At 41.2% G+C, this 230,686-nt stretch carries 225 protein-coding genes, 1 tRNA gene, 1 riboswitch and 1 other annotated feature (1 of these 228 only partly in view); of the genes, 165 read left to right on the top strand and 61 right to left on the bottom strand.

Annotated elements, in window-relative coordinates; genetic code table 11:
- The 3 genes from ACTWP7_RS01085 to mreBH all read right to left on the bottom strand — a co-directional run.
- Window positions 1-295 carry the 5' portion of a DUF1428 family protein gene (locus ACTWP7_RS01085; RefSeq protein ID WP_443121671.1) on the bottom strand. 65 nt of this gene lie to the left of the window's left edge, so 295 of the gene's 360 nt are visible here — the first part of the coding sequence; the start codon lies at window positions 293-295; its stop codon lies beyond the left edge, outside the window.
- A gap of 66 nt (window positions 296-361) precedes the next feature.
- The gene (locus ACTWP7_RS01090; protein ID WP_014642098.1) at window positions 362-679 is read right to left on the bottom strand and encodes a hypothetical protein; all 318 of its coding nucleotides are present in this window, start codon (window positions 677-679) and stop codon (window positions 362-364) included.
- Between the two features lie 269 nt (window positions 680-948).
- Window positions 949-1,959 carry a rod-share determining protein MreBH gene (gene mreBH / locus ACTWP7_RS01095; RefSeq protein ID WP_422164567.1) on the bottom strand — a complete coding sequence of 337 codons (1,011 nt, stop codon included), beginning with the start codon at window positions 1,957-1,959 and terminating at the stop codon, window positions 949-951.
- Between the two features lie 162 nt (window positions 1,960-2,121).
- Between mreBH and ACTWP7_RS01100 the strand changes: the two genes are divergently transcribed.
- From ACTWP7_RS01100 to ACTWP7_RS01140, 9 genes are all read left to right on the top strand, one after another.
- Window positions 2,122-2,868, top strand: coding sequence for a YkgJ family cysteine cluster protein (locus ACTWP7_RS01100; protein ID WP_443121672.1), 747 nt, complete (start codon window positions 2,122-2,124; stop codon window positions 2,866-2,868).
- Window positions 2,858-3,514, top strand: coding sequence for an MOSC domain-containing protein (locus ACTWP7_RS01105; RefSeq protein WP_443121673.1), 657 nt, complete (start codon window positions 2,858-2,860; stop codon window positions 3,512-3,514). Before ACTWP7_RS01100 ends, ACTWP7_RS01105 begins: the two co-directional genes overlap by 11 nt.
- A 2-nt stretch (window positions 3,515-3,516) precedes the next feature.
- On the top strand, window positions 3,517-3,981 hold the full coding sequence (locus ACTWP7_RS01110; protein ID WP_443121674.1) for a nucleoside deaminase: 465 nt from the start codon (window positions 3,517-3,519) through the stop codon (window positions 3,979-3,981).
- Window positions 3,982-3,995: 14 nt separating this feature from the next.
- Complete coding sequence (locus ACTWP7_RS01115; RefSeq protein ID WP_443121675.1) at window positions 3,996-4,367, top strand: J-domain-containing protein; 372 nt, start codon at window positions 3,996-3,998, stop codon at window positions 4,365-4,367.
- Window positions 4,368-4,503: 136 nt separating this feature from the next.
- Complete coding sequence (locus ACTWP7_RS01120) at window positions 4,504-5,226, top strand: ABC transporter ATP-binding protein (RefSeq protein ID WP_443121676.1); 723 nt, start codon at window positions 4,504-4,506, stop codon at window positions 5,224-5,226.
- Window positions 5,223-6,236: an ABC transporter permease gene (locus ACTWP7_RS01125; RefSeq protein ID WP_443121677.1), complete on the top strand. Its 1,014-nt coding sequence runs from the start codon at window positions 5,223-5,225 to the stop codon at window positions 6,234-6,236. Before ACTWP7_RS01120 ends, ACTWP7_RS01125 begins: the two co-directional genes overlap by 4 nt.
- A gap of 54 nt (window positions 6,237-6,290) precedes the next feature.
- Window positions 6,291-6,929: a TetR/AcrR family transcriptional regulator gene (locus ACTWP7_RS01130; protein ID WP_051005625.1), complete on the top strand. Its 639-nt coding sequence runs from the start codon at window positions 6,291-6,293 to the stop codon at window positions 6,927-6,929.
- A 119-nt stretch (window positions 6,930-7,048) separates the two neighbouring features.
- Window positions 7,049-7,714, top strand: a complete 666-nt coding sequence (locus ACTWP7_RS01135) for an SOS response-associated peptidase (RefSeq protein ID WP_443121678.1) — start codon at window positions 7,049-7,051, stop codon at window positions 7,712-7,714.
- Between the two features lie 85 nt (window positions 7,715-7,799).
- Window positions 7,800-9,620: a sensor domain-containing protein gene (locus ACTWP7_RS01140; RefSeq protein ID WP_443121679.1), complete on the top strand. Its 1,821-nt coding sequence runs from the start codon at window positions 7,800-7,802 to the stop codon at window positions 9,618-9,620.
- An 847-nt stretch (window positions 9,621-10,467) separates the two neighbouring features.
- Here the strand turns inward: ACTWP7_RS01140 and ACTWP7_RS01145 are convergent.
- On the bottom strand, window positions 10,468-11,856 hold the full coding sequence (locus ACTWP7_RS01145; RefSeq protein ID WP_443121680.1) for an alanine/glycine:cation symporter family protein: 1,389 nt from the start codon (window positions 11,854-11,856) through the stop codon (window positions 10,468-10,470).
- Window positions 11,857-12,077: 221 nt separating this feature from the next.
- Here ACTWP7_RS01145 and ACTWP7_RS01150 point away from each other — a divergent pair, with 221 nt between their 5' ends.
- Genes ACTWP7_RS01150 through ACTWP7_RS01160 form a run of 3 tightly spaced genes read left to right on the top strand, consistent with a single transcriptional unit; the run spans window position 12,078 to window position 13,734 of the window.
- Complete coding sequence (locus ACTWP7_RS01150) at window positions 12,078-12,542, top strand: low molecular weight protein-tyrosine-phosphatase (protein WP_443121681.1); 465 nt, start codon at window positions 12,078-12,080, stop codon at window positions 12,540-12,542.
- A gap of 12 nt (window positions 12,543-12,554) precedes the next feature.
- Window positions 12,555-12,884: a YtxH domain-containing protein gene (locus ACTWP7_RS01155; RefSeq protein WP_443121682.1), complete on the top strand. Its 330-nt coding sequence runs from the start codon at window positions 12,555-12,557 to the stop codon at window positions 12,882-12,884.
- Between the two features lie 19 nt (window positions 12,885-12,903).
- Window positions 12,904-13,734 (top strand): YihY/virulence factor BrkB family protein, encoded by an 831-nt coding sequence (locus tag ACTWP7_RS01160; RefSeq protein WP_443121683.1) that lies wholly within the window; start codon window positions 12,904-12,906, stop codon window positions 13,732-13,734.
- A gap of 50 nt (window positions 13,735-13,784) precedes the next feature.
- Here ACTWP7_RS01160 and ACTWP7_RS01165 read toward each other — a convergent pair whose 3' ends face one another.
- Window positions 13,785-15,698: a heavy metal translocating P-type ATPase gene (locus ACTWP7_RS01165; RefSeq protein ID WP_443121684.1), complete on the bottom strand. Its 1,914-nt coding sequence runs from the start codon at window positions 15,696-15,698 to the stop codon at window positions 13,785-13,787.
- Window positions 15,699-15,974: 276 nt separating this feature from the next.
- On the opposite strand from ACTWP7_RS01165, the gene ACTWP7_RS01170 reads away from it, so the two are divergent.
- The 6 genes from ACTWP7_RS01170 (at window position 15,975) to ACTWP7_RS01195 (ending at window position 21,139) form a co-directional block, all read left to right on the top strand.
- Window positions 15,975-16,862: a transporter substrate-binding domain-containing protein gene (locus ACTWP7_RS01170; protein ID WP_443121685.1), complete on the top strand. Its 888-nt coding sequence runs from the start codon at window positions 15,975-15,977 to the stop codon at window positions 16,860-16,862.
- A gap of 9 nt (window positions 16,863-16,871) precedes the next feature.
- Complete coding sequence (locus tag ACTWP7_RS01175; RefSeq protein ID WP_014642117.1) at window positions 16,872-17,564, top strand: amino acid ABC transporter permease; 693 nt, start codon at window positions 16,872-16,874, stop codon at window positions 17,562-17,564.
- A gap of 356 nt (window positions 17,565-17,920) precedes the next feature.
- The gene (locus ACTWP7_RS01180; RefSeq protein ID WP_443121686.1) at window positions 17,921-18,703 is read left to right on the top strand and encodes a metal ABC transporter ATP-binding protein; all 783 of its coding nucleotides are present in this window, start codon (window positions 17,921-17,923) and stop codon (window positions 18,701-18,703) included.
- Window positions 18,700-19,554, top strand: coding sequence for a metal ABC transporter permease (locus ACTWP7_RS01185; RefSeq protein WP_443121687.1), 855 nt, complete (start codon window positions 18,700-18,702; stop codon window positions 19,552-19,554). Before ACTWP7_RS01180 ends, ACTWP7_RS01185 begins: the two co-directional genes overlap by 4 nt.
- Window positions 19,554-19,964, top strand: coding sequence for a Fur family transcriptional regulator (locus ACTWP7_RS01190; RefSeq protein ID WP_014642120.1), 411 nt, complete (start codon window positions 19,554-19,556; stop codon window positions 19,962-19,964). The genes ACTWP7_RS01185 and ACTWP7_RS01190 overlap by 1 nt, the downstream gene beginning before the upstream one ends.
- A gap of 122 nt (window positions 19,965-20,086) precedes the next feature.
- Entirely contained in the window at window positions 20,087-21,139 is a 1,053-nt protein-coding gene (locus ACTWP7_RS01195; RefSeq protein WP_443121688.1) for a metal ABC transporter solute-binding protein, Zn/Mn family, read from the top strand.
- A 13-nt stretch (window positions 21,140-21,152) separates the two neighbouring features.
- Here the strand turns inward: ACTWP7_RS01195 and ACTWP7_RS01200 are convergent, their stop codons facing one another.
- On the bottom strand, window positions 21,153-22,325 hold the full coding sequence (locus ACTWP7_RS01200) for an MFS transporter (RefSeq protein WP_443121689.1): 1,173 nt from the start codon (window positions 22,323-22,325) through the stop codon (window positions 21,153-21,155).
- A 152-nt stretch (window positions 22,326-22,477) separates the two neighbouring features.
- Here ACTWP7_RS01200 and ACTWP7_RS01205 point away from each other — a divergent pair, with 152 nt between their 5' ends.
- From ACTWP7_RS01205 to ACTWP7_RS01215, 3 genes are all read left to right on the top strand, one after another.
- The gene (locus tag ACTWP7_RS01205; protein WP_014642123.1) at window positions 22,478-22,867 is read left to right on the top strand and encodes an OsmC family protein; all 390 of its coding nucleotides are present in this window, start codon (window positions 22,478-22,480) and stop codon (window positions 22,865-22,867) included.
- Window positions 22,868-23,000: 133 nt separating this feature from the next.
- Entirely contained in the window at window positions 23,001-23,612 is a 612-nt protein-coding gene (locus tag ACTWP7_RS01210) for a YczE/YyaS/YitT family protein (RefSeq protein ID WP_443121690.1), read from the top strand.
- Window positions 23,613-23,675: 63 nt separating this feature from the next.
- On the top strand, window positions 23,676-24,473 hold the full coding sequence (locus ACTWP7_RS01215; RefSeq protein WP_443121691.1) for a YfkD family protein: 798 nt from the start codon (window positions 23,676-23,678) through the stop codon (window positions 24,471-24,473).
- Window positions 24,474-24,478: 5 nt separating this feature from the next.
- On the opposite strand, the gene ACTWP7_RS01220 is transcribed toward ACTWP7_RS01215, so the two are convergent.
- On the bottom strand, window positions 24,479-25,342 hold the full coding sequence (locus ACTWP7_RS01220; RefSeq protein WP_443121692.1) for a mechanosensitive ion channel family protein: 864 nt from the start codon (window positions 25,340-25,342) through the stop codon (window positions 24,479-24,481).
- 363 nt (window positions 25,343-25,705) lie between these two features.
- On the opposite strand from ACTWP7_RS01220, the gene ACTWP7_RS01225 reads away from it, so the two are divergent.
- The 12 genes from ACTWP7_RS01225 (at window position 25,706) to ACTWP7_RS01280 (ending at window position 39,908) form a co-directional block, all read left to right on the top strand.
- Complete coding sequence (locus ACTWP7_RS01225; RefSeq protein WP_443121693.1) at window positions 25,706-26,623, top strand: ABC transporter ATP-binding protein; 918 nt, start codon at window positions 25,706-25,708, stop codon at window positions 26,621-26,623.
- Entirely contained in the window at window positions 26,623-27,570 is a 948-nt protein-coding gene (locus ACTWP7_RS01230; protein WP_443121694.1) for an ABC transporter permease, read from the top strand. Before ACTWP7_RS01225 ends, ACTWP7_RS01230 begins: the two co-directional genes overlap by 1 nt.
- Before the next feature lie 38 nt (window positions 27,571-27,608).
- Entirely contained in the window at window positions 27,609-28,328 is a 720-nt protein-coding gene (locus tag ACTWP7_RS01235; protein WP_443121695.1) for a response regulator transcription factor, read from the top strand.
- On the top strand, window positions 28,316-29,671 hold the full coding sequence (locus ACTWP7_RS01240; RefSeq protein WP_443121696.1) for an ATP-binding protein: 1,356 nt from the start codon (window positions 28,316-28,318) through the stop codon (window positions 29,669-29,671). Before ACTWP7_RS01235 ends, ACTWP7_RS01240 begins: the two co-directional genes overlap by 13 nt.
- Window positions 29,672-29,823: 152 nt before the next feature.
- Window positions 29,824-29,976, top strand: a complete 153-nt coding sequence (locus tag ACTWP7_RS01245; RefSeq protein ID WP_443121697.1) for an SE1561 family protein — start codon at window positions 29,824-29,826, stop codon at window positions 29,974-29,976.
- A gap of 295 nt (window positions 29,977-30,271) precedes the next feature.
- Window positions 30,272-31,576 carry a Na+/H+ antiporter family protein gene (locus ACTWP7_RS01250; protein WP_443121698.1) on the top strand — a complete coding sequence of 435 codons (1,305 nt, stop codon included), beginning with the start codon at window positions 30,272-30,274 and terminating at the stop codon, window positions 31,574-31,576.
- Between the two features lie 88 nt (window positions 31,577-31,664).
- Window positions 31,665-32,444 carry a delta-lactam-biosynthetic de-N-acetylase gene (pdaA, locus tag ACTWP7_RS01255; RefSeq protein ID WP_443121699.1) on the top strand — a complete coding sequence of 260 codons (780 nt, stop codon included), beginning with the start codon at window positions 31,665-31,667 and terminating at the stop codon, window positions 32,442-32,444.
- Between the two features lie 813 nt (window positions 32,445-33,257).
- On the top strand, window positions 33,258-34,124 hold the full coding sequence (locus ACTWP7_RS01260) for a DNA-3-methyladenine glycosylase family protein (protein WP_443121700.1): 867 nt from the start codon (window positions 33,258-33,260) through the stop codon (window positions 34,122-34,124).
- A 177-nt stretch (window positions 34,125-34,301) separates the two neighbouring features.
- Complete coding sequence (locus tag ACTWP7_RS01265; RefSeq protein ID WP_443121868.1) at window positions 34,302-36,173, top strand: ATP-binding protein; 1,872 nt, start codon at window positions 34,302-34,304, stop codon at window positions 36,171-36,173.
- Window positions 36,174-36,506: 333 nt separating this feature from the next.
- Window positions 36,507-37,355 (top strand): YitT family protein, encoded by an 849-nt coding sequence (locus tag ACTWP7_RS01270; RefSeq protein WP_443121701.1) that lies wholly within the window; start codon window positions 36,507-36,509, stop codon window positions 37,353-37,355.
- Between the two features lie 445 nt (window positions 37,356-37,800).
- Window positions 37,801-39,375 (top strand): acyl-CoA synthetase MbcS, encoded by a 1,575-nt coding sequence (mbcS, locus tag ACTWP7_RS01275; protein WP_443121702.1) that lies wholly within the window; start codon window positions 37,801-37,803, stop codon window positions 39,373-39,375.
- Between the two features lie 107 nt (window positions 39,376-39,482).
- Window positions 39,483-39,908 (top strand): GNAT family N-acetyltransferase, encoded by a 426-nt coding sequence (locus ACTWP7_RS01280; protein WP_443121703.1) that lies wholly within the window; start codon window positions 39,483-39,485, stop codon window positions 39,906-39,908.
- 52 nt (window positions 39,909-39,960) lie between these two features.
- Here ACTWP7_RS01280 and ACTWP7_RS01285 read toward each other — a convergent pair whose 3' ends face one another.
- Window positions 39,961-40,464, bottom strand: coding sequence for a cupin domain-containing protein (locus ACTWP7_RS01285; RefSeq protein WP_443121704.1), 504 nt, complete (start codon window positions 40,462-40,464; stop codon window positions 39,961-39,963).
- 236 nt (window positions 40,465-40,700) lie between these two features.
- Here ACTWP7_RS01285 and ACTWP7_RS01290 point away from each other — a divergent pair, with 236 nt between their 5' ends.
- Both ACTWP7_RS01290 and ACTWP7_RS01295 read left to right on the top strand, forming a co-directional pair.
- Window positions 40,701-41,123 carry a hypothetical protein gene (locus ACTWP7_RS01290; RefSeq protein WP_443121705.1) on the top strand — a complete coding sequence of 141 codons (423 nt, stop codon included), beginning with the start codon at window positions 40,701-40,703 and terminating at the stop codon, window positions 41,121-41,123.
- Window positions 41,124-41,503: 380 nt separating this feature from the next.
- A complete protein-coding gene (locus ACTWP7_RS01295) occupies window positions 41,504-41,758 on the top strand; it encodes a hypothetical protein (RefSeq protein ID WP_014642143.1) in 255 nt (84 codons plus the stop codon).
- Between the two features lie 619 nt (window positions 41,759-42,377).
- Here ACTWP7_RS01295 and ACTWP7_RS01300 read toward each other — a convergent pair.
- A complete protein-coding gene (locus tag ACTWP7_RS01300; protein ID WP_443121706.1) occupies window positions 42,378-42,656 on the bottom strand; it encodes a hypothetical protein in 279 nt (92 codons plus the stop codon).
- A 362-nt stretch (window positions 42,657-43,018) separates the two neighbouring features.
- Complete coding sequence (locus ACTWP7_RS01305; RefSeq protein WP_443121707.1) at window positions 43,019-44,386, bottom strand: hypothetical protein; 1,368 nt, start codon at window positions 44,384-44,386, stop codon at window positions 43,019-43,021.
- A gap of 277 nt (window positions 44,387-44,663) precedes the next feature.
- Between ACTWP7_RS01305 and ACTWP7_RS01310 the strand changes: the two genes are divergently transcribed.
- A complete protein-coding gene (locus ACTWP7_RS01310) occupies window positions 44,664-46,304 on the top strand; it encodes a BCCT family transporter (RefSeq protein ID WP_443121708.1) in 1,641 nt (546 codons plus the stop codon).
- Window positions 46,305-46,371: 67 nt separating this feature from the next.
- The gene (locus ACTWP7_RS01315; RefSeq protein ID WP_443121709.1) at window positions 46,372-46,587 is read left to right on the top strand and encodes a DUF3951 domain-containing protein; all 216 of its coding nucleotides are present in this window, start codon (window positions 46,372-46,374) and stop codon (window positions 46,585-46,587) included.
- Between the two features lie 73 nt (window positions 46,588-46,660).
- On the opposite strand, the gene ACTWP7_RS01320 is transcribed toward ACTWP7_RS01315, so the two are convergent.
- Together ACTWP7_RS01320 and ACTWP7_RS01325 are read right to left on the bottom strand one after the other, a co-directional pair.
- A complete protein-coding gene (locus tag ACTWP7_RS01320) occupies window positions 46,661-47,362 on the bottom strand; it encodes a DUF5694 domain-containing protein (protein ID WP_443121710.1) in 702 nt (233 codons plus the stop codon).
- Window positions 47,363-47,448: 86 nt separating this feature from the next.
- Window positions 47,449-48,375 carry a TIGR03571 family LLM class oxidoreductase gene (locus ACTWP7_RS01325; RefSeq protein ID WP_443121869.1) on the bottom strand — a complete coding sequence of 309 codons (927 nt, stop codon included), beginning with the start codon at window positions 48,373-48,375 and terminating at the stop codon, window positions 47,449-47,451.
- Window positions 48,376-48,782: 407 nt separating this feature from the next.
- Between ACTWP7_RS01325 and ACTWP7_RS01330 the strand changes: the two genes are divergently transcribed.
- The 4 genes from ACTWP7_RS01330 (at window position 48,783) to ACTWP7_RS01345 (ending at window position 54,361) form a co-directional block, all read left to right on the top strand.
- Window positions 48,783-50,576: a PTS mannitol-specific transporter subunit IIBC gene (locus ACTWP7_RS01330; RefSeq protein ID WP_443121711.1), complete on the top strand. Its 1,794-nt coding sequence runs from the start codon at window positions 48,783-48,785 to the stop codon at window positions 50,574-50,576.
- A gap of 91 nt (window positions 50,577-50,667) precedes the next feature.
- A complete protein-coding gene (locus tag ACTWP7_RS01335; protein WP_443121712.1) occupies window positions 50,668-52,761 on the top strand; it encodes a BglG family transcription antiterminator in 2,094 nt (697 codons plus the stop codon).
- Window positions 52,762-52,783: 22 nt separating this feature from the next.
- The gene (locus ACTWP7_RS01340) at window positions 52,784-53,221 is read left to right on the top strand and encodes a PTS sugar transporter subunit IIA (protein WP_443121713.1); all 438 of its coding nucleotides are present in this window, start codon (window positions 52,784-52,786) and stop codon (window positions 53,219-53,221) included.
- 3 nt (window positions 53,222-53,224) lie between these two features.
- Window positions 53,225-54,361 carry a mannitol-1-phosphate 5-dehydrogenase gene (locus ACTWP7_RS01345; RefSeq protein ID WP_443121714.1) on the top strand — a complete coding sequence of 379 codons (1,137 nt, stop codon included), beginning with the start codon at window positions 53,225-53,227 and terminating at the stop codon, window positions 54,359-54,361.
- Window positions 54,362-54,386: 25 nt separating this feature from the next.
- On the opposite strand, the gene ACTWP7_RS01350 is transcribed toward ACTWP7_RS01345, so the two are convergent.
- Window positions 54,387-54,758 carry a PilZ domain-containing protein gene (locus ACTWP7_RS01350; protein ID WP_443121715.1) on the bottom strand — a complete coding sequence of 124 codons (372 nt, stop codon included), beginning with the start codon at window positions 54,756-54,758 and terminating at the stop codon, window positions 54,387-54,389.
- 162 nt (window positions 54,759-54,920) lie between these two features.
- On the opposite strand from ACTWP7_RS01350, the gene ACTWP7_RS01355 reads away from it, so the two are divergent.
- The 3 genes from ACTWP7_RS01355 (at window position 54,921) to ACTWP7_RS01365 (ending at window position 58,241) form a co-directional block, all read left to right on the top strand.
- Window positions 54,921-56,699, top strand: coding sequence for a M3 family oligoendopeptidase (locus ACTWP7_RS01355; protein ID WP_443121716.1), 1,779 nt, complete (start codon window positions 54,921-54,923; stop codon window positions 56,697-56,699).
- A 28-nt stretch (window positions 56,700-56,727) separates the two neighbouring features.
- On the top strand, window positions 56,728-57,027 hold the full coding sequence (locus ACTWP7_RS01360) for a 4a-hydroxytetrahydrobiopterin dehydratase (RefSeq protein ID WP_443121717.1): 300 nt from the start codon (window positions 56,728-56,730) through the stop codon (window positions 57,025-57,027).
- Window positions 57,028-57,761: 734 nt separating this feature from the next.
- The gene (locus ACTWP7_RS01365; protein ID WP_443121718.1) at window positions 57,762-58,241 is read left to right on the top strand and encodes an SRPBCC family protein; all 480 of its coding nucleotides are present in this window, start codon (window positions 57,762-57,764) and stop codon (window positions 58,239-58,241) included.
- 291 nt (window positions 58,242-58,532) lie between these two features.
- Here ACTWP7_RS01365 and ACTWP7_RS01370 read toward each other — a convergent pair whose 3' ends face one another.
- Window positions 58,533-59,483: an RluA family pseudouridine synthase gene (locus ACTWP7_RS01370; RefSeq protein ID WP_443121719.1), complete on the bottom strand. Its 951-nt coding sequence runs from the start codon at window positions 59,481-59,483 to the stop codon at window positions 58,533-58,535.
- 220 nt (window positions 59,484-59,703) lie between these two features.
- Here ACTWP7_RS01370 and typA point away from each other — a divergent pair, with 220 nt between their 5' ends.
- Complete coding sequence (gene typA, locus ACTWP7_RS01375) at window positions 59,704-61,545, top strand: translational GTPase TypA (protein ID WP_224893248.1); 1,842 nt, start codon at window positions 59,704-59,706, stop codon at window positions 61,543-61,545.
- Window positions 61,546-61,589: 44 nt separating this feature from the next.
- On the opposite strand, the gene ACTWP7_RS01380 is transcribed toward typA, so the two are convergent.
- The 4 genes from ACTWP7_RS01380 to ACTWP7_RS01395 form a co-directional block, all read right to left on the bottom strand.
- Complete coding sequence (locus ACTWP7_RS01380) at window positions 61,590-62,384, bottom strand: FixH family protein (protein ID WP_443121720.1); 795 nt, start codon at window positions 62,382-62,384, stop codon at window positions 61,590-61,592.
- 170 nt (window positions 62,385-62,554) lie between these two features.
- Complete coding sequence (gene bshB2, locus ACTWP7_RS01385; RefSeq protein WP_443121721.1) at window positions 62,555-63,244, bottom strand: bacillithiol biosynthesis deacetylase BshB2; 690 nt, start codon at window positions 63,242-63,244, stop codon at window positions 62,555-62,557.
- Window positions 63,245-63,373: 129 nt separating this feature from the next.
- Window positions 63,374-64,147 (bottom strand): N-acetylmuramoyl-L-alanine amidase, encoded by a 774-nt coding sequence (locus ACTWP7_RS01390; protein ID WP_443121722.1) that lies wholly within the window; start codon window positions 64,145-64,147, stop codon window positions 63,374-63,376.
- A gap of 261 nt (window positions 64,148-64,408) precedes the next feature.
- Window positions 64,409-65,035, bottom strand: coding sequence for a YczE/YyaS/YitT family protein (locus ACTWP7_RS01395; RefSeq protein WP_443121723.1), 627 nt, complete (start codon window positions 65,033-65,035; stop codon window positions 64,409-64,411).
- A 301-nt stretch (window positions 65,036-65,336) separates the two neighbouring features.
- Here ACTWP7_RS01395 and ACTWP7_RS01400 point away from each other — a divergent pair, with 301 nt between their 5' ends.
- From ACTWP7_RS01400 to ACTWP7_RS01410, 3 genes are all read left to right on the top strand, one after another.
- Window positions 65,337-66,545: a Bcr/CflA family efflux MFS transporter gene (locus ACTWP7_RS01400; protein WP_014642164.1), complete on the top strand. Its 1,209-nt coding sequence runs from the start codon at window positions 65,337-65,339 to the stop codon at window positions 66,543-66,545.
- A gap of 201 nt (window positions 66,546-66,746) precedes the next feature.
- The gene (locus tag ACTWP7_RS01405) at window positions 66,747-67,547 is read left to right on the top strand and encodes an RNA-guided endonuclease TnpB family protein (RefSeq protein ID WP_443121724.1); all 801 of its coding nucleotides are present in this window, start codon (window positions 66,747-66,749) and stop codon (window positions 67,545-67,547) included.
- 183 nt (window positions 67,548-67,730) lie between these two features.
- Window positions 67,731-68,192 carry a lipocalin-like domain-containing protein gene (locus ACTWP7_RS01410; protein ID WP_443121725.1) on the top strand — a complete coding sequence of 154 codons (462 nt, stop codon included), beginning with the start codon at window positions 67,731-67,733 and terminating at the stop codon, window positions 68,190-68,192.
- Between the two features lie 768 nt (window positions 68,193-68,960).
- Here ACTWP7_RS01410 and ACTWP7_RS01415 read toward each other — a convergent pair.
- Both ACTWP7_RS01415 and ACTWP7_RS01420 read right to left on the bottom strand, forming a co-directional pair.
- A complete protein-coding gene (locus ACTWP7_RS01415; protein WP_443121726.1) occupies window positions 68,961-70,154 on the bottom strand; it encodes an acyl-CoA dehydrogenase family protein in 1,194 nt (397 codons plus the stop codon).
- 11 nt (window positions 70,155-70,165) lie between these two features.
- Window positions 70,166-71,353 carry a CaiB/BaiF CoA transferase family protein gene (locus ACTWP7_RS01420; RefSeq protein ID WP_443121870.1) on the bottom strand — a complete coding sequence of 396 codons (1,188 nt, stop codon included), beginning with the start codon at window positions 71,351-71,353 and terminating at the stop codon, window positions 70,166-70,168.
- Window positions 71,354-71,675: 322 nt separating this feature from the next.
- On the opposite strand from ACTWP7_RS01420, the gene ACTWP7_RS01425 reads away from it, so the two are divergent.
- From ACTWP7_RS01425 to ACTWP7_RS01450, 6 genes are all read left to right on the top strand, one after another.
- On the top strand, window positions 71,676-72,860 hold the full coding sequence (locus ACTWP7_RS01425; RefSeq protein ID WP_443121727.1) for an aminotransferase class I/II-fold pyridoxal phosphate-dependent enzyme: 1,185 nt from the start codon (window positions 71,676-71,678) through the stop codon (window positions 72,858-72,860).
- Window positions 72,850-74,505 (top strand): thiamine pyrophosphate-dependent enzyme, encoded by a 1,656-nt coding sequence (locus ACTWP7_RS01430; protein ID WP_443121728.1) that lies wholly within the window; start codon window positions 72,850-72,852, stop codon window positions 74,503-74,505. The genes ACTWP7_RS01425 and ACTWP7_RS01430 overlap by 11 nt, the downstream gene beginning before the upstream one ends.
- A gap of 31 nt (window positions 74,506-74,536) precedes the next feature.
- Entirely contained in the window at window positions 74,537-76,039 is a 1,503-nt protein-coding gene (locus tag ACTWP7_RS01435) for an aldehyde dehydrogenase family protein (RefSeq protein WP_443121729.1), read from the top strand.
- A gap of 34 nt (window positions 76,040-76,073) precedes the next feature.
- A complete protein-coding gene (locus tag ACTWP7_RS01440) occupies window positions 76,074-77,225 on the top strand; it encodes a saccharopine dehydrogenase family protein (protein ID WP_443121730.1) in 1,152 nt (383 codons plus the stop codon).
- Window positions 77,226-78,211: 986 nt separating this feature from the next.
- Window positions 78,212-79,588, top strand: a complete 1,377-nt coding sequence (locus ACTWP7_RS01445; protein ID WP_443121731.1) for a YjiH family protein — start codon at window positions 78,212-78,214, stop codon at window positions 79,586-79,588.
- A gap of 46 nt (window positions 79,589-79,634) precedes the next feature.
- Window positions 79,635-80,948, top strand: coding sequence for an aspartate aminotransferase family protein (locus tag ACTWP7_RS01450; protein WP_443121732.1), 1,314 nt, complete (start codon window positions 79,635-79,637; stop codon window positions 80,946-80,948).
- 90 nt (window positions 80,949-81,038) lie between these two features.
- Here the strand turns inward: ACTWP7_RS01450 and ACTWP7_RS01455 are convergent, their stop codons facing one another.
- Both ACTWP7_RS01455 and ACTWP7_RS01460 read right to left on the bottom strand, forming a co-directional pair.
- Complete coding sequence (locus ACTWP7_RS01455; protein ID WP_443121733.1) at window positions 81,039-81,818, bottom strand: TerC family protein; 780 nt, start codon at window positions 81,816-81,818, stop codon at window positions 81,039-81,041.
- Between the two features lie 29 nt (window positions 81,819-81,847).
- A complete protein-coding gene (locus ACTWP7_RS01460) occupies window positions 81,848-82,234 on the bottom strand; it encodes a sporulation protein (protein ID WP_443121734.1) in 387 nt (128 codons plus the stop codon).
- Window positions 82,235-82,682: 448 nt separating this feature from the next.
- Between ACTWP7_RS01460 and ACTWP7_RS01465 the strand changes: the two genes are divergently transcribed.
- The 9 genes from ACTWP7_RS01465 (at window position 82,683) to ACTWP7_RS01505 (ending at window position 90,790) form a co-directional block, all read left to right on the top strand.
- Complete coding sequence (locus ACTWP7_RS01465) at window positions 82,683-82,817, top strand: hypothetical protein (RefSeq protein WP_014642177.1); 135 nt, start codon at window positions 82,683-82,685, stop codon at window positions 82,815-82,817.
- Between the two features lie 24 nt (window positions 82,818-82,841).
- On the top strand, window positions 82,842-83,570 hold the full coding sequence (locus tag ACTWP7_RS01470) for an SDR family NAD(P)-dependent oxidoreductase (RefSeq protein ID WP_443121735.1): 729 nt from the start codon (window positions 82,842-82,844) through the stop codon (window positions 83,568-83,570).
- Between the two features lie 177 nt (window positions 83,571-83,747).
- The gene (locus ACTWP7_RS01475; protein WP_443121736.1) at window positions 83,748-84,872 is read left to right on the top strand and encodes an acyltransferase; all 1,125 of its coding nucleotides are present in this window, start codon (window positions 83,748-83,750) and stop codon (window positions 84,870-84,872) included.
- Window positions 84,873-85,064: 192 nt separating this feature from the next.
- Window positions 85,065-85,814, top strand: a complete 750-nt coding sequence (gene nadE, locus ACTWP7_RS01480) for an NAD(+) synthase (RefSeq protein ID WP_443121737.1) — start codon at window positions 85,065-85,067, stop codon at window positions 85,812-85,814.
- Between the two features lie 10 nt (window positions 85,815-85,824).
- Complete coding sequence (locus ACTWP7_RS01485) at window positions 85,825-86,382, top strand: isochorismatase family cysteine hydrolase (protein WP_443121738.1); 558 nt, start codon at window positions 85,825-85,827, stop codon at window positions 86,380-86,382.
- Between the two features lie 490 nt (window positions 86,383-86,872).
- Window positions 86,873-88,789, top strand: a complete 1,917-nt coding sequence (locus ACTWP7_RS01490; protein ID WP_443121739.1) for an endonuclease MutS2 — start codon at window positions 86,873-86,875, stop codon at window positions 88,787-88,789.
- A gap of 78 nt (window positions 88,790-88,867) precedes the next feature.
- The gene (msrA, locus tag ACTWP7_RS01495; RefSeq protein ID WP_443121740.1) at window positions 88,868-89,551 is read left to right on the top strand and encodes a peptide-methionine (S)-S-oxide reductase MsrA; all 684 of its coding nucleotides are present in this window, start codon (window positions 88,868-88,870) and stop codon (window positions 89,549-89,551) included.
- A 168-nt stretch (window positions 89,552-89,719) separates the two neighbouring features.
- Complete coding sequence (locus tag ACTWP7_RS01500) at window positions 89,720-89,926, top strand: DUF3006 family protein (protein ID WP_014642184.1); 207 nt, start codon at window positions 89,720-89,722, stop codon at window positions 89,924-89,926.
- Between the two features lie 123 nt (window positions 89,927-90,049).
- Window positions 90,050-90,790, top strand: a complete 741-nt coding sequence (locus tag ACTWP7_RS01505; protein WP_443121741.1) for a PAS domain S-box protein — start codon at window positions 90,050-90,052, stop codon at window positions 90,788-90,790.
- 433 nt (window positions 90,791-91,223) lie between these two features.
- On the opposite strand, the gene ACTWP7_RS01510 is transcribed toward ACTWP7_RS01505, so the two are convergent.
- A complete protein-coding gene (locus ACTWP7_RS01510; RefSeq protein ID WP_443121742.1) occupies window positions 91,224-92,339 on the bottom strand; it encodes an oxidoreductase in 1,116 nt (371 codons plus the stop codon).
- A 125-nt stretch (window positions 92,340-92,464) separates the two neighbouring features.
- On the opposite strand from ACTWP7_RS01510, the gene ACTWP7_RS01515 reads away from it, so the two are divergent.
- Window positions 92,465-94,627, top strand: coding sequence for an ATP-dependent helicase (locus ACTWP7_RS01515; RefSeq protein WP_443121743.1), 2,163 nt, complete (start codon window positions 92,465-92,467; stop codon window positions 94,625-94,627).
- Window positions 94,628-94,643: 16 nt separating this feature from the next.
- The gene (locus tag ACTWP7_RS01520; protein WP_443121744.1) at window positions 94,644-95,729 is read left to right on the top strand and encodes a mechanosensitive ion channel family protein; all 1,086 of its coding nucleotides are present in this window, start codon (window positions 94,644-94,646) and stop codon (window positions 95,727-95,729) included.
- Window positions 95,730-95,936: 207 nt separating this feature from the next.
- Here ACTWP7_RS01520 and ACTWP7_RS01525 read toward each other — a convergent pair whose 3' ends face one another.
- Entirely contained in the window at window positions 95,937-96,410 is a 474-nt protein-coding gene (locus ACTWP7_RS01525) for a hypothetical protein (RefSeq protein ID WP_443121745.1), read from the bottom strand.
- 176 nt (window positions 96,411-96,586) lie between these two features.
- Here ACTWP7_RS01525 and ACTWP7_RS01530 point away from each other — a divergent pair, with 176 nt between their 5' ends.
- The gene (locus tag ACTWP7_RS01530) at window positions 96,587-96,997 is read left to right on the top strand and encodes a GNAT family N-acetyltransferase (RefSeq protein WP_443121746.1); all 411 of its coding nucleotides are present in this window, start codon (window positions 96,587-96,589) and stop codon (window positions 96,995-96,997) included.
- Between the two features lie 22 nt (window positions 96,998-97,019).
- Here ACTWP7_RS01530 and ACTWP7_RS01535 read toward each other — a convergent pair whose 3' ends face one another.
- The 10 genes from ACTWP7_RS01535 to sigY form a co-directional block, all read right to left on the bottom strand.
- Window positions 97,020-97,559 (bottom strand): DUF6241 domain-containing protein, encoded by a 540-nt coding sequence (locus ACTWP7_RS01535; protein ID WP_443121747.1) that lies wholly within the window; start codon window positions 97,557-97,559, stop codon window positions 97,020-97,022.
- A gap of 135 nt (window positions 97,560-97,694) precedes the next feature.
- The gene (locus ACTWP7_RS01540; RefSeq protein WP_443121748.1) at window positions 97,695-98,465 is read right to left on the bottom strand and encodes an SDR family NAD(P)-dependent oxidoreductase; all 771 of its coding nucleotides are present in this window, start codon (window positions 98,463-98,465) and stop codon (window positions 97,695-97,697) included.
- A gap of 140 nt (window positions 98,466-98,605) precedes the next feature.
- Complete coding sequence (locus ACTWP7_RS01545; RefSeq protein WP_443121749.1) at window positions 98,606-99,379, bottom strand: ABC transporter permease; 774 nt, start codon at window positions 99,377-99,379, stop codon at window positions 98,606-98,608.
- Window positions 99,354-100,277, bottom strand: a complete 924-nt coding sequence (locus ACTWP7_RS01550) for an ATP-binding cassette domain-containing protein (RefSeq protein WP_443121750.1) — start codon at window positions 100,275-100,277, stop codon at window positions 99,354-99,356. Before ACTWP7_RS01550 ends, ACTWP7_RS01545 begins: the two co-directional genes overlap by 26 nt.
- Complete coding sequence (locus ACTWP7_RS01555) at window positions 100,274-100,495, bottom strand: PLD nuclease N-terminal domain-containing protein (protein WP_443121751.1); 222 nt, start codon at window positions 100,493-100,495, stop codon at window positions 100,274-100,276. The genes ACTWP7_RS01550 and ACTWP7_RS01555 overlap by 4 nt, the downstream gene beginning before the upstream one ends.
- Window positions 100,496-100,516: 21 nt before the next feature.
- A complete protein-coding gene (locus ACTWP7_RS01560) occupies window positions 100,517-100,846 on the bottom strand; it encodes a YbjQ family protein (RefSeq protein WP_443121752.1) in 330 nt (109 codons plus the stop codon).
- Complete coding sequence (locus ACTWP7_RS01565; protein ID WP_443121753.1) at window positions 100,827-101,021, bottom strand: hypothetical protein; 195 nt, start codon at window positions 101,019-101,021, stop codon at window positions 100,827-100,829. The genes ACTWP7_RS01560 and ACTWP7_RS01565 overlap by 20 nt, the downstream gene beginning before the upstream one ends.
- Entirely contained in the window at window positions 101,018-101,251 is a 234-nt protein-coding gene (locus ACTWP7_RS01570) for a sigma-Y antisigma factor component (protein ID WP_443121754.1), read from the bottom strand. Before ACTWP7_RS01570 ends, ACTWP7_RS01565 begins: the two co-directional genes overlap by 4 nt.
- Window positions 101,248-101,559, bottom strand: coding sequence for a YxlC family protein (locus ACTWP7_RS01575; RefSeq protein ID WP_443121755.1), 312 nt, complete (start codon window positions 101,557-101,559; stop codon window positions 101,248-101,250). The genes ACTWP7_RS01570 and ACTWP7_RS01575 overlap by 4 nt, the downstream gene beginning before the upstream one ends.
- A complete protein-coding gene (gene sigY, locus ACTWP7_RS01580; protein WP_443121756.1) occupies window positions 101,549-102,073 on the bottom strand; it encodes an RNA polymerase sigma factor SigY in 525 nt (174 codons plus the stop codon). Before sigY ends, ACTWP7_RS01575 begins: the two co-directional genes overlap by 11 nt.
- A 507-nt stretch (window positions 102,074-102,580) precedes the next feature.
- Between sigY and trpE the strand changes: the two genes are divergently transcribed.
- From trpE to ACTWP7_RS01620, 8 genes are all read left to right on the top strand, one after another.
- Window positions 102,581-104,089 carry an anthranilate synthase component I gene (gene trpE / locus ACTWP7_RS01585; RefSeq protein ID WP_443121757.1) on the top strand — a complete coding sequence of 503 codons (1,509 nt, stop codon included), beginning with the start codon at window positions 102,581-102,583 and terminating at the stop codon, window positions 104,087-104,089.
- Window positions 104,086-105,108: an anthranilate phosphoribosyltransferase gene (gene trpD, locus ACTWP7_RS01590; RefSeq protein ID WP_014642202.1), complete on the top strand. Its 1,023-nt coding sequence runs from the start codon at window positions 104,086-104,088 to the stop codon at window positions 105,106-105,108. The genes trpE and trpD overlap by 4 nt, the downstream gene beginning before the upstream one ends.
- Complete coding sequence (gene trpC / locus ACTWP7_RS01595) at window positions 105,101-105,865, top strand: indole-3-glycerol phosphate synthase TrpC (RefSeq protein WP_014642203.1); 765 nt, start codon at window positions 105,101-105,103, stop codon at window positions 105,863-105,865. The genes trpD and trpC overlap by 8 nt, the downstream gene beginning before the upstream one ends.
- Window positions 105,862-106,524: a phosphoribosylanthranilate isomerase gene (locus ACTWP7_RS01600; protein ID WP_014642204.1), complete on the top strand. Its 663-nt coding sequence runs from the start codon at window positions 105,862-105,864 to the stop codon at window positions 106,522-106,524. Before trpC ends, ACTWP7_RS01600 begins: the two co-directional genes overlap by 4 nt.
- Complete coding sequence (gene trpB / locus ACTWP7_RS01605; RefSeq protein WP_089752079.1) at window positions 106,502-107,692, top strand: tryptophan synthase subunit beta; 1,191 nt, start codon at window positions 106,502-106,504, stop codon at window positions 107,690-107,692. Before ACTWP7_RS01600 ends, trpB begins: the two co-directional genes overlap by 23 nt.
- Before the next feature lies 1 nt (window position 107,693).
- Complete coding sequence (gene trpA, locus ACTWP7_RS01610; protein WP_443121758.1) at window positions 107,694-108,494, top strand: tryptophan synthase subunit alpha; 801 nt, start codon at window positions 107,694-107,696, stop codon at window positions 108,492-108,494.
- 28 nt (window positions 108,495-108,522) lie between these two features.
- Window positions 108,523-109,104 (top strand): anthranilate synthase component II, encoded by a 582-nt coding sequence (locus tag ACTWP7_RS01615; protein WP_014642207.1) that lies wholly within the window; start codon window positions 108,523-108,525, stop codon window positions 109,102-109,104.
- A 356-nt stretch (window positions 109,105-109,460) separates the two neighbouring features.
- Complete coding sequence (locus tag ACTWP7_RS01620; protein WP_443121759.1) at window positions 109,461-110,873, top strand: sodium:solute symporter family protein; 1,413 nt, start codon at window positions 109,461-109,463, stop codon at window positions 110,871-110,873.
- 58 nt (window positions 110,874-110,931) lie between these two features.
- On the opposite strand, the gene ACTWP7_RS01625 is transcribed toward ACTWP7_RS01620, so the two are convergent.
- Window positions 110,932-111,822 carry a manganese catalase family protein gene (locus ACTWP7_RS01625; RefSeq protein ID WP_089752043.1) on the bottom strand — a complete coding sequence of 297 codons (891 nt, stop codon included), beginning with the start codon at window positions 111,820-111,822 and terminating at the stop codon, window positions 110,932-110,934.
- 12 nt (window positions 111,823-111,834) lie between these two features.
- Window positions 111,835-112,056, bottom strand: coding sequence for a YuzF family protein (locus ACTWP7_RS01630; protein WP_051005589.1), 222 nt, complete (start codon window positions 112,054-112,056; stop codon window positions 111,835-111,837).
- Window positions 112,057-112,497: 441 nt separating this feature from the next.
- Here ACTWP7_RS01630 and ACTWP7_RS01635 point away from each other — a divergent pair, with 441 nt between their 5' ends.
- Window positions 112,498-113,481: an aldo/keto reductase gene (locus tag ACTWP7_RS01635; protein WP_443121760.1), complete on the top strand. Its 984-nt coding sequence runs from the start codon at window positions 112,498-112,500 to the stop codon at window positions 113,479-113,481.
- Between the two features lie 39 nt (window positions 113,482-113,520).
- Here ACTWP7_RS01635 and ACTWP7_RS01640 read toward each other — a convergent pair whose 3' ends face one another.
- Both ACTWP7_RS01640 and ACTWP7_RS01645 read right to left on the bottom strand, forming a co-directional pair.
- Window positions 113,521-114,546, bottom strand: a complete 1,026-nt coding sequence (locus tag ACTWP7_RS01640) for an aldose epimerase family protein (protein WP_443121761.1) — start codon at window positions 114,544-114,546, stop codon at window positions 113,521-113,523.
- A 201-nt stretch (window positions 114,547-114,747) separates the two neighbouring features.
- A complete protein-coding gene (locus tag ACTWP7_RS01645) occupies window positions 114,748-114,969 on the bottom strand; it encodes a hypothetical protein (protein ID WP_443121762.1) in 222 nt (73 codons plus the stop codon).
- 241 nt (window positions 114,970-115,210) lie between these two features.
- On the opposite strand from ACTWP7_RS01645, the gene ACTWP7_RS01650 reads away from it, so the two are divergent.
- From ACTWP7_RS01650 to ACTWP7_RS01660, 3 genes are all read left to right on the top strand, one after another.
- Window positions 115,211-115,283, top strand: a tRNA-Ala gene (locus ACTWP7_RS01650).
- A 667-nt stretch (window positions 115,284-115,950) separates the two neighbouring features.
- The gene (locus ACTWP7_RS01655; RefSeq protein ID WP_443121763.1) at window positions 115,951-116,691 is read left to right on the top strand and encodes a hypothetical protein; all 741 of its coding nucleotides are present in this window, start codon (window positions 115,951-115,953) and stop codon (window positions 116,689-116,691) included.
- Window positions 116,692-117,232: 541 nt separating this feature from the next.
- Window positions 117,233-118,033, top strand: a complete 801-nt coding sequence (locus tag ACTWP7_RS01660) for a hypothetical protein (RefSeq protein ID WP_443121764.1) — start codon at window positions 117,233-117,235, stop codon at window positions 118,031-118,033.
- Window positions 118,034-118,593: 560 nt separating this feature from the next.
- Here ACTWP7_RS01660 and ACTWP7_RS01665 read toward each other — a convergent pair.
- Entirely contained in the window at window positions 118,594-119,217 is a 624-nt protein-coding gene (locus tag ACTWP7_RS01665) for a hypothetical protein (RefSeq protein ID WP_443121765.1), read from the bottom strand.
- 950 nt (window positions 119,218-120,167) lie between these two features.
- Between ACTWP7_RS01665 and ACTWP7_RS01670 the strand changes: the two genes are divergently transcribed.
- From ACTWP7_RS01670 to ACTWP7_RS01865, 40 genes are all read left to right on the top strand, one after another.
- Window positions 120,168-120,926 carry a YveK family protein gene (locus tag ACTWP7_RS01670; RefSeq protein ID WP_443121766.1) on the top strand — a complete coding sequence of 253 codons (759 nt, stop codon included), beginning with the start codon at window positions 120,168-120,170 and terminating at the stop codon, window positions 120,924-120,926.
- Window positions 120,898-121,563, top strand: coding sequence for a CpsD/CapB family tyrosine-protein kinase (locus ACTWP7_RS01675; protein ID WP_443121767.1), 666 nt, complete (start codon window positions 120,898-120,900; stop codon window positions 121,561-121,563). The genes ACTWP7_RS01670 and ACTWP7_RS01675 overlap by 29 nt, the downstream gene beginning before the upstream one ends.
- Window positions 121,564-121,848: 285 nt before the next feature.
- A complete protein-coding gene (locus ACTWP7_RS01680) occupies window positions 121,849-123,678 on the top strand; it encodes a polysaccharide biosynthesis protein (RefSeq protein ID WP_443121768.1) in 1,830 nt (609 codons plus the stop codon).
- Between the two features lie 16 nt (window positions 123,679-123,694).
- Window positions 123,695-124,846 (top strand): glycosyltransferase family 4 protein, encoded by a 1,152-nt coding sequence (locus ACTWP7_RS01685; RefSeq protein ID WP_443121769.1) that lies wholly within the window; start codon window positions 123,695-123,697, stop codon window positions 124,844-124,846.
- Window positions 124,831-125,955, top strand: a complete 1,125-nt coding sequence (locus ACTWP7_RS01690; protein ID WP_443121770.1) for a glycosyltransferase family 1 protein — start codon at window positions 124,831-124,833, stop codon at window positions 125,953-125,955. The genes ACTWP7_RS01685 and ACTWP7_RS01690 overlap by 16 nt, the downstream gene beginning before the upstream one ends.
- Window positions 125,952-126,845: a glycosyltransferase family 2 protein gene (locus tag ACTWP7_RS01695; protein ID WP_443121771.1), complete on the top strand. Its 894-nt coding sequence runs from the start codon at window positions 125,952-125,954 to the stop codon at window positions 126,843-126,845. The genes ACTWP7_RS01690 and ACTWP7_RS01695 overlap by 4 nt, the downstream gene beginning before the upstream one ends.
- 23 nt (window positions 126,846-126,868) lie before the next feature.
- Window positions 126,869-127,939, top strand: a complete 1,071-nt coding sequence (locus ACTWP7_RS01700) for an EpsG family protein (protein ID WP_443121772.1) — start codon at window positions 126,869-126,871, stop codon at window positions 127,937-127,939.
- A 37-nt stretch (window positions 127,940-127,976) separates the two neighbouring features.
- Complete coding sequence (galE, locus tag ACTWP7_RS01705) at window positions 127,977-129,050, top strand: UDP-glucose 4-epimerase GalE (protein ID WP_443121773.1); 1,074 nt, start codon at window positions 127,977-127,979, stop codon at window positions 129,048-129,050.
- Between the two features lie 22 nt (window positions 129,051-129,072).
- On the top strand, window positions 129,073-129,672 hold the full coding sequence (locus ACTWP7_RS01710) for a sugar transferase (protein WP_443121774.1): 600 nt from the start codon (window positions 129,073-129,075) through the stop codon (window positions 129,670-129,672).
- Entirely contained in the window at window positions 129,673-130,326 is a 654-nt protein-coding gene (locus ACTWP7_RS01715; RefSeq protein ID WP_443121775.1) for an acetyltransferase, read from the top strand.
- Window positions 130,326-131,495, top strand: a complete 1,170-nt coding sequence (locus ACTWP7_RS01720; RefSeq protein ID WP_443121776.1) for an aminotransferase class I/II-fold pyridoxal phosphate-dependent enzyme — start codon at window positions 130,326-130,328, stop codon at window positions 131,493-131,495. Before ACTWP7_RS01715 ends, ACTWP7_RS01720 begins: the two co-directional genes overlap by 1 nt.
- 24 nt (window positions 131,496-131,519) lie before the next feature.
- Window positions 131,520-131,876, top strand: a complete 357-nt coding sequence (locus ACTWP7_RS01725) for a helix-turn-helix domain-containing protein (protein WP_443121777.1) — start codon at window positions 131,520-131,522, stop codon at window positions 131,874-131,876.
- 20 nt (window positions 131,877-131,896) lie between these two features.
- Window positions 131,897-133,051: a glycosyltransferase family 1 protein gene (locus ACTWP7_RS01730; protein WP_443121778.1), complete on the top strand. Its 1,155-nt coding sequence runs from the start codon at window positions 131,897-131,899 to the stop codon at window positions 133,049-133,051.
- The gene (locus ACTWP7_RS01735) at window positions 133,023-134,201 is read left to right on the top strand and encodes a glycosyltransferase (RefSeq protein WP_443121779.1); all 1,179 of its coding nucleotides are present in this window, start codon (window positions 133,023-133,025) and stop codon (window positions 134,199-134,201) included. The genes ACTWP7_RS01730 and ACTWP7_RS01735 overlap by 29 nt, the downstream gene beginning before the upstream one ends.
- Before the next feature lie 15 nt (window positions 134,202-134,216).
- Entirely contained in the window at window positions 134,217-135,275 is a 1,059-nt protein-coding gene (locus tag ACTWP7_RS01740; RefSeq protein WP_443121780.1) for a glycosyltransferase family 2 protein, read from the top strand.
- Entirely contained in the window at window positions 135,275-136,441 is a 1,167-nt protein-coding gene (locus tag ACTWP7_RS01745; protein ID WP_443121781.1) for a CDP-glycerol glycerophosphotransferase family protein, read from the top strand. The genes ACTWP7_RS01740 and ACTWP7_RS01745 overlap by 1 nt, the downstream gene beginning before the upstream one ends.
- Window positions 136,428-136,844: an adenylyltransferase/cytidyltransferase family protein gene (locus tag ACTWP7_RS01750; protein ID WP_443121782.1), complete on the top strand. Its 417-nt coding sequence runs from the start codon at window positions 136,428-136,430 to the stop codon at window positions 136,842-136,844. Before ACTWP7_RS01745 ends, ACTWP7_RS01750 begins: the two co-directional genes overlap by 14 nt.
- A gap of 146 nt (window positions 136,845-136,990) precedes the next feature.
- Window positions 136,991-138,094 (top strand): polysaccharide pyruvyl transferase family protein, encoded by a 1,104-nt coding sequence (locus ACTWP7_RS01755; RefSeq protein ID WP_443121783.1) that lies wholly within the window; start codon window positions 136,991-136,993, stop codon window positions 138,092-138,094.
- A gap of 12 nt (window positions 138,095-138,106) precedes the next feature.
- Window positions 138,107-139,297, top strand: a complete 1,191-nt coding sequence (locus ACTWP7_RS01760) for a glycosyltransferase (protein ID WP_443121784.1) — start codon at window positions 138,107-138,109, stop codon at window positions 139,295-139,297.
- Window positions 139,298-139,313: 16 nt separating this feature from the next.
- Entirely contained in the window at window positions 139,314-140,498 is a 1,185-nt protein-coding gene (locus tag ACTWP7_RS01765; RefSeq protein WP_443121785.1) for a glycosyltransferase, read from the top strand.
- A gap of 54 nt (window positions 140,499-140,552) precedes the next feature.
- The gene (locus ACTWP7_RS01770; RefSeq protein ID WP_443121786.1) at window positions 140,553-141,593 is read left to right on the top strand and encodes a glycosyltransferase; all 1,041 of its coding nucleotides are present in this window, start codon (window positions 140,553-140,555) and stop codon (window positions 141,591-141,593) included.
- A complete protein-coding gene (locus ACTWP7_RS01775) occupies window positions 141,590-143,374 on the top strand; it encodes an ABC transporter ATP-binding protein (RefSeq protein ID WP_443121787.1) in 1,785 nt (594 codons plus the stop codon). Before ACTWP7_RS01770 ends, ACTWP7_RS01775 begins: the two co-directional genes overlap by 4 nt.
- Before the next feature lie 67 nt (window positions 143,375-143,441).
- Entirely contained in the window at window positions 143,442-144,761 is a 1,320-nt protein-coding gene (locus ACTWP7_RS01780; RefSeq protein ID WP_443121788.1) for a glycosyltransferase family A protein, read from the top strand.
- A 423-nt stretch (window positions 144,762-145,184) separates the two neighbouring features.
- A complete protein-coding gene (locus ACTWP7_RS01785; RefSeq protein ID WP_443121790.1) occupies window positions 145,185-146,060 on the top strand; it encodes a fibronectin type III domain-containing protein in 876 nt (291 codons plus the stop codon).
- Between the two features lie 15 nt (window positions 146,061-146,075).
- On the top strand, window positions 146,076-148,676 hold the full coding sequence (locus ACTWP7_RS01790) for a hypothetical protein (protein ID WP_443121791.1): 2,601 nt from the start codon (window positions 146,076-146,078) through the stop codon (window positions 148,674-148,676).
- Window positions 148,677-148,922: 246 nt separating this feature from the next.
- Window positions 148,923-150,920, top strand: coding sequence for an asparagine synthase-related protein (locus tag ACTWP7_RS01795; RefSeq protein WP_443121792.1), 1,998 nt, complete (start codon window positions 148,923-148,925; stop codon window positions 150,918-150,920).
- Window positions 150,910-151,005: a paeninodin family lasso peptide gene (locus ACTWP7_RS01800; RefSeq protein WP_443121793.1), complete on the top strand. Its 96-nt coding sequence runs from the start codon at window positions 150,910-150,912 to the stop codon at window positions 151,003-151,005. The genes ACTWP7_RS01795 and ACTWP7_RS01800 overlap by 11 nt, the downstream gene beginning before the upstream one ends.
- A gap of 57 nt (window positions 151,006-151,062) precedes the next feature.
- Window positions 151,063-152,010 (top strand): aldolase, encoded by a 948-nt coding sequence (locus tag ACTWP7_RS01805; protein WP_443121794.1) that lies wholly within the window; start codon window positions 151,063-151,065, stop codon window positions 152,008-152,010.
- The gene (locus ACTWP7_RS01810) at window positions 152,007-152,306 is read left to right on the top strand and encodes a lasso peptide biosynthesis PqqD family chaperone (RefSeq protein ID WP_443121795.1); all 300 of its coding nucleotides are present in this window, start codon (window positions 152,007-152,009) and stop codon (window positions 152,304-152,306) included. Before ACTWP7_RS01805 ends, ACTWP7_RS01810 begins: the two co-directional genes overlap by 4 nt.
- Before the next feature lie 27 nt (window positions 152,307-152,333).
- A complete protein-coding gene (locus tag ACTWP7_RS01815) occupies window positions 152,334-152,789 on the top strand; it encodes a lasso peptide biosynthesis B2 protein (RefSeq protein ID WP_443121796.1) in 456 nt (151 codons plus the stop codon).
- Entirely contained in the window at window positions 152,786-153,952 is a 1,167-nt protein-coding gene (locus ACTWP7_RS01820) for a nucleotidyltransferase domain-containing protein (protein ID WP_443121797.1), read from the top strand. Before ACTWP7_RS01815 ends, ACTWP7_RS01820 begins: the two co-directional genes overlap by 4 nt.
- Before the next feature lie 14 nt (window positions 153,953-153,966).
- Window positions 153,967-155,757 carry an ABC transporter ATP-binding protein gene (locus tag ACTWP7_RS01825; RefSeq protein ID WP_443121798.1) on the top strand — a complete coding sequence of 597 codons (1,791 nt, stop codon included), beginning with the start codon at window positions 153,967-153,969 and terminating at the stop codon, window positions 155,755-155,757.
- 56 nt (window positions 155,758-155,813) lie between these two features.
- Window positions 155,814-155,987, top strand: coding sequence for a hypothetical protein (locus ACTWP7_RS01830; RefSeq protein ID WP_158512346.1), 174 nt, complete (start codon window positions 155,814-155,816; stop codon window positions 155,985-155,987).
- A 55-nt stretch (window positions 155,988-156,042) separates the two neighbouring features.
- Window positions 156,043-156,816 carry a hypothetical protein gene (locus ACTWP7_RS01835; RefSeq protein ID WP_443121799.1) on the top strand — a complete coding sequence of 258 codons (774 nt, stop codon included), beginning with the start codon at window positions 156,043-156,045 and terminating at the stop codon, window positions 156,814-156,816.
- Window positions 156,816-157,082 carry a PqqD family protein gene (locus ACTWP7_RS01840; protein WP_443121800.1) on the top strand — a complete coding sequence of 89 codons (267 nt, stop codon included), beginning with the start codon at window positions 156,816-156,818 and terminating at the stop codon, window positions 157,080-157,082. Before ACTWP7_RS01835 ends, ACTWP7_RS01840 begins: the two co-directional genes overlap by 1 nt.
- A complete protein-coding gene (locus tag ACTWP7_RS01845; protein WP_443121801.1) occupies window positions 157,072-157,515 on the top strand; it encodes a signal peptidase I in 444 nt (147 codons plus the stop codon). Before ACTWP7_RS01840 ends, ACTWP7_RS01845 begins: the two co-directional genes overlap by 11 nt.
- Window positions 157,516-157,618: 103 nt before the next feature.
- Entirely contained in the window at window positions 157,619-159,340 is a 1,722-nt protein-coding gene (locus ACTWP7_RS01850) for an ABC transporter ATP-binding protein (protein WP_443121802.1), read from the top strand.
- Window positions 159,333-160,433: a nucleotidyltransferase family protein gene (locus ACTWP7_RS01855; RefSeq protein WP_443121803.1), complete on the top strand. Its 1,101-nt coding sequence runs from the start codon at window positions 159,333-159,335 to the stop codon at window positions 160,431-160,433. The genes ACTWP7_RS01850 and ACTWP7_RS01855 overlap by 8 nt, the downstream gene beginning before the upstream one ends.
- Window positions 160,434-160,463: 30 nt before the next feature.
- Complete coding sequence (locus ACTWP7_RS01860) at window positions 160,464-161,456, top strand: metallophosphoesterase (RefSeq protein WP_443121804.1); 993 nt, start codon at window positions 160,464-160,466, stop codon at window positions 161,454-161,456.
- A gap of 216 nt (window positions 161,457-161,672) precedes the next feature.
- A complete protein-coding gene (locus ACTWP7_RS01865; protein WP_014642260.1) occupies window positions 161,673-162,458 on the top strand; it encodes an SDR family oxidoreductase in 786 nt (261 codons plus the stop codon).
- Between the two features lie 293 nt (window positions 162,459-162,751).
- On the opposite strand, the gene ACTWP7_RS01870 is transcribed toward ACTWP7_RS01865, so the two are convergent.
- Window positions 162,752-162,964: a hypothetical protein gene (locus tag ACTWP7_RS01870; RefSeq protein WP_443121805.1), complete on the bottom strand. Its 213-nt coding sequence runs from the start codon at window positions 162,962-162,964 to the stop codon at window positions 162,752-162,754.
- A 94-nt stretch (window positions 162,965-163,058) separates the two neighbouring features.
- Here ACTWP7_RS01870 and ACTWP7_RS01875 point away from each other — a divergent pair, with 94 nt between their 5' ends.
- The 9 genes from ACTWP7_RS01875 to ACTWP7_RS01915 all read left to right on the top strand — a co-directional run bounded on the left by ACTWP7_RS01875 (window position 163,059) and on the right by ACTWP7_RS01915 (window position 171,549).
- On the top strand, window positions 163,059-163,424 hold the full coding sequence (locus ACTWP7_RS01875) for a cupin domain-containing protein (protein WP_443121806.1): 366 nt from the start codon (window positions 163,059-163,061) through the stop codon (window positions 163,422-163,424).
- Between the two features lie 134 nt (window positions 163,425-163,558).
- Complete coding sequence (locus tag ACTWP7_RS01880) at window positions 163,559-165,139, top strand: long-chain-fatty-acid--CoA ligase (protein WP_443121807.1); 1,581 nt, start codon at window positions 163,559-163,561, stop codon at window positions 165,137-165,139.
- Between the two features lie 189 nt (window positions 165,140-165,328).
- On the top strand, window positions 165,329-166,375 hold the full coding sequence (locus ACTWP7_RS01885) for an SDR family NAD(P)-dependent oxidoreductase (protein WP_443121808.1): 1,047 nt from the start codon (window positions 165,329-165,331) through the stop codon (window positions 166,373-166,375).
- Window positions 166,376-166,404: 29 nt separating this feature from the next.
- A complete protein-coding gene (locus ACTWP7_RS01890) occupies window positions 166,405-167,208 on the top strand; it encodes an alpha/beta fold hydrolase (protein ID WP_443121809.1) in 804 nt (267 codons plus the stop codon).
- Window positions 167,209-168,139: 931 nt separating this feature from the next.
- Complete coding sequence (locus tag ACTWP7_RS01895; protein ID WP_443121810.1) at window positions 168,140-168,610, top strand: hypothetical protein; 471 nt, start codon at window positions 168,140-168,142, stop codon at window positions 168,608-168,610.
- A 97-nt stretch (window positions 168,611-168,707) separates the two neighbouring features.
- Window positions 168,708-169,664, top strand: coding sequence for a bile acid:sodium symporter family protein (locus ACTWP7_RS01900; RefSeq protein WP_443121811.1), 957 nt, complete (start codon window positions 168,708-168,710; stop codon window positions 169,662-169,664).
- Window positions 169,665-169,791: 127 nt separating this feature from the next.
- Window positions 169,792-170,517: a phosphatase PAP2 family protein gene (locus tag ACTWP7_RS01905; protein ID WP_443121812.1), complete on the top strand. Its 726-nt coding sequence runs from the start codon at window positions 169,792-169,794 to the stop codon at window positions 170,515-170,517.
- Window positions 170,518-170,639: 122 nt separating this feature from the next.
- A complete protein-coding gene (locus ACTWP7_RS01910; RefSeq protein ID WP_443121813.1) occupies window positions 170,640-171,332 on the top strand; it encodes a phosphatase PAP2 family protein in 693 nt (230 codons plus the stop codon).
- 55 nt (window positions 171,333-171,387) lie between these two features.
- On the top strand, window positions 171,388-171,549 hold the full coding sequence (locus ACTWP7_RS01915; protein ID WP_443121814.1) for a YqaE/Pmp3 family membrane protein: 162 nt from the start codon (window positions 171,388-171,390) through the stop codon (window positions 171,547-171,549).
- Between the two features lie 765 nt (window positions 171,550-172,314).
- Here ACTWP7_RS01915 and queE read toward each other — a convergent pair.
- From queE to queC, 3 genes are read right to left on the bottom strand one after another with little or no spacing between them, the layout of a single operon-like run.
- Window positions 172,315-173,043: a 7-carboxy-7-deazaguanine synthase QueE gene (queE, locus tag ACTWP7_RS01920; RefSeq protein WP_443121815.1), complete on the bottom strand. Its 729-nt coding sequence runs from the start codon at window positions 173,041-173,043 to the stop codon at window positions 172,315-172,317.
- A complete protein-coding gene (gene queD, locus ACTWP7_RS01925) occupies window positions 173,036-173,503 on the bottom strand; it encodes a 6-carboxytetrahydropterin synthase QueD (RefSeq protein WP_014642273.1) in 468 nt (155 codons plus the stop codon). The genes queE and queD overlap by 8 nt, the downstream gene beginning before the upstream one ends.
- Window positions 173,503-174,171 (bottom strand): 7-cyano-7-deazaguanine synthase QueC, encoded by a 669-nt coding sequence (queC, locus tag ACTWP7_RS01930; RefSeq protein WP_443121816.1) that lies wholly within the window; start codon window positions 174,169-174,171, stop codon window positions 173,503-173,505. Before queC ends, queD begins: the two co-directional genes overlap by 1 nt.
- Window positions 174,172-174,255: 84 nt before the next feature.
- A riboswitch (PreQ1 riboswitch) is annotated at window positions 174,256-174,300 on the bottom strand.
- Between the two features lie 304 nt (window positions 174,301-174,604).
- Between queC and ACTWP7_RS01935 the strand changes: the two genes are divergently transcribed.
- The 4 genes from ACTWP7_RS01935 (at window position 174,605) to ACTWP7_RS01950 (ending at window position 180,350) form a co-directional block, all read left to right on the top strand.
- Window positions 174,605-176,245 (top strand): L-lactate permease, encoded by a 1,641-nt coding sequence (locus tag ACTWP7_RS01935; protein WP_443121817.1) that lies wholly within the window; start codon window positions 174,605-174,607, stop codon window positions 176,243-176,245.
- Window positions 176,246-176,411: 166 nt separating this feature from the next.
- Window positions 176,412-176,628, top strand: a binding site (T-box leader).
- A gap of 67 nt (window positions 176,629-176,695) precedes the next feature.
- Entirely contained in the window at window positions 176,696-177,931 is a 1,236-nt protein-coding gene (locus ACTWP7_RS01940; RefSeq protein WP_443121818.1) for an argininosuccinate synthase, read from the top strand.
- Window positions 177,924-179,297 (top strand): argininosuccinate lyase, encoded by a 1,374-nt coding sequence (argH, locus tag ACTWP7_RS01945; RefSeq protein ID WP_443121819.1) that lies wholly within the window; start codon window positions 177,924-177,926, stop codon window positions 179,295-179,297. Before ACTWP7_RS01940 ends, argH begins: the two co-directional genes overlap by 8 nt.
- A gap of 717 nt (window positions 179,298-180,014) precedes the next feature.
- Window positions 180,015-180,350, top strand: coding sequence for a hypothetical protein (locus tag ACTWP7_RS01950; RefSeq protein WP_443121820.1), 336 nt, complete (start codon window positions 180,015-180,017; stop codon window positions 180,348-180,350).
- A gap of 133 nt (window positions 180,351-180,483) precedes the next feature.
- On the opposite strand, the gene ACTWP7_RS01955 is transcribed toward ACTWP7_RS01950, so the two are convergent.
- Window positions 180,484-180,927 carry a YueI family protein gene (locus tag ACTWP7_RS01955; RefSeq protein WP_443121821.1) on the bottom strand — a complete coding sequence of 148 codons (444 nt, stop codon included), beginning with the start codon at window positions 180,925-180,927 and terminating at the stop codon, window positions 180,484-180,486.
- A 178-nt stretch (window positions 180,928-181,105) separates the two neighbouring features.
- Complete coding sequence (locus ACTWP7_RS01960; RefSeq protein ID WP_443121822.1) at window positions 181,106-182,293, bottom strand: M14 family metallopeptidase; 1,188 nt, start codon at window positions 182,291-182,293, stop codon at window positions 181,106-181,108.
- Window positions 182,294-182,505: 212 nt separating this feature from the next.
- On the opposite strand from ACTWP7_RS01960, the gene ACTWP7_RS01965 reads away from it, so the two are divergent.
- From ACTWP7_RS01965 to ACTWP7_RS01995, 7 genes are all read left to right on the top strand, one after another.
- The gene (locus tag ACTWP7_RS01965; protein WP_443121823.1) at window positions 182,506-183,162 is read left to right on the top strand and encodes a peroxiredoxin; all 657 of its coding nucleotides are present in this window, start codon (window positions 182,506-182,508) and stop codon (window positions 183,160-183,162) included.
- Window positions 183,163-184,038: 876 nt separating this feature from the next.
- Window positions 184,039-185,226, top strand: a complete 1,188-nt coding sequence (locus tag ACTWP7_RS01970; RefSeq protein WP_443121824.1) for a DEAD/DEAH box helicase — start codon at window positions 184,039-184,041, stop codon at window positions 185,224-185,226.
- 158 nt (window positions 185,227-185,384) lie between these two features.
- Complete coding sequence (locus tag ACTWP7_RS01975; protein ID WP_443121825.1) at window positions 185,385-186,026, top strand: methyltransferase domain-containing protein; 642 nt, start codon at window positions 185,385-185,387, stop codon at window positions 186,024-186,026.
- Window positions 186,027-186,029: 3 nt separating this feature from the next.
- The gene (locus tag ACTWP7_RS01980) at window positions 186,030-186,488 is read left to right on the top strand and encodes an S-ribosylhomocysteine lyase (protein WP_443121826.1); all 459 of its coding nucleotides are present in this window, start codon (window positions 186,030-186,032) and stop codon (window positions 186,486-186,488) included.
- 21 nt (window positions 186,489-186,509) lie between these two features.
- Window positions 186,510-187,427: a PLP-dependent cysteine synthase family protein gene (locus ACTWP7_RS01985; RefSeq protein WP_443121827.1), complete on the top strand. Its 918-nt coding sequence runs from the start codon at window positions 186,510-186,512 to the stop codon at window positions 187,425-187,427.
- Between the two features lie 4 nt (window positions 187,428-187,431).
- Window positions 187,432-188,568, top strand: a complete 1,137-nt coding sequence (locus tag ACTWP7_RS01990) for a bifunctional cystathionine gamma-lyase/homocysteine desulfhydrase (protein WP_443121828.1) — start codon at window positions 187,432-187,434, stop codon at window positions 188,566-188,568.
- A 289-nt stretch (window positions 188,569-188,857) separates the two neighbouring features.
- Window positions 188,858-189,541, top strand: a complete 684-nt coding sequence (locus ACTWP7_RS01995; RefSeq protein ID WP_443121829.1) for a TraR/DksA C4-type zinc finger protein — start codon at window positions 188,858-188,860, stop codon at window positions 189,539-189,541.
- Window positions 189,542-190,323: 782 nt separating this feature from the next.
- On the opposite strand, the gene ACTWP7_RS02000 is transcribed toward ACTWP7_RS01995, so the two are convergent.
- Window positions 190,324-190,683, bottom strand: a complete 360-nt coding sequence (locus ACTWP7_RS02000; protein WP_443121830.1) for a Lin0512 family protein — start codon at window positions 190,681-190,683, stop codon at window positions 190,324-190,326.
- 239 nt (window positions 190,684-190,922) lie between these two features.
- Here ACTWP7_RS02000 and ACTWP7_RS02005 point away from each other — a divergent pair, with 239 nt between their 5' ends.
- From ACTWP7_RS02005 to ACTWP7_RS02045, 9 genes are all read left to right on the top strand, one after another.
- The gene (locus tag ACTWP7_RS02005; RefSeq protein ID WP_443121831.1) at window positions 190,923-191,711 is read left to right on the top strand and encodes an ABC transporter ATP-binding protein; all 789 of its coding nucleotides are present in this window, start codon (window positions 190,923-190,925) and stop codon (window positions 191,709-191,711) included.
- Window positions 191,695-192,453, top strand: a complete 759-nt coding sequence (locus tag ACTWP7_RS02010) for an ABC transporter permease (protein WP_443121832.1) — start codon at window positions 191,695-191,697, stop codon at window positions 192,451-192,453. The genes ACTWP7_RS02005 and ACTWP7_RS02010 overlap by 17 nt, the downstream gene beginning before the upstream one ends.
- A 21-nt stretch (window positions 192,454-192,474) precedes the next feature.
- Window positions 192,475-193,482, top strand: coding sequence for an aliphatic sulfonate ABC transporter substrate-binding protein (locus ACTWP7_RS02015; protein WP_443121833.1), 1,008 nt, complete (start codon window positions 192,475-192,477; stop codon window positions 193,480-193,482).
- Window positions 193,483-194,264: 782 nt separating this feature from the next.
- Entirely contained in the window at window positions 194,265-195,629 is a 1,365-nt protein-coding gene (locus ACTWP7_RS02020) for a sigma-54 interaction domain-containing protein (protein WP_443121834.1), read from the top strand.
- A gap of 230 nt (window positions 195,630-195,859) precedes the next feature.
- Window positions 195,860-196,555 carry a CoA transferase subunit A gene (locus tag ACTWP7_RS02025; protein WP_443121835.1) on the top strand — a complete coding sequence of 232 codons (696 nt, stop codon included), beginning with the start codon at window positions 195,860-195,862 and terminating at the stop codon, window positions 196,553-196,555.
- Window positions 196,556-196,576: 21 nt separating this feature from the next.
- Window positions 196,577-197,239, top strand: a complete 663-nt coding sequence (locus tag ACTWP7_RS02030; RefSeq protein WP_443121836.1) for a 3-oxoacid CoA-transferase subunit B — start codon at window positions 196,577-196,579, stop codon at window positions 197,237-197,239.
- A gap of 26 nt (window positions 197,240-197,265) precedes the next feature.
- Window positions 197,266-198,042, top strand: a complete 777-nt coding sequence (locus ACTWP7_RS02035) for a 3-hydroxybutyrate dehydrogenase (protein WP_443121837.1) — start codon at window positions 197,266-197,268, stop codon at window positions 198,040-198,042.
- A gap of 22 nt (window positions 198,043-198,064) precedes the next feature.
- Window positions 198,065-199,243, top strand: coding sequence for a thiolase family protein (locus tag ACTWP7_RS02040; RefSeq protein ID WP_443121838.1), 1,179 nt, complete (start codon window positions 198,065-198,067; stop codon window positions 199,241-199,243).
- Between the two features lie 30 nt (window positions 199,244-199,273).
- Complete coding sequence (locus ACTWP7_RS02045; protein WP_443121839.1) at window positions 199,274-200,560, top strand: GntP family permease; 1,287 nt, start codon at window positions 199,274-199,276, stop codon at window positions 200,558-200,560.
- A gap of 107 nt (window positions 200,561-200,667) precedes the next feature.
- Here the strand turns inward: ACTWP7_RS02045 and ACTWP7_RS02050 are convergent, their stop codons facing one another.
- Window positions 200,668-201,480: a GNAT family N-acetyltransferase gene (locus ACTWP7_RS02050; RefSeq protein WP_443121840.1), complete on the bottom strand. Its 813-nt coding sequence runs from the start codon at window positions 201,478-201,480 to the stop codon at window positions 200,668-200,670.
- A 164-nt stretch (window positions 201,481-201,644) separates the two neighbouring features.
- Here ACTWP7_RS02050 and ACTWP7_RS02055 point away from each other — a divergent pair, with 164 nt between their 5' ends.
- The gene (locus ACTWP7_RS02055) at window positions 201,645-202,352 is read left to right on the top strand and encodes an RsiV family protein (protein WP_443121841.1); all 708 of its coding nucleotides are present in this window, start codon (window positions 201,645-201,647) and stop codon (window positions 202,350-202,352) included.
- An 89-nt stretch (window positions 202,353-202,441) separates the two neighbouring features.
- On the opposite strand, the gene ACTWP7_RS02060 is transcribed toward ACTWP7_RS02055, so the two are convergent.
- From ACTWP7_RS02060 to ACTWP7_RS02080, 5 genes are all read right to left on the bottom strand, one after another.
- A complete protein-coding gene (locus ACTWP7_RS02060) occupies window positions 202,442-202,993 on the bottom strand; it encodes a GNAT family N-acetyltransferase (RefSeq protein WP_443121842.1) in 552 nt (183 codons plus the stop codon).
- Window positions 202,994-203,270: 277 nt separating this feature from the next.
- Window positions 203,271-203,957, bottom strand: coding sequence for a class F sortase (locus tag ACTWP7_RS02065; protein ID WP_443121843.1), 687 nt, complete (start codon window positions 203,955-203,957; stop codon window positions 203,271-203,273).
- A gap of 2 nt (window positions 203,958-203,959) precedes the next feature.
- Window positions 203,960-204,760 (bottom strand): DUF4397 domain-containing protein, encoded by an 801-nt coding sequence (locus ACTWP7_RS02070; protein WP_443121844.1) that lies wholly within the window; start codon window positions 204,758-204,760, stop codon window positions 203,960-203,962.
- A 1,121-nt stretch (window positions 204,761-205,881) separates the two neighbouring features.
- The gene (locus ACTWP7_RS02075; protein WP_443121845.1) at window positions 205,882-207,003 is read right to left on the bottom strand and encodes an amidohydrolase; all 1,122 of its coding nucleotides are present in this window, start codon (window positions 207,001-207,003) and stop codon (window positions 205,882-205,884) included.
- 107 nt (window positions 207,004-207,110) lie between these two features.
- A complete protein-coding gene (locus ACTWP7_RS02080; RefSeq protein ID WP_443121846.1) occupies window positions 207,111-208,016 on the bottom strand; it encodes a TIGR01777 family oxidoreductase in 906 nt (301 codons plus the stop codon).
- A gap of 125 nt (window positions 208,017-208,141) precedes the next feature.
- On the opposite strand from ACTWP7_RS02080, the gene recX reads away from it, so the two are divergent.
- From recX to ACTWP7_RS02095, 3 genes are all read left to right on the top strand, one after another.
- A complete protein-coding gene (gene recX, locus ACTWP7_RS02085; protein WP_014642306.1) occupies window positions 208,142-208,954 on the top strand; it encodes a recombination regulator RecX in 813 nt (270 codons plus the stop codon).
- 91 nt (window positions 208,955-209,045) lie between these two features.
- Window positions 209,046-209,279: a hypothetical protein gene (locus tag ACTWP7_RS02090; RefSeq protein WP_443121847.1), complete on the top strand. Its 234-nt coding sequence runs from the start codon at window positions 209,046-209,048 to the stop codon at window positions 209,277-209,279.
- Window positions 209,280-210,184: 905 nt separating this feature from the next.
- Window positions 210,185-210,946 (top strand): NUDIX hydrolase, encoded by a 762-nt coding sequence (locus tag ACTWP7_RS02095; protein WP_443121848.1) that lies wholly within the window; start codon window positions 210,185-210,187, stop codon window positions 210,944-210,946.
- A gap of 40 nt (window positions 210,947-210,986) precedes the next feature.
- On the opposite strand, the gene ACTWP7_RS02100 is transcribed toward ACTWP7_RS02095, so the two are convergent.
- Window positions 210,987-211,778, bottom strand: coding sequence for an HAD family hydrolase (locus ACTWP7_RS02100; RefSeq protein ID WP_443121849.1), 792 nt, complete (start codon window positions 211,776-211,778; stop codon window positions 210,987-210,989).
- 208 nt (window positions 211,779-211,986) lie between these two features.
- On the opposite strand from ACTWP7_RS02100, the gene glcT reads away from it, so the two are divergent.
- From glcT to ACTWP7_RS02115, 3 genes are all read left to right on the top strand, one after another.
- On the top strand, window positions 211,987-212,829 hold the full coding sequence (gene glcT / locus ACTWP7_RS02105; RefSeq protein WP_014642310.1) for a glucose PTS transporter transcription antiterminator GlcT: 843 nt from the start codon (window positions 211,987-211,989) through the stop codon (window positions 212,827-212,829).
- Between the two features lie 238 nt (window positions 212,830-213,067).
- Window positions 213,068-215,104, top strand: a complete 2,037-nt coding sequence (gene ptsG / locus ACTWP7_RS02110) for a glucose-specific PTS transporter subunit IIBC (RefSeq protein ID WP_443121850.1) — start codon at window positions 213,068-213,070, stop codon at window positions 215,102-215,104.
- Between the two features lie 23 nt (window positions 215,105-215,127).
- The gene (locus ACTWP7_RS02115) at window positions 215,128-215,394 is read left to right on the top strand and encodes a phosphocarrier protein HPr (RefSeq protein WP_014642312.1); all 267 of its coding nucleotides are present in this window, start codon (window positions 215,128-215,130) and stop codon (window positions 215,392-215,394) included.
- Between the two features lie 227 nt (window positions 215,395-215,621).
- Here the strand turns inward: ACTWP7_RS02115 and ACTWP7_RS02120 are convergent, their stop codons facing one another.
- Entirely contained in the window at window positions 215,622-216,281 is a 660-nt protein-coding gene (locus ACTWP7_RS02120) for an SDR family NAD(P)-dependent oxidoreductase (RefSeq protein WP_443121851.1), read from the bottom strand.
- 116 nt (window positions 216,282-216,397) lie between these two features.
- Between ACTWP7_RS02120 and ACTWP7_RS02125 the strand changes: the two genes are divergently transcribed.
- Entirely contained in the window at window positions 216,398-216,739 is a 342-nt protein-coding gene (locus ACTWP7_RS02125; RefSeq protein WP_443121852.1) for a YfhH family protein, read from the top strand.
- Window positions 216,740-216,774: 35 nt separating this feature from the next.
- On the opposite strand, the gene ACTWP7_RS02130 is transcribed toward ACTWP7_RS02125, so the two are convergent.
- Window positions 216,775-216,918: a YpzG family protein gene (locus ACTWP7_RS02130; protein ID WP_158512348.1), complete on the bottom strand. Its 144-nt coding sequence runs from the start codon at window positions 216,916-216,918 to the stop codon at window positions 216,775-216,777.
- Complete coding sequence (gene sspK / locus ACTWP7_RS02135; RefSeq protein WP_087946046.1) at window positions 216,911-217,084, bottom strand: small acid-soluble spore protein K; 174 nt, start codon at window positions 217,082-217,084, stop codon at window positions 216,911-216,913. The genes ACTWP7_RS02130 and sspK overlap by 8 nt, the downstream gene beginning before the upstream one ends.
- Before the next feature lie 114 nt (window positions 217,085-217,198).
- Here sspK and ACTWP7_RS02140 point away from each other — a divergent pair, with 114 nt between their 5' ends.
- Window positions 217,199-217,465, top strand: a complete 267-nt coding sequence (locus tag ACTWP7_RS02140; protein WP_014642315.1) for a YfhJ family protein — start codon at window positions 217,199-217,201, stop codon at window positions 217,463-217,465.
- 46 nt (window positions 217,466-217,511) lie between these two features.
- Here ACTWP7_RS02140 and ACTWP7_RS02145 read toward each other — a convergent pair whose 3' ends face one another.
- The gene (locus ACTWP7_RS02145) at window positions 217,512-218,516 is read right to left on the bottom strand and encodes a metal-dependent hydrolase (RefSeq protein WP_443121853.1); all 1,005 of its coding nucleotides are present in this window, start codon (window positions 218,514-218,516) and stop codon (window positions 217,512-217,514) included.
- 60 nt (window positions 218,517-218,576) lie between these two features.
- Here ACTWP7_RS02145 and mutY point away from each other — a divergent pair, with 60 nt between their 5' ends.
- The gene (gene mutY / locus ACTWP7_RS02150; protein ID WP_443121854.1) at window positions 218,577-219,665 is read left to right on the top strand and encodes an A/G-specific adenine glycosylase; all 1,089 of its coding nucleotides are present in this window, start codon (window positions 218,577-218,579) and stop codon (window positions 219,663-219,665) included.
- Here the strand turns inward: mutY and ACTWP7_RS02155 are convergent.
- Window positions 219,655-219,879, bottom strand: a complete 225-nt coding sequence (locus ACTWP7_RS02155) for a hypothetical protein (protein WP_014642318.1) — start codon at window positions 219,877-219,879, stop codon at window positions 219,655-219,657. The two genes, mutY and ACTWP7_RS02155, sit on opposite strands and share 11 nt — an antisense overlap.
- A 271-nt stretch (window positions 219,880-220,150) precedes the next feature.
- Here ACTWP7_RS02155 and ACTWP7_RS02160 point away from each other — a divergent pair, with 271 nt between their 5' ends.
- From ACTWP7_RS02160 to ACTWP7_RS02175, 4 genes are all read left to right on the top strand, one after another.
- The gene (locus ACTWP7_RS02160) at window positions 220,151-220,996 is read left to right on the top strand and encodes a LysM peptidoglycan-binding domain-containing protein (RefSeq protein ID WP_443121855.1); all 846 of its coding nucleotides are present in this window, start codon (window positions 220,151-220,153) and stop codon (window positions 220,994-220,996) included.
- 127 nt (window positions 220,997-221,123) lie between these two features.
- Window positions 221,124-221,306 carry a gamma-type small acid-soluble spore protein gene (locus ACTWP7_RS02165; RefSeq protein ID WP_014642320.1) on the top strand — a complete coding sequence of 61 codons (183 nt, stop codon included), beginning with the start codon at window positions 221,124-221,126 and terminating at the stop codon, window positions 221,304-221,306.
- A gap of 192 nt (window positions 221,307-221,498) precedes the next feature.
- Window positions 221,499-222,026, top strand: coding sequence for a nucleoside tri-diphosphate phosphatase (gene ntdP, locus ACTWP7_RS02170; RefSeq protein WP_443121856.1), 528 nt, complete (start codon window positions 221,499-221,501; stop codon window positions 222,024-222,026).
- A gap of 79 nt (window positions 222,027-222,105) precedes the next feature.
- Window positions 222,106-223,884 (top strand): ABC transporter ATP-binding protein, encoded by a 1,779-nt coding sequence (locus ACTWP7_RS02175; protein ID WP_443121857.1) that lies wholly within the window; start codon window positions 222,106-222,108, stop codon window positions 223,882-223,884.
- A 969-nt stretch (window positions 223,885-224,853) separates the two neighbouring features.
- Here the strand turns inward: ACTWP7_RS02175 and ACTWP7_RS02180 are convergent.
- From ACTWP7_RS02180 to ACTWP7_RS02190, 3 genes are all read right to left on the bottom strand, one after another.
- Entirely contained in the window at window positions 224,854-225,921 is a 1,068-nt protein-coding gene (locus tag ACTWP7_RS02180; RefSeq protein WP_443121858.1) for an FUSC family protein, read from the bottom strand.
- A 324-nt stretch (window positions 225,922-226,245) separates the two neighbouring features.
- Window positions 226,246-227,541, bottom strand: a complete 1,296-nt coding sequence (locus ACTWP7_RS02185; protein WP_443121859.1) for a glutamate-1-semialdehyde 2,1-aminomutase — start codon at window positions 227,539-227,541, stop codon at window positions 226,246-226,248.
- 190 nt (window positions 227,542-227,731) lie between these two features.
- On the bottom strand, window positions 227,732-227,818 hold the full coding sequence (locus ACTWP7_RS02190) for a YjcZ family sporulation protein (RefSeq protein ID WP_041601207.1): 87 nt from the start codon (window positions 227,816-227,818) through the stop codon (window positions 227,732-227,734).
- Window positions 227,819-228,070: 252 nt separating this feature from the next.
- On the opposite strand from ACTWP7_RS02190, the gene ACTWP7_RS02195 reads away from it, so the two are divergent.
- The 4 genes from ACTWP7_RS02195 (at window position 228,071) to ACTWP7_RS02210 (ending at window position 230,646) form a co-directional block, all read left to right on the top strand.
- Entirely contained in the window at window positions 228,071-228,481 is a 411-nt protein-coding gene (locus ACTWP7_RS02195; RefSeq protein ID WP_014642328.1) for a potassium channel family protein, read from the top strand.
- A gap of 62 nt (window positions 228,482-228,543) precedes the next feature.
- Window positions 228,544-229,014, top strand: a complete 471-nt coding sequence (bcp, locus tag ACTWP7_RS02200) for a thioredoxin-dependent thiol peroxidase (protein WP_443121860.1) — start codon at window positions 228,544-228,546, stop codon at window positions 229,012-229,014.
- Between the two features lie 117 nt (window positions 229,015-229,131).
- Window positions 229,132-230,085 carry a D-2-hydroxyacid dehydrogenase gene (locus ACTWP7_RS02205; protein ID WP_443121861.1) on the top strand — a complete coding sequence of 318 codons (954 nt, stop codon included), beginning with the start codon at window positions 229,132-229,134 and terminating at the stop codon, window positions 230,083-230,085.
- Between the two features lie 3 nt (window positions 230,086-230,088).
- Entirely contained in the window at window positions 230,089-230,646 is a 558-nt protein-coding gene (locus tag ACTWP7_RS02210) for a cob(I)yrinic acid a,c-diamide adenosyltransferase (RefSeq protein WP_014642331.1), read from the top strand.
- Window positions 230,647-230,686 lie beyond the last annotated feature (40 nt).

Here is a 230,686-nt window from a genome sequence, read left to right on the forward strand (position 1 = left end):
TATATTCATCCAGGTAATGGATCATGTCATTCGATTTTACACTTTTCATCACTTCGTAATAATGATCCTCGCTGTTGAATACAGATTGTGCCATAAGCAACTCTTCATCCTCTTCGACATCCATTAGATTGAGTACTCCCATAGAACCTTGTCTGCCGGTAAGCATATTGGAAAAGTAAACATGATGGGAAATGGTGCCGTGAGATTCCAGGATGTCGCCGCTTTTTCTAGTCATCTTCACGAATTGTTCTACGTTCTTTTTTTTGACTCTAAAGAAACAAAGTACTGTATACATAGACGCATCCTCCTCTATTATAGAAAGATTGGTAAATACATTTTCTGGTGTGATGAGATGCTGATATTATTTAGCCAGCTTTGCTCTTTTATCCGTGCCAGAAGAAATTCCAGCATCTATTAAGAGTACGATAGCTGTCGTCGTATGCATAATCCAGCCAATGAATGGGATAACTCCTATGGCACTTGTGACAAGGCCCAGGATACTTCCTACGAAAAAGCGATTTTCCCTAATGGATACTATTAAGGTGATTAAGTGAAAAATAAACATGAATAGAAGGGGAGCCCAGCCATTCCCTAACACAAAAGCACCACCGGCAATCGGGATGGCCAAAAATGCTTCGCAGGCTCCGGTTATCCATTTTAATAGTGTTGATGGTTTCATAATGAGATCCTGCTCCTTATCAAAAAAATCTTTCTTAATCGGGTTCGTGCAGCAGCATCTTAAGCTGAAGTCCTAGTTTTATTCTATCAAATTAGACGCGTTTGTCCATAAAAGTAATTATGGAAGGACATAATGAATTCACATATAAAGAAACCTTGCGAGTGTGACGTCGCAAGGTACATCTTTATTCCGTATATCTGGAGGCAGCTTAATTGAGATCAAAGGGAAATAGATTCTTGGACGCGCGCTGCTTCTAAATTCAAAATCTATTAGTTAGTAGACGCTTTTTGCAATTTTTGAATCATCTTCAGAGATTTCCCTGTCCCAATAGCAACGGATTCGAGAGGACTTGGAGCCATATGAACAGGTACAGAGATTTCATTTGATAACCACTCTTGCATGCCGTTCAATAACGCTCCTCCTCCAGTCAGGATAACGCCATGATCAACAATATCACCGCTTAGTTCTGGCGGGCAGTCTTCAAGTGTAGCTCGAATGGTCTCCAGTAACTGTTCTAGTGACTCTTTAATGGCTGATTGAACTTCAGTCGATGCTAACTCGATCGTTTTTGGAAGACCGGTAACCATGTCGCGTCCACGAACATCCATGGTAACTTCGGGATGGTCAATTAAAGCATAGCCAATTTCCATTTTAATTTCCTCTGCTGTCCGTTCACCGATCAGTACATTGTAAGCTTTTCTTACGTAATGAATAATTTCTTCGTCCATCACATCTCCGCCGGTTCGTATCGATTTACAGGACACAACGCCGCCGAACGAAATGATGGCTACTTCACTTGTTCCTCCGCCAATATCTACAATGACGTTGGCGATTGGCTCATCAACAGGCAGATCAGCACCAATAGCAGCAGCTATAGGTTCCTCAATTAGATGAACATTTCTTGCTCCATAACTTTTAACGGCATTATGGATAGCCCGTCGTTCAACAGAAGTTGAGCCAGAGGGGGTACAGATGACCACCGTGGGCTTGCGCATGGACATTCCTGATTTTTTTGATACTTTTTTCAACAGCTCTTTTAACATTTGAGCTGTTAAATCATAATCAGCGATGACTCCGTCACGCAGAGGACGCACAGGGATTATATGTTTAGGGGTTTTACCTACCATTTCTTTCGCTTCTTTACCAACGGCTACGACAGTCTGAGTTTCTGTGTTATAAGCTACCACAGATGGCTCGTTTAAAAGCATACCTTTAGATTTAGAATAGATAAGAATATTGGCTGTACCAAGATCAATTCCAATTTCAGCATTTGAAAACATTATGGCGTACCTCCAGAGATGGCATTTTCTAGTTTATTTTATAAACTAATAGTAACGTTTTTTACAGAGAAGGTCGATACAAAAATCAATCTTTCTGACAATGTAGTTTTATAGGCCTACTTACATGTATAATATAGTCAACGAAAAAGAAGGAGTTTTATAATGGACCGTTTTTTAAAACATCACGAAATTCTGGAAAAGTGTGAACGGCTCAATCAATCCTACGAAATTGACCCGGCTTTTTTTGATAACATTATAGATGAATTGCTAGATAGTGAGGCTGAGACCGAAACGGTGATTTTACAAGGCTTTCAAAATCTGCTTAAAGAGGTTGATCATGAAATTAACCGAATGGAGTCATTCAGTGGAATGGGGGCGACCTGTTTTAAGGGCTGTGCCTTCTGCTGCTACTTTCCAATCGTTCTCAGCCGTATGGAAGCGAAAATGATGTTTCGTTCAATCGAACATTTTTCTGAGCAAAGAAAGAATGCGATCTTTGAGCATTGGGAACGATATTACAATCAGCAGGCGGGGAAGCTTGATACCGCTCTTGCTATGGATCCGGATGATCCAAATACGAAGCTTGAATACAAAAAGCTCAACCTTCCTTGCCCAATGCTTGATCCGGAAACGCAGTTGTGTATGGCTTATGAGGTTCGTCCCATTCCTTGCCGTACTTATTTAAATTACAGCGACCCTAATGTCTGCGCAGAGAATCACATGCCAAAAGAACCTTTCAGCTACGAATTTTTGTACACCTATTATTTTGGAGCGATCAATGAATTAGTTCAGGCTTTGTATGAAAATGGAGAAGATGTATTTGTTGATTATCCAAGTGATGCATGGAGCTACGATTATCTCCCGGCATGGGTGAAAAGCTATAGAGAGGGGACATTGAATGAAATATAAACTCTTGTCTTTGAATGTAGGACGCCCTGAGGTGTATGAGACAGAGAAGGGGGAACTGGAAAGTGCCTACAGGAAGACCCCTGTTCAGGAAGGTGTTTATTTAACGTATTATAATTTTGAAGGCGATGAGCAGGCAGATAAGAAAAATCATGGTGGAAGAGACAAGGCCGTTTGTCTTTATCCAGCTCAGCATTATAAGCATTGGGACGAGCACTATGGTCAGTCTTTTTCTTTTCCAGCGTTTGGTGAAAACTTGACGGTTGAGGGAATTGATGAGCGCGAAGTTCATATTGGAGATCAATTCCAACTGGGGGATGCGCTTTTGCAGATTTCTGAACCTAGAAAGCCCTGTTATATTATTGCACGTACTCACGGTATTAAAGATTTTCCGGCAAAAGTCATGGAAACAGGTTATACCGGTTTTTACCTGCGTGTTTTGAAAGAAGGAAAAGTTACACCAGGAGACGATATGACACTTGTAGAACGTCACCCATCAGCAGTTACCGTAGCTGATGTGAATGAGGTACGTTATCACGATGTGAATAATCATCATAAGCTTACGCGTGTGATTGAAGTTGATGCTTTAGCAAAAGGTTTACGTGATTCCCTGAGTGAACACCTGCATAAAATAAAGGAGGAGCTGTAGCTGTGAACGAATGGATGGAAAAAGCATTAAAGCTTGCAGTAACGAACGTGAGAGAAGGCGGGCATCCTTTTGGAGCAGTACTCGTTAAAGATGGAGAAGCGGTAGCCGAAGGGGTTAATGAACTGCATATAAAGCCAGATGTGAGCGCGCATGCAGAACTAGTAGCTATACGAAAAGCTCAGGAACATCTACGGACGACAGATTTAAGCGACTGTACTCTATATGCAAGTGGCGAACCGTGTCCCATGTGTCTGACCGCTGCTTACTTCGCTGGTATTAAAGAAATTCATTTTGCTCAAACCGTTGAAGAAGCTTCGCAAGCAGGATTGTCATTATCGGGTAAGGTGTATGAAGAGTTGACAAAACCTAAAGACTTAAGAGAAATACGTTTTGTCTACGATCCAGTACAAAATACTGAGTTGAATGCGATGGATTTGTATTACAGGAAAACGTCTGAATCCAAGTAAGGGGAGGCGAAGCTGTGGATTTTGGTCATATTATCGAAGAAAAAATCAAGCAGTCTATGAAACGCGGTGATTTTGAGGACCTTCCCGGTAAGGGAAAGCCTTTACCAAAAGATGATCTCGCTTACGTTCCCGCCGAGCTCAGAAATGGATATCGTATATTAAAAAATGCTCATATGCTTCCTGAGGAAATGCAGTTAAAAAAAGAAATAGTACAACTGGAAGAACTTCTTGCAGAAATCAAGGATCCAGAACGGGAAGAGCGTTATAAAAAAGAGTTATCCGAGAAGAGAATCCGATTTGATCTAATGATGGAAAAGAGGAAGGTTAACCAATCAGGAGCCTACCGTCAATATAGTCACAAAATCCACAGGAACTTTGGATTCTGAAAACACAGTTTAAGGACTGTGTTTTTTTATTGGGCTATTATTATTTTAATGAGTGATTACTCACTTTACTTTTTTATAATGTTGGTGTTTAATAAAAGTGAGTAATCACTCGCAACATAAAAAAGGAGGCGGACATATGAGTTTTATTGTACAAATGAACAATATTTCACATAAGTTCGGAAAGACCATCATTCTTCAGGAAATTAATCTTTCAATTAAAAAAGGTGAGATTTTTGGGCTGTTAGGTCCTTCAGGATCCGGAAAAACAACAATCGTGAAAATGATGACAGGGATTCTGTCACCTGGAGAGGGCGAAGTGTATTTAAATAATGAATTGATGCCTTCACTTAAACAAATGAAGAGATACGGATTCATGGCTCAATCGGACGCTTTATATCAAGAGTTAACAGCAAGAGAAAACTTGGACTTTTTTGGTTCATTGTATAAATTATCTAAATCAAAAAGGAAACATCGTATTCAGGAGGTTATGGATATGGTGGATTTAACGAAACATCTTGACCAGCCGGTCGAAACCTATTCGGGTGGTATGAAAAGGAGACTTTCTCTTGCAGCCGCACTTATTCATGAACCGGAAATTATTATTCTGGATGAACCGACGGTCGGAATTGATCCTGTGCTAAGACAATCAATATGGCAGGAATTATACCGGTTAAAAGAAAGTGGTGTAACCATCATTGTCACCACTCATGTTATGGATGAAGCAGAAAAGTGTGATCGTCTGGCGATGCTGCGTGATGGAAAGGTTATTGCCGTAGATTCCCCTGAAAATCTAAAAGAGGGGATTAGTGCTTCAACCATCGAAGAAGTATTTCTGCATTATGGAGGTGCTGCTCAATGAATACGTGGACGTTAATGAAACGAATACTAAAGCAGTTTCGCCGGGATAAAAGAAGTATGGCATTAATGATTGCAGCTCCGATCTTTGTACTTACGTTGATGTGGCTTGTACTCGATGGGGATACTAAAACGCTTAATGTGGCACTTGTGGATGTCCCGGATCCTTTCCAGGAAACGCTAAAGGAATCGGACCTCCAGTTGACTTCTATGAGTTTGGCAAAGGCAGAGAAGGAAATAGATGATGGGGCGATTGATGCATTCCTTCAGTGGAAAGAGCAAAAACCTTATTTGACATTAGAAGGAAGCGATCCTAATACAGCCGGTGCCATTAGAAATGAATTGCAGGCAGTGGCGCCAAATGATCCAACTAAAGAAATGAATGTAAGTTTCTGGCATGGTTCGGAAGATATGGAGCTGTTTGATTACATCGGTCCCGTACTAATTGGTTTCTTCGTTTTCTTTTTTGTGTTTATTGTCGGTGGTGTATCTTTCCTTAGAGAGCGGACTCAAGGAACATTGGAACGCTTGTTAGCCTCCCCGATTAAACGTAGTGAGGTCGTTTTTGGCTATCTAGGAGGCTTCGGTTTGTTTACGATTCTGCAATCCATTTTAATTGCCGTTTTTTCCATATATGTGTTGGAGGTTTATATGACTGGTTCGCTGATGTACGTCCTGTTAATTACCTTTTTATTAGCTCTTACTGCCCTTAGTCTGGGAACGCTCCTTTCTGCATTTGCCAAAAATGAATTTCAAATGATTCAATTCATTCCTCTTGTAATTGTCCCTCAGGTTTTCTTTTCTGGACTTTTTCCAATTGAAGGACTTGCCGTCTGGCTGCAGGCTATAGGCCGAATTATGCCGCTCACATATGGAGCGGAGGCACTAAGGGGGATCATGCTGCGTGACGAAGGTCTCGCAGAGTTTCAGCTCTCTATGTATATACTAATCGGTTTCGTGGTTCTCTTTACCCTTCTCAATATATTCGCGTTAAAGCGGCACAGACGTCTATAATGGTACTAGAGAGCCTGAGAAGCGAGGAGGACTCACGTGAGTGAATTTGGAGAAATCTATAATGCAATAAATGAAGCCCAGGATGGAAAGGGATTAACACCTAAGCAGGAACAAATACTAAAAGCAGCCGTGGAAATATTTGCGGAAAAAGGATATGCTTCTTCTTCTACCAGCGAAATAGCAGCAAGAGCCGGAGTGGCTGAAGGGACAATTTTCCGTCATTATAAAACAAAAAAAGATTTATTATTTTCTATTGTGACCCCTTTTATGACCCAATTTACTGTTCCCTTATTAGCGAGTCACTTTACAAAAGAAGTTTTCGACGAACCTCCGGAAGGTCTAGAACCATTCCTTAAGAAAATTATTAAGAATAGGTTTGAATTTGCTAGGGAGAATGCTCCCTTATTAAAGATTGTATTACAGGAAATCGCTTTTCAACCTGAACTTCAATCCCGTTACGAATCTGTATTTCTTGAGGAAGTTTTTCCTAAATTTGAACGTGCCTTAAATGAATTGAAAGAGCAGGGGAGCGTGATCGATTTCCCTAATCGTTCGATTATCAGGATGATTATTTCTACGGTCGTCGGCTTCCTGGTGACCCGCTTTCTTCTTGCACCTGAAAGTGAATGGGAGGACGAAGAGGAATTAGATCGAACCATTCATTTTATTATGTATGGATTAGGAGGAAAATAACGTTTCCACGAAAGGTCCAGCAAAAACTGCTGGACCTTTTATTGGTCCGGATGGGTCACTGGTTAAACAAGAATCAGCTCTGGGTATAATAAGAAGAAACGGAACTGGAGGGATTAGAAATGTGTGGAAGGTACACTTTATTTTCTCAAGAAGCTCAAATAGCAGAGGAATTTGGAATTGCCCATTCAATTGAAGATTATCAGCCGAGATACAATATTGCGCCAGGCCAGAAGGTGCTAGCTGTTATTCATAATGGTAAGGAAAAGAAAGCGGGCTTTATGTATTGGGGATTGGTACCTTCGTGGGCGAAAGATCCTAAGATTGGTTATAAGATGATTAATGCCCGGAGTGAAACGGCTCACGAAAAGCCAAGTTTCAAGCATTTAATGGCTAAGAAAAGATGTCTGATTATCGCAGACAGTTTTTATGAGTGGAAAAAAACTGAAAATGGAAAACAGCCTCTCCGTATTTACCTAGAAAATCGCGAACTATTTGCATTTGCGGGCCTTTGGGATCAATGGAAAACGGATGAAGAGGAACGGTTTACATGTACCATACTAACTCAGGAAGCGGACCGTTTTATGGCGGATATTCACCACAGAATGCCGGTGATCCTGTCGAAACAGGCACAGGAAAAATGGATTGAACCCTTTAAATGGACACCTGAAGAAGCTCATGATTTTGTGCAGGAAATCGATGTGGAAGAATTGAAAGCTTACGAGGTGAGTGATTACGTGAATGCTGCCCAGCATGAAGGGGATGAATGCATCAAGCCTTTAGTCTGATCATGTGGTAATATTATCTTTTTATATTCCATTTATTCAGGTATACTTTACCTATTAAGCGTTGTTATATGAGGAGATATAAAATGTGGTGAATAAAAATACCCAGGTCGATTTAGAGAGAATCACCCATATTTGTAATCAGCTTGCCTCAAGGACGGGAGACCCTTATTCCTTCAGTCTTTTGGATGAAGTGAAGAATATTACGTTCCCATACATAAAGAAATATGAAGAATTGGAAGCGAGTCGGGTTCTCCAAATACAGGATTTCTCACGTACACTTGAAGCTATTGTGAATGTAGTATTTAAAGTGAAAAAGAAGGAAGGTCAATCGTTCTGCTATGATCTGTTTGAGGGGAAATTGGCGAAAGATATAGGGCTGACTACCGCTTTGGTTAAAGGAAAGAGTTTAGAAAAACTGTTTACGTACGAACAGGCTGCTTTCTTTCGCCAAAAATATGCCCTGGCTTTTTCCGGACAGACGATATCTTATAAACATCTATATAAAGGAAGGTATTTCGCAACTATACTCTCTCCTGTAGAGGAAAATGGAAGAGTAATTGAGATTATCGGGAGTGCAGTTGATGTAACTTCTTATGAGGAAGCAGAGCAGAGGCTTGAACACATGGCTTCTCATGATCATTTAACCAATCTTCCTAACCGAAACAGGCTTCAAAAGGATCTTAGAAATTCCACCAGTGCCGGAAGTCCGTTTACCATCATTTATTGTAACCTGGATCGATTCAAGTATGTCAATGATACGATGGGGCATATAGCTGGCGACCAGGTGCTGCTATTGGTGGCTGAGAGGATACAACGTTCGCTTTCTTTAAAAGATCAGCTGTATCGTTTAGGAGGAGATGAGTTTGTCATTTGCTTGATGGGGATGCATACGCAGTCTGAGATTGCGAGACTTGGGAAAGAGATTTTACAAAATATCCGACATCCCATCAACTTGCTGGGCAGACAGTTTTTTATTACCGCAAGCCTGGGGGCAGCGCAATGTCCTAAGGATGGATCTTCAGCAGCCCGATTGCTAACTAGCGCAGATGTTGCCATGCATTTCTGTAAACAAAATGGCCGGCATAATTTATTGTTTTATCTGCCTAATATGAACAAGCATTACGAAAAAGTAATTACGTTGGAAGGGGATTTGCGTCAGGCTCTTACCCAGAATGAACTCTATTTGCACTATCAGCCTAAAGTGGATGTTCGAACGGGTTATATAAGCGGAATGGAGGCTTTAGTAAGGTGGAAGCATCCGGAGCAAGGGATGATATCTCCTGCAGAATTTATCCCAGTTGCTGAAGAAACAGGATTGATAAACCAGCTGGATGAATGGGTATTGAAAGAAGCCTGCAGGCAGAATCAGGAGTGGATTGAGCAGGGTTATGCCCCGGAACGAATGGCTGTGAACGTATCGGCAAATGAGATTCAAAGACATGATTTCACGGAAAATGTAAAGCGGATTTTAGTTGAAAGCAGGATGGATCCTCAGTACTTAGAAATTGAAGTAACGGAAAATAGTGTTATGAGGAATACGGAACAATGTCTTCAAACCATGCAGGACCTTAAATCAATCGGGGTATCCTTATCGATTGATGACTTTGGGACAGGGTACTCATCGCTAAGTTATCTTCGCCAGTTTCCTATTCACTATTTGAAGATTGACCAGGCTTTTATTAAAGGAGTACTGACCGACCCGAGTGACGCGGAAATGGTCAAAGCGATGATTCAGCTGGCCGAGGATTTCAAATTGGAAGTTGTAGCAGAAGGAATAGAGGATCAGGAAGTGCTGGATTTCTTAAAAGAAAATGAGTGTGCTTACTATCAAGGTTATCATTTCAGCAAACCACTGCCTCCTCACGAGATGGAAAAGCTGCTGGTCAAAAAGCAGACCTACACCTAATGGAAATATTCAACAAAATTCCCTTTATTTAAGAATATGCTCCTGATACTGGAAGACTTGAATTCGAGATATTGGTGAGCGGAAGGTCCCCCTACGGACCTGACCGAATCTGAGACTCGAAAAGGCTTTATCCTTCACCCACTTGAAGAAAAATAACCACATGGGCGTATATACTTAATTCAAGCTGAACTATGCGGGATAGCCTGTTATATAAGCATTTCAGGCATGTTAAGGAAGAAAAAATCCTCTCTTTCCGAAGTGGCCGTTATTCCTAATAAAGTTGGGCTGGTGGGGAAATAACTTGCTTTCCTGTGGGGGAACTGGCAAGCCTCCTCAGTCGTTTTCACTCCCTGCGGGGTCTCGCCTAGCTCCTTCACCCACGGGAGTCTCGCTATTTCCCCACCAACCCAGCGATATCTTGTGAACATACCTTTCTGTAGAAGAAGTTAGCCTCCAGGATCAGCCTCAGATGCTTCTAAAGCACGGTTATTGCACTTGAAGCGCTAGAATTTCAGCGGTGATCTTGAGGTCTTTCTTCATTGGATAGAATTTTCCACATAGGATTTCGAGCCCCTACCTATCGTAAAGGGACGGAGGGGGACGGCGATGACTCCTGTGGGATGAACATGATAGGTGAGGCCCCGGAAGGCGCCAGCCTGAGGAGACTCAGCGCATGCCCGCGGAAAGCGAGCCGTCCCCCGGAGCGCCTTTTTCCACACAATATCTCGAAGCTGAGTCTTACAGTATACGGTCCGATAGTGAAAGAACCCGCTATGGAAAATCAACAAAGACGTTTTAAAGATCCAAACAAAAAAGCAGGCCGGCATAACCCGGACCTGCTTTTTTATTAATTGTTATATTGTGATTGTTTTTCCTGCTCGCGTTCTTTCTTCGCCACTTTAAGGAACTTGGTTGTTTCAGCCCCCACTACTCCCGATAGAAGCAGTAAGCCAATTAAGTTTGGAAAGGCCATCAGCCCGTTCATCACGTCTGCAAACTTCCAAACCGTATCAAGCTGGGCGACGGCTCCTACAAATACGAATAATACAAATACGATCTTGTATAAGCCTAATCCTCGCTGGCCGGTTAGGTAGCCGAAACATTTCTCCCCATAATAGGACCAGCCTACAATAGTGGAGAAAGCAAAGAAAACTAAGCCGATCGTCACGATATAAGAACCAACATCACCTAGGAAGACACCGAACGAAGCGGTTGTAAGATCGGCTCCATCCAGCTGACCTTTGTACTGCCCGGCCATAACAATGGTCAATCCGGTCATCGTACATACAACGATGGTATCAATAAAGACCTGGGTCATGGAAACTAGTGCCTGACGTCCGGCGTAATCTGTACGTGCTGCTGCGGCCGCAATAGGAGCCGATCCTAAACCGGCTTCATTGGAGAAAACTCCGCGCGCCACTCCAAAACGAATGGCTGTTCCAAGAAGACCACCGCCAACCGCACTGCCGGTGAAAGCATCATTGAAAATCGTTCCGAAGGCTGGCAGTACCAGATTTAAGTTCATAATGATAATAATAAGAGCACCAACAATATAAAAAACAGCCATGATAGGAACAAAGAAAGCTGTTACTCTTCCGATACTGCGGATCCCACCTAATAGAACAAGCCCAGCAAAGAATAATAAAATGAGTCCAGTTACCCAATGGGGCACGCTGAAGCTTGTTTCCATCACATCAGATACCGAGTTCGATTGAACCATGTTGCCAATTCCAAAAGCAGCTACGGCTCCAAATATGGCGAATAGGACCCCGAGAGGTTTCCCGAGCCATTTTGTTTTCAGCCCTCTAGACAAGTAATACATGGGTCCGCCTGCCATGTTTCCATTTTGGTCGGTAATCCGGTATTTAACGGCGAGAACGGCTTCGGCATATTTAGTAGCCATCCCGAACACGGCGGTAATCCACATCCAGAACACAGCTCCAGGTCCACCGAGGAACACGGCTGTTGCTACCCCTGCGATGTTACCAGTCCCAATTGTCGCGGCAAGTGCCGTGGTTAATGCCTGGTAATGAGAAATGTCTCCTTTTTCATTTTTCTTTTCCTTAGCTGGTTTAAAAGCCAGCTTTAAAGCGTAAGGAAGAGTCTTAAATTGCAGAAACCCTAGCCTTAGGGTTAAGTATACACCGGTACCAACCAACAGAACTAATAAAACTGGTCCCCATACAATCGCGCTTGCTGCATCAAAAAAGTTATATAATACCCCTTGTTCCTCCATGAATATCCCCCTTCAATTTTTAGCAAATTATGTCTATATATAAAATATTCCGAAAATTATGTATAAAAGTCAAGGAATTTTCAAATTTAGGGGGAATAAATCTTGGTTTACAATCACAACTTGGGGGAAATTATCCACTATAGTTGTCGATTTAATGCAGGAATTGAACAGGATTCATAGAAATTATTAAACATGAAATACTATACTTGGGGGCTTTGGAAATGATCCGTGTACTTTTCGTTTGTTTAGGCAATATATGCCGATCTCCTATGGCTGAAGCCATATTTAAGGACTTAGTTAAAAAGGAAGGACTGGAAAAAGAAATTTCAGTTGATTCCGCCGGGATAGGTCACTGGCATGAAGGCTCCATTCCTCATGAAGGGACAAGAGCTATCTTAGACGAGCATTCTATTTCCTATGAAGGGATGAGAGCTCGACAAGTTGCAGAAGCGGACTGGGACGATTATGATTATCTTATTGCTATGGACAGTAAAAACATTCAGGATCTTCATTCTATCCGCGAGAAAAATGAAGTGACCGTAGCTAAATTGTTGGATTATACATCTCACGAAGAAGCAGATGTGCCGGACCCTTATTTTACTGGTAATTTCCAATACGTGTACGAACTGGTGAGTGAAGGTTGCTTCCGCTTACTTGAACAAATAAAAAAAGATAACCAACTATAAGGAGGAGTCGTTATGGGACAGCAAAAGTTATGGAAAGGTGTATGGATCGGAGCTTTGGTCGGTGGAGCTCTTGTACTAATTGACAAGGATACAAGACAGTACGTAGGTGTGAGATCACGAGAAGTCGGCACGAAGTATAAGGGTTACGTGACCAATCCATCAGACGCTATCCATTCGGTAAGGGTAAATTATGAACAATTTTCTAAACGGGTAAGCAAAGGATTAGAAGATTTAATTGAAATATTGAATAAAGCAGAGGACATACTGAATAGAGTAGGAGAGATCAATCAAGAAGTTGAACAGCAATTGAAAGCAGTAGATGATCCAAAAGAAGCTTCTTAAGTTAGGGTGATGGAAAATCATGAATAGCGTTTTAACATTCGGAAAAGAGCTGCTGACCCGTTTTAGAGATGATGATGTTGCGGGGCTTGCAGCTCAGCTTGCTTACTTTTTCCTGTTATCATTATTCCCATTTATGATTTTCCTGCTTACGCTGCTTGGTTATTTAAATATTGATGAAGAACGTGTTCTCGCTATTATTAGTACTTACGCTCCTCCTGAAACCTTTGACCTAATTACAGAAAATGTGACTTCCCTGTTGAAGAGCGGTAGCGGAAGTCTCTTATCTGTAGGTATCCTCGGTACATTGTGGGCAGCATCTGTCGGTGTGAGTGCCATCATGCGTGCTTTTAACCGCGCACATAATGTAGAAGAAAACAGGCCTTTTTTTGTAACAAGGTTTATAGCGATTATTTTAACTATTGCTATGGTTCTCGTTATTTGTATTGCCTTTTTATTGCCGGTTCTTGGGCATACGGCTGGAGTTTTCATCTTCTCTACTTTTGGCTTATCAGAAAGCTTTATTGAGGCCTGGGGAACACTTCGATGGGCCATTTCGTCTATCATCTTTTTCATTGTATTATCCTTTTTATATGTAACCGCCCCAAGTCTCCGTTTGAAATACAGGGACGCAGTGGCCGGTGCCGTTTTTGCAACTGTCGGGTGGCAGCTGGTTTCCTTACTGTTTTCCTTTTATGTAAGCAGTCTGGGGAACTTTTCAGCTGCTTATGGAAGTTTGGGCGGGGTCATTGTCTTAATGATCTGGTTTTACCTTTCCGGCATCGTTATTATTTTAGGCGGCGAAATCAATGCTATCTTCCGCCGGCGTCGAAGAGATAAGAAATATTCCTGAACCAAAAAAACAGACATTCCCGGACCAATAGGTGAGCCGGGAATGTCTGTTTATTTTAATAAACGCAGACCATTTAGAATAACTAAAATGGTACTTCCTTCGTGTCCAACTACACCAAGGGGAAGGTCAATAACCTGAAGGAAATTGCTGATAATAAGCAGCATGATTATGGTTATGGAGAAGACCACATTCTGCTTAACAATGCGATTCATGCGTGAAGACAATTTTCTTGCCTGGGAAATCCGTGAAAGGTCGTTTTTTATTAAAACAACATCCGACGTTTCAAGAGCTACATCCGTGCCTCCTCCCATAGCCACACCCACGTTTGCTGTAGCGAGGGCTGGAGCATCATTAATTCCGTCGCCTACCATGGCTACCTGAGTGAAGTGAGCTTTTAGTTTTTTAATTTCATCTACTTTTTTCTCAGGAAGCAGTTCGGCAATATAGTGGTCAACTCCGGCTTCAGATGCAATAGCTTCAGCGGTAGCTGAGTTGTCGCCTGTCAGCATAATGGTATAAACACCTTGTTTTTTTAATTCTTCTATCGCCTCTTTAGTATCCTCTCTGACTGTATCCTTCATAGCAAAAATAGCTGCAATTTCGTTATTCTTTTTTACAAAAATAACGGTTTTACCTTGTTTCGATAATGTTTTAGCAATCCCATGCTGAAATAGATAGGCTTCCTCTTTTCCTACAAATTCGGGTTTTCCTACTTTCCATTCATTACCTTCATGAAAGGCTTTCACACCGTTTCCGCTTATATCCTGCATGTGTTCCACCGAGTTTAAAGGTACTTTCTCCTGTGAAGCATACCGGACGATAGCCTGTGCAATAGGGTGGTTCGATTCCTGTTCGATGGAAGCTGCAATAGAAAGGATCATCTCTTTATTTTCTTCTTCTGCATAGAACGCATCGGTTACCTCAGGTGTTCCATTCGTCAACGTTCCTGTCTTATCAAACGCAATCGCATTCAGATGAGCCAGGTTCTCTAGATGTACACCGCCTTTAAAAAGCAGCCCATGACGTGCACCGTTTGAAATGGCGGACAATGTAGCCGGCATTATGGAAGCTACTAAAGCACAGGGAGAGGCCACTACAAGCAGGATCATGGCTCTGTAAATCGTATCCATCCAGCTCCAGCCAAATAAAAAATGGGGCAGGAATAACATTACCGCGACTACCCCAAGTACAATTTTTACATAAGTACTTTCAAAACGCTCAATAAAAAGCTGAGAAGGGGATTTCTCGCTTTGTGCGGATTGAACCATGAGTATAATTTTCTGGAATAGCGTGTCTGTTGATTTCTTGGTTACTTCAACAGTCAGACTTCCATTTAAATTCACGGTACCTGCGAAGACTTCTTTTTCAATGCCCTTGGTTACAGGGATCGACTCTCCAGTGATGGCACTTTCATTTATCGCACTTGAGCCTTTAATGATCGTTCCATCAGCCGGGATACGTTCGCCCGGTTTTATTAAAATACGGTCGTTCACGTAGAGATCAGTTACGGATACGACTTCGTACCCTTCGTCCGTCAACTTCATGGCTACCTCGGGCTGCAGGTCCATTAAGGAAGAGATCTCTTTCTGGCTTTTATTTAACGTGTACGTTTCGAGGGCTCCACTTAACGCAAAGATGAAAATGAGAATGGCTCCTTCTGTCCAATAGCCGATAGCAGCAGAACCAATGGCAGCTAAAATCATGAGCAGTTCAACGTTTAGTTCTTTTTCATGTATGGTGTCTTCGAGTCCTTCTTTGGCTTTAGCAAATCCGCCGATCACGAAAGCAGCGAGGTGAAGAAAAACAAAAGCACTTTCAGAAATGGAACTGGATAACAGCCACGCGGTTAAGACTAGGACTCCGCTTAGTAATGCGGCCAGCAGCTCTGCGTGTGTTTTTATGAATTTCCGAGATGGGCGAATGAAATGGCTCTGGATAGGAAATGAGCTGGATTCAGAGGACATAATTCTCAACTCCTTAATATAATTGATAACGATTATCATAACCAACTAGTTGCAAAACAGGATTAATTAGAATTAAAAGCATTTTAAATTAAAATGATTATAATCTGATATATATTATTAATATACCACTAAATTGTGCGTAGTCAAGTGCAGAACAAGCACTATTTTTTGACAATATAGGAAATCAATAACCGAGCAAGCTGGTTGATATTAAGGCACTTGTATTGCTATATTTAATAGGTGCGTAAACAATTTTAGAAAGGTGGATATCCACAAATGCGTAAAGGATTACTAACTATACTTATGCTTACGCTTTCTGTGCTACTTGCCGCTTGTGGCTCAAGTGGAGATGAGAACAGTGAAAGCAGTGAAGATAACAACTCCAGCCAGGAAGCCTCTGGAGAAAAATGGAGCGAGATCAAAGAAGAAGGAAAAATCGTAGTCGGTACAGCAGGAACATTATTTCCGGCCTCTTACTATCCGGAAGGTTCAGACGAACTGACAGGCTATGATATTGAAATTATGCGAGAGGTAGCCAAACGGCTGGATCTTGAGCTTTCATTTAAAGAATACGGAGTAGATGCGTTATTATCCTCCATTAATAGTGGTCGCGTTGATATGGTTATTAACGATTTCCAGCCGACAGAGGATCGTAAGGAAAAATTCGCATTCAGTGAACCTTATAAGTATTCTTATTCTACAATGGTCGTCCGTGAATCTGATCTTTCTGGAATTGAAACACTGGATGATTTGGAAGGTAAGCTGCACGGCGGCGGAGCTACCACGGTGTACTCTGATATTGCCAAGCATTTTGGTGCAGAAACTAAAAGTTACGGAAATGTGGCCAATGATGTGTACCTTCGTGATGTAGCGAATGGTCGTACAGATTTCATCATTAACGATTATTACTTGCAGACGCTGGCCTTAAAAGCTCTTCCAGAGATTGAAGTACAGCTGCATCCTGATCTTCAGTTCCACCCAACTACTTCAGCGATCGTGATGCCTAAGGACGCACAGACTCTGAAAGAGAAAGTTGATGCCACGCTTCAAGAGATGAGAGAAGACGGTACACTTACTGAAATTTCAAAAGAATTCTTCGGAGGGAAGGATGCTTCCAAGAAACCTGAAAAAGATGTCCGTGAGCTTGAAGGCATCGACTTGTAAGGGTTTATTATGTTAGGCATTCAAATTGATGAGGTTAAATTAGACCAGCTTTTTGATACGGAAGCCGCCTGGAACAATCTTCCCTTCATTTTAGAAGGTGTCCCGCTTACTCTGCTTATTTCAGTGATAGGTATGGCCATAGGGCTGGTTATTGGTTTTTTCCTCGCTCTTGCCAGGGGAGCGGATCGGATCTGGTTTAGATGGCCTGCCCGCTTATATATCTCATTTATGCGTGGGACGCCTATTCTCGTTTACTTATTTGTGTTGTATTATGGATTTCCGCTTATTGGTATTGAGTTTTCTGCCATTATGGCCGCTATTATAGGTTTTGGTACAAACAGTGCTGCTTATATTGCAGAAATCAACCGTTCTTCCTTAAATAGTGTTTCTTACGGTCAATGGGAATCCGCCAGGGCGCTAGGTTTCTCCTATTGGAAGACCATCCGGCGGATCATTATGCCTCAGGCGACCAGAATTGCTATTCCGCCCCTTGGTAACGTATTTTTGGATCTATTGAAAGCGACGTCGCTTGCAGCTATGATTTCTGTACCGGAAATCTTAAATAAAGCTCAAATTGCGGCAGGACGGACGATTGATTCGTTAACGATGTATATCACTGCGGCTTTAGTTTACTGGCCGCTGACGATGCTGTTTTCTGCTTTACAGGATTATTTGGAAAAACGATACAACAGACACTTATAGTTCCTACAAACCGCCGGAAGAAACATTTCTCTGGCGGTTTTATTATTGCAGAACCGTCCCAGTGCTTTTGGATCGTGTAATAGGAGAACCGGACTGAACTCGTCCTATCACGATTCATTACAAAGGTAAGTAAAAAAGAAAGTTTATACACTATTCACCTCCACTGATATAATTGGGCTTACTAATAGATAAGTGTTGCGTGAAAAGCTGTATTGTTTTATGATGAAAATTGCGGTTTAAATCGTAACCATTATGAATTAGGTGTTTGGAAAGGGTTTCGCCCTCTCATTTACTTACAGCACCGTCTCTTATATAATTTAAATCGTAATCATTAGTATTTTTTGAGAGGGATTAATATGAATAATCATCCTATTGTAGAAATGGATCAGGTCTCTTTTAAATACGAAAGAGAATGGGTCGTAAAAGATGTGAATTTGACTATTAGACAGGGACAGTTCCTGGGACTGGTAGGTCCTAATGGTTCAGGGAAATCAACGTTAATAAAGCTCATGCTGGGACTTGCGAAACCAGACCGGGGTTCTATTACTCTTTACGATCGACCAATTAAAAGCTTCAGTAACTGGCAGGAAATTGGTTTTGTTTCCCAAAAGGCCAATAGTTTTAATTCCGGTTTTCCAGCTACAGTACTGGAAGTTGTAAAAGCAGGTCTGGTTTCAAGAATTGGTACATTTAAATTTTTTAATAAAACCCATAAAGATAAAGCGTTGAAGGCTTTACGTACAGTTGAAATGGAAGATTATGCTCATTCCAATATTGGGGAATTGTCAGGAGGGCAGCAACAGCGGGTGTTTATAGCACGTGCTCTTGTCAGTGATCCTTCTCTCCTTATTTTAGACGAGCCAACGGTAGGGGTGGACGCTAAGCACGTCACGGAATTTTATGATCTGCTGGGCCGGTTAAATAAAGAACAGGGGATCACCCTGCTAATGGTAACGCACGATATCGGAACCATTACACAGCACGCCACCCATGTAGTATGTATGAATAAAACCGTTCATTTCCACGGAAATACAGAAGAGTACAAAGAATTCAATGATGAAGATCTTAATCGTCTGTATGGTCATTCTGTCCAGCAGCTAACTCACAACCACGACCATGACGAGGTGAATCCATCATGATTGAAAGTTTTTTTCAGTATGAATTTCTCCAGAATGCAGCCATCACCGGAGTACTGATCGGGATTGTAGCCCCTCTTCTCGGAGTATTCATTGTTGTAAGACGCCTTTCACTGATTGCCGATGCTTTATCTCATATTACGTTGACCGGGATCGCAGCAAGCCTTCTGCTCGAGAAGAAGGTAACAGGTATTAATGACTGGAATCCTGTCTATATGGGAATGGTCTTTTCGGTTGGCGGCGCTATTTTAATTGAAAGGCTCCGAAAACTTTATAAGCATTATGAAGAACTCGCTATTCCGATCATCCTCTCAGGCGGAATAGGGCTTGGGGTTATTCTTATATCACTCGCAGACGGATTTAATACCGATCTGTTCAGCTATCTATTTGGAAGTGTAACGGCTGTTGATCGAACAAGCATGTGGACCGTGCTCATTATTACCATCATGGTTATTGCTATTGTTATACTATTTTATAAAGAATTGTTTGTATTATCCTTTGATGAAGAGCAGGCCTCGATTTCCGGTGTGAACGGCCGTTGGATCCATCTTTTATTTATCGTTATGGTAGCGCTCGTTATAGCCGCTTCCATGCAGGTGGTAGGTATCTTGCTCGTTTCTGCCCTGATGACACTTCCAGTGGCCTCTGCATTACGTCTGGCGAGGAGCTTTAAGCAGACAATTGGATTATCGATTGCATTTGGTGAGACCTCCGTATTGATCGGTTTGTTTTCATCTTATCACTTGAGTGTGCCTCCAGGCGGAACAATTGTTATGGTTGCCGTAATTATTCTTGTGATGACGATTCTTTTCAAAAAGGTTAGAACCCAACAATGGATAAAGGGTGAAGTATAATGAATGTCGAGACTGCTTTACAGCGTTTGAAAGAAAAAGGTTATAAACGGACGAAGCAAAGAGAGCGGATTGTCGAGATATTTGTCCAGCAGGATCAGTATATTGCCGCAAAGGATATCTTAAAAACTATACAGGAAGATTTCCCTGGGGTCAGTTATGATACAATTTACCGGAATCTTTACCTGCTTACCGAAGAGGAAATTCTGGAGGCGACAGAGCTTGGTGGAGAGAAACACTTTCGGCTGGGGTGTGAGACCCATGGTCATCACCATCATTTTATATGTACGACATGCGGAAAAACGAAGTCTATTGAATTCTGTCCGATGAACAGCATTAATGAAAATTTAAAAGGCTATGACATTGAAAATCATAAGTTTGAAATCTACGGTAAATGTCCTCAATGCCATTAAGAGTCTGCGGTGCGAGGCATCGCAGACTTCCTTTTAAAAGATTTCAAAAAGTAATGGTTACTATTTACAAGGAGTAATCATTACGATATAATTTTGTTGGAATGGAAAGAGGAGGGGAAACGGTGAAAAAACTAGCTATTATATTATCTATAACGATCTTAACATTTGCCATGGCGGCATGCAGCGAAGATACTTCAAGTCAGGAAGATGATGCATCTGGAGAAAACAAAGAGTCTGCCTTGCAGATCCACACGACTGTATATCCTTTACAGTATTTTACGGAGCAAATAGCAGGAGACGCGGTTGAAGTGGAAACTATTCTTCCTCCAGGAACCGATCCGCATACCTACGAGCCAACCACTAAAGAAATGGTGAATATGGCTGAGGCGGATGCCTTTATATATAATGGAGCAGGCCTGGAAGGTTATGCTCAAAAAATCTCTGATTCTCTGAAACCTGAAGACGTTAAAGTATTAGAAGCGGCTAAAGGGATAGAGATAGAGGAGCAGGGACATGCCCACGAGGAAGACTCTACAGAGGCTGGACACAGCGATGAGCATGCGGATGAAGGCGAGGATCATGCTGACGAAGAAGATAGCACGTCTCATGAGGGTGAAGAGCAGAGTGATCATGAAGGAGAGGATCATGGAGAGAATGATCCTCATGTATGGCTGGATCCGATCCGTTCGATTCAGTTGGCTGAAAATATTAAAGAAATGCTTATAGAGCTAAAGCCCGAGCAAGAGGAGCAATTTAATCAAAATTTTGAAGAACTAAAACAGAAGCTTACGGACTTAGATCATCAATTTCATGAACAGTTAAAAAACAAACCAAAAAATGAAATCATTGTTTCTCACGCAGCCTATGGGTACTGGGAGCAGGCATACGGAATCGAACAAATTGCTGTTTCCGGTTTAAGCCCATCCAATGAGCCTTCCCAAAAGGAATTGGAGAATATTATTGAGACAGCTGAAGCTCATGATTTAAACCATGTTCTGTTTGAACAGAACATCACCCCTAAAGTTGCGGAGGTTGTTCAAAGTGAAATTGGAGCTGAACCTCTGCGCATTCATAATCTTTCAGTGCTTACAGAAGAGGATATTCAGAATGATGAAAATTATTTCAGTCTGATGAAGCAGAACCTGGAGAAATTAAATCAAGCTTTATCTGAATAAAAAAACTGCGGACTTAGGCGTCCGCAGTTTTTTGTGTCTGAGGATCTCTCGATAATACGGTGGCAGCAAACACAATAACTAAAAGAGCAACAATAATATAAAAGAAAGACAGCCCTGGCATAAAATCTAAGAAGGCGCCGGATAGAAATGGACCAAGGATACTTCCAATACTAAAGGCCATCCCGCATAGTATATTGCCTGCCGGCAGAAGCTCCCGTGGCAGCAAATCGGTCATGTATGAAATTCCTAACGAAAATAAAGAGCCGACAAACAGTCCGCCCATCGCAAACGTAGCGAATAAGCCTAGGGTAGATTCCTCAAATATCGCCGCCAGAATAAAGGCGGCGATCCCTCCTGAAACAACGGTCAGGATAACAATCTTACGCCCCACGCGATCACTAAGTGCTCCCAGGGGGATTTGGGATAACAAACTGGCTGCTGCGAAAGATGGAATAATAAACGACAGCACATTCACATCATGTCCGATCCTTAAACCATAGACAGGGAAAATACCGTGGAGAGTGGCCTCCAGAAATCCATAAGCCATCGGTGGAAGAAATGCGACCCAGCCGATTTTAATTGCCTTGAGGAACCGCTTGTAAGAACTGGTTCCGTAAGCGGTAGCCTGATCGTTTGGAGGAGTCTCATTATTAACTCTCCACATCATAAGCCAGACCATTAAACTGAGTACGGAAGATAAAAGAAACGGCAAGTAGATACTAAACTCAAGTAAATTGGTCATTAAGGGGCCAATGGTAAATCCTAAACTGAAAAATAGTCCGTAATAAGCGATGTTTTTGCCTCGTGAATGCGAGGCAGACGTAGCGGTAATCCAAGTCTGTGTTCCGAAATGAAGTACCTGATCACCGATCCCAATTGCAACTCTTAATATAAACCAGAACCACAAAGCCTGCCAGAATGGGAAAAGAGCCAGGGAGATGAATACAAGAGCTCCTCCAATCATAATCACGGGCTTGTAGCCAAGCTTCTGAAGCGGTTTTTCCATAAAGGGAGAGGATATGAGAATCCCGATGTACAGCCCAGTTGCATGCAGGCCATTGATCGAAGAGGAAACTCCGTTTTGTTCAAGAATAACAGCGAGCAGGGGAAGAAGCATGCCTTGTGAAAATCCGGATATCGTAACCAGTCCAATTAAAATCCAAAATCTTGTACGAGTGGAGACCAAAGAATTCCCTCCTCTCCAAATATATGATACCTTCATTATCGTAAAGGAATCTCAATAAATAGGGCAAGTCTTTTTACTTAGAAGGTTATGACAAGGGTTAAAACGGTTACTATATAAGTAATGGCTTGAAAAATTCGAAAGGAGTGGAGAACATGGATTTTTATTTAAAAGAGAACGGGGTACGTACATCATTTGATTATGGACAATTAAATATTTCAGGAGACGAAGCATTCGGTTTTCGGCCTTATCAATTAATGGTAGCTTCCATTGCCGGTTGCAGCATCGGAGTCTTCCGTAAAATACTAGACAAACAGCGGATTGAGTTTGAAGACATCAAAGTTACAGCAGATGTTACACGTAACTCGGAGATGGCGAATCGAATTGAAAAAATCCATCTCCATTATGCTGTGAAAGGCTATCGTCTTAACCAGGATAAATTGTTGAAAAATCTTGATATATCAAGAAATAATTGCTCGATGGTACAATCAGTTCAAAACAGTATTGAAGTAGAAGAAACACTTGAGTGCATCGAACTAAGCTAGTAATATTAAAGAGCCTTATCCTAATGAAGGGTAAGCGCTCTTTTTTTGTGGAAAGTTTTTTAAACCACCTTACACTCATAAAAAATAAATCCCAGTGTAATACATTATTTATAGAAAAAAGGGAGAGTAGCTTATGAAAAGCATGCTGTTAAAAGCAATATTCTATTTAGTTGGAATTGTTATAATTGCCTTTGGTATATCCTTAACGATTAAAGCTGATTTAGGAGCAGGAGCGTGGGATGCGCTAAACGTTGGTTTAACAGAGTCTTTTGGACTTACAGTCGGAAACTGGGTCATTATCATCGGCGCATTGTTAATTGTCAGTAACGCTCTCATCGCAAAAGAGCGCCCTGATGTACTGGCGGTCATTACTATATTAATTTTGGGGAAAGTTATCGATTTTTGGCTCTTAGGCGCATTGAATACGGTTGCGTTCTCTACGTTCTGGGAGCAATTAATTATCCTTCTCAGTGGTATTGTCGCTATTGCAATTGGAGTCGCTTTGTATTTGCAATCGAAGTTCTCTTTAAATCCGGTGGATGGGTTTATGGTGGCTCTGCAAAAACGATTCGGCTTTAGTCTGACACTCTCCAAGACGCTTACCGAAGTATTTGCATTGGTAGGAGCTCTGATACTCGGAGGGCCGATTGGCTTTGGAACGCTCGTTATTTTAATAGGAATCGGCCCGGCCATTCAGTTTTTCGATACAAAAGCTCAATGGGCTATGAATAAATTGCTTTCCTGAGGTTTCCAGCATAGGAGGACTCTATCTTCCGCAGACTAAGAAAAACGAAAGGCGGTCAGAAAGATGGAGGTAAGAAAAATCCTTTTAACTGCTGCAGTGGTTTGGCTGATGGGGGCTTGTTTATCAGGAATCGCAGTTGAAGCGAAGCAGGAAGACAGAAACGATACCCGCGTGCCCGGTCATGTGGTCAACATTTCTGAAAATAATACGTACACAAATAAGAATGGCGAAGATAGGAAATTGAAAAAAGAAAGCAGAACTCACGAGCTTCTCAAAGATACAAATGTGAAAATTACCAACCCGACACTAATCGAAATGTTCAATGAAACGTCGATCACTCCTTCCCCTTTTGCGATAGGATATAGAGGGGAAATCTTCCTTGGCCGCTGGCCGCTTGCTTATCACTCTAAAGAAACAACGGTGAACTGGAAATATCAAAAAATTAATGAGAATGAACTTAATAATGTAAGTGGCCCTCAGACTGAAAAATTAAGTTATGAGCAAATCGTAGAGAAGCAGGTTCAGGGTGGCCTGACTACTCAAACCAGCCATAGTGATCAATTGAGGGAAATGATTTTGCTTGAAGCGCAAAAAAACACAGAACTTCCGCTTGCTTATCAAACGGTGATCGGCAGGGGAACGACTCATAGTAAGGCTTACGACATAGCTGTTGATTATAAAGGTGTTCTGCAGGCATATGCTCCCGCTCTTAAGGAAACAGGAGAAGCAGCTTTTGGGGATGTTTACATTCAGCTAAAGGGAAGCGACAAAAAGGTTATTGTAAAAAACGTAACCAAGCAGGAAATCGGAGCCTGGATCCCCGTAGAGAATCACATAAGCTTTCGATTGATTGCAGAGTAGAAGACTTATTCTTCCGTTTCGGAGGAATAAGTCCTCATTTCAATGCGCTGCTCAGCCATAGCTACCTTATGTTTATGCATGGTTTCAGCGAGAATCCGCCGGGTTTCTTTTGCAGCTGTCCAGTAAACAAGGTCATAGACCAGTCCAGTCACTGTATATTCATAACCTCGATGGTGATCGTTCAATGAAGTCATACCATAGACTTGGAAAGGCTCAATCGGTTTGTCTGCTAAATCCTTTTTCACATAGACAGCTAATTCTTCATTCATCCGCACACAGGCTTCCTCTAAAACCTCAAACATGCGTTTTGGATCTTCTTTGAAGTTCGTTGTGATTTTTTCAATTACACGCATATGCTCAAAGTTATAATTCTCAATTGTTGTAATCTGTCCATTGCTTATGGTGAGCAGACGGCCGCTCCATTGCCGGATTTTTAAAAACCGGAGGCCGATTTCCTCTACCGTTCCATGAAAGGTATTATTCAAAGTAATAAAGTCACCTTTATGCAGTTGTTTCTCATAAAGGAGAAACAAACCGGCGAAGAAATCTTTAATCAGATTTTGCGCACCAAAACCAACAATAATACCGATGACGCCAGCCCCGGCCAGTAGTCTTCCAATAGGAATGAATTGATCGAGTACAATAAAGATAAATCCAATCACAGCAGCATAGCTTATGATGGAGTTGAACATGGATTCTAATGTCTGCTCTTTTCGCTCCTCGATAAAGGAGGTTCGTTTGAAGAATGATTGAATTATTTTTCGGATAATAATAACAGCTAAGAAAAGCAGGATGGCGCTGCTTATAATGACAACTGCCGGACTGGGATCTTCTGCCCATTTACTTAAATCTATATAATCTAACCCCATAGAATCTGACCTCCTCTTAGGCAAGTATTATAGCATGTTTATCTACCAGTATGTCCACGATGGACATAGAGCTATGCTTGCCTTAACTTTCATTTTCTTCGTTATGATCTCTTAAGCATAATCTTAAATAGTAAAAATCCCCACAAACAGAAGCGAGTATTTACCTCATTATCCAATGTAATAAAAGATCATCTATTTTGTAAAAACTGTCACTTCAGGTCATCCATAATATGGATGACCTGAGGTGACAGTTTCTTCTAATTGTTTATATGGTATTTTTAAGTTATTTTTAAGATCTTTATAAACGTCTTTTAAGTTTTTTGAGGGATAATATGATCAAGAAACGTAAGAGGAGGAACAAAAATGCTCCAGCCCATTGCTCAAGTTATAAATGTTAAGAAAAGTATAGGAAAAACACCCATTATTCACGGGATATCACTCGATATTTATCCAGGAGAAGTATTTGGTTTCCTTGGACCCAATGGAGCCGGTAAGACCACGATGATTCGAATGCTTGTAGGTCTCATGAAGATGTCTGAAGGAGAGATCTATATTCAAGGCCATCACATTCAGCGTGATTTTGAAAAGGCTATCGCCCACGTAGGCGGCATAATTGAAAACCCTGAAATGTATTCATATCTTACCGGACTTGAAAATTTGAAGCATTATGCTCGCCTTACCCCGAAGGACATACCGAAGAAGCGTCTAGAGGAAATCATTAAACTTGTAGGGCTTGAAAAGAGGATCCACGAGAAAGTAAAAGGATATTCTTTAGGGATGAGACAAAGGCTGGGGATTGCTCAGGCTCTTCTTCATTCGCCATCATTGCTGATCCTAGATGAGCCTACGAACGGTCTTGATCCTGCAGGTATACGGGAAATACGTCAGTATATCCGAAGGATCGCTCATGAAGAGAACCTGGCAGTTTTTGTTTCGAGCCACTTACTGTCCGAAATGCAACTTATGTGTGACCGAATTGGAATTATACAACACGGGCGGTTGATTCGTGTAGAAAAAATCCAGGATCTTGTAAGTAAAGATATAGATCTCACGGTTGAACTGAAGGCCTCTCCTATTGGGGAAGCTTTCCAACTATTAAATGACCGTTCATGGTATCCAAAGAAGAAGGGTTCCTGGATAGAATTGACTGTTTCAGAAGAAGAAGAGATTCCTGAAGTAGCTGAGTTACTGATATCAAACCAAATCAAGCTTTATCAAATCTATTCTAATGTACAAACCTTGGAAGATACATTCCTAGAATTAACCAGGGAGGAATCATAATGCATTTTCTAAAAATACTACAGAATGAGCACATTAAAATTTATAAAAAAACAGGAACCTGGATTATGGTTGGGATTCTTATCACTTTGCTCCTTGGTTTTGCGATGTTACAGAAGTATGTGCTGGATAATGGAGACCAGTCCAATTGGAGAAATCAAGCAGAAGCGAGAATTGCACAGATGGAAGAAGGTATGGAAAATGGTCCTGATATTGAAGCAGGTCGAGAAGCCATGGGGAAAGAAATTGCCATTCAGCAATATCGTTTAGACAATGATCTCCCGCCTGTTTCTGCCGACTCTTTGTGGGGATTTATGATAGACGCAACTAATTTCACAGCAATTGCCACTCTATTCACGATTGTTATCGGAGCAGGGATTGTAGCCAGTGAATTTTCTACAGGAACAATTAAGCTGCTTTTGATCCGTCCTGTGCGTCGAGGAAAAATCTTGCTGGCTAAGTTTATTACAACGATGATGTTTGCTCTTTTCATGCTTGTTTTATTATTTGGGTTTTCTTATATAATTGGTCTTGCATTTTTCGGTAACGCAGCATCAGATCTTCCCTATTTGACTTATACCGGTGGTCAGGTTGTGGAGCAGCATATGGTGGGGCACATTATCAGTTTGATTGGTTTTCGAAGTATAGAAATTATTATGATGGCTACGGTGGCCTTTATGATTTCTACCATTTTTAGAAGTAGTTCATTAGCGATTGGGTTTTCCATATTTCTTATGTTTACAGGTCCTCAGATTGTCCAGCTGCTCAGCCAGTATGACTGGGTGAGATTTGTACTTTTCGCTAATACAAATCTCATGCAGTATGTCGATGGAACACCGGTTGTAGAAGGGATGACGATGACCTTCTCCATTGCTGTGCTCCTCATCTATTTCTTTGTTTTTTTCATATCCTCCTGGGTGATTTTCAAACAAAGAGACGTTGCCGTATAATGGCTAACTAAAGTTGTAGAAGGGATGGGGGGATTAAGGTGGAAAATGAACGAATTCTTGTGGTCGAAGATGAGTTTGAAATTGCGGACTTAGTTAGAGACTATTTAATGATGGAAGGATACGAAGTGATACATGCAAAGGATGGTCAGGAAGGGTGGGACTTATTTCAGCATGAAAATCCTACCCTTACTGTACTGGATCTAATGCTTCCAAAAGTTGATGGAATGGAATTATGCAGGTTGATCCGCTCCCGATCGATGATCCCGATTATTATGATGACAGCTAAAAAAAGTGAATCCGACAAAATTATCGGACTGGGCATTGGTGCTGATGATTATATTACGAAACCTTTCAGTCCAAGTGAGTTAGTAGCACGGATTAAAGCACAACTCAGGCGCTATAGACACTTTTCACACGATGGCTCACTCCAACAGGATATTTTAACGTTTGGGGATTTAACCATCGACGCTAGTGAGTACAAGGTTCGAATAAACGACCACCCGATTGAGTTATCAGCAAGGGAATTTCAGATCCTGCATCTGCTGGCTAGTCATGAAGGACAAGTCTTCACGAAGGAGCAGCTTTTTGATAAGATTTGGGGCTATGACCATATGGGTGATTTCAATACTTTAATGGTGTATATGCGCAAACTTCGGGAAAAAATTGAAAAAGAACCTTCTAATCCTGTCTATCTTAGGACTGTGTGGGGAGTAGGTTATAAATTCGAGGGAGGAGTTGAATCATCATGGGACGATTGAAAGTGCGTTTGATCTTAGCGTTTCTTTCCCTTATTCTCCTCCCTATTGGGGTGACAGGTTCTCTTCTTCAACTCCAATCTTCAGAATTAGAAGAAAAAGAACGTTCTTACCGAGATTCGATGAATGAATTAGAATCCACACTTAAAAGACAATTAACCCACACTTCTGTTTCCGATGTTGAACTCAACGCGCTTGTGAATCAATACGCAGCAGAAATTAACATTAAGGATGCTGAAGGAGAAACCGTGTTCACCTCATACAAGGACCACGAAACTGCGCCTCATAATGAAGCTATCGTAGATAGTTCCACTCTTTTTCATGTTCAGGCTGAGGACGGCCGCATCTTATTTGTCAAATTATCCAGTCAACTGCCATTTACCGATACAATTTTAAGAAGTATCCTCATTAGTGTTGGAGGCGGATTAATCGCACTCATCTTGCTTATAATCGGCTGGACCTGGTATATCTCGCGTACAATTCTTAGTCCTTTGAAAGAAATTTATGCAGCAACGGAGGAAGTTAAAGAAGGTAATTTAGATTATCCCATTCAGTATCGAAAAAAGGATGAGATAGGCAAGTTTATCCGTGGCTTTAATACGATGAGAATACACCTAAAACAATCACAGGAAAAAGAGGAACAATTTAAAGAAGACCGCAAACAACTAATTGCCAATATCTCACATGATCTTCGTACTCCACTCTCTTCAATTAAAGGGTATGTAGAGGGACTGCAGGACGGAGTAGCTCAAACGGATGAAATGCAGAAAAAGTATTTTCGGGTGATCAGGCAAAAAACCGATCAGCTGGACCATCTAATAGAAGACCTCTTTCAATTTTCTAAATTAGATCTTCGACAGCTGCCTTTGGATCAGCAGTTTGTGGACAGCCGTGTTTTCTTTCAATCTTTATTAGACGATGTAGTAGAAGACGGTAAAAGCAAAAATGTGTGTATCGATGTCCCTCGGCAGATTCCCTCCGTAACCTTATCGCTTGACCCTGTTAGAATAACTCAAGTAATGAATAATCTAACAGAAAATGCTGTTCGATATGGAGCTGATTCGATTGTAGTGGCCATTTCAATCGACCATGATGAATCTAATTTAACTATATCCGTTAAAGATAATGGGGAAGGGATGGAAAAAGAGGAGCTTACTAAGATTTTTTCACGTTTTTACAGAGCGGAAAAGTCACGATCAAGAGAATCGGGAGGAACGGGGCTAGGGCTCGCCATTGTAAAATCCATAATAGAACAACATGGAGGGGCCCTACGGGCTGATAGTGAACTTAAAAATGGAAGCACGATCACTTTCACCATTCCATTTTTAAAAAAAGAATTAGTATAAGAAATTCATTCTTTTCAGTTTAGGTAGTGAGAAGGCAGGTTATAAGCTGTAAGATTAGAGCGTTTATCTTCCAGTAAGTTCATGATAGACATCAAGCTATGCTTGTACTATGATAAGCATGGCTGAAAAAGTACAAAAAGGAGTTCGTTAATATGACCCAGCAAGAGAAAATCGATGATTTAAAAACACGATTATCTGAATTCATGATTCGAATAGAAGAATTGGAGCCTGAGGACACTTCTGTAGAAGATATTGATCATTTAATTTCTATGCTTGAAGAATTAGAGAATAAAATGAACAAATAATAAAAAAGGAGGGGAATGAACTGGATCTTCTGATTTTTTATATTTCCCCTGTGCTCGGCTTTTTGTTTATGCTGACCCTTATTATGGCTCTTTTCCGTAAATGGTCAGGACGTTCCATTCAACATTCGCAAAGGAAGATTCTTATGGGCTCAAGCATAGCTATAGCGGCTATTATTATTTATGTGAATTTTTTCTAGGTTGACTCTCGAATAAGAGGGTTGATTTTTTTAATATTGTACTTTATCATGGTAAATCGCTAATAAATAAAAGATAGAAGTAGAGAGGAGAATGGATTATGGCCTGGGCAGTCATTGTATCTGTCCTCGTAATGACGATTTTAAGTCTATTACGAATTAATGTCATCATCGCAATTATTGCCGCCGGACTAACCGCTGGTTTAATGAATGGGGAGTCACTTACGAGGTCCCTGGAATTGCTAGTGAACGGAATGGGCGGCCAGGCAAATGTTGCTTTAAGTTATATATTGCTTGGCGCTTTTGCTGTCGCTATAAGTTATTCTGGAATTACGGCCTTATTGGTCAATTATTTACTTCGTGCATTAAAGAGCAGACGTACGATGATTGTGTTCGTTATTGCTTTCGTTGCGAGTTTATCACAAAACGCCATCCCGGTTCATATTGCTTTTATACCTATATTAATACCACCGTTGTTAAAGTTGTTCGATGAAATGAAACTGGATCGTCGTGCTGTTGCTGCAGCGCTAACGTTTGGCTTGAAAGCTCCTTACGTTATGATTCCAGCAGGCTTCGGTTTGCTTTTCCATGAGACCATCCAGGAGGCTATGAACACGAATGGAATAAGTCTAGGCATTGGTTCCATTGCTCAGTCGCTTATTATTCCAGGGTCAGGAATGATCGTTGGTTTGTTTATAGCTGTATTAATTACGTATCGAAAGAAGCGAGAAGCCCCTGTGCTTAATGAAGCCGAAGATGCTATAGAAGAACCTGTTTTAAGTCAGAGTTTCGAGCTTAAGCATTTGTGGACGCTTCTGGCTATCCTGGTTACTTTAATTATTCAGGCGTTATGGCAGAACCTGGTCTTTGCTGCTCTAGCTGGAATTATCGTTATGTTCATTTTTCGTGTCGTTCCTTTCACTAAAGGCGACAAAGTGGTTAACGACGGAATCGGCATGATGGGATTTATTGCCTTTGTTATGCTTGTAGCGTCAGGCTATGCTAATGTATTAACCCAAACCGAATCGGTTAGTGCGTTAGTAGAAATCAGCTCTGACTATATTGGAAATAATCAAGCCTTTATTGCTTTTATCTTATTGCTTGTAGGACTGATTGTCACCATGGGAATTGGATCTTCCTTTGCGACGGTTCCAATTTTAGCAGCTCTCTTCGTTCCTATATGCGTCAGCGCCGGTTTTTCACCGATGGCTACAGCAGCTCTGATTGGAACGGCAGGCGCACTGGGCGATGCAGGCTCGCCAGCGTCAGACAGTACGCTTGGACCTACTTCCGGTTTGAATGCGGACGGCAGACATAACCACATTTGGGATACATGTGTACCTACTTTTCTCCATTATAATATCCCGTTATTTATCTTCGGATGGGCTGCTGCACTAATTCTTTAAAAAAAGACGAGTGGGTAATATTCCCACCTGTCTTTCTTTATATTTAGCTGCTGACTCACGCATACTAAGCAAAAAGTGAGTGGTAGTCATGTGGAAATATATGCTGTCTTTACTTGTAGCCTTTACGTTTCTTCTTCAGCCGTTATCGATACAGGCAGAAGGCTGGGGGTACAAAAAAAGCGATAATGGAGAAGCACCGGATGTAGGCCGTTATGGGCCTATGCTGGAAAAAGAGGATGGATTCTATGTCGATCCTTCTGGAGCTCCTGTTATTTACTTAACCTTTGACAATGGATACGAGCAGGGATATACAGGGAAAGTATTAGATATTTTAAAGGAAAAAGAAGTGCCTGCTACTTTTTTTGTGACCGGGCATTACATTCAAAGTGCTCCTGATTTGTTAAAACGCATGGCTAATGAAGGCCATTTAATCGGTAACCATTCTTGGAGCCACCCTGATTTCACGAAAGTTTCTAAGGAACAAATGAAACAGGAACTGGACAAAGTGAATCAGGAAGTGAAAAAACTAACAGATCAGGAGACCATGACATTTGTCCGTCCACCTCGGGGCACGTTTAATGAACAAACTTTAAAGTGGGCCAAAGAATTCGGATATACCCATGCGTTCTGGTCTCTTGCTTTTAAGGACTGGGAAACAAATAACCAAAAAGGTTGGGAGTATGCTTATCATAGTGTCCTCGACCAAATCCATCCTGGGGCTGTCATTCTTTTGCATACAGTCTCGCAGGATAATGCGGAAGCTCTGGAGCAATTAATTGATGAACTCAGAAAACGCGGCTACCATTTCGGCAGCCTTAACGATTTAATGGTAAAAAAACTGCTTCCTTTTCCAATTTGGAGCCTGTAACAAACAGCCTCTACACGCACCGCGTGTAGAGGTTTTATTTATATCTTTTTGACGATATTAAAGATAAGTTCCCTTTTCTGTAAGACTCAGTTTCGAGATAATTTGGGTCCATTATTCTATGGGGAGGAGGGCTGGTTGGAATATAACTCGCTTTCCTGCGGGGGAACTGGCAAGCCTCCGCGGTCGTTTCACTCCTTGTGGGGTCTCGCCTAGATCCTTCTCCCGCGGGAGTCTCCTCATTTCCCCACCAACCCAACTTTAATTGTGTGAACGGACCCTTCTAGAAGAGAAAAACCCTCCTGATTAGTCTGGATTAAATGGTTTTATGGCAGGTTATTGCGGGTCTTTACATCCTGAGAATAAGGAGAAAACCACATGGTCTCATTCCTCATTACGCAGGTGATGTTTGAAGGGTTTCGAGCTTCTGATTTGGCAAGGTCCGGAGGGGGATGATGAAGACTCCTGTGGCAACGTCGAACGACCCTGCGTCGTGCAGGGCCGGAAAGCGAAATCGTCCCCCGCAGGACCTTCACGTCAAACCAATATCTCGAAACTGAGTCTTCAAGTATCCGGCCTGTTAGTGGAATATTCTACTTCCGGAAAATACAGCAATAACGGTTAACGGAGTCTTTTATTAAAGGATCTGTTTGATATCCACGTTATTTCTTTTTAATTATAGTCCCCATTGTGTGAGACTTTATTTAGAAATGACTTTAGCATGTAATATTAAATTTAGATTAGGCATTAATGGAGTAGGGAAAAGGTAAGGGAACACATTATAATGGATCACTTGGAGCGAAGGAGGTTACAGGGGTGTGGGAAGAAATACTTACAGCAAATAGTTATTATGATTTCGATTATACATTGCAGCGATGGTCATATGACCCTTTAACGAAGTTGGATCAAGATGAGCGGTGGGTAGATGTTCCTGTGAAGCTAAACAACGGTTCTCATGTAGTCCGAGTCCAGGCCCATGGCACCACTGTTCGTCCATCTTTTAGTATTTCCAGTGAAGATGAAGAGGCCAAAGAAGCTTTGATTCAGCATGTGCAATACTTATTTCAATGGGATCGTAATCTTGAGGACGTCCAGAGTCATTTTCTTAACACCAACCTTGCAGATTTGTTCTCATCTTATCCAGGCACACCTATCGTCAAGGATTTTCATTTGTACGATTGCTTAGTTAAAGTCATTATACATCAGCAGTTAAATATGAAATTTGCTCATACGTTAAGTACTCGGTTTGTCGAACGGCTGGGATACCAAAAGGACGGCGTCTGGTTTTATCCTGAACCTGAAACCGTTGCTGATGTCCCTTATGAAGAGTTGAGAAAGCTTCAGTTCAGCCAGAGGAAGGCTGAATACGTGATCGATGCCTCCCGTAAAATAGTTGAAGGTGAGTTGGATCTGGAGTGGTTAGCCCGTCAGGCAGACGAAGAGGTTATGAAGCATCTTGTAAAAATTAGAGGTATTGGTCCCTGGACAGCTGAAAATTGGCTGATGTTCGGAGTCGGAAGGGAAAATCTGCTGCCTAAAGCAGATATCGGTATACAAAATGCGCTAAAATCCTATTTTAATTTGGAAGATAAGCCTTCCAAAGAACAGATGGAATCGTTCAGTGAAAGCTGGCCTCCTTATCAAAGCTACGCTTCACTGACTTTATGGAGAAGTATTGAATAATAAACAAAGTAGAATAAAGTCATAATATCCATTTTAATTAAATAAAATGTAAAGATAATAAAAACTTAAATTTTAAGAATAATTGTTTGAAAATATTCAAAATTTTCCTTTGATGCGTTATAATAATACACGTATTGGAAAATCTTGAACGGTAAAGGAAAAGAGGTCTTAATATTGGTGATAAGAGAAAGGTATTCTGACCAAGTCCATAGTAATGAAATTTTGGATGTCCTTAGTATGAATGGCACACCTGGCTGTTTACTGGATTTGCGTCTTCAGAAGGTTATACTAAATCCTGAGATGCAAAGGACACTTGAGCTGGAAGATGTTGAGTTATCATTCACCGAATGGCTTCAATCCTTCCCTTCATCCAGTCAAAATACTTTACAACGTGTTTTACACCAGTTATTAACAGAAGGACTACGTGACATCTCCCTGCAGGTGAACAACGGGAACACCTTTCGACCATGGGATTGTAAAATGGTTCATCTTACTAACGGTCAGATTGCGTTTTCTTTAAGGGAGAAAGTGAGAAACGAGAGACTTCATCCGGAAGATTCTGTACAAGTGACCAAGGAAGAGGAAAAATTGTCCGCTGGTAAATCCTTTAAAGGCACATTAGCTGAAAAACCGAAAAAACAGAGCATTCGTTATTCAACTTCTAAGAATTCGCAGTTGAAACATCGAATGACCCATCTGGTAGACAAGTTTCCTCACGGGTTAGCCATTATCAGCCATAACTGGGAGATCACTTACGCGAATCAAAAGATGGAACAAATCACTGGCATTTCTTTTGAACAAAATTGTAATCGTAAGTTATGGGATGTTTATCCTATCAATGAATATTATAATTTTTTTCAGCATTATTTAAGGGCCATGGAAACTCAGGAGACGTGTGAATTCGAAGGTTTCATTCAAAAGACTAATACGGTCGTACTGATGACGGTTCACCCTACGGAACTTGGAATAACGATATTTGCCCAGGACATCACTCAATATAAAAAGCAGCTTCAAGCTTTAAAGGATTCAGAGGAACGTTTTGCATTGCTTGCTAACAATATTAAAGATGTCTTTTGGATTTGTGATCCTCAGTTTAAAGAAATCCATTATATCAGTCCTTCTTTCCAAAATTTATTTGGAATTTCCCGCCGCGAAGCCTTTACGAACCCAACCATTATTCTACGTGTGATTAATGAGGCAGATCATCCAAAAGTCGTAGAGTCTATGAAGCTGATGCGAACCACAAAGCATCAAGTAGAATATCGGGTGAAAAGTAGTAATGGAGAAGAGAGATGGATACGGACAAGAGGTTTTCCAGTAGAAAATAATGGAACCGATTACGTGATAGGAATTCATGAGGACGTAACTGAGTTTAAAGAAATGGAGCAGTTGAAAGAAAAATCCCAGCAGCTTTCTACTATTACTCAAATGTCGGCTGGAATTGCCCATGAGATTAAAAATCCTTTGACGGCCATAAAAGGATTCCTGCAAATTGGAGCGGCTAATCCAGAATTAAGGGATAATTATCAAGATATTATTCTGGATGAAGTGAACCGGATTGAAGCGATTGTACAGGATTTCATGATGTTGTCCAAACCAAAATCATCTATCCAATTAGAACAAGTAGCTCCAGAGCATATTGTTTCTTACGTCATTCGTTTACTGGAACAGGAAGCGAAGGATAAAGGCGTGAAGCTTGTATTTCAACACAAAGGCTTAGAAGGTGAAATCGATACAGAACCGAAGCGTCTGAACCAGATCCTCATCAATTTAATTAAAAATGCAATTGATGTGATGGACGGCGGGGAAGTGGTGATTGACGCGGAAATGTCGAGTCATGAACTAACGATTTCCGTTAGTGATGAGGGTCCTGGATTGACTTCTCAAGAACTAGCCAAAATCGGTGAGCCTTTCTTCACTACCAAAGAAAAAGGAACAGGACTAGGAGTAATGGTTACGAGAAAAATCGTTTCTGATCTTAATGGCACGATGTCATATGAAAGTAAAAAGGGAGAAGGAACAACGGTAACTGTTCGATTGCCAAAATAGAATAGTCATGAAAACAATTGATCTCTTTTAAACCACTGCATATTTATGCGGTGGTTTATTTTGTGGCTTTCTTTTTCCTTCTTCTTTTATATCGGACTGAAACTCTTAATTGTAAAATAGAAATTTAGGGAATTTGACTTAGATATAAAGAGTGAAAGGTAGGATTGAAAAAGTAAAAATTGTGAATTTTTCAGCTTCAATCGCTTACATAAAATAAAATACTTTTTTACAATCATAGCTGTTTACAAACGCATAAAAGGGCTCTATAATCCCGATTGTACTATTCATTCGTTCGACAATATTTTTCATTATTTGAATAAAGGAGGCTTACTGATGCTTAAAAAAATATGGTCCTTTCTAATGATGAATATAGGTGCTTTATGCGTAGCGGTTAATGTTCACTTTTTCCTTTCCCCAAACGATCTAGCGACAGGGGGAGTCAGTGGTTTATCAATCGTATTGAATAAAGTTATCCCTGATCTATCATTAGGAATGATAATGATCTGCTTAAATATCGTTCTGTTTATTGTTGGTTTTATATTCTTAGGTTTTCAATTTGGAGCGAAAACCATCTATGCTAGTTTTGCTCTATCTTTCATGGTCTGGGGACTGGAAACCTATGTTCCAATGCAGGAAGCATTAAGCAATGACTTACTGATTCAATTAATTATTGGTCAAATTATTGCCGCATCTGGAATGGCCATTGTTTTTCATCAAGGAGCCTCTACAGGCGGAACAGATATCATTGCTATGATTCTAAATAAATACTTTTCTATTGAAGTAGGTAAAGGCGTGCTTTTCTCTGACATAGCAATTGCCGCATCTTCCATCTTTATATTTGGTCCAACAGTCGGTATGTATGCTTTCTTCGGAGTTATTCTGAATGGTCTAGTAATAGACTATACGCTGCAACAATTTGATAACAATAAAGAAATTGTCATTATCAGCCGGGAAAGTGATCTTGTGCGTAATTTCATCGTTCAGCAGCTGGGGCGCGGGGCAACGATTCACCACGCAAAGGGTGCATTTAATCAGGAAGATAAGGAAGTCATTACGACAATCTTAAACCGAAAAGATTACACTCGCTTGAAAAAATTTATGTCCTCTGTGGATGAGCGAGCATTTATTACGGTTCATTCCATGAACGAAATACTAGGAGAAAATTTCAAACGTCTCGCTTAATTGAATAAGAACATGAAAAAGCCTTCAGAAATTATTTTATTCTGAAGGCTTTTTTATAAGGTTTTTTAATACGTGTGAAGCCTAATAATGCAGAGGCATTTATAAAGCTAACAGCGATAATTGAGGCTATGGAGTAATTATAGCTGCCTATTAGATAAGAAAAGCAGAAAAATAACAAAATAATCATCATGGAAAGACTGATAAGTAAGAGCGGGAATGGGCTTATCATGTTTCCGGTTTTTCTTTCCATTATAAGGTTTCACTCCTCACGAACGAACTTGTTATCGTTAATCATACATGAAGGGATTATTTTCTGTCAATTTACTTAGCTCAATAGATTTGCCCTGGGTAAAATTTAATTGATTGAATAATTAAGAATATTTGATATAATTAGTTTGCTGTAAAAAATGAACAGACGCTCATTATGGTAGAGGAGGAATATGAAGTGGATCGTGAAGAATTAATTGCCCCTGAAAGATATAACGTAGTTTCAGAGATGGAGAAGTTCGCGGAAGATCCTGATCGAAAGGCTTTATTGTGGCTGAGTGAAGCCGGTGGCCGAAAAGAAGTTACATATGAACAGCTGCTGCATCAGGCAAACAAGATGGGAAATGCTTTTCTGGACCATGGTTTGCAAAAGGGAGATAAAATCCTTGTCATGATTCCTCGATTGATTGAAGCGTATCAAGTATATATCGCTGCTTTAAAAGCTGGATTAGTTATTATTCCAAGTTCAGAAATGCTGCGTGCGAAAGACCTTCAGTACCGGATTACTCATGGGGACGTACGAGCGGTTGTCAGTTACCATCCCTTTACAGAACACTTGGATGAAGTGAAAGAAAGTGAACAACTCCTTAAATTTTCTGTAGGAGGTTCGAAAGAAGGCTGGTTTGATTTTGACGGATTATTAGAGGATTACAGTTCTACTCTTGAAGCAGCTGACACAGCTAGCGACGATATGGCCTTTTTATCGTACACTTCTGGAACGACAGGCAATCCAAAAGGAGTGGTTCATACCCATGGATGGGGATACGCTCATTTGAAGACTGCAGCTTATAAGTGGCTTGCTATTCAAGATGGTGATACAGTATGGGCGACAGCTGGGCCAGGCTGGCAAAAATGGGTGTGGAGCCCGTTTTTATCCGTGCTGGGCACGGGTGCAAGAGGTCTCGTGTATCAAGGGAAATTTAATCCGAAAACCTATTTAAGCCTTATGGATGAGCACAATGTTAACGTTTTATGCTGTACACCAACTGAATACCGCCTGATGGCTAAAGTAGATAATCTTGATGATTATAAGCTTGCTGGACTGCACAGCGCTGTTTCTGCAGGTGAACCACTAAACAGGGAAGTTATTGATACTTTTAAGAATCATTTCAATGTAACGGTTAGGGATGGTTATGGTCAGACAGAGAATACTCTTTTAGTAGGAATTTTGAAAGATATGGAGGTCCGTCCTGGTTCCATGGGACGTCCTACACCAGGGAATCAAGTTGAAATTATTGATGAACTTGCTGAACCTGTGGAAACGGGAGAAGTTGGAGATATCGCTGTGCATCTGGATACTCCTGCCTTGTTCAAAGAGTATTATAAGGATCCGGAACGCACAAAAATGTCTCATCGTGGACATTATTATGTGACAGGGGACCAGGCGAGAAAAGATGAAGATGGGTATTTCTGGTTTGAAGGTCGCAGTGATGATATTATTATCAGTTCCGGTTACACCATTGGACCTTTTGAAGTAGAAGATGCTCTCGTGAAGCATAAAGCTGTGCAGGAGTGTGCTGTAGTTTCAAGCCCTGATGAGGTTCGTGGTAATGTTGTTAAAGCTTTTATTGTACTTCAGAACAACTATGAGCCAACAGACAATCTAGTAAAAGAATTACAGGACCATGTTAAGAACACCACGGCACCTTATAAATATCCGAGAAAAATCGAGTTCACCGAAGAACTTCCTAAAACGACGTCCGGAAAAATCCGTCGCGTAGAGCTTCGTAAAAAAGAAAATGCTTCCAGATAGGTTGCCTAATAAGAAGCTTATCTGAGACTGTAACTGAAAGACAAGACCTGTTGCTGAGAAAACTCATCAATGGGTCTTTTTTAGGGAGTGGATAGGAGAATGAGTCAATGATTAGAGAAGCTGTCATAGATGATGCCAATAACCTGGCAGAACTTATGAAAACATTAGGTTATCCAGCCACAGAAAACGAGATGAGGCGGCGCTTAGAAGTGATTTTGCCTCATGAGGATTTCAAAACCTTTGTATATGACTCAACTGAAGGGGTCATTGGCATGATTGGGATGAATTTCAGTTATGCCTATCATACCGATAGCCCTCATGTTCGAGTCATTGCTTTTGTAGTAGATAGAAAACATCAAGGAGAAGGTGTAGGAAGATTACTCATGAGAGAGGCAGAGCACTGGTCAAAGGTTAAAGGTGCCAAAACGATTCAGTTAAACAGTGGTAACCGTAAAGAACGTGAAGTAACCCATAAGATCTACGAGGGATTTGGTTTTGTCGGAAAAGCTACTGGTTTCTATAAAAAGCTATGAATTTCTAATCAAAATCCGCTTTAAGAATTTACCTTAAAGCGGATTTTATTATTTATGACCGGTTCCATAATTCCATTAACGGTCCATTTTCTCCTAAGAGGGGATCTGCTGCAGGAGCCGGCGCATCAGGAATTTTAGAAAGAGCTTCCTCGTATTCCTTTTTATCACCTGTTTTTAAGTCAAATGATTCACCATATGGGTAGGCAGCAAGAACTTGGAAATCAACAGTGGCCCCTTCATTTTTATGAGCCACGCCGGCTGGAAGAATAATTAAATCTCCTTTTTTAACCTCCAGGGTTTGTCCGTGCGGTCCGCCTAGCTTCAAGCGGGCTGATCCTTCTATCACACCTAGAATTTCGTGCGTTCGGCTATGGTAATGGTGGTAATCAAATATTCCGCCCACCCATGTGTTGGACCACCGGTTTTTCTTGAATAATCTTTCAGCTTCCCTTGTTGGCATATCCATTGCCTGACGATATACTAACGCTGGAAAATAGGGGTGGTTTGGATAATAGCCATCCTCTTTCAGCAAAATGTGATCTATACTTGTGTTCATGAGTCTCTCCTTTCATTATCTCTTCCAGTGAAACATAACCATACATAAAAGAAGATAAACATTTTTTGAATATAAATGAAACTATTACCAACTTATGATCGTATGATAATACAGAGTCGCAATTTATGCTAGATAATTAAATATTGTATTTAACATAATGTAAATAGTTTAAAAATGTGCTTGTTGAATTGGAAAGATATTACTAATATTGTTAGAATAATAAACGAGGTGAGCAAATGGCAAAGAAAATAATCATGATAATGGGGATTCTATTTACGATAATTTTATCTCTAGTTTACATAGATCAAAGGTATTTCTTTAATCCGGTAAAATTCAGCCAGGATGCAGTTACACCTCATGATTGGCATGAATATGAACGTCCAATGACTCTGACTTATTATAATTTAGAGGATGGTAGACAGACTGTTACGATTAATACAGAACAGGAGATTAAAACCTTATTAAGAACGTTAAAACAATCTCCACCTGAAGAGGATGCGGAACTGTCAGAAGATGTCGAAGGCGCCTTAAAACTTTCAAGTAATCATCATACTTTATTAGAGATTTACTTTTACGCGGATCATTGGAAGATTCTGAAGGAGAAAGGTGCCATTTACGAAATTACGCAGCCACTTGAGAAGTTATTTAATAAGTACTAGCCAGCCAGTTTTCACAGGCTGGCTAGTTTTTGTTAAGAAAATAATGATTCCTTCCGGAAGATCTCGTTTTGTTTAACCACTCAGATATTCGGGACGTAAGCCTCTCATCAATGAATGGAAAAACGCAATTCTTTTTGAGGGTCGGCTGACGCTGGTCATATCTTTCAGGGCAGTTCCAATAAAGAACACTTTCCTGTGTCGTGCAGGGTTGAAGCTGAGTCTTAAAGAATCGGGAACTTGACTGAGAATCAAGAAGAAAATGTGAAAGAAATCGTCTAATGAAAACTCCATAAAATGTTTATGATAGTCAAAAAAATAAAAAGAATGTAATATACTTGAAGAGGTTAAAATGAATAAGACAACAACGAGGAGTGCATAAAATGAGCAGGATATTTACTCATATCTTTAACATACTGGTTGGGATTCTGATTCTCATTGAGGGAGGTGTCTACATCTTTGTAAACAATAAAGATGGGGACCTTCATTTTCGCAGTATCATCATGTCCGTGTTGTTACTTTTAGCGTGGGGAATGTCTTATCGGAAGCAATTAACGAGTGAAAATCCAAGTGCGTGGCTGATTGTCACCATTATTATTACGATCCCAATGATACTCCCGTGGCTTTTCTTTATTTAATTGGCTCTGTTATAGTTTATTGATGATTTTTCATAAGGCGTATTACGCAATAGGGCCGGGTAGTTGAAGACTCCGTTTCGAGATATTGTCTGGAGAAAGGGGCGGAAGGGAACGGCTCGCTTTCCGCGGGCATGTGGTGAGCTTCCTCGGGATTAACAGCCCTGCGGGATCTGTTCATCCCGCAGGAGTCTTCGCCGTTCCCTTCCGCCCCTATGCGATCACGGAGCGCTCGAAATTCTCTGAATAAACACCTTTCAATGAACAAGGATCATCTATAATCCACCCTGAGTTTTAATGTTTGTTTACGTGTAGGAACCTTGTTATAGAAGCATTAGAGGCAAATGCAGCATGGCTCCTGTCTCCTATAGCAGGGTCCGTTCACTAGATATCGTTGGGTTGGTGGGGAAATGACGAGACTTCCATGGGAGAAGGGACTAGGTGAGATCCTACAGGGAGTGAAACGAGCGAGGAAGCTCACCGTTCCCCCCATAGGAAAGCGAGTTATTTCCCCACCAGCCCTCTTCCACATAGAGTAATGGACTCCCAACTATCTCGAAACTGAGTATTCAAGTAATGGGAGCTTTACCTTAATAACGACATGGAAGTATAACAGATTTAATTAAGAGTTGCCCAGCCAAAGCATAAGGCCTACAGCTCCAAAAACAAGCGCCGAGACAAGGTAAATATACCCGAAAACTCGGTGCTTAACTTCCTCCTGGCTGGTTTCTACAGCCCCTGAATAGATAAGAAATAAAATAGCTATGATATACATGGATAATTCTACGCTTGCGTAGGGTCCTTTTTTTATTATGAGCCATAAATCAATGGGAATGGCTGTGAATAGAGGGAGGTAAAGAGGATTAACCCAATCTCCCCATTCTTTTTTCTCCTTGAACATAATACCCCTCCTAATTTTTATGGCTTTGTTAAACTTCATTTTTGATTTAAAGGTAAAGCTCCAGTCTGCTTAAGATAACTTGGATCCTTTGCCAAAAAGGGGAGGGCGGCTACGGAAACAACTCGTCTTGTTCCATCACCCAGACACTCGAGACATAAACCGCTCATTAACGGATTGAGAAACCGTAATCCTTTTGATGGTCGGCTTATGCTGGTCGTGTCTGGGCGATGCAGCTGGTCGAAATCGTCCCCCGCAGGACCTAATTCCCACAAAAGTCTCGAAACTGAGTCTTCCACAATCCGGCCCTCTTCCGAAATAGACACCTTATGAAAAATCAACAATAAACTCTGCCAGAGCCATTTTTAGAGAAGCATCCATCCGAGCAGACTTCCTGCAGTTCCAAACCATATAGCAAAACCAATATTCCATTTCGTTATGCGGTAAGGATTCCTGCCTGTTAACTGGCTCATGATGGTGACGGTCGTATTAAATGTACCTGCAGCGTCACTCGCGAGGGTGGATGTTAACAGTACAATAGCGAGACTTAAAGGATTTAATTCGGTCAGTAACGGCTGGATTAAGGTTCCCATCAGGCTAATAGTTACTAAGGGATGGATGCCGATTAATGAGAAGAGCAAGGAAACCAGCTGAATAGCTATGAACAACAGTAAAGGCAAGGAAGATAATTGCAATAAGGGCGTTTGAATCATATTAATCATTGTAGTCTGTTCAAACATTTCACTGAAAAAACCAAGTGATATAAACAAAAGCATTAGGTTCTGTAAGCCGTTGACCTGGGGAACCCAGTTTTTTTTGTTGTAGCTTATAAATTCTTTCAGTTGTTTTATCGTAAGCGCCCATAACAGAGTGAAAGGCAAAATCAATAGGATAACGGCATTAAAATAAGTAATACTTAGTAGCTTCTGTACCCCAAAGGCGAGAAAAATAAATAAAAACAGCATGCCGAGTAAGTAGCTGACTTTCCCCATTAATTGACTGCCGGATGTCTCTGAGGAAGTTTCCGGTGCTTCATAAACCTCTTGTCTGTAAGTGAACCATCCAATGCACCAGTCGATGAGCAATAGTGAAATAGAAAAAAATAGAGCCCACGGCAGCAATTCAAAGTAAGCTACTCCTGTAATCGTAACAGTGAGGGCGATAAAAATTTCTATAGGACTCCATACGTTGGCCAGTGCAAAGGAGCGGAGGATGGATTGGCTGGAAAATGGATCAAGACGTGATTTGCTGAGTTTCTGTGCTGAATCCTTTACCACTCCCTGCACAATAGTAATAGCCGAAAAAAAGACAAAAAGACAGAGAATGTAAGCAATTAAAGAACTTCGGTAATATAGCTGACCTAGATGTTTTGTTCTTAGCTGCAGCAGATTCTGCAGTTCTTGGTCATATTTGCCCACCACCATAAGATTGTTAACAAAGGGTAGGAAATATAAAAGACTAAGAAGTAAAGCCGTAGAAGTAAAATGTAAGGGGAGAGTCAGCCAGTTTTCGCCGGAGAAGCTAAAGATCAGGAATCCGGCAAAAACAAATATAGTAGAAATGATTTGAAACGTACGACTCGCTCCTTTAAAGGAAACCGGAATAATAACCAGTGCGGAGCAGCCTAATAAATAGATTATGTAATTATTATCCATAAAAAGAGATATTAGGTAAATAAGGATAAAAATGGTATATAAAGAGGGTTTTAAAATTTTTTTATATGTGTATTCCATAAACAAACTCCCCTAATTTTAAGCATCTCGTTATAATCGTCCAAGAATAGAAGTAAAAAGTCAACTTGCATGGGATAAATCTTCCAGACAGTGGGTTTTTAATATATTTAGACTCAAGTATCGTTTTGTGGATTTGGCATATGTGTATCCACTTGTTAAGCTTAAGCTTGTCTATATCTTACCCCCCTCTTTATCCCCTCTTTTTTCCAGAAAGAATGAATTGCTTACTTAGGAACAAACTAACAACTAGCAGATAAGTCAGAAAGGATGCTTTGAAATGAAGACGAAATTGATTGATTGGCCTACATTTATAGGCGCATTAATTTTGCTGGTAGCGGTTACGCTTCCACTAATTTTGTTCCCTGAAGCCGGAAAAACTTTTGTGGCTGACGCCAATAGTTTTATGACAGGTAACTTTGGCGTGCTGTACATGATTATGGGCTTTGTTGTTTTTGCTTTTCTATTATTTGTAGCGTTCAGTAAAAATGGTTCGATTAAATTAGGTGATGAAGGAGAAAAGCCTGAATTCAACACGTTTTCCTGGGCGGCTATGTTATTTGCTGCAGGGATTGGTTCGAGTATTCTATATTGGGCAGTAATAGAATGGGCTTATTATTATCAGGGGCCTCCATTTGGGGTAACTCCTGAGTCTCAAGAAGCCATTCAGTGGGCCTCCGCTTACGGAATTTTTCACTGGGGTCCTATTGCATGGGCTATTTATACGCTTCCTGCTTTACCAATTGCTTATTTCTATTATGTAAGGAAGAAGCCGGTACTTAAAGTAAGCGAAGCTGTGCGTCCTGTGTTAGGAAAATCAGTAGACGGGCCTCTTGGAACTGTAATAGATGTTTTGTTTATGTTTGGACTGCTGGGCGGTGCAGGGACGACGCTTGCGCTTGGTACGCCTATGATTGCTGAAGGTGTTAATAGTCTAACAGGTATCCCGGCGAATCTTGGATTGAAATCTTTCATTATGCTGTTATGTACATTGATTTTTGCGATCAGTTCGTATTCGGGGCTTAAAAGAGGTATTAAAGTTCTCAGTGACATCAACCTTTGGTTATCCTTGTTTATTCTGGCCTTTGTTTTCATCTTTGGGCCTACCCGGTTCATTAGTGAAACGACGGTTAACGGTCTTGGAATACTCGCAGATAATTTCTTTAAAATGGCTACATGGATGGAGCCTTTTGCAGGTATAGGTCCATTTGGTGAGACTAATTTCCCAGAATCCTGGACTATTTTCTATTGGGCCTGGTGGCTTGTTTATGCCCCGTTCGTAGGTCTGTTTGTTGCCCGAATTTCAAGAGGGAGAACCATTCGACAAATGGTTCTTGGAACGATGATTTATGGAACAATCGGCTGTATCTTGTTCTTTGGAATCATGGGTAACTTCGGTTTATACATGCAGCTGACTGGATCGTTTGATGCGGTTGGTTTTATGGATCAAAATGGAGCTCCGGCAACGATTATTGCTATTATTAATCAACTGCCGCTTGCTAAATTCATGGTGCTCGCCTTTACTGTGCTTGCTATCATATTTCTGGCGACGACATTCGATTCTTCCTCCTACATCCTTGCTTCTGTTGTTCAAAAGAGTGTAGAAGGCGAGCCAATGCGCTGGAACCGACTGTTTTGGGCGTTCGCTCTATGCCTAATGCCGCTTGCGCTCATGTTCCTTGGTGGTTTGGGTACACTCCAGACGGCAAGTATCGTGGGAGGATTTCCGCTGATTTTCATTATGATTTTATTAGCCTGGTCCTTTATGAGAGCCTCAAGCGAAGATATTCGGGCCTCTGATGACTATCAGTCCTCAACGATTCACATCGAACGCTGGAAGAAGAAAGGCAAGAAACGCAGAAGATCAGCTCTCGAAGTACTTGAAGAAAAAAATAAAGATAATGATGAAGAGGACAAATAAGTAAGGGAAGCCTCCGTGCATGGCGCGGAGGCTTTTCGTGTTAAAATAGATCAAAAGGAGGGCTCTTATGATATTAAATGCTTTCGGAATATTAATCGTTGGGGCAGCTTTAAGTGTATTGATTATTCTGATAGCTTATAAGTTGTTTGTAAAGAAAGAGTCTATAGACACATCCCATTCCTACACTCCTTTTGACTATATAACTGGACAAACCAGTCAGGAGTTCCATGAAGAAGAAGACTTCCTCCAAGAAGAAGAAAAAGATCCTAATGAAAAACCATAGAGATAGTTCCAATACTTCCCACCTCAGGTCATCCAATTATTGGATGACCTGAGGTGGGATATTTTGTATGGCTCTATTTTGGAAGATAGGACCGAGGTGACTGAATGATAAAGTCTCCGCTGTCGCTTAAGAACTGATTAAGCAGGTGAAGGTGATCGCCTCCAATTAAAACCAAGATTCGATCATGGGGACCAGCTATCCGCGCAATATTGGCGGAGATGGCTAAATCCCGATGATGCCATTGTTTCAACCATTGAACCCCGACCTGATGCTGGCGGTCTCCCACTTTTGCAAGCTTCATGTATACTCTTTGCAGCTCCTGGATATAATCGGGCCGATTAATATAAGAGAGGGAATGCAGCAGATCTTCGTCATTTTCCATCTTCTTCAACTTCGACTGGACTTCGAGAATCTCCTGGAATAGTTCAGGCTGATGTTCTTTAGCCCATTCAAACACTTGATTTAAAGAAGGTGTATTCATGTCTACCACTTCATCAACGGGATATACCCGAGGATGTTCTAGTTCATGAGCCAGTCTGAAAGCAATTTGTTCGACTTCATCGTAAGTAGGTTTCAATTCACCGGATAGAAATTCCCGATATTTACGATCGAGTTCCTCCTCAATGAGAAAGGACTTTTCAACAGCAATTTTAGTTGGATTATATTTCTTAAAAGCTTCGACGACGGTGTGGATATGATCCTGCTGCTCATTTACGGTTTGAGGTTCCATTGCCATATGAAATGTACCGAGAAGCATAACTTCAGGTTTACTCATTTATCATTCTCCTAACATTATCCCAGTTTTACCCACCTCAGGTCATCCATATTATGGATGACCTGAGGTGGAAGGTTTTAACATGATCATTCTGCTGGTTTATTAAAGTGGGGCAGTACATATTCTCCCAGTTCTTGAAGTATCTCAGGAACGGGGCGTTCATTTTTGGATAGACCAAACATGATATGGTTCACACCCGCTTTTCTATATTCCTCAAGCAGTTCGACGGCACGTTTTCTTCCTGTTCGATAGCCGGCAGGTATTTTCTCGAGCGGGTAATCAGGATCGTCCATTAATTCCAGCGGAAGAGGCATGAAAAAGGGACGAAAAGCACCAGAACCATGATATTCTTTCACTTTTTCTCTGTAAGCTGAAATGATCTCTTCCTGCTTCTCAGGACGCTGCGGGTAGAACATCCAGCCATCTCCATGTTCAGCAACCCAGTCCAGGGTTTGCTGGCAATAGCCCGTCATAAAGATCGGGAGGTTATGTGTAGGCTTAGGAACCAGATTCGACTTGTGCAGCTTTCCGAACTTTGACTCCACCTCCGGAAATTCCTCTGCAATAACTTCATTGAAATAATGAAAACTCTCGCGAAACAACTCACCTCGTTTCATAATATCAATCCCCAGGCCTTCAAAGTCTTTCCTTCGGTCGCCAGAAGAAATTCCGAGCATGAGCCGTTCAGGAAAAAGCCGCTCAATACTGGCAGCTTCTTTGGCCGTGCGAAGCGGATGACGCAGGGACGTGACCAGAGCCGCTGTTCCTAAATGAATAGACGAGGTTTGGGAGGCGAGATAAGTAAGATAAATTAAGCTGTCGAAAATTTGTCCGGTAGCCGGATCTTCAAATGTAGGGTCTTCAAGTAGTACATCCTGGAACCATAAGCACTGAAAGCCCATTTTTTCGGCAAGCTGAGCTCTTTTAACTTGATGAATCATTTGAGGTGGTTCTTTATCATAATTTTCAAGCGGGACATTCACACCAAATGATAGTTCGTCTTTCTTAAGCATTTTTTGAAAGCCTTTATGCTGTTCGAACAAGGCAGGACCTCCTCCGTGGTAATGATGATGCTTCCTATTATAAAGAGGAAAGAGAAGAAGTGCGAACAACAGACATTGTAAACAAATTGTCAGAATCCATGTTAGAAGTATGAGGATTTACATCACCAATCACAGGTTTGTCATTCCAACCAGGGTATTTACCATAACATAAATGAAAAATCTGCCGGGCATAACTATACCTATGTAAGGTGATTATCTTGATAAAAAATGACTGAAATAGGGTCTTTATTTAATAATGTCAACAATGACTCTGACAAACATGCGTTTAGATTGTATTGTATATAGCACTGTAACCGCTTTAAAATAAAATTACAGACAAAGAGAAAAAAGCGTTGAGAGACGAAGGAGGAAACAAAATGAGTGAACAACAAGAGAAAGTGGGAGTGAGGGCAAGAGTCCAGAAGTTCGGCAGCTTTTTAAGTAGTATGATTATGCCGAATATTGCTGCTTTTATTGCCTGGGGAATTATCACCGCTTTATTTATCCAGGATGGTTACTATCCTAATGAAGATTTAGCGGCAATGGTTGGACCAATGATCACTTATCTATTGCCATTATTAATTGCTTTTACCGGTGGACGGTTGATTCATGGGTTGCGAGGGGGAGTTGTCGCCGCCACGGCTGCCATGGGTGTAATTGTCGGCTCGCCGGACACACCAATGTTCCTTGGTGCCATGGTTGCTGGTCCGATTGCTGGTTATGCCATGAAAAAAGTGGACGAATTCTTTGAAGGAAAAGTTCGACAAGGCTTTGAAATGCTCGTTAATAACTTTTCAGCAGGAATATTAGGAGCGGTACTAGCCGTACTTGCTTACTTTACGTTAAGTCCGCTCTTTTCAGGGATCACCGAACTTCTTGGTGTAGGAGTAGATTTCCTAATCTCAGCTGGTTTATTACCATTAGCCAACTTATTCATTGAACCTGCCAAAGTGGTATTTCTGAACAACGCCATTAACCATGGAATTTTAACGCCGCTTGGTACAGAACAATCTCTAGAAACAGGAAAATCCATTCTATTCTTACTTGAAGCAAACCCTGGTCCTGGACTTGGCGTATTACTCGCCTTTATGTTCTTTGGAAAAGGAGTTTCTAAACAAACAGCACCAGGTGCAGCAATCATTCAATTCTTTGGCGGAATCCATGAGATTTATTTCCCGTATATTTTATCCAAGCCACTTGTCATATTAGGCGCGATTGCTGGTGGTATCTCAGGTACAGCTACTTTTGCTTTCTTCAATGCTGGACTGACCGCCGCAGCGTCACCTGGAAGTATCATAGCGATTATGGGTATGACACCAAGAGGTAATTATCTTGGAGTTGCTGCTGGTGTAGCTGTAGCAGCTGTTGTTTCATTTATCGTATCCTCGATTATTTTGAAAGCCAGCAAAGGTGAAGACGAGGGAGATATTGAAGAAGCAACGTCTAAGATGGAAGGTATGAAAGGGAAGAAGAGCAGTGTCTCCGGCCAACTATCTGGTAAACAGTCTGCAGAAGCTTCAGCGGAAGACCGTAATACAGCTGAGGTTCCTAAGCTTGATTACTCCAAAGTTGATAAAATCATTTTCGCCTGCGATGCCGGAATGGGTTCTAGTGCCATGGGGTCATCCTTATTAAAGAATAAGTTTAAAAAAGCGGACCTTGATATTGAAGTAACGAATATGGCGATTAACGACCTGCCTCAGGATGTAGATGTCGTCATTACTCATAAAGATTTAACGGAGCGTGCGAAACAGAGAGTTCCGAATGCTCACCACATTTCCGTTGATAACTTCCTGAATAGCCCAAAATACGATGAGCTTGTTGAAGAGCTGCAAAACAAATCTACTACTGAAGAAACTGGCGGCACAGCGGAAGTACCTGATGTAGATGCTTCTAAAGTCGACAAAATTATTTTTGCCTGCGATGCCGGAATGGGATCCAGCGCGATGGGCTCATCCCTCTTGAAAAACAAATTCAAGAAAGCAGGAATCGATATTAATGTGACGAACATGGCGATTAATGATCTGCCGCAGGATGTTGATATCGTTATTACTCATAAAGACCTAACAGAGCGAGCGAAACAAAAAGTTCCAAGTGCTCATCATGTGTCCGTTGATAATTTCTTAAACAGTCCGAAGTATGATGAGTTGGTAGAAGAGTTGCAGAAATAATGAAAAGTAGAAAAGAGTCTGTTGGACCAGACTCTTTTCTGTCCGAATATCATTCCCAATGGCTGACGGACAGAGAGGAGTGGAAGGATGTATGTATGTCTCAGCACGAGAACGAAGACTGATTGAAATGCTGCTTGAGACTCCTCAAGATCTAACCATTAAAGACCTGGCGGAATCTTTAGATGTGAGTGCTCGAACGATTCATCGAGATTTAAAAGGCGTAGAAGATATACTGGAAAGCAACGGGTTATCCTTAGAGAAAAAAACCGGAAAAGGAATAGCCATTCTTGGCGAAGAAGAAAGACGCCAGGATTTAAGAATGTCAATAAATGAACAAAACTCTGTAGATTACACACCTGAAGAACGTCATGTGCTCATTCTTTCCTGGCTGCTTGAGTCCCAGGAACCAGTTAAACTCATGACTTTATCAAACGAACTTGGTGTCACCGTTGCCACGATCAGTCATGATCTGGATAAGATTGAAGAAATCCTTGTTAAATTTCAACTCCAGCTGATCCGTAAGCGTGGCTACGGAGTGGAAGTTCAGGGAGAAGAAGGCAACATCCGTGAAGCTATCCAATATATCATTATGCAGCATATGAATGAGCACGATTTTCTTAAATTACTTCGAGAGAACATCCAATCTCCTGCTGCACCTTCGCTGGATGCCGTCTCCGATCATTTGCTTGGTCTCGTTGATCGTCAAAACATCAGTACCATTGAACAGACCGTGAATTCTATTCGGGCGGAGCTGCCTTATCATTTGGCTGACAGTGCTTATATTGGATTGGTCATTCATTTGGCCTTAGCGATTGAACGTCTCCAGCAAGGGGAATTTATTCAAATGGAAGACGAGTATTTGGCTCGTCTTCAGTCAACGAAAGAGTTTGATATTGCCGGAAAATTAATAAGCAAGTTAGAAGAAATCTTTGAGTTATCGATTCCAAAAGCGGAAACCGGCTACATTACGATGCATCTAATGGGGGCCAAAGTCCGGTACAATCAGGACTACATTCTGGAAGATAGCAGTTTGAGTGTTGCTTTTAAAGCAAAGCAGCTGATTGAATTTGTATCGAACGCCTTACATCAGAATCTTCACCAGTCAGATCAGTTGTTGAATGATCTAGTGGTGCATCTGAAGCCGAGTTTGTACCGGATCTACCAGGGAATGGATATTAAAAATCCACTGAGGGAACAAATTGAGCAGGACTATCCAGAATTATTCCTAACACTTGCACGAGCCACAGAATTTGTTTTCCCAACCATTACTTTTCCGAAAGAGGAGACGGCTTTTCTAGTGATGCACTTTGCCAGTGCTTTGCTAAATATGGAAGATTCACGCGGTCTTAAAGCGTTAGTGGTCTGTTCAAGCGGCATAGGTACCGCCAAAATTTTAGCCGCTAAGCTTAAAAAACAATTTTTGGAGATTGAAGAAGTGGATCACCAGTCTCTGTTCGACTTAGATCAAATAACAAAAGAGGAGTATGATTTAGTCGTATCTACCATTCCGCTGGATAGTATGGAGGATTATGTACTAGTCAACCCGATGCTTCCAAATGCGGACATTCAGCGGCTGGAACACCGAATTCGAAAATTGAAGATTATGGAAAGTATGAAGCCGTTCAAAGAAAACGTGGCTCAAGAAGATGAGACCCTCCAGGCCATCCAAGATTCTGTAGGCGGTATTCAGCGCTATGCTGCAACCGTTGGACAGTTGTTAAACGGTTTGTACGTGCTTAGCCACTCAAGTATATCTAAACAAGAGATTCTTCAAGATGTGTGTCTCACATTACAGAACAAAAACATGCTCACAGAAGCGGAAGCCATTACGGAAGCCTTAGTGAACAGGGAAACTGTGGGAGGACTAGGGATTCCAGAGACCACTCTTACCTTGTATCATACAAGGCATCCGGCTATAAATGAGCCGACCTTCACCATTATTAAGCTTAACGAAGCCCTGGAAGTTACGGGAATGGATGGCGAAATGATGCTGTCGTCCGTGTTTATCCTTATGCTGGCCCCACAGGATATAAGTAAAGAGGGGCTTGAGGTGATCAGCTTCTTGAGCTCTATGCTGATTGAGGAACCTGAAATGGTGAGGGTGCTTGAAAAAGAAGAAGAAGACCAAATTAAAAATTATGTGTCTAATCAGCTTCATCAGTTTTTTAAGAAAAAAATATCTTAATAATTTAAAGAGGAGAATGAATATGTCTGATAATATTTTAACGTCCAATACGATTGAATTGAATGCACAGTTCAGCTCTAAAGAAGAAGCGATCCGCTATGTAGGAGGTTTGCTTCACGATGGTGGTTATGTAGAAGAAGCTTATATTGATAAAATGATGGAAAGAGAAGAAGTGACTTCTACCTTTATGGGGAACTACGTAGCCATCCCTCATGGTACGGAAGATGCAAAGAAATCAGTGAAAGAAACAGGTCTTGCTGTAGTTACAGTTCCAGAAGGCGTTGATTTTGGTGATGGAAATATCGTGAAATTGCTCATTGGCATCGCTGGTAAAGGAGACGAGCACCTTCAGATCCTCTCCCAAATTGCGATTGTATGTTCAGAAGAAGAGAATATCGATACCATTCTAAATGCTCAATCTAAAGAAGAAATTATCAGCATCTTTAATGAGGTGAATTAAAAAATGAAAGCCGTTCACTTTGGAGCAGGAAGTATCGGAAGAGGATTCATTGGCGCACTGTTATCGCAGGCAGGGTATGAAACCATATTTGTAGATGTGAATGGTGAGTTAATCAATGAACTAAACCAGAAAAGGTCTTATCACGTGGATCTTGCCGGCACAGAACGTTCTATTGAGGTCACGAATGTATCAGGGTTAAACAGCATCAACGATGAACAGGCAGTCGTGAAAGCAATCGAGGAAGCTGAAATTATTACTACAGCTGTCGGGCCCAACATTCTGTCTGCGATTGCGCCTGTCTTAGCTCGGGGTCTCCTTCAGAAAGAAGGTAAAGGAAACGTGATTGCCTGCGAAAATATGGTAGGCGGAAGTGAAATTTTGAAAAATCACGTTCTTGAACACGCAGGTGCTGAGGAAAAGGATTGGATTATTGAGAATATCGGCTTTCCGAATTCAGCTGTGGATCGAATTGTACCGGATCAGCATCAGGAGGATCGATTAACGGTTAAGGTGGAGCCTTATTTTGAATGGGTAGTAGAGACTACCGCTATTAAAGGAAATCCTCCGGAAATAAAGGGGATTACGTATGTCGATGATTTGACTCCTTACATCGAGCGTAAGCTTTTTACGGTGAACACGGGACATGCAGTGGCTGCCTACTTAGGGAAATTCCATGGCTACCAGACGATTAAGCAGGTTATGGGCGATCCAGCTATTAAAGAGAAAATTCGAGGAGCCCTTCAGGAATCAGGAGCGGTTCTGATCGAAAAATATAAATTCGATGAGGAAGTTCACCACGAATATATTGAAACGATTCTCAGCCGTTTCGAAAACCCGGACTTATCAGATGAAGTTACTCGTGTTGGACGGGCACCCATTCGAAAACTCGGGCCAAATGACCGTCTGGTACAGCCGGCCGTTTCTTATTTGGAATACGTACAGAAAGATCCGATGCATCTTGCAGAGGTTATAGCTGCTGCTTTATTCTACGAGAACGAGCAGGATCAGGAAGCTGTTGAACTGCAGAAGCTTATCACTGAAAAAGGAAGAATCAATGCCTTTAAGGAAGTCGCAGAGTTGGACAGCGATCATCGACTTGTCAAAGCAGTTGAAGCACAGGTCCATCATTTAGCAAAATAATCACTAAAAAACCTCCAGAGGAAATTTAATCCTCTGGAGGTTTTTTGTCTTTTATTTGATTGTGTTTCTTTAAAGCCTGAATCACTTCTTCTTGATGATCACCGATAAAATCAAGGCCGTAATGATATTGGCCGTGAGCCGGCTTCATCCATATGACTTCCGCTGTAAAAGAAAGATCGTGACCGGCTAGTGAGGTGGCGACGAATAAGTGGACGGTTTTGCTAGTGGGTATATGTACACCGGAAGCAAGTCTCATCCCTCCAGGACTAATGTCTATAACACTGCCAGATCCCATGGAAGAATTGACAGATTTTTTATCTACCTTGATTAGTTTAAAGCCAGCGGAGAGAGGCTCCTCGAAGGTGTATCGCAATGTTTCATTTCTTCTGTATCGCATGAAATCGACCTTTCTGGCTAAGACATCTTTTAATTGAAAATACCAAAATATTCTTGGAAAAGCAATCTATCGTTTTATGAGTTGTTTCACTTTATCTTGTGTGTGAAAATTCTGATACAATAAGATAGGTGAATATGTTTACATAAAAGAAAGGGGAACGTTATGAATACACTCCATAAAACATGGAATTTAGAAACGATTTTTGAAGGAGGCAGTGAATCTGAACAGTTTCATAATTACGTTCTGAAAACAGAAGAGGAAATTAGCAAGTTAGAGAGTCTTGTACACTCATTCACATCTCCCAAAAATACCGACCAGACAAAGGAACTCTCTGAAATTGTAGATCAAATTCAACTGGTAACGAAACGACTGGGAGAAATCGGGGCATTTATTAGCTGCTTGAATGCTCAGGATGTAAATGATAAAAAAGCAGGTGCCTGGCAGTCCAGACAGAATGAACTCAGCGCTGCGTTTGGAAATCTGCTCACACAATTCGATCAGAAATTAGTTCAGACGGATGAGGATGTATGGAAATCGTTATTGAAACATGCTCCATTTCATCAGTTGGAATTTATTCTTAATGAGCGACGAAGGGCTGCCAAGGACAAATTGGAGCTGCGGCAAGAGTCCTTAATTAATGATTTAGGGGTGGATGGATATCACGCCTGGGGACAAATGTATGATGCTATTGTTGGGAAATTAACTATTACACATGAAGGAAAGACGCTTTCCGTAGGTCAGGCCTCAAATTTGCTCAACTCACCCGACCGCGCCGTTCGGAAGGATGTTTTTGATAAGCTCCAGAACACCTGGAAAGCACAGACGGATCTATTCAGTGAGACATTGAATCATCTGTCAGGTTTCAGACTTCAAACCTATAAATATAGAGGTTGGGAGCGGGTGCTGAAAGAACCGCTTGAGTACAATCGAATGAGTGAAAAGACCTTGAACACAATGTGGGAAACGATCACAAAATACAAAAAACATTACCTTCCTTATTTAAAAAGAAAGGCTCATATGCTTGGTATAGAGCGTTTAAGTTTTTACGATGTGGAAGCACCTGTAGGCTCAACGGAACAGACAATGAGTTTTCAACAGGGAGCTGAGTTTATTACTCAGCAATTTCGTTCGTTTAGCCCAAAAATGGCAGATTTTGCAGAAATGGCTTTTGAAAAGCGCTGGATCGAAGCAGAAGATCGTTCGGGCAAAAGGCCAGGAGGTTTCTGTACAAGCTTTCCTGACAGCGGACAAACAAGGATCTTTATGACTTATTCCGGTACACCATCTAATGTTGCTACGCTGGCCCATGAGCTGGGACATGCCTATCATCAGCACGTAATGGATGATCTCCCTGCCTTGAATCAGGGATACGCTATGAACGTGGCTGAGACAGCTTCAACATTTGCGGAGATGATTGTTTCTGATGCAGCCGTGAAGCATGCGGCAAACGACACCGAAAAAATGACGCTGCTTGAAGATAAAGTTCAGAGGAGTATTGCTTTCTTTATGAACATCCACGCCCGTTTCTTGTTTGAAACCAGATTTTATGAAGAACGTAAAAAGGGAGTGGTTTCAGCTGAACGCTTAAACGAACTTATGGTTGAGGCACAGAAGGAAGCTTATGAAGAGGCACTGGATGAGTACGATCCAACCTTTTGGGCATCCAAACTTCATTTCCACATTACAGATGTACCATTCTATAATTTCCCTTATACATTTGGTTATTTGTTCAGCCTGGGTATTTACGCGAAAGCTCTAAACTCGGACAGTGATTTTGAAAATGACTACATTGCCCTGTTGCAGGATACGGGTCGTATGACGACAGAAGAACTAGCAGCTAAGCATCTGGATGTAGATTTAGAGAAGCCTGAATTCTGGGAACAAGCTATGGATCTTTGTATGAAAGATCTAAATGACTTTATGGAGCTTAGCGCAAAATAACCGGGACGATTAATGAGGAGGAATTCAAATGGAAGAGAAGCTTATTCCTGAAGTTGAAAAGCAGCAGCGAGTAGAAGAATTAGAAGGCTGGAAATTGACGGATAACAAGTTTATTGTTAAACGCTATCGCTTTGAAGACTTTCTTTCCGGCATCCGTTTTGTTAATCTTGTTGCCGAATATTCGGAAGAAATTCAGCATCATCCTTTCATCAGTATCGATTACAAAGTGGTCACCATGAAGCTGACTTCGTGGAATGCCAAGGGACTTACGGAGCTTGATCTGGCATGTGCAGAAAAATATGATATTTTATACAGCAATATAAAGTAAGAATAAGAAAGACCAGTAGAAGGAAAAAACACACTGGTCTTTCTTAAGTTATAGTAGGAATGATAAAGGAATCCACACCAATGGTTCGTAAGTCAGGGAGCGGAATGTCCATTAAACACCACTGCCTAATAAATAAAAGCTCCCATTACTTGAAGACTCAGTTTCGAGATATTTAGGTTGAGAGGACAGTCCTTCGGGGGACGATTTCGCTTTCCGCGGGCATGTGCTGAGCCTCCTCGAGCAAGCTCTGCGGGGTCTCACCGATCATGTTTATCCCGCAGGAGTCTACGTCGTCCCCCTCCGGACCTGGCCGAATGAGAGGCTCGAAATTACTCAAAAACGTATCAGCTTTACGAGGTGCGGTGATAAGCCTTTAAAAGCAGATAATTTGGCTTAATCGCCTGGTATATAAGCATTCCACTCAGTTGATGGAAGCCAAGAACTTCTCTTTCCGAAGGGGCCGTTTCCCTTATTACGTGGGGCTGGTGGGGAAATGGCGAGACTCCCATGGGAGAAGGAACTAGGTGAGATCCCGCAGCGAGTGAAACGAGCGAGGAAGCTCACCGTTCCCCCATAGGAAAGCGAGTTATTTCCCCACCAGCCCCTGACCTTATAACGTAACGGACCTTAGATATCTCGAAACTGAGTCTTCAACTAATCGGCCCTATTGTGGATGAACTAGCTTATTAAGAGTAACAACAACGTTGAACATAGATGTTAAAGGAGGGAATGGAATGACGGTGGTGAAAATTGCGATATGGATCGATGTTCCGATCGAGTTTTGTTTTGACATCGCCAGAAATATCAGCCTTCATCCCCAGTCAGTCCCTCATACAAAAGAGAAGGCAGTGGCGGGAGTGACGGAAGGATTAATACATGAAGGAGAAACCGTGACGTGGGAAGCCATTCACTTAGGGATCCGGCAGACTTTGACAGCTCGGATCATTTCCATGAATCCGCCTTATGAGTTCGTGGACCGCATGGAAGAAGGGGCTTTTCAATCCCTTATCCACGTTCATCTTTTTGAGGAACAGAATGGGGGTACGCTTATGACGGACATCTTACAATTTGAATCTCCATTTGGTCCTGTAGGAAAAGTTTTTAATCGGTTATTTCTAAAAAAATACATGAGGGATTTCCTCGCTCGCCGGTCAGAAAATCTAAAGCAGATCGCAGAAGATGAATATATGAGAGGAGACAATCCCGACATCTAGTTCATCAGAAAAACCTGAATTAAATTAAAAGCTATTTCAGATTCGAAAGAAGACAAAAGAAGGATAAGCTTTTCTATCGAACGAAAAAACAGTTAAGAAAATCGTCAAAACGCTAGGAAAGCCGCTCTTAATTAAAAGCGGCTTTCTGTATGTGGTGTTAAGTTAACCCTTCGTCCTGACGTCGAATCATTCTATATCTATTAGTTTATGTGCTCTCTTACTATGAAAAGGTTAACAAGCCAAGATTAGCATACCTTCTACTCAAAATCCATTACGTAAAGTAGACAATTATTACAAATTTTCCAAAGCTTCTACGTGCTCCTTCTTAAAGAAGGGCGAATCCTCCGGAGGCATAGCCAGACAGCGAACTTCCTTCTCGGTAAAAGGGTGGATAAATGTCAGACGTGCGGCATGAAGAGCCTGAGAAAGTCCATTTTTTTCTTCTCCTCCGTACAGTTCGTCACCGAGAAGTGGGTGGCCTAAATAGCTCATGTGCACACGAATCTGGTGTGTCCGTCCCGATTGGAGATTAAGTGTAACCAGCGAAGCCTTTCTTGCTTTATCATATTCAAGCACTTCATAAGTCGTAATAGCCGGCTGACCATTTGGGGAAACACGACGTCTTACCGGATGATGGCGGTCTTTGCCGATAGGCTGATCTATCGTAGCTTTTTTCGGCTTTAACCGGCCATGGGCCCACGCAATATATGTTCTTTTAATATTTCGGTCCTGCAGTTCTTTTCCTAGCATGGCAATGGCCAAATCGTGTTTGGCAAAAAGGATCGCCCCCGATGTGTCCTTGTCAAGACGGTGCACATACTTTGGGGTGGCTTCAATACCGTTCATCTGAAAGTAAAAAGCAACACCATTAACCAGCGTATGATGATCATCCGGTGTGTTGGGATGGGTAAATAATCCAGCAGGTTTATTAACAACTAGCAGGTGATCATCTTCATAGACGACGTCGATGTCCATGTACACTGGTGTGACCTCAAGCTGGCGAGGCTTGAATAATCGAATTCTTAAAAGGTCGTTTGCCTGTACTCTTGTATCTTTCCAGTTCGCGGTTTCATTATTTAACGTCAATTCTTTGTTGGAGCGGAATTCGTGAACCAGCTTTCTCGGCACAAACCATTCTTTTTTCATGACCCGTTCAATGGTATACCCGTTCCATTTCTCTGGTATAGTAACCTCCAGCCATTCTCCAATTCTTTTCGTTTTCATATACACACCTAACTTCATTAAATGATATCGTGCGGCATTCTCATTATTTTACCCGGGATGTTCTTCTTCACGCAATGGCTATTTTACCCAATGCATTCTTTTTTGTTAAGTTTATAAGAGAGGAAAAGTGGTTATTATGTTGATTATGTAAAGAATTGTGGACTGGTATCGACATCTGCATAACTATGTTATAATAGATGGGTTGAATAATTAGTGAAACGAAAGAGGTGTGTGCTTCATGCAACACAGAAATGATATTCGCAATATAGCGATCATCGCTCACGTTGACCATGGTAAAACCACATTGGTTGACCAAATGCTTCATTACTCCGGAACATTCCGTGATAATGAGCACGTTGACGAGCGTGCGATGGACTCAAACGATTTAGAGAAAGAACGCGGAATTACGATTTTGGCGAAAAATACCGCGATTAACTATAATGATGCACGGATCAACATTCTTGATACACCAGGTCACGCCGATTTTGGTGGAGAAGTTGAACGTATTCTGAAAATGGTTGATGGCGTACTTCTAGTGGTTGATGCTTATGAAGGCTGTATGCCACAAACACGTTTCGTGCTTAAAAAAGCACTGGAACAAAAGTTAACACCCGTAGTTGTATTGAACAAAATTGACCGTCCGAATGCCCGTCCCGGTGAAGTAATTGATGAAGTCCTTGATCTGTTCATCGAGCTTGGTGCGGACGATGAACAGCTTGAATTCCCTGTTGTATATGCATCTGCTCTAAACGGCACTTCAGGTGATGAGCCGGAAGAACAGAACGATACGATGGATCCGATTTTCAAATTAATCATGAACAATATCCCGGCTCCTTTAGATACGAAAGAAGAGCCATTGCAGTTCCAGGTAACGCTCTTGGATTACAACGATTATCTTGGGCGTATTGGTGTAGGCCGCGTCTTTAGAGGCAGTATCAAAGTGGGACAGCAGGTCTCTCTTATGAAGAAGGACGGATCAGTGAAAAACTTCAGAGTGTCCAAACTCTTTGGTTTCATTGGACTTAAGCGTATAGAAATCGAAGAAGCTAAGGCTGGAGATATTATTGCGCTTGCAGGACTTGAGGACATTAACGTAGGAGAAACCGTCTGCCCTCCTGATAATCAGGAAGCAATGGAAATTCCTCGTATTGATGAGCCGACGCTTCAAATGACGTTCCTTGTTAATAACAGCCCATTTGCTGGACGTGAAGGTAAATATGTAACTTCCCGTCAGATCGAAGAGCGTCTATTGACTCAATTAGAGACGGATGTCAGTCTTCGTGTTGAGCCTACGGATTCTCCAGATGCCTTTACCGTATCCGGCCGTGGTGAGCTTCACCTGTCCATTCTAGTAGAGAACATGCGCCGTGAAGGTTTTGAACTTCAATTATCCAAGCCGAAAGTTATCTTGAAAGAGATTGACGGACAGGTTTGTGAGCCGGTTGAACGCGTTCAAATCGACACGCCTGAAGAATATCAGGGCGGTGTTATGGAATCCATTGGTTACCGTAAAGGTGAAATGCAGGATATGGTCAACGACGGCAATGGTCAAGTTCGTCTTGAATTCCTTGTACCATCTCGCGGATTGATTGGATATTCCACTGAATTTATGACTCAGACGCGCGGTTACGGAATTTTGAACCATACGTTTGATGGCTACGCTCCATTAACAAAAGGTCAAGTCGGCGGTCGCCGTGAAGGTGTGCTTGTTTCCCTTGATAAAGGAAAAGCTTCCACTTACGGAATCATGAACCTTGAGGACCGGGGAACTATTTTCGTAGAACCGGGTACTGAAGTTTATGAAGGAATGATTGTAGGAGAGCACAACCGCGAAAACGACCTTACCGTTAATATAACTAAAGAAAAACATTTAACGAACGTGCGTTCCGCTAACAAAGACACGACAAATACCATCAAGAAAACTCGTAAAATGACGCTTGAAGAAGCGATTGAGTATCTGGATGACGATGAGTATTGCGAAGTAACACCTGAAAACGTACGTCTTCGTAAGAAATACTTGAACAAAAACGAACGTGAAAAAATGGCGAAGCAGAAAAAACTGCAAAACGCTGATATTTAATAACAAAAAGGCCTGAACCTCTTTATAGAGGCTCAGGCCTTTTTTTACTCTGTCACTTCAACTGTCTCTTCCTGGTGGCCGTGAATATCCTGGTCCGGTTTTTCATAATGGATGGTAACGGTATACTCACCAGCAGCAGGGAAAGTGTGAGCGGCTGTGTATTCTCCAGGTTCTTGCTCTTTGGCATCCACATAAATATGCTGATCCAATTGCTCGGAATTGATTTCAAAACGCACCAGACCATCTTCAAATGGCTGTTCCATCTGATTGATGTGGGTGGTTAGCTGCGCTTCCTCTCCAGCTTTAAAGCCTTCTTCCTTCATAAAATGAACCATGAATTTCTCTTTCATTTCGTCGTGCCCTTGTGAATCCTCGTGACTGTGTGAGTTGCTATCATCAGAAGTAGCTGACTGTTCTTCTCCAACTTTTACTTCAACCTGAGGCATCGTATGCAGGTCTCCTACTTGTGTATGCGCAATAACTTGATAGGTACCTGAAGAATCGAAAGTATATTCGATCGTATAGATTCCGTCACCTGTATGCTCTGCCTCAATGGTTTTGGAACTTTCCTGACCTTGTGAATTGTTCCAAATTTCAAAATCTACATAATCAGCGTCTTCTACAGGTTCACTTCCCTGTGTGACGACTGCTTCAATGTTTGTTTTCTCTTTTACGGGAAGTGGCTGCTCTCCAAACTTTACCTCTACTTCTGGAATTTCAGCTACTTGATCCTCCGAAGAGCTTGTTTCGTTATTCTGCTGGCTTTGTTCATTCGTTCCGCAAGCAGCTAATAGTAAAATAAATATAAATACGAGTAAACTCCATAGCAATCGATTCATGATCAGACTCCTTTCCGTAGTTTCTGTCTTTCATCATAACATTTCTATCTTAAACCAAAATGTGCGTTTTTAGACATTCCTGTGACAGAAGGAACTACTACCTGCACATCTTATGGTCAGACAACAAGAAAAAAAGGCTGCACTCTTATAGAGCCAACCTTCCTTTTCTTTTATCTCCCGGGGTCTATGGACCAATCTTTATACGTATAAAAACGTTCATTAGTGACCCACTTCATAGCTTCAGGATCTTTGATTTTAATGCCTTCTTCCAGCATCTCAAGCATCCGTGCAGTTTGAGAGATATGGGCACGCATTGCGTTCAGCTTTTCTGTTTGTACGGATTGAATATCGTTCACTACATCCGGCTCTCCTAACTTTTCTTCTGTGTCGTTAGCGAAAGCAATCGCATGAAATTTGGGCCGTTCGTCCGGTTCCATCTCACGAAGCGCTCGAACTACTGCTCGTGCCGTGGCTTCATGATCGGGATGAACGGCAAAACCGGGGTAGAAACTGATAACTAAAGAAGGCTCCAGCTCATCAATTAAATCTCGTACCATTTGCTTCATTTGTTGATCATCTTCGAACTCGAGTGTTTTATCCCGAAGCCCCATCATACGGAGGTCTTCAATTCCCACTGCTTCTGCCGCTTTTTTTAATTCTTTACGGCGGATATCCGGCAGAGTTTCTCTAGTTGCGAATGGGGGTTTGCCTAGATTCCTTCCCATTTCCCCGAGTGTAAGACACGCATAAGTTAAGGGGGTGCCTTGCTTTATATAGGACGCGATCGTTCCAGACACTCCGAATGCTTCATCGTCAGGGTGTGGAAAAATAACGAGCACGTGCCGTTCTTGTTCAATCATCTAATTCACTCCTTTTGCAGGATTCCTATTTTAATATTATTACGTAATTTGCTTTAATTTTAAAGCTATTTGTTTGTACAGAGCAGGGGGAAGTAGTAAAACATATATCCTGTTAAAAAGCCGTCAGATTTATTTCAATAAATCATATAGCTTCACGAGAGCAATGGCAAAGTCTCCGCGTTTTAGGAAATCATTAGGGCCGAAGTTCCCGTTGGGATACCCTTCCAATAGACCCAGGGCTTTGGCTCGTTTAATAGCAGCAGCCGAATATAGATCATTAGGTACATCCTTAAATCCAGTGTCTCCCGGAACTACCGCAGGTACATAAGCTACATTGAAGTATTCACAGATTCCTTTCGCATGTTCGACAGCAACTTCGTTTTGAAAATCTCTATCAATCATCAGAAGAGCTTCATTCTTATTATCCATAAACCCATTCTCTGTCAAAATAGCAATCATATTCGTTTCGCGTAATACATGGAAATTAGCTTCTTTTATTCCGCGAAATCGTTGGGGGGTACCCTGGCGCAAGTACTTAGCTACAGCATTGGCCAGTTTTCCAGATTCCTTATTCAATTGTCCATTATAAACAAAGATCTCCATTCCACTTGGGTTTTCCCCACTGAATGTTCCGTCAAAAGCATTGTAATGGATAGAGATATAAGCATCCGCTTTATTACTATTGGCTGTATCTGTTCTCTGTTTTAAGGGAGTATCCTCGTCTGTAGGAGATACTAATAAAGTCTTAAAACCACATCTCTCAAGTTCTACCTTCAACAGGTTGACTACGGCCCTATTAAATTCATTTTCACGAATGGATCTGCCGATTTCAGGTATAAAGGGCGTTCGTTTTCCAGCTGTATTTATCCCATGACCGTCATCTAAAGCTATTAACTTAGGCATGTTATCACTCCTTTAAGGTTGGCTCTTTCAAGAACCTACTATAGTAGATGAAGAAAGAGTCTTAGTGGACTGGGTATATTTACAGGAAGATGAAAATATCGTTAGGCAATATATGGAATTCATATAGACTTATGGATAAATATTCCTCATTAGTACTTATTTCCGGGTTAGTAAAATAGTGATAGTTGTAAAAATATAGACATTACGAATAGGAAAAATAAATAATAAAAGCCCTCTGCCAAATAGCAGAGGGCTTGAGCTTTATAACACGGGTGTAAAACGCTCTCGGTAGTTAGGGTGGTATAGATAATATAATGGATAACCATACGTGTAAAAGTACTGAATCATTATACCGGCAAAAGCCACACCAGCTGCGGTTCCTAGTCCGACTGGCCCGCCGATAAAGAAAGCGGAGATGGAAGTTGTAAGAGCTATAGCCGTTTGACTCACTCGTAAGCTCAGATTAAATCTCTTGGCGACCACCAAAAATAGTTGATCCACAGGTGCCCGCGGCAGCTGAGGTAAAATATAAATCGACACACCCAGCGCACTGAAGGTAACACCTATCAGCAATAACGCTAGCTGAACGAGAAATGGAGCAGACGCCATCGTCATATTTTTAAATACAATTTCTACCCAAAAGTCCAGGATGAGACTTTCTAAAACGAGCGGGAGCAGAGCTCTTACTTCTGGCTTTTGCTTCATAAGCCAGCCATTAACAAAAATAAAAATCAATTGAAAAATTGCGTACCAGATTCCGACAGTAAAACCAAGCCGATCAGATAATCCTACAAATAACGCGGTCCAGAATCCTGCACCTAATGTGGCTTTTATCAAAAGGGCTACACCAAAAAAGTTAACAAACATGCCAAGAATATAAATAGACATACGGTATAGCATTGTGAATCCTCATCTTTCTCATAAGTTGAAACTTAAAGCCTTTGCTTTTTTCCTTCGGCTATTCTAATAGCGGTGCCCCACGCCGTCAATAGAGGAAGTTATATGGATTATTTTTACTAGTTTGCTGTGTAGTTCAGGGGAATAGGGGCAGGACTCGAAGTTTTTCAATCATAAAAGTGGATTTATTGTTTAAAGAAAGATAAAATCGTAGTTTAATAGCTTCTTACAGCGGGGGATATACAGCAGTGGGAAATAAACGAATGGTTTCGTAAAGAAAGGTATGAGATTAATGCTACATAATCCAACAGGAAAAGAGCGTCTGGGTCTGGCTTTACTTCTAGGTATGCTCGGAATTTTAGGCCCGCTGAATATAGATATGTATTTACCAAGCTTCCCGGGAATTGCCTCGGATTTAAATGCTTCTGCATCACTCGTACAGTTGAGTTTGACGGCTTGTTTAATCGGACTTGCGATCGGACAGATTGTGGTAGGGCCGATTAGTGATGCCCAGGGCAGGAGGAAGCCTTTGCTTCTGTTCATATTTTTATTTGCGGTTGCTTCCCTGCTTTGCGCGCTCGCTCCTAATATCTACATATTAATAATAGCGCGTTTTATTCAAGGGTTTACAGCTTCAGCAGGTATTGTCCTATCCCGCGCGGTTGTGCGTGATGTTTTCGATGGAAGAGAGCTTACAAAGTTCTTTGCTCTGTTAATGGTCATCAATGCAACAGCACCGATGATTGCACCTATGACAGGGGGAGCTATTTTGCTATTACCATTTGCAACGTGGCATACGATCTTTTATTTCCTCTGCCTGCTAGGTTTGATCATCGTATCCACGATTGCCCTGAAGTTAAAAGAAACCCTTCCGCCTGAAAAGAGAATTCCAAGTTCAATTCGGGAGTCCATAAAAACGATTGGGAGGCTCTTAAAGGATCGTTCCTTTATTGGTTATGCGTTAACGATCGGATTTGTACACGGCGGAAGCTTTGCGTACGTGTCGGGAACTCCGTTTGTGTATCAGGGTATTTACGGCGTGTCTCCACAGGTTTTCAGTGTTTTGTTTGGCATCAATGGTCTGGCGATTATTACGGGAAGCTTTCTTATAGGCCGCCTGGGCGGCATAATTCATGAGAGAAGCCTGCTTCGAGCAGCAGTCATTACGGCTGTGAGTGCTACCTCATTTCTTTTAATTATGACGATTATTGAAGGACCGCTGGCTTCGCTTGTTATCCCTATTTTTATATACATGACGGCTATGGGAATGGTTTTAACCAGTACCTTTACGCTTGCCATGGAACATCAGGGGCATCGGGCAGGAAGTGCCAGTGCTGTTTTAGGGATGCTGCCTCTATTGTTTGGATCGATGGTCTCTCCGCTTGTCGGTCTGGATGAAAGTACCGCTGTTCCAATGGGAGCCACGTTATTTATTACCGCCTCCATTGGTTCGATTGCTTTCTTTACGCTAACGAGCAAAAATCAAGCCGCACAAGTTTAAATGAAAGATCCAGACGCTTTGCACGTGTCTGGGTCTTTTTAGCATTTATCGGCAGAAGCCTCCCTCTTCAAGCACTGTGTCGAAGACCAGTGGTAAGGGGGAGATGAATGCCTTCGCCTCCAGGCGAAGGTTTTCGTTTTCTATTTTTACGGTCGTATGGTATTCTAAAATGAGAACATAAGTTCCTGTACGGAGGTGAAAATGGTGACGCACAAAGCTTATAAATTTCGCATTTATCCTAGTAAAGAACAAACAACGTTAATTGCTAAATCCATCGGATGCTCACGTTTTGTGTTTAATCATTTCCTCTCCAAGTGGAACAATGCTTACAAACTTTCTGGTAAAGGTTTGTCTTATGCAAAATGCATTAAACAACTGACACAAATCAAACAAGATTTCCAATGGTTAAAAGAAGTTGATAGTACAGCTCTGCAAAATTCGCTGAGGGATCTTGCAGATTCTTTCGATCGCTTTTTTAAGAAACTTAACAATAGACCAAAATTCAAGTCTAAAAAGAATAGAAAGCAATCTTATCCCGCTCAATACAACAAAGACAATATCAGAATCGACGGTAATAAAGTGAAGCTACCAAAGGTAGGCTGGGTGTTGTTTGCTAAAAGTCGTGAAGTAGAAGGGCGTATTTTAAGCGCAACTGTTAGGCGGAATCCTTCAGGTAAACATTTTGTTTCTATTCTTGTTGATACAAAAGTCGAGAGACTTCCTAAAACCAACTCCTCTGTAGGCATTGATCTCGGATTGAAAGACTTCGCTGTTCTCTCGAATGGCACCACCTATGAAAACCCACGATACCTACGTAAGACCGAAAAGAAACTAGCAAAAGCTCAACGTATCCTTTCCCGAAGGGTGAAGAATCTCGCTGTTCGAACGTGGAACTGCCCAAATTGTGGAAGCCACCACGACCGCGATCTAAATGCGAGCTTCAATATATTGAAGGAGATTCAAAGGATCCTTCCAACCGTCGGTGCGACGGGGCTAGCCTAATCATTTGAACGAACCGTTAGGTTTGTGCTCTTAGGAATCCCCCAACTTCAAGGAGCGTCAGCGAGTAAGTGGGGGTAGTTCAATTTGAGACAAGGCAAATTATAAAATATCTCGTACTTTTTTTGTTAAAATAAACGAATGGGCTAAATAATAAACAAATGATCATGTAAGGAGAGTTTAACGATGAACGAAGAGGCGCGGACACTTAAGGAGAAATTGACCGGGGTTTGGAAACTCGTTAATTATCAGGTGACAGATTCAAGGGGCGTATCCAATCATCCAATGGGCAAAGATGCCTCGGGAATCGCTATTTACCACGAAGATGGCTATATGTCTGTTCAAATTATGAGTTCACGACGGCTTGCCTATGCAGCAGGCGGCATCCATACGGGTCCGACCAAGGCGGTCGCAGCAGCTGCCAAAGGGTATCTTGCCTACTCTGGGACATACGAAATAGATTCAGGGAAAAGCATGGTTGAGCACTATATGACGGTAAGTTTGAATCCGAACTGGGAAGGCGATACGCAGCCGCGTTACGTTCAATTTGAAGGAGACCGATTGATTATTAACAGCCAGCCGGTTTTTATTCAGGGGCAGGAAAAGAATACACAATTAATCTGGGAAAGAGCAGACTCCCTCTCGTAAAAATAACAAGTATGATGTTTCAGAAAAGCTCCCTTTTCTATAAGACTCAGTTTCGAGATAACTCAGGCCCGTTGCAGAAAGATGGTGAGGGCGGCTACGGAAACAACTCGTCTTGTTCCGTCACCCAGACACTCGAGACATAAGCCGCTCATCAACGGATTGAAAAACCACAATCCTTTTGATGGTCGGCTTAGGCTCGTCGTGTCTTTCGGGGTGATTCCACATTTGAACACTTTCCTACGGGGGAACTGGCAAGCCTCCTCAGTCGTTTCACTCCTTGTGGGGTCTCGCCTAGCTCCTTCTCCCGTGGGAGTCTCGTCGTTTCCTCCTCCGCCCAAGCGATATCTAGTGAACAGGCCTGCAATAGGAGAATGGAGCCATACCATCTGCCTCAAATGCTTCTATAACAGGGGTTCACATTAACAAACATTAAAACTCAGGGTGGATTATAGATGATCCTTGTTCATTGGAAGGCAATTATGCCGAGGTTTTCGAGCTCTCCATGATCGCAAAGGGGCGGAAGGGAACGGCGAAGACTCCTGCGGGATGAACATGATCGGTGAGATCCCGCAGGGCTGTTAAGCCCTAGGAAGCTCAGCACATGCCCGCGGAAAGCGAGTCGTTCCCTTCCGCCCCTTTCACACCCAATATCTCGAAGTCGATTCTTCCACTATCCGATCCTATTGTGGAAGAACTCTTTTATTAATATCTTGAAGATAACCATAAAGAAAGGCGCTAATCTAGGAATAGGCGCCTTTCTTTTTTAAATCAGGATTTGGACGGCCAGGCAGGGAGCGTTTGGCTTAGCGGTTTATCCTTCCGATAACCAAGGACGTATTCAGCCTGCATAATGGTGTGAATTTCCCTTGTTCCCTCATAGATGACGGGTGCCTTAGAGTTACGTAAATAACGTTCAACCGGATATTCGTTGGAGTACCCATAAGCTCCATGAATTTGAACGGCATCATCCGCAGCCTGATTCGCAAAATTGCAGGCCTGCCATTTAGCAAGGGAAGTTTCCCGCGTATTACGAACACCTTGATTCTTCATCTCCCCGGCCCGATAGACGAGGAGACGACTCATTTGAAGACCAGCTTCCATATTCGCAATCATTTGCTGGACCAGCTGATGCCTTCCAATTTCCTTTCCGAACGTATGACGCTCATGGCAGTAATCAACACTTGCCTCGAGACAAGCCATGATTTGACCGCAAGCCCCGGCCGCCACCGTAAAACGGCCATTATCCAATGCAGCCATAGCAATCTTAAACCCATCGCCCTCAGCGCCGACCAAGTTTTCTTTAGGTACTCTGACTTGATCGAAAAATAATTCTCCTGTATTTCCGGCGCGTATGCCTAATTTTCCTTTGATACCTTTTGAAGAGAACCCTGTCATGGTTCGTTCCACGATAAAGGCTGAAATGCCGTGATGCTTTTTACTTTTGTCGGTATAGGCGAAAACGAGAAAATAATCGGCCGAATCACAAAGGGAGATCCACGTCTTCTGTCCGGTAAGCACATATGCGTCGCCATCCTGCCTCGCGGTTGTTTGGAGTGCGGCGACATCAGAGCCAGCCCCGGGTTCTGTAAGTCCAAATCCTCCTATTTTTTCCCCCTTTGCCTGCGGAACTAAGTACCGCTGTTTTTGTTCATCCGTTCCCCATTGCAATAGCGTCATGCTGTTAAGACCAGTATGGACAGACACAGCGGTTCGGAAGGCCGTATCTCCACGCTCTAATTCTTCACATACGATAGCAAGGGAATTGTAGTCCATGCCGCTTCCACCATATTTTTCTGGAATACAGACGCCCATAAGACCTAAGTCAGCCAGTTTTTTTAACAAGTTTGGATCAAATTTTCCATTCGCATCCCACTCTCCGATATACGGCATGATTTCCTTATCCACAAATCCGCGCACTGTCCTGCGGAGCATGACCTGCTCTTCACTGAAATCAAAATCCATAAGATCTCTCCTTAAATAACACTCATTTTTCGCAGTTCTTCAATTTCCTTCTTCTTATACCCCAGGGACTTAAGAATTTCGTCCGTATGTTCTCCGGGTTCAGGTGGGTGGCGCTTTAGTTTTACCTTGGATCGGGACAGTTTCAACGGACTTCCGATCATTTTTATCGGGCCGGCTTTAGGATGCTCGGCTTTTAGAAACATCTCTCTTTCTTTAAGCTGTGGGTCGAGAAATAAGTCATCCAGCGTATGGATAGGGCCAAATGGGATATTGGCTCCTTGACACTTTTCCTTCCAATAACCTGTTGGTTTCTCGAGGAATCCTTTTTGTAAGATTGGAACAAGCTCCTGTCGATGGGCGACTCGATCTGGATTCGTGCGAAAGCGAATATCTGCAGCCAGCTCGGGTTTTTGGATGATCTGACAGAGAGAAGCAAATTGAATGTCATTTCCGACTGCAACAACCATATCCCCGTCCATGGTTTGAAAAGTTTGATAAGGGACGATATTGGCATGATGATTCCCGAGTCTTCCTGGAATTTCACCGGACATTAAATAATTGCTTCCTATATTAACAAGTGAACTGACAGCCGCATCGTATAAAGATAAATCGAGCTGCTGGCCATACCCTGAATGAGAACGCTCGAGTAAAGCAGCCTGAATGCCGATACAGGCATACAACCCCGTTAAGATGTCCGTGATCGCAACACCCGTTTTCTGAGGACCGGATTCTTCGTTTCCTGTAATGCTCATCAGTCCGCTCATGGCTTGAATGATGAAATCGTACCCTGGGAGGTGTTTATATGGACCAGTTTCACCAAAACCAGTGATCGAACAGTACACAATTCCTTCATTCACTTTTTTTAGCTGATCATACCCCAACCCAAGGCGCTCCATGGTTCCAGTTTTAAAATTATGAAGGATAACATCACTCTCAGATACTAGCTGACGAATGATGTTCGTTCCTTTCTCGGTCTTTAAATTGATGGTAAGACTCTTTTTATTACGATTGGCACATGCATAATAAGCGCTGACTCCTTCCTGGAACGGCGGCCCCCACTTCCGAGTATCATCACTTCCTCCAGGGGCCTCCACTTTAATAACGTCTGCCCCTAAATCTCCAAGAATCATCGAACAATAAGGACCAGCAAGCACCCGAGTCAAATCAAGTACACGAATTCCTTCAAGAGCCCCAGCCAAATGGATCACTTCCTTTCTAACAAGTAAAAAACCAGAAGAACCCATACGAAGTATGAATCCAACTGGCTTGGGAACGATGGTCTTGATCGTAATAGGGTCTGTCCTAAAAGGGTTACACTTCATCTTATTCCAAGGGTACGGTGGATATGAATACCTCATTCATTTTTAATCAATGAATAAATGCCTATCATGAAATAATTTCTATCGTAATAGGATAGAGCAGTGGGACAAATCTGAGAAAAGCAGGACAGGTCTCAGAAGCGGCCCATTCATTTACATCTTAGAAATTAAGATTACTTGACAGTGACTTGGGGGTTTTACAATGGAATTTGGTTCAAGACAGGTGAAAAGTCTGCCTCCTTATTTATTTTCCATCTTTCATGAGAAAAAGAAGAAATTAAAACAGCAGGGGATAGACGTTATTGATTTAGGAATAGGAGCTCCGGATTTGCCGGCTCCGTCCTTTATTATCGATCGTTTAACTGTAGAAGCGGCCAATCCTGACAATCATAAATATGCCCCTTACGGCGGATGCGAGGAATTTAAGCAGTCGGTCGCTTCCTTTTACAAGAAGCATTATGATGTTGACCTCGACCCGGAGACAGAGGTGCTTGCCTTAATTGGTTCAAAGGAAGGAATCGCTCATTTAATTCGGGCGGTCATTGATCCGGGGGACGGGGTGCTGATTCCTGATCCAGGCTACCCTGTTTATCAATCAGCTGTCCATCTTGCTTACGGAGCGGCGCTTCCTTATCCATTGGACAGACAGAATGGGTATGTACCTGATTATCAATTGCTGGTAGAAGAAGACGTGGAGAAAGCAAAGCTGATGATTCTAAATTATCCAGGGAATCCAACCGGGGCAACGGTAGAGATGGAGACTTTTGAGAAAGCTGTGGCATTTGCGAAGCAGCATAATCTCTGTGTAGCTCACGATGCTGCTTATGATTTAGTAACGTTCTCTGGTTATAAGGCTCCCAGTATTCTGCAGATACCAGGTTCGAAAGAGACGGCGGTGGAGTTTGGTTCTTTATCGAAAAGTTTTAATATGACTGGGTGGAGAATTGGATATGCGGTAGGTAATAAAGAATTGATACAAGCCTTAGCTGTAATGAAAAGTAACACTGATACCAGTCAGTTTCTGCCTATTCAAAAAGCAGGAGCGGCTGCTTTAAACAGTGACTTCTCAACAGTGAAAGAGAATAACAGGATTTATGAAAAGCGTATGGACCGGATGCTAACTGGTTTATCGGAAATGGACATACATGCAGATCGTCCAAGAGGCACCTTTTTTATTTGGGCACCAGTTCCAAAGGGTTATACATCGCAAGGGTACGTTGAAAAAGTACTGGATGAGGCCGGAGTGATTTTAACACCAGGAACAGCTTTCGGAAAGAAAGGAGAGGGGTATTTCAGGATTTCCTTATCCGTCCCTGAAGAGCGTCTGCAGGAAGCGGTTAATCGTATGAAAATTATGAAGGCAGGAGAGCATACGAATGGTCCATAAGGAATCGCCAATGATGACAAGTGCCAGGGCAATTATAGAATGCATGAAAATAGAAGCCATCGAGAAAGTGTTTTGTGTACCAGGAGAAAGCTATCTCCCAGTCATGGACGCTATTCTTAATGAACACTCTATGAAGCTTGTATCTGCACGGCATGAGGGCGGAGCTTCCTTTATGGCTGAAGGTTACGCAAAAGCTACGGGTAAGCCTGGTGTTGTAATGGCTACAAGAGGGGTGGGCGGATCGAATCTTGCGATTGGGGTGCACACAGCTTATCAGGATTCCACTCCCTTAGTCGTTTTTTTAGGACAAGTTCATAGCAGCTTCAGAGGGAGAGAAGGGTTCCAGGAAATTGATCTGGCTCACTTCTTTAGTTCGATTACGAAATGGACGGTTGAAATCGATAACCCTGTCCGCATTCCTGAATTGGTTCAGCGGGCTTTTCGGATCGCACAAACCGGAAGGCCGGGCCCTGTGGTCATTTCTTTACCGGAAGATCTACTAACAAAAGAAGCAACCATGGAGTTTCAAAATCCAACGGTCAGGCCCTGTCCTGCTCCATCCGGAAAAGAAATTAAGCTTGTAGAAGCGTATATGCAAAAAGCAGAGCGTCCTCTCATTATTGCAGGTGGCGGAGTGAAAATAGCAGGCGCAGAAGACACGCTCGTTCAATTTGCAGAGAAATATGATATGCCGGTGATGGCGGCCTTTCGGAGACAGGATGTTTTTCCAAATAACCACAGGCTGTATGCCGGTCATCTCGGTTTAGGAACGGGAAAATCTATCGTGCAGACGGTGAAGGAAGCAGATTTCATCCTTTCAGTAGGTACACGGTTATCAGAGATTACCACCCAGGATTATACGATATTCAATAAGGGTCAGACCTTGATCCATATGGATATAAATGTTGAAACCCTGGGGAAAGTGTATGCACCTGATGTGGGAATTGTAGCCGATGCGAAAGAAGGGTTAAAAGCGCTTTTAACTTTAAGTGCTGTTCCAAATTGGAAGAATTGGACGACAAAGAGAAGAGAAATCTATCAATCTTCGCTGAGTCTATCGGTTCATAACAATAGTAATCAGCGGATCATTGCACTTCTTCAAGAACATTTGCCTAATGATTCGATTCTTACGAATGATGCCGGGAACTTTGCTGGATGGCTTCATAAATACTACCAGTTCAACTATAAGAAAACGTATATTGGCCCTACATCCGGAGCCATGGGATATGGTTTGCCGGCGGCTCTCGGAGCCAAGTTAGCTCATCCGAAGCGTACGGTCGTTTCTCTGTCTGGAGATGGAGGGTTCCTTATGACCATGCAGGAGCTTGAGACCGCTGTAAGATATAACATTCCGGTCATTAGTATTGTATTTAACAATTGTATGTATGGAACGATCCGTATGCACCAGGAAATGCGGTACCCATTTAAAACGATTGGAACGGATCTTGGCAAGGTGCCTTTTGCGGATATGGCTGTTCAGTTAGGTGCGATGGGTTTCTACGTTAAGAATCCTGACGAGTTTGAACAAGCCTTACTGGGAGCCCTGGAGTGCCAGGAGCCGGCTCTCATTGAAATAGAAAGTGATGCAGAACAGATATCTGTGTCTTCAACAATTCAACAAATAAGGCAGCGAGCTGCAGATTAAAGTTAAAGTTAGTTCGAGGAGGAGATTACCTGTGAGTCAAAAGTTGAACCAAGAAGAAAAACTTCAGAATTTCATTAATGGGGAATGGCTGGAACCTGGTAATGGTGCGTATACGGATGTAACCAATCCGGCTACGCTTGAAACGCTGGTGCAAGTGCCATTGTCTGGTAAAGAAGAAGTAGCTTCCGCTGTAGAGGCTGCCAAGAAAGCTCAAAAGGACTGGGCGCTTGTTCCTGCTCCTCAGCGTGCGGAAGTACTTTACCGTGTAGGTTTAATTATGAAAGAAAGAAAAGAGTACTTGTCTCGCTGGCTGACGATGGAAAATGGAAAGGTGCTGGAAGAAGCACGCGGAGAAGTGCAGGAAGGGATCGATATGGCTTTCTATATGGCTGGGGAAGGACGAAGGTTATTCGGCCAGACCACTCCATCCGAACTGAAGGACAAATTCGCTATGAGTGTACGCGCCCCTGTGGGAGTGATCGGAATAATTACACCATGGAATTTTCCAATAGCCATAGCGACTTGGAAATCGTTTCCCGCCATCGTCGCAGGGAATGCGGTTGTATGGAAGCCCGCCTCCGAAACACCGGTCATGGCTTTTGAATTAGCTAAAATATTTGAAGAAGCAGGTCTTCCTAAAGGGGTCATCAATGTCGTATTCGGTTCAGGTTCTTCCGTCGGGGAAGCTATGCTTGAAGAAAATGATATACGGGTCATCTCGTTTACTGGTTCTAATGAAGTGGGACGTGGAATTGCTTCTAAGTGCGGTCAGAAACTGAAAAAAGTCTCACTCGAAATGGGAGGCAAAAACGCGGTCATTGTGATGGATGATGCTGATCTTTCACTAGCCGTAGAGGGTATTTTGTGGAGCGCATTTGGAACGAGCGGGCAGCGTTGTACCGCCTGCAGCCGCGTATTGGTTCACGAAAGCTTAAAGGATCAATTAGAAGAACGGCTGATGTACGAAATGGCTAAACTGACCATAGGTAATGGATTAGATGAATCGATCAAGGTAGGTCCGATTATTAATCAAAAAGGACTTGAAAAAATAAAAAGTTATATTCGAGTAGGGAATGCAGAAGGGGCCAAGCTGCTTGCGGGCGGTTATGTACTGGAGAACGGAGAACATAAAAAAGGTCATTACTTCGCCCCTACACTATTCACAGATGTGAAAGCCGATATGCGTATCGCTCAGGAAGAAATCTTTGGACCGGTCGTTTCCCTGATTCCAGTAAAGAGTCTCGAAGAAGCTGTTGAGATCAATAACGGCGTGGAGTTTGGCCTCTCGAGTTCTATCTTTACGAAGGATATCAATAAGGTTTTTGCAGCCCAGCGCGATCTGGACACAGGAATTGTGTATGTAAATGCAGGGACAACAGGCGCAGAGATTCATCTTCCTTTTGGAGGAACAAAAGGAACGGGCAATGGGCACCGTGATTCCGGTCTTGCCGCTTTAGATGTGTTTACGGAATGGAAATCCGTGTATGTGGATTTCAGCGGTAAATTACAGCGTGCTCAAATCGACGTGGAGTAGATTGTATGGTCATGAGGGAAGAGGAGGACGGATGATGAAAGTAGCAGTACTTGGATCTGGTCTAATGGGTAAAGAAGCAGCAAGGGATTTAGTCCATAGTCCAGGAGTCGAGCACGTGGGACTCGCTGATATTGATTTATCTCGAGCGGAGAAGGTATGTCAGAGCATAAACTCTCCTAACATTCACGCTTATAAAGTGGATGCAGGAGACGCTGCTGAACTGGCTGCTTTTATGAAATCTTATGATGTCGTCATTAATGCTTTATTCTATTCATTCAATGAGATGGTTGCCAGAACAGCCATAGGAGTAGGTGTAAGTTCCGTAGATCTTGGCGGGCATATCGGTCATATCACGGATAAAGTGTTGGAGCTGGATGAAAAAGCCCAGGCCGCAGGAGTCACCATTATTCCTGATCTAGGGGTAGCTCCTGGAATGATTAATATTCTATCAGGCTATGGAGTTAGTAAACTGGACAAGCTGGATTCCCTGCGCCTGTTTGTGGGAGGCATACCTGTCCAGCCAGAACCTCCTTTGGAATACAATCACGTTTTCTCAATGGAAGGTCTGCTTGATCATTATACAGATCCATCTACCATTATTCGAAACGGCAAGCTTGAGGAAGTCTCCTCCCTTTCGGAAATAGAACCTATCTATTTTGAACGTTATGGTCCGCTTGAAGCGTTCCATACGTCCGGGGGAACATCTACATTGGTTAAGTCCTATCCAAAGGTTCGTACGCTGGAATACAAAACCATCCGGTATCCGGGCCACGCGGAAAAGATGAAGCTGCTGGTCGACTTGAATTTAACGCATAATGACAGCGAAGTTGAGGTCGGTGGTGTGAAGATTAAAACCAGAGAAGTGCTGTTAAAGACGATTGACCCAATTGTTAGCTTAAAGAATAAAGAGGATGCGGTCCTTCTGCGAGTAAACGTGGGCGGGGAAAAGGGTGGGAAACAGGCCGCCTACCAATATGAAATGGTCACCTATAAGGATCGGATCACCAATGTGACGGCCATGGCACGAGCTACGGCCAACACGATATCAGTAGTCGCTCAGATGATCGGCAGTCAGGCCATCACTAAAAAAGGTGTGTGTCCTCCTGAGCAAATAGTTCCGGGCGATCTTTATATTAAAGAGATGGGAAAAAGAGGAGTCGTCATTACGGAAAAACAAATTACTTAAATTGTTAGAAGCTGCTAAACGCAGCTTCTATTTTTTATGGAGAGCTTACCAAATCTCCCCCTTAACAATATTTACAGAAAATCTCCCGTTTGTTTAAGACTCAGTTTCGAGACATTGGTGGAGCGGAAGGTCCTGCGGGGGACGATTTCGCTTTCCGTGGGCATGTGGTAAGCTTCCTCGGGCTTCGCCTTCCGGGATCTTACCGATCATGTTCATCCCACAGGAGTCTTCATCGTCCCCCTACGGACCTGGCCGAATAAGAAACTCGAAACCATTTAAGACATCGACGGGGTGATGAGAAAAAAGCATGTAATCATGAGGCTATTTTCATGCTATAACGATGTGAAATGGCCTGTCATAAAAGCATTTAGGATCGATTAAGAAGGAGAGCATTCTCTCTTATAATAGCGTCCGTTATTCTCACTCGGCTGGGTTGGTGGGGAAATGGCGAGACTCCCATGGGAGAAGGGACTAGGTGAGATCCCGCAGGGAGTGAAACGAGCGAGGAAGCTCACCGTTCCCCCATAGGAAAGTGTTCAAATGTGGCATCACCCCGAAAGACACGACCAGCATAAGCCGAGCATCAAAAGGATGGTGGTTTTTCCGTCCGTTGATGAACGGCTTATGTCTCGAGTGTCTGGGTGATGGAACAAGACGACTTATTTCCCCACCAGCCCCCACCTCATATCGTAACGGACCCAAAATATCTCGAAACTGAGTCTTACACAATCCGTCCTTTAGTGGAATAGAAGTGATGGGAACTATTCAAAAGCGTTTGGTATGATCATTATAGAAAATTAGATGATTATGTATATTTATTCCTTAATATGGATGTGGTTATTAGAAATTGAAACAGAGGAGTAAGTTTCTTCTTAAAAACCATTGAATCAATATGCAATAAAATGTATGATTAACAAATTGAAAAGGATATATAACCTTAAAATTCGAAAAAATATGCATTCATATTCAGAAGTGGAGGAAGGAAGATGGAGTTAGAAAAGCAAGAACTACAGATGGAAAAGAAATATACAGCCAAACAATTATTTAAATTCTTAATCCCGTCTATCATAGGGGGGCTATTGTTCCTCGTGCCCATCTCAGTAGATGGCACGGTCACGATTGGACTTGGGGTAATGGCCGATGGGCTGCAGGCCGCTATTTCTGATTACATTCCTTTATTTATGACAAGTGTACTTTGGATTTCAGCTGTCGGCGCTATTGCAATCAAAGGAATCAGCCAGCCCGCAATTCGCAATCATACATTTATTGCAAGATTATTTGATGTTGGCTTATTCTGGATTGTGCTGCGTTTACTGGGAGCTGTCTTTGCAACCCTGACACTCACTGGTGCAGGACCTGAAGTGGTGTCTTCTGAATTAACTGGTCACGTTGTGTTATTTGATCTCATTCCAGTACTAATGGTCTGGTTTTTATTTGCCAGCTTGTTCATGCCGTTGTTATTGGAATTTGGATTAATGGATTTCATTGGGACGATGGTACGAAAGGTTATGCATCCATTATTCAAACTTCCTGGCCGTTCCTCCGTCGATGCTTTAGCTTCATGGATGGGCAGTGGAACGGTTGGAGTGTTGCTGACTACTCAGCAGTACGAAGGGGGCTATTACTCTAAACGGGAAGCGGCTGTTGTTGCGACTAACTTTTCCATTGCATCAATCGCCTTCAGTTTAGTTATTGCAAGATTCATAGGAATTGACCATATGTTCGTCCAGTTTTATTTCACGGTAGCCGTATGCGGTATTGTAGCAGCGGTGATCTGTCCGCGTCTTCCACCGCTTTCTCGGAAGAAGAGTACGTACTATGGGCCGGCAGGAAAGCAAATTGATGAGGCCGTCCCTTCAGGATATTCAAGCTTCCAATGGGCGGTTCAACAGGCTGTAAGCAAGGCCGACCAGGTAAAAAGCGCTCGTAGTGTAATCAATAGAGGAATTTTCAATGTCGCCGATATTTGGCTCGGTCTTATTCCTCTGGTTATGGCACTTGGGACGATTGCTCTTATGGTCGCTGAATTTACGCCGATTTTCACGTTCTTATCTTATCCATTTATTCCATTTTTGAACGTACTGCAAATACCAGAGGCTCAAGCGGCTGCTCCGGCAATGATTGTCGGATTTGCGGACATGTTCCTGCCAGCTGTTATCGGATCGGGAATTGAATCAGAGTTGACCCGCTTTATCATCGGAGTCATGTCTCTGACACAATTAGTGTATATGTCTGAGATTGGTATTCTATTAATTAAATCGAAAATTCCTTTGAACATTGGAGAATTGTTCATTATCTTTTTACAGAGAACCGTTATTACGCTGCCCATCGCAGCTTTGATGGCTCATCTATTATTCTTCTGAACCGCGTGCTATTATAGAGAGAGTTTTTTAATGGAGGTAGTTTTTAATGGGGAACGACTGGAATCATCTTGTTGAAAATATGTCAAACCGGCTGGCGCCGAGCATGGCTAAGGACCACCCGAACTTGCCAGTACTTAAAGAAGAAGGGTGCTATTATTACGGTGTAGATGGCAGGACGTATCTTGATTTTACTTCGGGAATTGCCACCACCAATGTTGGACATCGGCATCCCAAAGTGGTTGAGGCGATTAAGGAAGGAGCAGATCAGCTAGGGCACGGACCATCTGGAGTTATTATTTATGAATCAATTTTGAAACTTGCAGACCGTCTGGCTGAAATCATGCCCGGGGATCTCGATTGCTTCTTTTTTGGAAATAGCGGAGCAGAAGCCATTGAAGGAGCTATCAAGCTAGCAAAGCATGTGACGGAACGGCCTTACATTGTATCATTTATCGGCGGTTTTCACGGGCGTTCAATGGGAGCCCTAAGTGTCACAAGTTCAAAAAGTAAATATCGCAAGTTTCTGAATCCGACCGGATCTTATCAGATTCCATACGCCCAGGTGGAGGATGCCCCTGAAGGCACGGAGCCAGAGCAGTATGTAGTGCAGCAATTAGAAAAGGATTTCGAGCGATTGTTTGCCCACCAAGTGACATCTGATGAGGTAGCAGCTGTTTTAGTTGAACCTGTACTTGGAGAAGGCGGCTATATCGTCCCGCCAAAAGCCTGGCTACAAAAGGTCCGCGAACTATGCGACTATTATGGTTTATTACTCATTTTTGATGAGGTTCAGACAGGATTCGGACGGACAGGTGAATGGTTTGCCTCCCAAACCTTTGATGTGACACCGGATATCATGGCGATTGCGAAAGGCATTGCTAATGGAATGCCGCTCAGTGCAACGGTTGCTCCAAATGCACTGATGAAGCAGTGGCCGTTGGGAAGTCATGCCACAACTTTCGGTGGAAATCCAATCGCCTGTTCTGCAGCCAATGCGGTTTTGGATGTGATACAGGAAGAGAATCTGCTTGAAAATACAAAAGAAGCTGGAGCCTATGCTGCTGAGAAGCTGCATGAGATAAAAGGCCGGCATCCATCAATCGGACGCATACGGTCAGTCGGTCTTATGATCGGTATTGAAATCGTGGATCCTGTTACTGGAAAACCCAATAGTGAAGGCTTATTTAACGTTCTGGACAAGGCTCTTGAAAATGGGGTTCTCTTTTACTTTGGCGGCAATCAGACGGAAATCATTCGAATGATACCTCCATTAACGATAAGTAAAGAACAGATTGACGAGGGTCTGAAGATGTTTGATGAAGCTTTAACGGCTTATGAAGAAGAAATAACGGTGTATTAGAAAAAGACGAGAGATCGTTGTTGATCTCTCGTCTTTATTAGTGTAAAACTTTTATGAATAACCCAAAACTGCGTTTTACTTCGTCTATTTTTAAAGCGCCGTTTCTACTTTTGCTACGGGTTCTGTTTTTTCCTTAGATAGGAACCAGCCGCCGGCACCGATAGTGAGGAGAACAGACCAGAAGATAAGTTTCCATGTCAGGCTTTTAGCAAAACCGTCCGCTAATAGTGCGACTTCTGGGTGGTCGAGTGTATAGACAGCGAGCTTCACACCTACCCAACCGACAATAAGGTAAGCAGCTGTCTCAAGACCAGGGCGCTTGTCGAGAAGAATTACAAAATATCTAGCAGCGAAACGCATGATGATCAGGCCGATTATACCGCCGGCAAGAATAACGGCAAAGTGTCCGCCGTCCAAACCACCGATCTGAGGGAGGCTGGTAGTAGGGAGCATCACGGCCAAAGCTACAGCAGCAAGGATGGAATCAACAGCGAACGCAATATCAGCAAGTTCGACTTTAACAACGGTCATCCAGAAGCTTGAGCTTTTGCTTGTGGAGTGTGATTTTTTCAATTTTGGTTTCAATACATGTTTTTTCAACAAATGGTAAGCAGCTATTCCAATTAAATACAAAGCACCAATAGCTTGAACCTGCCAAATTTGGACCAGGTAGGAGATGACAAACAGGGAGGCAAATCGGAAAACGAAAGCTCCGCCTAGACCATAAAACAAAGCCTTTTTCCGCTGCTTTTCCGGAAGGTGTTTTACCATAGTAGCAATGACAAGGGCGTTGTCTGCTGCCAAAATTCCCTCAAGACCAATTAGAATTAATAAGACCCAGCCGTATTCCATCAATAATGAAATGTCCATTCATTTTCTCCTCTTTAATTTGTTATGGTTTAATTCAAAACGACAAGTTCGTCGTGGTCAAAACTTTTCACATCATCGGTAAAAACAATTTTTGTTTTTAAGCGATACGTTTCTGCGTTCGTTGTAGGAGGAAGATCTTCCGGAATTTGATAGTGAAAGGGAACTTCACGCATTCCTTTTGGTTCCATTGTCTGAGACATTAACACGGTAGCGGCTGGGGCAATTACTTCGGTTTTCCGGCCTTTCGTTTCTTTTACAAAATCGCATTCCAGTCGTTTAATTTTTTGCGGCAGCCATCCGCCATAAATGTGGAAAGAGCCCTTTACGATGGCTCCTGGTACAATCTGATGAGATTGCAGCACTAAATCTACTTTCGGGGAACCGATTTTAAATAAATTTAATAATGAATGGATCACGATCTAGAACCTCCTCAGGTTTTGATGGATTGATTCTGCATTCGTCTTTCATTGGCGGTACTCCTTCTCTTTTTAGACACTAAAAAACCTTTACCATGAGTCTGGTAAAGGTTTTGAAATAACAAATACACACCTTTACCAAATTGGCAAAGGTCTCGCAAACAACAATATGTTGCCAGTTAAGCCGGTGATGGATCATCACGTATTGTCGACATAACTGTAAGCTACTCCCCTTTGGAGTATTATAAGCTCCTTATGAGCACAGTCTTTACTCTCTAACTGTAACTCTATATTATTATATTTTTCCAACTCTGTCAATTTATATTTTGAAAATTCTCTCATCGGACGCGCCTGAATTTATCTGAGGAACGGTTGGCAAGGACAGTATTGGCAGTTGCGCCACTGCTGCAGATAAGGATAGACTGGTGAGACCCTGGAGGATGAAGGGATGCCGTTGAAAAGGTACGTTTTAATTATCAATCCAGAAGACAGCCTAAGTATTGTGGAAGCAAAATCGATGAGGCATGCCTATGAGAATCACTACGGCAAAATTACCAGTGATCCTTCAGGCGACTATCCGTAAAATAATTAGTTAGGAGAATGAAATATGCCCGATATAACAAATCAAATAATCCTTGTTACCGGGGCTAATCGAGGACAGGGGAAAGCGATGGCTGAACTGGGGAGCCGTGTGGTGGTTGCCGCCCGGGATTATTCTCAAGCAATGGAAACAGCTGAAGAAATCGGAAATGAAAAGGCTTTTCCAGTAAAGTTGGATGTTACAAGTGAAGAAGAATGGAAAGAAGCAGTCAGTCTGGTCATTAAAAAATTCGGCCGAATCGATACTCTTATTAATAATGCTGGAATCCTTATACGTAAACCTTTCAGTCAACTCACAATAGAAGAATATCAACAGTTAATTCATGTAAACCAGCTCGGAGTATTCATCGGCATGCAAACCGTTACTCCTTATATGGAAAAACAGAAAAAGGGATCGATCATTAATAACCTATCCATTTCGTCTTTTGCTCCTATCAGCCGTTCCTCAGCTTATGCCGCAACTAAGGCGGCAGTGGTGGCCATGTCTAAATCGGCGGCAATTGAATTAGGACCAAAAGGTATTAGAGTCAATATGATTCATCCCGGCGGGATCGAAACGGAGATGGCTACTCAGGGTCAAGGAGTTCCAGAATCCTATCAAAATATCCCTTTGGGACGTATTGGGCAGCCTATAGAAATAGCCAGAGTGGCAGCTTTTCTTGCTTCGAATGAAAGTTCATACTGCACAGGGACGGAAATCGTGGTAGATGGAGGCATGACACTTGGTACCTCTTGAGATATAGAGGGCAAATCGTGATGTATTTTTTAGTTATCAAGTCTGCCAGGTAAAGGCAGGTTTGTTTAAATAACATCACGAATTGTTTAAGTTTTTGTAACAAAAAGACGCATTCTGTACATCTATGGTATGATAACTTAGGTTTATTGAAATTATATTATAATAAGGATGATCATTATGCAGAAAGATAGAATTGAATCTATCTATTTTTTAAGGCTGTTTGCCATGCTGATGGTTGTACTAGTTCATACTACAGGTATCTTCCAGTCCGTCTTTTCTGAAGGTAGTATGGAGTTTGGAGTCTATCACTTTATCAATCGGATTATACGATTAGAAGCTGGTATCTTCATTATGATTACAGCCATGGTATTTTTCTATAAATATATAGATAAGAAAATGACAGTGCCGGAATTAAAAGATTATTATAAGAAGCGGGCGCTTTATATTGTGGTTCCCTACCTTTTATGGGCCTTATTTTATGAAGCTTTCTCTCTTTATATTGGAGCGGTTCCTCTTAATTTTGCAGAGATGACCTGGAGAATAATCCAAGGAGAATCCTTTTACCAGCTTCATTTTATATTCTTAATTGTGCAATTTTATCTGGTATTTCCTATTATTTTGTTTGTTGCGCAGAAAGTTCCTGTGTTTAAAAAATATATGTGGGTATTTGGAATTGCTATAGAAATCGGCTACTATTTCTTTGACCAGACGTTCAAGTTGATTCCGTTTTCCATCTTCCTAAGTTCTCTGGGACCTTATTTGCTGGGAGCCTGGATCGGTACGTATTATAAGGAACAGCGCTCGCTCATCTATAGAAAAACGAATGTTGCGTGGGCCATTTTTGCACTGGCAGCCGGTGTGACTACCGTGTTCTTACACTATCATTTATACACGGTTTCTACGTTCGTCCTCCCGGGGTATGTTTATTTAATTATGAACCTTTCCTACATTCTGAGCGGGAGCTATATATTGTTCCGATTGACCGAAGTTGTCTGTGACAAATGGCCAGCCATTATTCCGTATGTGCAGCGTGTGGCTGTGTATTCTTTTGGATTTTATCTGCTACATCCTTTTATCCTGAAAGTCGTGGCTCAGTTCATTCCTGCGCCAGAAGGGTATTGGTTCCATCTGTTTATTCTTCTCAGGTACGTGAGCACGATTGTCCTTTGTTACTTGGTCATCTGGTTCACTCATAAGTACTTTGTACGGCCTGGATTACTATTTGGAAAACTTCCAAGAAGAGCACCTTCGTTTTTGGAAACTCCTAAAGTTTCACCGGAAAATAAAAGGACTGGAACGTAAATTTAAGTTTTTTTCAAAGATGTACGCTTTTTCCAGGGCGTGCATCTTTTTTTAATCTGGAAGTGCTTCCATTACCCCCTCCAGTTGATGAAGATTCTATTCTTCCTGACCGCCATTCATAAACAAGGTTTATATTATATCGGAATAAGGAACAGAACCCATATAGTGTAAATTTCGAAGGGGGAAATTAGAATGAAGGAAAGAATCGAATATTTAACGGAATGGTTACAAGGTAAAGTAAAAGAGGCAGGAGCGGATGGAGTTCTTGTAGGTATTAGCGGGGGGATCGATTCAGCTGTAGTTTCGTATTTAATAAAACGAGCATTCCCCGAAAACTCTTTAGGTGTACTGCTTCCTATTAATAAGGAAGTAAAAGACCAGACCGATGCTTTGAATGTAGTAGAAGGCGCTGACCTTGATTATGTAGGAATTAATCTAACGTCGTCTTATGAAACCACGTATTCAACTATTCAGGAAGAACTCGAAAAGAAAGGCGATTGGAATAGTGATAAATCCCAATTGGGTGGAGCGAATCTTCAGGCCCGCCTGCGTATGAGCACGCTTTATGCTGTCGCTAATAATTATAATTATCTAGTCGTAGGTACAGATAATGCTCCCGAAGATTATACAGGTTACTTTACGAAGTACGGAGACGGTGGCGTGGACTTAGTCCCTCTTATTAATATGAGAAAAGAAGAAGTAAGGGAAATGGCCAAGGCACTTAACGTAACAGATGCCATTATTCATAAGAAGCCGAGTGCAGAATTATGGGAAGGACAGTCCGATGAAGAAGAACTTGGTCTTTCCTATGACACGATAGATGCTTACTTACGCGGAGAACAAATAGACCCAGAGGATGAAAAACTCCTGAAGGATCTGCATGAGAAAACAGAGCATAAGCGTCATATTCCAGCAGGTCCGGAAAAATACAACGGAAAGTGAGTTTTGTTACATGAAAAACGATACAGCGCTCATTATCATTGATATGATCAATAAAATGGATTTTAGCGGAGGCGAAGACCTTCTTGAGAATACAAAGCCTATGGTTGAAAACCTACAATCTTTTAAAAAAGAAATGCAAAAAGAAGGCTTACCTGTCATTTATGTTAATGATAACTTTGGTCTTTGGCAGGATAATGTTTCTGACTTGATTGATGAATGCAGGAAAGGACAGGGAGAATCTGTTATTAATCAAATCCTTCCAGATGAAGATGACTACTTCATCATTAAGCCTAAGCATTCAGGTTTTTTTGGAACTCAGCTTGATATCCTGCTCAATCAATTAGGTGTGAAGAACCTCATTTTAACTGGAATTGCAGGAGATATCTGCGTTTTATTCACAGCAAATGACGCGTACATGCGTGAGTACAATTTGTGGGTTCCCGAAGATTGCACGGCCTCAGAAAAAGCAGAAGGCAATGAAAATGCCCTCAAAATTATTGAGCGCTCCTTATTTACGAGTACAGCACCAACCACTGAAGAAAGGTACCAGTCCATTTTTAAGGATTGACATTTCCTTCTTCAGCACATATATTAAAAAAAGGAGCAGACACCTGTTCCGCCAACAAACATCCTTTCAATAAGAGGAGAATGATTTATGAGTGTGGTTGTTCTTAACTAATCCGTAATTGGATAGAGTCCTGATGAAATAATGGGAAAAAGGCGTGCATCTGACACGTCTTGTTTGTAAACCCATTTTTCAGGAACAGTTAAGAACAAGCATAAGCGTAGCACGTTGAGGATATAAACGAAGCTATGACTGGCTTATTCAGTCATAGCTTTTTTATATTCTCTGTTGGCGGAATAGGAGCCTTCACTTATTAGTGAGGTCTGTTCTAATCAAGCCACGGCGAGCGTATCTGCTTGCCGTGGCTTTTTTTATTTATTGGCAGAGAAAGAGTGCAGGGCAAACGGTTCGATTTTCCAGCCCCCCTTTTGCCACCCGAAAATCTGCCCTAGTCCATTATAGAAAATTGAACCCTTAAGAGGAGGAGTCACCCATGAACGAACGCACGTACAAGACTTTAGAATTTTTTGAGATATTGAAAACAGTTAGCCAACTTGCTTTTACAAAGCCCGGAAAAGAATCAATTGAATCCTTACGGCCAGTACGTAATATAAAAGCCATGAACCGTTGGCATGAAGAGGTGAAAGAGGCCGTAGCTATTTTAAACACAAGTGGAAATGTACCCATCCACACACTGGAAGATGTGACGGATATGCTTGAACAAGGTAAGAAGGGGATGTTTATTCGGGCGAACCAATTTTCAGCTTTGCTTTCATTTTTGGACCATTGTACAAAGTTGAAGCGTTTTATGCAGGATAAAGAGATTATTGCTCCGACCATTAGTCTGTATGCTTCCTCTATTTCTGACTTAAGCAGGCTGGAGGAGGATATCCATCAGGTGATTCGTCACGGACAGGTGGATGATTATGCTTCTAAGAATTTAGCTAAGATCCGAAAACAGATTCAAACGAAGCAAAGCCGATTGAAGGAGAGGACAGAGGCTCAGGCAAAAAAATATAAAACGATCATGCAGGAACCAAGACCCGTCGAGAAAGATGGACGATGGACTCTCCCGATTAAAAGAGAAAACCGGAACAAAATTAAAGGAGGCATTGTCGATCAATCTGCTTCAGGAGCTACCCTTTTTGTTGAACCAGAAGAGCTCGCCAATCTTCAGGAAGAGTTGCAGTTACTGCGCATGAATGAAGAACATGAAGTGGAACAGATTCTTTATACAATGACAGCAGAAGTGCTGGACCACGAGTCAGAGTTAAATCTTGCAATGGAAACCATGCATGAATATGATGTTATTTTTGCCAAGGGGAAATACAGCCGCATGATCAACGGGACAGCACCGGAATTCTCCGAAGACTTTACGCTTCGTATCAGCATGGCGAGACACCCAATGCTTGGGGAAAAGGCCGTTCCATTAAGTATCCAAATGAATTCAGAAGACCAGGCTTTACTCATTACGGGACCTAATACAGGAGGGAAAACGGTAACACTGAAGACGGTGGGACTGCTCTGTCTGATGGCTCAGTCCGGTCTTCCGATTCCGGCAGAAAGAGGCAGTGTACTACCTGTTTTTCAGCAGATATTTGTGGATATTGGAGATGGGCAGAGCATTGAAGAGAACTTAAGTACTTTTAGTTCAAGACTCGTTAACTTAATTGATATTTTGAGAGAGGCTAATGATCATTCGCTGCTTTTACTAGATGAAATTGGATCAGGGACAGATCCTGGAGAAGGGATGGGGCTTGCAACAGCCATACTCGATAAGCTCTCGGAAAAGGGGGCAACCATCCTTGCGACCACACATTATAGTGAAATGAAGGAGTACGCCCGGCATAAGCCAGGATTTATGAATGGGGCTATGGAATTCGACCTTGAAACGCTTAAGCCAACCTACCGGCTGCTTCTTGGAACCTCGGGGAGAAGTCAGGCTTTTGATATTGCTCATAAATTAGGTCTTCACCCGGAGATTTTAAACCAGGCGTACTCGATCACTTATAAGCAGAAGGGAGATTTTCAAGTTAGTGATCAGAAATTAAAGGAAACAGAATATAAACGCCAGGCAGCCGTAAATCGTTACAGAAGAGGGAAAACTCCCCGGGTGCCTGCGACCGAAAAGCCGCATTTTCAAATGGGGGATAATGTAATTATTCAGGCTACAGGAGAAACCGCCATTGTATATAAAGGTCCAGATCAAACAGGCAACTATGTGGTGCAGGTGAAAGGAGAGAAGTTCACCTACAATCACAAACGCCTTAAGCTCCACATTCGTGCTGAAGATTTATATCCAGAGGATTACGACTTCGATATTATCTTCAAGTCTAAAGAGTACCGAAAAGTCAGGAAGCAGCTGGATCGGAAACATGTGGAGGGTCTGATCCTGGAGGAAGAAGATTGAGGCCTGCATATTTCTAGGAGGTAATCGAGTTCCCATGCTATGATGAAGGTAAATAAAGATATAAAGGTGGGCATCAAGATGAAGCGGAAAAAATGGTTGATTATAGCCGGCGTGCTCGTGATCATTGGGATTTTTGCGATTCCAGAAGCTTATGCCTATTTGACGAAAAGAAATTATGAAAGTGAAGCTATAACGCAGGAGCAGGTTCCAGAAGGCTATCAGGTTGCTACCTTTGCAGGGGGCTGTTTCTGGTGCATGGAACCGCCTTTTGAAAAATTGAAAGGCATTCAGGAGGTTGTCTCAGGTTACACGGGTGGCGATACTAAAAACCCTTCTTATAAAGAGGTTTCATCCGGTGGAACCGGCCATGTGGAAGCCGTACAGGTCTACTATGACCCGGAAGTGATTTCGTACGAACAGCTCTTACAAGTATTTTGGCGTCAGATTAATCCGACCGATGATGAAGGGCAATTCGTTGATCGCGGGTTTCAATACACGACAGGGATCTTTTATCATAATGAAGAACAGAAACAAGCAGCTATGGAATCCAAGCAGAAGTTGGCGGAATCCGATCGTTTCGAAAGTGAAATTGTGACCCCTGTTCAGCAGGCTGAGGAATTTTACCGGGCTGAAGAGTATCACCAGGATTATTATAAGAAAAATAAGGTCCGATATGATTTTTACCGCGGCAACTCTGGCCGTGATGATTATCTGGAGGATACATGGGGAAGCGATAGGGAACTAGATTTACCGAAGAAATGATAAGAACTCCCCTTGCAGGTCAAGGGGAGTTATAAAATACAAACCGAAATCCTTTATCCATGAGCTTCTTCCAAATTTCGACAAGTTTATTCATACAATTAGAAGGGAAAGAGGGTTTATATACGTACTTATCACCATTTTTTCAAAATTACAGAGGGGATGAATTAGGTGAACAACTACAAATTGGATCGCTTTGAAGGGGCTTATGCCATTCTGATTCAAGAGGATGCTCATAATAATGAAATATCTGTATTAAAGGAGCGTTTAATTGCGTTCGCCAAACCCGGAGATTTTATTAAGATCGATTTTGACAATATTGGGAACTTAAAGCACGTGGAAATTATATCTAAAGTAGATAAAATGGAAAAGGCATAAGCCGTTGTAGAAACCAGGGACACTCCCTGGTTTATTTTTTCTGAAAATTAAGTCGAATGTTCTTGATTTTCTCCTTAATACCTTCATAATAAAAGTAAGATACACACCGAGGGGGAAATGAAGGTGCTCTTACGAAATGCTATGGATCTTTTAGATGAAGGTGTATTGATTCTAAACAAAGAATTCAAAGTGACGTACGTTAATCCTGCCTATGTTCAAATGTTTCAATTAGAAGAAGAACGGGTTGTCGGAGAGCACATTCACGATATTTATCCCAATTTACCTCAGTCCAAACGTGTGATTACACATACGATTGAAAGAGAAAAAGATATCACAGTAGAGTCTATGGAATTTCATTGGCGCGGGAAAGAGATGATGCTCCAATTTAAGACGAAGCGTTTTATCCATGAGGGCGAATGGTACGTGTTAAGCCGTATTATAGATATTACAGAACAATTCCAGACAGAAAAGCATCTCATACATATGATTGAGGAGATGACGGCAAATGTGGTCACAATCGCCAAGGGCTACGCGCTTTTACCTTTGCAGCCGATTTTAAGAGAAGAGCAGCGCTTGATTCTGCTGGAAAAAGTCCCTGTACAATGCCAAGAACAAAACGTAACCCGACTGGTAATCCAGTTTTCCGGCATCTCAGAAATTGACCAGGAGTGGACGGTGCTGCTTAGGGATTTAATGCATAGCTTGAAATTATTGGGGATTGAAGTGGCTCTGGCAGGGATGCGTCCTAAAGTGGTTAGACAGTTCACAGAAAATAACATTATGCTGAATGATGTTCGAACCTTTATGAACATACGTCAGGCGACTAAATACTTTTTAGACACCGGCTTAAAAGCAAACTTTTAATGTGATACTGCGTTAAAAGCTTTTATTGATTTTAAAAAGCGGCTTATTAAACAATAGGGCCGTTTAGTTGAAGACTCAGTTTCGAGATATCTTAGGTCCGTTGCTGATATAGAGAGGGGCTGGCTGCGGAAACAACTCGCTTTCCTGCGGCCCTACAAGACGTAGAGTCGATCGACGTTGCCACAGGACGTGGCGACTTTAGTCGATCCTCTTTTTCAGGAGCCTCCTCGGTCGGTGACACTCCCTGTGGGGTCTCGCCTAGCTCCTTCTCCCGCAGGACCTTCTGTTCAACATACATCTCGAAATCAAGTCTTCAAAAAACGGGAGCTTTCCTGCAATTTTACCAGTGGGATTTTACGATGTTCTATAAATAAAAAAACCCCGCCTCATTCCATTTAATAGATAAATGGTCAGAGGCGGGGGTTTTTTGGGGTTATACGATAATATGCTTGTTTAATTCATGGTCTTTAATGTGAGCCTGTGGGAGCATAATTGAACCGAAATCAAATTCTTCCAGAGCTTTCTCCTGTTTAATTCGCTTAGGCGCATCAGGATTTTGAAGCGCGCTGGTACCTAAACTCACAAAATCAGCATGTCCGTTGTTCAGCATATAAACGGCTTTTTCCGGATCAGCTAATTTACCGTTTGCAATCACCGGAATACCACTGTGCTTCTTAGCTGCTTCAGCCATGGACATAGAGCCCTGACCGAATCCAGGTTTCTCAGCATCCTCATCTGTAACATGGATATAATCGAGAGATTCACTTCCAAGGGTGCTGAAAATGGTATCGGCGTCCGATTCTCCAAGCGCCCATCGGTGATCGGCATCGGAGGCTTTCCCTTGAGAGATGCGAATTCCAACGATAAAGTCCTTTCCGACTTTTTTACGAACTTCTTTAATAACCTGAAGCGCAAAACGGAGACGGTTTTGGGTATCGCCACCGAATTCATCTTCTCTACGGTTGAAATAATCAGTTAAAAACTGGTCAATCAAATAGCCGTTCGCTCCATGAATTTCTACACCATCGAAACCTGCTTCTTTGGCGAGTTCAGCAGAGCGGCCGAAGGATTCCACAGCTGTTTGTATATCGTCATGACTCATTCGCTTCGGTTCTGGAAAAGGACCTTCTCCCCCATAGAAAGAAAGCTTATCATTTTTCGGAGTTACTTGGGATGGACCGATATTGTGTTCAGCATATGGATTTTCCTGTGATTGTGCGCCTGCATGCATAATTTGCGCAATGAAAAGCGCTCCATGTTCCTGGACACTTTTCACAATTGGCTTCCAAGCATCGCGTTGAGCTTCATTTGCGAGACCGGGCTGATTAGGGTATCCCTGCGAAAATCGTTCATCAGGATAGACTCCTTCCGTAATGACGGTCCCGAACCCACCTTTAGCAAAGCGTTCATAATATTTTTTCATCGTATCATTTGGCATTCCATTATTCTCGGCACTGACACGGGTCATCGGTGCTACAACATAGCGGTTGGCAAACGTACGGTCATTTATGGTTTTACTTTCAAACAATGGTTGATGTTGTTCCTTCATACTATTCAACTCCTTCATGGATTTCATAACCTCTACACACATTTTTTAAACAGCTGGGTCTGCTGATTATCTTCCCTGATATGCTATAATACAAACAAATGTTCTTTGAAAGGTGAGTACTTTTTATGGAAGAACTTCTTGCAGAATTAAATGAATCCCAACAGGAAGCTGTGGTTTCCACTGAAGGATTTATCCGGGTTATTGCCGGAGCAGGATCAGGAAAAACGCGTGCCTTGACCCATCGTTACGCATTCATTGTAAATGAACTAGGCGTAGATCCTTCCAATATCCTTTCGGTCACATTCACAAATAAGGCTGCTCATGAAATGAGACGACGTGTGAAGAAACTGATCGGCGGGGAGCAGGATACTGGGTTTATTACCACCTATCACGGATTTTGCGTTCGTGTACTTCGAGAGGATATCCACCGATTGTTTTATCCTAAGAATTTTATCATTTTAGATGTGGAAGACCAGAAAATTCTGCTGAGAGAAATTTTTGAAGATATGGATTTAAAAATGAACGATAAAACCTTTAAGCGGCTGCTTGATAAAATAGGAACTCTCAAGGCAAACACTCATTACGTACAGCAAATGATTTTGCGAGGGGAAATGCCTTCTGTGGAAGCGGCGGGAGATATGGACGGTCAAATTATCCAGCGCTATTTAAAGAAACAAAAGCGTGTATATGGCCTTGATTTCGATGATCTTCTTAATTTTGTGTTTGTCCTTTTTGACCAGTATCAGGAAGTACTGGAGAAATGGCAGGATCGTCTTTTCTATATTCAAGTGGATGAGTTTCAGGACAGCAGCCTGAAGCAATTTGAGTTAGTGAAAAAGCTTTCGGCCAATCATGGAAACCTCTTTGCAGTGGGGGATCCTGATCAGACCATCTATGAGTGGAGGGGGGCTGATCCTAAGTACATGGTTGATTTTGAAAGTTATTTTCCTGACACCCAGACGATCTTTTTAAAGCAGAATTACCGTTCTACCCCGGAGATTCTTTCCCTTGGAAATGCCCTCATCCAGAATAACTATTTCCGCGTGGATAAGGATATGCAAACTAGCAATCCATCTGGTGTGAAAGTCGTTCATTATCACGGAAAGAATGAAGTGGATGAGGCGAAGTGGGTGGTGAATCGGATCAAGGAGATTGTGGAAGCCCGGCAGGCGAACTATAGTGACATTGCGATACTGTACCGGGCGAACTATCTGTCGCGTTCCATTGAACAGGAACTTATCAGTGCTAACATTGAGTACACAATTTTTGGGGGCTTTAAATTCTTTGATCGACTGGAAATAAAAGATGCCCTGGCTCACTTGCGTATGACTGCTGCGGCAGATGACCTGTCATTTTCCAGAATTGTAAATGTTCCCAGGCGGCAGATTGGTAAAAAGCGAATGCAGTTTCTTCGTGAACGTGCCGAAGCTGAGAATCTCTCTTTGTATGAAACTTTAAAAAAATATAGAGATCACGAACGGTTCAAATCGACAGGTGCTCATTCATTTATCGAAGCTATTGAATATTTAAAGAATCGAAAAGATGAGTTGAAAGTTTCTGAATTACTTCAGGAAGCACTGCAGAAAACAGGTTACGAAGCGTACCGGCGGGAAGATGGAGACCAGGAGCGCCTGGATAACCTGACTGAATTACTTCATTCCATCGTTCAATATGAGCAGACATTAGGGGAAGATATTAATCTGGAAGAATATCTTCAAATGATTTCGTTGTACACCGATAATGAACGTGACGATCAACTAGATTCTGTTAAGCTGATGACCATTCATACGGCTAAAGGGCTTGAGTTTCCTTATGTATTTGTAGTAGGGATGACAGAAAGCGTGCTGCCAAATGTGCGTGCGCTTAGAGAAAGAAAAGAGCGGGCGCTTGAAGAGGAGCGGCGGCTGGCTTATGTGGCGGTCACCCGTGCTGAACGAGAGCTTTACTTAACTGAATCTGAAGGGTTTCAAAATGGTGGCCAGAAGAAATATCCGTCCCGTTTCATTTTTGAAGTGGAAGATGATCTCTATGAAAGAATCGGAGAATTAGATGAAGCTCTCATTGAAGAAGCGAAAGAATATATACGAGCGACCCATCACAGTAAGGAAAAGGCCCCTGCAGTCTTTTTTGAAAAGGGCGCCCGGGTGAAACATCCTGTATTCGGAGAAGGCGAGATTGTGGATATAGATGAAAAGAAAAATACTTACCGAGTGTTCTTTGATAATCTGAAAGCACCGAGACCGATTAGCAGGAATTTCAAGAAACTCGAGAAACTAGAAGAATCCTAAAGGAAGGATCGGTTGTGTGAAGAATCTATCTGGCAATGAACTTTGGATGAATTCATTTGTAGTATTTGCGGTTGTACTGATTTCTGTAATTGTGGTGAGAGGTATTCTTATTGGAACTTTGAAGAAATGGAGCTCTAATAAAGAGGAACGATCGAGAATTTTCTATATGATGCAAAGCATTATTAATTGGGTTGCCTTATATGGTGTTGTCATCTATACTCTTTTTCATTTTCGAAGTGCCCAGTGGATGTTCAGTGCTCTATTTACGATTGGTTCAGAACCAGTATCTGTGTTCTTACTGATTATAGCTGTACTGATTATTTCTCTTACAAATCGCATATCCAAACTTTTTCGCGGATATGTGTTTCCGGGAGTGTATAAGCGGTATGAACTGGATCGCGGCGTACAGTTTACGTTCGACAAAGCGTTTCATTATTTAATCATGGTACTGGCTATTATAATCAGTTTATCTACGGTAGGGTTCGAGTTGAGCGCTCTTACGGTTTTTGCTGGAGTCATAGGAGTCGGGATTGGTTTCGGGATGCAGAATATTGCCTCTAATTTCATTTCCGGAATTATTCTTTTATTTGAAAGGCCGATAAAAGTAGGTGACCGGGTCATTGTGGATGAAATTATTGGTGACGTACAGCGTATAAATATGAGAGCAACCGTTATTAAAACCTTGGATAATGAGCATATTATTGTTCCCAATTCGTATTTTCTGGAAGAGCATGTGATTAATCGATCGTATAGCGATAAAGTAATGAGGTTAGTTATGCCGGTGGGGGTCGCTTATGGGAGTGATGTGCCTTTAGTGAAAAAACTTTTGCTGCAGGTAGCGGAAGATGAAGCAGGGGTTTCACCAACCGTTCGCCAGAGCCCGGAGCCTTTTATTAATTTTAAAGAGTTTGGAGATTCCTCCTTAAATTTCGAGCTGTTTGTATGGATCTCGGATCCTCAGCATGTGATACGAATCCGCAGCAATTTAAACTTCAGGATTGATGCAATCTTCAGAGAAAACGGTGTAGAAATTCCATTCCCGCAGAGAGATCTGCATGTGAGGAGTGTAGATGAGAAGATTATAGAGAAATGGAAGAGTTAACTTTGAAGGCCTGAATTGGAAGATATTCAGGTCTTTTGTATGCTCCACCGTCATGTTTGTATAATTGATGAAATTTTGAGATAATTGCGATTGCAAGTTATTTTAGTATAGTAAGAGTTCCTTAGTATTAAACAAATTGTGAGGAAGAAGGCGGGTTATCCGTTGAAGCGTATAAAAAAACGCTCAGGTCCTACCCTGAACGTCTTCTTAATTCATGGAATTTGCGATATCCATGGCTTGCTGGGTCTGTTTTTCTTTATCCACTGCGCTGTAATCGATTTGGTAAATGACATCCTCATCACTATTATACCATTCGATAAAAACTTGTTCTTCCTCTTCCCGTACTCCGGCCACGGAGCCAGAATTTAATGGAATCTGCAAGTCTGTTTCAGCCATCTCTCCAGTTGGATCAAATAGGGTGGTGACGGTTAAATCATGAGCCTTTGTAGACTGATAACGAACCGTTACTTTTTTTTCCTCGGCAGAAGCTTCCACAGCTTTCACCTCAAAAGGAAGCTCATCCGGAAGACCGACCTGTTCCTGCTTACCTTCCGGAAGAGTTTCAATTGGTTCTGCAAATGAACTAGGATAATTGGCTTTTAAGTCGCTTAAGGCTAAGTCGGCAGATGAACATCCGGCTAAAAAAATTAGAACAGCAAGAAACGTAAGGGTTTTTTTCATATGGTATCTCTCCTTATGAACAGGTAAAAATTCTCCCTTGTAATTTTAGCACAAAAGTATTACGGATTGGATAGGGTTTCTAGTTTGTAGATGAACTAATAAGGGAACTCAGCCTACAAAGAGAATAGACGACGACGCTAGAGTGAGGGCAACTCAACAGGAAAGGATGAATTTGGATGACCATTCAAATACGATCGTTTTTAGAAAAGGACTTTCACGACATCCAGCAATTAAATGAGAAAGAGGGTTGGAACGGACTGGTTGAAAGAAATGAAGAAACGTGTTGCTCCTGGTTGAATTCAGAGCCTGCTCTTGTAGCTGAAGAAGATGGGGAAGTAGTCGGCTATCTGCGCGGACTTACAGATGGAGCTGTGACGCTTTATATTTGTGAGATTCTGATTAAAGAAAGTCACCGTAATCAGGGGATTAGTGAACAGCTTGTCCGGACCGCTCATGAATGTTATCCAAGTACGCGAGTAGAGATGCTTGCTACCACTTCTTCCCATGAATATTATGAAAATCGCGGATATCGTTCGTTTTATGGTTTTAGAAAATCACCAGAAGAAATGAAAAACGCTCGGAGCTGAGGCTCCGAGTGTTTTTTTAGGTTTATTTTTTGCCCTCTATATATTCTTTCTCTTCAGTCGGAGAGAGGATCCCGGTAGCTTTTCCAATCGTGCCATTCTGTAAATTCCAAATGGCATTGTGATCCTCATCTATGGTAGAGAAGTCCTCTTCCTTCCATTTAACCAGAATATCCTTGTACACCTGCTTATGTTCTACGTCTGCCTGGTCAAGACCTTCAAGCAGCCAGGTTATTCGCTCGGGGTGGATTTCATAGGACCCCCACTTTTTAGAAGCTTCTACTTTTTGATGAGACATTCCATGTATGTACTCTTTATAATGAGAATCCGTCAACTCTTCTGCAGGCGTATCTTTTTCAAATGGATTTTTACTTGCTTCTTCATAACGGTCTAGTTCTTCCTCTGACACAGCCCCTGTAATCACTTCTTCCGCTTCGCGCAGATCTTCTGGGGAGGCGACTTCCTTATCCTCACCTGGTGTAAAAATATATTTTTGTACAACCCATCCTCCAGTACCTACGACCAGAAAGGTTATGAATAAAGTGTACCCGATTATTTTATTCAAAACTAGTTCCCTCTCCTAATATTACTTGAACGAAATAAACATGATCTTCCAATTATACACAACAAGGAGCAAACTTTGAAGTTTGCTCCTTGTTTTAATGGGGATAAAGATGTATACCTCACTCACTCGAAGTGACTATTGGTCCATATAGTGAGCCAGTTTGGCTGCAGTGGAACGTGGGATGAATTTAGAAGCATAAACCATCGATTGGTTGGCTGCTCCAGGTACGATCACTCTTTTTCCTTTTACGAAACCAAGAAAACCGGCTTTAGCTACGTCTACAGGAGACATTGTGCTGTTTACTAATCTGGTGTGCTCCGCTTTTGCCGTTTTGAAGAAGTCTGTATCGGTTGCTCCTGGGCAAAGGGTGGAGACGGTAATATCTGTTCCGCGGAGTTCTTCGACTAATGCTTCAGAGAATGATAGGACGTAAGCCTTTGAGGCATAGTACACAGCCATCTTAGGTCCCGGCTGGAAAGCGGCGGTGCTTGCGACATTGATGACCCCTTTTGGTATATCAGGTAGAGGTGCTTTTTTAATATCCTGTAAGAATAAATGAGTTAATTCTGTAAGGGTGTTTACGTTGACTTGAAGCATTTTCTGTTGGTCTAGAAGGGGAAGTTCATCAAACTGACCGTTTAATCCAAAACCTGCATTATTCACAAGCACTTCCACTGTAAGTCCGAGTTCTTTCACTTTACTATAGAGAACTTCAGCGGCTCCAGGTTCAGATAGGTCATGAGGAATGATCGTGACGGGATGTTCACCTAGTTCTTCTTTCAGCTGCATTAGTTTATCTTCAGATCGGGCGACAACAATAAGATTGTACCCTGATTTGGCAAATAGGCGGGCAAATTCGTAGCCGATTCCACCTGAAGCTCCCGTAATTAGAGCGGTTGGTTTCATAAGAGATCTCTCCTTCTGCAAATAATAGTTTGCCCTCAGTCTATACCCGAACCAGACCAATGACAATCTTCCACCATACAGTATACCCAATAACTGGATGACCTGAGGTGGAAGATTTTGGTTTTTCAAATTATTCTTGATCAGGAGATCTCTTTGTGTTTTAGGGTATAGGCTGCACCTGCGAGCAGGAGGATGGTAAATAGGGCAGCTGTTCCGCCGCTTCCCCACAGGGCGCTTGATAACTCTCCTGAGATTAAGGCATTTCTAAGGTGCGAACTGATTAGAGCCGGGCTCCATTCCACCACATGAGCAAAAACACTGCTAAGAAGATTCAATGCGATCACGAGCGTTATCGTAAAGAATAAGACAAGACCGGCTGTTTTACTTAATGTATTCATAAAAATGCTGATGCTAAGAATGAATGTCATCCATAAGCCGTAAAAGAAAACCGTTCGCAAGAGGCTCTCTGCTGATACTTCACCGAAGAGTAAATTCACATAATACCAGCTGGCCAATAGAGCGGTAAAAGTGGATACCCAGATGAGTAAGGCGTAGGCGGCCCACTTAGCCGTAACGTACGAGTGATAAGCAATAGGTTTTACCAGGATCAGTTCGGCAACGCCGCTTTTATGTTCGCCGGAAATGGTCCCCATTGTAATTAAAGCGATAATCAGCACTCCAATAAGATTCAGCTGAGACACGCTCATCATGAAAACTTCAGAAGGGGGAGGTTCCGGCATCTCAAAAGTTGCACCCTCTGGAAGACCGCCCGTTGCCTCCAGAATCTGAGGTAGATAATAAGTAGTGAGTGGATCCGTAATGGCAAGCAAAATGAAAAGAAGAGGAACCCAGATCCATTTAAAATTTCTCCATGACTCCAACAGTTCTTTATTGAATACGGTCAGCCACTGCATAACTTTGCACCACCTTCATAAACAGATCTTCAAGTGTTATTCTTCCCATCTCAAACTGAAGAAGCGGCCAGTGTTCCTGCAATGCCAGATTCAGTATGTTTTCTCGTGCCCGCGCCTGGTCTGTAACGTACACGTCGAGCGTTTCTTTTATTATTTCCGTACGGGTAACCACGTCTAAATGGTCCAGCTTCTGCCTGTAAGATTCGGGATTCTCTTCAAATTGAAGAGAAATTTTATCAACTTGATGCCTGGCTTTTAACGAAGAAAGCGAGCCTGACTCCACAATTTTCCCTTCATGCATAAGAAGAATTTCATCACTTGATTCTTCAGCATCGTTTAAGATGTGGGTGGAATAAAGGATGGTTGCTTCCTTTTTCAATTCTTCCATTAAATTAAGTACATCACGCCGTCCAATCGGATCTAACGCGGAAACGGGTTCATCAAGCATCAACAGCTCAGGCTTATGAATCAGTGCCTGCGCTATACCAAGACGCTGCTTCATTCCCCCTGAATACCTGGATATCCTTCTATTCCTTACTTCAAAGATTCCAACTCTGGTGAGCAGCTGGTCCGCACGGGAAGCGGCTTCTTTCTTAGTTAGGTGAGCCAGCTTACCGGCGTAGATAAGAAATTCTCTGCCTGTCATCCACGAGTGGAAATGAGGATGTTGAGGAAGATAGCCGATATGACGGCGAATATCACCGGAGTGCTCTCCTAAAAGTTCCACTGTGCCGCTTGTAGGGGAGATTAATCCAGCCATCATTCGGAGAGCAGTTGTTTTTCCGGCTCCGTTTGGTCCAAGAAGGGCAATACACTTCCCGGATGATAATGTGAAAGAAATATCATCAACCGCCCGGTTACTCTGATAGACTTTGGATAGATTTTGTACCGTAATCACGCGTCAAACCTCCTGCCGAAAATAAAGTAAGCGATAGGACCTAGTGTGTTGAAAAGGACAATAACCAACGCCCAGACCCATTTCGGTCCGTTTGTTTCTTCTGTGCGAATTAAACTGATTAAGGCAGCAATCATAAGAATGATTTGTATGACGATAAGAGGAGCAATGATAGCTAGATTTTCCTGTAAAAGCTGGATAGCATTCTGCATCATGAACATATTCACAACCCTCCTTTCATGTTAGTTGCTAGGAGACGGGTTTAGTGTGACCGCTGTTCCGTAGGCCATGATCTCGGAAGCGGAACTTGATATGCTGGAAGTCTCTAACCGTACGGCTATAACGGCGTCTGCACCTTTCGACTCTCCGTGCTCTACCATGCGTCCGATGGCCTGCTGGCGAGCTTGATCCATCATATTGGTATAGTCCGTAATCTCTCCTCCGACCAGGTTTTTTAATCCAGCCATGATATCACGGCCAATATGTTTAGACTGAACCGTGCTGCCTCTTACAAATCCTTTTAACTCTTTAATCTCATAACCTGGAATAAAGTCAGTAGTCACGATAATCACGTTGATCTTCCTCTCTTTTTTCTTTTTTTCTTTCAAGAATTAATCTGTAAATGATGATGATTATAAGTAAATAGGAACTTATTACAACGGCAATTCCTGTCCCCAGATGAAAAAAGAGGAGCCCATATCCCAGCAACTGAGCGGTTATAGCCAGGGTGATCAGCAGAATATTCATGAATGATCTGACCCCTTGGCGTTCTTCTTCTCATTCCAGACGGTTTTAGTGAGGATCAAGTACACCAGGCTTGGAATTGGAAATTGAATAAGTCCTATAATTCCCCATAACCATGGGGCTTTGCCTCTTTTTCTTGCTTTAATGTAAAGAATAGAGCTTTGTGTAATTAATATAATCCCGATTAACAAAATCCCCCACAATGGGATTTCTTCAGGTCCATAATGCTTCATGATCGCCACGCCACCGTTCTGGAGCTTTCCTTAAGGAAGTAACCCAATAGAACGATAACAGAAAGCAGTTGAATTCCTATAAATACAAAGGGGGCGTAAACCACACTGACAGCTAAGACGCTAAGGCAAAGGATAGCCGTAAGCCAGAGAAGAGCGAGTTCGATCCACAGCCTCTTATACCAGGATTCGGTTTCCTTCTGAACTAAATCAGTAAAGTAAGCAAGGGAAGGTTCCTCAACTTCAATCTCTTTATCCATTTGATGGGCAGTTGTTCTCAGCAGGCTGTCTATGTTCTTGTCATCCTTCATGGTCGCCGAGCTCCTTTCTTAACTGTTTAAGCCCATAATGGACTCTGGATTTCACCGTTCCTGTTTTAACTTTCGTCATTTGAGCAATCTCCTCATAGTCATAGCCGTAGTAATGTTTTAATACAATAGGGATGCGGTACTGGTCCTCTAATTGAAGAAGGGCCTGCTGCACGGCATACCATTCGGCAGGTATGGAATTGGTCATTTCCTCCCGCTTCAGGCGTGCGGCTTCGGATTGTTCATAAGTGAAAGTTCGCTTTTGTTTTCGTTTGATGTCCAGGTACGTATGAGTGGCAATTTGGATCAGCCATGATGAGAAGGAGGACTTTCCTTTATATTGACTAATTTTCTGGATCGCTTTTACGAGCGTCTCTTGTGTTACGTCGTAAGCTAATTGCTCATCGCCGCTCATCTTCCACACGTACTTGACAAGGAAGGAGTAATTTTCTTTGAGCCGTTTAGCTAAAAGTTGGTGGTCTCCCTGCTTAGCAAGTTGAATGTCGTTAGAATCCATCATCATTCCTCATTTCCGACTTACTTATAAGACGAACAGACAGCAGAATTCGTTCAAAGTTTATGTAAAAAATTCATCAAATTCTTTTAAAGAGGCTCTGTAAAACTTCCAAGTTGTTTTTTCCGGCCCTGCGTCGTGTAGGGACGCTGTAAAGTGAGTTATTTTCTTACCAATCTTAATCCTTTGATGGCAACAGCCCAAACCTATCGAAACTGTGTAGATAAGGGCACGGACAGAAGGTTGAATACTTAGCCAAACGCCGATGGTTGACATTATTGTCTGAATTTTATAGACTATTTAAAAGTGATCAGAATAAAGCATAGTTGAGATGAGAATGAGAGCCGTAGAGTTGAGGTTTCTAGGATGAGCATAGCTGAGTGAGCACAGGGATCAACAGACGAAGGAGCTGGAAGATTGCCTGGCCGATATAGAAGTATATTTATCATCCTCTTATATTTATCCTCTCAACGTCTCATTCTCCATAAATTTATATGGAGAGGTGAGCCCATGACCACGTACGAAAGATTTATCCAGGATGCCCGTGAGCATCAGACCATTCCCGTAAGCCAATCTTTTTTTACCGATACGTTAACCCCTATCCACATGTTTCATGCGCTCAATGATGAAGCTGTTTATATGCTTGAAAGTCAGGATCCGGAATCCCCCTGGTCGAATTATTCCTTCATTGGCTTAGACCCGATGGTGGAAATAAAAGAAGACGAGGCTGCTTTTGTGATCTCTGATTTTCAAAAAAAGACCAAAGAATCGGCTGCTACTTTTAAAGAAGCGTTTAACCATGTGGTAAACACACTGAATGTAAAACCGGCCGATGTCCCACTTCCTTTTAAAGGCGGGGGAGTTGGATACATCAGTTATGATGCGATTTCCGATTATGAGCCGGTGCCTCGCGCTATTCAGGATGAATTGAACTTATCTAATTATCATTTATTATTTTGCCAGACGCTAATTGCGTATCATCACAAAACAAAGGAAGTAACCATTTTAACGTATGCAAGAGTCGATAACGAATCGCTCTCTTCTACTATATATGAACAATCCAGACAGCGGATTAAAAAAGTGCAGCAGCGACTAATGAACCACCAGGGACTGCCGGATTTAATGCTTGCCGGTGACTTGGAAGAAGATGCAGGTGTGGAACTCGACAGCAATTACCATCCTGATCAGTTCAAGAGCGATGTAGAGAAGATTAAAGAATACATCCGAGGTGGCGATATATTTCAAGCTGTATTATCCCAACGCTTTCACACCGTCACAGAGCGGAGCGGTTTTGAATTGTACCGCGTATTAAGAAACGTCAATCCTTCTCCTTACATGTTCTTTCTGAAGTTTAATGATGTAGAAGTAATTGGAAGCTCTCCAGAGCGTTTACTGGAAGTGCAGGAAGGGAAACTTGAAATTCACCCGATCGCAGGTACGAGAAAGCGTGGAGCCACTCAGGAAGAAGATGACGCTCTCGCTGAAGAACTTTTAGCAGATGAAAAAGAACTGGCGGAACATCGCATGCTGGTCGATCTCGCTCGCAACGATATCGGACGGGTAGCTGAATTTGGTTCGGTGGATGTTACCGAATATATGACCATCGGGCGATTTTCAAAAGTTATGCATATCATCAGTAAAGTCGTAGGGCAGCTGAGATCAGACATTTCACCCATTGATGCCGTAAGTTCAGCCTTCCCTGCTGGAACGTTATCCGGAGCCCCTAAAGTGCGGGCGATGCAGATTCTTAGGGAGCTTGAGCCCACCCCTCGTAACTTATATGGCGGCGGAATTTTGTATTTCGGTTTCGATGGCAATATCGATTCCTGTATCACGATCCGTACGATGACGCTGGTCGGAAAAGATCTCTATATTCAGGCAGGCGCCGGGGTCGTTGCCGACTCAGATCCAGAGACGGAATTTCAGGAAACGTTAAGTAAAGCAAGTGCCCTTAAGAGAACGATTCAAATAGCTGAGCAAGTATTCGAGACGAGCAGAGAAGGAGTGGAGTACAAATGAACGATATCTTAAAACGAGTAGTATCCGGAGAGACTTTATCTGAGAAGGAAGCTTTTGCTACTATGGACGCCATCATGAAGGGAGAAGCAACTACAGGACAGCTGATGAGCATGCTGAGCGTCATGAGCTACCGCGGAGAAACGGTCAATGAGATGACCGGCTTTGTCCAGGCGATGCGAGAGAATATGACGAAGCTTGATGTTCAGGATGATTCTGTTGTGGACACGTGCGGTACAGGAGGCGATGGAGCTTCTACGTTTAATATTTCGACCGCTGTTTCTATTATTCTTGCCAGCATGGGTGTGAAGGTAGCGAAACACGGCAATCGTAAAGTATCCTCCCGAAGCGGCAGTGCCGATGTGCTTGAAACACTCGGTATTCCGATCGATACAACTCCCGAGGAAGGCGCTAAAGCTCTCCAGGAAAAAGGAATGACGTTCATGTTCGCTCCTCTGTATCATCAGGCGATGAAGCACGCAGGGCCTGCCCGTAAGGAACTTGGTTTCCGTACCGTTTTCAATCTGCTTGGACCAATGTCCAACCCGGCGAATGCACGCCGTCAGCTAATCGGCATTTATGACACAGCCTACGCGGAGAAGATGGCCGAAGCGCTGTACAACCTTGGTTCGAAACACGTGTTGTTGGCGACAGGCCGTGATGGGTTAGATGAAATAACCATAACCGGAATTACCGACCTGGTTGAACTGAAAGACGGAACCATCAGCCGTACGACGGTGACCCCGGAAGACCTCGGTCTTACAAGAGGAAAACTCGAAGATATACAAATAGAAAAAACAGAACAAAGTGCAGCGATGATTGAAGCGGTGATGCTCGGTAACGCGAACGAAAGCGCAACGACAATTGTCACCATGAACGCAGCAGCCGGTCTTTATGTAGCAGGGAAAGCCGAAGACCTTCGTGATGGAGTTAAGCAAGTTCAAGAGGCCATCCAGACTGGGGTGACCCGTCGTTACTTTGAATCTGTAGCAGTGGAAAGGGAGGATCGCCAGTATGCTTGAGACCATTCTAGCTGTAAAGCGGCAAGAGGTAGAACGCCTCTTCTTACCGGAAGAACAGTCATTTACAAACTATTCACTAAAGGAATCCTTGAAAAATTCTCCCCATTTGGCAGGACTGATTGCAGAGGTGAAAAAAGCCTCTCCGTCTAAAGGAATCATCCGTGAAGATTTCAATCCTGTACGGATCGGACATGAATATAACCAGGCTGGTGTTCAGGCGATTTCTGTACTAACGGACCAACACTTTTTCCAGGGCCATCGGGACTTTTTGACAGATATCAAAAAAGTGGTGGACGTTCCCGTTTTACGTAAGGACTTTATCATCGACTCCATGCAAATTGCGGAGAGTGCCTATATTGGAGCGGATGCCGTACTGTTGATCGGTGAAGCACTGGAGGCGGAAAAGCTTCACGAACTTTATCTGCAGGCTCAGGATTTGGGCATGGAAGCATTAGTGGAAGTTCACAGTGAAGAAACACTGGAAAAGGTGCTGAAGGAATTCACTCCGGAAATCCTTGGCGTGAACAACCGTAACCTTCATACCTTTGAAACGAAGCTTTCTCAGACGAAAAGGATGGCGGAGCTTGCTCCTAAAGAATCCCTTCTTGTTTCGGAAAGCGGCATTTTTACAAATGAAGACTTACGCGAAGTAGTCGGCTACGGAGCTGAAGGAGTACTTGTCGGAGAATCACTTATGAAACAGGCTGACATTAAAAAAGGTGTTCATGACCTAATGACGGGAGTCAATGTATTATGAAGGAGCCTATCATTAAGTTCTGCGGCAACCGCTCCTTATCGGATTTGACGAAAACTACCTCTTCCAGTGCCACACACGTCGGTTTCATTTTTGTTAGAAAAACGAAACGCTACGTACGCCCTGAGCTGGCCGGCCGCTGGGTGAGACAGATTCGTCCGAAGCAGAAGCTTGTCGGGGTGTTCATCGATCCAAGCATTGAAGAAATAGAGGAAGTACTTCATTTTGTTCCACTCGATGTTATTCAGCTGCATGGAAACGAAAAGGTCTCTGATTTGTTAAAAATAAAGGAATCTTTCGGCCTTCCTGTATGGAAGGTCATTCATCACCAGCAAAATGGGAAAAATCAAATGGAAGTGTTCCAGGGAGTTGCGGACGGCTATCTGATTGACTCAAAGATAAAGGGAGTCTCAGGCGGCACAGGTGTCCGATTTGACTGGGAAGCGATTCCGGAGTATCGCGATATAGCTTTTGAACAGGGAGTTCCCTGCCTGATTGCCGGAGGAGTTACGCCGGAAAACGTGGCAGAATTAATTGCCTACCGTCCGGAAGGAATCGACATATCAAGCGGTATCGAAAAAGATGAACAAAAAGATCTTAGTAAAATACAAGCGATTACGAAAGAGGTGGAGCGGAATGTTGCAAGTATTTCCAGACGTTAAAGGCAGATTCGGTGACTTTGGAGGCAAATATGTACCTGAGACATTAATGGGACCTCTTCAGGAACTGGAAGATGCTCTTGATCAGGCTATGGAGGATCAGGCTTTTCATGATGAATATCATCATGTACTTGAAGAATATGCGGGCCGTCCTACAGCTCTTACGTATGCGGATAAAATCAGTGACTATTTAGGCGGAGCCAAGATTTATCTGAAGCGTGAAGATCTGAACCATACTGGAGCGCATAAATTGAACAATGCGATCGGCCAGGCCTTGCTTGCTAAACGAATGGGCAAGGAAAAGATCATTGCCGAAACAGGTGCCGGCCAGCACGGCGTGGCGTCAGCAACTGTAGCTGCTAAGTTCGGGCTTAAGTGCAAAGTGTTCATGGGCGAAGAAGACATTCGCCGTCAGGAATTGAATGTATTCCGCATGAAGCTTCTTGGAGCGGAAGTCGTCTCCGTTTCAAGCGGTAATGGAACGCTGAAAGATGCTACAAATGAAGCGATCCGCTATTGGGTAGCCAATTGTGAAGACCACTTCTATCTAATTGGTTCTGTGGTCGGTCCTCACCCGTATCCTCGCATGGTCCGTGATTTCCAGCGGGTCATCGGGGACGAATCGAAGAAGCAGTTCCTTGAAGTGGAGCAGGAGCTGCCGAACCGCATTTACGCCTGCGTAGGCGGAGGAAGTAATGCGATGGGAATGTTCTACCCGTTCCTTGAAGACGATGCAGAGCTGATCGGCGTGGAAGCCGCCGGCCGCGGAATTGACACCCCGGAACATGCAGCTACGCTTACGAAGGGTGCTCCTGGCGTTATCCATGGCTCCCTTACGTATTTGATGCAGGATGATAATGGACAGATTACAGAACCTTATTCCATTTCTGCTGGTCTTGATTATCCGGGCATCGGCCCTGAACACGCTCATCTGTTCCAAACGAAACGAGTACGCTATGAATCTATCACGGATAAAGAAGCCTTAGATGCTCTTCGCCTGTTAACGGAACGTGAAGGAATTATCCCGGCTATTGAAACCGCTCATGCGCTTGCTCAGGCTTTCAAAGAAGCCGGCAGCATGTCTAAAGATGAAACTATATTAATTAACCTGTCCGGCCGTGGAGATAAAGACATGGCGACGCTGATGGAACATTTCGAGGAGGAGGTTTAGTATGCTGACGAAGACATCGTTTCAAGGAAAGTTAGAAAAAACGGAGGACCTGTTCATCCCTTTTCTCGTAGCGGGTGATCCCAGTCCATCCATGACGATCGCATTCGCACTTCGTCTTCAGCAGCAGGGCGCCGACGTACTGGAACTCGGTGTCCCTTACTCTGATCCTCTTGCAGACGGACCAACGATTCAACGCGCGGCGAGACGAGCTCTTAATGCAGGAATGTCTCTGAGAAAGGCGATTGAACTTGTCCCACAGCTTCGGAAGCACGGTCTTACCATTCCGGTCGTTATTTTCACCTATTACAATCCAGTCTTAAGACTTGGCCATGATCAGTTTTTCGAATTACTCGAAGAAAATGGAGTCGAAGGCGTGCTCATTCCCGACCTTCCATTTGAAGAAAGTGAAGAGATTCGAGGTCAGGCAGAATCCAAGGACATTGAATTTATTTCACTCGTAGCTCCAAACTCTGAGCAGCGTATCAAGCAGATTGCGGAAAACGCGAAAGGCTTTCTATACTGTGTGTCCACGCTTGGTGTAACGGGCGGAGAAAACACGATGACAGGAGAATCGCTGGCTTTTATTAAAAAAGTGAAAGAGTACAGTCCGATTCCTGTCGCAGTAGGCTTTGGCGTTTCTACCAATGAGGATGTGAAAATTGTACGTGAACATGCGGACGGTGTCATTATTGGCAGTAAAATTATCCGATTAATAGAAAATGAGCTTGATAAAATTAACAGCGGCGAGAAAAGCGGGGCCCTGAAGAGCTTTTCAAACAGCATAGCTGAACTTGTTAAATAAGCAAATCAGCAGAGAGGAGTGGAGCTGAGTGATTTACATGATTGATCATTATGATTCGTTCACCTACAACCTGGTCCAGTATTTAGGAGAGCTCGGGGAAGAGGTTCTAGTCAGGCGTAATGATGAAATCGATATAGCAGAGATAGAAGCAGTAGAGCCAGACTTGATTTTTCTTTCACCGGGGCCATGTTCCCCGGATGAAACAGGTCAAACCCTTGAAGTGATCGATTACTTTAAAGGCCGCACACCCATCTTTGGGGTATGTCTCGGTCATCAGTCCATCGCCCAGGTATTTGGTGGACAGGTTGTACGTGCGGACAAACTTATGCACGGAAAAGCTTCCACGATTTTTCATGGCGGCCGGGGCATTTATGAAGGATTGAACAATCCTATGGAAGTTATGCGTTACCACTCCCTCATTGTGGATGGTGAAGACCTTCCTGAATGTCTGGAAATAACCGCTACTACGATCGAAGGCGAAATTATGGGTCTTCGTCATTTAGAATATCCTATTGAAGGGGTCCAATTTCACCCTGAATCGATCGGTACCAATGACGGCAAGCAGCTATTGAAAAATCTACTGGAAAATCGTATTAAAGCGTTGATTTAAGAAGAAGCGGGTGTCTAATTCAAAGATATCCGCTTCTTTTTTGTAGTACTATTGAATCATTTTTAAAAAGAATTTTATTTAGTTCCAGTCTTATTAATTAGAAATTTCATAAAAATCAAGCAAATTTTTCATCCCATGTCGTTATCGCTTTCATAAGAGATTGTGAAAATCTACCATCTGTCAAAAATGGCTTAAAATGCCTCTAAAGCCACATGAAATTGTTATTTTCACAATCTTTTAAAGTGTGATAAATTGAATAACGTTGTGTTCAGAGAGCGCTTCATTCATCGGCCGATGCAGAAAGACGACTCAGCAAAGAACCAGCAACTAATACATCAGGAGATGATTGAGTAGTTATGGAATTACAGCAAAATCCGAATTTACTTTGGTTTATTGTTATATACGGCCTGATTATGGTCGGTATCGGTATAGTTATGTCTAAGAAAGTAGCTGGAAGTGAAGATTTCGTTCTGGCAGGGAAGAGTTTAGGACCATTTGTATTAATGGGGACCCTGCTTGCCACCTGGACAGGCAGCGGCAGTATCTCTGGCGGAGAAACCTCCATGGCCTTCAGTTACGGCATTCTTCCATCTTTGATGATGATGCTCCCAACGTTAGTCGGTATTATCATTCTCTATGTAGTCGCTCCCAAAATTCGTGCGTATGGAAAGTTCACGGTATCAGGAATTCTGGAAGCAAAATACGGTCGAACGTCCCGTAACATTGCGAGTGTCATTATCATTCTTGCCTATGTAGGTATTGTTTCTTATCAGATGAAAGGCTTTGGCTTTATACTTAATTTAACCACAGGAATGAGTGTGCAGACTGGTACCATAATTGGCGCAGCTATGATTATCTTTTTAGCTATGATCGGCGGGCTGCGTTCAGTTTCCCAGACAGATGCGATCAGTGGTTTTCTCATGGTCGGCGGGCTGATCATAACGGTACCGACGATCATTGCCGTCGCAGGCGGCTGGAGTGAAGTAGTCGCTAACGTTCCCGAATCTCATATGAGTTCTACTGGCGGGTTAACAACCATCCAAATGATCGGATATTTACTTCCGTCCTTATTCTTATTATTAGGGGATCAGAATATGTACCAGCGTCTGGCATCCTCCAAAGGAGATAAATCAGCTAAACGTGCACAGCTTGGCTGGTTGATTGCAATGCTTGTCATTTCACCATCCATTTCGCTGATTGCCTTCGCATCACGTTCTTTATTCCCAAATATTGATCCGGGTATGGCATTGATGGCTACCACGGTAGCGATGCCAATGGCTATTGGTGGAATTCTGCTTGCCGCCGCAGCGTCCTTTATCATCACAACAGGAAACTCATATCTATTATCTGCAGCTACCAACTTAACGTATGATCTCTATGGAAAATACGTTAATAAGGATGCATCGGATAAAAAGCTGTTGTCGATGACACGTATCTTCATCGCGGCACTTGGGATTTTCTCTTACCTGCTCATCAGTTATTTCCCAACTGTCCTAAGCGTTCAGATGTATGCGTACACGGTGTACGGAGCAGGACTGACGCCTGCTGTCCTGGCAGTCTTCTTCTGGAAGCGTGTGAACGCGGTGGGGGGAGTATCCTCAATGGTGGCAGGAGTCGTAGCCACTCTTACATGGGAAATCATTCTGCAGAAACCGTTTGACGTCAATAGTGTGGTTGTGGCAGTTCCGGTAGCTGTTATCGTACTGATTGTTGCGACTCTACTAACGACGAACAACTATCAAACACGCAGCGTACCCTCTAATGCTTAATATTGGCAAAGAAGCTCTTTCATTTAGTGAGAGAGCTTCTTTTTTAATAAAATATAGATTATAAGTTTTCCATAAGTTTCTTAGCGATGCGTTCATAATCGTCCCGGTCAATTCCCGGCGCGAACTCCTCCGGCAGATCATCCAGGTCAGGGATGGGGGCGCCTTTAGGGGTTCCTTGAATCACCTGTAATGGAGCTCCACTTTCCGGATTGGTTCCTTTCCAGATCTGATTAATATCCTGATAATCTGTATCGCTCCACGTATAGAGAATGTTATCCAATCCCTGTTCAATAAACGGGCGGGCGTAGTCAAACTTGGAATTATCCAAATCAGGCACAGGAAGCATTTTTTTCACATCAACACCTGTGGCGATTTCAAGTGCTTTCGCATAAGCGAGCGCATGGGTGCCGCCGCGTACTAATAAGTATCCAATCATCTCACGGGCCGTAGGATGATCTGTCATTTCATACACGCGCATCTTATGTGTACGGGCCCCAAGCTCTAAGAAAAAGTTATGCAGTAAATCTAAGACCAGGTTCCCGCTGTTAAAGACGTTGTCTCCTGTCCAGGCTCTGCCCATTGAATCACCTGGAAGAGCCGTCTGGGCGGTTGCAATAAACTGATAGGTATTGCGTTTATTGAGCCCATTCTGCAAAGGTGCAATATCCGGATCTCCTGTAAACGTAATGCCGCGGGTTAATAGGTTAATGGAATTGTTTACGAGTTCTACGTGACCGAATTCTTCCGCGGTAATGCTTGCGACCAGATCATAAAAGGGTTTGAACTTCTTTTTGTTACGAAAACCGAAGGACTGATACATGTAATTGTTCAATGTGGACATTTCTCCGAATTTGCCGCCAAGCAATTCCTGTACGGCAGCGGCCGCATTAGCATCTCCATGCTCAGGAATCGTCAGAGCAATCTGCATACGATTGATGCGCTTAAACATAGCATCCTCCTTTTATCTTTGATCAGGGAAGACCCAGACAATCTGCTGCGTTCGAATGAAAAAAGGGGTTCCGCTTACTTCAACCACGATATGGTCCGGCATAACTGTTTTCAGCATTCCCCTCACAGAACCCTGAGTTGTCTGTACAACGACCGGCCTCCCCTGAATAGACATTAGTGTCTGGTATACATATGGATCGATCGCTGAATTCATCGACACGTTCTGGGAATTCATTGGTTCATCTCCTTCACAGGTAGTCTCATTGATGTATATGTAAGAGGTGGGACAAATAATAGTTCCTGTTTAAGAAATTGTACATAAGGGTTAGTCCTTCATAAGAAAAGCAGCTTATCCATGTGGATAAGTTGCTTTTCTTATAAATACGTTCTGTTAAGGTTTATTGTTGATTTTCTTATAAGAGTTATTACGCAATAGGGCCGGATTGTGTAAGGCTCAGTTTCGAGATAAATGAGGGGCCTTTACAATATGGGGAAGGGGGATGGTGGGGAAAATGTCCAGACTTATGAGGAATTTTTTGGAATTTACCAGCATGTTTATGAGCAAACAAGGGAATTAAATAGACAATTGCTCCCTTACCGAAAGTAAGAGGGGAAGAGGAAGGCTGCCTGCTTAAGGGCCAGCCGTTCTTATTATTTACGGAAGGTGGAATATTTTATGAAATACAATCGTTTAGGGAATACAGACCTTGAAATCAGTGAACTGAGCTTTGGAACATGGGCGATTGGCGGTGCCTGGGGAGAAACAAACGATGAAGATGCGCTTGCGGCACTTGAAACAGCCATGGAGAGCGGCGTTAACTTTTTTGATACAGCGGACGTGTATGGCATGGGGCACAGTGAAGAACTGCTTGCACAGGCAACGAAAGGAAAAGAAAAAGAAATTTATATTGCGACGAAGTTCGGACGCCAGGGGGACTTTGCCGATCCAGTGAACTATACACCGGAGCAGGTGAGAAAGTATGCTGAGGACAGCCTGAAGCGACTCAATCGTGATCGGATTGATTTGTACCAGATCCACTGTCCAACTTTTGAGATTATAAAGGATGGCTCTGTATTTGATGTATTGGAGGATTTAAAAGCAGAAGAAAAAATTCGCTACTACGGGGTCAGCGTCGAGACGGTGGAGGAAGGGCTGTATGTGCTTGAACACACCAATGCCAGCTCTCTGCAGATTATCTTCAATATATTCAGGCAGAAACCGCTCGATGAATTGATTCCAAAGGCGCGTGAAAAGCGGGTAGGGATTCTTGCACGCGTACCGCTCGCAAGCGGTCTTCTGACAGGGAAGTTCAATAAACAGCATGTGTTTGAAGAAGATGACCACAGCAACTTTAACCAAAACGGGGAAGCATTCAATGTGGGTGAAACCTTTGCAGGGCTTGAATTTTCAAAAGGAGTGGAATTGAGCGAGGAGCTTCAGTGGATGATCAAAGGCCGGGGGAATATGAGCCGGGCGGCGCTGAAGTGGATTATGCAGCAGGACGGCATTACGAGTGTTATTCCAGGATTCCGTAATGTGAGTCAAGTAGAGGATAACCTGAAGGCACTTGAAGCCAGGGACTTCTCAAACGAAGAGATGGAGCAATTAAAAGAGTTTTATAATGAGCAGGTACACGACCATATTCGAGGAGTTTACTAATAACGAAACAAGCCAGGAGGGAGGCCTCCTGACTTGTTTTTATTGAGTCTTAAATGAAAAAGTAGTGCGTTTATGGTAGGGGGCGTTACCGTTTAATACAATAGATGGGAATCCTTCATGGTGAAGCGATGCCGGGGAACTTTGGGTTTCCATACATAAACCTAAATACTTTTCGGCAGATCTTTCTGCCAAAAGAAAGCTGTCATCGAGATTGTTTGAGGTGTACATGACCATGCCCGGTTGATCGGTAGTAATCTCGAGCGTCCGGCCGCTTGTTGGTTCTTCAACATGAACCTGTCCTTCTTCCAGAATAAAATAATGATCAAACCCGTCTTTCGCGATTTTGTTCTGAGGGTGAGGAGTCACCATCCCTTCCACCAGGTCTTTGCCTTCCCGGAAATCAAAAGGTGTGTCATCGACGTCCAACCATTTTCCAGTGGGGATCAGCTTATCGTCCAATTCGACAAATCGCGGACTGTTGAAGGTAAGGTGATGATTATGCAACGTCCTCTTATAGTTACCGCTTAAATTAAAGTAAGAATGGTTAGTTAATGTCAGAACCGTTGTTTCATCACTTTCCGCTTGATAGTCCACTACCAATTCGTTTTCGTTCGTTAACGTATAAGTTACGGTGACATCAAGATTGCCAGGGTACCCATCTTCTTCTTTTGAAACATTCAAAGAGAGCGTAAGACCGATCTGGTTCTCGCTTTCAAATGGAGTGACCTCCCATATCTTTTGATGAAATCCATTCGTACCGCCATGAAGGTGGTTAGGACCTTCATTGGCATCCAGATCGTAGGTTTGTCCTTCTAATGTAAAAGAAGATCCCTCAATTCGTCCGGCCACTCGTCCAATAATGGCTCCAAAATAATTAGGATCTTGTTTATAGTCTTCTAAATTCTTGTAGCCAAGGACTACATTTTCAAGTGTTCCGTGCTGATCCGGTACGAGCAGCTCAGTAATAATCCCACCGTAGTTTAAAACGCTGAGCTTCATGCCGTGATCGTTCATCAGGGAGTATTTTGTCCATCTATTGCTGACTTCTTTCGTCGTAATCTCCATGTTGTATGTACCTCCATTTTAAAAGCGAAGAATAGTATCCGCCTGTTCTATAATTTCTATAGTCTTCTTTAGTTTATCAGACATTTCTACGTATTTCGCTTAAACGGATAAGGTTCATGATAGAAAAAAGTGAATAAATAAAGAAGTGCGGGACCATTTAGGCTCCTGCAGTCTATCGCATCCTGCTAGGAGGAGTAAACTCTACGAAGACTCTTGAATTTTATCCAGCATATGATGAAAGGCTAAAGGGTCTTCAAAATCTTCTGCTGTCCAATTTTCATGAATCCATTGTTTTAATTCTTCCGGTGAATTGAACACCTCTCCACTGGTATCTTCTTTACGTATGGTATATCTTCCGTTATCAGGGTCGATCGTAATGATACAGGGATAGGCCCCATTTTTTCCGCTCAGCGTGAATTCCATTGTGAAATCATCCTTTTTAAAAGTTATTGTAACCTGGAAGACCATCTTCATACCAATTGTCTATGACATTGTATTTCTTAAGAAAATGGAGAGCAGTTTACCTTGAAAAACTGAAATGGAGGTTAGAAATATGGAGGAATATTCCGTAAAAAACCCTTGCGAAGAACTGGTGGTATCAGCTATAATAATATTTGTCGGATTAAGCGGCACGAAAGTGCTAGATCTGCAAATTTAATTCTATGGGGCATTAGCTCAGCTGGGAGAGCGCAACACTGGCAGTGTTGAGGTCAGCGGTTCGAGCCCGCTATGCTCCACTACAAGCGTTATATCAGTATTTTCAGTTTTTGAGTGTAAAATGGTCGAATTTAGACACTCACGAGTCCTCAGTTCACGACTTTACACATTGAAGCCACTTTTCTTTTGAGTAATTAAAACTCATTAGAAAGGTGGCTTTTTTATTATGCTTATAAGTTATGCGATTAAAGAATTTTTGATGAAAGCTTTGACTGCTCTTGTATTAATGTCTTTTCGTCTGTTCACTTAGTAAATGTCTCAAAAAGCATTTCATAAGTTTTCACTGAGTTTGTTCCTCATGAAGCGGTAAACCTTTTGTAAAATTAGAAATCTTTCTCATTGTGGGAGAGAGTTCGAGTGGCTTCTAAAAGGTATGCTCCAAACATTCTTGAGGTGATCGAGCCAGCCATTAGAGCTTTTAAGGCTTCTGTAAGATGAGAAGGATTAAGAAGAGCTTTGGGGGATATTTATGGGGTGCTCTTAAAGGGGCATTTTCGGTAGAACAAGGAAGACAGAAAGTAGATTGGGGAATTAGTTGGATAAAAACTAGTAAAGATTTCCTTTTAAAAGTGGTAAAATATATTTACTAGATTGAGTTTTCTGATTGAATTAGGATAGTTATAACTTCATAATCGCATAGCATAGGGGGAGAATTGAATTTACTTTATAGCAGTAATATCACAAGGTATGGGTGATCAAATAATTATTGGATTAAAATTTTTGATAGAAGCACTAACATGGGTGCTCGGTAAAACTATCGGTGGTTTATTAATTGGTGTATCAGGTTTTATTGGTGCGTTGTTTATTTATAGATACTTACATTATTATAAAATCAAAAGAAATGAGATTAAGGATGGTATCACTGCATTTTTAAAGAGGTGTAATGGTGCTTGGGAAAAAGGTGAAAGTTATCACATAACTACTAAAGAATTCCCCAGAGGAGAACCGATAAAAAAGAATATTTATCCAACTACCAAGGCAGTTACAGAATGGCTAAGGAGGGATAGACCAATTTATACCCATAATAGATGGGGGTTTAAGTATGATGAGGATTTTGTAAGAGACTTGCTTGAAGAGATGAGGGCTGAGGGTTTTGTGAATTGCATTCATAGCAAAGATACACATGAAGTTGAAGGATGGGTTTATGGAAGTGGTGCTTATCGGTTTGAAAGGCTATCATTATTTAATTTTAATAATGTGGAAATTAAAGATGATCTTAACTATATCACGATATCTCAAGGTAAAATGGAAATAGCTTTAGATAAAAATCATATAAGAAAAGTAGATATAAGCACTAAGAAAAGCGAATTTTTTATTGAGGATTTAGATAGGTATATATCTTTTGAGTGCGTTTATAAATGGCGTGCTAAATATTTTAAAAATAAAATTCAAGAATTTCAATCGAAAGAGGAATGGGAATACTTTTAATAAAATTTTATCGCACCAACTTATTGATAATGTAATTTGAAGCGATAGCTAATTACCCTCTCTTGAACGTTTTTATAAAGGAAAACACCTGCAATTATATTTATAGCAATGAGCTATAATTGAGTTTGTTTAACTTCTTCTATATAGTCTTCAATTTTTAATATGTATTCTGTCCTTAGTTTATTTCTTTCGTGGATTCCTTGCTTTATCAATTCTTCTTATCCTTACATTAAAGTAGAGAGTAATTAATGCGGAACCATCAGCCATTAGAGATTGAGTAACTTCTAATTACACTTCTTATCCAAATTGACATTTTCCACGTTAAACTTAAAATCTCTCCTCTTCTCATACATCAAGTGGAATTGAATGCCCCCCTAAGAATAACTGTGGTCCCTATGTACCCATTATCTTCATCCACAAATTTGGTTTATAATGGAATGATGTTTAAAATACCCATAATACTAGGTAATAAGTTATGGAATAATTTCTTGGTTTGTAGTACATTTAAAGGAGCATTATGGAAAATTAAAGGGGGAGCATAATGAAAAAATTAGGATGGATGTTCGCACTGTTGGTGTTGTTGATGGGACTAGTCGCTTGCGGTGGAGATGATTTTGCAGGGGATAGTGAGGCTAATGGGGAGACGAAATCAGAAGAAACTGCAACCAATGGAGATTCTGAGGAAGGTTCTTCTAACGAATCCTCAGAAAAAGCTGAAAAAGAGGAAAAGGCAGCTGAACCAAAATTAGAACTTGTCCAACAAGCAGAAGGAGCTTGGGAAGATTCTATCGGTGAAACATGGGTGCACTCGTCTGCTGTATATGAAAACACGGGTGATACGCCTGTTAGCATTGGGGAAACGCAAATGACCTTTGAATCAGAGAGTGGTGAGGTCTTGGGTACGGCACCGATGATTTACGCAGTGCCAGAGGTTGTGCAACCTGGGGAAACGGCTTTTATCTCGGAATCTACGATACTAGAAGGAGTCTCCGCAGACCAATTTGCTGGGACGTCTTTCAATTTTGGCTTTGACCAAGCGGATACAGAGAGCAACGTTCTTGAGGTCTCAGGAACCAAAGGTACTAAAGGAGACGAATATACCCCTTACAAGGTTACTGGAAAAGTGAAAAACACCACGGATGCCATGCAGGAGGACATTCGATTGGCTGCTGGATTGTTTTCATCAGATGGAGAGTTATTGGGAGTATTAACGGGTAGTGTTGATGTCGGTGTGAATCCTGGAAGTGAAGCTGGGTTTGAATTGACGTATCCTGAAATTCCAAAAGAAAATGTAGATAAAATTAAAAAAGTGGAAGTAAAAGCTTACGCTTGGACATGGTAAAAAAGACACTATTTGTGTCTTTTTTTGTCCTTTTAGGGTGATGGTTGATGTATCACCAACTAAAATGAGGCTACTTAATTTTCGTAAAGATGACCTCTTTATCGTCTATTCTTGTTCTTAATTTCGGTTTAACTTCACATAGAGTTTCACAAAAGAATTGCATTTAAAGGAAGTAAACACGAAAAGCAGTGGTCCGAAGTGTATAAAGGACTCGGAAATTTCGGATTTGTCGTGTTCATGGGGTATTGCCTCTTTTTTTCGTAGGCGTTCTTATCGATTGATTCAAACAAGACGTGGACCCTTCTTGTTCCACCAGAAACTGAAAACATAGACTCTCCCGGAGTTCGTGACGTGGAAGGATATTACCGAAGCGACGGGACATATGTCCGACCACACATGCGCAGCAACCCAGACTGATACCCGTCCAATAATTTGACCCCTTGAGCGGTAGACGGTTTTTACATCCCTTGCTATATGGATAGCCATTGGAATAAAGCTTAACGACAAACGAAGGGACTTATCCTTCGTTTCTTCATAAAAAAAGAAGCCCTTTAGGCTCCTTATTCGCTGTCACTTCCCATATTTTCTAGAGCTTCCGGGTAAATAATTTCATCAAACACTTCTCCGGAGGATGCGTCTTCGACCTCGATGGTCACCTCATATGTCTCTGGATTCTCACCGTTGTACAGTTGGTACATCATCCCACTCATCCCGAGCCCCAGGGAAGCGAATCCGTCCATGCTGTTTTCATATGCTTCTCGGTCCACTTTCATCGTAAAATTTGAAAAATTCTTAGTATGTGTGATGTCTTGAATAGATGTGAAGTCTTCGGTGTTCTTTATTTCTTCCACGGTTTCTTTCAATTGTGTTTCGATTTCGCCCATCAACTTTTTATGAACCGACTTCGACATTTTATAGGTAATGGAGCCATCGTCGTTTTGAGTCACATTCTTGATACCTTTTTCTTTCGCCCCAGCTTTCATTTCCTCCATGTTTTCGCTTTCGACGAGAGAAGACGGTAGTGTAACCTCGACATTCATTAGTCCTTTATCGACCGATACATTTTCCTTTTCTTCCTGCTTGATTTCTTTTCCGCTCTTTTCTTTTTCCATAGCTTCCCCTTCTGAGCAGGCCACAAGTACATGGAGTACTAAAACAAGTAGCAATAAAACGATTTTTTTCATAGGTTTCCCCCCCTTCAACTAGGAAAATTATAGCAAATTTTCCTTCGGCAAGCTATATTATTATTTCGTCGGGGGAAAGAAGCTTGTATCGAGATAGATGAGAATAGAGAAATAAATCGTTCGATTCTTTGAGGTAACATTCGCTATATTATGATATCTAGACGGTGGCACAACAAGTTGACTTCAAGAGAGCAAGGATATAACCACAAGTCAAATGAACGGTATATTGAGGTCAGCGGTTCGAGCCCGCTGTGCTCCACTACATGCTACAAGTCAGTATTTGATTGTAAAGTCTTAAAGAGAGACTGATAATTTCTCTTCTTAGGGCTTTACACGCTAAGCCCATCAGATCTCTAGAGACAATCTTTTAAACTTTAGGAACTGGTTCTGACTAAATAATCCGCATTCATTCTTTACAAAGAACAATAATTGACATACTTAATAGAGGAAGATATGATGGGAATGTTCTTTATAAAGAAATGGAGTGATTTGATAACTATGTGAAGTGGAAAGTAAAGGGATGACGATTAAAAAATATTAATGATTTGGCAAGTGAGAGAATGGCGAGAGTCAATAACCAGCAATTTCACCTATAGTTAGAACCTCATAAAAGGTGGACGATTAAACATTATGAATGTCTTTTTTCGCTGGCGCTCTAAAGATGGTGAATTATTTTCAACAAATATTACATTTTCATTTGAAAAGCAACTGTAAAATTAAAGTTTAAATACTCGTTTTTAGAAAGAATTTAAAAGATTAGGTAAGTAATATTCCTGTGATTCATCAAGTTTAGCGAAAATTGTTAAAATCAGGTTGACAAGTTCTTAATAAAGAACTAAAGTAGAGATAATAATTAATCCCAAAGACCTCAGTGATCAGGTCAATTTTTTTAAACGTTCGTTCGCTATATAGAATGTTTGAATTTTAAATGATCCAAAAGGGTGGTGCTAATGAATAAGAAGAGAGATAAGAGTTTTATTGATGATGGTAGAAGTAGAGACATCAACCTGAAGGAATACTTCGATGTAATTAAAAGAAGAGCCTGGATTATAGGTGTACTTATGATTATAACAACTGCTGCGGGCATGGCTTATAATCAATTAAATAATACATTGCTTTATCAGACGTCCACCCGAATTATTCTTGCCCCTGATGCTAAGGAAAATAATCAAGATATGAGTACACTTATGGTGATGATTAAAGATCCCATCATTATGGGGGCAGTAAAAAAAGAGCTGAATATTGATTTACCTGCAGAAGCGATAGCCTCAAAGATTACTGTAGCAAGACTTGAAGAATCACAGGTAGTATCCATTGCTGTCACTGATACGGATCCAAAACGTGCAGCGGCTATTGCGAATACAACGGCGGAAGTGTACAAAAAAGAAATTGTAGATATCTTATCTTTTGAGCAGGTTCAATTATTATCTGAAGCTAAGGTGAATCCCTACCCAATTAATGAGAACCAAAATCGTAACCTAATCGCAGCAGCAGTCTTTGGCCTAGTAGTAGGCATAGGGATAGTATTTTTATTAGATGCACTAGATGGGACCATCAGAGATCGCAACGAAATTGAAGAATACTTAGATATACCTGTAATTGGTTCAATATCAAGAATGAATAAAAGAAACACAGTTGTTAAGAAAAAGAGAAATCAATCATCGAACATAGAGGCAAGGAGTGAGGTTGTTGATATTAAACAAAATTAGACAAACGAAACGAAAAAAAAATCTCATTACTTCCTCTAATCCTGATTCAGTTATATCTGAACAATTCAGAACCGTGCGAACCAATATAAAGTTTTTGACGGAGAAGAGAAACAGTCATAATTTTCTGCTCACATCTCCGAACAAACAGGAAGGAACATCAACCACAGTTGCGAATTTAGCTGTGTCCATGGCTTATTTAAAGGATAGAATCCTAATCATTGACGCTAATTTGAGAAACCCATTTCAGCATATTCTATTTAATGGCGAAAATGATGTTGGACTCAGTAATGTGATTGTCGGTCAAGCCACATTTGAACAAGCAGTCATTAAAACGGGGATCGGAAATCTAGATGTATTAACAAGCGGTGCTAGTAAAAGGAATCCCTCTGAAGTAATAAGTGATAATAAAATGTCCGAGTTAATAGAAGAGGTTGGTAAAGCTTATGATATAGTTTTAATCGATTCGCCGCCAGTGCTTCAATCCACTGAGACACGAGTTTTAGCTCACCTCTCTGATGGAGTCGTACTGATTGTGAATAAAGGAAAAACTGATTTACAAAAAGCTTCTGAAGCAAAGAGCATTTTAGACCTTGCACATGCGGATATCGTAGGGGCTATCTTAAATGATAAAAGATAATAATTTTTTATTTTTTCGTTCTTTATAAAGAACATCATTTCTTAATAAAGTCTCGAGGCGATGTCTCCTTGCCTGTATCAATGGAGGCACTCGGCCATGCTGTGGGTTGTCATAATAAGCAACCTTAGACGCGAGTCGTCGTTGGTGTGGCGTGAGGGCGGGTTGAATGCCCATTAATTTTAAATTTTTATGAAGAGGGATCATTTGACCCCTCTTCATAAAAATTTAGAAATTATACATAGTTCGATAGCAGCTAGAACAATTAGGGAAGAGAGGGGAGAATGTATGACCTATCGACAGAGATTGTCCTTATTTATATTTATAGATTCTTGCATTATTATAACTGCTGTTTTATTAAGCCGGATGCTTGTTAACTCGAACTTTCATAATTTTACACCACTTATTACCAGTACCATTGGATTAATAGCGGGGCACTTGTTTTTTTCGTTTCTATTGAATCTGTATAAGAAAGCATGGGAATATGCAAGCATTGGGGAGCTAATTATCATCCTTAAAACGGTTACCTATTCAATAATGGCTACCGCCGCTATCCAATTTGTTACCTTGCAAGCCGTCTATTTAAGAGCCCTTGCAATTATTTGGATGATCAATTTGCTTGTTATCGGCGGGTCACGCTTTTTATGGAGAATTTACAGAGATAACTATTTAGTTCAAAGTAATACGAAGAAAAGGACGCTAATCATTGGGGCGGGTTCTGCAGGAATCATGGTAGTCAGACAACTCCAGAGAAGCGAAGATACAGATTTGTATCCTGTAGCTTTCGTAGATGACAGTCCGATAAAGCATCATCTGGATATTTTAGGTATTCCTGTCGTAGGTGGCGCTGGCGAAATTGAGAAGTATGTTGACCAATTGGATATCGAAAATATCATCATCGCCATTCCATCACTAAACAGAGAAGGAATTCAAAAAATATTCCAGGAATGTGCAAAAACAGAAGCAAAAACGCAGATCCTTCCTATGCTTGAAGATCTCGTTACAGGTAAAGTTTCCGTAACACAATTAAGAGATGTGAAAGTGGAGGACTTATTAGGAAGAGCACCTGTTGATTTGGATATTGCTCAAATATCTGACTATGTTAAGAGTCAAATCGTTTTAGTAACAGGAGCAGGTGGTTCGATTGGATCAGAGATCTGCAGGCAAATTGCAAAGTTTGGACCTGAAGAATTAATCTTACTTGGTCATGGTGAAAATAGTATCCATGCAATAGAAACCGAGCTAAGAGAAAAGTTTTCAGAGAATGGAATTAAGATTACTACGGAAATTGCAGATATCCAAGATGGAGATAAAATGGATAAGATATTTAACTATTATTCCCCTGATGTGGTTTACCACGCAGCTGCTCATAAACATGTTCCTCTTATGGAACGTAATCCAGAAGAAGCAGTGAAAAATAATATGATTGGCACCTATAATGTGGCTAAAGCGGCAAGGGGGAGCAATACGGGAACATTCGTCATGATTTCCTCAGATAAAGCCGTTAATCCCACCAGTGTGATGGGAGCCACCAAACGATTATCAGAAATGATTATCCAAAGTATGAATGGATATGGTAATACAAAATTTGTAGCGGTGCGATTTGGGAATGTGCTGGGAAGTCGGGGAAGCGTCGTCCCGATCTTTACAAAACAAATTGCTAAAGGCGGGCCTGTCAAAGTGACCCACCCTGAAATGATTCGTTACTTTATGACGATCCCTGAAGCATCAAGTCTTGTTATCCAAGCAGGCGCTCTAACCCAGGGCGGCGAGATATTTGTTTTAGATATGGGGGCTCCGGTGAAAATTGTTGACTTAGCCAGAAACCTAATCAAACTTTCTGGCTACACCTTGGAAGATATTAAGATTGAATTCAGCGGTATAAGACCAGGAGAGAAATTATATGAAGAGTTATTGAAGGATGACGAAGTTCATGAAAACCAAGTTTATCCGAAGATTTACTTAGGAAAAACGGCAGACTTATATATGGATGATATACAGGAAATTATCAATAGTTATGAAAGATGGGACAAAGAATTTTTAAGAGAGCAGTTATTAAGTCTTGCCAACAACAAAGGGCTCATTCGCTCAAATGAAGCCATATCTATAACAAGTTAGGCAAGGGGAGAAGAGAATGAGGGGAAGAGTTCTATTTTGTGCTACCGTAGATTATCATTTTAAGCTATTTCACCTTCCATATTTAAAATGGTTTAAAGAACAAGGCTGGGAAGTTCATGTAGCTGCAAGCGGTAATATGAATCTTCCCTATGTGGACCATAAATTTAACATTCCTATACAACGATCTCCATTTAGCCTAAAAAATGTCCAAGCTTATCAAGATCTTAATGGCCTAATAAATAAGCACCACTATGATATTGTTCATTGCCATACACCGATGGGCGGGGTTCTAGCTCGCTTAGCAGCTCGAAACGCAAGAAAAAATGGAACGAAGATTATTTATACCGCTCACGGATTCCATTTTTGTAAAGGTGCCCCGATTACGAACTGGCTTCTTTACTACCCAATTGAAAAATTATTAGCTTCTTCTACGGATTGCTTAATCACAATTAACCAGGAGGATTTTCGGCTGGCTACTCAGCGGTTTAAGACAAAACAAATTGAACTTGTAAATGGTGTTGGGGTAAATATAGAGGAATTCAAGAAGATTAGTGAAAAAGATAAAGTCACATTGAGAAAGTCATCGGGTTATAGTCCTGATGACTTTTTATTATTCTACGCAGCTGAATTCAATAAAAATAAGAATCAACAATTTCTACTTCAATCATTAGCATTGTTAAAGAATGAAGTTCCTCAAGCAAGATTAATACTTGCTGGAGAAGGAAGTACTCTTGGTTTTTGCAAGGAGCTAGCCGCCAAGCTTGAAATTGATCATATGGTAGATTTCCTGGGATATTGTAATGATATTAAAGAAATTGTTTCCATGTGCGATATGGTAGCTGCCTCCAGCTTAAGAGAAGGTTTGCCTGTAAATATCATGGAAGCTATGGCTTGCGGCTTGCCGGTTGTAGCTATTGATAACCGCGGTCATAGAGAGTTAGTAGAAAATGATGTAAACGGGTGGGTGTTTAAAAACAATCAAGTTTTAGAGTTCTCAGAAAAAGTTAAACATATTGCGGAACATATGGAAGTTAGACAAAAGCTTGGGGACAATGGAAGAAACATAATTATCCAAAAATATAGTACTCATAAAGTCATCCAACAGAATAGTAAAATCTATCAATCTTATATGAGAGAAGGTGAAATCGGGGAATGGGCGATCCATTAAGAGTATTGCACGTAGTCGTAAACATGAACAGGGGCGGGGCAGAGACTCTCATTATGAATTTGTACCGGAATATAGATCGTTCGAAAGTACAATTCGATTTTCTCACTTATAAAGAAGGAGTGTTTGATGAGGAAATAAAAAAATTGGGTGGTAAGGTGCACCGGATACCTTATATTTCTGAAGTAGGACATAAGCAGTTTGTAAAAGGCTTGGATGCGTTCTTCCAACAACACTCCCATTATAAGATTGTTCACTCCCACATGGACAAGATGAGCGGTTTGGTTCTTCGATCTGCAAAACGTTATGGGGTTACCGCACGTATCGCTCATAGTCATAATACGAGTAGCGAAGGTGGATTTCTAACCAGACTATATAAAGAGTATGCTGGGATATTCATTAAAAATAATGCAACCCATTTATATGCGTGTTCTAACTTGGCAGCTCAATGGTTGTTTCCAAAAAGAGCGAATGAAGCTCTTATTATTAAAAATGGGATAGACAGCGAAAAGTTTACTTATTCTTCAACACTAAGAGAGCAGATTAGGAAAGAACTCAATCTGGATGAAGATACTCATGTAATTGGACATGTAGGAAGATTCTCAATTCAAAAAAACCACATGTTTTTAATTGAAGTTTTTGCTGAGTACTCCAGGAAGAAGCCAAACTCTAAATTGCTCTTAATCGGAGATGGTCCATTAAGATCTAAGATCATGGAAAAGATAAAGGTTCTTCGATTAGAAGATAAAGTTCAGTTATTGGGTATAAGAGACGATATTCCCTCTTTGCTTCAAGCGATAGATGTCTTTGTATTTCCATCATTTCATGAAGGATTGCCTGTGACATTAATTGAAGCTCAAGGCGCAGGTCTACATTGTTTTATTTCAGATAAGATTTCAGGTGAAGTTGACTTGGGATTAGGGTTGATTGAAAGGTTACCAATTTCAAGTGAGGCGAAAGCAATTTGGGTTCAAAAGCTTTTAGAAAAATCTTCTTTTCAATCTCAGCGATTAATCAGCTTGAAAAAATTAAACCAAAGTGGATATGACATTCATTTTACAGCAAGAAAAACAGAGAATTCTTACTTACGGTTAGGGGGGAGAGCAGGTTGAAGCTCCTTACCGTGTTTACTCCAACTTATAATCGTGCTTATTGCCTGCAACAATGTTATGAAAGCTTAAAAAGGCAAACGAACAAAAATTTCATTTGGTTAATTATTGATGACGGGTCCACAGACGACACGTTAGAGAGAGTCGAGGAATGGAAGAAAGAAAATATTATTCATATCCACTATCATTATCAAGAGAATCAAGGAATGCATGGGGCTCATAATACAGCTTATAAATTAATTGAAACTGAACTGAATGTATGTATTGATTCAGATGATTATATGCCAGATGACGCTGTAGAAAACATCGTTAATTACTGGGTAAAATATGGAGGTGAATCGGTTGGCGGAATCATTGGGCTTGATGCTTTTACAGACCAAAAGATAATTGGTTCGACACTGCCTTCGAGTCAGAGAACTTCTACCCTTTTCGATCTCTATTATAAACATGGAGTAACTGGAGATAAAAAACTTGTGTACCGTTCAGATCTCACAAGAAAATATCCCTATCCAGTCTTTGAAGGAGAAAAATACGTAGGACTTGCTTATAAATACTATAAGCTAGATCAAGAGTATGAAATGCTTCTATTGAATAAAGTACTCTGTTGCGTGGAGTACTTACCGGATGGTTCTTCCAGAAACATGCTAAAGCAATATCGGAGAAATCCCCAAGGCTTCTCCTTTTATCGTAAAGAGCTGATGAAATTGTCTTTTGGGGGGCTATCGTTTAAGTTCAGACAATCTATCCATTATGTATCAAGCAGCATAATGATGAAAAACTGGAAATTCATCAGAGAGTCTCCTAATAAAGGGTTAACAATTCTAGCTTTACCTTTAGGCCTTTTATTATTTACTTATGTAACTAGTAGAACAAGAGATGTGATGTATGAATAGATTTCCTTTGAAAGGAAATGGTTATGACACAATTATGGATGAACCTTGCTTTAGTATTCTGTTTAGCTTATTTTGCGAGGCTGGTAGGAGTTAAAATTCAAACGAATACGATGGTGATCAGCAGACCAAATTCATTTTTCGTGTTTGGAGCATTAGCATCACTTGTGCTTGTATCAGGATTGCGAGCGAATATTGGAGATACCTACTTTTATAAACATACCTATGAAATCAATACGTTTACATGGGAGTTTATCCAGTCTCAAAAAGATATAGGATTTGGCATACTGCAGATGTTATTAAAAAGGATATCTGATGATCCTCAAGTTCTTATATTTACAACAGCACTTATTACCAACACATTAATTGTGATCGTCTTATATCAATATTCTCGCATGTTGGAATTAAGTTTGTACGTGTATATCACAGGTGGTCTGTTTTTAGTATCTATGAATGGGATACGGCAGGTGCTAGCTGCCGCTATCGCCTTCACAGCATTAAAGTATATTATAAACGGTAACTTGAAACGCTACATTCTCGTTATTCTTATCGCTTCGTTGTTTCATCAAAGTGCATTAGTGCTGCTGCCGATTTACTTTCTGGTTCAATTTAAAGCTTGGTCTAAAGCTACGGTGGCTCTTCTTATTTTTTCAGTTGTCATTGTTATTGGGTTTGAACAATTTTCATCTCTATTGTTTTCAGCTATAGAAGATACACAATATGCAGAGTATGAGGATTTTGCTGAAGGAGGAGCAAGCGTATTAAGAGTAGTGGTATTTGGAGCACCAATTTTACTTGCTTACATTGGGAAGGATAAATTGAGAGAAATTTTCCCTCAGAGTGATTACATCGTAAACCTATGCTTAATTGGTCTCGTTTTTATGATTGTCTCAACACAAAATTGGATTTTCGCAAGGTTCTCTATTTATTTTACTTTATATCAGTTGATCCTTGTTTCGTGGGTTGTAAAATTATTTCGACCAAGAGATGAAAAAATGATCTACTTCGCAATTATTAGTTGTTATTTTGCTTATTACTATTTCGAAAATGTTATGAACTTGAACATTGATTACCGTAGTGATTTTTTGGTTTGGTAACTACTGGTTTGAAAATTAAGAAAACGGGGGTGTGGATATGGCTATTTTAATTACCGGTGGGGCTGGATACATAGGGACTCACACCTGTGTAGAATTATTAAATGAGGGTCATGAAATCATTGTTGTCGATAACTTTTCTAATAGTCAGCCAGAAGCTCTACGAAGAGTCCAGGAATTAACAGGTCAAGAGTTCAAAACCTATGCCATCGACTTATTGGATGCTCAATCTCTCGAAAGAGTATTTGCGGAAAACCGAATCTCATCAGTTATTCATTTCGCTGGGTTAAAAGCAGTTGGGGAATCTGTAACGGATCCGCTTTGGTATTACAGGAATAATGTTATAGGAACGATTATATTGTGTGAAGTAATGAAAAAGTATGATGTTAAAAACATGGTATTCAGTTCATCAGCCACCGTGTATGGTCAGCCGGATCAAGTGCCGATTCGTGAAGATTCTTTATTAAAGACAACTAATCCTTATGGAAGAACCAAGCACATGATTGAGGAAATTCTGAGAGATCTATACATATCCGATTCTTCATGGAGTATAGCACTCTTAAGATACTTCAATCCAATCGGTGCTCATAAAAGCGGAATGATTGGCGAATCGCCTCAAGGAATTCCAAGCAATCTTCTTCCTTATATTTCACAAGTAGCGGTAGGAAGTTTAAAGGAACTAAGGGTATTTGGAAATGACTATGAGACAAAAGATGGGACTGGGGTCAGAGACTATATTCATGTTGTAGATTTAGCACAAGGTCACGTTCGAACTTTAGATAAAGTGGAATCATCAAAAGGAGTACACATATATAATTTGGGGACTGGAAAAGGATACAGTGTTCTTGAGATGGTTGAAGCTTTTGCAAGAACCTCAGGAAGGGAAATCCCTTACAAAATTATCGATAGACGCCCTGGGGATATCCCCATCTGTTTTGCAGAAACTACAAAAGCAAATGTAGAACTGGGGTGGAGAGCAAAACGAGGGATAAACGAAATGTGTGAAGACACCTGGCGCTGGCAATCACTCAACCCAATTGGATATGAACAATCCTATACAGAAAGTGAAACTTCGGTGCCGAGTAAAGCAGCGGAGTTTTTTGTTATTAAATAATGAGGAAGGGGTTAAAAATAATATGAAAAGATTATTAGATTTAACCATATCCATCCCTTTACTACTAATAATGAGCCCGGTGTTTGTGTTGATCAGTATAATATTAAAAGTACAAATTGGATCGCCGATCTTTTTCACACAAAAGCGCCCAGGAATAAATGATAAGCCTTTTTATCTTTATAAATTTCGCACGATGAGTAATACAACCGATGAGCAAGGGAATCTACTTTCAGATGAAAAACGTTTAACCGCGATCGGAGAACTTCTTAGAAAATATTCATTGGATGAGTTTCCTCAGTTGATTAATGTCATTAAAGGAGATATGAGCTTAGTAGGACCAAGGCCATTATTGTTAGAGTATTTACCATTATACACACCAGAACAATCTCTTAGAAATCTTGTGAAACCTGGGATTACAGGTTGGGCCCAAATTAACGGAAGAAATGCTATTACCTGGGAAGAAAAATTCCGTTGTGATACATGGTATGTGAAAAACTGGAGTCTTGGATTAGATATAAAAATTTTAGCTCTTACATTTATTAAGGTCTTAAAAAAAGAAGGGATCAGCCATCAAAACCACGTGACAATGGAAAAATTCAAAGGTTCGAAAGAAGTGCTGTAAATGGAGATTATCTTAATTGGAGATGGCGGTCATAGTAAGGTTATCCAAGACATCATTATAGCTGAGAAAAAGCATAAGATTATTGGGATTCTAGATGAGAAATATCGTGAAATTCATAAGGAAAGTGAAATAGTTTATGGGCCACTCACTAAACTGTATCAATTCATTAAACGGGATTCAAAAGTCCTTATAGCTATAGGAAACAACCAAATTAGAAAGAAAATAGTTAGAGAAATAAAACTGAATGCGAACCAGTTTATCAGCGTCATTCACCCTTCGGCTATTATTAGTCCTTCAGCAAAGATTGCTCCTGGAACGGTTGTAATGCCGAACGCAGTTATTAATGCTAATGCAGTCATTCACTCTCATAGCATTATCAATACAGGGGCGATTGTCGAACATGATTGCACAATTTTTAAATTCTCCCATTTATCACCTCGAGTAACTTTAACGGGAAACGTGATAGTGGGTGAAGGGGCAAACATCGGTGCTGCAACTACTGCGATTCCCGGAGTTACGATAGGTGAGTGGAGTGTAATTGGTGCCGGAGCTACAGTCATCCGTGATATCCCTGGTTATCAAAAGGCAGTAGGATGCCCGGCAAAAGTCATGAGTGCAGAGGTTCAGGTTCAACCACTCAAAGGAGGTGTCTAATGAAGAATTCAAGAATATATCTTTCTCCACCACACATGACGGGGAAAGAGCAACTGTATATTAATGAAGCATTTGAATCGAATTGGATCGCACCGCTTGGTAGGAATGTAGATATGTTCGAAAAAGAAATAGCAGAGTATGTAGGAGCTAAAGGAGCCGTTGCTGTCAGTTCAGGTACAGCAGCCATCCACTTAGCTCTTTCTTTATTAGATGTAAAGCGAGGTGATCGTGTTTTTTGTTCCACATTCACCTTTGTAGCTAGTGCAAATCCAATACTTTATCAGGGAGCCGAACCAATATTTATTGACTCTGAACCTGAATCTTGGAATATGTCTCCACTGGCTTTAGAAAGAGCACTATATGACGCTTATAAAGAAGGAAAATTACCTAAAGCTGTCATTATGGCAAATATCTACGGTCAATCGGGAAAAATGGATGAATTGATGACCCTTTGTGATCACTATCGGGTCCCAATAATTGAAGACGCGGCCGAATCACTTGGTTCAACTTATCATGGGAAACACAGTGGAACCTTCGGTGATTTTGGAGTTTATTCGTTCAATGGAAATAAAATCATAACCACTTCCGGCGGAGGAATGCTTGTTTCAAATGATTTAAATAGACTGGAAAAAGCGCGCTTCTTAGCTACTCAAGCCAGAGAGCAAGCCGTTTATTATCAACACCACGAAGTGGGTTATAACTATCGGATGAGTAATATTCTGGCTGGTATTGGGAGAGCGCAATTAGAAGTAATCGAAGACCGTGTTCATGCAAAGAGAGAAATTTTTAAAAGGTATGAATGCCTATTAGCTGATATAGATGGCATAGACTTTCTGGCTGAACTTCCCGAAACTAGATCGAACCGTTGGTTGACTGTTTTTACTATGAATCATCTGGAAATTGCCGCAGATCCTTTTGAGGTTCTTAATTTTATGGCTGTACAAAATATTGAAGTTCGGCCGCTATGGAAGCCACTCCATATGCAACCGTTATATTCAGGCGCACTCTATTATTCTCATTCGGAGCATGAAGACGTATCACACCAATTGTTTAAAACAGGAATCTGTCTTCCATCTGGATCGAATTTATCGGAAATCGAACAGGTAAGAGTAGTCAATTGCTTAAAAGAATCGTTAAAAGGAGCTAAAAGAAAAGAAGGTATCTTCTAATAAATAAAATTGAGGTAACCATACATGATAGGAACTAACATTCATTGTATTCGAAAGCAAAGAGGCTTATCCTTGTCAGATTTGGCAGAGCGTGCGGGAATATCAAAATCTTATTTAAGCAACCTCGAAAGAAACTTAAATAAAAATCCTTCCATTAAAATGGTAGATAAAATTGCTTCTGTATTAGGGGTTGATTTGTTGGTTCTAATGAAAAATGTAGGCATTAATGATTTATCTTATCAACCACTTGAAAAAGAATGGATGAAATTCATTAACGACTTAAAAGCTTCAGGAATTCAAAAAGATCAACTTAATGATTATAAGAAACTGATTGAATTTATTAATTGGCAGAACAAACAAGAAAAGGTTCCTCATAACTAAGGGAGTGAGGAGATAGATTGATGAGTAAAGGTAAACCAGTGAGAGTACTTCATGTTGTAGGGGTTATGAATAGAGCAGGCACTGAAACGATGCTCATGAATATTTACAGACAAATCGATAAAGAAAAAGTTCAATTTGACTTTGTGTCTTATAGTAATGAAGAAGGACACTACGACGAAGAAATAAGGAGTTTAGGTGGTCGAGTTATTAAATTATCTAATACTCAATCCGTTAAGGACCTATACCATGTGATTAAACAAAATGGTCCTTACCAGGCCCTTCATGCCCATACGTTATTCCATTGTGGTGTGGCCAATATTGCAGCTATTCTAACCGGAATTCCGATAAGGATTTCACATGCGCATACGACTTTAGATAAGACTGATAAACTCTCCCGAAAAATCTATGTGAAACTCATGCGTCTTGTCATTAATATGGCTTCTACCCAAAAATTAGCTTGCAGCAAGGAAGCGGGGAAATATTTATTTGGACATAGAAGTTTACAGGAACCTTCCTATAATTATTTTCCTAATGTCATTAATTATGCTGAACTACTGAATAAAAGTGAAGAAGATGTAAACCAATTTAAGAGAGTTAAAGACTTAGAGAACAAAGTTGTTATTGGTCATATTGGAAGATTCATAGACGCAAAAAATCATACCTTTCTACTTGAAATATTTAAAACGGTATTAAAAAAAGAACCTAAAGCTAGACTGCTTTTAGTCGGTGATGGTGACTTAAGAGAGCAAGTCGAAGAAAAAGCAAAGTATGAAGGAATTTATGAAATGATTCGTTTTGTGGGCATAAGGGACGATATTGCTACCATGTTACATGTTATGGATGTTTTTGTATTTCCATCCATATATGAGGGGCTTGGATTAGTATTACTGGAAGCTCAAGCAAGTGGAGTCCCGTGTATTGTTTCGGAATCTGTGCAGCCGGAAGCCGATTTGAATTTAGGATTATTCTCTAGGCGTTCTTTAGAAGAAAGTGCAGAGACATGGGCGCAAACCATTTTAGAAAACGTTGGGAAAAAAGAGCAAAGCAAAGAGCAAATTATTTCAAGCTTTGAAAAGAATCATTACTCATTAGACCAAGGAATCTCTAAACTACTCAATATTTACAAAATTTCAAATGGAGGATTTTATGAAAAACGTTTTGATCGCCTCGTTTGATATGGAAGTAGGGGGAGTAGAAAGAAGTCTCATCAGTATGTTAAATAATTTTGATTATGACAATTATCAAGTTGACCTGATGCTTTATAGTCACACAGGAGATTTCATGAATTTACTTCCTCCTAGTCCACATTTACTTAAAGAGTCAAAACCTTATAAAACGTTTCGAATGTCTATCTCGGAAACGATGAAGAAAGGTCACTTGCTCATTGGAATTATGAGATTACTGGCTAAATACAAGGCAGAGTTAAGTGAGTCCCCAGAAAAAGGGTATAAGCAAATGCAATATATATGGAAGTACTTAATCCCTTTTCTACCAAGAGTTCGGAAAGAGTATGATGTAGCGATCAGTTACTTGTGGCCACATTATTTTGTTGCAGAAAAAGTGAAGGCAAAAAAGAAAATTGCCTGGATTCATACAGATTTTTCTAAAGTAGATACGGATGTGGAATTAGACTTACAAATGTGGAGTCAATTCAATCATATTATTGCTGTCTCTGACGATTGTGGCAATGCTTTTGTGAAAAAGTACCCTTCGCTAATGGAAAAGATAGAAGTCGTAGAGAATATTGCTTCTCCTGAACTTGTAGAGAATCTTTCAAGAGAAAAAGTTAGAAATCCAATGAATTCAGATGACCGATTTAAAATCGTGACTGTGGCTAGACTTTCTTACGCAAAAGGGATTGATCAAGCAGTTAAGGCTTTGAAGTTGTTGAAAGAACGCGGATTCAGTAAGGTTGCCTGGTATGTTGTTGGGTACGGAGGCGATGAAGAAGAAATAAAGGATTTGATAAAGAAAAATGGATTGGAAGACAGCTTCTTCCTGTTAGGAAAAAAAATTAATCCTTACCCTTATATGAAAGAAGCAGATCTTTATGTTCAACCTTCAAGATACGAAGGAAAAGCAGTTACGGTAGGAGAAGCTCAATCTCTTTCAAAGCCAGTCTTGATTACTAATTATCCAACGGCGCAAAGTCAGGTTAGAGATGGACACGATGGTATGATTTGTGAATTATCTGTAGAAGGAATTGCAGATGGGATCGAAAGGTTATGTAAGAATGAAGAATTAAGAACTCACTTAGCAAACAATTGTCATAACACGGATTATAGTAATACCAGAGAGCTAAATAAATTATATCAGTTGAGTTAAGAAAGGAGGGAAGTCATGGATGAAGAGGTGAAAGTCAGTATAGTGGTTCCAATTTACAAGGTAGAGAAATATATTCATCGTTGTTTGGATAGTATTATTGCGCAAACCTATACGAATCTCGAAATTATCTTAGTTAATGATGGCTCCCCTGACAGCTGTGGATCAATTGCTGACCAATATCAAGCACGTGATGAGCGAGTGAAGGCGTTTCATAAAGAAAATGGCGGGTTATCAGACGCCAGAAATTACGGTATGCAACGTGTTACAGGCGAATACACGATGTTTGTTGATAGCGATGACTGGTTAGAACTCCAAGCAGTCGAAAAAATGCTCAGGCAAATACTCACTTTTAAAGCTGATGTTGTTCAATCAGCTTTTTATTATGCTCACGAAGAACATCTATTGTTCGACCATAGATATTATTCCAAGAATGGTGACCTTATCATTTTAGACAATGAGAATTTAATGCGTGAGTTAGTAAAGAATGAATTGGTGAAAAATTTCGCCTGGGGCAAGCTCTATAAGACAGAACTCATCCGTGATCTTCCTTTTAAAAAAGGGGTAGTATTCGAAGATGTGTTCTGGGCGCATCAAGGGATGCATAGAGTCCAAACATTTATTCTTCTTCATGATCCACTCTACAACTACTATCAAAGAGAGGATAGTATAGTTGCAAATTATTCTGTGAGAAATTTAGACATCTTAAAAGGATTAAAGGAAAGACACAATTTTATTGAAAGTGAATACCAACATCTTATTCAAGAATCTTATCAAAACTTATTAAAGCAATCACTTATTCATTTCAATTTATTATTAATGAATCGAAAGGTAGATCCTGATTTTTACCATCGAAATGAAATTCAAAGGTATGTGAAAAACAATTATCTTGAATTTCACAAGGCGACCGAAAACGACAGCCAGCTGAACCTTCAGCTGCGTTTATTTTATAAACATCCCTACTTAAATGTTCTCTTTCTTGGTCTCAAGAAAGTTTTGAGAAAAGCAAAAGTATTATCGAGACCAATAGGGTTAGAAAAAAGCGCTATAAGTAAGCGGAAGGGTGTTCAAATCTAGTGAATACAATAAAGAAAATTATGTCATTCAGTATCATCTACTTATTTAATTGCCTCCCTATTAAAAATAATAAGATCTTCTTATTCAGCTATTATGGCAGTCAGTTTGGTTGCAATCCAAAATATATTACACAATATCTGCTTGAGCATGAACCAGAAGGTAAATTCGATATTATTTGGGCATTTAATGACCCTGGATCCCAACAAATTGATCATCGAATTCGAAAAGTAAAAGTCATGTCATTGAAATACTTTTATGAATTATGTACCTCAAAAGTAATTGTCACTAATTATAGAACCACAGACCTTTTCGTGAAAAGAAAGGGGCAGTATTACATCCAAACGTGGCACAGTTCACTAAGATTAAAGCAAATTGAGAAAGATGCTCAAGATGTATTACCTGAGCACTATTTAAAAATGGCTCAAAAAGATTCAAAAAAATGCGACCTCCTAATTTCAGGTAGTAAATATAGTACACAAATATTCAACCGGTCGTTTTGGTATAACGGTGAAATCCTAGAGAAAGGGACACCGAGGAATGATATCTTCTCTAATAACGAACTTAAGCAAAACATTAAGAAGAAGTTAAAGCTTAGCGACCGTATGAAAATTGTTCTTTACGCTCCAACCTTTAGAAAGAATAATGATATGTCTGTTTACGAACTAGACTATGCGAAATTAATTAATACATTGAAAGAAGAATACGGGGGTGAATGGAAAGTACTCGTCAAGTTTCACCCACACCTTATCTCTGAAGAAAATAGAGTTAGTAAACACAATGTAATGGATGTGACGGAGTATAACGATATTCAAGAATTACTTCATATCTCAGACGTACTTATTACAGATTATTCGTCACTCATGTTTGATTTTTCAATAACTGAAAGGCCATGTTTCTTATTTGTACCTGACTTAAAAAGTTATACAAAACAGGATCGAAAATTATATTTTCAAATGGAGGAACTGCCTTATGGTAAAGCTTTATCAAATAGCGAATTGTTGGAAGAAATAATGTTGTTTGATGAGAAGAGTTATAAGCGTAATTTAAGACTATTTCTAAATACTGTTGGAACATTTGAAAAAGGTAATGCTTCCGAGGAATTAATGAAACGTATAAACAAAATTTGTTTTAGTGAGAAAGGGAGAGAAGTTCATGAAGCGGTATAAGATCGGATACACAACCGGGGTTTTTGATTTGTTCCACGTGGGTCATTTGAATATATTAAGAAAAGCAAAAGAGCTGTGTGATTATTTGATAGTAGGGGTAAGTACAGACGAACTTGTAATGGAATATAAAAATAAGCAGCCGGTAATTTGTTATGAAGATAGGAAAGAGGTCGTTAGCGGTATTAAGTACGTTGATCAAGTTGTTCCACAGATGAATAGAGATAAGTATGCTGCGTGGGAATTGTTGAATTTTGATGTGATGTTTGTAGGGGATGACTGGAAAGGGAATTCATTGTTCAAAGATTTAGAAAGAGATTTCTCTGAAGTTGGAGTAGAAATTATCTATTTTCCTTATACGAAGGGTGTTTCATCAACTGAAGTGAAAGAAAAAATTGGTATGTAAAGGGCGGGGAAGGGAAAACAAGTAAGATAGGGAGGGTAAAGATACAATAATTTGTTTATTGTAAACCTAATTTTTTATCCAATCAAACATTAATAAATATAACAATTTCCTAAAATTATGCTGGAAATATAAAAGGGGGGTACCAGGTGAAAAAAATCTTAGTGAATGCCTACTATAATTTAAATTTGGGTGATGATCTATTTTTAAAGGTTTTATTTGATCGATATCCGAATACACAATGGGACTTATTGACAAATAATAAAATGTATAATGAAATTTTTAGGTCTAATAAAAATGTTATGATACTTAGAACCATATCTGCCAAGATATTTGGACGTAATTTAGATCTTTTCTCCAAATTGAATGATTATGTCTTTAATTATAAGAAATACGATGCATTTGTTAATATAGGGGGCTCAATTTTTATGGAAAATAGAAATTGGAGAACTTCTATTAAAGAAAGATCGAACATTCCTAAAAGGTTCAAGAGTTCTAATAGACCTTCGTTTATTATTGGCTCGAATTTTGGACCTTATCAAGATGAATTATATGTTGAAAAGCATAAGGAATTTTTTAGTCTTTTCGATGATATTTGTTTTCGAGATGAGTATTCTTTTAATCTTTTCCAAAACCTACAAAATACAAGATTAGCTCCTGATGTAGTGTTTAGCTTAAATGAAAAATTCGAAAATACCATAAAGGAAAAAAGTGTTGGAATATCAATTATTGATTTAGAAAAAAGAGGGAAGCTGAAAGATTACAAAAAAGATTATAAAAATAAAATGATTCACATTATTGAAGCTTACATTAATAGAGGATACCAAATTAAACTATTTTCTTTCTGTGAAAATGAAGGAGATTTGAAAGCGATATCTGAAATCATTGATGAACTAAAAAAAAATTATAAAGAGTATGTGAAAGTAGTTAATTATAAAGGAGATATAAAGTCAATACTCGATGAGTTTAAGACATGTGAAACAATAGTTGGAACTCGATTCCACTCAATAATTCTAGCTTTGCTATTCAATCAAGATATATACCCACTAATTTATAGTGATAAAACATATAATATACTTCATGATATAAATATGACAAGCGTTTACTCATATATTGAAGATATCGATCGTCTAGATGTGGAGGAAACGATTGATCGAACACAAGATAATAAATTAATTAATAGAGAGATACTTTTTGAATCAGAAAGACAGTTTGAAGGGCTAGATAACTTTATTGAAAAACGATTTGCTTAATTGGAGGAAATTATGAAAAAAAAATTACTATTCGTAATTGAATCATTAGATGTAGCCGGTGCTGAAAAAAGTTTAGTTACATTATTATCTTTATTGGATTTCGACAAATTTGATGTAGATTTAAGATTATTTTCTTATGGTAATGAATTAGAAAAACTAGTTCCAAAAGAAGTAAACATATTACCTCCACTAAATTATACAACCTTTACTAATAAAGGTATGATAAATTCACTCTTATTTTCCATTAAAAGTAAAAACATTCAAATGTTTCTTTCTAGATTAAAGTATTCAGCGGCTATTCGAATAAAGAAATATCGTAATGCTCAAAAGGCTAGAATATATTGGCAGTCGGTCTCAAGAGTAATTGAAAATCAAAACAAAGAATATGATATAGCTATCAGCTATGCTCAAGGTGTCCCTACTTTTTTTGTAGCAGACAAGGTTAAAGCTAAAAAGAAATTTGCCTGGGTTAATGTTAGTTATCGTTTAGATGAGGCAGAAAAAAATTTTCAAATGAAATTTTATAAACACTACAATAAAGTTGTAGCTGTTTCGGATTCTACAAAAGAGGTATTCCTAAAAACCTTCCCATATTTACAGGATAAGATAAATGTAATCTATGATATCAATGATCCTATTCTAATATCAAATATGGCAAATTTAAAACAAAGTTATAAGGATAACTTTGATGGTATAAGAATACTAACAATTGGAAGGCTAGCTAATCAAAAAGGATATGATATTGCCATAGAAGCTTGTAAAAAGCTTAAAGAAACAGGGTTAAATTTTAAATGGTATGTTTTAGGGAAAGGTCCTATGGAAGAAGAATTAAAAAAAATGATATCAAATAATAATCTTAACGATCAGTTTATATTATTAGGGGTCAAGTCTAATCCTTACCCATATATTATTAATGCTGATATTTATGTGCAAACTTCAAGGTTTGAAGGTTTTGGATTAGCGATTGCTGAAGCACGAATGTTGAATATCCCAGTAGTAACTACGAAATTCGATGCTGTGTATAATCAAATGGTAGATGGAAAAAACGGCTTAGTTGTGGACATGGATGGAGAGAGTGTTTACAAGGGAATTATGAAATATATAGAAAAACCATTATTGAAGGAAAGCATCATAAATTATTTAAGAGAAGAGAAAAAAGGGAATATGGAAGAACTAGACAAATTCTATGAACTAATAAGTTAATAGAAGGTGAAATATTTTGAAGAAAAATGTCGTTTTTATGGTAATTAATATGAATATTGGTGGTACTGAAAAAGCGCTTCTTAATATGATTTCAGAAATGCCTAAGGAAAAATTCAATATAACTATACTTATGCTTGAATCGAAAGGAGGATTTTTAAACTATATACCTGATCACGTTAATGTTGAAGTGTTAAAAGGATATTCCACTATTAAAAAAATGTTAAATCAGCCAGCTAAAATTACTTCTATAAACTTATTGAAAAAAGGGAGGTTAATCAAAGCATTCTCTTTTTCTACGATATATTTGTTCACAAAAGTTTTCCGAGATAGGGATATCTTATTTAAATACTTAATGAAAAGTATTCATTATGACACAAAGCATTTTGATACAGCGATTGCTTATGCAGGTCCAGTAGACTTCATAAGCTTTTTTGTATTAGAAAAAATCAATGCTAAGAAGAAAATACAATGGATTCATTTCGATATTACGAAAGTTGGATTCGATCAAAGTTACATGAATAAAAAATATAAAATCTTTGATGAAATTAGAGTGGTTTCTAATGAAGCCAAACAAAAACTAATTGCTCAGGTTCCCATAATAAAAGAAAAAACAAATGTATATCTAAATAAAGTTTCCCCGACCTCAATTGAAAAGTTGTCTTTAATTGGACATGGTTTTGAAGACAGCTTTAATGGTATAAGAATTTTGACAGTTGGAAGATTATCCACGGAAAAGGGTCAAGATATTGCAATAAAGGCTCTAACAAAACTTATTAAACGGGGTTATAAAGTTAAATGGTACTGTTTGGGAGAAGGGGGTGCTAGAACATCATACGAAAAATTAATAGAAAAGTATCAGGTTGAAGATTATTTCGTACTATTAGGTGCAAATTCAAATCCATACCCTTACATGAAACAGTGTGATATATATGTTCAACCATCTAGGTATGAAGGATACTGTATTACAATTTTAGAAGCTAAAGTTTTGCAAAAACCAATTGTTACAACTAACGTCAATGGTGTCAAAGAACAAATAAATAATGGGAAAACTGGGTTGGTTACTGACATGGATGCTGATGAACTATTCCTGTCTGTTGAAAAGTTAATTAAGGATGCAAATTTACGAAATCAGCTAGTTGAAAACTTAGAATTTGAAAGGATCGTTCAGTCGCCCGAGGTAAGCAGGGCAACTAGTTTTTAAAGAGGGTTATTTATAAACAACATGATTTAATCCAAGCGGATAAGGGGAGGTTTTATGCCTGCAATAAGTATAGTGGTGCCTATTTATAATGTAGAATTTTACTTATCAGAATGTTTGGAATCAATTCTAAAACAAACATTTAATGATTTTGAATTGATTTTGGTAAATGATGGTTCTACAGATGGTTCGGGTATAATTTGTGACCGTTATGAAAATAAAGATAAGCGTGTAAAAGTAATACATCAAGTAAACAAAGGAGTATCTTCCGCTAGAAATAAAGGAATCAATGCTTCGGCAGGTGAATATATAGCTTTTGTTGATCCTGATGATACAGTTGAACCTACTATGTACGAAATATTATATACTGAAGCTATAAGTAATAATCTAGATTTAGTTGTTTGTCCAATAAAAACCATGAACTCATTCACTAATACTAACTCAGTCTCCTCAATATATGAGGGCAAGGAAGGTGTTCTTTTTCAAAAAGATATTAAATCTGAAATTATTCCTTCTTTTCTTAACAATAAAACACTTAGCCTAGTTTCCAGTGTAAATAAACTATATAAATCTTCATTGTTTAATTTAAATAAAATTAGATATGAAGAACACAAAAATCATAGCGAAGATCTTAGTTTGAATTTAAAAATTCTTCCATATGTAAAAAAAATGATTTATGTAAAAAAACCTCTTTATAACTATTACATTCGAAGAAATAATTCTTTAACCCAAACTTTTAGAGAAGATTTGTACAGCTATATAGAGGAAAATAGGAGATTAATGCTAGATACATGCTATAAGTATAGTAAGTATAATTTCATAAAAACAGTAAGAGGTCATTATGCAGGTGTTACACTAAATTTTTTACAAGAATTAATAGTTAGTCCACTTAATTTTAATAAGAAGCGAATCCTAGTAAAAATGATAGTCAATGATAAAGAATTTTTAGAAGATGTTAAGTATTATAATGCAAAATCTTTGTTCACTAAATTGCTTGTATCAATCTGCAAATTTAAGAGTGATTTGATGATAATCAGAGTAATCCAATTAAAGTTGAAATTTCAAAATTCAGTTTTTTCATTTTTAAAAAAGGCGTGATTAGTTTGAAGAATGACGTAATCAAAATATCCTCTTTATTCAATAAACGTGAGAAAAGTAAGTTCATAATACTATTTGCTATGATGATAGTTGCTGCTTTATTTGAAACAGTTGGAATAGGATTAGTTGTGCCATTTGTAGGTATTATAACATCTCCAGACCAAATTCAAGAAAAGGCAATACTGGCCTATCTTTATGATTTGTTTAAATTTGAATCAAACACTTCATTTATTATTTTCTCAGTAGGTATAGTACTTTCAGTATTTGTATTAAAAAATCTATATCTACTGTTTTTCCAATACTCCCAATATCGTGTAATTTTAAATCAACAGGTCAAATTATCGAGACAATTATTTGAAGAATATCTTAAAAAACCCTATACATTCCATTTGCAACGAAATACTGCCGATCTTCTAAGGAATGTAAATGGAGAAGTTCCAAAGGTGTTTCAAGGTATAATCATTTCAACTTTTCAACTCATTACTGAAATGCTAGTCATTTTGTGTATTTTAATTTTGTTATTCATTACATCCCCCATAGCAACATTAACAGCTTTCACCTTGTTAGGTGGGAGCGTTTTTATTTTCTTTAAATTCTTTCGAGAGATGATTTCTAATTTAGGTAAGGAGCAGCAGAGAGTCAGTGGAAAGATGATTAAATGGGTAAACCAAGGTTTAGGAGCTAGTAAGGTTGTAAAGGTTTCTGGAAAAGAGAAATTTTTTGTGGATGCTTATACAGGTCAAAGTCAAATTAAAGCAAATAATAGTAGGTCTATGAAGATGTTAGAGCAGGTCCCCCGTTTATTTATTGAGACGATGCTAGTTTCAGTTGTTTTGATAACTATGGTAGTTATTGTTCTACAAGAGAACAATACTGCTGAACTTATTTCTACTATGGCTTTGTTTGCAATGGCTGCTTTTAGGTTGATGCCCTCTATAACTCGCGTAGTAGCAATGATTACTACAATAAGATATAGCCAACCAGCTTTAAACGTAGTTTATAATGATCTGTTTTTAAATAGGGATGAAAATTCTAATGTTCCATTGAATATACAGAATAACGCGATTAATAAGGGTGAAAAATCATTTAAGAACTCGATCACATTAAAAAATGTATCTTTTCGATACCCAGATCAAGATGTTTATTCTGTGAAAGACGTTTCTTTGAATATACCTATTGGTCAATCAGTAGCGTTCATTGGTGAATCAGGTGCAGGAAAAACAACAGTTGTGGACATAATTCTTGGACTTTTCAAACCAGAGGAGGGTACTGTCAAGGTTGACGGTAAAAATATAAATCTTCAAAAAGCATTATGGCAACAAAAAATAGGATATATTCCACAATCTATTTACTTATCTGATGACACAATTAGAGGAAATATTGCTTTTGGATTTGAAAAATCACAGATAAGTGATGAAGAAGTATGGAGAGCTTTAGATCAAGCGCAGTTAAAGGAATTTGTAAGGGAACTTCCTGAGCAATTAGATACTGTAGTAGGAGAAAACGGAGTTAGACTATCAGGTGGTCAACGCCAGCGAATTGGAATAGCGAGAGCCCTTTATCATAATCCTGAAATATTGTTTATGGATGAGGCGACTTCAGCACTTGATAATGAGACGGAGAAGGAGATTATGAAAGCAATAGATGGGCTCAGAGGGGAAAAAACTCTGATTATCATTGCTCATAGATTAAGCACTATAGAGAATTGCGATATAGTTTTTAAAATGAAAAAAGGTGAACTATTTCAGGAAGAGAAAATAAAGAGAAGAACCATCGTGTAGTATTATTTTCTCTTGGAATCTCTTAGCGTTGTTGACTTGAAAATATATCACAGTAGGGGGATAGAAAATGAGGCATTTCAAAAAAATAGAAAGTAATAATTATAACTTAATAGATTATATGAATGGAATGGTAAATAGTAGAAATGGTAATAAAACCTATGAGGTCTTAGAGGGGATTATTAGAAACTATATAGAAACTAAATTAAATAACGAAAGAGACATAGAGCGAGAGACGTTAGTTAAAGTTATCCTTGGCTTTGTGGAAGGTAAAATCTCAAATAGTGTACTCAGATTTTATTTAATGAGCAAAGTTATGTTAACTGAAACAGAATTTATAGAATTACTTAATATTCTGTATGAATTTAAAGGTAAACAAACTAATGAAATAGATCCAATAACGTTATTTGAAAAGAATTACTCTCCAACAGTCAGTGTCATTATCCCTACGTTTAATAGAAAAGATTATTTGGTGCATACAGTGAATAGTCTTATGGAACAAGATTATCCGAATTTAGAGATAATAATTATTGATGATAATTCTACAGATGGTACTGAACTTTTAGTTAAGGAAATTTTTTATAAAGAAACTCGTATAACATACCATAAAAATAAAGATAATCTTGGCCCTGGTATAAATCGAAAAATTGGCTTTAAAGACCATTCTGCAGGAGAGTTTATTTTATTTTTAGATGATGACGATTATCTAATAGATTCAAATTACATCAGTAAATCTGTAAACTTTCATTACAATAATCCTAATGTTTCTTTTGTAGCAGCAAATGTATTTTATGAATACACAAAAACTAATCAATTTAAAGTCTCCCCTCTTAAACTAAATAGAATTACAAATGCACAAAACTATTTTTTGAACTTTGAGAAACCTAGCTTTCCTAAACCTGTTTCTACATTAACCTCACTTTTTAAAAGAAAATCATTAATTGATATGGGGATAGATGAAATGAATATGGTTAACGATGCCTCTATCTATTTACGTGCATTATTAGTAGGTGATGGTGGTTTTCTAGAAGATATTGTCGGCGTATATAGAGTGCATGGAAATAATATTACTTACAATCTAAGCGTCGATTTCATATTAGAAAACTTAAATGAGAAAATGATAATAAAAAAATTAGCAGTAGATCAATACGGATATGATGATGGAAAAATGAATATTTGGTTTGAACGAATAGCACGAAATACAATTTCATATTATCTATCAAATTCAGCTGAAAAAGTATCAGACTTTACAAATATGTATAAATGGAGCAAATATAATTGTCCTAGTATCTATAAGGAATTAAAAAGGAGTTATAGAAGTCATATATATAAGAAGCAATTAAAAAAATTACCTTTTGCTATAAAAACTTTCAGATACCTCAAATCATAGAACATTTTAATTTGATATAGATGTAGTAAATAAAAGTTGTTCATGGAAAGATCATCATATCATCATTAATACAGGGATTGTGGGTCTCCCTTTTGATCGTTTAATTAAGGCACTTACGCTATTGTAGAAATTGCCTGTTTTGGGATTGAGGCTTCGATCGTCCGAACGGATTTAACAAAAAGATAGCTCTTACTTCATGCTTCTTCAAAATAAATATTGTTAGTTTGCGAAGTTTAGATAAAGATAAATTAATTCATACGATAAATATCTAACCCTAATAAGTGTTTTGTCAATTTTCATTAGAAAAAATGAACTTGTCAATACAAAAAAGTATTCTGATGAAATACTACAAGCATATAGATATAATTGATTGTTGTTCACATCATGATGATTCAAAATCAGAAATGTGTGAGGAGGATTTTGGTGGAAGAAAATCCAAACGAAAGAAATGATCTTACTCGTCCTAATACTGGTAGTTCAGATAACAAGATATTAATTACTAATGAATGTAGTGATATTTCTTCCTTAGATTGGATAGAAGGATCAGAGCCAGTGGAGATTGAAGATAATCAACCACCCATTGAAGTTTCAAATATTTATGCTTCGAATGTCTCTAAGAATAGCTTGATTCTTAATTGGACGGCTAGTCCTTCTAGTGATCTTAAGCAATACAACGTGTATGAGAAAGGTAACTTCTTAGGTTATACATCTAAAACAAGTTTTTATGTATCTTCACTAAATGCAGGTTTAACTTACACTTTTACGATTAAGTCAGTGGATGATTCCAATAATGAATCAGTAGGAGAAAGCCTAACGGTTACAACACTTCCGCTTGAATATTACTTGAAAATGTCTGGAGTAGATAGTTATTTTGTAGCTCCATCCTCATTGCCAACTTATAACAAAGTCGTTTTTGAAGGATTAATTTCAGAAAAGAATAATGCTGACACATTTTACAAAGGCAGAACTGGGTATTCTATAATGTCAGGTGCAAAAAGAAATATAACTAAAATTGAAGTGAATGATGTAGAGCTAAATGGGAATTTAGGCAATGTTGTACCTATTGGTGAGGATAATAAGATTACTCATTTTCTTACAGAATTAGATAGTGGGAGATTTACTTTATTTGGGGAAAATAGTTCTAATTCGATACCTGGATATATATACAGAATCGCAGTTTATTTTAATGATCTTTTAATTGCTTATTATGATACCTCGAATGGCAATGTACTTGATCAGTCGGGAAATGGCCACCATGCATCTATTAACGGCTCACATGATTACGTAGAGATTGATTAGTATAGGAGTGTTTTAATGCTAGGAAGGATTAACCGGCTAAAAGATAATTGTGAGAACAAGTTTATTTATCCATTGACTGTTTCAAGAGCTGTTTATGTCAATGAAAGTCAAAACCTGCAAAGTAAATTATCAGAAATAGACAATAAATTTTCGAGCTTATCGTTTAAAGATATCACGGATATTAATTTCAGTAATGTGGAAGATCAAAGTAACTTATTATTTGAAGATGGAACATGGAAAGCTGTCCCTACTATAACAAATAGCTATTATTTGGACTTGAAAAGATGGAATATTTCAAATGATGGTCAGAATGCCTCAAACACTTCTCAGCAATTAAATGAAGCTCTAAAGTGGGCAAGTGAAAACGGATATGATGAATTTGTATTAAAAAATGGAACTTACTTGATAGACGAAAATGAGCCGATAAAGATTCCTAGTAGAATGACTTTTAATTTAGGGGGAGCAAAGTTACGTATTCAGGATAATGGGTTAGAAAGATATACCATCATTTTAGTTGATAATAAATCAGAGTATATTAGAATTACCAATGGTGAACTAGAAGGTGATCGTTATACTCACGATTATAATACCATTCAAGGAACTCATGAATGGGGTATGGGGATTACTGTAAAACACCATGCCAGATTCATTCATATTGACTTCATTCATGCTTATAATCTTACCGGTGATTGTATATATACCGAAGCCATACCAAATTTTATTAATATAAGAGCTTTTGATCAATGGGAGCAGGGAAGTATTAATCCTGATAATGGGATTTTAGTAGAGGATAATTCAAAAATTAGAAGTGATAATTATATATCAATACCAAGCAGCGCAATAAATGAATATGGATTCTTTAATGTATGTGGTAATAGCTTTGGTGACTTTGGCAGCGACATTCAAAGTGAAACATTTGATGTGATTTTTTACGATCAGAACAGCAACTTTGTTAGTGGTTTTACTACAGTAAAGGTGTTCGATGATATAGAAGTCCCACCATCTGCAACTAAGTTTAAACTTTCTTATTATCAATCCACTCTCCCGACTGACGAAAATGGCACAGCATTAAGTCTATGTATATCTTTATGTCCGCGGTACGTTTATGTCGAGAAATGTGACCTACACCATTCTAGGAGATGTGGAGTTGTTCCAACAGGCAAGAATTTATATATACGGGATAATAAAATTCACCATATTAGAGGGGTTGCTCCAGGTTGTGCAATTGATGTAGAAGATGGATACGGACTTAACCAAAATATTCGTATTTATAATAATCATTTATATGATACTAGAATCGGTGTGGCTTTTGTAAGTACTCAATATGTATATTTTATTGGGAACTATATGGAGAGGTTAGGACCCAGTACGGTTTGGGGGGAATGTCGACAAGTTCATATAAGTCAGAATATAATCAGAGCATCAGGATGGGATTTGCAAGGAGAGACTCTATTTCATGGTAATCACTTATTTCACTCATCTGTAAGTTCAAGAAAATCATCAAGGCACCTAGTGAGTGATAACAACTTTTATAATAGCTCGTTGAGTGTAGATAAAGATGTTCCATTTACTTCTATAATCAGTTCGAACTATTTTTACAGAGACAAGAAAAATATTGATGAAGAAATTAACCGGAGTGAATTTGATACTTATGGTAAACCACAAATCATTCTAGATAATCATTTTGATTTAGTAAGAGTATATAATTACTCAGATGAAAATGGCTGGGCATTTTCTAATAATATTTTTAAGTTGATAACAAATTCTCAAGCTATTACGATCGCTCCTGGTAATTATAAGAATTGTTATTTTGATTGTAGGAAATTGAGTTTGCCGCTGCAGTATCGGCTAAATAGCAGTAATTATAAATATGAATTCATGGGGTGTACTTTTATTGAAACACAATTTTTCGCTAGTTATGATCAACCGATGGAACTTTTAAGGTTTGACCAATGTGATATTTATAGTACTCAGAATCGATTTGTTTTTTTCAGAGACATGAACGGAACAATAGAATTTACAAGAAATAGATTTGTTATGACTCCTGAAAGTGAGACCCCAGAAACCATTATTTCATTTCTTTCCTCTAGGTTTACTTCTTGCGAAAAAATTTTTGTGAAAGGAAATACTTTTATTTCAAAAAGCATACCGATGCAAGCAATGACTTTAAGCGAGTATCCTGTACCAGATTTTCAATTTAGAGATAATACTTTAGATAATGTAACATTAATTCCAAATAACAAGCATGTAATTCTAGCTAATAATTATATCGATAAAATTAAAGATCCTTACTTTATTTTTTCACAAGAACCGACATCAGGTTACTTTAGGTATAGTCAAAAGTTAGAAGAAGCAACATTAACCCCAGGCGGATATATTGGTTGGATAGTAATCAAAGAAGGCACCGCTAATTCTGTAGGTTGGTTAGCTTCAACCGCATATTCATCAGGTACATTCATTAACGCTAATGGAAAAGTTTATAAAGCTGTTTCGTCTGGTACTACTTCTACCTCGCCACCTAATCATACATCAGGGACTGTTATTGATGGAACAGTCATTTGGGAATATGTTAGTGAAAAAGCTGTATTCAAACATTACGGTAAGATTGCAGAGTAATATGTTAAATATCAAAAAAGTGCACTGATATTTTCCGTGCACTTTTTTGATATTTAAACATATTCGCAGAATTTGCAAATAAAAATAGAAAAATAGGTAATTTCTATTGTGTTCTTTATAAAGATGTAGTATGTTCTTTATATAGAATAAATGGTGCTAATATAGTAAGACTCAGAAGTCTATAGTGTACGTCAGTTCTCTATTAAGAACTGACGATTCGTAGTTAATGAAAAGAGGGTCTTTATTTTGAGTGCTATTGTAGGGATTTATCATCCTAATAATCATCCAATAAATGAAATCCATAGTATTGAAATGCTAAGAGCTTTGGAAAAGTTTCCAGCTGATGACGTTCAAATATGGGAAAAACAAAATGTTTTCTTAGGTTGTCACGCTCAGTGGATCACACCGGAAGCAGTTGGTGAAAAACTTCCGTATTTTGACCAAGATCGAAAACTTGCAATTACAGCAGATGCCATCATTGATAACCGCAAAGAGTTATTTGATTTATTACAAGTTTCTAAGCCTTTAAGAATTAATATGCCAGATAGTAAGCTAATATTATTAGCCTATGAGAGATGGGGGAAAGACTCACCGCTATACTTAGTTGGTGACTTTGCTTTTATGATTTGGGATGAAAGAAAGGAACAACTTTTTGGAGCAAGAGATTTTTCTGGATCACGCACTCTTTATTATTATAAAGATGATACTACTTTTGCTTTTAGTACAACAATAGCTCCATTGTTTACTATTCCTTCTATAGAGAAAGCTCTAAATGAAGAATGGTTGGCTGAATTTATCTCAATTCCTGAAATGTTTAATTCAATTGATCTATATTCTACTGTGTATCAATCTATTAAACAGGTACCACCATCACATACAGTTACAATTACAAAATCCGGTATTTGTTTTTCTGAGTTTAATCATTTCTCCTCAATTAAGAAGTTAAGATTACAATCGAATGAAGAATATGAAGAAGCTTTTCGAGAAGTGTTTCAGGAAGCTGTTGACTCAAAAACAAGATCGTCTTCTGAAATTGGCGCACATCTAAGCGGAGGGCTTGATTCAGGAACAGTAGTAGGCTTTACTGCTAAATCATTAAAAAAAACAGGAAAGCCATTGCACACTTTTAGTTATGTTCCTCTTCATGAATTTACTGATTGGACGCCTAAAAGCAAAGTTGCTAATGAAAGACCATTCATCAAATCAACAGTCAATCATGTAGGCAACATAATAGATAACTATTATAGCTTTGAGACTAAAAGTCCTTTATCTGAAATTAATGATTGGTTGGACACAATGGAAATGCCTTATAAATTTTTTGAGAACTCCTATTGGATGTCTGGAATTTATGAAATGGCCAGCCAGCATGGTATTAAAATCTTGTTAAATGGGGCACGGGGAAACTACACGATTTCTTGGGGAAATGGAATTGATTATTATACTAAATTATTTAAACAGATCAGATGGATTCATCTTTTCAATGAAATAAATCAATATAAATATTTAAAGAGTACAGGCAATAAAGCTATCTTAATGAAAGTGGTAAAAAGGGCTTTTGCCAACTTAAATGGTGGGCTCAAACAATCCTCCCATTCCTCTTTTCCAGTAATTATTAATTCTGATTTTGCCAACCAAACTAAGGTATTAAAACTTCTTGAAAGTCAGGATATTGATCCTAGAGGTAATAGGGTTTTAAATACCTATAAAGCAAGAGAGAATCAATTCAAAAAGCTTTATTATTGGGGGAATGGTACCAGTAGCACTAAACTTTCTCTCAAATATTCTATATGGAATCGTGACCCTACTAACGATTTAAGAGTTGTGAAGTTTTGTTTATCTTTACCAGATTCTCAGTATGTGCAAAATGGTTTAGATCGTTCCTTGGTTCGAAGAGTGACCAAAAACCTTTTACCAGATGAAATACGTCTCAATACTAACTATCGTGGAGTTCAAGGCGCAGATGGAATTGATAGAATTGGGGATAATTGGAATAAATTGATGGAAGAACTAGATTGGGTAGTCAAAGATCCGGCCATTTCTAATTACTTAAACCAAGATATATTACAGAACTCTTTAGAAAAAATAAGGTATGAGCGTAAGTCGGAGCAAATATTCAACCCTAATTTTAAGGTACTAATGAGAAGTTTGATTCTATCAAGATTTATTAATCGAAATTTTGAAGGAGGTGATATAAATGAGTCGAAAAGATTGGATAGAACCAAAATTAGAAGAGTTGGACATTAGCTTGACTATGGCTGGTCCTGGATTACGTTATGTTGATGTTGAACAAAATGATCCTGACGAAGAAGACGCTGACCACTACAGTTAAACTAGTTATTTAGGCCCTTTTAGTAATTACATAAGGGCCTAAATAAATTATTAAATCATGGAGTTGAAAAGTTTTATGAAAACTTCAGTTGAAAACAAATATCAAGCATTTGGTTTGAATATAAAGAGTGAGGTTCTTTTACAAGAACTATTAGTTACTAAAGAAAAAAAAAGAAACATTGATGTATCAGTCCACATCCATGATCTAGAAGACTGCTGGGCAAGCGTGAATAATGGAAAAAAAACAGTTGTAAAAAAAGATTCACTTTTATTTAAAGTTAAAAATACAGGGATCTTTTTTATTGAAAAAGGTAACAAAATTTTAGTATCCCCTTTAGGTGATTTTGATCAAAAAAAGCTGAGTTTATACATTCTAGGAAGTTGTATCGGAGCCATCCTTCTACAAAGAAAAATCCTCCCCCTACACGGCAGCGCCATAGCCATCGACGGTAAGGCTTACGCCATAGTAGGGGATTCAGGAGCAGGAAAGTCTACGTTAGCTTCCGCTTTTCTCAAGAAAGGCTATCAATTACTTAGTGACGATGTGATCCCCGTCTCTTTTTCGGGTGAAGGAGTCCCTATGGTTACACCGGCGTATCCACAGCAAAAGCTCTGGCAGGAAAGCCTTGATCAATTTGAGATGAAAGCAAAAGATTATCAACCCATCTTTAACAGAGAAACAAAATTCAAGATTCCAGTTGAAGACAAATTTGCTGCTGAACCGCTCCCGCTTGCAGGCGTAATTGAATTATCTAAAACAGAAGAAGGACAAATTAAATTTGAACCAATTCAAAGCCTGGAACGATTAAGCACATTGTACAAGCACACGTATCGCAATTTTATCATTCCAAGAGCTGGTTTAACGGAGTGGCATTTCCAGACGTCTGCGAAAATTATCAGTCAAATCGAAATGCATAAGCTTCAACGGCCAGTTTCAACATTTTCTGCTCACGAATTAACCGACGTTATTTTATCTTCGATTTACAAGGAGGCTAACGTGATATGAGTAAGACGGCAGTATCGACTAAATGGATCAGTCAAAAAGAAGGAAACATCGTCAGTGATATGGATGGCGAGCGAGTTATGCTCAGCATAGAAAATGGTAAGTATTACAACCTCGGTGACCTGGGTGGCGAGATTTGGGATCTGATTGAAGAGCCTATCTCTTTGCAGCAATTAGTAGGAAGATTACTAGAGCAGTATGAAGTTGAAAAGAGCGTATGTGAAGCGCAGGTCCAACAATTCTTAACCCAGCTTCATCATGAAAACTTAATAGAAATTGAAGAGAAGACTTCAGGTTAACAATCGGTTAGGGAAGGAATTTATGGTATGAAAAAGCTGATGACTTTTTTGTCTATGGATACACAGATGAAGAAATTGTTGCTGGAGTCTTTTTATTATTTAGCCTGGGCTAGATTTCAGAAGCAGGGATCTTTTTCAAAGTTGTCTCCCACCTTAGGAGTCCATATGAAAGAGACCTCGTTTGAAAAGGACTTTGTGCATAAGGAAATGCTTTCTCAAATATCAAGTGCTTTGTATTTAATGAGCCGCTATACGTTTTGGGAAAGTCAGTGTCTTGTAAAGGCATTAGCTGCAATGAAAATGCTTGAGAAACGCAATATTGAAAGTACCTTATATTTAGGAACGGCTAGAGGTAAAGATGGTAAGATGGTTGCCCATGCCTGGCTTAGAAGCGGTTCGTTTTATGTCACTGGGTCAGAAGGGATAGAACGCTACACAGTGGTCGGGAAATTCGCCAAAATGGTTGGAGGTGGGAATGTATGAATCTCGATTTATCAGAAGTACCGAAGGAATTGCGCTTGATCATTGAACTTTTGAAGGCTGAGAATCATACCGATATTCGCAATATTCAATCGGAATGGTATCAAGGTATTGATTGGAAACTGTTTGTCAAACAAGCCTTTCACCACCGTGTGTATCCTATTCTCCATTCCAAAGCAGTGATGGTAGAAGAACGTTTCATGCCTGCCTCTGTGATTGAGCGTCTTTCATTTGAGTATAAACGGAATACGTTTCAAATGCTTCAATTAAGCGCTGAGATGCAGCATATTGGTCATTTGTTCACTAAAAACGGCTTGCGAACACTTTTTTTAAAAGGTCCGATGCTGGCCCAGGAACTTTACGGAGATGTGTCACTGCGGACCTCGGGAGATCTGGATCTCCTTATTCCAATAGATAGACTTGAAAAAGCAGAGGCGCTCTTAGAAAAGCAAGGATATGTGAAGGATGATTACATTCAAACGGTTTTAAATGATTGGAAGTGGAGGCATCATCACGTCACTTATTTTCACCCAAAGAAAAACATTAAAATTGAACTTCATTGGCGGTTAAACCCTGGCCCTGGCAAAGAGCCTCACTTTGAAAGTCTCTGGAGTCGTAAAACGAAATGCTCGATCACGAAATATCCTATTTATATGTTAGGCGCAGAGGACTTATTTTTATTTTTAGTTTCACATGGTGCCCGGCACGGCTGGTCCCGGTTAAGATGGCTCTTTGATATTCACCAGTTAATGAAGCAGGAACTTAACTGGGCGCAAGTAAATAAACTCCTTAAGAAATATCATTTTCAGGAAGAAGGAGCCCAGGCATGCATTTTATCTTCTGAACTATTAGCTTCTCCTATTTACAAGGAGATGAAGTTGACCAGGAAATCTAAGAAGCTTGCCCAACAAGCCGTGTATTACTTTGAATTTATGATTAATCTCCATAGTCTGCCTTTACCAGAAGAGGTTGCCATCTATCATAAGCGTCACTTATTTGCCTTAATGTCCTTGTCTCAAAAAGTGATATTTATTTTAAGTTTTCTACATCCATATCCGGAAGATGCTCAACTACTTCCTTTACCTAAACGCCTTCATTTTTTATATTTCCCTCTGCGTCCATTTCTGTGGGGATGGAGGAAGACAAGGAAACATGTATTAGCATAGGAGGACGGCATTTCATGAAACATGTCCTATACTTTTTAAAGCAAATTCATTCATATTCAGGGAAAGTTCTTTATGTGAACTTGATTGCAATGATGTTGATCGGCTTGCTCGAAGGGGTAGGCATCGTGCTTTTGATCCCTCTCATCAGTATCAGCGGAATTGTTGATTTTGGCTCAAAAGAATTACCCTTTATTGAATGGTTCCATTTTCTAGAACGCATCCCTCCAGAAATCGGTTTGCCCCTCATTTTAATGGTTTATGTAATCATTGTCATAGCCCAAAATTTATTACAGAGAAAAATTACAGTGCGTAATGCCATCATTCATCAAGGTTTTTTAAGGTATTTAAGACTCAAGACTTATGGGGCCTTATTACATGCGAATTGGAGTTTTTATCTTAAAAATAGAAAATCTGATTTAGTCAATATATTAATGACAGAAATCTCGAGGGCTGCAGGAGGTACACAGGCTTTTTTACAATTTGCGGCTTCGCTCGTTTCCACATTCATTCAAGTGGGACTTGCTTTTATCTTATCGCCTAACATTACGACGTTTGTCCTTGCTTGCGGGTTCATTCTTATCTTATTCAATCGTCAGTTCTTAAAAAAATCCTTGTCTCTTGGCAAGCGCAATTATGAATTAAATCGACAATATTATGCAGGTGTCACCGATCAAATAAGTGGCATCAAAGATGTGAAAAGCAATGCGTTAGAGGCTTCAAGAATGAATTGGGTCAAAGGTGTTACAAAAGGCATACAAGATGAACAAATTGAATTTACGAGATTAAAGGCAACTTCAAGGCTTTACTATAAGATGGCTTCTGCTGTATTGATTGCCGGATTCATTTATCTCGCGATCAACTTCTTTAATGCTCAAGCCGGTCAGCTCATGCTGGTGGTCGTTATCTTTTCGAGGTTATGGCCAAGGGTAACAGGAATTCAAGCTTCCATGGAACAAATTGCCCAGGTCATTCCATCCTTAAACGCAGTTGTTCAGATGCAGCAGGAATCTGAGGATAAAAGAGAATATAAGGATTTTTTACATGACACAAAAACGATGTCTGTAAAAGATTCGATTGAATGTAAAAATGTTTATTTCAAATACGAAAATAGTCAAGACTATGCGCTTAAGAAACTAAATATTAAAATGCCAGTTAACCAGATGACAGCTTTTGTAGGGAAATCTGGAGCCGGTAAAAGTACACTAATTGACCTATTGATGGGACTGAACCATGCTGAAATTGGAGAGGTACTGATCGATGGCAAATCTATTCAGGAGCACAACTTACATTCTGTTCGTAAAATGATTAGTTATGTACCGCAAGATCCTTTTCTATTTAATACGAGTATCCGTGAAAATCTGGAACTAGTTGACCCTGATGCTAGTGAAGAAAGTTTGTGGGAAGCACTCGAGTTTTCTTCTGCAGCAGAGTTTGTCAGCAAGCTGCCTCAAGGGTTGGATACGATTATTGGCGATCGTGGAATCAAGTTGTCGGGAGGGGAAAGGCAGCGTCTAGTGCTAGCCCGGGCTATTCTTAGAAAGCCATCCATTTTAATTTTAGACGAAGCGACAAGTGCGCTGGATACTGAAAATGAGAAGAAAATTCAACAGGCGATCGAGCGACTGAAAGGTAAGATGACGATTATTGTAATTGCTCACAGGCTATCTACGATCCGCAATGCTGATCAGGTAATTGTACTTGAGCAGGGGGAGGTTGTGCAGCAAGGTCAGTTCAATCAACTCGCTCAGGATAAGAAAAACATTTTTAGTCACTTATTGGGAAATCAAATGAAGGTCGTTCCTTAAATGAAAAAAATTTAGTTTTTTGTTCTTTATTAAGAATTAAGGAGGAGGATTTTAAAATGAAAAAGTTATACAGGAAACCTGAGGTTTTAGATCATCGTCCCATTCAGTTTGAAACATCCCAAAGCTGGAATAGAGGAAGAGGACCAGTATCTGGAGATCCGGGAAAGAGTAATGGGAAAAATTATCCGCATGATCCCTATAAGCCTAAAAAACCTCATCCTAATAAGTAACTATAAACGGGAGTATGGCTAATTGATGCCCCTCCCGTAAATAAGGGGTCTATCTATGGATAAGCTTGTATTAGCAATTGGAGACCATTTTATTGAAGTAACTGGAGACTATTCTCTGTCAACCTTACTAAGCTACGATTCTTTCTTTAAAAATGGGGGTCAAAAGGTAGACTTGATTCTAACTCTGAAGGAAGGGTATGGGGATCCTTTTATGGACTACGAAGTGACGATTACTTCCACAGAGGACAATATCATTTTTCAACGTGCGGATTATCTTATTCAAGTAGACGCTGATTATCGAAAAGCGGAGATATATTATTACGATGGACTTGCTCTTAAGCATTCATTGATGAATCTCTACAGTAATTTTATTGTTCATCATAATTGGGGTGTGCTTCTTCATTCTTCCAGTGTGATTGAGGGTTCTAAGGCGCATATCTTTTCCGGACAGTCAGGGGCAGGAAAATCGACAGTGGCTAAAATGTCTCAGCCCAGAGATCTTCTTTCTGACGAAGCGGCTATTATTAAAATTACTGATGATGAGGTTAAGGTGTACCCTTCTCCTTTCTGGAGTGAACTCCGCGCGAGCCATGTAGGAGAAGCGACCCTTTCAAGTATTCAGCTGCTGTACCAGGCGAAAATCAATCGTAAACAGCCGCTTAAGAAAAGCCAGGCATTGATGCAATTAATTGATAAAGTCTTTTACTGGTCATATTCCCCAGCCCAGACAACCCAATTGATGACTTTATTGAAACAAGTCGTTGAACAAGTACCTATATACGAGCTTTATTTCAAAAAAGATCCTACTTTCTGGGAGTTGATATCATAATGAATCTTTATAAAAGAAAAGAATTCTACGAAGTGATGCAGGTAGACAATGAATGGGTTATTTTGGACTTAGAAGATTATACGGCTACAACGGTGAATGAAGTAGGGAACTTTTGTTGGAACGAGCTTGCTACATCCCACTCCTCAGAAGAGATGGTTTGTAAAGTGAAGCAGCATTACGATATAGATGAGGACCAGATCGAAAAAGATATAACCCTTTTCTTAGCAAATCTACATCAATGCGGGTTGGTTGAAAATGTCGGTTAAGCTTCTTCATGCGGTGGCTATACAGGGCGTCATCCATAAGAAGGGGTTTATTGATTTACCTTCTTTAGGGAATAGTATGTATCCGTTGATTAAAGAAGATGACATTTGCAGATTTATAATGTGTAACTTTGATCATTTGAAGGAAGGGGATATTCTTCTTTACCACTTGAATGGTGAACTCGTCGCTCATCGTTTAATTGAAAAAATAAATGTTGAAGGAAATGTCTTTTTTCAATGTAAAGGGGATACGAACCTTGGGAAGGATCAATGGGTGATGGAGAAAGATGTGATCGGTAAACTTCTATATATTAAAAGAAATAAACGGATAACGTCTGCTCTTGGGCACAAGGCAAAAGTGTGGGGATGGAGCATTTTATCCCTGCCGCTGCTTTCTTCATTTTTAAGGTTTTATATAAATAAAAAAGGAGTCTGAGGTTTGGGGGATGGTAATGAAAAGGTTACTCAATAATACCGAAATATCACAGTACTTTTCATTAGGAGAGCTGAAGAGAATAATCCAATTGCTGTTTCCCTATGTGAGAAAACATAAAAAGGCTTATATAGGGTTATTCATCATGCTCCTTTTGGACATTGCATTAGCGCTCGCCTTTGCCTGGTTCTTTGGAAATACAATTGATGCTGCTGTGCAAGGGAATTTCGAGCAGCTAAAGTGGCTGATCGCAACTGGTGTTGCTATTTCGATTCTGAGTATGGCTGTAAATTTTACAGATACGTACCTTGAAACCATGGCCTTAAATGGTGTGAAAAAAGACTTTAATCACGATGTTTATGAGCATGTTATACGAATGAAAGGGAAAAATTTCACTAATTATCATTCAGGAGAACTGTTTTCCCATTTTGCCCACGATCTCCATCAAATCGAAGGGGTTATAGGAAGAGGATTGCTTAATTTGATTCGAGTGCCCATCATCTCTATTTCTGTTTTCATTTATTTACTTCATATTAATTGGGCTTTGACATTAGTGATTCTGCTCGTTATTCCTTTAGCCATTTTGGGTGGTGCATTGTTTGGGGTTTTGCTTAGAAATAATAGTAGAGAAATACACGAATTGATGGGGATGATTAGCAAAACGTTAAACGAAACTTTTCAAGGTCTAATGGTTATCCGTTCTTTTACACTGGAATCCTTTTTTAAACAGAAGTATAAAAAAAGCCAGGATGAGTTGTATCAATTGGAACTGAAGGATGCAAAGCTAAGAGGCTGGTTTAACACCGGAGGAGAAGCGGTTGGGATGATGACGTTCCTGACTACCTTAGCTGTGGGGATGTATTTCGTGACTGATGACATTCTCACAATCGGAGCCCTTTTAACATACATCAATCTGGTAAATCATCTCATCTATCCAATGACAGGACTTGCCGGCCAATGGGCAGGTTATCAGAGGTCGGTTTCAGCAATTGAAAGAATTATTCGCTTGCTGGATCAACCGAGAGAAAAAGGAACCGTTGGATCATACATTCCTGATTGTGAAGATCGAATTGAAGCTAAACATATTACGTTTAGTTATGAGAATAGCAATCCTGTGTTTATAGACTTTACTATTACTCTGCCTGCCAATAAGCTGACAGCCATCGTGGGACCAAGCGGCGCGGGGAAATCAACACTGTTCTATCTATTGCAAGGACTCTATCAGCCGCAGCAAGGCACGATCTGTATTGATGGAATATCTATCGATGAAGAAAATCTCCAAAGCCTACGTCAGTCTATGGCCTATGTTCCTCAGGAGACGTATTTGTTCAGTGGCACCATCCGGGAAAATCTACTGATTTCCGGTAATGACAGGATTACTGAAGCGCAAATGGTGGAAGCAGCGATAAGTGCTAATATCCATGAATTCATTCAATCCCTTCCAGAAGGTTACGATACAGAAATTGGGGAGCGGGGCGTAAGGTTATCAGGCGGGCAAAAACAGCGTGTAGCCATTGCGAGGGCACTCTTGAAGAATGCTCCTATTTTATTATTGGATGAAGCCACATCATCGCTTGATAACGAGTCAGAATATCTAGTGCAGGAAGCCCTGGGGCGATTAATGAAAGGACGAACCACTGTTGTCATTGCCCATCGGTTGTCTACTATTCAACATGCCGATCAAATTTTGGTCTTGGATCGGGGGAGGGTGGTTCAACAGGGGACACATGAACAGTTGCTTCGGACAAACGGACTCTATAATGATTTATATCGTAAAAGTTACTTTCATAAGGATGGTTATCCTGAGGTGATTTCTATAAATGCCTAAAAGAGGAGGAATGGTCATGCTCCCTACTTTTATTAATAAGATTTATAAAAAAGAGATGCTGAATTACAGTAATGATGAATACCACAGACTCGTTGGTTTGATTCAAAAAGAACAGGTGGGATCCCAAATCCTTCATCTTTTGAAGCAAAATCATCAATTAGAAGAGACACCTGGTTTCTATCAAGATTATTTAGTAAAAGAAAGTCAGTGTAGTTTTTATCAAAATTTGTTGATTAAGAGTCAGATGAACAAAATTCTCGACCAGCTTGAGCTTTGTAAGATCGAAGTCATCCCTATAAAAGGCGTGATCTTTGGTGAGAAGTATTTTGGGCATGTAGGAGCAAGAGCAACCTCAGACATTGATATACTCGTGAGAAATGAGCAAGTAGGAGAAGTTGTCAAGGTGGTGAAAGAGCTAGGATTTCAGAATGAAGAGGAAATGATTGAAGGTCATTTCCATTGCTCCTTTAGCAAAGAAATCCCAGGTTCACCCATTCCATTGGTTGTGGAAATTCATTGGAATCTGATGGAAGAATCGAATACTCATCTTTGTCCTGCTGAGTTTTTCAGTACGGCAGAGCCTTTTGATGGATATAGATTTGTTAAAGCTTTATCTTCTACTCACACCTTTTATTTCATGTGCCTTCATGCATGGAGACATAATTTGGACAGCGTCCGTCATTACTTAGATCTCATTCAAGTTATATCGGTGTCTCATCCTCAGATTGTACCTGGCGAAATCTTAGAAATGGCTCGAAAACATTCCACATTAAAAAGGTTGTTAAGGACTTTATCAGATGTATATTATCATTATCCGTTTCTCGCGGTTTGGCTTCCATTTCCGGAATTATCTGCACCCTGGTACAAGAAGAACCGTACTATTCCTCTTCTCTCTTACCTTAAATTCTTCGACTACCAATTTTTAAGTTATGATCAATCCTCTCATCGTCTTCGTGAAATATACAAATGGATAATACCAGCTAAGAAAAGTGTGGAGTATGAATTAAGGGTAGGAAAAAGTTCATTTGCGTTTCTCAACTACCTCCGTTTATATCGACAACGTTTAGGTAGTTTATGGAAGACTTTGCGATAATCGATCCTGTTATGTGGGAGTGCAAGTTTAGTGAAGGTGAAGAAGGTAATAGCAAGAAGCTTGTTAATCATTGCTATCGTATTTGCGTCTCTTATGCTTTACAGTGTCTGGGATAACTCAAGAATAAAAGTGGTCAAACAAGATATTAGAATTCCCGGTCTCCCTGAAGATCTTGAAGGATATAACATCCTACAGATTACTGATTTACAGGGAAGAACATTCGGATCCAACCAGGATAAGTTAATCCGACAAATCAATTCACTAAACTACGACTCAATTCTTTTTACAGGAGATATTTTAGATGATAAAAAGTTTGATTATGCTCCCTTCTATCATTTGTTAGATGGAATCGAGAATAAAACCAATGCCATGTACGTCCAGGGTAATTCTGACCCCTCCAACTACAAGATCGATGGTAATGGTGAACTAACCAAACATGAATTTGTGAATGGAATGGAAGAAAGAGGCGTAAATTTACTAGAATCATCGTATGAATTAACCGTGGATGGAGCAACCCTAACCTTCGTAGATTTTGAGCTTTCTATCCTCGATCCTGAAAAAGGTTTTACTTTCGCTAATGGAAGAACAAGGCCGCAGATGTGGAGGGATAAGCAATATATTGGCTATCAAAATGAATTACTCCAACAGTGGAAGGGTTTTGAGAAGAGGGGGAATGAAGTTCTGATTGCGGTCAATCATTTTCCTATCATCGACGAGCGTATTGATCAATTAACAAGTACAACTTATTATAAGTTCAGAGACTACGATTTAATTATCGCAGGCCACTACCATGGAGGCCAAATAAGAATACCACTCCTTGGGGCCCTCATCGTTCCCGAGGCATTTTATGGTTTTGGTGGCTTATTTCCTCCACAAGACCGTGTGAAGGGGCTATGGGAATACAAAGGTATTAAGCAGTATGTTAGTGCAGGTCTCGGAAGTAGTGATGCTGTTGGATTCATGAATTTCCGTCTTTTTAACACACCAGAGATCAATCTTCTAACATTAAGAGGCACAAAGTAGGCATCATGAAATACTCAGATTTAGGAAAGCCTTCAACTTCGGAATAACTCGAAGTTGAAGGTTTTTTTTCTTATGAAGTAAGTATAACTCCATTGAGAGGGTAACACAGCTCAGTTATAAATGAGGCCAGCTCTATCCTACGACTGGGAAGTTTTAGCAAATGAATAGAAGGGAACATTTCAGACATACAGTATTTCGTAAGGGAGGAAATAAGAAATGAGTAAAACTATATTTATTACTGGCGCAGGAAGCGGGTTAGGTAAAGGCACAGCAATTGGACTCGCTAAAAAAGGTCATCAAGTAATTGCAGCGGTTGAAATTATTTCCCAGATTACTAGTTTAAAAGAAGCAGCTTCTGAAGCTGGTGTAGAACTTGAGATTATAAAGCTCGATATCAAAGACAAGCGTGATCAGCAGTTAATTAACGAATACGATTATGATATTTTTGTAGCCAATGCGGCGATTGGCGAGGGTGGTCCTATCGCTGAGATCCCCGTAGACCGAGTCCGGAATATATTTGAAACCAATGTATTTAGCACTCTTGAAAACGCTCAAATTGCAGCCAAGAAATTCGTAGAAAAGAAAGCAGGAAAAATTGTATTTCTAAGTTCTATTGCAGGGGTGGTTGGTATGCCATACCTCGGTCCTTATGTAGCTTCTAAGCATGCGGTGGAAGCGATGGCAAAAACTATGAAAGCAGAGCTTGAAGAGTTTAATGTTCAAGTAGCCACGATCAATCCTGGTCCATATGAAACCGGTTTTAACGACCGTATGTTAGAAGAAAAACACAAATGGTACGATGAAGACAAGAACTTTACACCAAGAGAATCAATTGCTGAAACAGAGAAAATGTTAGACGATCAGTATGAGCCGCAAGAAATGATCGATAAGATGGTGGAAGTGATTGAAGCCGATCATCACGCTTTCCGAACAGCTTATCCTCAGGATGCGGAAGATATGATGAAAGAGGAAGAACAGAAGAATTGGGAAGCGAAAATATAATTGTTTGACCTCAGTAAGATCCTGCAGTCTGAAGCCTTTAACCTATAGGCGTCAGGCTGTTTTTTCTTTAAGCATTTAAAAGTATGTTGTGGTAAGGCACTAACTACGATTAAATTGTGTATGTAAATTCCTTTTCGCCTCTTTCCTGCAAATCTTTCCGTTATCCTCCCCAACACTATAATCGCCAGGGAAAGAATTCTGGTGTCAGATTCACTTTTACTTTCACTCTTAGCGCTGATCCATGAACTCTTTCCAAGATGTGAGGTGACTTAAAATAAACGTAAGTTCCGCTTCTACATGATTTTGTTTCTTCTCTTTTCTTTTCTTTTAAATAAAGCGCCCACTCCTTTGGTCGGTCCAACGGTCACTCCTTTGGCTGCACCAGCGTTCAGTCCTTCGGCCGCGCCATAGTTCGCTCCTCCGTCCAGATTAAGATGCGCACTAGTGTTCATACACATCTTCAAGTTATCGTCGCAGCTAACTACAATATGACGGACTAACAGCATTCTAAAGGCTGTTATACCAACCTTCCGTTATAATTAAAAGGACCCTTAAAGAAGGCCAGCAACTTAAAAAATTCTAAAAAAGAGGAGTTTCCGCATGGAACATTTACCTATTAATCTTAATGAAAAATTAACAAAATTTAACGATCAGTGGTCACCCAAAGTTATTGGTGAAATGAACGATTATCAATTCAAACTGGTAAAAGTGCAGGGGGATTTTGTGTGGCACAGTCATGAAGATACGGACGAAGTATTTTTCGTGGTGAACGGGCATATGGTTATTGAATTCCGTAATGGAGAAGTCGAGTTGTCTGAAGGAGAAATGTATATTGTGTCAAAAGGTGTAGAACACAAACCTTATGCAGAAGAAGAATGTCAGATTATGCTGGTTGAACCTAAGGGTGTAACAAATACAGGAGAGGCCGAGAGCGACTTAACGGCGGAAAACGATATCTGGATTTAAACCATTCATTTTTCAGCAAACAGGGAATTCTTCTGTTTTCTAACTGTTATATTATTAAACTATTGATATATAACAGCATTGTTATTACAATATGTGTAAGCGCTTCAATATATTTATAAGGGAGAAGTGATGGAATGCAGGTACCTTTGGTGTTGACTGACTTTCTTGATCGAGCCGTAGAATTGTATGGGGACAAGCTCGCTATTATTGATGATGATCGCACGTTGACATATAAACAATTGAACGGGCGAGTGAATCAGCTGTCCCGGGGGTTGGGCGACCTCGGGGTGATAAAAGGGGACAAAGTCGCGTACCTTGCTCCGAACACGCTGGAAATGCTGGAAGGCTTTTATGGTGTGTTTCAAGTGGGCGCAGTTATGACTCCTCTGAATACTCGACTAAAACCGGCCGATTATCAATTCATTCTGGAACACAGTGAAAGTAAAGTGTTATTTGTGGACGCAGATCTCTATCACTTAGTGGAAACGGTTCTGCCCAAGCTTCCTCAGCTTGAACATGTGATTGTGCATGGAGAAGAAAAAGAAGGGGCTACTTCCTATGAAACTTGGCTTACGTCTTTTTCTGATGAGCTGTTTGACCGTGCGGAACTGGAAGAAACCGATATTGCTTCTCTTCTTTATACGAGCGGTACGACAGGTAATCCTAAAGGGGTGCTGCTCAGTCACCGGGCGAACTATCTTCATGGAATGTCCACGATGCATCACTTGCGTGTGAGCGATCAGGATACGTTATTGCACGTGCTTCCGATGTTCCACGTAAATGGGTGGGGCTCTCCTTTTTATTATACAGCTAATGGGGCGACCCAGGTCATGCTTCGCAAAACCGATCCAAAGCTCATGTTAGAAAAAATTAAAAAGCATGGTGTCTCGGTTTTACATATGGCGCCGACTGTACTCAATATGCTTATGGAAGAGTTTGATGCGGTTCAGCCACAAATCGAACAGGGTGTACGCGTTGTAATTGCCGGATCTGCCCCGCCGCCGGCATTTGTCCGAAAAGTGGAGGAGGATTTGGGCTGGAAGTTCATCCAGGTCTATGGCATGACGGAAATATCCCCACTCATTACGACATCGGAATTAAGATCCATGGACCTTGATCTTCCATCTGAAGAAAAATACCGGCTGAAAGCGAAGGCAGGTTATGAAATGATTGGGAGTAAAGTAAGAGTGGTGGATGAGTTTGGGGAAGAAGTGGCTCATGACGGGAAATCTATAGGAGAAATAATTACCCGGACCAATGGGATTATGGAAGGTTATTTTAAAAATGAGGAAGCGACAAATGCTACCATTCGAGATGGCTGGCTCTACACCGGGGATATGGCCGTGGTCGATGAGAAGCATACGATTGAAATTGTGGACCGTAAAAAAGATGTGATTATCAGTGGAGGCGAGAATATATCCTCGATTGAAGTGGAAGCGATCCTGTATGAGCATCCATCCGTACTCGAAGCGGCTGTAGTGGCGACACCGCATGATAAATGGGGCGAGGTTCCAAAAGCCGTCGTCGTGTTAAGAGAAGGCGAGACCATATCAGAGGAAGAGCTGATCATGTTCTGCCGGGAAAAACTGGCTCATTTTAAAGCACCGAAAAGTATTACGTTTATTGATGAACTGCCGAAAACGGCATCAGGGAAGATACAGAAAGTAATCATTCGTAAATCGTTCTGGGAAGGTCACAGCCGGCTTGTTAACTAAATCACGATACTTATGAGGGCGTGCTTTTTTGGAAAGTACGCTTTTTATTAGAGTGAGTGTAGTTCCAAATTATAGCATTGGTCTTAAAAGATGTTTATCGCTCTTATTTATGCTAAACTTTTACCTAGATGCAAAATTCTTGACAAGTGGATGTTTTTTACAAATAGATGGTTTAGGTGGGTGAGCAACATGAATATACTTTTAACTGGTGCCACAGGATTTCTTGGGAAACAGTTAACCATCCGGTTACTTCAGGAAGGTCATTCCGTATATGCGCTGGCGCGGAATGAAAAGAAATCTGAAAGCCTGATGGAATCCGTACCAACTGCTTTGCAGCCGGAATTGACGGTTGTGAAAGGCGATATTGGGAAGGAGAACGTTGGTGTTTCAGAGGAAGCAATGGAAGATTTAAAAGACACGATTGATACGGTTTATCACATCGCTGCTTATCTTTCTTTTGACGATACTGAGAAAGAACAACTTTTTGATATTAACGTAAATGGGACAAAGCGTATCCTGGATTTATCCAGGTACATTCGCGTGAAACGCTTTTTCCACGTAAGTACAGCCTATACTCTGGGGGACCAGCTTCATGCTGAAGAGGAGTTACACCCGTTAGATAATCCTTTTGTGAACTATTACGAGAAAAGCAAATGTGAGGCGGAACATTTAGTTTTCAGTTATGGAGAGTTCTTTAATGTGAACATTTTCCGTCCATCAATTATCGTAGGGGATTCCCAAACCGGGGAAGCTGATACAACGTTTGCTTTATACGGAGTTATGAGAAGTTTCGAGATTATGAAAAAGAGATTGGATCGCCAAAAGACCTCTCCTGACAATAAGATCAAGTTCTTATGTAATATGGATACGGCTCAAAATATTGTACCCATTGATTATGTAGTGGATGTACTGACAGCAGGGCTTACCCACGCAGAAAATAAAAAAATTTATCACATTACGAATTCGAACCCCCCGAGCAACCAGGTGGTCTTCGAAGCTTTGAAGAGAGAGTTAAATTTTTATAATGTACAGCTTGTACCGACGGATTATGAAGGAGAACTCACCGAACAGGAGCTTAGGTTTAATGAGCCTATGAAAGTATTTCATCAGTACTTGGATAAGACGCTAACATTCGATGATACAAATACTCAGGAACTTTTAAAGAAGGAAGGTACCGAACCTCTCGACTTAAATGATAGGGTTCTTAAGACGATTATCGCTGGAAGACAAGCCTAATATTTAAAAAAGAAAGTAAGGATGCATCAATGTTGAACTTCAAAAAGACTTCTTTACATTATGAAGCTTATATTAATAGTGAAAAGAAAGATTGGATTGTGTTTTTTCACGGTTTTGGCGGAAACTATTCGATATTCAACCGGCAGATTGAGTACTTCAAGCCAGATTATAATCTATTGTTTATAGATTTACCAGGTCATGGGAAGTCTCCTGATCTGACAAATGATGAAAATATCCTGGACTATACGAGCAGGAAAGTCGTTGAACTGCTTGACCGACTTCATATTAACCAGGTCCACCTTATAGGGGTATCGCTCGGAACGATCGTCATTCAGGATCTGGCCATGAAGTTTCCGAAGCGGATCAAATCCATGGTCTTATCCGGTGCGGTTGGCCGCTGGTTATGGTGGGGAGAAACTCTTGGGAAGATTGTGCTTTCTTTTCCTATACGGAATATGCTTCCTTATATGGTCCCTTTTGTGAGTTTCGCTCACATTTTAATGCCGAAAAGAAATCATAAGAAATCCAGGGATTTCTTTATTAAAGAAGCATTGAAACTCGGTCAAAATTCTTACCTCCGCTGGCTCTATATTGTAAAAGATGCGCACCAGATCTATTCGAAATTGAAGCGGCAGGTAAACAAAATTCCAAAGTTGTATATCTCAGGTGATGAGGATCATATGTTTTTACAGGGAATTGTGAAACACGCACGTAAGGAAGAATCAGCAGAATTAACCATATTGGAAAAATGCGGTCACGTCTGCAACATTGAACAATCATCACAGTTTAACTTGATATCTCGTGACTTTGTAACTAAATATTCTGCCGTTTAGTGACGGGTGGTTTTGAAAGCTCTCTACTTGTGTAGGGAGCTTTTTTTATTGAAGCAGTGGTAATTTACTAATAGTTAATTTTAGGCTTCGTTATTCCGTGTTGATTTTAAGTTTAAGCTCCCTTTTCTGTAAGACTCAGTTTCGAGATAAATGGGTCCGTTACTCTATGTGGAGGAGGGCTGGTGGGGAAATAACTCGTCTTGTTCCATCACCCAGACACTCGAGACATAAGCCGTTCATCAACGGACGGAAAGACCACCGTCCTTCTGATGCTCGGCTTATGCTGTTCGTGTCTATCAGGGTAATTCCACATTTGAACCCTTTCCTATGGCCCTACACGACGCAGGGTCGATCGACGTTGCCACAGGACATGGCGACCTTAGTCGATCCTCCTTATACCATGAGCTTCCTCGCTCGTTGCACTCCCTGCTGGATCTCACCTAGTCCCTTCTCCCATGGGAGTCTCATCATTTCCCCACCAACCCAACATGATTAAGAAAAACAGACCCTCCTAGAAGAGAAAGGTTTTCCTTTTTAATCTGTATAAAATGCTTTTATGACAGGCTATTATGCATCGTTACATCCTAATATAGGTACGAAACCACATGGTCTCATCCCTCATCACACAGGTGATGTTTGAAGCGGTTTTGAAATTCTGTTTTGGCAAGGTCCGGAGGGGGACGATGAAGACTCCTGTGAGATAAACATGATCGGTGAGACCCCGGAAAGCGAAATCGTCCCCCGTAGGACCTTCACGGCAAACGAATATCTCGAAACTGAGTCTTCCACAATCCGGCCCTATTGCGTAATAAGCCTCTTATGAGAAATCAAAAAAATTAAAATAGAGCCCAATTTTAAGCAGAGATAAGGACATGTAATCATTTGGGGTTATTAGAAAGAATTGGTAATATAAGAAAAAGAGGTGAAGTTTATGATCGAAAAAGAGGAATTAAGGAAACTACGGCTGAAGCAGTTCATCCTATTAAACGGGACGGTGATACTCGTCTTTTTAGGTATGGATTTCTATATAGCGCAGGGCTTTCCTCCTAAGGGAATGATCTGGATATTCGGATTTTTATTTCTTATGATAGGTGCGTTAGGCCTATACCAAATGAAAACAGGGAAAATTTTAGCTACTAAAGACTCTCAGAAACTGGTCAAATACGAAAGGGAAGTGATGGGAGAGAAAACTTGGAAAAGACAGCAGAAAGTCGGCGTGATTATTATTTTTATTCTTGCGGTCACTGGCTTTGTAGCCGCTGCTGTAATCGATTTCCCTTTACCTCACACGGAGCGAGGTATGGATCCAGCCAGCTATATCGGTGCTTTTATTGGAATCAATCTTGGAACGGGTATTCGTTCTTACCGTATTGACAAAAAGGGAGCAGAGAAGTTGGGCTGAAGCTTTGCCGCCCTGTCACCATATTAAATCCATGCTCACCAGAATCACGCGCGTTATAATAGAATAACTCGACTATTTGAGCAGGGGAGTCCATCTTATGATCCGCACGTTCAATCAATTTCTTCAAAAGATCATGCCTTACCTAACACCTTCAGCAGTCGTCATCGGAGTCGTGTTTTCCGACTGGTTTGACTCGCTTGTCTTTCTCGTTCCATGGATCTTCGCCGTTATGACATTTGCAGGAAGCCTGGGATCCAATTTCACCGATTTGAAAAAGGTGCTTCGTCACCCGGTTTCGATGATCGCCTGCATAATGGTTCTACATATAGTGATGCCGCTGATTGCTCTCGGGGTGGGTACGCTTATCTTCGGAAGCGGGGCTCATACAACGATTGGATTAGTGCTTTCTTTTGTCATTCCTACAGGGATAACGACGCTCATCTGGGTTTCGATTTATAAAGGTAATGTAGTGTTAACTTTATCTATCATTCTTGTCGATACGCTGATTGCGCCACTCGCTGTACCTTTTGTCATGCATATGCTTGTCGGAAATGCGGTGGAAATGAATATTCAGGAAATTATGAACGGACTGCTCTGGATGATTGTTATTCCGTCGCTTGTGGGGATGTTTATAAACCAATTCGCTGAAAAAGAATTCACAGAAAGGCTCGAATCGAACCTTTCGCCGCTAACTAAGCTTGGGATTGGTGCGGTCGTTACCATCAATAGTTCGGCCGTCGCTCCTTATTTTATAAATATAAATGGAAAGCTCATATTAATCGGCGTAGTTGTGTGTATGCTCGCGGTCCTTGCTTACTTCATTGGATTCCTGACGGGAAAGCTTCTGAAGATCGGCCGGCCTAGTGTTATTTCGCTTACCTTTAACAGTGGAATGAGAAATATAAGCGGAGGCGCGGTGATCGCGATTACTTACTTCCCGCCCCCGGTAGCGGTACCGGTTATTGTGGGGATGTTGTTTCAGCAAGTGCTGGCTTCTTTCACCGGAAAAATATTCGCTAGTCATGGGACAGAGGAGAAGGGTGTCTCTCATTGAATGAATTTCTGAAAAGTTCCCGAATTGGGAACTTTTTTTAGCTTAACGGCGCATGGTAAAGCATGGTTTTGACAGAGACAGGGAAGGGAAACAAATATCAGTAAAAACAATTGAGGTGTTTATATTTATGTTATTTTCTGGAACAAAAGTATCTGACCTTTCCAAAGCGTCTATCATCATTATCCTGGCAGGTTTTCTTACGCTGGGGGCGTCTTTCTATTTCTTCTTTGAACTGGCGGATGAAGTACTGGAAAAAGAGAAATTCGCTGTGGACCAATGGGCGATTGAGCTAATGGCTTCCATTAGTTCCCCAGCACTGGACCAGTTATGGGGATGGATTACGGAGGCTGGTTCTGTAACGGTTATAACCGTACTGTCTGTTCTTCTTCTTATCTATCTCCTGTTCTTTTCTCCATTCAGCCGGTGGGTAGGCATCTATTTCATTGTCAATATGATTGGAATTAGTGCGCTCACGAAAGGGTTAAAGCTACTCTTTGAACGTCAGCGCCCGGAAGTACTGGAGACTTACGATGGCACAGGCTTTAGTTTTCCGAGTGGACACTCTTCAGGCTCTATGGTTTTTTATGGCTTTCTTATCTACTTAGTCGTAATCAGCCGTTTGAATAAAGGGTGGAAGTGGCTGATCAATAGTTTATTAGGTCTTCTGATTTTGCTTGTTGGCTTAAGCCGTGTCTATTTAGGCGTTCACTACTTTACGGACATCTTGGCAGGTTTCCTGTTTGGTGTAGCTTGGCTGATGATCTGTATAGCAGCCCTTGAAGTTACCCTCTGGAACCAAAGACGTCGCAGTGCTAGTAAAGAGTCATCAGCTGCAGCCAATACCCAAGCATAAGCGTCTTGAGGCAGGAACGATTTTTCTAACGTAATATTTGTAACCAAGAGCTCCTGAGAAAGGAGCTCTTCATTTGTAATTAACATCATGAAACGCATTTTAAATTGGCTGAGGTGGTATGTATGTTATTTTCTGGTACTAAGATTTCGGACCTTACAAAAGGATCGATTAGTTTACTATTGTTAGGTTTTATATTCTTAAGTGGAAGTTTTTATATGTTTGTGGAGTTGGCAGAGGGAATTTTGCAAAAGGAAAAGTTCGCCATTGACGAGAAAGCTTTTGACGTTGTAAGAGAAAATTCCTCATCGTTATTTGAGCAGATCAGCCATTTAATTACCTATACAGGTTCGATTGCTTTTATGGTTACCGCATCGCTTCTTCTCGCTATTTATCTCTTATTTTTTTCCCCGTTCAGCCGGTGGCTCGGTGTCTACTTTATGATTAGTATGGGAGGGGTAAGTTTACTTACCAAAGAATTAAAATCGATGTTTGATCGAAGCCGTCCTGAGTTCTTAGGGGATTATCACGGGTCGACCTCCAGTTTTCCAAGCGGTCACTCCTCCGGTGCGATTGTTTTCTATGGCTTTCTTATTTACTTAATTACGATCAGCAGGCTGAATAAAGGATGGAAGTGGCTGATAAATAGTCTGCTGATCCTGATCATTTTATTGATTGGTTTAAGCCGTGTCTATTTAGGAGTTCATTTCTTTACAGATATTTCGGCAGGCTTTCTATTAGGACTCGCGTGGCTGATTATCTGCATTACTGCCTATGAGATTACCTTGTGCCATCAGAGACGACGTCAGGCTGAATAGTTATAATTCTCTTTAATTCGGGTATAAAAAAATAGAAAGCGAAAGGAGTGATCTCGTGTTACTATATATTCTTGCAATATTCCTGCCGCCGATCGCGGTGTTATTTACAGGTAAACCTGGAAAAGCTTTATTGAACCTTGTGCTTACGATGATATTCTTCGTTCCTGGAGCGGTGCATGCCGCATTAGTAGTTAAAGATTTTTATAACGGTGAATAAGAAAAAAAGGTGTCCAAAACGGACACCTTTTTTTAATGGAACTGTTAAACTTCCGTGTTGATTTTAAGGTAAAGCTTCCATTACTTGAAGACTTGATTTTGAGACATTTGTTGAGCGGGAGGTCCAGCGGGGGACGATTTCGCTTTCCGGTCCTGCACGACGCAGGGTCGTTCGACGTTGCCACACGACGTGGCGTTCTTAGTCGAACCTCCTCTTCTGTGCTGAGCTTCCTCGGGCTTAACAGCCCTGCGGGATCTCACCGATCATGTTCATCCCGCAGGAGTCTGCATCGTCCCCCTCCGGACCTGGCCAAATCAGAAACTCGAAACCATTTAAGACATCAATAGGTTAATGAGAAAAAAATCATGTGCATAGGAGGCTATTTTCAGGCTATAACGATGTGAAACAGCTTGTCATAAAAGCATTTAGGACCGATTAAGAAGGAGAGCATTCTCTGTTATAAAATCGTCCGTTATGCTCACTCGTCTGGGTTGGTGGGGAAATGAGGAGACTCCCGTGGGAGAAGGAACTAGGAGAGATCCCGCAGGGAGTGATCACGACCGAGGAAGCTCGCCGTTCCCCCACAGGAAAGCGAGTTATTTCCCCACCAGCCCTCTTCCACATATCGTAACGGACCCCATTTATCTCGAAATCGAGTCTTTAACTAAACGGCCCTATTGTGTAATAATCCTTTTATGGAAAATCAACTATAAACTTTAACAAAGCCTTTCTAATAGGGAACTGTATTTTTCGTGTAGAGGGTAGTTAAACGCCGCGTTTGTTTCCCCAGACCAGAGCATGAACCTGCGGCAGAACGCGGACATGATTTAACTTTTCAGATGCAACCACTTGGTCAATTAACCATTCATACTGATCCAAGAGGTGGCTTGCTAGGGCAGGGGGAGCGTCTTCTTCTAAATCATCATTTCCCACCTGAAGGAAAAAAGGTACATCCGGATAGCGTTCATGGACATGTTCAGCGTAGGTTAGATCTTCATGATTGAAGACGACAACTTTTAAGCTGACGTTTGCCAGTCGTCCCTGTTCCAGAAGCCGTTCGATTATTTTGTCTAGAACCTGCCAGTTCGTTTTCATCTTTGAACTTGGCGGTTTAGGAGAAATAGTTAGATCGTCAATTTCCGGGAACCAGTCCTGCCAGCGGCTGCCCTGCGTTTCAAGGGCTACTTCAATGCCCCTGGCGTGAAGGGGCTCGATTAATTCGTTGAGTTTAGCTAATAGCGCCGGGTTGCCTCCGGAAATGGTTACGTGGTCAAAGTGACGTCCGCCCTCTTCTAATAAGCGATCCACGATTTCATTCGCCGTCAGCCGTTCAATTTCTTCTTTAGCACTCCCGTCCCAGGTAAATGCAGAGTCGCACCAGGCGCAGCTGTAATCACAGCCTGCCGTTCGAACAAACATCGTTTTACGGCCAACTACCATGCCTTCGCCCTGAATGGTGGGACCGAAGATTTCAAGTACAGGGAATTTATTCATTCTCCATCCACTCCCGTCTTGCTTCCGCAAAGCTGGTTGGTGTCTCATAAAGTTTCACGAATTCCACTCGATGCCCCTCGGGCTGACCGGCAAGAGCGGCTTCCATTTTTTCATAAATCCAGACGACCATATTTTCTGCCGTTGTATTCATGTTAGGGAGCGTATCATTTAAATAGCGGTGATCCAGATGAATTTCAATTTGTTCTTTCCAAATGTCTTTAATATCTCCAAAGTCGATCACGATACCAATATCATCCACGTATCCGCTGATCCCAAATATCACCCGATACGTGTGGCCGTGAAGGTTCTTACATTTCCCTTCATAACAGTGAAGGTGGTGGGCAGCGTCGAATGTGAATTCTTTGCTGACCATTACGCGTTTTTTATGGTACTTCAACTCATGACGTTTAATATCCTGATCGATCTTCTGCAGGTTTTCAACAATGGTAAAACCGTACATTATCGATTCACCTCTGTTCCTTGTTCCAGATAGGCTTCGAGTCCTTTTTGCCGCAATTCACAGGCCGGACACTCGCCACATCCATCTCCGCGGACACCGTGATAGCAAGTTAAGGTTTTTTCACGCACATACTCGAAAGCATTGAGCTCATCAGCAAGTGCCCACGTTTGAGCTTTATCGAGCCACATAAGCGGTGTATGAACGACAAATTCATCATCCATGGATAGATTGAGCGTGACATTCAAGGACTTAATGAATACGTCACGACAATCAGGATAGCCGCTGAAGTCCGTTTCACATACCCCGGTTACGACATGCTTCGCTCCAATCTGTTTAGCCAATATCGAAGCAAAAGACAGGAACAATAGGTTTCGACCTGGAACGAATGTAGAAGGGAGACCGCCGTCTTCTCCATCGGTGACCTCAATGTCATCACGCGTCAGTGCATTAGGAGCAAGCTGATTAAGCAGTGACATATCCAGTACATGATGCTTAACTTTAAGGTCCTCGGCAATTTCTTTGGCGACCTCGATTTCCTCGTTATGACGCTGATTATAATCAAACGTGACGACTTGGACTTCGTCATACTTTTTTAATGCCCAAAACAGGCATGTGGTACTATCCTGGCCGCCGCTGAACACAACGACCGCTTTATTATTTTTTTCCATAAAAAAATTCCCCTTTCGCAAAGAAAAAGAGAATTCCACTCACCCAAAAACATAAAAAAACCATACCTAAGGCAAGGTATGATTCCATCCTTAGTTTTTTATAGAGGGTGTAGCTAGAACCTCTCCTGTTTTAAAACAGACTTTATTAAATTGACTTCAATTATTATAACACGACTGTACAAAAAAAGGGAATCTTAGCTTTTTTAAAAGGCTTACGTTGTAGGTTCTCCAGGGGTCGATTCGCTTTCCGGTACGGCGTTATGCAGGACTGAAACTGAGTCTTACGCAATAGAAAGTTTATTTTAAAAGTCAACCCTATGATTTAACAAATCCTTGTATTATAATAAAAGTACATTGTGAAATGTTTCACAATACTGAGTCTGCTCTCTATCCAATAGTTTAATATAATGTGAATATTGAAAGGGTGGTTTTTTTGACTTTCTTAGAGATTTTAACAGCTTTGATGCCTGTACTTGCTGTATTTATTTTTCTTGTAATCTTCCGTCTTCCTGCGGTCACAGCAATGCCGATCAGTCTTGGAATCGTAGCCGTGCTGGCTTTTGTAATATGGAAGGTTCCTGCTATTCGAATTGCAGCCGCTTCTATGGAGGGGGCTATGATTGCCATTTCGATTATCTGGATTGTATTTGGGGCGATTCTACTGCTGAATACTTTACGTAACAGCGGAGCCATGGACTCTATTCGAAATGGTTTTTCTGGAATTACAGAGGACCGTCGAGTTCAGGTGATTATTATTGCCTGGTTGTTCGGGTCTTTCTTAGAAGGAGCAGCAGGATTTGGAACACCTGCAGCCATTGCAGCTCCATTGCTTTTGACACTTGGCTTTCCTCCTTTAGCTGCTGTCGCCGTATCATTGATTGCGGATAGCAGCGCAGTTTCTTTTGGGGCTGTAGGAACTCCACTGATTGTTGGGGTTGATCAAGGATTGAAGCAAGGGGATGCTGTCGCCGAGCAGGTACAAGCTAGTCTTGGAAATCAGCCGCTCGAAGGATTTATTCAAGAAGTTGCTCAGACTGCGGTACTTATGGATCTATTTATCGGGAGTTTCATTCCGCTGATTCTTGTTATTATTCTTACAAAATTATTCGGTGAAAATCGTTCTTTCCGCGAAGGACTTGCTATCTGGAAGTTTGCTATTTTTGCAGGCTTGAGCTTTACGATCCCTGCCTTCATGGTTGCTACTTTCCTTGGACCTGAATTTCCATCTATTATTGGCGGGCTGGTTGGTCTTACTATTGTAGTTCCAGCTGCTAAGAAAGGATTTTTGCTTCCGAAAGAACCTTGGACTTTTAAAGGAGAAGTACCTCTAAGCGAGTCATCTGCTCTCAACAAGCGGACGATGCCTCTTTACAAAGCCTGGCTTCCTTATGTGGCTGTGGGTGTACTACTCGTACTGACACGTGTTAATATTCTGCCTTTTAAAGCCTGGCTTACAGCGGTAGAAGTGAAATGGGAAAATATCCTGGGAACGAATTTATCCACTGCCTTTGAACCACTGTACCTGCCTGGCACGGTTTTTGTGATGGCGGTCCTGCTTACGATCTTTTACCACCGCATGTCTAAAGAAGCGGTTAAAAAAACCGTTCAGGTATCTGCAAGCTCTATGGTTGGCACGATTATTGCCTTACTTACCGCTGTGCCGATGGTAAGAATCTTCATCAATTCCGGAGTCAATGAAGCTGGTCTTCTAAGCATGCCGATGGAGCTGGCTAATCTTGTTGCGGAGGGCGTAGGAGGGGCTTGGCCGCTTGTGGCCCCTATTATAGGCGCCCTTGGTTCATTTATCTCAGGGAGTGCTACATTCAGTAATATGATGTTCTCCCTTTTCCAATTCAGTGTAGCGGATCAAATTGGAGCAAGCGGTCAGCAGGTTGTTGCTTTACAGGTTATCGGATCGAACGCAGGCAACATGATTTGTGTCGTTAACGTCGTAGCGGCAGCTTCTGTTGTCGGTCTGGTAGGGAAAGAAGGAGCGATTATTCGGATTACTCTTATTCCTATGCTGTTTTATGTGGCAATGGCCGGAATTATCGGGTTTATTTTTATAAGTTAATATGCATAAAAAGTGACTGTGCCCATGCAGTCGCTTTTTTTAGTGTCTAATAGGGTATGAAATGTATAGGCTATTTAACTAACTTTCTATAAATTTAAGTTTTTTGCCGTTTTCCTGTTGACTTCCTCACTCAATTTTGTATAATTATAAACATCAAATAATAAAAATACATTCGCAGACGAAGAGAGTATGTATAAACGGAAGCAGCAGCGAGCCGGGGGTGGTGGAAGCCCGGTGGTTCATTTATACAGAAACGCACTTCTGAGAAGATCGGTGAACAAGTAGCCGGTTCCGGGAGCACCCGTTATCAGTTTCGAGTTGGTCTATCTAATAGACAATGAGAGTGGCACCGCGGATGGTTAAAACCAGAATCCGTCTCTTACCAGAAATAAGAGGCGGATTTTTTTATGGAAATAGACATGTTCTACAATTTCTTAGGAGGTATTTATTATGGCGAAACCAAAAGTAGTATTAGCGTATTCAGGTGGATTGGACACTTCAATCTCAGTAAAATGGATTCAGGAAAAATATGATTATGATGTGATTGCTGTTGGACTGGACGTTGGAGAAGGTAAGGATCTTGAAACCATCCGTCAGAAGGCGCTTGATGTGGGAGCCATTAAAGCCGTCATGATTAACGCGAAAGAAATTCTGGCTGAAGAATATCTAATGCCTGCCCTAAAAGCGAATGCCTTGTATGAAGGGAAATATCCTTTATCATCCGCTCTCTCTCGTCCGTTAATTTCTAAGCTGCTCGTTGAAATTGCTGAACAGGAAGGCGCAGTTGCTGTGGCTCATGGATGTACTGGAAAAGGGAACGATCAGGTACGTTTCGAGGTTTCCATCCAGGCTCTTAATCCAGATCTTGAAGTAATTGCCCCTGTCCGTGAGTGGGGAATGACTCGTGACGAACAAATTAAATATGCTGAAGAAAAAGGAATCCCGGTACCGGTTAATTTAGAAAACCCGTTCTCGATTGATGCCAACATCTGGGGCCGTGCTTGTGAAGCAGGTGTTCTGGAGGATCCATGGGCTGAAGCTCCGGAAGCGGCTTATGCATGGACGAATCCATTGGAAAAGACTCCAGATCAGGCGGAAACGATTGAAATCGATTTTGTTGAAGGAAAGCCTGTCGGTCTGAACGGAAAACAGATGGATCTTGTGCCTCTGATTGAGTACTTGAATGAATTGGGCGGCAAGCATGGAATCGGCAGAATCGACCATACCGAAAATCGTCTCGTCGGCATTAAATCAAGAGAAGTGTATGAGAATCCTGGTGCCATGATTCTGATCAATGCGCATAAGGAGCTTGAGTTCCTGACGCTGACAAGAGAAGTTTCTCAATATAAAACAAGTGTAGATCAGCAGTTGGCTAAAATTATCTATGATGGTTTATGGTATTCACCACTTCAGCCGGCCCTGTCCGCTTTCGTGGACTCCACTCAGCAGGTGGTTACGGGTACGGTGAAAGTGAAATTATTCAAAGGACATCATAATGTAATCGGTAAGAAATCTCCGGTCAGTCTTTATAATGAAGAGCTTTCTACGTATTCTAAAAATGACGCTTTTGATCATAACGCTGCGGTTGGATTTATCAAACTATGGGGACTTCCGACAAAAGTACATGCGGATGTTCATAAAGGGAAGAAACTCCTTGATCAAGAACTGGTGACCGTCCATGAGTAAATTATGGGGCGGACGTTTTACCAAACCTACTAATAAGCTGGTGGAAGAGTACACCTCTTCCATCGGTTTTGATCAAAAACTGGCGCTTCAGGATATCCAGGGGAGCCTGGCTCATGTAGAAATGCTTGGAAAGTGCGACATCATAACACAGGAAGAAGTGGATGAGATTCAAGGTGGTTTAAAGGCTGTTGAAAAGAAAATCCAGGCCGGTGATGTGGATTACTCGGTAGCAGATGAAGATATCCACATGAATATCGAAAAAATGCTGATTGATGAAATTGGTCCTGTTGGCGGAAAACTCCACACCGGCAGAAGCCGTAATGATCAGGTTGCTACGGATATGCATCTGTACTTACGGGAGAAAACCAATGGATTGCTCGAGCTGGTGGAGGCGGTGCAGACAGCGCTTGTGAATCAGGCCGAATCCCATGTGGAAACGATTCTTCCGGGATACACTCATCTTCAGAGGGCGCAGCCAGTATCTTTCGGGCACCATCTTCTCGCCTATTTTTGGATGTTTGAACGGGATAAGGAACGATTGCAGGATAGCTTGAAACGAATTAACTGGTCGCCGCTAGGTGCGGCAGCTCTGGCTGGAACACCTTATCCGATAGATCGCCAAATGACAGCGGAAGCTCTCGGTTTCGATAAACCTTATCCGAACTCCCTGGACGCCGTCAGTGACCGCGATTTTATCCTGGAGTTTTTATCTATTTCTTCTATTATGATCACCCATATTTCCCGGTTATCTGAAGAACTCATTCTATGGAGCAGCCAGGAATTCGACTTCATTGAATTGGATGATGAGTTTTGCACAGGTTCAAGCATTATGCCGCAAAAGAAGAATCCTGATGTTCCTGAATTGCTGCGTGGCAAAACTGGACGGATCTACGGAAATCTGATGGGGCTGCTTACTCTCTTAAAAGGGCTGCCGCTCGCTTATAACAAGGATATGCAGGAAGATAAAGAAGGCATGTTTGATACTGTGGATACTTTGGAAGGAGCGCTGTCTTTACTTGCTCCAATGCTCGATTCGATGGATGTAAAAGCAGATCATATGAAGCAGGCGGTTAAGGAAGATTATTCGAATGCGACGGATATAGCTGATTACCTGGCAGTAAAAGGACTACCATTCCGTCAGGCTCATGAAATTATAGGTGAAATTGTATTGTATGCGATCGATCAGAACAAGTATCTGCTGGATCTGACGATGGAAGAATACAAGCAATTCTCTGAGCTGTTTGAAGAAGATATCTATGATAAATTGGCTCCCGAACAGGTAGTAGCCGCAAGGGTCAGTGAAGGAGCTACCGGTTTTCAGCAAGTCTACAACCAAATTGATCTGGCAAAAGAGCACCTTTCTTAAAACAGAAGGCGCTCTTTTTGTCGTTACTCCTTACATAAAAGCTATCCTAAGCGAGTGTCTTAAGCTGCTTATTAAACAATAGGGCCGGATTATGGAAGACTCAGTTTCGAGATATTGTCTGGAGAAAGAGGCTCCAGGGAACGGCTCGCTTTCCGCGGGCATGTGGTGAGCTTCCTCGGGCTTAACAGCCCTGCGGGATCTCACCGATCATGTTCATCCCGCAGGAGTCTTCGCCGTTCCCTTCCGCCCCTTTGCGTTATGGAGAGCTCGAAAATCTTTCCATAATCGCCTTCCCATGAACGAGATCCACACTGGTTTTCACGTGTGTTTACGTGTAGGAACCCTGTTATAGAAGCATTTGAGGCAGATACAGCTTGGCTCCTGTCTTCTATAGCAAGGTCCGTTCACTAGATATCATTGGGGTGGCGGTGGAAACGACGAGACTCCCGCGGGAGAAGGAGCTAGGTGAGACCCCACAAGGAGTGTTAACGACTGAGGAGGCTTGCCAGTTTCCCCGCAGGAAAGCGAGTTGTTTCCGTAGCCGCCCTCATCTAATGTTTGCAACGGACCCGAGTTATCTCGAAACTGAGTCTTCAAGTAATGGGAGCTTTACTGGAAGAGTAACTAGATTATTAAAGGGGCGGAAGGGTAAACGTTTTAAAAGTGACAAAAAGGATATTATACATAGTAGAACACTTTTAAAAGGGGATTGAGACGATGACTAAACATGTAGAAGCATATTTTAGAACGGAAAATGATGCAGAAAGCGCAAAATCATCTTTGCAGAAGTATAATATTGAACAAGAAGCCGTTGAGCCTATCCCGGAAGAAGTGGATCTAACACCAATCGTTCCGGCAAGTGGGTCGGCGAATACCGGCGGAGGAACATTTAATTTTACAGATGTAATCACTCCCAAAAAAGATAATGATGCGATGGCTGATAAACGCCATCTTACTCATGTGCTCAATTTCAAGATTCCTGAAGAAAATTATGACGAAGCACTGAAAGTAATCGTAGAGCATGATGGACATATGGAGCAGTCGAAGCTGTAAATAAACAGATTTTAAATGATATCTCAACAGGACTCTCCCTTACAGGAGGGTCTTTTTTATGTGGGTTCGTTTTCATGAATCCATTGAGCAATCGTCCCTGGCAGCTTGAATGGGATACTTTAACATACTAGGCTTATTTAGGAGTAAACCAGCTTTTAACCGTAGATAAAATACCGGACTTTTGAGATTTTTCTTCGGTCTTTTCTTCATGTTCAGGAACGAAAATATCTTCTATATCGACGGCATAATCGTAAGTTAATACAGCGCCAAGATCTGAATGCGCATCCTTATTCATAACATTCGTGTAGGGGATGTTATATTTAGCTGCCAGTTTCTTTTCTTCCTTCATAAATTTCGGAGCTACGTCACCATTTAGTAAAAGTTTTGTATCTGGATGCTGTTGCATAGCTTTCTCTAATTCCTTAAGGGAATTGTCCTGCATTAATTGACCCTTCGTGATCGCCAGGACTACGCGCTCTCTAATCGTACCTAAAAAGCGCTTACGTTCGGAGGGTCTAATTTGTTTTTTACCATAGATGCCTTCTTGTAATTTATCTTCTATTTCTTTATTACTCATTTCGCCACCTTCTTTCCTTATCATTACTATGTCCATTTTAAAACAAACTTTTTCTTCACGCATCTTGGAAGCACTGAAATAGATAGGACGGTTAGGAAGGGCGTGGGTACTATGTATTTTGTGAATTGTTGATTCCTTAGAACGACTAAAAAGCGATGCCGCAGCAGGCATCGCTTTTTCACATATACATACTGGCAAGAAAAATGCCGATCGTTTCCTGGTAAATCTCATCGAACTGACTGAGAGGGAGGGGGTTCACACCTTCACCCAGTTCCACAGTAAAGCCTGGCTGCCGGTACACTTTTACAAACCAGTCTTTGTATCCTGCGTAACTGTCCACGTAACGAATGGGTTCATATCCACTGACACGACCGAATTCATTAACGATCGTCATAGCTCTTGGTGGTTCAAGGCCTTCATACCCCCAGTAAATAACCTCACCCTGAGTATGGAATGCTAACATTTTTTCAAATAATCGTTCTCCTGCAAGTTCAGCCATGGCGATTGCTTCTGGCTCTGTTAATGGCTGGTAGCCAGGGAAATCCCTGAATGCTGGTTCTTTTGGTTTTCTCGCTGCTTCCACATCCCATTTAGCAGGATACTGATTGTTTAAATCCACTCCACGTATGTTCGCTTTCCAACCTGAGAAATCTGTACTCCCCTGATTGATTCTAAGCGCTTCCTGACCAAATTCGCCTTCAGGAGGGCCATTTAGGACGAGGTTAACTCCATCCGGATCCACCATCGGAACAATGGATAAGGTGACTTGATCATAAAAAGGACCGACATCCAGACCGCGAATCGATTCTTTGTTCGTTAAAGCTAATAAATAATCATTTAAAAATTGCATGATTACAGCGGTAGTAATCCATTCGTTCCCATGAAAGGACCCGTTCCAGTGAACGATTTTCGATCCTCGTCCAATTTGAAGTTCATCTAAATTTTTTCCCATTACGCTCTGGCCGATAGTTTCATTGCGAATGAACGGATAAATTTCAAATAGTTTATTCAAATGTCCGGTTAAAACCTGATAGTCGTATGCCTGATTTCCATCCACTACCCGGTAAGTAACTTTAACAGGAATTCGTATAGATTGTCCGATTTGCAGCCGTCTCGGATTAACAGTGGGATTCAGTAAAGCTAACGAGTCGACAGCGATACGTCTTTCGGTAGCAATTTTCCAAAATGTATCATTCGCTTGAATGTTATAAGAACTTACTTGGTAACCTGGTATTTTAATGATCTGGCCGATAGCTAAGGCAGAAGGGTTCACTTGGGGATTGGAATCTATAATCAGTTTTAATGGTACATTAAATAAATTAGAGTAGTACCAGAGCGTATCCCCGCTTCTCACGTTTATATCCATGGTAGGACCTCCTAAGCATGGTAATCTTTTTACTACTATATGGTAAGGAAGGGATGAGCATGAGGTTATTTAGAAATTAATCCCATGAATACGGATCTTCCTGAGCTGTAATTTAGTCTTTTGCCCTGTTCTTAAAATTCCATGATTAACCACCAGGGGTCTGGTGGTACATATACCCAAGAGGGTTCTTTACTTTAAAAGGAGGTAGAAAAATGGAACAAACAGAAACAAATCAACAAGTACAAATGCCAAGAATTGGAGATGACGCACCAACTTTTAATGCGGCTACCAGCCAAGGAAATATCTCGTTGGAAGATTATAAAGGCAAATGGCTTGTCCTATTTTCTCATCCATCCGATTTTACCCCGGTATGCACAACAGAGTTTGTGGGGCTTCAGGAAATCTATCCTGAACTAAAAGAAATGAACACAGAACTGCTTGGATTAAGTGTGGATAGTGTTCCATCCCATATTGCGTGGATTAGAAGTATTGAAGAAAATTTTAATACGAACATTGAATTTCCTGTTATTGCCGATCTTGATAAACAAGTAGCTATGAAATACGGTATGATTATGCCAGGCGAAAGCCAGGTAGAAACAAGCCGGGCAGTATTTGTCATTGATGATAAACAGAAGATCCGTTCTATCATTTATTATCCACTGACAACCGGAAGAAACATGCAGGAAATCCTGCGTCTCGTGAAAGCTTTACAGACGACAGATGAACACGGTGTATCCACTCCTGCTAACTGGCAGGAAGGAGATAAAGCCGTTGTTTCACCTCCGAAATCGCAAGAAGAAGCAGCGAAACGTGCCGAGGAAGAAGGCATAGAATATATTGACTGGTATATTTCTAAAAAAGACGTATAATCAGGGAAGCAGGCTGTCCAAGCGGGCAGCCTGCTCTTTTTTTTATGGCTCTGCTTTAAAGCTATGGTGATTCTTTAAAAAGGCTTTTTACACAATCGGGCCGTTTAGTTAAAGACTCAGTTTCGAGATAGTTTGGGTCCGTTACGATTTGTGGAGAAGGGCTGGTAGGGAAATAACTCGTCTTGTTCTATCACCCAGCCACTCGAGACATAAGCCGTTCATCAACGGACGGAAAGACCACCGTCCTTTTGATGCTCGGCTTATGCTGGTCGTGTCTTTCGGGGTGATGCCACATTTGAACACTTTCCTGTGGGGGAACTGACAAGCTTCCTAGGGCTGCGCCCTGTGGGATCTCGCCTACTCCTTTCTCCCACGGGAGTCTCATCATTTCCCCACAAGCCCCAGCTTTATTAGGAAGAACGGCCCCTTTGGAAAAAGAGAATTCTGTTCTCCTTAACCTGATTGGAATGCTTATATAACAGGCTCTATCCCATAGTTTCAGCCTGATAAAAGAATATAGCTCATGTAATTATTTATTCTCAAGCGGTGAAGGATAAAACCGTTTCGAGCTTCTGACTTGGCAAAGTCCGGAGGGGAATGATGCAGACTCCTGTGGGATGAAAATGACAGGGGAGACCCCGGAAGGCGAAGCCTGAGGAGGCTCCGCGCATTCCCACGGAAAGCGAAATCATCCCCGAAGGACTGTCCTCTCAACCTAACTCGAAATCAAACTTTCAACAAACGGGAGCTTAAGCGTAATATTAACAATGAGGTTAAACAGAGCTTTTTAAAAGATAATTTCACTAAAAGGGCTCATAAATCATAGGTTTCAGGTACAATAATAGAAGAAGGTTATAATAGGAAGAAGTGATCGTAATGAAGGAAACATTTGAACAACTAGGGGTACGGAAAGATTTTATTGATAAATTAACACAAGAAGGTATTGGCGCTCCCACACCTATCCAGCAAGAAGCGATTCCCGCTTTAATGGATGGACGCGACGTGATCGCTCAAGCGCAGACAGGAACAGGGAAAACCTTTGCGTTTTTATTACCAATTTTACAGAACATCCGTGTAGAGGAGACGTCTGTACAGGCTGTGATTGTCACGCCCACACGGGAACTTGCTCTTCAGATTACGGAAGAAGTGCGAAAGTTAAAGACTGAGGATATGCATGTGCTGGCTGTTTATGGCGGTCAGGATGTAGCCAAGCAGGCTCATAAACTGGATGGACAAGCTCATATTGTCATTGCAACACCCGGGAGAATGCTTGACCATTTACGGAGGGGAACGATTTCCCTTGAAGCGGTGAAATACATGGTTCTGGATGAAGCGGATCAGATGCTTGAAGCCGGCTTTCTACCAGATGTACAGGATATCTTAAGCCAGACACCTGAAGCTAAGCAAACCATGTTATTCTCAGCGACCATCACAACTCAGGTCAATCAGCTGGGCAAGAAAATTCTTAAAGACCCAAGAAGAATTACTGTGCAGGAAAAGACCGTAACATTAGAGGGAATTAAACAGCTGGTCTATGAAACAACGGACCGTGCCAAACAGGATACATTGATTGAAATTATGCAGGAACACCGTCCATTCCTTGCTTTGATATTCTGCCGGACTAAACGTAGAGCAAGGAAGTTGAATGATGCCTTGTTAAGTCATGGGTTTGAAGCAGATGAACTTCATGGCGATCTATCACAGGCGAAACGGGAGAAAGTCATGAAGCGGTTCCGTGATGCTAAGATCCAATATCTAGTAGCAACTGATGTAGCCGCCCGCGGTCTTGATGTGGAAGGGATCACGCACGTGTTCAATTACGACATCCCGCAGGATCCTGAAAGTTATATTCACCGGATCGGCCGCACTGGAAGAGCTGGAGGGAAGGGGCTTGCCATTACGTTCGCTGCTCCAAAGGATCGCCAGGCTCTGCAATCGATTGAAAAAAGTATTAAACAGAAAATTGAACGCCGTTCTCTTGCCAATTTATCCCCAGGTAAGGAAAAAGAAGCTAAATCAGAACCACCAAAGAAAAAAACAAAACGCTCTCAAAGACGAAGATAATACGAGATCCGCTCTTTCCACAGGAGGAGCGGATCTTTTTTTTCTAAAAAGAGGTCTTAAAACTGTTCCGTTGAGCATCCCTCTGAAATATGATACATTAAACATATAATCCCGAGTTTGTTGATAGGGATTATAAAGATTAAGGGGATGGAAGAAAGATGGGCGTAGAATTTGTCGACCTATTTAACCAATGGGCGAGTTCATATGATGATACAGTGTCTGGAAATGATCCAGAATACAAAGAGGTTTTTGAGGGTTATGAGGATATGCTGGAACTTCTGGCCGGTCTCTCCATTTCTCCGGTTATGGAATTTGGTGTAGGGACAGCTAATTTGACTCGTAAGATGATCGGACAGAATAAAGTTGTGATTGGTATTGAGCCATCATCCGAAATGCGGAGGATTGCCAACTTGAAGTGTCCGGAAGCAGCCATTTATGATGGAGATTTTCTTAATTATCCACAGTTGATCACACCTATTCAGTCCATTGTCAGTTCTTTTGCCTTTCATCATTTAACAACCAGTGAAAAAATAGAAGCAATTCAGAAATTTGATGATAAACTGGAAAGTAAAGGCCACGTTATTTTTATCGATACTCTTTTTAAGGATGAAGCTCATAAACAAGCATTAATTAAAAATGCGGAAAAATCCGGTCACTTGAATCTGGCACAGGATTTACAGGAAGAGTATTACGGGTATCTCGATGAGCTGAAGGAAATGTTTTCTAATCAGGGATTTGAGGTATCATTTAAACAAATGAATAAATACGCCTGGTTGATTCAGGCAAAAAAAGGAGAATGATTTATGACACAGATGAACGTAGAAAGCTTTAACCTGGACCATACGAAAGTGAAAGCTCCTTATATCCGCCTTGTCGGTGTAACCGAAGGAGATAAAGGTGACAAGATCTACAAATATGATATCCGTGTGAAACAGCCTAACCAGGAGCATATGGATATGCCGGCTCTTCATTCCCTTGAACACCTGATGGCTGAAAACAGCCGTAATCATCACGACCGTATTATCGATATCGGTCCAATGGGCTGCCAGACAGGATTTTATCTTGCTGTATTAAATGATGACAGTTATGAAAATATTCTTCAGGTTGTAGAGAACACATTGAAAGACGTACTAAGTGCTACCGAAGTTCCAGCCTGCAATGAAGTACAATGCGGATTCGCAGCGAGCCACAGCTTAGAAGGTGCGCAGGAACTTGCGCGTGAACTGCTTAACAAACGTGATGAATGGACGGAAGTTTTTTAATAAACGAAGGGTGAGAGTGCGATGAGTTATGTCAGGAATGTTCAATCGTTAATCGGTCATACACCGATGATCGAGCTTACTCACTCGGACATCCCGAATCAAGCGCGTATTTTTGCTAAGCTTGAATTCATGAACCCAGGCGGTAGTATAAAAGACCGTCTGGGTTTAAAACTGATTGAGGACGCCTTGAATAGAAAGCTGCTAAAGCCGGGCGGAACGATTATTGAAGCTACCGCAGGCAACACAGGCATTGGAGTTGCGCTTGCTGCTGTTGGAAAAGGATATCGCGTTGTTTTTGTCACCCCTGAAAAGTTCAGTCAAGAGAAACAGACACTGATGAGGGCTCTCGGCGCGGAAGTGATTAACACTCCCACAGAAGAAGGGATGCGCGGAGCCATCAAAAAAGCGGATGAATTGGTTAATGACATTCCAAATTCGTTTAATCTGCAGCAGTTTAATAATCAAGCAAACCCCGATGCATACTACGAAACGTTAGGACCTGAGATATACACAGATTTGAATGGAGAAATTGACATTTTCCTTGCTGGTGCTGGAACAGGTGGAACCTTTATGGGAACTTCCCGCTATTTAAAAGAGCAGAATCCAGCGATCAAGACAGTAATTGTCGAACCAGAAGGCTCTGTCATTAATGGAGGAAAGGCTGGTCCGCATGATACAGAAGGGATTGGCATGGAATTCCTGCCTTTTTACATGGACACCTCCTATTTTGATGCTATTCATACGATTCCGGATTCCATTGCCTTTCAACGTGTAAAGGAACTGGCATTAAATGAAGGGCTGCTTGTAGCCAGCTCATCCGGAGCAGCTTTTGAAGCGGCTCTGCGTGAAGCGGAGCAAGCTGAACCTGGTGCCAGAATTGTAACGGTTTTTCCGGATAGCAGTGAACGATACTTAAGCCAAGGGATATATGAGGAGTGAATTTATGAGAAAGAAAACGCAATTAATTCATGGTGGTATTACAGGAGATGAAAAAACCGGTGCAGTTTCTGTACCCATTTATCAGGTTAGTACCTATGCGCAGGACGGAGTAGGAAAGCATCGGGGATATGAGTATTCCAGGACCGGCAACCCAACTCGATTTGCTCTTGAAGAATTAATTAAAGAAATTGAAGGCGGTTATGCCGGCTTTGCTTTTGGGTCTGGAATGGCTGCGATTACCGCTGTACTCATGACCTTTAAACAGGGAGATCATATTATTTTTACGGATGATGTGTACGGCGGAACATATCGCCTCGTTTCCCAAGTAATTACCCGTTTTGGTCTCGAAGCAAGCTTTGTAGATACTAGTGATTCCAAAAACATTGAAGCAGCGATGACCGAGCGCACGAAAGCGTTATATGTGGAGACACCGACGAATCCTTTGTTAAAAATAACGGATCTTAAGAAAACTTCTGAGCTTGCTAAAGCTCATAATTTAACCTTCATCGTGGATAATACATTCAGCACGCCTTACTGGCAGAACCCGATTGATTTTGGGGCAGACATTGTTTTGCACAGTGCAACAAAATATCTGGGCGGACATAGTGACGTAGTCGCCGGACTGGTTGTTGTGAACTCTGAACAATTAGCAGAAGAGGTTCACTTCGTATTAAACTCCTCTGGTGGTATTCTCGGACCGCAGGATGCCTGGCTGCTTATGCGTGGTATTAAGACATTAGGTGTCCGTATGGAAGAAATTGAAGAAAACACGCGAACCTTCGTTGAGTTTTTACAAGGACTTCCAGAGGTTACGAACATTTACTATCCAGGTCTTACAGAGCATGTGGGTCATGATGTTCATCAGAATCAGGCACGCGGAAACGGTGGAATGATCTCTTTTGACGTAGGAAGCGGGGAAAAAGCAGATAAAGTGCTGCGGAATGTCCGCTACTTCACCCTTGCTGAAAGTCTTGGAGCAGTGGAAAGCTTAATTTCTGTCCCGGCTAAAATGACACATGCTTCTATTCCGGAAATGCGCCGGGGTGAGCTTGGTATAACCGACGGGCTTGTCCGTGTATCCATCGGACTTGAAGATATTGAAGATTTGAAAGAAGATTTTCTTGAGGCCTTACGTAAATAATTATGAAAAGCGCCGCCCTTTGGGGAGGCGCTTTTTTTGAAAATTGTTAGTCGCAATCGAGTTAGCTGACGACAAAAATGAGTTAGAGTAAGGTGCCCTTTGAGTAGCCCAATGATCGGTTAATGGCCTTGGAGGATATGATTTACTTTCCATTGTCCAGTATCGTTCAGGGCTCAAGAAAACCAGCGGGTTTTGAAAAAATCAACAAGGAGATTTACCAGCACACTCTTTGTATAGAGACCTGTTCGTAAGCCACACTAAGAAGGACTATGAAGCAGGAGTGGAAAGTATGGATTACGTACACTACAGAAAACAATTAGAAGAAAGACAGATGGAAATAGAGACCCGTTTATTGGAAAAGAATTCATTGGGAATAGAGCGTGGCTTTGCCAGTGATATGGCTTCAGGTGAACTTTCGCAGTATGATAACCATCCGGCGGATTCTGGAAGCGAATTGTATGAAAGAGAAAAAGATATTGCTCTTTTAGGACATTTAAAAGAAGAGCTCTCGGATATTGAGTATTCCCTTAACCAAATGAAAGCAGGAAAATACGGCATCTGTGAAAAAACAGGGAAGCCGATTCCAAATGAACGACTGGATGCATTTCCGACTGCACGCACTGTATCTCAAGCGTCTACGAATCAGGAAATGTCGAAAGATCGCCCCGTTGAAGAAAAGGTTCTTGAAGACCTGGAGGCGAATTACGGAAGGGATGCCGATGATCCTGAATACAATGAGCAGAATGCTTATGAACAGGTTGCTTCCTTTAACCAGAGCAGCATGACTTACGATGATTCATCTTTAATGGACAATCAGGATGGAACTGGGTATGTAGAAGAATTTGAGCCTTTTGTATCTACTGATATGCATGGATACACGGGAGCTGATCATGTGACGTTTGAACGCAATGTTCATTATGACAAGTACATGGATGACATGGACGAAGCAGAAGCGGAACGATCAGAGGACTAATAAAAAAGAGGAAAGGCCACGTAGCCTTTCCTCCTTTTATGTATTAAATCCTGGTGTTGACCTCAAAAAATAATTATTCAAGTATCAGGCCGGATTGTTGAACACTCAGTTTCGAGATAACTAGGGTCCGTTGCCAAAATATAGACAGGTGCGGCTACGGAAACAACTCGCTTTCCTGCGGCCCTACACGATGTAGGGTCGATCGATGTTGCCACAGGACGTGGCGATTTTAGTCGATCCTCCTTTTTACCGTGAGCCTCCTCAGTCGTTATAACTCCCTGCGGGGTCTCGCCTAGCTCCTTCTCCCGCGGGAGTCTCCTTGTTTCCTTCGCCACCCTAAGTTTGAAGAGTGAACGGACCCTTCTACAGGTGATAGATGGGTGCTTGATCTGTTTCATATGGTTCTATAGCGGGAATTTTTCACACGTATTTGCTCATTGTTATAAGTTTATATCCATCATAAACCGTGGCGTTTTAAACATGATTTCGAACTCCATATATTGCAAGGTCCGGAGGGGGACGGTGAAGACTCCTGTGGGATGAACATGATCGGTAAGATCCCGGAAGGCGAAGCCTGAGGAAGCTTACCACATGCCCACGGAAAGCGAATCGTCCCCCGGAGGACCTTCCTGATAAACCAATATCTCTAAATCAAGTCTTACAGTATCGGGAGCTTATATGGAAAATCAACATTGTATATGATAGAAACTTTCGTATAGAAAATGTAGAAAAGGGAGCTTCCGCTTAGTGGGAGCTCCCTTTCTTGTAGATTAATTATAGGTTTAGTAGCCAACTTCGATGGAAGTATTGACCATGTACATTTGATCGTTTTTATCGTCCTTATCTTCTAGAACAATTCCGCTCGTAGTTTTCATGCCGCCATCCATAACTTCAATCGTTACTTCACCATAAGGGATTGCCTTTTTCACTTCCTCATGGTCCAGTTGATCATGATCGCAAGGCAAAGCCAGTTTCACATTTGTTTTCATATTATCAAGCGATTTTTCGGGTAGAGCCTCACGTATGCCTGGCATAGAATTTGTGTGGATAGCATTTTTAATCGCGCGTACGGCGGCTTTCGTAATGTTTTGACCATGAACGTCAATTCCCATTCCTGTTTGAACGAATAACATTTGATCCATGATTGATACCACCTTTCTTACAAAGTGTTTATCACATATTCAAAATTTGAAACCTTTACCAATTAAATTTCTTTAAATGTCCGATTACGCGGCGAATGACGGGGAGGCCTACGATTTTTAAAAAAATCATTCATGAATGTTCCAAATCAAGTTGACACACTATTTCGAATATCTGTATAATCTAATACTATAATTAAAACATAGTAAGTTTATAGGAATTATTGTGTTAGGGGGCCGCCATGTTTTTACAGATCAATGATGTGAGTAAAACGTTTGACGATAAAAACCAGGGAAGCTTTGAAGTGTTTTCTGGAATCGATTTAAATATAGAACAAAATCAGTTCGTATCTCTTCTTGGTCCCTCCGGCTGCGGAAAGTCTACTCTTCTTTCCATGGTGGCAGGTCTTGAAAGTGTTTCAAAAGGTTCCATTGTATTAGAGGGACAGGAAATTAAGAAAGCAGGAACGGACAGGGGCATGATTTTTCAGCAGGCCTCCCTTTTTCCATGGCTGAATGTCAAAGAGAATGTGATGTTCCCTTTGAAGAGCATGGGATCTAAAAAAGATGCAGAAGAGAAGGCGGATCGTTTTCTACAAATGGTTCATTTGAGCCGTTTTAAGGAGCATTATACGCATGAACTGTCCGGAGGTATGCAGCAGCGGGTGGCTATTGCTAGAGCTCTTGCTATGGACCCGAAAGTGCTGCTGATGGATGAACCGTTCGGGGCGCTCGATGAGCAGACCCGTCACATTCTTCATGAAGAATTGATGAAAATATGGGAAGAAACGAAAAAGACTATTCTTTTCGTTACTCACAGTATTCAAGAGGCTATCAAGTTATCTGACCGCGTAATTGTTATGGGAACACGTCCGGGTAAGATCATAGCTGATTTCAATATTGATCTGCCGAGACCAAGGAGACGCGATGACCCTCAAGTCATCGAGCTTGAAAAAAAGGTGATGGGTCTCCTCGAGGTAGAAATTAATAAAGTCCTGAAGGAAGAGCTTAGTTATGAAAGTCATTCTTAAAAGAATTCTATTTTTACTCGCCGTTATAGGAATTTGGCAGTTAGTCTATTCATTAGGTGTTTATGAGAAAATCGTCTTTCCCGGTCCCTTACAGGTAGGGGAGGCACTGATCACAGGGTTCACTACTGGAGACTTTCTAAATGCTCTGGGTGCAAGTTTCAGGCACTTATTCAGTGGACTTTCTCTCGCTATCCTGTTCGGAACCATCCTTGGTGTAATCCTTGGTAAATCAAAGCAGGCCGATGAAACAGCGGGGATGTATTTAATTGCTTTGCAAAGTATCCCAAGTATTGTCTGGGTGCCGCTTGCAATAATGCTATTCGGTTTTTCAGAGTTCGCTGTCGTATTCGTCGTGGTATTGGGCGGAACGTTTGTCATGGCACTGAATGTCCGCTCTGCCATTCATAGTGTCCCACCGCAGCTTGTAAGGGCAGCGAGAACGATGGGAACCAATGGACTTTCCCTCTTTTTCCGAGTGGAAATTCCGTCAAGTGTTCCTTATTTCATGTCCGGTCTGCGTCTAGCCTGGGCTTTCAGCTGGCGTGCATTAATGGCCGGCGAGTTATTAAGTAACGGTCCTGGACTCGGATATTCCTTACGTTACGCGCAGGATTACGCCCGAATGGATCAAGTTATAGGAATTATTATTATCATTGGCGTTATTGGAGCTGTCGTTGATCAGCTTGTTTTTTCAAAATTAGAGAAGAATGTAATGAAACGCTGGGGTTTATTAAAAACATAGATTAGAGAGGGGCAAAGAAATATGAAGAAATTTTTTTCTGTTTTCACGTTACTAACATTAAGTCTGATCCTTGCTGCATGTGGTGGGGGAGAATCCTCTAGTGCAAACGGAGACGGTGAAGGCAATAAAGAAATCACCATAGGCTACTTCCCGAATATTAACCACGTAGCCGGCATGGTTGCTGAAGAAAAAGATTTGTACTCAGAAACACTGCCTGATGGAACAAAAGTGAACTATCAATACTTCCCGGATGGTTCGGCTTTCATGACGGCTCTTGAGACCGGCGATATCCAGGGCGGTCTAGTTGGACCCGGACCAGCGATGAATCACTTTACAAGCGGCGCTAAAATTAATGTTGTAGCGGCTGGTTCAACTGGAGGTACGGTTATTATGGCTAGAAACGGTGCAGATATTACTACACCGGAAGATATGCCTGGAAAGACGTTTATCTCTCCTCGTGTAGGATGTACACATGACGTTCAATTCGAAACGATGATGAAAGAAGAGTACGGCATCACCTCAAGCCGTATTGACGGTCAAATGAAGCACGTAACAGGTAAACCAGCCACGTATGCGAGCTTATTTGAAAGCGGCAAAGTCGATGTAGCAACAGTACCGGAACCATGGGCTTCTTCCATTGAAGAAGAAGGAACTGGAAAAGTTCTTGTGGATACACCAAATGTAGCATATGGAGAAACTCTACCTGCGGCGGTGTTTGTAACTTCTCAGGATCTTGTTGAGAATAACCCGGATATGGTCGATAACCTTGTAGAAGCTCATAAAGAAGCCACGACATTTATTCAAGACAATCCAGATGAAGCGAAATCAATTGCGATTAAAAAAATCAAAGAAATTACTGATCAGGAGCTATCTCAGTCTGTGATAGACAATGCCTGGGAACGTATCGACTTCACGTACGAAGTAGAAGAAAAAACACTTCAGGATTTTGCTAATTCATCCTATGAACTTGGTTTCCTTGAAGAAAAACCAAATCTGGAAGGGCTTGTCGACAAAAGTTTTCTTGATTAATGAATCACATATAGAACCGGAATCCAATGGGATTCCGGTTTTTTGTATGGTTAAAAAATGGATCTGTTAAACTTCCATGTTGTTTCTAAGGTAAAGCTCCCGTTTGTGTAAGATTCAGTTTCGAGATATTTAGGCTGAGAGGACAGTCCTTCGGGGGATGATTTCGCTTTCCGTGGGAATGCGCGGAGCCTCCTCAGGCTTCGCCTTACGGGGTCTCCCCTGTCATTTTCATCCCACAGGAGTCTACATCATCCCCCTCCGGACTTTGCCAAATCAGAAGATCGAAACCGCTTTATCCTTTTATCAAGCTGAAACTATAGGATAGAGCCTGTTATATAAGCATTCCAGACAGGTTAAGGAGAACAGAATTCTCTTTTTCCGAAGGGGACGTTCTTCCTAATAAAGCTGGGGCTGGTGGGGAAATGGCGAGACTCCCATGGGAGAAGGAATCAGGTGAGATCCCGCAGGGAGTGAAACGAGAGAGGAAGCTCCTGGTAAAAAGGTGGATCGACTAAAGTCGCCACTTCCTGTGGCATCGTCGATCGACCCCACGTCGTGTAGGGCCATAGGAAAGCGAGTTATTTCCCCACCAGCCCCCTCCTCACAGCGTAACGGGCCCAATTTATCTCGAAGCTGAGTCTTCCACAATCCGGCCCGTGTAATAAGGTTCTTATGAAAAATCAACATTTAACTTTATCAGATCCAAAAAATATATCGATTGTATGAAACCGTTAACATGATAAAATGAACGGTAAATGAACGTTTACCGGGAGCGTGAAAAAATGCTTGAAATGTTGGAAAATAATCGGGATGGAATATTAGAGACTATTTTCGGCAATGTAAATCACTGTATCGTAGTAGTGGATGAACAGGGAATGGTCTCCTATTTAAATGAGAGTTATAGCGAATTTCTGGAAGTGGATAAAGAAAGCGCGATCGGAAAACATGTGACTGAGGTCATTGAAAACAGTCGTATGCACATTGTGGTAGAAACAGGAGAAGAAGAAATGGCGGATATGCAATTTATTCGCGGCAACTATATGATTGCCCACCGTATTCCACTTCGTGCTGATGGAAAAGTAGTGGGCGCTCTTGGCATGGTTCTATTTCGAGATACAGAAGACTGGAAGAAGCTGAACAGCCACATCAGAGATCTTTTTCTTGAATTGGAATCATACCGCAGCAAGATGAAGAAGCTGAATGGAGTGGATTATTCGCTTCACGATATGGTTACCAGTTCGCCTGAAATGGAGGAGCTGAAAAATAAGATTAAAAAAGTAGCACCAGGGGACGTATCGGTTTTACTTCGAGGCGAGAGCGGAACAGGAAAGGAACTCATTGCCCACAGCATCCATCATTTAAGCGACCGCCATAGGGAACCTTTCGTTAAAGTGAATTGTGCAGCTATCCCTGACCATCTCATCGAATCAGAATTATTTGGGTATCAGGATGGCTCTTTTACAGGTGCTAAAAAAGGGGGAAAAGCCGGAAAGTTTAAGCTGGCTAATGGAGGGACTCTGTTTCTTGATGAAATTGGCGATATGCCGCTCCAGGCCCAGGTTAAAATTCTCCGAGCACTGCAGGAAGGAGAAATTGAATCCCTGGGATCCACTACTCCGGAAAAAATCGATGTTCGTATTATTGCAGCTACCCATCAGCCACTAGAAGAAATGATTGCCGAGCAGCGGTTCCGCGAGGATTTATTTTATAGAATTAATGTGGTCCCTATTTATATTCCTCCGCTTCGAGATCGTCAGGATGATATTCGCTTGCTTGCTAAATTTCTTCTTGAAAAAATAACGAAACGGACGGGAAAGAGAGTGATTGATTTTGAACCGGAAGTGTACGAGAGTTTCCATCAGTACGAGTGGCCGGGAAACGTTCGTGAACTTGAGAATGTGATTGAAGCCGCGGTGTATTTGACGAATGAGGAATCGATCGGCATTCAGGAGTTACCTGAACGCCTGAAAAGGAATCATTCACAATTTGATGATAATAAAAGTTTGAAAGAAATTATGGAAGCCACGGAAAAGCAGACAATTGAAAGAACGCTAAAACAGGTACATGGAGACAAGGAAAAAGCAGCGACTCTGCTCCACATTGGAAAGTCGAGTCTCTATGAAAAAGTAAAAAAATATGAGTTGTAAACCATTCCAGATTTCTGGAAAACCATTCCGAAATCCTGGAATGGTTCTTTTTTTATGTGATGAAAGGGTTTACATGAATTGTTAGTAAACGTATCTCCTGTTTGAATTCCAATTACTTGGAATGGTGTCTGGTTTTTACGATGGTAAAAGGCGATTTTATGAACATTTTCGACATATTTTAAAGTTGGCACGATCCTTGCATGTATTTAGGGGGAAGGGAGCTGGAAGATATGAAAAAAATATATTCGTCATTTGAAGAAGCTGTAGATCAGATTAAGGATCATTCGACCATCATGGTTGGAGGATTTGGGTTAGTAGGTATACCGGAGAATTTAATAATGGCCTTAGTAGAGAAGAATGTTAAACATTTAACCGTCATTTCGAATAATTGCGGAGTAGATGATTGGGGGCTCGGTTTACTCCTGAAAAATAAACAAATTGATAAAATGATCGGTTCGTATGTAGGAGAAAATAAAGAATTTGAACGTCAGGTTCTAGAAGGAGAATTAGAAGTAGAGCTTACACCTCAAGGGACGCTGGCAGAGAGAATTCGTGCAGGAGGGGCTGGTATTCCAGCATTCTATACCCCGGCAGGAGTGGGAACTCCGATTGCGGAAGGAAAGGAAGTACGTATGTTTCAAGGGAAAGAGTATATGTTGGTGACCGGTCTGACCGCTGATTTTACATTAGTGCGCGCAGCGAAAGGAGACCGTTTCGGAAACTTAGTCTATAACAAAACGGCCCGTAATTTTAATCCGGAAATGGCAACAGCAGGTGAAGTTACAATTGCTGAGGTTGAAGAACTTGTAGAGACTGGGGATCTGGATGCCGAACACATTCATACTCCCGGAATTTACGTTCAGGGATTAATACAAGGACAGCAGGAAAAACGAATTGAACGTCTGACATTACGTCAAGAAGCCTAAAAGTTAAAAGGAGGAGTTATTTTGGATAAAGCAGCAGTAAGAGAACGAATCGCGCGAAGAGCTGAACAGGAAATTGAAAGCGGTTACTATGTGAATTTAGGGATCGGCATGCCTACGATGGTTGCGAATTATATTCAGCAGGAAAAAGAGGTTGTACTACATTCTGAAAACGGACTGGTCGGCATAGGCCGCTCACCTTATAAAGAAGAAGTAGATCCGGATCTGATTAATGCCGGTAAGGAAACGGTCACCGCTTCGAAAGGGGCTTCCTACTGCAGCAGTGCTGAGTCCTTTGCCATGATTCGCGGTGAACATCTTGATTTAGCGATTCTTGGTGGGATGGAAGTCTCAGAAGATGGCAGCTTAGCGAACTGGATGATCCCGGGGAAGATGATTAAAGGCATGGGAGGAGCTATGGATATCGTCCACGGAGCCAGAAAAGTGGTCATCATTATGGATCATGTGAACAAATATGGCGAACCGAAGATATTAAAGCAGTGTAAGCTTCCTCTGACCGGTAAAGGTATCGTTAACCGTATTATCACAGATCGCGCCGTAATCGATGTAACGGATGAAGGCCTGACCTTAGTGGAGGTAGCCGAAGGGTGGACCGTGAATGACGTTGTGGCATCGACAGAACCATCCTTGAAGATCAGTGAGCGTTTATCATCAGCTGCATTTTAATTTTTTCTTAAAGGGGATTATTCATAATGGTAAAAAATAAAGTCGTATTTATTACAGGAGCTGCAAGCGGTATCGGCTATGAAATTGGAATGGAATTTGCAAAGAATGGAGCAAAGGTCGTTTTGAGTGACATGAACGAAAAGAAGGTAATGGAAGCAGCGGCTGAAGTTACCGAAGCAGGCTATGAGGCCATCGGTCTGACGTGTGACGTGACGAAAGAAACGGAGCTTCAGGAAGCAATCGATAAAACAGTTGAGCAATACGGTAGATTAGATGTGCTGATCAACAATGCAGGATTACAGCATGTCGCATCCATAGAAGAATTTCCAACCGAAAAATTTGAGTTCATTACGAAAGTGATGCTGGTCGCTCCGTTTATGGCAACTAAGCATGTATTTCCGATTATGAAAAAACAAGGGTTCGGTCGGATCATCAATATGGCTTCTATCAATGGTCTAATCGGATTTGCCGGCAAGTCAGCTTACAATAGCTCAAAGCATGGTGTGATCGGCCTGACGAAAGTAACGGCGCTCGAAGGAGCAGAACATGGAGTTACGGTCAATGCGGTCTGTCCGGGTTACGTAGATACGCCACTTGTACGCAACCAGCTGGAAGATCTAGCAGCTAATCGAGGGGTGTCTCTCGAAAAGGTCCTGGAAGAAGTAATTTACCCGCTCGTCCCACAGAAACGTTTGCTTTCGGTACAGGAAATATCCGATTACACATTGTTTTTGGCTAGTGATAAATCAAAAGGGGTAACCGGACAGGCTGTGGTTATAGATGGCGGTTACACCGCTCAATAATGAAAGGGAAGGTGTAAAAAATATGGAGAATATTTATATTTTAGAAGGTGCTAGAACTCCATTTGGAAGCTTTGGAGGTATCTTGAAAGATGTAGATCCGACTGATCTTGGTGTAACCGTCAGTAAAGAGGCGATCAAGCGCAGCGGAGTAACCCCTGAGGATATTGATTTCACAGTAATGGGGAATGTCATTCATTCAGCTAACAACGCGCCTTACTTAGCAAGACATATGGCATTAAAAACTGGGATTCCCATTCAAAGTCCGGCTTTCGCCGTAAATCGGCTCTGTGGATCGGGTATGCAATCGGTTATATCAGCAGCTCAGTCCATCCTTTTAGGTGAAGGGGAAACAGCGCTCGCGGGCGGCACAGAAAGTATGAGCTTAGCTCCACATGCGATGCGAGGCAGCCGTTTTGGGACGAAACTTGCAGATCCTAAAATAGATGACATGTTGTGGGCAGCTTTAACCGATGAGTATATCGGAGGGGGAATGGGAGTGACCGCTGAAAATCTTGCGGAGAAGCACAACATTTCCCGGGAACAGCAGGATGAATACGCAGCCGAGAGTCACAAACGTGCAGCAGAAGCCCGCAACAGTGGTAGATTTTCCGATGAGATCGTACCAGTTGAAGTTAAGTCCAAAAAATCCACTGAACTGGTAGATACGGATGAACATATTCGGGAGGATACAAATCCGGAAGTCCTTGCCAAATTGAAACCGGCTTTCAGAAAAAACGGAACCGTTACCGGCGGAAATGCAAGCGGGATCAATGATGGAGCTGGAGCAGTTGTAGTGGCCGGTGAAAAGTTTGTAGAGGCAAAAAACCTTAAACCCGCAGCGAGAATTGTTTCCTGGAGTGTTGCCGGAGTTGAGCCGGACTATATGGGAATCGGCCCGGTACCAGCTATTAAACAGGCGCTGAAGAAGGCTGGACTCACGCTTGATGATATGGCAGTGGTGGAAGTAAATGAAGCATTTGCAGCCCAATACCTTTCAGTAGAGAAAGAACTAGGGTTGGATCGCAACCGAGTAAACGTAAACGGAGGAGCGATTGCCCTTGGACACCCAATTGGTGCCAGCGGCACGCGTGTACTATACAGTTTAATTAAAGAATTACAGAGAAGAAATGAAAAATATGGCGTCGCCTCTTTATGTATAGGCGGTGGCCAGGGCATCGCCATGGTAGTAGAAGCCCAATAAAATGCGGATATTAGGGAAGGAGGAATCTTTATGTTAGGAATTTTTCTAGGTCTCGTTGTATTGATGGTTCTTGCCTATGTGGGATGGTCTATTATCTGGGTAGCTCCAATCGCAGCGGGTATCGTGGCCCTCACAGGGGGACTGGATTTACTGGAAGCTTATACGGACACCTATATGGGTGGGTTCGTTAACTTTGCCAAAGCATGGTTTCCAGTGTTTATGCTTGGAGCTATCTTCGGCAAATTGATGGAAGACACAGGAATGGCTCGTTCTGTTGCAGTTGCCTTAACCAAAGTAATTGGAACGAAGCGTGCCATCCTAGGAGTATTGGCCTCAGCAGCTGTTTTAACCTATGGAGGCGTCAGCTTATTTGTTGTCGTCTTTGCTGTGTATCCTCTCGCTTTGTCTTTATTCCGTGAGGCTAATATCAGCAGAAAATTAATTCCAGCTACCGTAGCTCTTGGTGCGTTCACTTTTACCATGACAGCTATTCCAGGAAGTCCGCAAATACAAAACCTGATCCCGATGGATTATTTTAATACAGATCCGACGGCGGCTCCGGTGATGGGGATTATAGCGGCCATTATTATGGCTGGAGGCGGATATTTCTATCTGAGATGGCAGGAGAAGAAATTGACGGACAAAGGTGATGTATTTACTGAACCAAAAGATAAAAAAATAGTGGATGTAGAAGAACAGAGTAATCCTAATTTTTTATTATCGTTATTACCTTTACTTACAGTTTTGATTACATTGAACGTTTTTAAATGGGATATTGTAACCGCTCTCATTACAGGGGTTGTATTAATAATGCTTCTGAATATTACTAAGTTTAAAGGATTTGTTACCTCTATTAATGCAGGAGCAAGCGGTTCAGTTATTGCCATCATTAATACGAGTGCAGCTGTTGGATTCGGGACAGTCGTAAGAGAAGTGCCTGGATTTGAACGACTGACTCAAATCCTTATGGGTGTAAAAGGAAATCCGCTGATTTCAGAAGCCGTTGCAGTAAACGTTCTTGCCGGTGCAACTGGTTCAGCTTCAGGGGGCATGGGAATTGCGCTTGAAGCACTTGGTTCGAAGTACTATGAAATTGCTATGGATACAGGCATTAGTCCAGAAGCCTTTCACCGGATTGCTTCGTTATCGTCAGGCGGACTCGATGCACTTCCGCACAACGGAGCTGTCCTCACGTTGTTTGCTATTACGGGCATGACACATAAAGACAGTTATAAAGATATTTTTGTTGTGGCCGTGCTCATACCAATTATTTCGGTAGCGGTGGTCATTCTTCTGGCTTCTATAGGGATTCTGTAAAAAAATGCATAAAAAACGGAGCATTAAGCTCCGTGTGTCAGGCTGCCGAAAAAAGTTCGGCAGCTTTTTATAATTCATTGGGGAATGGGAAATGAATACTTACTGTCTCAGCTTACTTGCTCTACGGGATGAAAGACATGCATCATCCATTTACCAATATCCTCAAATCCAAGTCGTTTATAAATACTTCCAGCTTCAGGATTATCGTAGAAGAGGCACAGCATTTTTCCTTCTGCTAATAATTCGTGGCAGAGCTTTGTCATACATATACTCGCATATCCTTGTTTCTTATAGTCAGGGTGGGTGCAGACTCCGACCACCATAGCGGACATGGAATTCTCAGCTGTAGTGGAAGCACATGAAAGCACCTCACGATCATTTTTAATAAAATAAGTGCGTGCAGAGCCGTTTTGAAGACCTCTTTTCATACTGTCCTCTCGACTGTTGTCCATTTCAAACTCTGGGATGAGACTGTGAAGCATAGTAATTGAAGGAATATCACCTAATTTGGCACGCTGAACATTTTTGGTGTCTGCCTTTTGATCCAAATAAGCTGTTGTCTCACACTTGGCATAATACAATGTTCTCGTTTTTGGTGCTGGATGCTGAATGTGAGAAAGGATCTGGCTCGTAATAGACTGCAGCCCGGATAGTTGCATGAAGTCAGTGTCTTCATTGATAATTTCTGCAAATGCCGGGGCATCGAATTCTCCTTCTGCATAGCAGATGTAGTTATTATGGTATTTTAATAAAATAGCGATTAATTGCTGATTATCATCAAATTCGCCCCATAATTTCTGGAAATCCTGTTCATATCCAAAATTCTCAATATCTCCAATAATAAATAAGTTTTCCGCAGGTCTTTTCGCTAATAATTGCTGACAGGCCTGATCATCAGCTTCATGCAGCCTTCGTATCAATTCCAATCCCCTCCTTTATGTAAATTGTTATTTATTGTACCAAAACTTTCTAAAAAAACAATATTTTTATTATGGCAGCCACTCGTAAGGATCTTAAAAAAATTCTACAGCCGCTGTAATTTTTTCTGATTGGGTCAAACTAAAGAGTACAGGAGGGATTAGCTTTGAAGCAGGTTTGGATAATTATTATGGCAGCTATGTTTATCGTCAGTGGTTCAAACATAGGAGAAGCGAAAAGTCACTATAAAATTAAACATAAAGATCAAATTACGCATGATTGGGAAATACATGTGGATTATCCTTTATTTGATCAACTGGAGGATAAGGATTTACAGCAGGAGGTCAATACAAAAATTGTCCAAAAACTTGAAGATACCTTTCGAGATGTAAAAAGGGGAGCGAGCGACTTAATGGGGATGCCCGTTCTTTACTATGAAGAAACAGGGGTTTACAGAGAGAAGGACCTATACTCGGTCGTCATGACCTCCCATATTTCGCGTGGAGAACAATACAACTCTACGGTTACTTCTGTAAATTTTGAAAACAAGGATCATGGAAAGGTGGTTCCGCTAAATAAACTGGTCGACATGAAGAAGTTAAACCAGCGCGTTCAGAAAGTCATCGCTCAGGAACCTGACACCTACAACAAAGATAAATTCACCAAAGTAAGAGATAATACGGCTTTTTACGTCGCGGATGATCAGCTGTTTTTAATATTTAACAAATATGAAATAGCGGCAGGTGTGCATGGTACACCTGAGATTCAAATTCCTTTAAATGGAATAGAATTGGAGCAAGCGGATGAAACGAATGCTCCGTTTCCTTCCTTCACATTAAATTATCCACAAACTATTCAATCGGTGAACAGGTAGTTAACAGACTTACCCACTATATTAACAGGGTTGTGGATAATTTTTATCCACAGGTAAAAAGAAGGGAAATGAAAAAGCATAAGCACTGCTTATGCTTCTAACATTTCCTCATTTTGTTCTTGTTCTCCGTAGTAGTGGAACATATATTGTTCTTTCGTAATGACAAACAAGTCATAGATATCTTCTTTCCGGTTCACCCAGGAGTGGATGTCAGGATAAGATTCGTTTCCTAAGGTTACATAAGGAATTTTAAGAGCAGCTTTCATGGATCTTACGTTGGTTCTTCTAATTTTCATGAAAATAGCTTCAATGCCCAGCTGGAAGAACGTTTCTTCAAAGAAGGCTTCTTTAGCTATCTGGTTGTAACCTTTTCCAAAATATGGCCTGCCGAGCCAGGTGGCAAGAAAACCCATTTGGGAATCAATATCAAAAAGGTTGATGGTTCCGATCGGCTGTCCCCATTCATCAAGGATGGTACGTGAAATTAATTCACCCCGATCTTCTGCTTCTATGGTTTGCTTCGTCAAAAAGTAAAACTCGTCACTCGACGAAGCTTTATGACGGACATAGGGAAAAACTTCTGGGTGGCTCATCAATTCAAAAAGGACCGGGGCATCATGTAAATCACGTTTTTTTAGCATAAAAAATCCCTCCTTGATTAAAGGAGGGTGATCTAAACCGCGCGGGAAAATAACGCTGAATAGTAGGCTCAGACCACCCTCGAATTTTTATCAATTGCTCACAAAAATTCGGGGTGGGAATCGAACCCACTAGAACCAGGATATCCCCTGGTGGCGCACCATTTGCCTTCCCTAGCTAATACAGCATCATCTAGATTTATAATAATCGATTTTCTCAAAAAAGTGAATAAAAATTTTGTAAAATCCATATTAATTTTTTGAGTGAAATATGTTCTATTTATGAACTGGAAAGAACAGTATAAACCGCCAGTCTCTCCGTATATTCCTGCGCTTCATCATCGTAAGGACCCGTGCAGGTAATCAGGTTCAAAGCCTTCTCATTCGTAGGGCCGAATAATTCACGAATCGGGGAATCGTCCAATGGATGAGCCACGACTTTCTGAACGGTATACGTCAGTTTCTCTCCGTCTTTTCCTTCTACATAGATTGAATCCCCCGCTTTAAGGTCTTTTAAATCGTAAAAGACAGCAGGACCGTTCCGCCCATCTACGTGTCCAGCTATAACAGAATTTCCGGTAGCTCCCGGTTTCGTGCCGGGCTCGAACCAGCCTACTTCTGTCACACTGTTAGGGACAGCCATTCCGCCTTGCTCCGTGTATCCCTGTGGTGCAATAGGAGCATCGACATCGATAGAAGGAATGGTTAGTCGGACTGGAATTATTCCTTCTGCTCCATCTGTGGGAGCCATCACTGCCGGTTCATAATTTTTTTTGATCGGAGCTTTTTCCAAAACATCTTCCGACTGAGTACTTACTTTATTATCGATCGTTTCCGCTTGAGTTATAGTTGGTTCAGGTGAATTAGAAAGAACCCTGGTTTCCTCAGAGGGTTCATCTTTAAGCAGTTGAAAGCTTAGGACAAATACGAGGAAACCCAGGGTTATAGGATATACAATTCTTCTCATAATTAAGCTTCAGATCGTTTGCGGAAAACGATGAATCCAGCACCCATAGCCATTACTCCGAATGCAGCGGCAAGCAGCATAGCATTAGAACCAGAATCAGCTGTTCCACCGAATCCTGTTTCTGGCATTTCAGAAGGCATAGCAGCGGAATCTTGAAGGAGTAGAACTTCAGGACTGTCGGCTGTACCTACCGCAAAAGCACTATACACTTTACCAGCTTCTACTGTAGTTCCAGAAAGATCAATCAATTGGGTGCCATCAGTGGTACGTACTTCAAGGTCGTATGTTCCAGGCTCTAACTCTTTATAATCGGTTACCATTGGGAATTCAGCACCTGCAAATAGGGCTTCGCCACCAATAGGACCTACATCAACGGCTGGAGCTCCAGGAATGAAGTGTCCTACACGAACTTTAGCCATTTCTTCTGTTGCTTCCATAGAATCTTCAATAGCTTTTAATTCAAGACTTTCTAAGTTATTGATGGCAGCAGCTGTATAAGCTTTACCAGCTTCTACCGTTACATCTGCAGAAATAACAGCGTCCTGTTCACCTTTGGTACCAGCTGCATAAATTTCTACCGTATGTTCTCCCGCAGGAAGTTCCATGTAATCCGTCGCAGCTTTAAATTCAGCACCTTCCACAACAGCGTTTCCATCTACGTAGACGTCAACAGCAGGGGCATCAGGGGAAGCGTGAAGGACACGAACCATAGCCATATCTCCATGATGATCGGCGAATACTGCAGGCGCAAATACTCCCAAAGCTAAGACAAAAGCAGCCAAAGAGGATAGTAGTTTTTTCATTTTTCCACTCCTTAAGATTTTTTTATATAAAATTGCCGATTAGCGGCAACTTATATCGAAGGGGATATGACGAAGTTTATCAAACATTGTACAATTGTTATACATACATCATATACACCATTTTGCTAATTTTCAAACTAATTGATGTGCTCAATGTGTTTTACTAAAAAGTTTCTATCAAATCTCCGTGTTAATTATTAAACATAAGCTCCCTTTTCTGTAAGACTCAGTTTCGAGATAATTCGGGTCCGTTGCAAACATTAGATGAGGGCGGCTACGGAAACAACTCGCTTTCCTGCGGGGGAACTGGCAAGCCTCCTCAGTCGTTAACACTCCTTGTGGGGTCTCACCTAGCTCCTTCTCCCGCGGGAGTCTCGTCGTTTCCTCCGCCACCCCAACGATATCTAGTGAACGGACCTTTCCAGAAGAGGAAAGTTCTTCTCCTTAATCTGCATTAAATGCTTTTATAACAGGCTATCGTGCATCGTTACATCCTGAAAACAGGTGTAAAACCATACGTCTTAATTCCACATCAAGCAGGTATGTTTGATGTGATTTCGAGCATCTGATTTGGCCAGGTCCGGAGGGGGAAGATGAAGACTCCTAGGTTAAAAGCGGAAGCACCTTGGTCAGCGTCGTATGGACTGGACTGAGCTGGCGGAGATAAAGAAAACACGAAGAGCGGAGCGATTCGATGTTGCCTTATCGTACAGAAGTGAGGGAAGTCTCACTAGACGCTAGGTGCTGGAGCTGGATAGCTCTCCATGTCGTTTATGTTCTGATATTTGAATAAGACAAAATAAAGTGTAAGAACAGGATGAACATGATCGGTTAGACCCCGGAGAGCTTTAGCTCGAGGAGGCTCAGCACAAGGGATGTTCGACTAAGACCGCCACGTCCTGTGGCAACGTCGAACGACCCTGCGTCGTGCAGGGCCGCGGAAAGCGAAATCGTCCCCCGTAGGACCTTCACGGCAAACCAATATCTCGAAACTGAGTCTTCAACTAAACGGCCCTTTAGCGTAATAAGTCTCTAATAGAAAACAATAATAATCTTTAACAGAGACATTGCAACAAACACAAAAAAACACCGGTAGATTATACCGGTGTTAGCATTTGTTACTATTCTTGAAAATATACCATTTTTCCATCAATCATGGTCCAGATAGGCTGAGATAGATATTCAAAAGGATGGCCGCTCCATAAAACTAAATCAGCGTCCTTGCCTTTTTCAATGGAACCTACACGGTCATCCACTCCCAGGTTTTTTGCAGGGGTGATCGTAATTCCTCTTAGTGCATCCTCAATTTCCATTCCTTCACGAGCAGCAAGTGCTGCGCATATATTCAAATATTGAATAGGTGTATAAGGGTGATCGGTGGTAATCGATACTTTTATGCCGTGATCATGCAATATCTTATAAGTCTGCCACGTTTTATTACGCAGTTCGATTTTAGAGGCCCGGGTGAAAGTAGGACCTACCGAGACCTGTAAATCTCTAAAGGCAAGCTGGTCTGCGATCAAGTGGCCTTCTGTACAATGTTCAATTCTGAGATCCAAATTGAATTCTTCTGCAAAACGAACGGCTGTCATAATATCATCCGCGCGGTGCGCGTGAATTCTGACCGGGATTTCTCTGTTCAGAGCTTTCAGAATGGGCTTGACTCTTAAGTCAGGTTCCGGTTCTTTCATAGCTGCATAAAACGTTTCACGGAGTTTCCCCATTATTCCAAGGCGTGTAATCGAAGCATTTTTCGATTGGGAGTGGATCCGTTTCGGGTTTTCGCCCAGCGCCAGCTTTAAACCGGCTATTTCTTTAAGGATCATCCCGTTTATCGTATGCCCGACCGTTTTGATGACCGCTGTCGTGCCTCCGATCATATTCGCGCTTCCCGGCATAATATGTGCGGTGGTTACACCGGCCTTTCGAGCTGAGAAGAAGGCGGGATCTAAAGGATGAGCGCCGTCAATCGCCCGTAAATGCGGAGTAATTGCTTCAATGGTTTCATTGGCATCACTGCCTGCCCATCCTGTTCCTTCATCATACAGTCCTAAATGAGTGTGAACATCTATAAACCCTGGATATAAATCCATCCCTTTTCCATCAATATACTCGGCTTGTTCTGGCAGAGGGATGTCCCTGCCATAATCATTAATTTTTCCATCCACAATGTGCAATTTTGCATCCTTAATTGAAGCAGAGGTGACAGGGTGGATGGTAACATTCGTAATAACGGTATTCATTCAACATACAGCCTTTCAAGTAGTATTACTAACTATTATACTGGAATTTATTAGTTTAGAGCACAAAAAGAACGAAGCTTTTTAAAACTTCGTCTTTTTGTGTCTCTTTATTGTTGCACAATGGATTGAAGGGCGGGCTTTAAATCAGGGTATTTGAACGTGTATCCATGTGCGAGCGCTTTTTTAGGAATGACGGACTGACCATCTAATAGTAATATACTCATTTCACCGAGGGCACCTTTTAGAGCGAAAGAGGGAGCGGTCAACCAATGAGGTCGATTCATCACTTCACCAAGTGTCTTTCCGAAATCTTTATTTCTGGAAGGGTTTGGAGCCGTGCCGTTCACAGGACCTTGTAAATCAGAATCGTGAATAGCGAAATCAATCAGTCCGGCAACGTCATCCACATGAATCCACGACATCCACTGTTCGCCTGAGCCAACATTGCCGCCAACCATTAGTTTGTAAGGGATCATCATTTTAGGTAAAGCACCTTCTTCGCCCAGGACAATACCAAAGCGTACATAAACCGTTCGGACTCCTTTTTCCTTAGCTTGAGAAGCTCGTTCTTCCCATTCGGTAACTACATTAGCCAGGAAGTCATTTCCAGGGGTTGTCGTTTCTTCCGTAAAGGTCTTCGTTTTAGAACGTCCATAGTAACCAACAGCGGAGGCATTCACCAGGACCTGAGGTTTTTCAGGTAGTTGGTCAATCAAATCGAGTACGCCTTCTGTAGCTTGAATACGGCTGTCGAGAATAGAACGCTTTCTTTCCTCTGTCCAGCGGCCGCTGTTCAAGGATTCTCCCGCTAAATTTACGATGGCATCAATCTTAGGCAGATGTTTTTCGGGATGATGCTCATCTTTTAACCAGCCTACATGGGTGATTTGACTCGTATCCTGATGCTTCTCGGGACTACGGGTCAATATGTAAACGTGGTGTCCATTTTCAGCCAAGTGGTTGGATAAGTGACTGCCTACAAAACCTGTTCCTCCGGTAACGGCTATGTTCATAAATAATTCCTCCTTCAAATACTTTCGTTCCCATTATTTTACTAAATGGTTTTCGTAAAAGCGATTCTTTTCGCTGAACGGTAAATCCAAATCATGCTAAACTATGAAGAAAAGGGAGAGTTAGAATGGCGAAACTTACAAAGATTACGACTCAAAAGAAAAATAAAGGACGCTACAATATCTTTTTAGATTATGGTCAAGGGGAGGCTTACGGATTCAGTGTCAGTGAAGATATTCTGATCCAATACCATCTCCAAAAGAATATGGAACTGGATGAATCGACCATTCAAGCGATGATTCAAACAGACACGATCCATAAATCCTATACCCTTGCCATCAACTATTTAAGCTATCGAATGCGTTCAGAGAAGGAAATCAGAGATTATTTAGATGAGAAAGAGGTAGATGAAGAGCACATTGATGAGATTGTCTCCCGTTTATATAAGGAAAAACTGCTTGATGACCAGGAGTTTGCCAATTCATTGGTGCGAACGCGTGTCCTGACCTCAAGCAAGGGACCGCTTCTTGTAAAAAAGGAACTGATTGAAAAAGGAGTCCAGGCTTCTCAGGCAGACGCTGCTCTTGAACACTATCCTTTCGATGATCAATACAGTAAAGCTATGAAATTCGCTGAAAAGAAGTTAAAAAGCGATAAGAAGAAATCCGCTCGCCAGCAGATTCAAAATGTCCAGCAGACCCTAATGCAAAAAGGCTTTAGCGGAGACGTTGTAAAAGAAGTCTTATCTGACCTACCAGAGGAAGAAAGTGAAGATGAGCAGTGGGAAGCGGTCGTTTACCAGGGAGAGAAGTTACTCCGTAAATTTGCCCATAAAGCAGAAGGGTATGAATTAAAACAAAAGATTAAGACAGGTTTATACCGTAAAGGATTTTCATTTGATCTAATTGAACGGTTTTTAGATGAATATGTGGAAGAGTAAGTAGATTATTTCAGTACTGGTTTGTTGAAAAACCCATTTCTACGTGAGGATTGTTTTCAGATTGTTATGATTTGCTGAAGGGGATGATTAGGTGAAAATAGCGAAAAAGATTGTACTAATAGCTTCAATTGCCCTGTTCATTTTTTTCTTGGTATCAATAATAGCAGACTGGAATATAGGTAATTTTCCTTTATTATTGCTAGCTTTGACAGTAGTCACTTCAGGAATCATTTCAATTAAGGAAGGATCAAAAGTAGAAGGGTATGTAAATTCAGTACTCGCTGGACTGCTGTTAATAGTGTCTAGTTTGGGATTATTCTTATAATATATGGTGGCCAAAGCGGTCGCCTTTTTATTTTTCTATCATGAAAAAATAGAATTGTAGAAAATGTAGGAAACGAATATCCAGATAGCGAGGAGAGAGGTAATATAAACATCGATTGGAAGGAACTTTTTAAAGAGCTCATATTTTTTTGGAAAGATCTAGATACAGGTGAATTTAGGTGGATAGGTTTCATAACAGAACTCCCTCTTTTAATTTGCACTATTTATTTTACAATTTCCTTAATTGTCTGGTTTATTGGTTTGTTGTGAACTAACTATTTTTTTACCGGTTGTTTTATAAACTCTAAATTCCTCTTTATAAAATGAAAAAAGCAGAAGGTGGTCCCTTACTACTGTTAGAAATCAAACCAAAGTAAATAAGTTATTCAACAATAGGGCCGGACTGTGGAAGACTCCGTTTCGAGATATATTAGGTCCGTTGCTGATAAGGAGTGAAAGGACCCTTCTATAAGAGAGGTAATCGTTCTGGCTCAGCCTTAAACCCTTATATATCAGGGGTTGTACACTTAAATAAGCTAGATACTCTTTTGCTCTTCAGTTAATTTTAGTAGGCAGTTTTGGTGGATTTCGAGTTTCTTATTCGGCCAGGTCCGGAGGGGGACGATGTAGACTCCTGGGGGATAAACATGATCAGTGAGACCCCGGAAGGCTTTAGCCTGAGGAGGCTCACCTCATGCCCACGGAAAGCGAAATCGTCCCCCGCAGGACCTTCCACTCAACAAATATCTCGAAATCAAGTCTTCAAGTAATGGGAACTTTTCTATAAGAATTAATTTAGTTATTTAATTGAGGGCATAAGAAAAAAGTGCTTGATTAACTTAAAAATAATTTTCGTGTATACTATATAAAGGTGACAAAAGTGCTATGACAATACGGAGGAGACCTATGATTTATAAGCGATATACATACCAGATAAGACCTGAACAATATGAACCTTGCACACGTTTCTTTCACGAATACATATTGCCCGCTCAATTAGGACATGGCGCACGTCTAATTGGGAGGTATGTAACAACGGCTCGCGATGAAATTACTTCTATATGGGAGTATGATTCCTATGAGGCCTGCGAAAGAATTACAGAAAACATGCAGGCCTCCGAACTTTACCATAAAGCCTCCCAGAGAAAAGAAGAATTAAGTCCGCTCTTTGAGCACCTCAAAGAAGACTTTATTGAAAGTACTGGAGATTACCATTTCACTAAGCATATCGTATCGGTTTCTGCCTACATCACCAATGAAAAGGGAGAGTTGCTGCTTGTGAAAAACGAACACCGGAATGATACATATGAAATGCCAGGGGGAAGAATGGAAAAAGAGGAAAGTCTGGAAGGAGCGATCCGGAGAGAAATTTATGAAGAAACGGGAATCCATGCTCACATAGACGGGATTACAGGGGTTTACCACAATATGAGTCAGGGAATCGTGTGCATTGTTTTTAAAGGAAGGTATGAGAGTGGGCACTTGAAAATCTGTCCTGGTGAGACAGAAGAGGTCATGTTTCAGGATTTATCAGAAGTAGAATTAACCGAATTGGTAACAAGAGATCAATTTATAACCAGAATCAAAGACGCCAGGGATAGACAAGGGGTAGCGGTTGAAAGTTACTATGTAAGACCGTATGAACTTCTCCACCGAATGGAACAATAATAAAAGCTGCTGACTAATAAAACGTCAGCAGCTTTTAATCTTATAATAATCCTTTTTTCTCTAAATCTTCAATCGCTTCATGCACATGGTCTACAACTGTGTTGGCTTTCTCCTGGACCTCTGGATGAGCTGTGGACATCACATAGTTATGAGGCGTAAGCTCGAACATGGGCAGATCGTTGAATGAATCTCCAACGCAAGCGACTTCGTGAGGATGGATTCCCAGTTCGGCGATTAGTGAATGCAGTCCGCTGCCTTTATTAATGGACTTTGGCATAATATCAACACAAGTCTCATGGGAAATAAAGCTGTCTGTTCTTTCACCAAAAGCTTCATCGATCCTCTTGTAGGCGGCGATCACGTCGTTTTCTTTCCCGTGCAGAGTAATTTTCGACGGTGCGATGGTTGTACCGAACTGGTCGGCCATTTGAGGTTCAACAATAATGTCATGAAACAATTGTTCAGAAATCTTATCAATCCATTCATTGTGTTCCTTTGTAAAGGTTTTATCAGAAGTTGAAACAGTCTTTATCATAGGCTCTTGTTCAATGTGGTTCATAACCTTTCTGGCCAGCTCGCCTTCAAACGTTTTAGAATGAATGTGGCCGTCCGATTCATTGAAAACAAAAGCACCATTTTGACTAATGCGGTGTCCCGGCACTTTGAGACGGCTCAGGACTTCTTTTATTTCATGGTCCATGCGTCCGGAGGCTACCGTAAGAGGAGTACCTTGTTCGACCATCCGTCTCAGCGCGTCTATATCTTCATTTTTAATATAGTGGTCCATTCCGAGTAATGTCCCATCAAGATCACTGACAAACAGTTTAATCATGGATGAGGCTCCTTTCCTTTATCCTACCTGTAATACTTTTTTACACCCTAATGATTGTACATGACGAAAGCGCTTTTAGACAAAGGAAAATATCTGATCGATAGGAATCTTGTAAAATAAACTTAAGAACTATAGGATAGAGAAACAACCACTTGAAACCGTTTTATAATAAATTTGAAATACTTGGAACTTAAGGAGGGAGGATAGGATGGAGCAAAACGTCGTTATCAAGAAAGTTTTAAATAATAATGTGATTATTGCCGAGCATCCTTCCTATGAGGAAGTCGTATTAATTGGAAAAGGGATTGGATTTAATCGAAAAAAAGATGATTCGGTTTCCTTCAACAAAGCGGATAAGACTTTCCTTTTGAGTAATGAAAAGGAAAAGCAGCAATATGTTGATCTGGTTCCGCACATCGACGAAGAACTCATCGATTTTACGAATGATATCTTGTTTCACATCGAAAAAAGGATGGGGGAAGAGCTGAACCAGCACATCCACGTGGCTCTTACGGATCACTTAGCTTTTGCGATTAATCGGGCCAAGAAAAACATGCAGTTTTCCAACCCTTTCCTTCAGGAGATTGAATCGCTTTACCCTAAGGAATACCAGATCGCTATGGAAGTCGTAACCATGATTTATGACAAATTGGGTATACAATTCCCGGAAGGCGAGATTGGATTTATTGCGCTTCACATTCATAGTGCGGTCACGGATAAAACGCTGCGGGAAATTAATCGCCATAACCAACTGATCAACCAGTTAGTTCAGTTGGTCGAAGATACGATGAAGGTCACGATTGATAAGAAAAGTATTGATTATCACCGCCTGGTCCAGCATTTGCACCGGGCCATTGATCGCGTTCATCAGGGAGAAAGTGTTGGGGAAGAAATTAAACTCGCAAACATGTTGAAAGAAGAATACCCAGTGTGCTATAATTTAGCTTGGAAGTTGATAAAAGTGATGCAAAAGTGGCTCAAGAAGCCAGTAGATGAATCAGAAGCTATATATCTGACGATTCATTTACAACGATTAACCCATAAATCCTAACGTTACGTGTTACTGACACGATCAGGCATGAGTATCGGAAGATTTCGCGGTTATCATAAGGGTGTAGTGTACCCAATGATAACTGATTAATCTTCTATACTCATGCCTTTTTTATTGCTCTTTTGGAATGAGACGCGTCCTATGTGACGCTTTCATTTTTAAAATAAATGTAACCGTTTTATCTGTTAGGAAGCGGAGTCAGTTTTGGATCACAATTTATAATTAAGGAGGAAATCACATGTTCAAAAATGCTTTTGGAACGTTGCAAAAAGTAGGTAAAGCCCTTATGACGCCTGTAGCTTTGCTGCCGGCTGCCGGGATCCTGCTTGCTTTTGGTACAAGCTTTGCTCAGGACAGCTTTGTTGAAAAAGTACCTTATTTTGGCACCCCATGGGTTCAAACCTTGTTAGAGGTTATGGCTGAAGCGGGTGGTGTAGTCTTTGATAACTTACCGCTCTTATTCGCGGTGGGGGTTGCGATTGGATTAGCTAAGGGTGACGGGGTCGCCGGATTAGCCGCTATTATTGGTTACTTAATTATGAACGTCGTTATGGGTGTACTCGGAAACGTGGACGCTGACATGACCTCAGAGCCTGCATACGCGGAAGTGCTCGGTATTCCTACCTTACAGACCGGGGTCTTTGGAGGGATTATAGTCGGGATACTCGCCGCCTTCCTGTATAATAAGTACTTTAATATTGAATTACCTCAGTTTTTAGGATTCTTTGCAGGAAAACGATTTGTTCCGATTATCACAGCTTTTACGTCTTTATTTTTAGGTATCATTATGCTTTGGGTATGGCCATTTGCACAGGCTGGATTAAATGGTTTGTCCCACTTAATGCTTGAAGGAAACCAGACGATTTCGGCTTTCTTCTTTGGTTTAATTGAAAGATCATTAATTCCTTTTGGTCTTCACCACATTTTCTATTCACCATTCTGGTTTGAATTTGGAAGCTATACCAATGAAGCTGGAGAAATTATTCGCGGTGACCAGACGATTTTCTTTGAACAGCTTAAAGATGGAGTCGATTTCACAGCAGGAACATTTATGGTTGGTAAGTTCCCGTTTATGATGTTCGGGCTTCCAGCTGCAGCGCTCGCGATTTATCATACGGCGAAACCTGGACGTAAAAAAGTTGTCGGCGGTATTATGGCTTCTGCTGCGCTAACTTCTTTCTTAACAGGAATTACAGAGCCGATCGAATTCTCATTCTTGTTCGTAGCTCCTGTCTTGTTTGGTATTCACGCTGTATTCGCCGGCCTTTCTTTCATGACTATGGAAATCTTAGGAGTGAAAATCGGCCAGACTTTCTCAGGCGGACTGATTGACTTTATCCTATTTGGAGTTCTTCCAAACCGTACAGACTGGTGGTGGGTCATCATCGTCGGACTGATCTTCGCTGTGATTTACTACTTTGGCTTCCGTTGGGCGATTCTTAAGTTTAATTTAGCTACGCCGGGACGTGAAGATGAAGCGGATGACGAAGAAGATCAAGGTGAAGTAGGAGATCTACCATATGAAATTCTGCAAGCTATGGGTGGTCAGGAAAATATTTCTCACTTAGATGCTTGTATTACACGACTACGCGTTTCCGTAAACGATAAAGAGAATGTAAATAAAAATAGACTTAAGAAACTTGGTGCTTCCGGGGTTATGGAAGTAGGAAACAATATTCAGGCGATCTTCGGTCCAGTTTCCGATACGCTTCGTGGACAGATGCAGGACATTATTGATGGCAAGACGCCTCGTTCCCGTGAAGATGTCGCAGAAATTGTAAATGAGGAAAAAGCCGCTCAAGCCCCTGTATCAAAAGGTGAACTTAACTTCGTCAGCCCGATAAAAGGTAAAGTTATGCCGATTACAGAGGTGCCTGATCAAGTGTTCTCTGGTAAGATGATGGGGGATGGCTTTGCAATTGACCCGCAAGATGGTAAGATAGTTTCGCCGGTAAACGGTAAAATCCTTAATATTTTCCCTACCAAACATGCGATTGGGTTAGAAGCCGAGAACGGAATGGAAATTCTTGTTCACATCGGAATCGATACCGTAAGCTTGAAGGGAGAAGGCTTTACAGCACTTATTTCCGAAGGCGATGAAGTGAAACAAGGTCAGGCGATAATGGAAGTGGATTTAGATTACATTAGAAATAATGCTGCATCCGCTATTACGCCGATTGTATTCACCAATTTAGCCGAAGAGCAAGAAGTCCGTGTCAAAGCCTCTGGAGAAGTGCAGCATAACGATCCAGATATTATTGAGATTACAAAATAATATTTAAAAAAGGAGAGATCGTCATGAAGGAACATTCGATGAAAATAACTGCGGCTGACGGCGTACACGCTCGTCCAGCGACAGCACTTGTCCAAGTAGCTGGAAAGTATCAATCTGAAGTAAACCTTGAGTATAAAGGAAAATCCGTTAACATGAAATCCATTATGGGTGTAATGTCCTTGGGTATTCCAAACGGTGCAGAAATCAAATTCACCGCTGAAGGTTCTGACGAAGACGAAGCTGTAGAAGCTGTTGCAGCTAAAGCTAAAGAAGAAGGTCTTGGCGAGTAAGACTTGATAAAGAAGAAGCTGGTCCATTGGGCCAGCTTCTTTATTTGTATCTGATTTTTTATCTTTAACTAAGGGGAGATAATGACTTATTTGCGGGCGACCCACGGCCCGATTAAGGTGATGAACGGCCCAATCGCAGGTGGCACGGCCCAATTCTGCTAGAACCACGGTGATATAAAATATGATTTCAATAAAAAACCTCGCAAAATGCGAGGTAAGTTAGAAGCTTACTGGTCGATAATAATTTCTTTTCGTCCATCATCTTCGTTATAAATTTGTTCAGCTACGCCTTCAGGCCCCTTTAGCTGATCGGGATTGGAGACGTGAGTGGACTCCTTCCAGAAAGGTGTATTCATGCCGCCCATAAAGACGGAAGTGGCGTTCAAAGGCTCTTCTTCCCACTCTTTTTGCAGACTCTCTGTAAATCCTTTAACGGCAAATTTACTGGCACAATAGACACTTTCATTTTTCTTCCCGCGCAGTCCGGCCGTAGAGATAATGTTCAGTACTCGTCCATTTGCTTCCTTTAGTTTAGGATAGGCGGCTTGTGTCACTAACATGGTACCGCGGACATTTGTCGTCCACATGTCATCCATTTGCTGTTTCGTGTACGTATGGAGTTCGCCAAATATTCCAAGCCCGGCATTATTAATCAGGACATCTAAATCATCGACCTGTCGTAATGCCTCTGAAATAGAGGCTGGTTCCGTCACATCACAGACAATAGCTTCTGCCTGTCCTCCTTTTTCTTCAATTTCACTCTGTACTACTAATAACTTTTTCTCTGTGCGCCCGGTAACGATGACTCTGTATCCGGCAGATCCGTACTGGTGGGCCAATGCCCTGCCTAGTCCTGATCCGGCGCCAGTAATGAATACGGTACTCATGAACCTCTCTCCTTGATTATCTTTTGTATATCATTATTCATTGTGAAGAAAGCCTGATAAAATGTAAAGAAAGGCGTAACATCCTTTTAGTATGTAAGGTTTTGAGGAGGAATAGAATGGAACGTCGATTTAGTGATATGAGTCAGGAAGAATTAAGGCAGGAAATTGCTGACTTGACGGAGAAAGCGCAGAAAGCTGAACAATTCGGCATGGTTAATGAGTTTGCGGTACATGAGCGTAAAATCATCATGGCTAAATCATATATGATTAACCCGGGGGACTTTGGACCGGGGGAACTTTATGAAATCGAAGGTGATCCTGAGAACACTTTTTATATTCAATATATGAACGGAGTATTTGCATGGGGATACCGCCGCAATCAAGCCGGCGTTAAAGTGACGGAAGAATCAGAAGAGGCTCTTCCAATATCCATGTTAGGACAAAAAATAGAGAATTAGAAAAAACAGCGCGCGAATGATCGCGCGCTGCTTTTTTACATGCGTTTTTTAGCTTGAACTTCAGTAATGATATCAGACTGCGTTTGTTCTGTTTCGCCATTTACTTTATTACTTAAGTGCTTAACCCCTCTATGAGCGTAGAAAGGCGATGCACTTGGTCTAAAGTTTTTCTTACCCACGGCGATTCCTCCCGATTTGGTTAACGTCACGTTCTCTGGACTTAGCCGCCCGCTCTTGCGGCTGGTTATTAATGGTTCCATTTGGACGTAAAGCGAGCATATCGCTTTGATCATCCGGTGAGTGTGTCATTTTTACATTCGGAAAGTTTTTAGACTTATTACGCATTGGATACCCTCCTGTGGTCCCTTTGTGGGGGACAATTATAGTATGTGCAGGTGCGTAGTAAGTATGTGATACAATGAGGTTGTAATCCTTGGTAAAGTTGAGGTGAACCACACAATGAATGAAATATTTGAGCGATTAGCTGATCAGCTCTATTATAAAAACGGTCATATGACGATAGAAGAAGCAAGAACCTGGGTGGAGTTACTATGGGAAGATTTTGATTCCACAAGGGCAAAGGCCGGGTACGATTATCAAGGAAAGCAAGTGACTGAACAGATTGTTACACGCTGGATTGAAAACTATGGACCCAAACTTCATGAATATGTCGCTACAAATCCTAAATACCAGGAACTTTTTGAGAAAAAAAGACGCATGCATTGATAAAGAAAAAGCCGTGCTGTTTGATAGCACGGCTTTTACATTGATTTTAACCTTTTGACTCAGGAATCGGACTAACCTTATTCTGAAGCTTTTCTTCCGTAAACACCCATCCGGTATAGGAATTTAATATCTTTAAGTCATCTCCATGTTCGTCATCAATCTGAACAAGGGCAACGAACGGATAGCGACCTTTAGAACGATAACGTAAATCAATAAAGCGTACCTCTGTGTATTCATCAAAATAGGTGATTTCATAGCGGTACACAGGAGAAAAGGATAAAAATGCTTTGATATTATGATCTGTTAAAGCCTTTTGCACCACAGGATCCTCATAATCAATCGGTTTATTTACGAATTTATCCAGTATGGTGATATGGCCGTTTTCGGCACGTCCTACATAATAATTCGTAGGTGTAGTTATCGCTATTCTCCAGATGTTCTGCTGGATGGTCGGAGATGTAGCAATTTGTTCGACCTGGTCGAAATTTTCATTAATTAATCGAACCATTTCCCGTTTATCAAAATACCGTTTGACATAGTAAACGGCGATGACAAAATAGATCAGGAGCCACATCAACCCAGGATCTGCACCAAGATTCCATGCTACAATTCCGGCAAGGTGCAGAATGAAAATATAAGGGTCAAATGTGTTGATAAATCCATAAGCCACCCACCTGTTGGTAAAGGGCCGGTAAGCCTGAGTTCCATATGCATTGAAAATATCCACAAAAACGTGCAAGATAACAGCTAGGAAAGTCCATAGCCATAGATGCAGAAAACTCACTTCAGGGGTGAATAAATAGATGAGGCTCGGAATACTGAGTCCCCACAAAAGAACCGCGGGAACGGAGTGGGTAATTCCTCTATGGTGTCTGATATAGGTCGCATTATCTTTTAACTTCAATACAGTATCACAATCGGGGGCTTGAGAACCTACTAAGGTCCCGATTAATACGGCATTGAATAAAGCAGGGTCGGATTGGACGACTGGATCAAGTGTAGCGATCCCTCCGAGTGCCACACCCATGACCACATGTGTGCCGGTGTCCATGCTGATTCCTCCTTTGGGCCAGCCATTCTACTAGTAGTTTATCACGAAGGAAGTTGATCCATGAAAAATTTAGAAAGAGTCCAGCAAATTATTCAAAATTTTGATCGAGAATTATTTAGACAGAATCTTATTCAATGGTTTAGAAATGAACAACGGGTTTTACCCTGGAGAGAGAACCAGGATCCTTACCGCGTGTGGGTATCAGAAATTATGCTCCAACAAACCCGTGTTGATACGGTCATTCCGTACTTTAATAACTTTTTGATGAAATTCCCAACGCTAGAAGCCCTGGCAGAAGCGGACGAACAGGAAGTGCTCAAGGCGTGGGAGGGTTTAGGTTACTATTCCCGAGCTAGAAATCTGCAAAACGCAGTAAGAGAAGTTGTTGAGGAATATCAAGGGGTGGTCCCTTCAGAGCCGGAAGAAATCGCAAAGTTAAAAGGTGTCGGCCCTTATACCAAAGGGGCGATATTAAGTATTGCCTATGACAAGCCTATTCCAGCTGTAGATGGAAATGTTATGCGGGTACTATCCCGGATTTTGCATGTAGAAGAAGATATTGCGAAACCAAGTACAAAAAAACTATTTGAAGAACTCATAACAGAACTGATTTCCCATGAAGATCCTTCTTCCTTTAATCAGGGTCTTATGGAGCTTGGGGCATTAGTATGTACTCCGAAAAATCCGTCCTGCCTGCTCTGTCCAATTCAGGATCAATGCCGCGCCTTTGAACAGGGGATCGAAGAGGAATTGCCGGTTAAATCCTCAAAGAAAAAACAAAAGAAAGCCCCTTATATGCTGCTGATGATTCAAAACAAGCAGGGGGAAGTCCTCATTGAACAAAGACCCTCAAGTGGTCTCCTCGCTTCATTGTGGCAGTATCCCATGGTACCACTTGCGGATGTAGACCGGGAATCAGCTCCGCATTGGTTTTATGGGGAATATGGTTTAACCATTGAATTAAAAGAAACGAAACAAACCATCAAGCATGTATTTTCTCATTTAATTTGGGAAATGGAAGTCGTAACAGCGGAAATCATCGGTGGTGAACTTGACCATGAGCGTGCCCGCTTTGTAACCCTGGATGAAAGGAACGACTATCCATTCCCCGTTTCCCACCAAAAAGCTCACAAGTACATTAATCTATAAATGTAGAAGCGTCGCTTGTCCAAACAGCTTCACGTTGTTTGAGACCTCCGCGGCGCTTTATTTCTTCATTTATTTCCCTCAATATGGTTACTCCTTCAGAATTTAGATATGGAGCGGTTTGAGATAAGGCATAATGGAAATAACCAAGCTCTCCATCCTGCCAATCCTGCTTTGATTCCATAGATAAACGCGTAAAATCTCTTCCTTCATACAATTGAAATCCCTCCTCGATTTACTTTATGTTGATTGGGTTGAAGCATACCCGTCAATAAAAGGAATTCAGGACTTTAGACACCCCGGAATGAATAATTAACACACTTGTAATAAAAATGTAATATGGTTTTGTGAATATAGTAGTACCAAAGGTTCAGAAGAATGTGTCGTGTTTTGTTTATGTTTAGGACTATTTACTTTTTTATCGATTTTGTGAATAATTAGTTTCAGAAAGTAGATCAAAAAATACATATGAAACAGAGGGATGAGGAATGGATAAAAAGAGATGGGCAGCAGCGGTCTGTAGCAGCTTAGCAGGTGCAGTGCTTTGGGGCACAGCCGTATTTGCAGAGGAAACTCACCAAGTAGAATCAGGAGATACCTTATGGAGAATAAGCCAAAAGTATGAGGCGTCCGTTACTCAGCTTAAATCATGGAATGATCTTCCATCCAATGTCATTTATGTGGGACAGCAATTAATTGTCGTCAAGACAAAGAACTCAACCATTGAAGACTCAGATTCTCCATCATCTTCAAGCGCTCGTAAATATACAGTTAAAAGTGGCGATTCTTTATGGGCGATTGCGAATAAGCACGGGATGTCTGTATCAGCATTAATGAATTTAAATCATCTTTCCAGCGCAACGATTTACCCCAATCAAAAATTAAAGGTAAGTGAAAGCTCCTCCCCTGACGATTCGGTTTCTTCATCCAATTTGACCACCCCAGAACCCGTATCCTCCTTTTCAAGTACAAATTTGATCAAGGAAGCTAAGAAATATTTAGGGACTCCTTATCAGTGGGGAGGAGAGTCCCCTTCAGGATTTGATTGCAGCGGTTTTCTCCAGTACGTTTTTGCTAAAGAGGGGATCCGTATTCCGAGAACAGTGGCTTCTATTTATACTCACTCCAGCTTAGAATCCGTGAGCCATTCTAATCGTCAGCCGGGAGACATCGTTTTTTTTGAGACGTACAAACCAGGAGCTTCTCATGCTGGGATATATCTTGGAAATAACCAATTTATTCATAGTGGATCTACATATGGCATATCCATTGCCACTCTAACCAGTAATTATTGGTCGTCCCGCTATATTGAAACAAAAAGAATAATGAATTAACAGCTTGGTACCAAAGGCGCTTCTATTCGAAGAGGCGTCTTTTTTCATGGAGCTGAAAAAAAATAATTCATTTTTAGAATGAAATCAGGGAGAAGTGTACACAATAATCTTTGCGGAGGTGATAAACATGGCTAAGCAACCAAAACAAAACAAAACAGCTGCTGGTACAGACAAAAAACACGTTAAACAACAAAACCAACAAGCTGCTCAACAAAATCAGAACCAACAATATGGTGCTGAATTTGCATCTCAAACAGATGCTCAACAAGTACGTGAGCAAAACCAACAATCTCAGGCTAAGAAAAAATAACCTGATTGATGGTTAAGGCTTGTCCAGGCTGTTTTATTAGCCTGTATCAATCCCCCGAATAAGAGAAGCCGCCAATTGGCGGCTTCTTTTTTACGTGAATTTTTAAAGAGGTTAATTATTTTCATTCCTTTCCAATTGTAGTTATAATAGACAGAAGGCATGATCGGATTACAATAGGGAAGGGGGATCAACATGCCCGGCCCAGAAGCAGGAAAGCGGATTGAAATTCAAAGTTACAAGCATAATGGATATCTCCATCGTGTTTGGGAAAGTACCACGGTTTTGAAGGGAACCCGCCATGTCGTTATTGGTGCCAATGATCGGACCACTGTCACCGAAAGTGATGGGCGGAGATGGACGACACGTGAGCCCGCGATCTGCTACTTTCACTCCAAATACTGGTTTAACATTATCGGTATGTTGAGAAATGATGGAGTATACTATTATTGCAATATCAGTTCTCCCTTTATTTATGAGGATGAAATGATTAAATACATTGATTACGATTTAGATATTAAAGTGTTTCCGGATATGACCTATAAACTTCTCGATGAGGATGAATATGAAATCCACAAACGTAGAATGAATTATCCTCATGTGCTGGATCGTATATTGTATAATAACGTAGAGATACTTATTCGCTGGATCCGCCAGAGGAAAGGACCATTTTCACCGGAATTTATTGATCAATGGTATGAACGCTATTTAACGTATAGGTAACGTCAGATGCGCACTTCTAGATAAGTGCGCATCCTTGTTGTTCGTAAGGTAAGGAAAGGAAAGGAAAGAAGGTGTTCGTTTGGACAGTATTAAACGCTATTTAAAATTTGTAAAACCCTATAAGGGAAAGATTATCATTACCGTTCTTATAGGTGTCGTAAAGTTTTCGATTCCATTATTAATGCCGTTAATTACGAAATATGTGATAGATGATATTATCAACGCGGATTCGCTGGCACAATCTGAAAAAATAGATCAGCTATTATGGTTGATGGGCGGGGCTTTTTTCGTGTTTATGATCATACGCCCGCCTATTGAATACATTCGTCAATATATGGCTCAGTGGATCGGAAGCAATATCCTTTATGATGTCAGGGAAAAGCTGTTTGATCATATTCAACGGCTCAGCCTGCGATTTTATTCAAAAACAAAGACAGGCGAAATTATTTCGCGTGTGATTCATGATGTGGAACAGACCAAAACATTCGTCATTACCGGCCTTATGAACATTTGGCTCGATATGTTTACGATTATCATTGCAATTATAATTATGCTTACGATGAATGTTTGGCTTACACTTGTTTCAATTGCCCTTTTCCCGTTATACGGTTTTGCGGTCAAGTATTTCTATGCCAGGCTCCGCCACTTAACCCGTGACCGTTCCCAGGCACTTGCTCAAGTCCAGGGTCACCTGCACGAACGCGTTCAGGGCATTCCGGTGACCCGAAGCTTTGCACTCGAGAATTATGAACAGGACCAATTCGATGTGCAGAATAAAAACTTTCTTGATAAGGCCATTACGCACACGAACTGGAATGCTTACACGTATTCTGTTACCAATACCATTACAGATCTGGCCCCGCTGCTTGTTATTGCCTTTGCGGGTTACCAGGTTATAACTGGTTCGCTAACTATTGGTACAATGGTTGCTTTCACCGGCTATATGGAACGGGTTTACAGCCCGCTCCGCCGTCTGGTTAATTCTGCGACCGTTCTAACTCAATCGATTGCCTCTATGGACCGTGTGTTTGAACTCGTCGACGAAAAATACGATATCGTGGATAAACCAGGGGCTAAGAAACTGGAGAAAGTAAAGGGTGACGTTTCAGTTGAAAATGTTTCCTTTAAATACGACGAAGGTGAACCGCTTGTACTGAATAACGTCAGTTTAGATGTAAAACAAGGAGAAACGGTTGCTTTTGTTGGAATGAGTGGTGGAGGTAAGTCCACCCTGATCAGCCTGATTCCTCGTTTTTATGATGTCACGGAAGGCAGAATCACGATAGATGGTATGGACATTCGGGATGTAGAGGCCCGTTCCTTACGAGATAAAGTTGGAATGGTGCTGCAGGATAACATTCTCTTTAGTGAATCCATCTCTATGAACATCCGTATGGGTAATCCTGATGCTACGGATGAAGAAGTGATTGAAGCGGCTAAAGCTGCGAATGCCCACGAGTTCATCTCGAATCTCTCGAACGGATACAATACACTAGTTGGAGAGCGCGGTATTAAATTATCAGGCGGCCAAAAACAACGGGTAGCGATCGCTCGTATTTTCTTGAAAAATCCACCGCTGCTCGTGCTGGATGAAGCGACCTCAGCTCTTGATCTGGAAAGCGAAAGTCTTATACAAGGTGCTTTAGAACGCCTCGCTTCAGATCGTACTACCTTTATCGTGGCTCACCGCCTTTCGACCATTACGCATGCGGATCGAATTGTGTTAATTGAAAATGGTGAAATTGTAGAGGTAGGTTCTCACCGTGAATTAATGGATAAACGAGGAAACTACTACAATCTATATCAAATGCAGGAACTGGATGATAAACCCGGTTCCAAGGAGTATTTACAAACTTAAAAGGTACCATTGAAAAGGGCTGAATCCTGCGGGGTTCAGCCCTTTTCTGTAATTTCTGATTGTGCTTGTGACGGTACTTTGTAATAATGACACTATTACTTCATACAGCCACAAGTTATTCGGAGGGGAGAGGAAAGCATGAGCATCGAAAATATTCTCATAGGAGTAGGATTGGTTTTCTTATTCTTACTGATTTTCGCTATCTCAGCAGGGAAAAAGTAACACGCGGCGGCATGTTGATTACATATAGCTCTTAAAAATTTTAGTAATCTTCAACTATAGGGCCGTTTAGTTGAAAACTCAGTTTCGAGATATTGGTTTGCCGTGAAGGTCCTGCGGGGGACGATTTCGCTTTCCGTGGGCATGTGCTGAGCCTCCTCAAGCTTCGCTTTCCGGGGTCTCACCGATCATGTTTATCCCACAGGAGTCTTCATCGTCCCCCTCCGGACCTTACTAAATCAGAATCTCGAAACCACATTAAACATCACCTGCTTGATGAGGCCTTAGACCATGTGGTTTTCTACCTATTCTCAGGATGTAAAGACCCGCAATAGTCTGTCACAAAAGCATTTCTTAAAGATGAAGGAGAACCTTTCTGTTCTAGAAGGTCCGTTCGCAGTATTATAGTTAGGTTGGTGGGGAAATGGCGAGACTCCCGTGGGAGAAGGATCTAGGTGAGACCCCACAAGGAGTGAAACGACTGAGGAGGCTCTTGGCCAAAAGGAGGATCGACTAAAGTCGCCACGTCCTGTGGCAACGTCGATCGACCCTACGTCATGTAGGGCCACAGGAAAGCGAGTTATTTCCCCCCCAACCCTTATCCATCTATCGTAACGCACCCATTTATCTCGAAACTGAGTCTTCAACAAACGGGAGCTTTACTTTAAAACCACCTTGGAGCTTTAAGGGAGGTTACATAAAAAAGCTCAGAGGGAAAATCCTCTGAGCTTTGTGCATGCGCGTATATCTTTATTTTTCTGTGGTTTGAATATAATCATTAGGGTGGTGGCTTTGGTAACTTTTTAGTAACCTTTTCAACTTCTCGAGCTGGTAGTGATATTCCATCAACTGGGAAGCTAAAGGTAGAAAGACCAGCTTATCCGGATTATTGGTCTTCTCGTACACATGCATCAGTCGCTCCACCAGGAGAGGAATATCGGGCTCCTCGATTTGACGCAGTCCCTGTTTATGTGTGCGTTTAATTCTGCCTTTCAAGCTGAGAACCAGTTTTTCATGAGCATTAATCAACTTGTCCAGTTCATGCACAAGGGCATCCTGGAAATCCTCCGGAATCTGCTCAATTTTGTGATCCAATCTGTAGAAAGCCTTCAATACATCGAAAGATTTCTTTGTCGTTGTAATCAACTGTCGGAAAAGCACCAGTTTTCTTCCTTTTGAAAAGCGTCTGCCTTTAAGGTAGGTTCGCTCTTCGGAATAAAGCAGGTACGTATGGTCTGTCCAGCGGAGATCATCCTGGATACGGACGATTTCATATTTCAATGCTGGTTCATCTGACAACTGCCGGGTGGTGACTCTGAGCCATTGAAGAATATCCGTCGTAGCCAAATCGATTTTCTTAAATAGCCGTGTTTCATAACGCGGTGGCAGAAACACTAGATTCACGATAAATGCAGCTAAAATTCCTAAGATCATGGAAGAAAAACGAGAACTCGCAAAGTACATAAATGTCTGATCGGTAGAGTCCATCAGGGCAATGACAGCCACGACCGCCAGAGCAACGGTGTTTTCATTCATTTTTAAAGTAGTCGTGAACCCAATGACGAGTATGATCGCAAACCCAACGACAAAGGGATCGTTCCCAAGGGTGAATACAGCAACTACTGCAATGAGAGCTCCAATGGTATTTCCCTGGAGCTGTTCGATTATGGATTGGTAAGATCGATAAATGGATGGCTGGATTGAAAAGACAACGGCAATGGCTGCAAGTAATGGGGAAATAAATCCAAAAAGGTTCCCAATATATAGAGCTATAGCTACAGCTAGTCCCGTTTTCATCATACGTGCGCCAAGTTTCATAGCAAACATCTTCCTTCAATTAAAATAAACAATGGATTTATTATAACGCATTTTATGTAGAATCGTACCCATATTTATTCCAAAATTAAAGAGAAAAAAGAATGGAAACAAAAGAAGAAGCTAATGCGAAAAACCGCATTAGCTTTAAAGGGGGCTCTAGTTCTCACCAGAACCATGAAAAGGGAAAGAAATGAAACAAAGATCATAATTCAGTAGAGTTTTCAGAATTATAAATCTATTTTAGCATGATAATTTAGAATTTTCAATTAATTATAAGAGTTTATATAAAAAATTCCGGAGAATCGAATCCCCGGAACTGAATATTTACTCTTTACTCATAATTTGGAAAGTGCGATCGATCGCTTGAAGCGTCTGGTCAATATCCTCATCTGTGTGGGCTGTAGTCAGAAACCATGCTTCATATTTGGAAGGAGCCAAATTGATGCCTTCTGCGAGCATAAGCTTGAAGAAACGGGCGAAACGATCGCCATCAGTGTTCTCAGCCTGTTCGTAGTTGGTAACCTCTTCGTCCGTGAAATAAACGGTTAAGGCGCCTTTTAATCGATTAATCGTTAGCGTGATGCCGTATTGGCGAGCACTTTCGAGTATGCCTGTTTCCAGTTTTTCTCCAAGACGGTCCATTTGTTCATAGACGCCTTCCTGCTGCAGGACTTCTAGGCAGGCAATTCCTGCGGACATCGATGCGGGATTACCGGCCATGGTTCCGGCCTGATAAGCAGGGCCCAATGGAGCCACCTGTTCCATAATATCTGCACGTCCCCCATAAGCTCCGATCGGAAGACCGCCGCCAATAATTTTACCCATGGCTGTCATATCCGGTTCGATGTCGAGAAGCTGCTGGGCACTTCCATATGTGAAACGGAAGGCTGTGATGACCTCATCGTAAATAACTAAAGAGCCTGCTTCATGAGCGAGTTCATTCACTTCTTGAAGGAATCCAGGTTTAGGTTCCACAATACCGAAGTTTCCGACGATCGGCTCGACAAGCACTCCGGCAATCTCATCACCATATCGGGCGATAGCTTCTTTAAAAGGTTCAATATCATTGAAAGGAACGGTGATGATATCCTGAGCAATCGAAGCGGGCACTCCGGCTGAGTCAGGTGTACCGAGAGTAGACGGTCCTGAACCGGCAGCGACCAGTACAAGATCGGAGTGGCCATGATAACAGCCGGCAAACTTAATGATTTTATTTCGTCCAGTATAGGCACGGGCGACACGAATAGTTGTCATGACCGCCTCGGTTCCTGAATTTACAAATCGGACTTTTTCCAAAGAAGGAATGGCTTCCTTGAGCATTTTCGCAAACCGATTTTCAAGTACGGTCGGTGTACCGTATAGCACTCCGTTCTGGGCAGCCTTCGTAATCGCCTCTGTTATATGAGGGTGGGCGTGTCCCGTAATAATAGGCCCGTAGGCACCTAAGTAGTCAATATACTCATTACCGTCCACATCATAAAAGTGAGAACCTTCTCCGCGATCCATGTAGACAGGCGTGCCGCCGCCAACCCCTTTATAAGCGCGGGATGGAGAGTTTACACCGCCGACGATATGTTCTGTTGCTTCTGTGTATAATTGTTCGGATGTTTTTATGTTCATAGTTACCTCCTTACTGACATTCAGTATTCATTGTAGCATGGACATTGGTATTGATGGGATGACGTGCACAAAAAATACTCTTCCCAGTGCAGGAAGAGTATTTTTAGATTTAACGCCGTTCGTGTGCGTAAGGAAAAAGCACCTCGCTAATCACTTTTGGTGGTCAATAGGTGCTTTTACTGGAATGATCTTAGTATAGATACGCTGCACCAACGATGACTAGAAGGATGAAAAGCACAACAATCAGCGCAAAGCCTCCGCCATATCCGTAACCCATTCACAATTCCCCCTTTCCGCTGTTTACTGTATCTTATGCTGCGATGAAGAAGAGGGGTGTGCATTAGCCCGGTCTCTAAAATAAACAAACGTAAATCCCAATTACCCCCACCTCAGGTCATCCATATTATGGATGACCTGAGGTGGGGGTAATTGGCTTAATTGAGATATTCTGTCTGTCGGCATAATTGGAGAGGGATGCACATAGGTAAACAGTAGAGTACTGCTTGTCTCTTCCCGGGAGGAGTGCGTCATGATTATTATTGCGATTACTACAATGAGTCTGATTTTGATCGCGGGCAGTCTGCGTCAAATATTCGCTTCCCTCGAATTCGAACATAAGATTTTTTCTTTTCAACTGTTTCTCTCCATATTGCTTCTTTATACGATCGTTATGATTGGATTTGCCATTATTTATGTTTCTTTGATTGAACATGGGGTAATGGTGTACCAGGAGGCTGGTCAGTTTGAACCCTTGCATTGGAAGGAAGAAATAGCAAGAAGCATGTACTTCAGCGGAGTAACCTTATTCACAGTCGGGTACGGAGAAATGGTACCGGTCGGTGTTGGGCGCTGGATTGCTATTTTTGAAGCCATGATCGGTTATTCACTGCCGGCTGCTCTCGTTGCCAAGGTATGGCAGCACTACAAGATTGAACATTGAATTGGAAGTTTACATTCGTATAAGGTAGGCTAGATATATAATTATTTTTAGGAGGGTTACGTATGACAATTGAAAAAGGAAAACAAGCACCTGACTTTACATTGCCAGCTAACAATGGAGAGAACGTATCATTATCTGACTATAAAGGAAAGAACGTCGTACTGTACTTTTATCCAAAAGATATGACTCCAGGCTGCACAAATGAAGCCTGCGATTTCCGTGATCACCACGAAAGCTTCGCGGATCTGGATGCTGTTATTCTAGGCGTCAGCCCGGACCCAGTAGAATCTCATAAGAAATTTATTGATAAGCATGATCTCCCATTCCTACTACTTGCGGATGAGGATCATCAAGTTGCGGAAGATTACGGCGCATGGGTTCTTAAGAAAAAATCAGGCGAAGAATATTACGGCATTGAACGTTCTACTTTCATTATTGATAAAGAAGGTAACCTTGCTGAAGAGTACCGTAAAGTGAAAGTAGAAGGACACGTAGAAGCTGCACTAAGTTACATTCGTGAGAATCTTCAATAGAGACCAGGAAAACCATAGCCGGAAAACCGGTTATGGTTTTTTCTTAAGAAGCTTTAATTTTGAGTTGGTCTGGAAAAACAATTACTATAGAAGAAAGAGAGGAAAGGAAGTGAGAGGATGAAGGTTGTTTCAGCGATTAAAAGGGTCCCTGAAGATATCCAGGACAGACTGAGAGAGAATTTTAATGAAGTTGAGTTTCTTTTCTGTCACGGAATCGAAGAAGCGGAACCCTATTTAAAGGAAGCTGATGTATTTATTACATACGGGGAAGATTTGACTCCGGAACGCATCCAGCAGGCCCGCCAGTTAAAATGGATTATGGTTTTATCTGCCGGTCTTGATAAAATGCCATTCCAGGAAATTCAGCAAAGAGAGATTCTTGTAACCAATGTCAGGGGCATTCATGCTGAACCAATGGCCGAGTATGCGATCTCCATGCTTCTTCAGGTCTCAAGAAATGCGAAGGCCTATGCGGAATTAGAAAAAAATCACGAATGGAATCGACGAATGATCAATCAGGAAATCAGCGGCCGGACCATGGTTGTGCTTGGAACGGGAGCTATTGCCCAGGGAGTGGCGAGGCTCGCTCAGGCTTTCCGTATGAAAACCATTGGGGTGTCGAGATCTGGAAATCCAAAGCCTCACTTCGATGAAACGTATAAAGTAGAAGAGCTTCACCAGGTGCTCGACCAGGGAGAATTCGTGGTGGCAGTGCTGCCAAGTACGAAGGATACACAGTACTTATTGAATTTGGATCACTTTAAAGCCATGCCTGACCACGCCATCTTTCTAAACATGGGAAGAGGAGACCTGGTTCAATCGGACATCATTCTGCAGGCTGTTCAGAATTCTTATATTGCGCATGCTGTACTCGACGTATTTGAAGAGGAACCGCTGCCAGAGAATCATCCATTCTGGGAAGAGGAAAAAGTGACGATTACTCCTCATACATCAGGTCAGTCTCCGGGGTATGTTCCGCGTGGTTTTGATATATTTGAAGAGAATTTGCATACGTTCTTAAATGATAAGGGCGAAATGAAAAACAAAATTGATCCTAAACGGGGGTATTAAATCATGCGTATTTATACAAGATCAGGGGATAAAGGACAGACATCTTTAATTTATGGCAATCGTGTAGCCAAAAATGATATACGAGTCGAGGCATATGGCACCTGTGATGAAGCGAACTCAACGATCGGTCTTGCGCTTAGCCACCTGACGAAAGAAGACTGGGCAGATAAAGATTCGTTCCTTGAGGCGATGCAGCGCATCCAAACCATCCTGTTTCACGTTGGAGCTGAGCTTGCAACCCCTAAAGGAAAAGAAGTGAAATGGCAGGTGAAGAAAGAGCATATAGAAGAGTTAGAACAGCAGATTGATAAGTGGGACGAGGACTTGATTCCATTGAAGAATTTTATTCTCCCATCTGGTCATTCAGCTTCAGCTGGGTTGCACTTAGCCCGCACAGTTGTGAGAAGAGCAGAACGTTCTGCGGTTGCATTGGAAGATGAATTGGTCAATCCGCTGGTTGTTTCGTATTTAAATCGTCTGTCCGACCTGCTTTTCGTAGCGGCAAGGTACGTTAATCAGCAGTTGGGCGGTAAAGAAACTCCTCTTGATCCAGACGTGTAATTTAATTTGCCGGGGAAGACGGCTTTTTATTGACATTAGA

Source organism: Halobacillus sp. B29 (assembly GCF_052246755.1).
In the GTDB taxonomy this organism is placed as follows: Bacteria; Bacillota; Bacilli; order Bacillales; family Halobacillaceae; genus Halobacillus; species Halobacillus halophilus.

Bases quoted from the DNA above. Each gene is read 5' to 3' on its own strand.
- ACTWP7_RS01685 (WP_443121769.1), top strand. From the start codon at position 123,695: ATGAGGGGAAGAGTTCTATTTTGTGCTACCGTAGATTATCATTTTAAG.
- ACTWP7_RS01395 (WP_443121723.1), bottom strand. From the start codon at position 65,035: ATGTCTATTTATATTCTTGGCATGTTTGTTAACTTTTTTGGTGTAGCC.
- ACTWP7_RS01230 (WP_443121694.1), top strand. From the start codon at position 26,623: ATGCATTTTCTAAAAATACTACAGAATGAGCACATTAAAATTTATAAA.
- ACTWP7_RS01790 (WP_443121791.1), top strand. From the start codon at position 146,076: ATGCTAGGAAGGATTAACCGGCTAAAAGATAATTGTGAGAACAAGTTT.
- ACTWP7_RS01895 (WP_443121810.1), top strand. From the start codon at position 168,140: ATGATCGAAAAAGAGGAATTAAGGAAACTACGGCTGAAGCAGTTCATC.
- ACTWP7_RS01950 (WP_443121820.1), top strand. From the start codon at position 180,015: ATGACTAAACATGTAGAAGCATATTTTAGAACGGAAAATGATGCAGAA.
- ACTWP7_RS02195 (WP_014642328.1), top strand. From the start codon at position 228,071: ATGATTATTATTGCGATTACTACAATGAGTCTGATTTTGATCGCGGGC.
- ACTWP7_RS01525 (WP_443121745.1), bottom strand. From the start codon at position 96,410: ATGAAAAAAACCCTTACGTTTCTTGCTGTTCTAATTTTTTTAGCCGGA.
- ACTWP7_RS01300 (WP_443121706.1), bottom strand. From the start codon at position 42,656: ATGTTCAAGGAGAAAAAAGAATGGGGAGATTGGGTTAATCCTCTTTAC.
- ACTWP7_RS01840 (WP_443121800.1), top strand. From the start codon at position 156,816: ATGAATCTTTATAAAAGAAAAGAATTCTACGAAGTGATGCAGGTAGAC.
- ACTWP7_RS02140 (WP_014642315.1), top strand. From the start codon at position 217,199: ATGAATGAAATATTTGAGCGATTAGCTGATCAGCTCTATTATAAAAAC.
- trpA (WP_443121758.1), top strand. From the start codon at position 107,694: ATGCTGACGAAGACATCGTTTCAAGGAAAGTTAGAAAAAACGGAGGAC.
- ACTWP7_RS01845 (WP_443121801.1), top strand. From the start codon at position 157,072: ATGTCGGTTAAGCTTCTTCATGCGGTGGCTATACAGGGCGTCATCCAT.
- ACTWP7_RS01555 (WP_443121751.1), bottom strand. From the start codon at position 100,495: ATGTTCATGATGCAGAATGCTATCCAGCTTTTACAGGAAAATCTAGCT.
- ACTWP7_RS01970 (WP_443121824.1), top strand. From the start codon at position 184,039: ATGAAGGAAACATTTGAACAACTAGGGGTACGGAAAGATTTTATTGAT.
- trpC (WP_014642203.1), top strand. From the start codon at position 105,101: ATGCTTGAGACCATTCTAGCTGTAAAGCGGCAAGAGGTAGAACGCCTC.
- ACTWP7_RS01145 (WP_443121680.1), bottom strand. From the start codon at position 11,856: ATGGAGGAACAAGGGGTATTATATAACTTTTTTGATGCAGCAAGCGCG.
- ACTWP7_RS01635 (WP_443121760.1), top strand. From the start codon at position 112,498: ATGAAATACAATCGTTTAGGGAATACAGACCTTGAAATCAGTGAACTG.
- typA (WP_224893248.1), top strand. From the start codon at position 59,704: ATGCAACACAGAAATGATATTCGCAATATAGCGATCATCGCTCACGTT.
- ACTWP7_RS01215 (WP_443121691.1), top strand. From the start codon at position 23,676: ATGGAGGTAAGAAAAATCCTTTTAACTGCTGCAGTGGTTTGGCTGATG.
- ACTWP7_RS02145 (WP_443121853.1), bottom strand. From the start codon at position 218,516: ATGGACACCGGCACACATGTGGTCATGGGTGTGGCACTCGGAGGGATC.
- ACTWP7_RS02095 (WP_443121848.1), top strand. From the start codon at position 210,185: ATGATTTATAAGCGATATACATACCAGATAAGACCTGAACAATATGAA.
- ACTWP7_RS01645 (WP_443121762.1), bottom strand. From the start codon at position 114,969: ATGGAATTCACGCTGAGCGGAAAAAATGGGGCCTATCCCTGTATCATT.
- ACTWP7_RS01940 (WP_443121818.1), top strand. From the start codon at position 176,696: ATGGCGAAACCAAAAGTAGTATTAGCGTATTCAGGTGGATTGGACACT.
- ACTWP7_RS01295 (WP_014642143.1), top strand. From the start codon at position 41,504: ATGAGCAGGATATTTACTCATATCTTTAACATACTGGTTGGGATTCTG.
- ACTWP7_RS01570 (WP_443121754.1), bottom strand. From the start codon at position 101,251: ATGAAGCATTATGGACCTGAAGAAATCCCATTGTGGGGGATTTTGTTA.
- ACTWP7_RS01360 (WP_443121717.1), top strand. From the start codon at position 56,728: ATGGAAGAGAAGCTTATTCCTGAAGTTGAAAAGCAGCAGCGAGTAGAA.
- ACTWP7_RS01380 (WP_443121720.1), bottom strand. From the start codon at position 62,384: ATGAATCGATTGCTATGGAGTTTACTCGTATTTATATTTATTTTACTA.
- ACTWP7_RS02040 (WP_443121838.1), top strand. From the start codon at position 198,065: ATGGAGAATATTTATATTTTAGAAGGTGCTAGAACTCCATTTGGAAGC.
- ACTWP7_RS01185 (WP_443121687.1), top strand. From the start codon at position 18,700: ATGATTGAAAGTTTTTTTCAGTATGAATTTCTCCAGAATGCAGCCATC.
- ACTWP7_RS01455 (WP_443121733.1), bottom strand. From the start codon at position 81,818: ATGGACATTTCATTATTGATGGAATACGGCTGGGTCTTATTAATTCTA.
- ACTWP7_RS01325 (WP_443121869.1), bottom strand. From the start codon at position 48,375: ATGCTTAAGAAAGACGAACTATCATTTGGTGTGAATGTCCCGCTTGAA.
- ACTWP7_RS02080 (WP_443121846.1), bottom strand. From the start codon at position 208,016: ATGAACATAGCCGTTACCGGAGGAACAGGTTTTGTAGGCAGTCACTTA.
- ACTWP7_RS01165 (WP_443121684.1), bottom strand. From the start codon at position 15,698: ATGTCCTCTGAATCCAGCTCATTTCCTATCCAGAGCCATTTCATTCGC.
- ACTWP7_RS01090 (WP_014642098.1), bottom strand. From the start codon at position 679: ATGAAACCATCAACACTATTAAAATGGATAACCGGAGCCTGCGAAGCA.
- bcp (WP_443121860.1), top strand. From the start codon at position 228,544: ATGACAATTGAAAAAGGAAAACAAGCACCTGACTTTACATTGCCAGCT.
- ACTWP7_RS01740 (WP_443121780.1), top strand. From the start codon at position 134,217: ATGGATGAAGAGGTGAAAGTCAGTATAGTGGTTCCAATTTACAAGGTA.
- ACTWP7_RS01220 (WP_443121692.1), bottom strand. From the start codon at position 25,342: ATGGGGTTAGATTATATAGATTTAAGTAAATGGGCAGAAGATCCCAGT.
- ACTWP7_RS01815 (WP_443121796.1), top strand. From the start codon at position 152,334: ATGAAAAAGCTGATGACTTTTTTGTCTATGGATACACAGATGAAGAAA.
- ACTWP7_RS01415 (WP_443121726.1), bottom strand. From the start codon at position 70,154: ATGGATTTTGATTTCAGTGAAGAGCAGGTCATGCTCCGCAGGACAGTG.
- ACTWP7_RS01625 (WP_089752043.1), bottom strand. From the start codon at position 111,822: ATGTTTAAGCGCATCAATCGTATGCAGATTGCTCTGACGATTCCTGAG.
- ACTWP7_RS01410 (WP_443121725.1), top strand. From the start codon at position 67,731: ATGAACGAAGAGGCGCGGACACTTAAGGAGAAATTGACCGGGGTTTGG.
- ACTWP7_RS01320 (WP_443121710.1), bottom strand. From the start codon at position 47,362: ATGAGTAAACCTGAAGTTATGCTTCTCGGTACATTTCATATGGCAATG.
- ACTWP7_RS01870 (WP_443121805.1), bottom strand. From the start codon at position 162,964: ATGCTGTTAGTCCGTCATATTGTAGTTAGCTGCGACGATAACTTGAAG.
- ACTWP7_RS01190 (WP_014642120.1), top strand. From the start codon at position 19,554: ATGAATGTCGAGACTGCTTTACAGCGTTTGAAAGAAAAAGGTTATAAA.
- ACTWP7_RS01700 (WP_443121772.1), top strand. From the start codon at position 126,869: ATGACACAATTATGGATGAACCTTGCTTTAGTATTCTGTTTAGCTTAT.
- ACTWP7_RS01770 (WP_443121786.1), top strand. From the start codon at position 140,553: ATGCCTGCAATAAGTATAGTGGTGCCTATTTATAATGTAGAATTTTAC.
- ACTWP7_RS01975 (WP_443121825.1), top strand. From the start codon at position 185,385: ATGGGCGTAGAATTTGTCGACCTATTTAACCAATGGGCGAGTTCATAT.
- ACTWP7_RS01340 (WP_443121713.1), top strand. From the start codon at position 52,784: ATGTCTGATAATATTTTAACGTCCAATACGATTGAATTGAATGCACAG.
- ACTWP7_RS01810 (WP_443121795.1), top strand. From the start codon at position 152,007: ATGAGTAAGACGGCAGTATCGACTAAATGGATCAGTCAAAAAGAAGGA.
- ACTWP7_RS01345 (WP_443121714.1), top strand. From the start codon at position 53,225: ATGAAAGCCGTTCACTTTGGAGCAGGAAGTATCGGAAGAGGATTCATT.
- ACTWP7_RS01910 (WP_443121813.1), top strand. From the start codon at position 170,640: ATGTTATTTTCTGGTACTAAGATTTCGGACCTTACAAAAGGATCGATT.
- galE (WP_443121773.1), top strand. From the start codon at position 127,977: ATGGCTATTTTAATTACCGGTGGGGCTGGATACATAGGGACTCACACC.
- ACTWP7_RS01575 (WP_443121755.1), bottom strand. From the start codon at position 101,559: ATGAAGGATGACAAGAACATAGACAGCCTGCTGAGAACAACTGCCCAT.
- ACTWP7_RS01425 (WP_443121727.1), top strand. From the start codon at position 71,676: ATGGAATTTGGTTCAAGACAGGTGAAAAGTCTGCCTCCTTATTTATTT.
- recX (WP_014642306.1), top strand. From the start codon at position 208,142: ATGGCGAAACTTACAAAGATTACGACTCAAAAGAAAAATAAAGGACGC.
- ACTWP7_RS01105 (WP_443121673.1), top strand. From the start codon at position 2,858: ATGAAATATAAACTCTTGTCTTTGAATGTAGGACGCCCTGAGGTGTAT.
- ACTWP7_RS01280 (WP_443121703.1), top strand. From the start codon at position 39,483: ATGATTAGAGAAGCTGTCATAGATGATGCCAATAACCTGGCAGAACTT.
- ACTWP7_RS01510 (WP_443121742.1), bottom strand. From the start codon at position 92,339: ATGAAGGAACAACATCAACCATTGTTTGAAAGTAAAACCATAAATGAC.
- ACTWP7_RS01270 (WP_443121701.1), top strand. From the start codon at position 36,507: ATGCTTAAAAAAATATGGTCCTTTCTAATGATGAATATAGGTGCTTTA.
- ACTWP7_RS01710 (WP_443121774.1), top strand. From the start codon at position 129,073: ATGAAAAGATTATTAGATTTAACCATATCCATCCCTTTACTACTAATA.
- ACTWP7_RS01880 (WP_443121807.1), top strand. From the start codon at position 163,559: ATGCAGGTACCTTTGGTGTTGACTGACTTTCTTGATCGAGCCGTAGAA.
- ACTWP7_RS02005 (WP_443121831.1), top strand. From the start codon at position 190,923: ATGTTTTTACAGATCAATGATGTGAGTAAAACGTTTGACGATAAAAAC.
- ACTWP7_RS01540 (WP_443121748.1), bottom strand. From the start codon at position 98,465: ATGAAACCAACCGCTCTAATTACGGGAGCTTCAGGTGGAATCGGCTAC.
- ACTWP7_RS01310 (WP_443121708.1), top strand. From the start codon at position 44,664: ATGAAGACGAAATTGATTGATTGGCCTACATTTATAGGCGCATTAATT.
- msrA (WP_443121740.1), top strand. From the start codon at position 88,868: ATGAAGCGGAAAAAATGGTTGATTATAGCCGGCGTGCTCGTGATCATT.
- ACTWP7_RS01665 (WP_443121765.1), bottom strand. From the start codon at position 119,217: ATGAAAAAAATCGTTTTATTGCTACTTGTTTTAGTACTCCATGTACTT.
- ACTWP7_RS01620 (WP_443121759.1), top strand. From the start codon at position 109,461: ATGGAATTACAGCAAAATCCGAATTTACTTTGGTTTATTGTTATATAC.
- ACTWP7_RS01150 (WP_443121681.1), top strand. From the start codon at position 12,078: ATGATCCGTGTACTTTTCGTTTGTTTAGGCAATATATGCCGATCTCCT.
- ACTWP7_RS01335 (WP_443121712.1), top strand. From the start codon at position 50,668: ATGTATGTCTCAGCACGAGAACGAAGACTGATTGAAATGCTGCTTGAG.
- ACTWP7_RS01545 (WP_443121749.1), bottom strand. From the start codon at position 99,379: ATGCAGTGGCTGACCGTATTCAATAAAGAACTGTTGGAGTCATGGAGA.
- ACTWP7_RS01515 (WP_443121743.1), top strand. From the start codon at position 92,465: ATGGAAGAACTTCTTGCAGAATTAAATGAATCCCAACAGGAAGCTGTG.
- ACTWP7_RS01670 (WP_443121766.1), top strand. From the start codon at position 120,168: ATGAATAAGAAGAGAGATAAGAGTTTTATTGATGATGGTAGAAGTAGA.
- ACTWP7_RS02100 (WP_443121849.1), bottom strand. From the start codon at position 211,778: ATGATTAAACTGTTTGTCAGTGATCTTGATGGGACATTACTCGGAATG.
- ACTWP7_RS01490 (WP_443121739.1), top strand. From the start codon at position 86,873: ATGAACGAACGCACGTACAAGACTTTAGAATTTTTTGAGATATTGAAA.
- sspK (WP_087946046.1), bottom strand. From the start codon at position 217,084: ATGCGTAATAAGTCTAAAAACTTTCCGAATGTAAAAATGACACACTCA.
- ACTWP7_RS01440 (WP_443121730.1), top strand. From the start codon at position 76,074: ATGAAAGTAGCAGTACTTGGATCTGGTCTAATGGGTAAAGAAGCAGCA.
- ACTWP7_RS02000 (WP_443121830.1), bottom strand. From the start codon at position 190,683: ATGGATCAAATGTTATTCGTTCAAACAGGAATGGGAATTGACGTTCAT.
- ACTWP7_RS02125 (WP_443121852.1), top strand. From the start codon at position 216,398: ATGGAACGTCGATTTAGTGATATGAGTCAGGAAGAATTAAGGCAGGAA.
- ACTWP7_RS02060 (WP_443121842.1), bottom strand. From the start codon at position 202,993: ATGCTAAAAAAACGTGATTTACATGATGCCCCGGTCCTTTTTGAATTG.
- ACTWP7_RS01170 (WP_443121685.1), top strand. From the start codon at position 15,975: ATGCGTAAAGGATTACTAACTATACTTATGCTTACGCTTTCTGTGCTA.
- sigY (WP_443121756.1), bottom strand. From the start codon at position 102,073: ATGGATTCTAACGACATTCAACTTGCTAAGCAGGGAGACCACCAACTT.
- ACTWP7_RS02025 (WP_443121835.1), top strand. From the start codon at position 195,860: ATGAAAAAAATATATTCGTCATTTGAAGAAGCTGTAGATCAGATTAAG.
- ACTWP7_RS01835 (WP_443121799.1), top strand. From the start codon at position 156,043: ATGGATAAGCTTGTATTAGCAATTGGAGACCATTTTATTGAAGTAACT.
- ACTWP7_RS01400 (WP_014642164.1), top strand. From the start codon at position 65,337: ATGCTACATAATCCAACAGGAAAAGAGCGTCTGGGTCTGGCTTTACTT.
- ACTWP7_RS01660 (WP_443121764.1), top strand. From the start codon at position 117,233: ATGAAAAAATTAGGATGGATGTTCGCACTGTTGGTGTTGTTGATGGGA.
- ACTWP7_RS01285 (WP_443121704.1), bottom strand. From the start codon at position 40,464: ATGAACACAAGTATAGATCACATTTTGCTGAAAGAGGATGGCTATTAT.
- ACTWP7_RS01805 (WP_443121794.1), top strand. From the start codon at position 151,063: ATGGAGTTGAAAAGTTTTATGAAAACTTCAGTTGAAAACAAATATCAA.
- ACTWP7_RS01900 (WP_443121811.1), top strand. From the start codon at position 168,708: ATGATCCGCACGTTCAATCAATTTCTTCAAAAGATCATGCCTTACCTA.
- glcT (WP_014642310.1), top strand. From the start codon at position 211,987: ATGGAGCAAAACGTCGTTATCAAGAAAGTTTTAAATAATAATGTGATT.
- ACTWP7_RS01135 (WP_443121678.1), top strand. From the start codon at position 7,049: ATGTGTGGAAGGTACACTTTATTTTCTCAAGAAGCTCAAATAGCAGAG.
- trpD (WP_014642202.1), top strand. From the start codon at position 104,086: ATGAACGATATCTTAAAACGAGTAGTATCCGGAGAGACTTTATCTGAG.
- ACTWP7_RS02035 (WP_443121837.1), top strand. From the start codon at position 197,266: ATGGTAAAAAATAAAGTCGTATTTATTACAGGAGCTGCAAGCGGTATC.
- ACTWP7_RS01990 (WP_443121828.1), top strand. From the start codon at position 187,432: ATGAGAAAGAAAACGCAATTAATTCATGGTGGTATTACAGGAGATGAA.
- trpE (WP_443121757.1), top strand. From the start codon at position 102,581: ATGACCACGTACGAAAGATTTATCCAGGATGCCCGTGAGCATCAGACC.
- argH (WP_443121819.1), top strand. From the start codon at position 177,924: ATGAGTAAATTATGGGGCGGACGTTTTACCAAACCTACTAATAAGCTG.
- ACTWP7_RS01640 (WP_443121761.1), bottom strand. From the start codon at position 114,546: ATGGAGATTACGACGAAAGAAGTCAGCAATAGATGGACAAAATACTCC.
- ACTWP7_RS01955 (WP_443121821.1), bottom strand. From the start codon at position 180,927: ATGAGTAATAAAGAAATAGAAGATAAATTACAAGAAGGCATCTATGGT.
- ACTWP7_RS01885 (WP_443121808.1), top strand. From the start codon at position 165,329: ATGAATATACTTTTAACTGGTGCCACAGGATTTCTTGGGAAACAGTTA.
- queE (WP_443121815.1), bottom strand. From the start codon at position 173,043: ATGAATAAATTCCCTGTACTTGAAATCTTCGGTCCCACCATTCAGGGC.
- ACTWP7_RS02185 (WP_443121859.1), bottom strand. From the start codon at position 227,541: ATGAACATAAAAACATCCGAACAATTATACACAGAAGCAACAGAACAT.
- ACTWP7_RS01390 (WP_443121722.1), bottom strand. From the start codon at position 64,147: ATGCCTAAGTTAATAGCTTTAGATGACGGTCATGGGATAAATACAGCT.
- ACTWP7_RS01290 (WP_443121705.1), top strand. From the start codon at position 40,701: ATGGCAAAGAAAATAATCATGATAATGGGGATTCTATTTACGATAATT.
- mreBH (WP_422164567.1), bottom strand. From the start codon at position 1,959: ATGTTTTCAAATGCTGAAATTGGAATTGATCTTGGTACAGCCAATATT.
- ACTWP7_RS01855 (WP_443121803.1), top strand. From the start codon at position 159,333: ATGCCTAAAAGAGGAGGAATGGTCATGCTCCCTACTTTTATTAATAAG.
- ACTWP7_RS01965 (WP_443121823.1), top strand. From the start codon at position 182,506: ATGGAACAAACAGAAACAAATCAACAAGTACAAATGCCAAGAATTGGA.
- ACTWP7_RS01205 (WP_014642123.1), top strand. From the start codon at position 22,478: ATGGATTTTTATTTAAAAGAGAACGGGGTACGTACATCATTTGATTAT.
- ACTWP7_RS01125 (WP_443121677.1), top strand. From the start codon at position 5,223: ATGAATACGTGGACGTTAATGAAACGAATACTAAAGCAGTTTCGCCGG.
- ACTWP7_RS01250 (WP_443121698.1), top strand. From the start codon at position 30,272: ATGGCCTGGGCAGTCATTGTATCTGTCCTCGTAATGACGATTTTAAGT.
- ACTWP7_RS01820 (WP_443121797.1), top strand. From the start codon at position 152,786: ATGAATCTCGATTTATCAGAAGTACCGAAGGAATTGCGCTTGATCATT.
- queC (WP_443121816.1), bottom strand. From the start codon at position 174,171: ATGGAAAAAAATAATAAAGCGGTCGTTGTGTTCAGCGGCGGCCAGGAT.
- ACTWP7_RS01715 (WP_443121775.1), top strand. From the start codon at position 129,673: ATGGAGATTATCTTAATTGGAGATGGCGGTCATAGTAAGGTTATCCAA.
- ACTWP7_RS02010 (WP_443121832.1), top strand. From the start codon at position 191,695: ATGAAAGTCATTCTTAAAAGAATTCTATTTTTACTCGCCGTTATAGGA.
- ACTWP7_RS01720 (WP_443121776.1), top strand. From the start codon at position 130,326: ATGAAGAATTCAAGAATATATCTTTCTCCACCACACATGACGGGGAAA.
- ACTWP7_RS01405 (WP_443121724.1), top strand. From the start codon at position 66,747: ATGGTGACGCACAAAGCTTATAAATTTCGCATTTATCCTAGTAAAGAA.
- ACTWP7_RS01475 (WP_443121736.1), top strand. From the start codon at position 83,748: ATGCAGAAAGATAGAATTGAATCTATCTATTTTTTAAGGCTGTTTGCC.
- ACTWP7_RS02020 (WP_443121834.1), top strand. From the start codon at position 194,265: ATGCTTGAAATGTTGGAAAATAATCGGGATGGAATATTAGAGACTATT.
- ACTWP7_RS02075 (WP_443121845.1), bottom strand. From the start codon at position 207,003: ATGAATACCGTTATTACGAATGTTACCATCCACCCTGTCACCTCTGCT.
- ACTWP7_RS01450 (WP_443121732.1), top strand. From the start codon at position 79,635: ATGGGGAACGACTGGAATCATCTTGTTGAAAATATGTCAAACCGGCTG.
- ACTWP7_RS01960 (WP_443121822.1), bottom strand. From the start codon at position 182,293: ATGGATATAAACGTGAGAAGCGGGGATACGCTCTGGTACTACTCTAAT.
- ACTWP7_RS01565 (WP_443121753.1), bottom strand. From the start codon at position 101,021: ATGAATATTCTGCTGATCACCCTGGCTATAACCGCTCAGTTGCTGGGA.
- ACTWP7_RS01225 (WP_443121693.1), top strand. From the start codon at position 25,706: ATGCTCCAGCCCATTGCTCAAGTTATAAATGTTAAGAAAAGTATAGGA.
- ACTWP7_RS02210 (WP_014642331.1), top strand. From the start codon at position 230,089: ATGCGTATTTATACAAGATCAGGGGATAAAGGACAGACATCTTTAATT.
- ACTWP7_RS02065 (WP_443121843.1), bottom strand. From the start codon at position 203,957: ATGAGAAGAATTGTATATCCTATAACCCTGGGTTTCCTCGTATTTGTC.
- ACTWP7_RS02045 (WP_443121839.1), top strand. From the start codon at position 199,274: ATGTTAGGAATTTTTCTAGGTCTCGTTGTATTGATGGTTCTTGCCTAT.
- ACTWP7_RS02180 (WP_443121858.1), bottom strand. From the start codon at position 225,921: ATGAAACTTGGCGCACGTATGATGAAAACGGGACTAGCTGTAGCTATA.
- ACTWP7_RS01155 (WP_443121682.1), top strand. From the start codon at position 12,555: ATGGGACAGCAAAAGTTATGGAAAGGTGTATGGATCGGAGCTTTGGTC.
- ACTWP7_RS01995 (WP_443121829.1), top strand. From the start codon at position 188,858: ATGGATTACGTACACTACAGAAAACAATTAGAAGAAAGACAGATGGAA.
- ACTWP7_RS02160 (WP_443121855.1), top strand. From the start codon at position 220,151: ATGGATAAAAAGAGATGGGCAGCAGCGGTCTGTAGCAGCTTAGCAGGT.
- ACTWP7_RS01830 (WP_158512346.1), top strand. From the start codon at position 155,814: ATGAAAAAGTTATACAGGAAACCTGAGGTTTTAGATCATCGTCCCATT.
- ACTWP7_RS01330 (WP_443121711.1), top strand. From the start codon at position 48,783: ATGAGTGAACAACAAGAGAAAGTGGGAGTGAGGGCAAGAGTCCAGAAG.
- ACTWP7_RS01980 (WP_443121826.1), top strand. From the start codon at position 186,030: ATGACACAGATGAACGTAGAAAGCTTTAACCTGGACCATACGAAAGTG.
- ACTWP7_RS01600 (WP_014642204.1), top strand. From the start codon at position 105,862: ATGAAGGAGCCTATCATTAAGTTCTGCGGCAACCGCTCCTTATCGGAT.
- ACTWP7_RS02190 (WP_041601207.1), bottom strand. From the start codon at position 227,818: ATGGGTTACGGATATGGCGGAGGCTTTGCGCTGATTGTTGTGCTTTTC.
- ACTWP7_RS01210 (WP_443121690.1), top strand. From the start codon at position 23,001: ATGAAAAGCATGCTGTTAAAAGCAATATTCTATTTAGTTGGAATTGTT.
- ACTWP7_RS01370 (WP_443121719.1), bottom strand. From the start codon at position 59,483: ATGAAGTTAGGTGTGTATATGAAAACGAAAAGAATTGGAGAATGGCTG.
- ACTWP7_RS01890 (WP_443121809.1), top strand. From the start codon at position 166,405: ATGTTGAACTTCAAAAAGACTTCTTTACATTATGAAGCTTATATTAAT.
- ACTWP7_RS01865 (WP_014642260.1), top strand. From the start codon at position 161,673: ATGAGTAAAACTATATTTATTACTGGCGCAGGAAGCGGGTTAGGTAAA.
- ptsG (WP_443121850.1), top strand. From the start codon at position 213,068: ATGTTCAAAAATGCTTTTGGAACGTTGCAAAAAGTAGGTAAAGCCCTT.
- ntdP (WP_443121856.1), top strand. From the start codon at position 221,499: ATGCCCGGCCCAGAAGCAGGAAAGCGGATTGAAATTCAAAGTTACAAG.
- ACTWP7_RS01760 (WP_443121784.1), top strand. From the start codon at position 138,107: ATGAAAAAAAAATTACTATTCGTAATTGAATCATTAGATGTAGCCGGT.
- ACTWP7_RS02120 (WP_443121851.1), bottom strand. From the start codon at position 216,281: ATGAGTACCGTATTCATTACTGGCGCCGGATCAGGACTAGGCAGGGCA.
- ACTWP7_RS01305 (WP_443121707.1), bottom strand. From the start codon at position 44,386: ATGGAATACACATATAAAAAAATTTTAAAACCCTCTTTATATACCATT.
- ACTWP7_RS01680 (WP_443121768.1), top strand. From the start codon at position 121,849: ATGACCTATCGACAGAGATTGTCCTTATTTATATTTATAGATTCTTGC.
- ACTWP7_RS01725 (WP_443121777.1), top strand. From the start codon at position 131,520: ATGATAGGAACTAACATTCATTGTATTCGAAAGCAAAGAGGCTTATCC.
- bshB2 (WP_443121721.1), bottom strand. From the start codon at position 63,244: ATGATTGAACAAGAACGGCACGTGCTCGTTATTTTTCCACACCCTGAC.
- ACTWP7_RS02165 (WP_014642320.1), top strand. From the start codon at position 221,124: ATGGCTAAGCAACCAAAACAAAACAAAACAGCTGCTGGTACAGACAAA.
- nadE (WP_443121737.1), top strand. From the start codon at position 85,065: ATGAAGGAAAGAATCGAATATTTAACGGAATGGTTACAAGGTAAAGTA.
- ACTWP7_RS01240 (WP_443121696.1), top strand. From the start codon at position 28,316: ATGGGACGATTGAAAGTGCGTTTGATCTTAGCGTTTCTTTCCCTTATT.
- ACTWP7_RS01485 (WP_443121738.1), top strand. From the start codon at position 85,825: ATGAAAAACGATACAGCGCTCATTATCATTGATATGATCAATAAAATG.
- ACTWP7_RS01985 (WP_443121827.1), top strand. From the start codon at position 186,510: ATGAGTTATGTCAGGAATGTTCAATCGTTAATCGGTCATACACCGATG.
- ACTWP7_RS01690 (WP_443121770.1), top strand. From the start codon at position 124,831: ATGGGCGATCCATTAAGAGTATTGCACGTAGTCGTAAACATGAACAGG.
- ACTWP7_RS01175 (WP_014642117.1), top strand. From the start codon at position 16,872: ATGTTAGGCATTCAAATTGATGAGGTTAAATTAGACCAGCTTTTTGAT.
- ACTWP7_RS01180 (WP_443121686.1), top strand. From the start codon at position 17,921: ATGAATAATCATCCTATTGTAGAAATGGATCAGGTCTCTTTTAAATAC.
- ACTWP7_RS01350 (WP_443121715.1), bottom strand. From the start codon at position 54,758: ATGCGATACAGAAGAAATGAAACATTGCGATACACCTTCGAGGAGCCT.
- ACTWP7_RS01730 (WP_443121778.1), top strand. From the start codon at position 131,897: ATGAGTAAAGGTAAACCAGTGAGAGTACTTCATGTTGTAGGGGTTATG.
- ACTWP7_RS02205 (WP_443121861.1), top strand. From the start codon at position 229,132: ATGAAGGTTGTTTCAGCGATTAAAAGGGTCCCTGAAGATATCCAGGAC.
- pdaA (WP_443121699.1), top strand. From the start codon at position 31,665: ATGTGGAAATATATGCTGTCTTTACTTGTAGCCTTTACGTTTCTTCTT.
- ACTWP7_RS01655 (WP_443121763.1), top strand. From the start codon at position 115,951: ATGGGTGATCAAATAATTATTGGATTAAAATTTTTGATAGAAGCACTA.
- ACTWP7_RS01100 (WP_443121672.1), top strand. From the start codon at position 2,122: ATGGACCGTTTTTTAAAACATCACGAAATTCTGGAAAAGTGTGAACGG.
- ACTWP7_RS01905 (WP_443121812.1), top strand. From the start codon at position 169,792: ATGTTATTTTCTGGAACAAAAGTATCTGACCTTTCCAAAGCGTCTATC.
- ACTWP7_RS01315 (WP_443121709.1), top strand. From the start codon at position 46,372: ATGATATTAAATGCTTTCGGAATATTAATCGTTGGGGCAGCTTTAAGT.
- ACTWP7_RS01530 (WP_443121746.1), top strand. From the start codon at position 96,587: ATGACCATTCAAATACGATCGTTTTTAGAAAAGGACTTTCACGACATC.
- ACTWP7_RS01245 (WP_443121697.1), top strand. From the start codon at position 29,824: ATGACCCAGCAAGAGAAAATCGATGATTTAAAAACACGATTATCTGAA.
- ACTWP7_RS01750 (WP_443121782.1), top strand. From the start codon at position 136,428: ATGAAGCGGTATAAGATCGGATACACAACCGGGGTTTTTGATTTGTTC.
- ACTWP7_RS01120 (WP_443121676.1), top strand. From the start codon at position 4,504: ATGAGTTTTATTGTACAAATGAACAATATTTCACATAAGTTCGGAAAG.
- ACTWP7_RS01445 (WP_443121731.1), top strand. From the start codon at position 78,212: ATGGAGTTAGAAAAGCAAGAACTACAGATGGAAAAGAAATATACAGCC.
- ACTWP7_RS01780 (WP_443121788.1), top strand. From the start codon at position 143,442: ATGAGGCATTTCAAAAAAATAGAAAGTAATAATTATAACTTAATAGAT.
- ACTWP7_RS01355 (WP_443121716.1), top strand. From the start codon at position 54,921: ATGAATACACTCCATAAAACATGGAATTTAGAAACGATTTTTGAAGGA.
- ACTWP7_RS01875 (WP_443121806.1), top strand. From the start codon at position 163,059: ATGGAACATTTACCTATTAATCTTAATGAAAAATTAACAAAATTTAAC.
- ACTWP7_RS02070 (WP_443121844.1), bottom strand. From the start codon at position 204,760: ATGAAAAAACTACTATCCTCTTTGGCTGCTTTTGTCTTAGCTTTGGGA.
- ACTWP7_RS02115 (WP_014642312.1), top strand. From the start codon at position 215,128: ATGAAGGAACATTCGATGAAAATAACTGCGGCTGACGGCGTACACGCT.
- ACTWP7_RS01160 (WP_443121683.1), top strand. From the start codon at position 12,904: ATGAATAGCGTTTTAACATTCGGAAAAGAGCTGCTGACCCGTTTTAGA.
- ACTWP7_RS01430 (WP_443121728.1), top strand. From the start codon at position 72,850: ATGGTCCATAAGGAATCGCCAATGATGACAAGTGCCAGGGCAATTATA.
- ACTWP7_RS01365 (WP_443121718.1), top strand. From the start codon at position 57,762: ATGACGGTGGTGAAAATTGCGATATGGATCGATGTTCCGATCGAGTTT.
- ACTWP7_RS01735 (WP_443121779.1), top strand. From the start codon at position 133,023: ATGAAAAACGTTTTGATCGCCTCGTTTGATATGGAAGTAGGGGGAGTA.
- ACTWP7_RS02015 (WP_443121833.1), top strand. From the start codon at position 192,475: ATGAAGAAATTTTTTTCTGTTTTCACGTTACTAACATTAAGTCTGATC.
- ACTWP7_RS01465 (WP_014642177.1), top strand. From the start codon at position 82,683: ATGCCGTTGAAAAGGTACGTTTTAATTATCAATCCAGAAGACAGCCTA.
- mutY (WP_443121854.1), top strand. From the start codon at position 218,577: ATGAAAAATTTAGAAAGAGTCCAGCAAATTATTCAAAATTTTGATCGA.
- ACTWP7_RS01630 (WP_051005589.1), bottom strand. From the start codon at position 112,056: ATGAATTCCCAGAACGTGTCGATGAATTCAGCGATCGATCCATATGTA.
- ACTWP7_RS01825 (WP_443121798.1), top strand. From the start codon at position 153,967: ATGAAACATGTCCTATACTTTTTAAAGCAAATTCATTCATATTCAGGG.
- queD (WP_014642273.1), bottom strand. From the start codon at position 173,503: ATGTACGGTTTTACCATTGTTGAAAACCTGCAGAAGATCGATCAGGAT.
- ACTWP7_RS01470 (WP_443121735.1), top strand. From the start codon at position 82,842: ATGCCCGATATAACAAATCAAATAATCCTTGTTACCGGGGCTAATCGA.